This is a genomic window from Buchnera aphidicola (Microlophium carnosum), from assembly GCA_011752475.1.
Classification (GTDB): domain Bacteria; phylum Pseudomonadota; class Gammaproteobacteria; order Enterobacterales; family Enterobacteriaceae; genus Buchnera; species Buchnera aphidicola_BG.
In genome coordinates this window covers 288,357-519,042 of the sequence record CP048747.1, presented here as the reverse complement: position 1 = coordinate 519,042, position 230,686 = coordinate 288,357, and the positions used below count along the sequence as shown (strand labels likewise).

General features: G+C 24.9%; 197 protein-coding genes, 10 tRNA genes and 4 pseudogenes (2 of these 211 only partly in view). 88 read left to right on the top strand and 123 right to left on the bottom strand.

Translation table 11 applies throughout. From position 1 onward, the window contains the following. A protein-coding gene (locus tag G4A98_02355; GenBank protein ID QIQ42037.1) for a BolA family transcriptional regulator crosses the window boundary here: on the bottom strand, positions 1 to 74 show its beginning. It extends 232 nt beyond the left edge of the window; the window shows 74 of its 306 coding nt (coding positions 1-74); the start codon lies at positions 72 to 74; the stop codon falls past the left edge of the window. A 272-nt stretch (positions 75 to 346) separates the two neighbouring features. Here G4A98_02355 and cyoA point away from each other — a divergent pair, with 272 nt between their 5' ends. From cyoA to cyoE, 5 genes are read left to right on the top strand one after another with little or no spacing between them, the layout of a single operon-like run. Beyond that, positions 347 to 1,267, top strand: coding sequence for a ubiquinol oxidase subunit II (cyoA, locus tag G4A98_02350; GenBank protein ID QIQ42036.1), 921 nt, complete (start codon positions 347 to 349; stop codon positions 1,265 to 1,267). A 4-nt stretch (positions 1,268 to 1,271) separates the two neighbouring features. Further along, positions 1,272 to 3,257, top strand: a complete 1,986-nt coding sequence (gene cyoB / locus G4A98_02345; protein QIQ42035.1) for a cytochrome o ubiquinol oxidase subunit I — start codon at positions 1,272 to 1,274, stop codon at positions 3,255 to 3,257. Then, on the top strand, positions 3,257 to 3,874 hold the full coding sequence (cyoC, locus tag G4A98_02340) for a cytochrome o ubiquinol oxidase subunit III (GenBank protein QIQ42034.1): 618 nt from the start codon (positions 3,257 to 3,259) through the stop codon (positions 3,872 to 3,874). Before cyoB ends, cyoC begins: the two co-directional genes overlap by 1 nt. After that, on the top strand, positions 3,874 to 4,191 hold the full coding sequence (gene cyoD, locus G4A98_02335) for a cytochrome o ubiquinol oxidase subunit IV (protein QIQ42033.1): 318 nt from the start codon (positions 3,874 to 3,876) through the stop codon (positions 4,189 to 4,191). Before cyoC ends, cyoD begins: the two co-directional genes overlap by 1 nt. A 26-nt stretch (positions 4,192 to 4,217) precedes the next feature. Beyond that, positions 4,218 to 5,075, top strand: a complete 858-nt coding sequence (gene cyoE / locus G4A98_02330; GenBank protein ID QIQ42178.1) for a protoheme IX farnesyltransferase — start codon at positions 4,218 to 4,220, stop codon at positions 5,073 to 5,075. Between the two features lie 19 nt (positions 5,076 to 5,094). Here cyoE and G4A98_02325 read toward each other — a convergent pair whose 3' ends face one another. Then, positions 5,095 to 5,439: a TusE/DsrC/DsvC family sulfur relay protein gene (locus G4A98_02325; protein ID QIQ42032.1), complete on the bottom strand. Its 345-nt coding sequence runs from the start codon at positions 5,437 to 5,439 to the stop codon at positions 5,095 to 5,097. Between the two features lie 73 nt (positions 5,440 to 5,512). On the opposite strand from G4A98_02325, the gene G4A98_02320 reads away from it, so the two are divergent. The 3 genes from G4A98_02320 to dxs all read left to right on the top strand — a co-directional run bounded on the left by G4A98_02320 (position 5,513) and on the right by dxs (position 9,510). Next, the gene (locus tag G4A98_02320; GenBank protein QIQ42031.1) at positions 5,513 to 6,673 is read left to right on the top strand and encodes an MFS transporter; all 1,161 of its coding nucleotides are present in this window, start codon (positions 5,513 to 5,515) and stop codon (positions 6,671 to 6,673) included. A 104-nt stretch (positions 6,674 to 6,777) separates the two neighbouring features. Next, positions 6,778 to 7,626 carry a (2E,6E)-farnesyl diphosphate synthase gene (locus tag G4A98_02315; protein QIQ42030.1) on the top strand — a complete coding sequence of 283 codons (849 nt, stop codon included), beginning with the start codon at positions 6,778 to 6,780 and terminating at the stop codon, positions 7,624 to 7,626. A gap of 57 nt (positions 7,627 to 7,683) precedes the next feature. Beyond that, positions 7,684 to 9,510: a 1-deoxy-D-xylulose-5-phosphate synthase gene (dxs, locus tag G4A98_02310; protein ID QIQ42029.1), complete on the top strand. Its 1,827-nt coding sequence runs from the start codon at positions 7,684 to 7,686 to the stop codon at positions 9,508 to 9,510. A gap of 54 nt (positions 9,511 to 9,564) precedes the next feature. Here the strand turns inward: dxs and nusB are convergent, their stop codons facing one another. From nusB to mltA, 6 genes and pseudogenes are all read right to left on the bottom strand, one after another. Next, the gene (nusB, locus tag G4A98_02305; GenBank protein ID QIQ42028.1) at positions 9,565 to 9,996 is read right to left on the bottom strand and encodes a transcription antitermination factor NusB; all 432 of its coding nucleotides are present in this window, start codon (positions 9,994 to 9,996) and stop codon (positions 9,565 to 9,567) included. A 21-nt stretch (positions 9,997 to 10,017) separates the two neighbouring features. Beyond that, a pseudogene (gene ribD / locus G4A98_02300) lies at positions 10,018 to 10,407 on the bottom strand (bifunctional diaminohydroxyphosphoribosylaminopyrimidine deaminase/5-amino-6-(5-phosphoribosylamino)uracil reductase RibD). Positions 10,408 to 10,695: 288 nt separating this feature from the next. Then, positions 10,696 to 11,139, bottom strand: a complete 444-nt coding sequence (gene ribD, locus G4A98_02295) for a bifunctional diaminohydroxyphosphoribosylaminopyrimidine deaminase/5-amino-6-(5-phosphoribosylamino)uracil reductase RibD (protein QIQ42027.1) — start codon at positions 11,137 to 11,139, stop codon at positions 10,696 to 10,698. A 40-nt stretch (positions 11,140 to 11,179) separates the two neighbouring features. Next, positions 11,180 to 12,151 carry a thiamine-phosphate kinase gene (gene thiL / locus G4A98_02290; GenBank protein QIQ42026.1) on the bottom strand — a complete coding sequence of 324 codons (972 nt, stop codon included), beginning with the start codon at positions 12,149 to 12,151 and terminating at the stop codon, positions 11,180 to 11,182. Between the two features lie 49 nt (positions 12,152 to 12,200). Then, positions 12,201 to 12,677: a 6,7-dimethyl-8-ribityllumazine synthase gene (ribE, locus tag G4A98_02285; GenBank protein QIQ42025.1), complete on the bottom strand. Its 477-nt coding sequence runs from the start codon at positions 12,675 to 12,677 to the stop codon at positions 12,201 to 12,203. 39 nt (positions 12,678 to 12,716) lie between these two features. After that, entirely contained in the window at positions 12,717 to 13,796 is a 1,080-nt protein-coding gene (gene mltA / locus G4A98_02280; GenBank protein QIQ42176.1) for a murein transglycosylase A, read from the bottom strand. Between the two features lie 102 nt (positions 13,797 to 13,898). Between mltA and G4A98_02275 the strand changes: the two genes are divergently transcribed. Continuing rightward, positions 13,899 to 13,975 (top strand) — tRNA-Met (locus tag G4A98_02275). A 152-nt stretch (positions 13,976 to 14,127) separates the two neighbouring features. Beyond that, on the top strand, positions 14,128 to 15,456 hold the full coding sequence (gene argA / locus G4A98_02270; GenBank protein ID QIQ42024.1) for an amino-acid N-acetyltransferase: 1,329 nt from the start codon (positions 14,128 to 14,130) through the stop codon (positions 15,454 to 15,456). A gap of 34 nt (positions 15,457 to 15,490) precedes the next feature. Here the strand turns inward: argA and recD are convergent, their stop codons facing one another. From recD to G4A98_02235, 7 genes and pseudogenes are all read right to left on the bottom strand, one after another. Next, positions 15,491 to 17,299 carry an exodeoxyribonuclease V subunit alpha gene (gene recD / locus G4A98_02265; protein ID QIQ42175.1) on the bottom strand — a complete coding sequence of 603 codons (1,809 nt, stop codon included), beginning with the start codon at positions 17,297 to 17,299 and terminating at the stop codon, positions 15,491 to 15,493. A gap of 5 nt (positions 17,300 to 17,304) precedes the next feature. Next, positions 17,305 to 20,801 (bottom strand): annotated as a pseudogene (recB, locus tag G4A98_02260) (exodeoxyribonuclease V subunit beta). 4 nt (positions 20,802 to 20,805) lie between these two features. Beyond that, the gene (gene recC, locus G4A98_02255) at positions 20,806 to 24,030 is read right to left on the bottom strand and encodes an exodeoxyribonuclease V subunit gamma (GenBank protein QIQ42023.1); all 3,225 of its coding nucleotides are present in this window, start codon (positions 24,028 to 24,030) and stop codon (positions 20,806 to 20,808) included. Between the two features lie 61 nt (positions 24,031 to 24,091). Further along, positions 24,092 to 24,937 (bottom strand): small-conductance mechanosensitive channel MscS, encoded by an 846-nt coding sequence (gene mscS / locus G4A98_02250; GenBank protein ID QIQ42022.1) that lies wholly within the window; start codon positions 24,935 to 24,937, stop codon positions 24,092 to 24,094. Positions 24,938 to 25,081: 144 nt separating this feature from the next. Then, complete coding sequence (fbaA, locus tag G4A98_02245) at positions 25,082 to 26,158, bottom strand: class II fructose-bisphosphate aldolase (GenBank protein QIQ42021.1); 1,077 nt, start codon at positions 26,156 to 26,158, stop codon at positions 25,082 to 25,084. Positions 26,159 to 26,177: 19 nt separating this feature from the next. After that, complete coding sequence (locus tag G4A98_02240; GenBank protein ID QIQ42020.1) at positions 26,178 to 27,347, bottom strand: phosphoglycerate kinase; 1,170 nt, start codon at positions 27,345 to 27,347, stop codon at positions 26,178 to 26,180. A 117-nt stretch (positions 27,348 to 27,464) separates the two neighbouring features. Continuing rightward, positions 27,465 to 28,058, bottom strand: a complete 594-nt coding sequence (locus tag G4A98_02235; GenBank protein QIQ42019.1) for a YhgN family NAAT transporter — start codon at positions 28,056 to 28,058, stop codon at positions 27,465 to 27,467. Positions 28,059 to 28,352: 294 nt separating this feature from the next. Here G4A98_02235 and asd point away from each other — a divergent pair, with 294 nt between their 5' ends. Beyond that, positions 28,353 to 29,465: an aspartate-semialdehyde dehydrogenase gene (gene asd / locus G4A98_02230; protein ID QIQ42174.1), complete on the top strand. Its 1,113-nt coding sequence runs from the start codon at positions 28,353 to 28,355 to the stop codon at positions 29,463 to 29,465. A 126-nt stretch (positions 29,466 to 29,591) separates the two neighbouring features. On the opposite strand, the gene tusA is transcribed toward asd, so the two are convergent. The 12 genes from tusA to prfB all read right to left on the bottom strand — a co-directional run bounded on the left by tusA (position 29,592) and on the right by prfB (position 42,756). Then, entirely contained in the window at positions 29,592 to 29,825 is a 234-nt protein-coding gene (gene tusA / locus G4A98_02225; GenBank protein QIQ42018.1) for a sulfurtransferase TusA, read from the bottom strand. Between the two features lie 71 nt (positions 29,826 to 29,896). Then, the gene (gene nadD, locus G4A98_02220; protein ID QIQ42017.1) at positions 29,897 to 30,538 is read right to left on the bottom strand and encodes a nicotinate-nucleotide adenylyltransferase; all 642 of its coding nucleotides are present in this window, start codon (positions 30,536 to 30,538) and stop codon (positions 29,897 to 29,899) included. A 21-nt stretch (positions 30,539 to 30,559) separates the two neighbouring features. After that, entirely contained in the window at positions 30,560 to 31,555 is a 996-nt protein-coding gene (gene holA, locus G4A98_02215) for a DNA polymerase III subunit delta (GenBank protein ID QIQ42016.1), read from the bottom strand. A 40-nt stretch (positions 31,556 to 31,595) separates the two neighbouring features. After that, positions 31,596 to 34,175 carry a leucine--tRNA ligase gene (gene leuS, locus G4A98_02210; GenBank protein ID QIQ42015.1) on the bottom strand — a complete coding sequence of 860 codons (2,580 nt, stop codon included), beginning with the start codon at positions 34,173 to 34,175 and terminating at the stop codon, positions 31,596 to 31,598. 95 nt (positions 34,176 to 34,270) lie between these two features. Further along, a complete protein-coding gene (corC, locus tag G4A98_02205; GenBank protein ID QIQ42014.1) occupies positions 34,271 to 35,149 on the bottom strand; it encodes a CNNM family magnesium/cobalt transport protein CorC in 879 nt (292 codons plus the stop codon). Positions 35,150 to 35,232: 83 nt separating this feature from the next. After that, positions 35,233 to 35,619, bottom strand: a complete 387-nt coding sequence (gene ybeY, locus G4A98_02200; protein QIQ42013.1) for an rRNA maturation RNase YbeY — start codon at positions 35,617 to 35,619, stop codon at positions 35,233 to 35,235. A gap of 97 nt (positions 35,620 to 35,716) precedes the next feature. Further along, positions 35,717 to 37,033: a tRNA (N6-isopentenyl adenosine(37)-C2)-methylthiotransferase MiaB gene (gene miaB / locus G4A98_02195; GenBank protein ID QIQ42012.1), complete on the bottom strand. Its 1,317-nt coding sequence runs from the start codon at positions 37,031 to 37,033 to the stop codon at positions 35,717 to 35,719. A gap of 65 nt (positions 37,034 to 37,098) precedes the next feature. Beyond that, positions 37,099 to 37,893, bottom strand: coding sequence for a thymidylate synthase (thyA, locus tag G4A98_02190; GenBank protein QIQ42011.1), 795 nt, complete (start codon positions 37,891 to 37,893; stop codon positions 37,099 to 37,101). A gap of 6 nt (positions 37,894 to 37,899) precedes the next feature. Continuing rightward, positions 37,900 to 38,751 (bottom strand): prolipoprotein diacylglyceryl transferase, encoded by an 852-nt coding sequence (gene lgt / locus G4A98_02185; protein ID QIQ42010.1) that lies wholly within the window; start codon positions 38,749 to 38,751, stop codon positions 37,900 to 37,902. 61 nt (positions 38,752 to 38,812) lie between these two features. Further along, on the bottom strand, positions 38,813 to 40,060 hold the full coding sequence (gene lysA, locus G4A98_02180) for a diaminopimelate decarboxylase (protein QIQ42009.1): 1,248 nt from the start codon (positions 40,058 to 40,060) through the stop codon (positions 38,813 to 38,815). 67 nt (positions 40,061 to 40,127) lie between these two features. Next, positions 40,128 to 41,648, bottom strand: coding sequence for a lysine--tRNA ligase (lysS, locus tag G4A98_02175; protein QIQ42008.1), 1,521 nt, complete (start codon positions 41,646 to 41,648; stop codon positions 40,128 to 40,130). A gap of 9 nt (positions 41,649 to 41,657) precedes the next feature. After that, positions 41,658 to 42,756, bottom strand: a protein-coding gene (gene prfB / locus G4A98_02170) for a peptide chain release factor 2 (GenBank protein QIQ42007.1) whose coding sequence is annotated in 2 segments (ribosomal slippage) — positions 41,658 to 42,701 and positions 42,703 to 42,756 — 1,098 coding nt in all. Because the reading frame shifts where the segments join, the coding sequence is not laid out codon by codon here. 166 nt (positions 42,757 to 42,922) lie between these two features. Between prfB and ygfZ the strand changes: the two genes are divergently transcribed. Both ygfZ and gmk read left to right on the top strand, forming a co-directional pair. Next, the gene (ygfZ, locus tag G4A98_02165; protein QIQ42006.1) at positions 42,923 to 43,882 is read left to right on the top strand and encodes a tRNA-modifying protein YgfZ; all 960 of its coding nucleotides are present in this window, start codon (positions 42,923 to 42,925) and stop codon (positions 43,880 to 43,882) included. Positions 43,883 to 44,008: 126 nt separating this feature from the next. After that, positions 44,009 to 44,632, top strand: a complete 624-nt coding sequence (gene gmk / locus G4A98_02160) for a guanylate kinase (protein ID QIQ42005.1) — start codon at positions 44,009 to 44,011, stop codon at positions 44,630 to 44,632. An 85-nt stretch (positions 44,633 to 44,717) separates the two neighbouring features. Here gmk and typA read toward each other — a convergent pair whose 3' ends face one another. Then, positions 44,718 to 46,538 (bottom strand): translational GTPase TypA, encoded by a 1,821-nt coding sequence (gene typA / locus G4A98_02155; GenBank protein QIQ42004.1) that lies wholly within the window; start codon positions 46,536 to 46,538, stop codon positions 44,718 to 44,720. Positions 46,539 to 46,757: 219 nt separating this feature from the next. On the opposite strand from typA, the gene G4A98_02150 reads away from it, so the two are divergent. Beyond that, a complete protein-coding gene (locus G4A98_02150) occupies positions 46,758 to 47,375 on the top strand; it encodes a YihA family ribosome biogenesis GTP-binding protein (GenBank protein QIQ42003.1) in 618 nt (205 codons plus the stop codon). 40 nt (positions 47,376 to 47,415) lie between these two features. On the opposite strand, the gene G4A98_02145 is transcribed toward G4A98_02150, so the two are convergent. Together G4A98_02145 and G4A98_02140 are read right to left on the bottom strand one after the other, a co-directional pair. Continuing rightward, a complete protein-coding gene (locus G4A98_02145; GenBank protein ID QIQ42002.1) occupies positions 47,416 to 48,300 on the bottom strand; it encodes a 5'-3' exonuclease in 885 nt (294 codons plus the stop codon). 54 nt (positions 48,301 to 48,354) lie between these two features. Continuing rightward, complete coding sequence (locus tag G4A98_02140) at positions 48,355 to 48,984, bottom strand: thioredoxin domain-containing protein (protein QIQ42001.1); 630 nt, start codon at positions 48,982 to 48,984, stop codon at positions 48,355 to 48,357. A gap of 162 nt (positions 48,985 to 49,146) precedes the next feature. Between G4A98_02140 and mutS the strand changes: the two genes are divergently transcribed. From mutS to G4A98_02090, 10 genes and pseudogenes are all read left to right on the top strand, one after another. Continuing rightward, positions 49,147 to 51,558 carry a DNA mismatch repair protein MutS gene (mutS, locus tag G4A98_02135; protein QIQ42000.1) on the top strand — a complete coding sequence of 804 codons (2,412 nt, stop codon included), beginning with the start codon at positions 49,147 to 49,149 and terminating at the stop codon, positions 51,556 to 51,558. 190 nt (positions 51,559 to 51,748) lie between these two features. Next, positions 51,749 to 53,554 (top strand): assimilatory sulfite reductase (NADPH) flavoprotein subunit, encoded by a 1,806-nt coding sequence (locus tag G4A98_02130; GenBank protein QIQ41999.1) that lies wholly within the window; start codon positions 51,749 to 51,751, stop codon positions 53,552 to 53,554. 32 nt (positions 53,555 to 53,586) lie between these two features. Beyond that, positions 53,587 to 55,239 (top strand): annotated as a pseudogene (locus G4A98_02125) (sulfite reductase subunit beta). Between the two features lie 2,210 nt (positions 55,240 to 57,449). Then, a complete protein-coding gene (locus tag G4A98_02120; GenBank protein ID QIQ41998.1) occupies positions 57,450 to 57,653 on the top strand; it encodes a hypothetical protein in 204 nt (67 codons plus the stop codon). A 2,258-nt stretch (positions 57,654 to 59,911) separates the two neighbouring features. Further along, positions 59,912 to 60,097: pseudogene (locus G4A98_02115) on the top strand (adenylyl-sulfate kinase). Positions 60,098 to 60,160: 63 nt separating this feature from the next. Further along, positions 60,161 to 60,250, top strand: a complete 90-nt coding sequence (locus tag G4A98_02110) for a hypothetical protein (GenBank protein ID QIQ42173.1) — start codon at positions 60,161 to 60,163, stop codon at positions 60,248 to 60,250. 187 nt (positions 60,251 to 60,437) lie between these two features. After that, complete coding sequence (locus G4A98_02105) at positions 60,438 to 60,650, top strand: cell division protein FtsB (GenBank protein ID QIQ41997.1); 213 nt, start codon at positions 60,438 to 60,440, stop codon at positions 60,648 to 60,650. Positions 60,651 to 60,736: 86 nt separating this feature from the next. Beyond that, a complete protein-coding gene (gene ispD, locus G4A98_02100; GenBank protein QIQ41996.1) occupies positions 60,737 to 61,450 on the top strand; it encodes a 2-C-methyl-D-erythritol 4-phosphate cytidylyltransferase in 714 nt (237 codons plus the stop codon). Positions 61,451 to 61,465: 15 nt separating this feature from the next. Then, the gene (gene ispF, locus G4A98_02095) at positions 61,466 to 61,951 is read left to right on the top strand and encodes a 2-C-methyl-D-erythritol 2,4-cyclodiphosphate synthase (protein QIQ41995.1); all 486 of its coding nucleotides are present in this window, start codon (positions 61,466 to 61,468) and stop codon (positions 61,949 to 61,951) included. A 75-nt stretch (positions 61,952 to 62,026) separates the two neighbouring features. Continuing rightward, complete coding sequence (locus tag G4A98_02090) at positions 62,027 to 63,016, top strand: peptidoglycan DD-metalloendopeptidase family protein (GenBank protein ID QIQ41994.1); 990 nt, start codon at positions 62,027 to 62,029, stop codon at positions 63,014 to 63,016. Positions 63,017 to 63,569: 553 nt separating this feature from the next. Here the strand turns inward: G4A98_02090 and eno are convergent. The 3 genes from eno to glnS all read right to left on the bottom strand — a co-directional run bounded on the left by eno (position 63,570) and on the right by glnS (position 68,425). Continuing rightward, positions 63,570 to 64,874: a phosphopyruvate hydratase gene (gene eno, locus G4A98_02085; GenBank protein ID QIQ41993.1), complete on the bottom strand. Its 1,305-nt coding sequence runs from the start codon at positions 64,872 to 64,874 to the stop codon at positions 63,570 to 63,572. 19 nt (positions 64,875 to 64,893) lie between these two features. Continuing rightward, on the bottom strand, positions 64,894 to 66,540 hold the full coding sequence (locus G4A98_02080) for a CTP synthase (protein ID QIQ41992.1): 1,647 nt from the start codon (positions 66,538 to 66,540) through the stop codon (positions 64,894 to 64,896). A gap of 196 nt (positions 66,541 to 66,736) precedes the next feature. Beyond that, positions 66,737 to 68,425, bottom strand: a complete 1,689-nt coding sequence (glnS, locus tag G4A98_02075) for a glutamine--tRNA ligase (protein ID QIQ41991.1) — start codon at positions 68,423 to 68,425, stop codon at positions 66,737 to 66,739. Between the two features lie 97 nt (positions 68,426 to 68,522). Between glnS and G4A98_02070 the strand changes: the two genes are divergently transcribed. The 4 genes from G4A98_02070 to rpiA all read left to right on the top strand — a co-directional run bounded on the left by G4A98_02070 (position 68,523) and on the right by rpiA (position 69,735). After that, positions 68,523 to 68,599 (top strand) — tRNA-Met (locus tag G4A98_02070). A 13-nt stretch (positions 68,600 to 68,612) separates the two neighbouring features. After that, a tRNA-Leu gene (locus G4A98_02065) sits at positions 68,613 to 68,694 on the top strand. Between the two features lie 86 nt (positions 68,695 to 68,780). Beyond that, positions 68,781 to 68,852: transfer RNA gene (locus tag G4A98_02060), tRNA-Gln, on the top strand. Positions 68,853 to 69,039: 187 nt separating this feature from the next. After that, entirely contained in the window at positions 69,040 to 69,735 is a 696-nt protein-coding gene (gene rpiA / locus G4A98_02055) for a ribose-5-phosphate isomerase RpiA (GenBank protein ID QIQ41990.1), read from the top strand. 113 nt (positions 69,736 to 69,848) lie between these two features. Here rpiA and G4A98_02050 read toward each other — a convergent pair whose 3' ends face one another. Together G4A98_02050 and G4A98_02045 are read right to left on the bottom strand one after the other, a co-directional pair. Continuing rightward, the gene (locus G4A98_02050; GenBank protein QIQ42171.1) at positions 69,849 to 70,616 is read right to left on the bottom strand and encodes a 16S rRNA (uracil(1498)-N(3))-methyltransferase; all 768 of its coding nucleotides are present in this window, start codon (positions 70,614 to 70,616) and stop codon (positions 69,849 to 69,851) included. Next, positions 70,582 to 71,265: a deoxyribonuclease I gene (locus G4A98_02045; GenBank protein QIQ42172.1), complete on the bottom strand. Its 684-nt coding sequence runs from the start codon at positions 71,263 to 71,265 to the stop codon at positions 70,582 to 70,584. Before G4A98_02045 ends, G4A98_02050 begins: the two co-directional genes overlap by 35 nt. A gap of 325 nt (positions 71,266 to 71,590) precedes the next feature. On the opposite strand from G4A98_02045, the gene metK reads away from it, so the two are divergent. Continuing rightward, positions 71,591 to 72,730: a methionine adenosyltransferase gene (metK, locus tag G4A98_02040; protein QIQ41989.1), complete on the top strand. Its 1,140-nt coding sequence runs from the start codon at positions 71,591 to 71,593 to the stop codon at positions 72,728 to 72,730. Positions 72,731 to 72,859: 129 nt separating this feature from the next. On the opposite strand, the gene gshA is transcribed toward metK, so the two are convergent. From gshA to G4A98_02010, 6 genes are all read right to left on the bottom strand, one after another. Next, a complete protein-coding gene (gene gshA / locus G4A98_02035) occupies positions 72,860 to 74,416 on the bottom strand; it encodes a glutamate--cysteine ligase (protein QIQ41988.1) in 1,557 nt (518 codons plus the stop codon). A 114-nt stretch (positions 74,417 to 74,530) separates the two neighbouring features. Further along, positions 74,531 to 74,604: transfer RNA gene (locus G4A98_02030), tRNA-Arg, on the bottom strand. Positions 74,605 to 74,625: 21 nt separating this feature from the next. Next, positions 74,626 to 74,718, bottom strand: a tRNA-Ser gene (locus G4A98_02025). A gap of 156 nt (positions 74,719 to 74,874) precedes the next feature. Then, entirely contained in the window at positions 74,875 to 75,060 is a 186-nt protein-coding gene (gene csrA / locus G4A98_02020) for a carbon storage regulator CsrA (GenBank protein QIQ41987.1), read from the bottom strand. Between the two features lie 197 nt (positions 75,061 to 75,257). Next, on the bottom strand, positions 75,258 to 77,894 hold the full coding sequence (alaS, locus tag G4A98_02015) for an alanine--tRNA ligase (GenBank protein QIQ41986.1): 2,637 nt from the start codon (positions 77,892 to 77,894) through the stop codon (positions 75,258 to 75,260). Positions 77,895 to 78,043: 149 nt separating this feature from the next. Beyond that, positions 78,044 to 78,787 carry an outer membrane protein assembly factor BamD gene (locus tag G4A98_02010; protein ID QIQ41985.1) on the bottom strand — a complete coding sequence of 248 codons (744 nt, stop codon included), beginning with the start codon at positions 78,785 to 78,787 and terminating at the stop codon, positions 78,044 to 78,046. Between the two features lie 184 nt (positions 78,788 to 78,971). Between G4A98_02010 and rluD the strand changes: the two genes are divergently transcribed. Together rluD and fis are read left to right on the top strand one after the other, a co-directional pair. Continuing rightward, positions 78,972 to 79,919: a 23S rRNA pseudouridine(1911/1915/1917) synthase RluD gene (gene rluD, locus G4A98_02005; GenBank protein QIQ41984.1), complete on the top strand. Its 948-nt coding sequence runs from the start codon at positions 78,972 to 78,974 to the stop codon at positions 79,917 to 79,919. Positions 79,920 to 79,999: 80 nt separating this feature from the next. After that, positions 80,000 to 80,296 (top strand): DNA-binding transcriptional regulator Fis, encoded by a 297-nt coding sequence (gene fis, locus G4A98_02000; protein QIQ41983.1) that lies wholly within the window; start codon positions 80,000 to 80,002, stop codon positions 80,294 to 80,296. Between the two features lie 179 nt (positions 80,297 to 80,475). Here the strand turns inward: fis and aroQ are convergent, their stop codons facing one another. Further along, on the bottom strand, positions 80,476 to 80,940 hold the full coding sequence (aroQ, locus tag G4A98_01995) for a type II 3-dehydroquinate dehydratase (protein QIQ41982.1): 465 nt from the start codon (positions 80,938 to 80,940) through the stop codon (positions 80,476 to 80,478). Positions 80,941 to 81,064: 124 nt separating this feature from the next. Here aroQ and tldD point away from each other — a divergent pair, with 124 nt between their 5' ends. Continuing rightward, positions 81,065 to 82,516 (top strand): metalloprotease TldD, encoded by a 1,452-nt coding sequence (gene tldD / locus G4A98_01990; protein ID QIQ41981.1) that lies wholly within the window; start codon positions 81,065 to 81,067, stop codon positions 82,514 to 82,516. A gap of 83 nt (positions 82,517 to 82,599) precedes the next feature. Here tldD and rplS read toward each other — a convergent pair whose 3' ends face one another. The 6 genes from rplS to G4A98_01960 all read right to left on the bottom strand — a co-directional run bounded on the left by rplS (position 82,600) and on the right by G4A98_01960 (position 87,347). Beyond that, the gene (gene rplS / locus G4A98_01985; protein QIQ41980.1) at positions 82,600 to 82,947 is read right to left on the bottom strand and encodes a 50S ribosomal protein L19; all 348 of its coding nucleotides are present in this window, start codon (positions 82,945 to 82,947) and stop codon (positions 82,600 to 82,602) included. Between the two features lie 32 nt (positions 82,948 to 82,979). Continuing rightward, on the bottom strand, positions 82,980 to 83,756 hold the full coding sequence (gene trmD, locus G4A98_01980; protein QIQ41979.1) for a tRNA (guanosine(37)-N1)-methyltransferase TrmD: 777 nt from the start codon (positions 83,754 to 83,756) through the stop codon (positions 82,980 to 82,982). A gap of 14 nt (positions 83,757 to 83,770) precedes the next feature. After that, positions 83,771 to 84,286: a ribosome maturation factor RimM gene (gene rimM, locus G4A98_01975; protein ID QIQ42170.1), complete on the bottom strand. Its 516-nt coding sequence runs from the start codon at positions 84,284 to 84,286 to the stop codon at positions 83,771 to 83,773. A 16-nt stretch (positions 84,287 to 84,302) separates the two neighbouring features. Beyond that, positions 84,303 to 84,551: a 30S ribosomal protein S16 gene (gene rpsP, locus G4A98_01970; GenBank protein QIQ41978.1), complete on the bottom strand. Its 249-nt coding sequence runs from the start codon at positions 84,549 to 84,551 to the stop codon at positions 84,303 to 84,305. An 84-nt stretch (positions 84,552 to 84,635) separates the two neighbouring features. Next, the gene (gene ffh / locus G4A98_01965) at positions 84,636 to 85,994 is read right to left on the bottom strand and encodes a signal recognition particle protein (GenBank protein QIQ41977.1); all 1,359 of its coding nucleotides are present in this window, start codon (positions 85,992 to 85,994) and stop codon (positions 84,636 to 84,638) included. Between the two features lie 195 nt (positions 85,995 to 86,189). Continuing rightward, complete coding sequence (locus tag G4A98_01960; GenBank protein QIQ41976.1) at positions 86,190 to 87,347, bottom strand: chorismate mutase; 1,158 nt, start codon at positions 87,345 to 87,347, stop codon at positions 86,190 to 86,192. 250 nt (positions 87,348 to 87,597) lie between these two features. On the opposite strand from G4A98_01960, the gene rplM reads away from it, so the two are divergent. Both rplM and rpsI read left to right on the top strand, forming a co-directional pair. Further along, positions 87,598 to 88,026, top strand: a complete 429-nt coding sequence (rplM, locus tag G4A98_01955) for a 50S ribosomal protein L13 (GenBank protein QIQ41975.1) — start codon at positions 87,598 to 87,600, stop codon at positions 88,024 to 88,026. Between the two features lie 20 nt (positions 88,027 to 88,046). Next, positions 88,047 to 88,439 carry a 30S ribosomal protein S9 gene (gene rpsI / locus G4A98_01950; protein ID QIQ41974.1) on the top strand — a complete coding sequence of 131 codons (393 nt, stop codon included), beginning with the start codon at positions 88,047 to 88,049 and terminating at the stop codon, positions 88,437 to 88,439. A 66-nt stretch (positions 88,440 to 88,505) separates the two neighbouring features. On the opposite strand, the gene cgtA is transcribed toward rpsI, so the two are convergent. The 5 genes from cgtA to G4A98_01925 all read right to left on the bottom strand — a co-directional run bounded on the left by cgtA (position 88,506) and on the right by G4A98_01925 (position 91,937). Beyond that, positions 88,506 to 89,510: an Obg family GTPase CgtA gene (cgtA, locus tag G4A98_01945; GenBank protein QIQ41973.1), complete on the bottom strand. Its 1,005-nt coding sequence runs from the start codon at positions 89,508 to 89,510 to the stop codon at positions 88,506 to 88,508. A gap of 155 nt (positions 89,511 to 89,665) precedes the next feature. Continuing rightward, positions 89,666 to 89,920: a 50S ribosomal protein L27 gene (rpmA, locus tag G4A98_01940; GenBank protein QIQ41972.1), complete on the bottom strand. Its 255-nt coding sequence runs from the start codon at positions 89,918 to 89,920 to the stop codon at positions 89,666 to 89,668. A 4-nt stretch (positions 89,921 to 89,924) separates the two neighbouring features. After that, positions 89,925 to 90,251, bottom strand: coding sequence for a 50S ribosomal protein L21 (gene rplU / locus G4A98_01935; protein QIQ41971.1), 327 nt, complete (start codon positions 90,249 to 90,251; stop codon positions 89,925 to 89,927). Positions 90,252 to 90,382: 131 nt separating this feature from the next. Then, positions 90,383 to 91,633 carry a UDP-N-acetylglucosamine 1-carboxyvinyltransferase gene (gene murA / locus G4A98_01930; GenBank protein ID QIQ41970.1) on the bottom strand — a complete coding sequence of 417 codons (1,251 nt, stop codon included), beginning with the start codon at positions 91,631 to 91,633 and terminating at the stop codon, positions 90,383 to 90,385. A gap of 34 nt (positions 91,634 to 91,667) precedes the next feature. Continuing rightward, the gene (locus G4A98_01925; GenBank protein ID QIQ41969.1) at positions 91,668 to 91,937 is read right to left on the bottom strand and encodes a BolA/IbaG family iron-sulfur metabolism protein; all 270 of its coding nucleotides are present in this window, start codon (positions 91,935 to 91,937) and stop codon (positions 91,668 to 91,670) included. A gap of 537 nt (positions 91,938 to 92,474) precedes the next feature. Here G4A98_01925 and greA point away from each other — a divergent pair. From greA to G4A98_01860, 13 genes are all read left to right on the top strand, one after another. Further along, positions 92,475 to 92,954 (top strand): transcription elongation factor GreA, encoded by a 480-nt coding sequence (gene greA, locus G4A98_01920; GenBank protein ID QIQ41968.1) that lies wholly within the window; start codon positions 92,475 to 92,477, stop codon positions 92,952 to 92,954. Between the two features lie 75 nt (positions 92,955 to 93,029). Then, complete coding sequence (rlmE, locus tag G4A98_01915; protein QIQ41967.1) at positions 93,030 to 93,650, top strand: 23S rRNA (uridine(2552)-2'-O)-methyltransferase RlmE; 621 nt, start codon at positions 93,030 to 93,032, stop codon at positions 93,648 to 93,650. A gap of 65 nt (positions 93,651 to 93,715) precedes the next feature. Continuing rightward, on the top strand, positions 93,716 to 95,551 hold the full coding sequence (ftsH, locus tag G4A98_01910) for an ATP-dependent zinc metalloprotease FtsH (protein ID QIQ41966.1): 1,836 nt from the start codon (positions 93,716 to 93,718) through the stop codon (positions 95,549 to 95,551). 225 nt (positions 95,552 to 95,776) lie between these two features. After that, a complete protein-coding gene (gene glmM, locus G4A98_01905; protein QIQ41965.1) occupies positions 95,777 to 97,105 on the top strand; it encodes a phosphoglucosamine mutase in 1,329 nt (442 codons plus the stop codon). A gap of 194 nt (positions 97,106 to 97,299) precedes the next feature. Next, positions 97,300 to 97,629 carry a preprotein translocase subunit SecG gene (secG, locus tag G4A98_01900; protein ID QIQ41964.1) on the top strand — a complete coding sequence of 110 codons (330 nt, stop codon included), beginning with the start codon at positions 97,300 to 97,302 and terminating at the stop codon, positions 97,627 to 97,629. 47 nt (positions 97,630 to 97,676) lie between these two features. Next, positions 97,677 to 97,759 (top strand) — tRNA-Leu (locus tag G4A98_01895). Between the two features lie 343 nt (positions 97,760 to 98,102). Beyond that, a complete protein-coding gene (gene nusA, locus G4A98_01890) occupies positions 98,103 to 99,593 on the top strand; it encodes a transcription termination/antitermination protein NusA (protein ID QIQ41963.1) in 1,491 nt (496 codons plus the stop codon). Positions 99,594 to 99,610: 17 nt separating this feature from the next. After that, positions 99,611 to 102,244: a translation initiation factor IF-2 gene (gene infB / locus G4A98_01885; protein ID QIQ41962.1), complete on the top strand. Its 2,634-nt coding sequence runs from the start codon at positions 99,611 to 99,613 to the stop codon at positions 102,242 to 102,244. Between the two features lie 46 nt (positions 102,245 to 102,290). Beyond that, positions 102,291 to 102,641, top strand: coding sequence for a 30S ribosome-binding factor RbfA (gene rbfA / locus G4A98_01880; GenBank protein ID QIQ41961.1), 351 nt, complete (start codon positions 102,291 to 102,293; stop codon positions 102,639 to 102,641). A gap of 47 nt (positions 102,642 to 102,688) precedes the next feature. Next, complete coding sequence (gene truB, locus G4A98_01875) at positions 102,689 to 103,627, top strand: tRNA pseudouridine(55) synthase TruB (protein ID QIQ41960.1); 939 nt, start codon at positions 102,689 to 102,691, stop codon at positions 103,625 to 103,627. 103 nt (positions 103,628 to 103,730) lie between these two features. Then, a complete protein-coding gene (gene rpsO, locus G4A98_01870) occupies positions 103,731 to 104,000 on the top strand; it encodes a 30S ribosomal protein S15 (protein ID QIQ41959.1) in 270 nt (89 codons plus the stop codon). Between the two features lie 198 nt (positions 104,001 to 104,198). Further along, positions 104,199 to 106,322: a polyribonucleotide nucleotidyltransferase gene (pnp, locus tag G4A98_01865; protein ID QIQ41958.1), complete on the top strand. Its 2,124-nt coding sequence runs from the start codon at positions 104,199 to 104,201 to the stop codon at positions 106,320 to 106,322. Between the two features lie 383 nt (positions 106,323 to 106,705). After that, positions 106,706 to 108,508: a DEAD/DEAH family ATP-dependent RNA helicase gene (locus tag G4A98_01860; GenBank protein QIQ41957.1), complete on the top strand. Its 1,803-nt coding sequence runs from the start codon at positions 106,706 to 106,708 to the stop codon at positions 108,506 to 108,508. Positions 108,509 to 108,578: 70 nt separating this feature from the next. Here G4A98_01860 and G4A98_01855 read toward each other — a convergent pair whose 3' ends face one another. From G4A98_01855 to argF, 4 genes are all read right to left on the bottom strand, one after another. Then, a complete protein-coding gene (locus G4A98_01855; protein ID QIQ41956.1) occupies positions 108,579 to 108,983 on the bottom strand; it encodes a hypothetical protein in 405 nt (134 codons plus the stop codon). A 46-nt stretch (positions 108,984 to 109,029) separates the two neighbouring features. Beyond that, the gene (locus G4A98_01850; protein QIQ41955.1) at positions 109,030 to 109,494 is read right to left on the bottom strand and encodes an aspartate carbamoyltransferase regulatory subunit; all 465 of its coding nucleotides are present in this window, start codon (positions 109,492 to 109,494) and stop codon (positions 109,030 to 109,032) included. Positions 109,495 to 109,502: 8 nt separating this feature from the next. Next, positions 109,503 to 110,435, bottom strand: coding sequence for an aspartate carbamoyltransferase (gene pyrB / locus G4A98_01845; GenBank protein ID QIQ41954.1), 933 nt, complete (start codon positions 110,433 to 110,435; stop codon positions 109,503 to 109,505). Positions 110,436 to 110,552: 117 nt separating this feature from the next. After that, on the bottom strand, positions 110,553 to 111,569 hold the full coding sequence (gene argF / locus G4A98_01840; protein ID QIQ41953.1) for an ornithine carbamoyltransferase: 1,017 nt from the start codon (positions 111,567 to 111,569) through the stop codon (positions 110,553 to 110,555). A gap of 277 nt (positions 111,570 to 111,846) precedes the next feature. Between argF and G4A98_01835 the strand changes: the two genes are divergently transcribed. The 3 genes from G4A98_01835 (at position 111,847) to G4A98_01825 (ending at position 117,295) form a co-directional block, all read left to right on the top strand. Continuing rightward, entirely contained in the window at positions 111,847 to 113,346 is a 1,500-nt protein-coding gene (locus tag G4A98_01835; protein ID QIQ41952.1) for a leucyl aminopeptidase, read from the top strand. Between the two features lie 85 nt (positions 113,347 to 113,431). Next, on the top strand, positions 113,432 to 116,299 hold the full coding sequence (locus tag G4A98_01830) for a valine--tRNA ligase (protein QIQ41951.1): 2,868 nt from the start codon (positions 113,432 to 113,434) through the stop codon (positions 116,297 to 116,299). 57 nt (positions 116,300 to 116,356) lie between these two features. Beyond that, positions 116,357 to 117,295 (top strand): rhodanese-related sulfurtransferase, encoded by a 939-nt coding sequence (locus tag G4A98_01825; protein QIQ41950.1) that lies wholly within the window; start codon positions 116,357 to 116,359, stop codon positions 117,293 to 117,295. A gap of 46 nt (positions 117,296 to 117,341) precedes the next feature. On the opposite strand, the gene G4A98_01820 is transcribed toward G4A98_01825, so the two are convergent. The 4 genes from G4A98_01820 to G4A98_01805 form a co-directional block, all read right to left on the bottom strand. Continuing rightward, complete coding sequence (locus G4A98_01820) at positions 117,342 to 119,132, bottom strand: ATP-binding cassette domain-containing protein (protein ID QIQ41949.1); 1,791 nt, start codon at positions 119,130 to 119,132, stop codon at positions 117,342 to 117,344. 20 nt (positions 119,133 to 119,152) lie between these two features. Then, entirely contained in the window at positions 119,153 to 121,258 is a 2,106-nt protein-coding gene (gene rlmKL, locus G4A98_01815; GenBank protein QIQ41948.1) for a bifunctional 23S rRNA (guanine(2069)-N(7))-methyltransferase RlmK/23S rRNA (guanine(2445)-N(2))-methyltransferase RlmL, read from the bottom strand. 184 nt (positions 121,259 to 121,442) lie between these two features. Next, entirely contained in the window at positions 121,443 to 122,306 is an 864-nt protein-coding gene (pyrD, locus tag G4A98_01810; protein QIQ41947.1) for a quinone-dependent dihydroorotate dehydrogenase, read from the bottom strand. After that, positions 122,297 to 122,455: a dihydroorotate dehydrogenase gene (locus G4A98_01805; GenBank protein ID QIQ41946.1), complete on the bottom strand. Its 159-nt coding sequence runs from the start codon at positions 122,453 to 122,455 to the stop codon at positions 122,297 to 122,299. Before G4A98_01805 ends, pyrD begins: the two co-directional genes overlap by 10 nt. A 283-nt stretch (positions 122,456 to 122,738) precedes the next feature. Here G4A98_01805 and pncB point away from each other — a divergent pair, with 283 nt between their 5' ends. The 3 genes from pncB to G4A98_01790 all read left to right on the top strand — a co-directional run bounded on the left by pncB (position 122,739) and on the right by G4A98_01790 (position 126,802). After that, positions 122,739 to 123,938 carry a nicotinate phosphoribosyltransferase gene (pncB, locus tag G4A98_01800; protein QIQ41945.1) on the top strand — a complete coding sequence of 400 codons (1,200 nt, stop codon included), beginning with the start codon at positions 122,739 to 122,741 and terminating at the stop codon, positions 123,936 to 123,938. A gap of 174 nt (positions 123,939 to 124,112) precedes the next feature. Next, positions 124,113 to 125,513 carry an asparagine--tRNA ligase gene (gene asnS, locus G4A98_01795; GenBank protein QIQ41944.1) on the top strand — a complete coding sequence of 467 codons (1,401 nt, stop codon included), beginning with the start codon at positions 124,113 to 124,115 and terminating at the stop codon, positions 125,511 to 125,513. Between the two features lie 140 nt (positions 125,514 to 125,653). After that, positions 125,654 to 126,802, top strand: a complete 1,149-nt coding sequence (locus tag G4A98_01790; GenBank protein ID QIQ41943.1) for a porin — start codon at positions 125,654 to 125,656, stop codon at positions 126,800 to 126,802. 892 nt (positions 126,803 to 127,694) lie between these two features. Here G4A98_01790 and G4A98_01785 read toward each other — a convergent pair. The 10 genes from G4A98_01785 to rluC form a co-directional block, all read right to left on the bottom strand. Then, positions 127,695 to 128,039: a histidine triad nucleotide-binding protein gene (locus tag G4A98_01785; protein ID QIQ41942.1), complete on the bottom strand. Its 345-nt coding sequence runs from the start codon at positions 128,037 to 128,039 to the stop codon at positions 127,695 to 127,697. 20 nt (positions 128,040 to 128,059) lie between these two features. Beyond that, positions 128,060 to 129,493 (bottom strand): PTS glucose transporter subunit IIBC, encoded by a 1,434-nt coding sequence (gene ptsG, locus G4A98_01780; protein QIQ41941.1) that lies wholly within the window; start codon positions 129,491 to 129,493, stop codon positions 128,060 to 128,062. Positions 129,494 to 129,608: 115 nt separating this feature from the next. Continuing rightward, a complete protein-coding gene (locus G4A98_01775; protein QIQ41940.1) occupies positions 129,609 to 130,403 on the bottom strand; it encodes a YchF/TatD family DNA exonuclease in 795 nt (264 codons plus the stop codon). 24 nt (positions 130,404 to 130,427) lie between these two features. Beyond that, positions 130,428 to 131,417 (bottom strand): DNA polymerase III subunit delta', encoded by a 990-nt coding sequence (locus tag G4A98_01770; protein QIQ41939.1) that lies wholly within the window; start codon positions 131,415 to 131,417, stop codon positions 130,428 to 130,430. Further along, positions 131,414 to 132,052 (bottom strand): dTMP kinase, encoded by a 639-nt coding sequence (locus G4A98_01765; protein ID QIQ41938.1) that lies wholly within the window; start codon positions 132,050 to 132,052, stop codon positions 131,414 to 131,416. The genes G4A98_01770 and G4A98_01765 overlap by 4 nt, the downstream gene beginning before the upstream one ends. A gap of 114 nt (positions 132,053 to 132,166) precedes the next feature. Further along, positions 132,167 to 132,409, bottom strand: a complete 243-nt coding sequence (acpP, locus tag G4A98_01760) for an acyl carrier protein (protein ID QIQ41937.1) — start codon at positions 132,407 to 132,409, stop codon at positions 132,167 to 132,169. Between the two features lie 87 nt (positions 132,410 to 132,496). After that, positions 132,497 to 133,231, bottom strand: a complete 735-nt coding sequence (gene fabG, locus G4A98_01755) for a 3-oxoacyl-[acyl-carrier-protein] reductase (GenBank protein ID QIQ41936.1) — start codon at positions 133,229 to 133,231, stop codon at positions 132,497 to 132,499. Beyond that, complete coding sequence (gene fabD, locus G4A98_01750) at positions 133,218 to 134,174, bottom strand: ACP S-malonyltransferase (GenBank protein QIQ41935.1); 957 nt, start codon at positions 134,172 to 134,174, stop codon at positions 133,218 to 133,220. The genes fabG and fabD overlap by 14 nt, the downstream gene beginning before the upstream one ends. Positions 134,175 to 134,428: 254 nt before the next feature. Then, the gene (gene rpmF, locus G4A98_01745) at positions 134,429 to 134,593 is read right to left on the bottom strand and encodes a 50S ribosomal protein L32 (GenBank protein ID QIQ41934.1); all 165 of its coding nucleotides are present in this window, start codon (positions 134,591 to 134,593) and stop codon (positions 134,429 to 134,431) included. A gap of 82 nt (positions 134,594 to 134,675) precedes the next feature. Beyond that, positions 134,676 to 135,620, bottom strand: a complete 945-nt coding sequence (rluC, locus tag G4A98_01740) for a 23S rRNA pseudouridine(955/2504/2580) synthase RluC (protein QIQ41933.1) — start codon at positions 135,618 to 135,620, stop codon at positions 134,676 to 134,678. 309 nt (positions 135,621 to 135,929) lie between these two features. Between rluC and rne the strand changes: the two genes are divergently transcribed. Next, positions 135,930 to 138,731 (top strand): ribonuclease E, encoded by a 2,802-nt coding sequence (gene rne, locus G4A98_01735; protein ID QIQ41932.1) that lies wholly within the window; start codon positions 135,930 to 135,932, stop codon positions 138,729 to 138,731. Between the two features lie 143 nt (positions 138,732 to 138,874). On the opposite strand, the gene G4A98_01730 is transcribed toward rne, so the two are convergent. The 10 genes from G4A98_01730 to flgB all read right to left on the bottom strand — a co-directional run bounded on the left by G4A98_01730 (position 138,875) and on the right by flgB (position 147,426). Next, positions 138,875 to 140,506: a flagellar hook-associated protein FlgK gene (locus G4A98_01730; protein ID QIQ41931.1), complete on the bottom strand. Its 1,632-nt coding sequence runs from the start codon at positions 140,504 to 140,506 to the stop codon at positions 138,875 to 138,877. A 72-nt stretch (positions 140,507 to 140,578) separates the two neighbouring features. Then, positions 140,579 to 140,896: a flagellar biosynthesis protein FlgJ gene (locus G4A98_01725; protein QIQ41930.1), complete on the bottom strand. Its 318-nt coding sequence runs from the start codon at positions 140,894 to 140,896 to the stop codon at positions 140,579 to 140,581. Beyond that, positions 140,896 to 142,014: a flagellar basal body P-ring protein FlgI gene (locus tag G4A98_01720; GenBank protein ID QIQ41929.1), complete on the bottom strand. Its 1,119-nt coding sequence runs from the start codon at positions 142,012 to 142,014 to the stop codon at positions 140,896 to 140,898. Before G4A98_01720 ends, G4A98_01725 begins: the two co-directional genes overlap by 1 nt. 230 nt (positions 142,015 to 142,244) lie before the next feature. After that, on the bottom strand, positions 142,245 to 142,961 hold the full coding sequence (flgH, locus tag G4A98_01715; GenBank protein ID QIQ41928.1) for a flagellar basal body L-ring protein FlgH: 717 nt from the start codon (positions 142,959 to 142,961) through the stop codon (positions 142,245 to 142,247). A gap of 85 nt (positions 142,962 to 143,046) precedes the next feature. Continuing rightward, positions 143,047 to 143,829 (bottom strand): flagellar basal-body rod protein FlgG, encoded by a 783-nt coding sequence (gene flgG, locus G4A98_01710; protein ID QIQ41927.1) that lies wholly within the window; start codon positions 143,827 to 143,829, stop codon positions 143,047 to 143,049. Between the two features lie 19 nt (positions 143,830 to 143,848). Next, positions 143,849 to 144,607, bottom strand: coding sequence for a flagellar basal-body rod protein FlgF (gene flgF / locus G4A98_01705; GenBank protein QIQ41926.1), 759 nt, complete (start codon positions 144,605 to 144,607; stop codon positions 143,849 to 143,851). Between the two features lie 28 nt (positions 144,608 to 144,635). Further along, positions 144,636 to 145,859: a flagellar hook protein FlgE gene (locus G4A98_01700; protein ID QIQ41925.1), complete on the bottom strand. Its 1,224-nt coding sequence runs from the start codon at positions 145,857 to 145,859 to the stop codon at positions 144,636 to 144,638. Between the two features lie 35 nt (positions 145,860 to 145,894). After that, entirely contained in the window at positions 145,895 to 146,587 is a 693-nt protein-coding gene (locus tag G4A98_01695) for a flagellar biosynthesis protein FlgD (protein ID QIQ41924.1), read from the bottom strand. Positions 146,588 to 146,596: 9 nt separating this feature from the next. Further along, on the bottom strand, positions 146,597 to 147,007 hold the full coding sequence (gene flgC / locus G4A98_01690; GenBank protein ID QIQ41923.1) for a flagellar basal body rod protein FlgC: 411 nt from the start codon (positions 147,005 to 147,007) through the stop codon (positions 146,597 to 146,599). Between the two features lie 8 nt (positions 147,008 to 147,015). Beyond that, entirely contained in the window at positions 147,016 to 147,426 is a 411-nt protein-coding gene (gene flgB, locus G4A98_01685; protein ID QIQ41922.1) for a flagellar basal body rod protein FlgB, read from the bottom strand. Positions 147,427 to 147,699: 273 nt separating this feature from the next. Here flgB and flgA point away from each other — a divergent pair, with 273 nt between their 5' ends. Then, positions 147,700 to 148,380 (top strand): flagellar basal body P-ring formation protein FlgA, encoded by a 681-nt coding sequence (flgA, locus tag G4A98_01680; GenBank protein QIQ41921.1) that lies wholly within the window; start codon positions 147,700 to 147,702, stop codon positions 148,378 to 148,380. A 76-nt stretch (positions 148,381 to 148,456) separates the two neighbouring features. Beyond that, positions 148,457 to 148,867, top strand: a complete 411-nt coding sequence (locus tag G4A98_01675; GenBank protein QIQ41920.1) for a flagellar biosynthesis protein FlgN — start codon at positions 148,457 to 148,459, stop codon at positions 148,865 to 148,867. Positions 148,868 to 148,886: 19 nt separating this feature from the next. On the opposite strand, the gene pyrC is transcribed toward G4A98_01675, so the two are convergent. Next, a complete protein-coding gene (gene pyrC / locus G4A98_01670) occupies positions 148,887 to 149,939 on the bottom strand; it encodes a dihydroorotase (protein ID QIQ41919.1) in 1,053 nt (350 codons plus the stop codon). Positions 149,940 to 150,195: 256 nt separating this feature from the next. Between pyrC and murJ the strand changes: the two genes are divergently transcribed. After that, positions 150,196 to 151,731, top strand: coding sequence for a murein biosynthesis integral membrane protein MurJ (gene murJ / locus G4A98_01665; GenBank protein ID QIQ41918.1), 1,536 nt, complete (start codon positions 150,196 to 150,198; stop codon positions 151,729 to 151,731). Between the two features lie 117 nt (positions 151,732 to 151,848). Further along, positions 151,849 to 152,898 carry an OmpA family protein gene (locus G4A98_01660; GenBank protein QIQ41917.1) on the top strand — a complete coding sequence of 350 codons (1,050 nt, stop codon included), beginning with the start codon at positions 151,849 to 151,851 and terminating at the stop codon, positions 152,896 to 152,898. Positions 152,899 to 152,923: 25 nt separating this feature from the next. Here G4A98_01660 and G4A98_01655 read toward each other — a convergent pair. Continuing rightward, a tRNA-Ser gene (locus G4A98_01655) sits at positions 152,924 to 153,008 on the bottom strand. A gap of 167 nt (positions 153,009 to 153,175) precedes the next feature. Between G4A98_01655 and G4A98_01650 the strand changes: the two genes are divergently transcribed. After that, positions 153,176 to 153,246 (top strand) — tRNA-Cys (locus G4A98_01650). Between the two features lie 14 nt (positions 153,247 to 153,260). After that, positions 153,261 to 153,344: transfer RNA gene (locus G4A98_01645), tRNA-Leu, on the top strand. Between the two features lie 23 nt (positions 153,345 to 153,367). On the opposite strand, the gene rsmC is transcribed toward G4A98_01645, so the two are convergent. Next, the gene (gene rsmC, locus G4A98_01640) at positions 153,368 to 154,378 is read right to left on the bottom strand and encodes a 16S rRNA (guanine(1207)-N(2))-methyltransferase RsmC (protein QIQ41916.1); all 1,011 of its coding nucleotides are present in this window, start codon (positions 154,376 to 154,378) and stop codon (positions 153,368 to 153,370) included. A gap of 227 nt (positions 154,379 to 154,605) precedes the next feature. Here rsmC and minC point away from each other — a divergent pair, with 227 nt between their 5' ends. Genes minC through minE form a run of 3 tightly spaced genes read left to right on the top strand, consistent with a single transcriptional unit; the run spans position 154,606 to position 156,409 of the window. Then, positions 154,606 to 155,316 carry a septum site-determining protein MinC gene (gene minC, locus G4A98_01635; GenBank protein QIQ41915.1) on the top strand — a complete coding sequence of 237 codons (711 nt, stop codon included), beginning with the start codon at positions 154,606 to 154,608 and terminating at the stop codon, positions 155,314 to 155,316. 26 nt (positions 155,317 to 155,342) lie between these two features. Beyond that, complete coding sequence (minD, locus tag G4A98_01630; GenBank protein ID QIQ41914.1) at positions 155,343 to 156,155, top strand: septum site-determining protein MinD; 813 nt, start codon at positions 155,343 to 155,345, stop codon at positions 156,153 to 156,155. Positions 156,156 to 156,157: 2 nt separating this feature from the next. After that, the gene (gene minE, locus G4A98_01625) at positions 156,158 to 156,409 is read left to right on the top strand and encodes a cell division topological specificity factor MinE (GenBank protein ID QIQ41913.1); all 252 of its coding nucleotides are present in this window, start codon (positions 156,158 to 156,160) and stop codon (positions 156,407 to 156,409) included. 153 nt (positions 156,410 to 156,562) lie between these two features. Here the strand turns inward: minE and tsaB are convergent, their stop codons facing one another. The 5 genes from tsaB to zwf all read right to left on the bottom strand — a co-directional run bounded on the left by tsaB (position 156,563) and on the right by zwf (position 162,232). After that, on the bottom strand, positions 156,563 to 157,228 hold the full coding sequence (gene tsaB, locus G4A98_01620) for a tRNA (adenosine(37)-N6)-threonylcarbamoyltransferase complex dimerization subunit type 1 TsaB (protein ID QIQ41912.1): 666 nt from the start codon (positions 157,226 to 157,228) through the stop codon (positions 156,563 to 156,565). A gap of 37 nt (positions 157,229 to 157,265) precedes the next feature. After that, positions 157,266 to 158,846, bottom strand: coding sequence for a TerC family protein (locus tag G4A98_01615; GenBank protein ID QIQ41911.1), 1,581 nt, complete (start codon positions 158,844 to 158,846; stop codon positions 157,266 to 157,268). 288 nt (positions 158,847 to 159,134) lie between these two features. After that, positions 159,135 to 159,344 carry a cold shock-like protein CspC gene (cspC, locus tag G4A98_01610; GenBank protein QIQ41910.1) on the bottom strand — a complete coding sequence of 70 codons (210 nt, stop codon included), beginning with the start codon at positions 159,342 to 159,344 and terminating at the stop codon, positions 159,135 to 159,137. A 346-nt stretch (positions 159,345 to 159,690) separates the two neighbouring features. Further along, positions 159,691 to 160,569, bottom strand: coding sequence for a protease HtpX (gene htpX / locus G4A98_01605; GenBank protein QIQ41909.1), 879 nt, complete (start codon positions 160,567 to 160,569; stop codon positions 159,691 to 159,693). A 187-nt stretch (positions 160,570 to 160,756) separates the two neighbouring features. Beyond that, positions 160,757 to 162,232 carry a glucose-6-phosphate dehydrogenase gene (gene zwf, locus G4A98_01600; GenBank protein ID QIQ41908.1) on the bottom strand — a complete coding sequence of 492 codons (1,476 nt, stop codon included), beginning with the start codon at positions 162,230 to 162,232 and terminating at the stop codon, positions 160,757 to 160,759. Between the two features lie 290 nt (positions 162,233 to 162,522). On the opposite strand from zwf, the gene pyk reads away from it, so the two are divergent. The 3 genes from pyk to znuB all read left to right on the top strand — a co-directional run bounded on the left by pyk (position 162,523) and on the right by znuB (position 166,610). Next, positions 162,523 to 163,965, top strand: a complete 1,443-nt coding sequence (gene pyk, locus G4A98_01595; GenBank protein QIQ41907.1) for a pyruvate kinase — start codon at positions 162,523 to 162,525, stop codon at positions 163,963 to 163,965. A gap of 1,103 nt (positions 163,966 to 165,068) precedes the next feature. Then, positions 165,069 to 165,785, top strand: a complete 717-nt coding sequence (znuC, locus tag G4A98_01590) for a zinc ABC transporter ATP-binding protein ZnuC (GenBank protein ID QIQ41906.1) — start codon at positions 165,069 to 165,071, stop codon at positions 165,783 to 165,785. Between the two features lie 36 nt (positions 165,786 to 165,821). Continuing rightward, positions 165,822 to 166,610, top strand: coding sequence for a zinc ABC transporter permease subunit ZnuB (gene znuB, locus G4A98_01585; GenBank protein ID QIQ41905.1), 789 nt, complete (start codon positions 165,822 to 165,824; stop codon positions 166,608 to 166,610). 13 nt (positions 166,611 to 166,623) lie between these two features. Here the strand turns inward: znuB and aspS are convergent, their stop codons facing one another. The 3 genes from aspS to trxB all read right to left on the bottom strand — a co-directional run bounded on the left by aspS (position 166,624) and on the right by trxB (position 169,786). After that, the gene (aspS, locus tag G4A98_01580) at positions 166,624 to 168,390 is read right to left on the bottom strand and encodes an aspartate--tRNA ligase (protein ID QIQ41904.1); all 1,767 of its coding nucleotides are present in this window, start codon (positions 168,388 to 168,390) and stop codon (positions 166,624 to 166,626) included. 117 nt (positions 168,391 to 168,507) lie between these two features. Next, positions 168,508 to 168,726, bottom strand: coding sequence for a translation initiation factor IF-1 (gene infA / locus G4A98_01575; GenBank protein QIQ41903.1), 219 nt, complete (start codon positions 168,724 to 168,726; stop codon positions 168,508 to 168,510). Between the two features lie 100 nt (positions 168,727 to 168,826). Continuing rightward, positions 168,827 to 169,786 carry a thioredoxin-disulfide reductase gene (gene trxB, locus G4A98_01570; protein ID QIQ41902.1) on the bottom strand — a complete coding sequence of 320 codons (960 nt, stop codon included), beginning with the start codon at positions 169,784 to 169,786 and terminating at the stop codon, positions 168,827 to 168,829. A gap of 372 nt (positions 169,787 to 170,158) precedes the next feature. Here trxB and serS point away from each other — a divergent pair, with 372 nt between their 5' ends. The 8 genes from serS (at position 170,159) to G4A98_01530 (ending at position 177,683) form a co-directional block, all read left to right on the top strand. After that, entirely contained in the window at positions 170,159 to 171,442 is a 1,284-nt protein-coding gene (serS, locus tag G4A98_01565; GenBank protein ID QIQ41901.1) for a serine--tRNA ligase, read from the top strand. A gap of 40 nt (positions 171,443 to 171,482) precedes the next feature. After that, a complete protein-coding gene (gene serC, locus G4A98_01560) occupies positions 171,483 to 172,568 on the top strand; it encodes a phosphoserine transaminase (protein ID QIQ41900.1) in 1,086 nt (361 codons plus the stop codon). 64 nt (positions 172,569 to 172,632) lie between these two features. Further along, entirely contained in the window at positions 172,633 to 173,916 is a 1,284-nt protein-coding gene (gene aroA / locus G4A98_01555; GenBank protein QIQ41899.1) for a 3-phosphoshikimate 1-carboxyvinyltransferase, read from the top strand. A gap of 54 nt (positions 173,917 to 173,970) precedes the next feature. Next, the gene (locus tag G4A98_01550; GenBank protein QIQ41898.1) at positions 173,971 to 174,231 is read left to right on the top strand and encodes an ATP-binding cassette domain-containing protein; all 261 of its coding nucleotides are present in this window, start codon (positions 173,971 to 173,973) and stop codon (positions 174,229 to 174,231) included. 8 nt (positions 174,232 to 174,239) lie between these two features. Further along, the gene (locus tag G4A98_01545) at positions 174,240 to 174,626 is read left to right on the top strand and encodes a cytidylate kinase (GenBank protein ID QIQ41897.1); all 387 of its coding nucleotides are present in this window, start codon (positions 174,240 to 174,242) and stop codon (positions 174,624 to 174,626) included. 129 nt (positions 174,627 to 174,755) lie between these two features. Further along, entirely contained in the window at positions 174,756 to 176,432 is a 1,677-nt protein-coding gene (gene rpsA / locus G4A98_01540; protein QIQ41896.1) for a 30S ribosomal protein S1, read from the top strand. A gap of 96 nt (positions 176,433 to 176,528) precedes the next feature. Then, a complete protein-coding gene (gene ihfB / locus G4A98_01535) occupies positions 176,529 to 176,813 on the top strand; it encodes an integration host factor subunit beta (protein QIQ41895.1) in 285 nt (94 codons plus the stop codon). A gap of 102 nt (positions 176,814 to 176,915) precedes the next feature. Continuing rightward, positions 176,916 to 177,683, top strand: a complete 768-nt coding sequence (locus G4A98_01530) for a triose-phosphate isomerase (GenBank protein ID QIQ41894.1) — start codon at positions 176,916 to 176,918, stop codon at positions 177,681 to 177,683. A gap of 12 nt (positions 177,684 to 177,695) precedes the next feature. Here the strand turns inward: G4A98_01530 and G4A98_01525 are convergent, their stop codons facing one another. From G4A98_01525 to phrB, 7 genes are all read right to left on the bottom strand, one after another. Then, positions 177,696 to 178,487: an aquaporin family protein gene (locus G4A98_01525; GenBank protein QIQ41893.1), complete on the bottom strand. Its 792-nt coding sequence runs from the start codon at positions 178,485 to 178,487 to the stop codon at positions 177,696 to 177,698. A gap of 65 nt (positions 178,488 to 178,552) precedes the next feature. Continuing rightward, positions 178,553 to 179,515 carry a 6-phosphofructokinase gene (gene pfkA, locus G4A98_01520; protein ID QIQ41892.1) on the bottom strand — a complete coding sequence of 321 codons (963 nt, stop codon included), beginning with the start codon at positions 179,513 to 179,515 and terminating at the stop codon, positions 178,553 to 178,555. Positions 179,516 to 179,716: 201 nt separating this feature from the next. Continuing rightward, positions 179,717 to 180,412 carry a 2,3-diphosphoglycerate-dependent phosphoglycerate mutase gene (gene gpmA / locus G4A98_01515; protein QIQ41891.1) on the bottom strand — a complete coding sequence of 232 codons (696 nt, stop codon included), beginning with the start codon at positions 180,410 to 180,412 and terminating at the stop codon, positions 179,717 to 179,719. A gap of 191 nt (positions 180,413 to 180,603) precedes the next feature. Continuing rightward, entirely contained in the window at positions 180,604 to 181,851 is a 1,248-nt protein-coding gene (gene sucB / locus G4A98_01510) for a dihydrolipoyllysine-residue succinyltransferase (GenBank protein QIQ41890.1), read from the bottom strand. Positions 181,852 to 181,854: 3 nt separating this feature from the next. Further along, positions 181,855 to 184,596 carry a 2-oxoglutarate dehydrogenase E1 component gene (locus G4A98_01505; protein ID QIQ41889.1) on the bottom strand — a complete coding sequence of 914 codons (2,742 nt, stop codon included), beginning with the start codon at positions 184,594 to 184,596 and terminating at the stop codon, positions 181,855 to 181,857. A 184-nt stretch (positions 184,597 to 184,780) separates the two neighbouring features. Beyond that, on the bottom strand, positions 184,781 to 185,524 hold the full coding sequence (locus G4A98_01500; GenBank protein QIQ41888.1) for a Nif3-like dinuclear metal center hexameric protein: 744 nt from the start codon (positions 185,522 to 185,524) through the stop codon (positions 184,781 to 184,783). Between the two features lie 12 nt (positions 185,525 to 185,536). Then, on the bottom strand, positions 185,537 to 186,967 hold the full coding sequence (gene phrB, locus G4A98_01495) for a deoxyribodipyrimidine photo-lyase (GenBank protein QIQ41887.1): 1,431 nt from the start codon (positions 186,965 to 186,967) through the stop codon (positions 185,537 to 185,539). A gap of 487 nt (positions 186,968 to 187,454) precedes the next feature. Here phrB and fldA point away from each other — a divergent pair, with 487 nt between their 5' ends. Further along, positions 187,455 to 187,985: a flavodoxin FldA gene (gene fldA / locus G4A98_01490; protein ID QIQ41886.1), complete on the top strand. Its 531-nt coding sequence runs from the start codon at positions 187,455 to 187,457 to the stop codon at positions 187,983 to 187,985. Positions 187,986 to 188,521: 536 nt separating this feature from the next. Here fldA and gap read toward each other — a convergent pair. The 4 genes from gap to G4A98_01470 form a co-directional block, all read right to left on the bottom strand. Further along, entirely contained in the window at positions 188,522 to 189,526 is a 1,005-nt protein-coding gene (gene gap, locus G4A98_01485) for a type I glyceraldehyde-3-phosphate dehydrogenase (GenBank protein QIQ41885.1), read from the bottom strand. 112 nt (positions 189,527 to 189,638) lie between these two features. Further along, entirely contained in the window at positions 189,639 to 190,877 is a 1,239-nt protein-coding gene (locus G4A98_01480) for an ABC transporter permease (GenBank protein ID QIQ41884.1), read from the bottom strand. A 16-nt stretch (positions 190,878 to 190,893) separates the two neighbouring features. Next, positions 190,894 to 191,580 (bottom strand): lipoprotein-releasing ABC transporter ATP-binding protein LolD, encoded by a 687-nt coding sequence (lolD, locus tag G4A98_01475; protein ID QIQ41883.1) that lies wholly within the window; start codon positions 191,578 to 191,580, stop codon positions 190,894 to 190,896. After that, a complete protein-coding gene (locus G4A98_01470; GenBank protein ID QIQ41882.1) occupies positions 191,573 to 192,772 on the bottom strand; it encodes a lipoprotein-releasing ABC transporter permease subunit in 1,200 nt (399 codons plus the stop codon). The genes lolD and G4A98_01470 overlap by 8 nt, the downstream gene beginning before the upstream one ends. Before the next feature lie 418 nt (positions 192,773 to 193,190). On the opposite strand from G4A98_01470, the gene mfd reads away from it, so the two are divergent. Both mfd and pgl read left to right on the top strand, forming a co-directional pair. Further along, positions 193,191 to 195,629: a transcription-repair coupling factor gene (mfd, locus tag G4A98_01465; GenBank protein QIQ41881.1), complete on the top strand. Its 2,439-nt coding sequence runs from the start codon at positions 193,191 to 193,193 to the stop codon at positions 195,627 to 195,629. A gap of 80 nt (positions 195,630 to 195,709) precedes the next feature. Further along, positions 195,710 to 196,714 (top strand): 6-phosphogluconolactonase, encoded by a 1,005-nt coding sequence (gene pgl, locus G4A98_01460; GenBank protein QIQ41880.1) that lies wholly within the window; start codon positions 195,710 to 195,712, stop codon positions 196,712 to 196,714. Between the two features lie 2 nt (positions 196,715 to 196,716). On the opposite strand, the gene bioA is transcribed toward pgl, so the two are convergent. After that, on the bottom strand, positions 196,717 to 198,009 hold the full coding sequence (bioA, locus tag G4A98_01455; protein ID QIQ41879.1) for an adenosylmethionine--8-amino-7-oxononanoate transaminase: 1,293 nt from the start codon (positions 198,007 to 198,009) through the stop codon (positions 196,717 to 196,719). A gap of 78 nt (positions 198,010 to 198,087) precedes the next feature. On the opposite strand from bioA, the gene bioB reads away from it, so the two are divergent. Together bioB and bioD are read left to right on the top strand one after the other, a co-directional pair. Then, positions 198,088 to 199,119: a biotin synthase BioB gene (gene bioB, locus G4A98_01450; protein ID QIQ41878.1), complete on the top strand. Its 1,032-nt coding sequence runs from the start codon at positions 198,088 to 198,090 to the stop codon at positions 199,117 to 199,119. 346 nt (positions 199,120 to 199,465) lie between these two features. Further along, on the top strand, positions 199,466 to 200,137 hold the full coding sequence (bioD, locus tag G4A98_01445) for a dethiobiotin synthase (protein ID QIQ41877.1): 672 nt from the start codon (positions 199,466 to 199,468) through the stop codon (positions 200,135 to 200,137). Positions 200,138 to 200,229: 92 nt separating this feature from the next. Here the strand turns inward: bioD and G4A98_01440 are convergent, their stop codons facing one another. Genes G4A98_01440 through rlmN form a run of 4 tightly spaced genes read right to left on the bottom strand, consistent with a single transcriptional unit; the run spans position 200,230 to position 205,099 of the window. After that, positions 200,230 to 201,483 (bottom strand): serine hydroxymethyltransferase, encoded by a 1,254-nt coding sequence (locus tag G4A98_01440; protein QIQ41876.1) that lies wholly within the window; start codon positions 201,481 to 201,483, stop codon positions 200,230 to 200,232. A 50-nt stretch (positions 201,484 to 201,533) separates the two neighbouring features. Next, positions 201,534 to 202,814 (bottom strand): histidine--tRNA ligase, encoded by a 1,281-nt coding sequence (hisS, locus tag G4A98_01435; GenBank protein ID QIQ41875.1) that lies wholly within the window; start codon positions 202,812 to 202,814, stop codon positions 201,534 to 201,536. 42 nt (positions 202,815 to 202,856) lie between these two features. Continuing rightward, positions 202,857 to 203,972, bottom strand: coding sequence for a flavodoxin-dependent (E)-4-hydroxy-3-methylbut-2-enyl-diphosphate synthase (gene ispG, locus G4A98_01430; protein ID QIQ41874.1), 1,116 nt, complete (start codon positions 203,970 to 203,972; stop codon positions 202,857 to 202,859). Positions 203,973 to 204,007: 35 nt separating this feature from the next. Beyond that, complete coding sequence (rlmN, locus tag G4A98_01425; protein ID QIQ41873.1) at positions 204,008 to 205,099, bottom strand: 23S rRNA (adenine(2503)-C(2))-methyltransferase RlmN; 1,092 nt, start codon at positions 205,097 to 205,099, stop codon at positions 204,008 to 204,010. 265 nt (positions 205,100 to 205,364) lie between these two features. Between rlmN and G4A98_01420 the strand changes: the two genes are divergently transcribed. Then, the gene (locus tag G4A98_01420; GenBank protein ID QIQ41872.1) at positions 205,365 to 206,165 is read left to right on the top strand and encodes an inositol monophosphatase; all 801 of its coding nucleotides are present in this window, start codon (positions 205,365 to 205,367) and stop codon (positions 206,163 to 206,165) included. 71 nt (positions 206,166 to 206,236) lie between these two features. Here G4A98_01420 and topA read toward each other — a convergent pair whose 3' ends face one another. The 4 genes from topA to G4A98_01400 all read right to left on the bottom strand — a co-directional run bounded on the left by topA (position 206,237) and on the right by G4A98_01400 (position 211,717). Next, positions 206,237 to 208,825: a type I DNA topoisomerase gene (gene topA / locus G4A98_01415; protein QIQ41871.1), complete on the bottom strand. Its 2,589-nt coding sequence runs from the start codon at positions 208,823 to 208,825 to the stop codon at positions 206,237 to 206,239. 101 nt (positions 208,826 to 208,926) lie between these two features. After that, entirely contained in the window at positions 208,927 to 209,952 is a 1,026-nt protein-coding gene (gene sohB, locus G4A98_01410) for a protease SohB (protein ID QIQ41870.1), read from the bottom strand. Between the two features lie 73 nt (positions 209,953 to 210,025). Beyond that, a complete protein-coding gene (locus tag G4A98_01405; protein QIQ41869.1) occupies positions 210,026 to 210,766 on the bottom strand; it encodes a pseudouridine synthase in 741 nt (246 codons plus the stop codon). Between the two features lie 39 nt (positions 210,767 to 210,805). Next, on the bottom strand, positions 210,806 to 211,717 hold the full coding sequence (locus G4A98_01400) for a DMT family transporter (protein QIQ41868.1): 912 nt from the start codon (positions 211,715 to 211,717) through the stop codon (positions 210,806 to 210,808). A gap of 229 nt (positions 211,718 to 211,946) precedes the next feature. Here G4A98_01400 and trpD point away from each other — a divergent pair, with 229 nt between their 5' ends. From trpD to cls, 8 genes are all read left to right on the top strand, one after another. Then, positions 211,947 to 212,975 (top strand): anthranilate phosphoribosyltransferase, encoded by a 1,029-nt coding sequence (trpD, locus tag G4A98_01395; protein QIQ41867.1) that lies wholly within the window; start codon positions 211,947 to 211,949, stop codon positions 212,973 to 212,975. Further along, on the top strand, positions 212,956 to 214,317 hold the full coding sequence (trpCF, locus tag G4A98_01390; protein ID QIQ41866.1) for a bifunctional indole-3-glycerol-phosphate synthase TrpC/phosphoribosylanthranilate isomerase TrpF: 1,362 nt from the start codon (positions 212,956 to 212,958) through the stop codon (positions 214,315 to 214,317). The genes trpD and trpCF overlap by 20 nt, the downstream gene beginning before the upstream one ends. 38 nt (positions 214,318 to 214,355) lie before the next feature. Continuing rightward, positions 214,356 to 215,567: a tryptophan synthase subunit beta gene (gene trpB, locus G4A98_01385; GenBank protein QIQ41865.1), complete on the top strand. Its 1,212-nt coding sequence runs from the start codon at positions 214,356 to 214,358 to the stop codon at positions 215,565 to 215,567. Then, the gene (gene trpA, locus G4A98_01380; GenBank protein ID QIQ41864.1) at positions 215,542 to 216,351 is read left to right on the top strand and encodes a tryptophan synthase subunit alpha; all 810 of its coding nucleotides are present in this window, start codon (positions 215,542 to 215,544) and stop codon (positions 216,349 to 216,351) included. The genes trpB and trpA overlap by 26 nt, the downstream gene beginning before the upstream one ends. 106 nt (positions 216,352 to 216,457) lie before the next feature. Further along, positions 216,458 to 217,201, top strand: a complete 744-nt coding sequence (locus G4A98_01375; protein ID QIQ41863.1) for a UPF0259 family protein — start codon at positions 216,458 to 216,460, stop codon at positions 217,199 to 217,201. A 28-nt stretch (positions 217,202 to 217,229) separates the two neighbouring features. Beyond that, positions 217,230 to 217,763, top strand: a complete 534-nt coding sequence (locus tag G4A98_01370) for a septation protein A (protein ID QIQ41862.1) — start codon at positions 217,230 to 217,232, stop codon at positions 217,761 to 217,763. A gap of 35 nt (positions 217,764 to 217,798) precedes the next feature. Further along, positions 217,799 to 218,206, top strand: coding sequence for an acyl-CoA thioester hydrolase YciA (gene yciA, locus G4A98_01365; protein ID QIQ41861.1), 408 nt, complete (start codon positions 217,799 to 217,801; stop codon positions 218,204 to 218,206). A 380-nt stretch (positions 218,207 to 218,586) separates the two neighbouring features. After that, positions 218,587 to 220,047 (top strand): cardiolipin synthase, encoded by a 1,461-nt coding sequence (gene cls / locus G4A98_01360; GenBank protein QIQ41860.1) that lies wholly within the window; start codon positions 218,587 to 218,589, stop codon positions 220,045 to 220,047. Between the two features lie 793 nt (positions 220,048 to 220,840). Here cls and ribA read toward each other — a convergent pair. The 11 genes from ribA to mnmA all read right to left on the bottom strand — a co-directional run. Further along, positions 220,841 to 221,425, bottom strand: coding sequence for a GTP cyclohydrolase II (gene ribA / locus G4A98_01355; GenBank protein QIQ41859.1), 585 nt, complete (start codon positions 221,423 to 221,425; stop codon positions 220,841 to 220,843). 63 nt (positions 221,426 to 221,488) lie between these two features. Continuing rightward, entirely contained in the window at positions 221,489 to 222,199 is a 711-nt protein-coding gene (gene pyrF, locus G4A98_01350) for an orotidine-5'-phosphate decarboxylase (protein QIQ41858.1), read from the bottom strand. 118 nt (positions 222,200 to 222,317) lie between these two features. Continuing rightward, on the bottom strand, positions 222,318 to 223,271 hold the full coding sequence (lipA, locus tag G4A98_01345; GenBank protein ID QIQ41857.1) for a lipoyl synthase: 954 nt from the start codon (positions 223,269 to 223,271) through the stop codon (positions 222,318 to 222,320). Positions 223,272 to 223,369: 98 nt separating this feature from the next. Next, a complete protein-coding gene (gene lipB / locus G4A98_01340) occupies positions 223,370 to 224,038 on the bottom strand; it encodes a lipoyl(octanoyl) transferase LipB (protein ID QIQ41856.1) in 669 nt (222 codons plus the stop codon). A gap of 37 nt (positions 224,039 to 224,075) precedes the next feature. Beyond that, positions 224,076 to 224,723 (bottom strand): YchE family NAAT transporter, encoded by a 648-nt coding sequence (locus tag G4A98_01335; protein ID QIQ41855.1) that lies wholly within the window; start codon positions 224,721 to 224,723, stop codon positions 224,076 to 224,078. A 110-nt stretch (positions 224,724 to 224,833) separates the two neighbouring features. After that, positions 224,834 to 226,771 (bottom strand): exoribonuclease II, encoded by a 1,938-nt coding sequence (gene rnb, locus G4A98_01330; protein QIQ41854.1) that lies wholly within the window; start codon positions 226,769 to 226,771, stop codon positions 224,834 to 224,836. 170 nt (positions 226,772 to 226,941) lie between these two features. Beyond that, complete coding sequence (locus tag G4A98_01325; protein QIQ41853.1) at positions 226,942 to 227,724, bottom strand: enoyl-ACP reductase; 783 nt, start codon at positions 227,722 to 227,724, stop codon at positions 226,942 to 226,944. Positions 227,725 to 227,835: 111 nt separating this feature from the next. Then, complete coding sequence (locus G4A98_01320) at positions 227,836 to 228,426, bottom strand: transglycosylase SLT domain-containing protein (GenBank protein ID QIQ41852.1); 591 nt, start codon at positions 228,424 to 228,426, stop codon at positions 227,836 to 227,838. 102 nt (positions 228,427 to 228,528) lie between these two features. Beyond that, positions 228,529 to 229,899 (bottom strand): adenylosuccinate lyase, encoded by a 1,371-nt coding sequence (gene purB, locus G4A98_01315; GenBank protein ID QIQ41851.1) that lies wholly within the window; start codon positions 229,897 to 229,899, stop codon positions 228,529 to 228,531. 37 nt (positions 229,900 to 229,936) lie between these two features. Further along, positions 229,937 to 230,572, bottom strand: a complete 636-nt coding sequence (hflD, locus tag G4A98_01310) for a high frequency lysogenization protein HflD (protein QIQ41850.1) — start codon at positions 230,570 to 230,572, stop codon at positions 229,937 to 229,939. A 35-nt stretch (positions 230,573 to 230,607) separates the two neighbouring features. Next, positions 230,608 to 230,686, bottom strand: the final stretch of a protein-coding gene (gene mnmA, locus G4A98_01305) for a tRNA 2-thiouridine(34) synthase MnmA (protein QIQ41849.1). 1,025 nt of this gene lie beyond the right edge of the window; only the last 79 of its 1,104 coding nucleotides appear in the window; its start codon lies off the right edge, out of view; it ends in the stop codon at positions 230,608 to 230,610.

Genomic DNA, 230,686 nt, shown 5'->3' with positions numbered 1-230,686 from the left:
CTGTCATCATAAATTTCAATAAAATTTATATTCATTTTAGATATTAAATATTTTTTTATTTTTTCTAGAGTCATTTATTGATATTATGTCCTATTCATTAATAAAAAAATTATAAAATACTTTTATACTATATAAACAGTATTATAATTATATTATATTTTTTAAAAAATGCATTTTTAAAAAATTTTTTTAATTTTAAATTTTATCAATTTTTAAAAAATAATTCAATTATTTCACAAATTATTACTTTCTAATAAACAATAATTTTTATACAAAAATTTTGAACAAAAATGATATTTTTTAAAAATATTTTTAATAAATAATTATATTATTTTGAGGTTTTTGAATGACATGTTTAAATTATAATAATTTTTTTAAAATATTATCGTTAACCTTAGTATTCTTTTTTTTAAATGGGTGTAATAGTTTATTATTAACTCCTCATGGGAAAATTGCTATAGAAGAAAGTTCATTGATACTAATATCTTTTATAATGATGTTATTTATTATTATTCCCGTAATTTTTATGACTATATATTTTTCTTTTAAGTATCGTTCAACTAATAAAAATCAGATATATAATCCTGATTGGTCTGATTCAAAAAAAATAGAGATAGTAGTGTGGACTATTCCGATTGTAATAGTTTCTGTTTTAGCGTTTTTATCTTGGAATTATAGTCATAAATTAGAACCAAAAAAACCTATAGTTTCTTTTAATAAACCTATTAAAATAGATGCGGTGGCATTAGACTGGAAATGGTTGTTTATTTATCCAGATTATAATATTGCGACTATTAATGAAATTATGTTTCCTATTGACAGACCTATAGTTTTTCGAATTACTTCAAATTCTGTTATGAATGCTTTTTTTATTCCATCGTTAGGCAGTCAAATATATGCTATGCCTGGCATGACGACAAAATTAAATTTAATTGCTAATGAAAAAGGTCAATATAAAGGTATATCATCTAATTATAGTGGTAAAGGTTTTTCTAATATGAAATTCACTGTTATCTCTGTTTCAAAAAATTCTACTTTTATAGAGTGGATAAAAAAGATAAAAGACTCACCTGTACAATTGAATACAATAAAAGTTTTTAATACAATATCTATTCCAAATGAAAAATATTCTATAGAATATTTTTCTAATGTCAAAAAACATTTATTTGATCAAATTATAAATCAATATTCTATAAAAAATTTCAAAGTATTAGATAAAAATATTGTTCATAAAATTGGAAAGAAATATTCTAAGATGGAGAAATAGAATAATGTTTGGAAAATTGACTTTTGACGTTATACCATATCATGAACCAATTATCATGGTTACCTATTCTGCTATTATTTTAATAGGATTATGTGTTACGGCAACTATTACTTATTATAAAAAATGGCAATATCTATGGTCTGAATGGTTTACTACAGTTGATCATAAAAAAATATCTATCATGTATGGAATACTTGCATTTGTGATGCTATTTCGTGGTTTTGTTGATGCAATATTAATGCGTACTCAACAGGTGATTTCATCAGCAGGTTTTAAAGGATTTTTACCTCCACATCATTATGATCAAATATTTACAGCTCATGGTGTGATAATGATTTTTTTTGTAGCTATGCCTCTTGTAATTGGTCTAATGAATTTGGTAGTTCCGTTGCAAATTGGAGCTCGTGATGTAGCTTTTCCATTTCTTAATAACTTGAGTTTTTGGTTGAATGTGAGTAGTTCTTTATTACTGACTTTATCTTTGGGAATAGGAGAATTTGCCCAAACAGGTTGGTTAGCTTATCCTCCATTATCTGGTATAAAATATAGTTCAGGTGTAGGAGTTGATTATTGGATTTGGAGTTTACAAATCGCTGGAATTGGAACAACGCTAACAGGAATTAATTTTTTAGTAACAATTTTGAAAATGCGAGCACCAGGTATGTCTTTTTTTAAAATGCCAGTTTTTACCTGGACCTCTTTTTGTACTAATATTCTCATAGTTATTTCTTTTCCAGTTTTAACTGTTACTCTTGTATTGCTGACCTTAGATCGTTATTTTAATTTTCATTTTTTTACTAATGATTTAGGCGGCAATGCAATGATGTATGTTAATTTAATATGGATTTGGGGTCATCCAGAAGTGTATATTTTAGTATTGCCAGTTTTTGGTGTGTTTTCAGAAATAGTAGCCACTTTTTCTAAAAAACGATTATTTGGCTATGTATCTTTAGTATGGGCTACACTATCTATTACAATTTTATCTTTTATTGTATGGCTTCATCATTTTTTTACTATGGGAGCAGGTGCAGATATCAATGCTTTTTTTGGAATTACTACTATGATTATAGCAATTCCTACTGGCGTAAAAATTTTTAATTGGTTATTTACAATGTATCAAGGTCGTGTATATATGCATTCCTCTATGTTATGGACTTTAGGTTTTTTAGTCACATTTTCTATTGGTGGAATGACTGGTGTACTGTTATCGGTTCCTCCAGCTGATTTTATTTTACATAATAGTTTATTTTTAGTTGCACATTTTCACAATGTAATCATCGGTGGAGTTGTTTTTGGTTGTTTTGCTGGGATTAGTTATTGGTTTCCTAAATTATTTGGATTTATTTTAAATGAAATTTGGGGAAAACGTGCTTTTTGGTTTTGGATTATAGGATTTTTTCTTGCTTTTATTCCTTTGTATTTCTTAGGATTAATGGGTATGACTCGTCGTTTAAGTCAGAATATTGATTCTGAATTTCATGTATTATTATGTATTGCTGCTATTGGGGCATTTTTTATTGGAATAGGAATTATATGTCAAATTATTCAATTTTTTGTCTCAGTGAGAGAACGTCAATATAATTTAGATTTAACTGGTGATCCTTGGGATGGTAGAACTTTAGAATGGTCTACTTCGTCACCTGCTCCATCATATAATTTTGCTATTATTCCTGTAGTTAAAGATAGAGATCATTTCTGGGAAAACAAAAGAAAAGAAGATTACAGAAACACAATGAGTAATTTTAATTACGATGAAATTCATATGCCTAAAAATACAGGATTAGGTGTCCTAATCAGTTTTTTTTCATTATTATTCGGTTTTTCAGCAGTTTGGCATATTACCTGGTTGTGTATTGTATCTTTTTTTTCCATTATTGCTAGTTTAGTTATTAAAAGTCTTAATGAAGATAATGAGTACATTATATCTTCAAAAGAAATAAAAAAAATTGAGAGTCAATACTGGAAAAATATTCGAAAAGTAGGTTTATAATGATAGAAAATAAAATAAATCATACAACATTAAATATTAATTTAAGAGTTCATGATAAAAAATTAGAATCAAACAAATTATTTGGTTTATGGATATATTTAATGAGTGACTGCATTATGTTTGCAGTGCTTTTTGCTGTTTATGCTGTAATTTCTTCAAATATATCAATTGATTTAATTAGCAATAAGATTTTTAATTTACCATCTGTTTTATTAGAAACATTTTTATTATTATTAAGTTCTTTATCGTGTGGTTTTATTGTTTTTGCAATGAACCAGAAATATATCAAAATGATATATTCATTCTTAATGATAACTTTTTTTCTAGGTTTTGTTTTTTTGTTTATGGAAATTTATGAGTTTTATGAATTGATAATAAAAGACTTTGGTCCTGATAAAAATGCATTTTTTTCTATTTTTTTTACTCTTATTGCTACTCATGGAATCCATATTTTTTTTGGTTTAATTTTAATAATGTCTATTATTTATCAAATTAAAAGACTAGGTTTGACTCATTCTGTTCGCGTTAGAATTTTATGTCTGAGCGTTTTTTGGCATTTTTTAGACATTATATGGATTTGTATTTTTACTTTTGTTTATTTAAATGGAGCTATTTGATGCGTAATGTTATTGAATCAAATATAAATAAAGAAATAAAATCTTATTTTGTAGGTTTTATATTTTCTACAATATTAACTATTGTTCCATTTATATTAGCAATGCAAAAAATTTTTTGTAGTAATATTAATTATATTATTTTTTTATTATGTGCTATTAGTCAAATTGTTATTCATTTTGTGTATTTTTTACATTTAAATTTTTCTGCAGAAGCTAGATGGAATCTTATAACTTTATTATTTGTAATTATAATAATATTTATTGTAGTATTCGGTTCTATATGGATTATGTTTAACTTAAATCATCATATAATGTAAAATTTAATCGAAGATATATTATGTATATATTTAAACATTATTTAGAAATTATTAAGCCTGGTATTATTCTTGGGAATGCCACTTTAATTATAGGTGGTTTTTTATTTGCATCTAGAAATTCTACTTTTGATGTTTTTTTATTTACATATACAATTTTAGGAACATCTTTGGTAATTGCTTCTGCTTGTGTTTTTAATAATTTAATTGATCATGATATAGATAAAAAAATGAATCGAACAAGCAATCGAGTATTATCAAAACAATTACTTTCTTTTTTATCTGTTTTTATTTTTGCTGTTTTTTTAGGTGTTTTAGGTATCTCTATATTAATTTTTTTAGTAAATTTTTTATCAATGATTTTATCAATTTTTGGATTTTTTATTTATGTTGTCTTATATTCTTTATTTTTTAAAAGAAGATCGATTTATTCAACTTTTATTGGAAGTTTTTCAGGTTCTACGCCATCTATTATCGGTTATACAGCCGTGTCTAATGCTATTGATATATGTTCTATCTTATTATTCATTATTTTAATATTTTGGCAAATGTCTCATTTTTATGCTATTTCAATTATGAGAATTGAAGATTACAAAAAAGCTGAAATTCCTGTTTTTTCTGTAGTAAAGGGTATTTCTATAACAAAAAAACATATTTTTTTTTATATTATTAGTTTTATTTTTTTTAGTTCATTATTAACTTTTTTAGGTTATTTAAGTTATAATTTTTTATGTTTTTCTTCCATTATAAATTTTTATTGGTTGTTTTTATCTTATCCGACTATTAAAAACAATCACGATAAAAACAATGCAAGTAAACTATTTTATTATTCAATCCTAGTCATTTTTATATTTAATTTTTTAATATCTATAGATATTTTATTTTAAAATATTCTCATTCATTTATTTATAAACATTTGACTGGTTTAGGTATTCCAGCAATTTTGCTGGCTTGTTGAGCTGGCCCTTTAGGAAAAAGTTTAAATAAATAAATGCTATTACTTTTAGATTTTCCCATTTCTTTTTTAATGCTTTGAATTAACATCCTTATTGATGGTGTTACATGAAATTTAAAATAAAATTTTCGCACAAACATTATTACTTTCCAGTGATCAGAATTTAAATCAATATTTTCTTTTTTTGCGATTTCTTCTGCTAATATTATATTCCAATCTTTAGTTTTTTTTAAATATCCTTCTGAATCTTTTTCGATTTTTTCATATTCGTATAATACTTTATTATTAGTTTTCATATTTTTTAATAAATATAAGCTGAATTGGGATAAATTTTAAAAAAATATTACATTAAATATAGAGAATTATCAAATGAACTTTTTAGAATTACAAGTTACATTAAGTTTTTGTGCGATTTTTTTATTACGTATGTTAGGAATGTTTATGATTCTTCCTATTTTAAGCAAATATGGAATACTTTTAGATGGAGGAAATAAATTTTTAATTGGTTTATCAATGGGAATATATGGTTTTGCTCAAGTAATTTTTCAAATTCCATTCGGAATGTTATCTGATAAATTTGGTCGAAAAAAAATAATTATATTAGGTCTTTTTATGTTTTTTATCGGGAATATTATATCAGCGGATATTCATTCAATTTGGGGATTGATAATTGGTAGGTTTTTACAAGGTTCAGGAGCTATATCTGGTGTATGTATGGCTTTGTTATCTGATTTAATTCGAGAGAAAAATCGTGTTAAATCTATTGCTGCTATAGGTGTTAGTTTTGCTATTTCTTTTTTAATTGCTATAGTTTCTGGTCCTATAATTGTTCAATTGTTTGGATTTTTTTCGATTTTTTGGATATCTGCATTTTTATCTATCATTTGTATAACAATAGTTTATTATGCTATTCCTGTTTTAAATATAAACATATTACAACAAAATCATACGTGTTATTCATATATTAAAGTATTAAAATTTATCTCAAATAAAATTTTTTTTAGATCTTATTTAGGTATCTTTTTTTTGCATTTTTTATTAATGATTAATTTTATGGTTATTCCCAATCAATTAGAAATATCTGGATGTTCTTTAAATCAGCATTGGAAAATATATTTAGGTGCTATGTTACTTTCCTTTTTTATTTTATTCTTATTTATATTTTATTGTAAATGTAAACATGTTTTGGAAAATATTATTGAAATTTGTATTTTATTTATTTTTTTTGCAGAAATAATTTTTCTAAAAGCACAAAATTATTTATTATTTCTAATAATTGCTTTGCAGATATTTTTTTTATCTTTTAATTTTCTTGAAGTTTTTCTTCCTTCTCATCTTAGTAAACAACCATTAAATAATTATAAAGGTAGTATAATGAGTATTTATTCTACTAGCCAGTTTTTAGGTATTTTTTTTGGGGGTATTTTTAGTGGATGGCTTTATAGTTTTTTAAATGTTTCAGAAATTTTTTTATTTGAAATATCTATTATTATATTATGGTTAATTTTTAGTGTTTTTTGTAAGAAGTAAATTCTATTTATAGTATAATCAAATTTAATAAATAATAGATATTTATTATAATAATCTTCTTTTTAATTAAGAATTAAATTATTACTTTTTTTAGGTGTTTGAATATGAATTTTCTTCATCTGTATAAAATATATAAATGTCGTATAAATAAAAAATTATTTTATACATTAAACCAGTTACCTTTCCAAAAATCAAATCTTTTAAAAGCAATGAAGTATAGTGTATGTTCAGGAAGTAAAAGATTACGTTCATTTTTAGTATATATTACTGGGGAGGTTTTAAAAGTAAATCTAATTACATTAGATGTCATATCTACTTCTATTGAATGTATACATTCATATTCTCTAATACACGATGATTTGCCTTGTATGGATAATGATCATTTTAGAAGAGGAAAAATTTCTTGCCATGTAAAATATGGTGAAAGTACTGCTTTGTTAGCTGGTGATGCTTTACAAAGTCTTGCATTTAATGTTTTATCAAAAAGCTTTATGCCAAATGTTTCTAATTTAAAACGTGTAAAAATGATTTCTGAATTATCTAATTCTATTGGTTCATCTGGAATGTGCATAGGTCAAGAATTAGATTTAGAAGCAGAAAAAAAAGAAATGAATCTATCTGAATTAGAATCTATTAATTTTTATAAAACTGCTTTTTTAATACGTTCTGCCATACGTTTAGTATATTTATCTTCTAATAATTTTTCTAAATCTGTATTATCAATATTAGATTTATTTTCGATTACTATTGGTTTAGCATTTCAAATTCAAGATGATATTTTGGATTTTAAAAAAGATAGTATAAAAATACGAGATAATAAAATAATTAAAAAAAATACCTATCTAGCTATAATAGGTTTAGATAAATCAAGAGAAAAAATAAAAGAATTATATCAAAAATCATTGTTTGCATTAGATAGTTTAAAAAAAAAAAAATTAATACTTATACATTAGAAAAATTAACAAAATTTATAATTAAACGTATTGAATAAATTGAATAATGAGCATCTAATGAATTTTAATTTTAAAAAATATCCAATTTTATCTTTTGCTAATTCAGTAGAAAATTTACGTCTGTTGCCTATCGAACAGTTACCACAATTATGTTTTGAACTACGCGAATATCTATTAGATGTGGTTACTGTTTCTAAAGGACATTTTGCTTCTGGATTAGGTGTAGTTGAAATTACTGTAGCACTTCATTATGTTTATAATACTCCTTTTGATAATTTATTATGGGATACAGGACATCAGGCGTACCCTCATAAAATATTAACGGGACGACGCGAAAGAATGAATAGTATTAGAAAAAAAAATGGATTACATTCATTTCCTTGTCGAGAAGAAAGTAAATACGATACTTTAAGTGTTGGTCATTCTTCTACTTCGATTTCTGCAGGTTTAGGAATGTCTATTGCAGCTGAAAAAGAAGGTAGAAATAGACAAACTATTTGTATTATTGGTGACGGTGCTATAACTGCAGGTATGGCATTTGAAGCTATGAATCATGCTGGAGCAATGAAATCTAATTTATTAGTTATACTCAATGATAATCAAATGTCTATTTCAAAAAATGTGGGAGTCTTAAATAGTCATTTAAAAATTTTAAGAAATTTTAAATATACTGAGACAAATAAAAAAAAAATATACACATATTATCAGAAATTTTTTAGGAACAATAAAAAAATTGAAAATGATTGTATATATTTCAACTCTATTTTTTCTAATTTAGGATTTGAATATTTTGGTCCATTTGATGGACATAATATTTTTTCTATTATTAATATATTAAAAGATATAAAAAATAAAAAAGGCACTTATTTATTACATCTTGTAACTAAAAAAGGAAAGGGTTATCTTCCAGCTGAATTAGATCCTATTAAATGGCATTCAATATCTTCATATGATTCATTAAAGTCAAAATCTATTAGTTATTCAGATGTTTTTGGTTCTTGGCTTTGCGAAATAGCTGCATTTGATAAAAAATTGATGGCTGTTACACCCGCAATGTGTGAGGGTTCTGGAATGAAGAAATTTTCTCGTCTTTTTCCCAATCAATATTTTGATGTTGCTATTGCCGAACAACATGCAGTGACTTTTGCTGCTGGTCTTGCAATCAGTGGTTATAAGCCAGTAGTTTCTATTTATTCTACTTTCTTACAACGAGCTTATGATCAACTCATTCATGATGTAGCATTGCAAAAACTATCTGTTTTATTTGCTGTTGATAGAGGGGGTATTGTTGGGAATGATGGACAAACTCATCAAGGAATTTTTGATCTTGCTTATTTAAGATGTATTCCTGGAATTGTTATTATGACACCTAGTAATGAAGATGAATGTCGTCAAATGCTTTATACTGGTTATATGTATACTAAAGGACCTAGTGTGGTTAGATATCCTAAAGGATACGGTGTTGGTGCATTATTAATGCCTATGAATAGTATCCCATTGGGAAAATCTACAATGAAAAGACTAGGTAAAAAAATAGCTATTTTAAATTTTGGAACTTTGTTAAAAAATGCTTTTTTTGCAGCAGATAATCTGAATGCAACGCTAGTTGATATGCGTTTTGTTAAACCTTTAGACAATAGTATGATTTTAAAATTATCTTCTAAACATAAATTTTTTATTACTCTTGAAGAAGGTGTAATTTCTGGTGGAGCAGGCAGTGCTGTCAATGAATTTATTATGATAAATAAAATTTGTTTACCAGTTTTAAATATTGGATTACCGGATATCTTTATTCCACAAGGTACTCAGGAAGAAATTAGACACGATTATCAATTAGATGAAGAAGGTATTTATAAACAAATATTTTATTGGTTAACAAAATAACATAGAAAATGTTAGATAGAATCATATAATGCAAACAATGTTTTTATCAAATACTTATGTAAGAATAACTTTTTTATTGTATCCCATTTTAAATACGGCTTTGTCTAAAACTCCATTTATAAATTTATGACTATCTTGAGAACCAAATAATTTAGCTAGTTCAATACCTTCATTAATAGATACTTTATAAGGTATATCATTTCTTTTATGTAATTCATAGAACGAAATTCTAAGAATGGCTTTTTCAATATGACCTAATTCTCTTAGCGATCTAAATAAATAAGGTTTCATTAAATTATCTATATTTTCACAGTCACATGTAATTCCGATAATTAAATCGTAAAAATATACAATATCAATATTTGTTTTATTTTTTTCTTTTAAAAACTGAATAGCACTTTCTTTAATATTGTTATGAGATATTTCCCAAGAATACAACATTTGTAAGGCACATACGCGTGCTTTTCTTCGAGAAGATGGCTTCATAAATAAAATTTCTCTTGTTTTTTATATGTCAGTGTTATATCTTTTAGAAGATAATATCAATCTTATATCAGGTCCTATACGACAAATATCTTGAAATTTGAATTGAAGAGAATGCGATATTTTTAATATGTTATCAATCATACATAATGGTCTAGCTTCGTGTCCAAGTATTTTAGGTGCCATATATATAATTAATTCATCTATTAAAAACGAATTTAATAAAAATCCTGATAAAGTACTGCCTGCTTCTATCCATACATTATTAATTTCTGACTTTCCTAAAAATTTTAAAAGAGAAAATATATCAATTTTTTTATTATGTTCTTTTTCTATAATTTGTGTTGTATTTTTCGGCCATATATTTTTATCAGATTTTAATCGTATTAACCAAATTTTCCCTTTTGTTTTCATAATTTTATGTGATGGTTGAACACGATTTTTACTATCTATAATTACTCTTGTTGGATGTTGAAATATTTTTTGAGGAAAAATAGATAATGTTTTTTTATCAAATTCTTGATAACGTACATTTAAAGAAGGATTATCACTTAAAATAGTAGAGCTACTAGTGAGAATTACTGAACTTTTTGCTCGAAATTTTTGAACGTCTTGACGCGCATATGTTGAAGTAATCCATTTGCTGTCACCATTTTTTACGGCAACTCTTCCATCTATTGAAACACCTAGTTTAAGCTGTATTCATGGAAAACCAGTCTTCATTCTTTTAAAAAACCCTTTGTTATATTTTTTTGATTCTTGTGATAACAAACCTATTTTTACAGAAATTCCGTGTTTTTTTAAATACAAAACACCATTTCCAGAAACTTTAGGGTTGGGATCTATATTAGAAATTATAACACGATTTATACCCGCTGTAATTAGTGCATTACAGCATGGAGGTGTTTTACCAAAATAATTACACGGTTCCAGTGTTATGTAAGCTGTTCCTCCTTTTGCTTTATCTCCAGCCATAATTAACGCGTTAATTTCTGCATGATTTTTTCCTATTTGTTTATGCCATCCTTCGCCAACAATAATATTATTTTTGACAATTACACAACCTACGTTGGGATTAGGTGCTGTAGTAAATTCGCCTAACTTACTCAGTTCTATTGCTCTATTCATATAAAATATATCATTCATTTTTAACCAGCATATTTTTTATATTTTTTATAAAATTTTTTCAATTAAAATGATTGAAACCTTTTTTTTGAAAAACAATTTTCTTTTTATTATGAAATAAATTAAATCCTTTTTCTATAGATGTAATGTGACCAATACATGTACAATTAACTAGAAATTTTTGTCTAATTTGATTTAGTCTTTTAACATTTTTTTTTGAAATAGTAAAACATAATTCATAATCTTCTCCTCCATTTAATGCCCAATCTAAACAATTTTGACGTTGAAAATTATTAATTAAAATTTTCGAAATAGGGATTTGATTTAAATTTATATTTGCTCCTCGTTTGCTACTGTTTAATATATGACCTAAGTCAGAAATTAATCCATCTGATATATCAATAGCTGAGTTAGCAATTTTTCTAAGAGACAGTCCTTCAAAAACCCTAGGAATAGGATGGAGATGCTTTTTGATTAGATAATTTCGTATATTTGCATTTTTTATAAAAATTTTTTTTTTAAGTAAAAATAAACCAGCAGCACTTTCTCCAAGAGTTCCAGTCACATAAATTAAATCTCCTATATTAGCATTACTTCTTAGCAATGCAGTATGTTTTTCTAGTAATCCATAAATACTTAAAGTAATGCTCAATGGACCACAGTTGGTATCACCACCAATTAATCGTATATTATATTTATTTAATATATCAAATAAACTGTTGCTAAATTTTTCTAACCACAGACTATCGGATTTGGGCATTGTAAGAGACAATGTCGTCCATTTTGGTTTGGCACCCATCGCAGCAAGATCACTTAAATTTACTGCTACTGTTTTATATGCTAAATCTTCAGGAGATATATTCTTTAAAAAATGAGTCTTTTCGACTAATGTATCAGTACTGATTGCAAGAACATTATTTTTTGGTATTGTTACTAAAGCACTATCATCTCCAATTCCCCTAATTTCATTATAATCTTTTTTTTGTTTGCGTTTAAAAAATTGGGATATAATTTCAAATTCATTATATTTCATTGTTTATAGTTAAATTTTAAAATAGATATTAAATAAAAAATATTTAATATTATAGTGCTTTTTTTAGTTTTTTCATAATATTAATCATTTCTAATGCAGCTAAAGCAGCTTCAGAACCCTTATTTCCCATTTTTGTTCCAGATCTTTCAATTGATTGCTCAATATTTTTTGTTGTTAGTATTCCTAATGTGATAGGTAAAAAATATTTAGTGCTGATTTTGGAAAGACTGCTACTAGTATCATGAGAAATATATTTAAAATGATCAGTTTCTCCTTTTATAATTGTCCCTATAGCAATAATAGCATCACATTTAGCAGAACTTGCAATATAACTTGCGACAGTGGGTATTTCATATGTTCCAGGAACATATACTTTTAAAATATTATTTTCGTTGACTTGACCTATTCTTTGTAATGTATCTAATGCTCCTAATAATAAATTATGATTAATAAATTGATTGAATCGAGAAATAATTATAGCAATAGATGCATTTTTAGCTGTAATTCCTGATTGTATTGTATTCATCTTTGTATACTTACTTGTTATTAGAATTAATATGATAAATTATTTATTATTTAAGATCCAAGCATATCCGTAGTGATTATAAAATCCTGCTAATATAGAAGCTTTTTTACCAATTCCTTCGTATATATCAAAATGTTGATTTTTAATTGCACCTCCTACATCTAATGCAACTACTAGACGCATTTCATATTTATTAATAAAAATACCATTTTTATCAAGTAATGGTATTTTTAATAAAATTACACTTCCTTTTTTTATTATGGAACTATCTGCTGCTACTGATGTTTGGCTGACTAATGGAACGGCACTTGCACCATATACTTGCGTTTTTTTTGTTTCTTTAAAGAACACAAAAGATTGATTTTCTTCAAGTAATTTTTGTATTTCTTCTTGTGTGTGTTTTGTAAACCAGTTTTTAATCGCTTGCATCGACATATTTTTTTTTTGTATGTCACCTCGATTTATTAAAACTTGTCCAATTGCTTTATAAGGCCATCTATTTTTCCCCGCATAGCTAAAAAAAGTTAATTGTTTATTATCTCCATAATCTATAAATGCACTTCCTTGAATTTCCATAATAAAATTATCTATTAGGGAATTACTATAAGCTAAAATATATTTTTTATCTAAAGCTCCATTATATATATCTTTTCTTTTTGGTAAAGGTGCGTTTTTATTAAAACAATCAGGCATTGAATATATTGGATATCTAAAAGCATCTGTTTTAATTTTTCTAGCTTGTATTATTGGAGTATAGTATCCACTTATTTTAACATTTCCATAGTTATCTGTACCTTTCATTTGAAACAAATCAATTCCAAACTTATTAAGTTCATTAATATTAGCGTTATTTTTTAACCAATTTAAAGTTGCCTTGTAAACAGATTCATTTTTTAAATATAAAGATGGGGAATATTTTTTTATATTTTTTATTTGCATAAGAAATAATTGTGAATTAATTATTTTTTCATCAATATTTATTTTTTGTATTTTTGTAAAATTTTGTATTAGTTTTTTTTCATACTGTTGTCCTTGATTGATTTGTACAGATGCATATGATTTTATAAATAAAAGAGATAAACTAAAAAATATTATTGTGATTATTTTCATTTTTTTTATATTGAAATTTATTAATTTATAAAATATTTTTAAATAAGAATTTAACTTATAAAAATTATTGCATTTTTTTATATACAAGTGTATTATGTAATTTAATACAAGCGCGGGGTGGAGCAGTTTGGTAGCTCGTCGGGCTCATAACCCGAAGGTCGTTGGTTCAAATCCAGCTCCCGCAACCAATTTTAAATGTAATTTTACATTTAAAAATTTTTACTTAATCCCATCTTTTGAAAAAAACCTTCCAATACTTTAATCTATTCTGAGATATAAAACATTAATTAACTAATAAAAAATAATATATAGATTGCAGTAAAAATGCAAGAGGATTGTTATGAAAGAACGCAATACTGAATTAGTTCAGGGTTTTCGTCACAGCATCCCTTATATTAATGCTCATCGAGGTAAAACATTTGTCATAATATTAAGTGGCGAAGCAATTAAATATGGAAATTTTTCTGGTATTATTAATGATATAGGATTGTTACATAGTTTAGGTATTCGTTTAGTAGTTGTATATGGTTCTTGTCCTCAAATTAATACTAGTTTAAAAGAAAAAAATATTAACATCACATATCATAAATACATACGAATTACTGATTTAGCTTCTTTGGAGCAAGTCAAACAAGCAGCAGGAAGGTTACAACTTGACATTACAGCTCGTCTATCTATGAGTGTAACGAACACTCCTCTTCAAGGAGCAAATATTAATGTAGTCAGTGGTAATTTTATTATTGCGCAACCATTAGGTGTAGATGATGGTATAGATTATTGTCATAGTGGTAAAATTAGAAGGATTGATAAAAATGCAATTGATTATCAATTAAGGAATAGAGCTATAGTATTAATTGGTCCAGTAGCTGTTTCTGTAACTGGAGAAAGCTTTAACTTAACTTCTGAAGAAATAGCAACTCAAATTAGTATTGAATTAAAAGCAGAAAAAATGATAGGTTTTTGTAGTAATCAAGGAGTGATTAATCATAAAGGTAAAGTCATTTCGGAATTATTGCCTAATGAAATAAAATACAGAATTAAAAAATTAGAAAAAAAAGGTGATTATATTTCTTCAACTATTCGTTTTTTAAGAGGAGCAATAAAAGCTTGCAAAAGTGGAGTAAATCGTAGTCATTTGATCAGTTATCATAAAAATGGAGCACTATTGCAAGAATTATTTTCTCGTAATGGAATTGGCACCCAGATAGTTATGGAATCAGCAGAAAAAATAAAACGAGCTAGTATTAATGATATTGGAGGAATTTTAGAATTAATTCGTCCTTTAGAAAATGAAGGAATTTTAGTACGTAGATCAAGAGAACAACTAGAAATAGAAGTAGATAAATTTACTATTATTGAATATGATAATTTAACTATTGCTTGTGTAGCATTATATCCTTTTTTAGCAGAAAAAATAGGAGAAATGGCGTGCTTAGCTGTTCATCCTGATTATCGTAATTCTGCTCGTGGAGATTTATTATTAAAAATAATTAAAATACGTGCTAAAGAAATGCATTTAGAAAGAATTTTTGTATTAACAACTCAGAGTATTCATTGGTTTCAAGAGAGAGGATTTGTTCTTGTGAACATTGAAATGCTTCCTGAAAGTAAAAAGAAAATGTATAATTATCAACGTTGTGCAAAAATTTTAATGCTTGATGCAATATAAGTATATATTTTTATAAAAAATGAATTATTCTTTTTTAAACTGTTATATTATTAGTATTTTTTAAAAAAGTTTTTATAAAAACTTCTTTTTCTGAAAAAATGCTAAGCATTTTCCGAGATCTTGTTACACCGGTATATAAAATATCTTTATTTAAAATATTTAAATGAGAATTTGGTAATATTAAAGAAGTATTTATAAATTCTGAACCTTGCGATTTATGAACAGTGATAGCCCAAGCAGTTTTGTATTTTCTTAAAATTGTGACAGGGATATTGTTTACTATATTATTTTGTTTCAAAAAAGACACTTGTAAGATGCCATTTTTGTTAATATTGGTAATACCTATTTCTCCATTAAATATGTCTAAATATTTATTGTTATTAGTAATCATGATAGGTTTTCCTATATACCATTCTTGTCCATTTATATAAAAATATTTTATTATATTTTTTTTGTACATATTTCCTTCTAATTTTTTATTTAAAACATTTACACCAAATAAACCATCATGTAATACACATAACGTTTGATAATCTTTAAAAGATTCTATAATTTCTTTCATTGTGGCTTTTTGGTATACTTTATCCCAAAAATTTTTATAGTTTAAAGAAATATTTTGAATCATTTTTTCATATTTTTTAACAGAATTATTTTCATAAAAAGAAACATTTTTTATTAAATTATTAAATAAACTTTCAATAATTTTGATTTTTTTATTACAAATTGCATGTGATAATATATAAATTCCTGAGCTTTTATTAAATCTATAATTTTTTTTTAAAACACATATGCTGTCACTAATAAAGTTTGTTTTTTTTGTATTTGTATTTTTTGACAATTTATATTGTGTAAGTTTTTCAATATTAATTACGGTTTGTAAGCTATATCCATCATTAGCATAAGAACAAATTTTTTTAAGAATAGAACTAGATTCTATTGGACGTAATTGATTAGAATCACCTATAAAAATTAATTTAGTATTGCTTGAAACTGAAAATAATATTTTTTCCATCATTAAAATATCTACCATTGATATTTCATCGATAATTAAAATATCTAAATCTAACAAGTGATTTTTATTAAAAAAACTATTTTGTGATATTTTTTGAATTCCTAATAACTGATGTATAGTTATTGCTCTAGATGGAAGAGAATGCTTTTCTTGTTCAGATAAGTATAAGTCAAAGATATTATTTTTTATAATTTCATTTAAACGTGTTGTTGCTTTTCCTGTTGGAGCAGATAACTGAATTTTTATTACTTTTTTTGAACTTTTAATTAATGCAATTATTATTTTTAATATAATAGTAGTTTTTCCCGTTCCAGGACCACCGGTAATAAAACTTATACGATTTATTAAAGTTAGTGCCACTGCTATTTTTTGAAAATTTATATTGTGTTGAGGAAATAAATTATTTAATATTTTAGAACATTTCTCTTGATTAATTCTATTTTTTTTATTTTTTGTATATAAATAGTTAAAAATGTTGTTTTTAGCTTTCCACATTTTATAAAGATATATTTTGTTTTTGTATAAGACTAAAGGTGTAGGAAGCTTACCGTTTCCAATGGATTTATGTTTTAATAATTCTGCTGACCAATCTATTTTTTTTTCTAAAAAAAACAGTATTTTTTTTATAAATTTTTCATTTAAACTAGAAAAAAAACAATTTTTTTCAAAATATTGAATAGGTAAAAAGATATGACCTTGGCTACTTTCATAACTTATACAAGCTGCAACTAACATTATAATAGTATTTTTTTGTGTAATAAATTGAGAGAAATAAAAATCAATTGGACGTATAATTTTAAATTTTACAGCTTGTTTTAATAGCATAATCATATTGTTCATGAAATCAAAGTAATTGTTTTTTCTATTAATAAATAATCTGGAATAGTATGAAAAATTCCATTATTTGTTTTATCTTGTTCGATAGCGCGTAAAAAAAAATAAAAAACACCACCAAAATCATTTTTATAATTATAATTTTTTATTTTGTTTTGTAAATATTTATGCACAGCTATAGTGTATATTTGATATTGCAAATCATATCTTTTGTTAATTATTTCATTTTTTATATGTATTGTAGAATAAAAACTATTGTTTTTACCTAACCAATTAGACTTGTAATCTAATATATAATATTTTTTTTGCCAAAAAAAAACTAAATCAATAAATCCTGTTAAAATTCCCTTGACTGGATTAAAAAATAATTTTGGAGAATTCATTGATATAGGATCAATAGATTGAATAATTTCATTTAACTGTGTGCTGTATAACGTATTTTTTATAGGTAAAAAAAATTCAAATTCTTTTACACATAAACTTTCGTGTATTTTTGATAAAAAAATTTTTTTATCCCCTATTGATGTGTTGATAATACTTTTTATCCAAGAAACCAATATTGCAGTCCATTTTATTGGAATATTATATTTTTGTAAAATCTTGGAAAACCAATTATATTTTTTTTTATTTAAGATATGTAAATTTTTTAATATTTCATGAATCATTGATCCAGTATTTTCCCCTTTGGGAAAGTTATATATTGTTAAAGATTTATTATTTTGTTCTTTATTTTTGACTAATAATTTTTCTGAGAAAGTTTCTTTTTTATTTTCTTTTTTTAATTGGGTGAAACTGGTTATATTCCAATTTTTTTGGAGATTTTTTTCTAAAGATTTTTTTTTACATATTAAATAAATGACGTGTTTTATTATAGGAAGTTTAACATAATCTGTATTATGTTTTACTTCTATAAAAGTATTTAGCTGAATGTTTTTCAATTTATTAAGTAAATTTTTATAGTTCATAGATTGTCTATTTTGTATAGTGTATCCTAAACTACTTTCGTGGATATCACTATGATTTTTATTTTTTATTATTTTTTTTGTTAAACATGCTATCCCAATACTACAATAAAGAATTGATCTTGTCAGTGCAACATATAAAAAACGTATGTCTTCTGATAATCTTTCTTCATCTGCTATTTTTAAACTTTCCTTACTGTTCTCTGTATCAAAAAATACTTTGAAATTACTTTTATCATGATAAATAGGTAATAGTGATTTTTTAAAATCTATACTAAAAGGTATCCAAACAATGGGATATTCTAATCCTTTTGACTTATGTATGGTAACAATTTTTACTGATTGAGAATCATTAAAATGTCTAATATATTCATTATGTAAAGGCTGTTTGTTTTGTAATATTTTTTTTTTAAACCATCGAATTAAAGATGTTTTTTTATGAAATAATTGAAATTGTTCTTCTAATAATTCTGCTATGTGTAAAAAATTTAAATTTTTTAAATAATTTGTATTTATTTCTATAATATTAGAGTTGATTTGGTACTCTAATATCATATTTGTAATCATATGGAAAATTCCTATTTTTTTCCATATATCATGATATTTATATAATTTCTCTATTATACAATATGAATTTTCATTTGTTGATTTTTTTTTTATTACAGATAATATATTTTTTAAAATATGTGTAGAAATGGATTGTTGTAACAATTTTTCATTATCAGGTTCTAGAATAGATTCTAATATCCATAGTAATTCTTGGGCATCAAAAGTTTGAAATACACTACTTTTATTGGATGAGTATATTGAAACTATATTATGTTTTTGCAATTCTGTTTGAATGATATCGGCTTCTTTTTTATTTCTAACTAATACAGCAATATCGTTAGCTTCTAGAATTTTTTCTCCATTTTTAGTTGTAATTTTAGCTTTTCCTGTTTGTGCACAAGTTAACCAAAAACTAATTTCATTTGCACACTGTTTAGAAATCCAAATTTGATAATCATCTATATATACTTCTTCTTTTTCTTGTAAAAAAAATTTTATTGGAATCTGAGGGATATTATTAATTGTAAATTTCATTTTTGAATTATTACAAGAAGGTGTTGTAGGTATAAATGGAATATTTTTAAAAATAAATGGATGTTGATATTGAGAAAATAAATAATTAATACTTTTACACATATTTATTGAAGCACGCCAATTAGTATCGAGGTAATAGTATTTTTTTACTTTAGATTTTGCATATAAATAAGAAAAAATATCTGCTCCTCTAAAACTATATATTGCTTGTTTTGGATCTCCAATAAGAAATAATACTGTTTTATGATGGTTTTTATATAAAATATCGAATATTTTATACTGTTGAATATCAGTATCTTGAAATTCATCAATAAATACTGCGGGGTATTGTTTTCTTATTAAAATTCTAAGAGATTGTTCTTTTTTTATTTCTTTTAAAAGAATATTTAATAAGTCATTGAATCCTAGTAGTGATTTTTTTTTCTTTTCTTTTAGCAAGTATTGATTAATTTTTTTTATAGCATATATTATAACAATATTTTTTAATGAAAAGTTTTGTTTTAATATTTTTTCAGTTTCCATAAAAAGAATGTATTTTGAACAAACATTATTGACTGTATTGTTTTTTATATTTTTTTGTGTGAAATATTTTAATGGAACAGGAATTGTATAATCTTTAGTTTTAGATTTTGCCCATATTGTAATACTATTAATCCATTTAACGATATTAAAATTACTATATATTTTTTTATTTATTTTAAAACTATTAATTTCTTCTTGTATTGTTTTGTAATACATCAACCATATTTCTTTAAAAGAAATTATTTTTTTTATATTTTCTTGATGAAATGTAATTAATTTTTTATTACTTAAAAAATTTTGAGAAAAATTAGTTGATTTTATATGAAAAAACGGTTTTATTTTTTTTAAAAAATACTCTGGATTTTTATAATCTTGATAAATAATATTAATAATATCTTCTGGTAAATTATAAAAAGATCGTCTCCAGAAATCTTGTGTAGCTTGTAAATATAAATCATCTTCATTATCAATTATTGTATCTTCAAAATTATAATTCAGATAAAAAGTATGTGATTGTAATATATGTTGACAAAATCCATGTATTGTATAAATACAAGCGTTGTTTATATCATTTTTTGCTTTTTTAAGAATATCAATAGCTTCATCTATATCGTTTATTTCTCTTAGAAAAACATTAAAAGGAGGTTCTGCTTTTTTTTGATTGATACAAATTAAATATAGACTTTGAATTCCATTTTTAATTCGCATGTATAATTCTTCTTTTGCTGCATTAGTAAAAGTAACAACTAGTATTTCATGTACTAAGAGTTTTTTTGTATATTTTTTTTTTTTTCTAGACCTAATAATAAGCGTAAATATAATAGTACAATTGTAAAAGTTTTTCCTGTTCCTGCAGAAGCTTCTATTAAGTTTATTCCACTAAGAAGTATTTTAAATGTATTAAGTTTTTCTTTTATATTAGTAATATTCATTTTGTTATTTTTTGTTTATTTTTTTATATTTTAATATCGGTGTTAACCATTTTTCAGATATTTCGCAAATTTTTTTTATAGTATTTGTATTTAATGTGGTAATTGTTTGTTTAATATAGAAATCTTTTTGTTCTGCTTTCATATACGAATTTCCTATCCACGTTTCTAATAATTTTTTATGTCCTTTTCTGTTTGTATGATAGTCCTTTTTAATACAATTATTTTTTTTGTCATAGACTTGATCAAGCCATGATGCACCTGATTTTATTAAAAATAAAGGTGTTTTTATACCTTTTATATATCCTCTTATATATTGTAAGAGATAAGTATATGCTATATCAGTATTTAAAGAAGAAAAAGACCAAGTATGACATTTATAACCTATTATTCTACTATCTTTGCAACCGACTAAAACAGAGTAAATTAAATGTTCTAACCATAAAGAAATACGATCGCTATAGTTGATTATAGTTGGTTTCCAACGTAGTAATCCTGTATTTTGTATTTCACATAAAATACCATTGATTTGATATTTTTCTATTTTTAAATTAATTTTTCTTTCTTCTGTTAAAACTCTATATTTCATGACTTCTTTTGCTATTAACGTCATATCTTTGATACTTTTATTCCAAAATATTTTTCCAAAAAAATGATAAGGTAGTTTTCCAGACAGCATATGATATTGAAAAAATTCTGTTATTTCTTGATTATGTATAATTTTATTTAATAAAACTGTTTTTATTTTAAAAGCATCTAGTGGATGTACTGAGAAAGGTTCTGTGTGTTTTATTTCTTTTTTTTCTGTATTAAATCGTATTTTTAAATTGAAATTAAAAAAATAACGTATTGGATTTTTCCAAAAATTTATTAAATCTTTTAAATTAATTTGAATATAACTTTGTTTTTTTAATAAATTTTTATCATATATATTTTTCTCAAGATTGTGATATGTATTTTGTAATTGGTCTTTTTTAAAGAAATTTATATTTTTTTTTTCATAAAAATATTGTTTGTTATATTGTGTACATAAATTTTTAATTATTTTTTTAGCATTATTTTCTAAATTTAAATTCTCATCTCCTATAAAACAAAAATTAAACGCTATATAATTTAATAATTGATCAACTAAAACTGAAGGATACCTTTTGCTTTCATCTTTATCAGAATATCCAATGTAACTAATATGCAATTTTTTTTCAGCGCAAGATATACTTTGAGCAAATAAATAACAATATTTTTGATAGATGTTAACATCTCCAATTAATGGATATTTTATCAATAAATTAAAATTATCTAAATAATTAATTTTTGGAATACTTGAGTGATCAGCTCCAATGATACATATGATTTTAAATGGAATATAACATACAGAATCAGGATGACAAAAATTCACTACACCGGGAAGAAATTTTTTGTTGTTAGTATAATCATTTTTATAAAAAAAATTTTTTTTTAGTATATTAATTGAAATTTTCTTTGAATAATTAGATGATAAATTATCATTCATCATTTTTATCCATTTTTTTTGAATAATTTGCATGATTTTTTCTATTTTTTTGCTGGGGTAAAAAAAATCGCTCATTAATGTTGTAGATAGTGAATGCCAATATTCAAGATATTGTGATTTTGATAATTTTCTTTGCCATTTTTCGAGTGTTTTTATAAATATAATTAATTTTCCTATGAGTTCTGATCTAGAACCATTAATTAAGCTACATGATAAAATATTATTCCAAATTGTTTCTGTATCATTCATTGCGTAACTAAGAAGTAATTTTTCTATTCCGTAAAACCAAGTATTTTGTTTGTTTTTAGGAAATGACAAATAATCTTTATGTTTACAATCAATAGCCCAACAAATATTTGCTTCTTCTATCCAACTATATAAAATTTTTATTTCTTCCTTTGAAAAATTAAATTTCTTTGCTATTTCAGGAATTTCTAATAATTCTAATATTTCTTCGTTTTCGAAACGACTATTTGATAAATTTAATATTTTTTTAAAAACAGATAATATTATTCGTGTATTTTTAGGAAATTTTTGCGAAATAAAAAAAGGAATGTTCTTTTTTTTATCTACTGATTTAAATATTGCATTAATAAATAAAATGTAACTATTAAGTGAAAAAGAAGTGACAACTATATCACTAGGTTTTAGAGATGAATTTTCATGAAAAAATACTAATAACTTTTCATATAGTATTTCAATTTCATTTTTTTTATTCAAACAAATATGTATAGAAATTGAATTGTCTGTTAACTGTAAAAATCTTTTTGTAGTTTTGAATTTATTACTATCTAACAAATCATTTTGAATGTTATTTAGTAGATTGTTATTTTTATTTTTTTTGAAACAATTAATTATTTTAACTTTTTTAGATTTAAGAACATATAAAGAATAAATTTTTTCGTATTGTCCCCATAACATCATTAGTGAATGACTTAATACATTTTTTTTTTCTATTTTTTTATCTAAACATATTATATTATTATGTATTAAATGAAATATATTGTTTTTACAAGGTGTAACATATAAAAAATAAACATTAATATATATACTTATATCTTTAAAAAATTTTATATATGAAGGATTTAATGAAAAAGAAGAAATAACAAAACAACGTTTAGGTAAATATTTTTTTTTTATTTTTTTTTCTTTAATTAGTTTTTGAACATTGTCAAATAACTTTGCAAAATGATATATAGATTGCTTCATTGTTCTTGTATTATACATTATTTCCATCCATAATTTTCTTTGCCATGCTTCGGTTTGATCAATTATGGATGCATTTTTTTTTGTTTCCCATTCGTTGATCCAATTAGGACGATAAAAAATATATTGTTCAAATATATTTGCCATTAAAAATGAAAATTTAAATTTTTTAATTTCATCTTCTTTTTTTTTATAATTTTCAAGAAATTTTTCATTATCTAGAACATTCATGATTTTCCAAACCATCATGGAATGAGTAAATATGTTTTTTAAATCTTTTTTAGATAATATTATTTGGAATAATCTCCATATAAAATCGTGAGGATGATATAATTGAAAATTAGCAGAAATACCTATTTTTTCTGCAAAAAATATATTTAAGTATTGAAATAGTGTTTTACCATCATAAACAAAAACCTCTTTTTCAAAAATATTAGACAGAGGTTTTGCTGTAATAATATTACAAGCTTTTAATAATAGAATATCTAGTGAATTTGATTTATAAACTATAAACATAGAAACCTTTTTTTAAACAAATCATTTTTTAAAATTTTATTCTTTTAATTGTTATATTATTTTAATTTTTTTTATAAAAATGTACATCTAGTTGAGGATAGGGAACATTAATATTATTTTTATCTAGTGCTTTTTTAAATTTAGCCATTAAATCCCAGTATACTGAATTTAAATCGTTATTCTTACTCCAACAGCGAACTATAAAATTTAAAGAAGATGGGGCTAATTCACTAAGACCAACAATAATATCTTTATCTTTGATTACTCTTTCTTCTTTTTCTATTACTGTTCGTAATATTTTTATCACTAAATCAATATCGCTATTGTAAGATACACTTATAATAAACTCATTACGACGTATAGGTTCTCTTGAGTAATTAATAATATTACCAGAAATGATTTTATTATTTGGTACTACTACAATTTTTCCGTCTAAAGTACGAAGTGTTGTATAAAAAATATGAATGTTTAATACAGTTCCTGAAACATTTCCTAAATTGACATATTCTCCAGTTTTTAATGGTCTAAGTGTAACTAATAATACACCTGCTGCAAAATTAGATAAAGATCCTTGTAAAGCTAAACCTATAGCCATACCAGCTGCTCCTAATATAGCAATTACTGATGTTGTTTGTACTCCAATTCGACCTAATGCAGCAATCAGTGTAAAAGTAATAATAATATATCGCATTAATGCAGAAAGAAAACCAGCAATAGTAGCATCAATATTACGAGTAATTAATACTTGATTAACTCCATTTGATATAATTTTAGATATAAACATTCCAGCAACTAAAATAATAATAGCAGATGTCAGATTTACTATATATCCAAGTAATAATTCTTGATTACCTATCAACCAATTTCCTGCATGATTGATATCATTTACTACATTTAATTCATCCATCGTGATCTCTGTATATTTTATTTTAGCAATTAAAAAATTTTAATGATTTATTTTAATATATAGTATATATTTCAATAAAGTTATTTTTCGGAGAATATTTTTATTTATTCCCCGGAATAAAATTAAAATGTTTTATATAAGTGATTATAAAAGATTAAAAGCGTTTAATTCTTTAAATGATTTTTCTAATCTAGTTGACATAGATTCTTGTGAATTTCTTATCCATGTTCTTGGATCATAATATTTTTTATTAGGTTGATGTTGATTGTGTTTATTTCCTAATTGATTTTGTAAAAATTCTTTATTTTTTTTATAAAAATTTAATACACCTTTCCATGCCGCCCATTGTATATCAGTATCAATATTCATTTTAACAATGCCGTATTTAATTGATTCATTAATTTCTTTCAAATGTGAACCTGAACCTCCGTGAAATACTAAATTTAATGGATTCTTTTCTAAATTGTGTTTAGTACTTACAAATTCTTGTGAATTTTTTAAAATAATCGGTCTAAGATCAATGTTTCCAGATTGATACACACCATGTATATTACCAAACGAAGCAGCAATACTAAAATTTTTACTAATTTTATTTAATTCTTCATAAGCATAATTTACATCTTGAGGCTGTGTGTAAAGTAATTTTTTATCTATTTTAGTATTATCAATACCATCTTCTTCTCCTCCTGTACATCCTAGTTCTATTTCTAACATCATGTTAATATTTTTCATTTTTTTTAAATATTGTGTAGAAATAAAAATGTTTTCTTGCAAACTTTCTTTTGAGAGATCGATCATATGAGAAGTAAAAAGAGGTCTATTATTATCATGATAATATTTTTTTCCTGCTTCTAATAATCCGTCAATCCATGATAATGTTTGTTTTGGGCAATGATCAGTGTGAAGTATTACTGGAATGTTATAGTGTTTTGCCATTAAATGTACATGTTGAGCGCCAGATATAGAACCCAGTATTGCTTGTTCTTGATGCATTGAAAATCTATTTTTATAACCTGCAATAAAAGAAGCACCACCATGAGAAAACTGTATAATAACTGGAGATTTTACTCTAGCAGCAGTTTCTAAAACAGTATTGATAGAATCAGTTCCTATGCAATTAATCGCTGGTATTGCGAATTCTTTTTTTTTGGCTAATTCGAACACTATTCGTGCTTCATCACCGTTCATAACACCTGGTTTAATAACATTTAAAATATTCAATTTTTTTCCTATTAATTATTTAATTTATCTTTTTAAAATTTTCTTCTAACATATGTATTGCAGGTAGTTTTACTCCTTCTATAAACTCTAAAAAAGCTCCTCCTCCAGTAGAAATATAAGAAATATTATCTTTTATATTAAACATGTCAATAACAGATAGTGTATCTCCTCCTCCTGCTATAGAAAACGCATTACTATGTGCAATTGTTTTTGCAATCATTTCAGTTCCTTTTCGAAAATTTGGAAACTCAAATACTCCAACTGGTCCATTCCAAATAATTGTTTTAGATTTTTTAAGTATATTAATAATTTTTTCAATAGTGTTATCACCAAAGTCCATAATCTCTTCATTTTCTTTAATATTGTTGGGTAACTTAATTACAGATATTTCATCTTTGCAAAAGTTTTTTCCGACACGAGAATCAATTGGTACAATAATATTGTATTTATCACGTAATTTTTTAGCTTCAAATATAAAATCTGGTTCATGCAATGATTTTCCTATTTTATGATCAATAGCTAAAAAGGTATTAGCTATTCCCCCACCAACTATTATGGTGTCTGCGATCTTAGATAATTTTTTTAATACATTAAATTTAGTTGATACTTTTGCACCTCCAACTATAGCTACTACTGGACGTTTTGGTTTTTTTAATGCTTTTTTTAAAGCATTTATTTCATTTATTAAAAGAAGTCCAGCACAAGCAGTTTTAACAAATTTTCCAACTCCATAAGTAGATGATTGCATTCTATGTGCACTTCCAAATGCATCCATTACAAATATATCGCAAAGATCGGAATATTTTTTAGATAATTTGTCACTATTATTTAATTCACCTCTATTAAAACGAGTATTTTCTAAAATTGCTATTTCTCCTGAATTAAGTTGAATACCATCTAAAAAATTATCGGAAAAATATATTTTTATGTTACTAAGTTTCTTTTTAAAATATTTAAATATAGGTAATAAAGAATATTCTTTTATATAATGTCCTTCTTTTGGTCTTCCTAAATGAGACATAATAATTACTTTTGCATTTTTTTTAATTGCTAGTTCAATAGTTGGAAGAGCAGCTAGTATTCTAGCGTCAGATTGAATAACTCCATTTTCTATAGGAACATTTAAATCACTTCTTATTAACACTCTTTTGTTAGTTATATTTATCTCAGTCATTTTTTTAAAAGTCATAATAGTACCTTTTTATCGTTTCTTATTTATAATGTATTCTTTTCAATTTTTTATTTTTTAAAAAACTTATTTTATCCTGTTATTTTACTAATAACAGGTTCTTAAAAAATAATATATCTAATTTTTAAACCATGCTCTAATTCCATCTAGAAACATTTGAGTAGAAAGCATAATTAAAACTAAACCCATAAGACGTTCTAAAGCATTGACACCTTTGGAACCAAACAATTTTAAAAACAAACCAGATGATAATAATATTATAACTGTCAAGCACCATGCAATTAGCAAGGATCCCACTAAATAAAACATATGATGTAAATATTGATGTGATAGCAACATCAATGTTGCTAATAAAGATGGTCCTGCTACCAGCGGAATAGCTAGAGGAACTAAAAAAGGTTCTTCACATGAAGAAACTACTTCATTATTATTATCTTCAGAAGGAAAGATCATTTTAATAGCAATTAAAAATAAAATAACACCGCCAGATATTGACACAGTTTCAGTTTTTAAATTAAGAATAATTAGTATCTTTTCACCAACAAATAAGAATAATAGCATAACAATTAATGCTATAATCATTTCACGTATAACTACAATTCTTCGTCTTTTAGCTTCTAAATGCTTTAATATTGTCATGAATATTGGAAGATTTCCTAAAGGATCCATAATTAGCACTAGTAATATGGTTGTAGAGATAATTTCAGTCATTTTAATCTATTGTATCCTTTTAAAGTCATGCTATTTTTTAATATAAAATATTTTTTCTAATAGAAAATTATGATTTTATAGTATATTTAATATTAAAATAGAATTTTCTATTTTAATTTTTTATTAAAATTCTCTTGTTTCTGTATAAAGTATATATTTTTCTTATATAAACTTTATTATTAATATTCTTTTGTTAATTATTTTTAGGAGCCGGAAAACATTTACTTTAGCTACTTTATTATTAATTGTGATAAATATTGTTGTTAATGTAAATTATCCGCGTATTGATTAATGATGAAAATTGTAGGTTTAGTTGGTTGGCGTGGAATGGTTGGATCAGTCTTATTAAAACGAATGCAAGAAGAAAATGATTTTTTAAAAATAAAACCTGTATTTTTCTCAACGTCTCAGTCTGGTCAAACTAGTTCTATTTTACATAATATATCACATAATGTTTTAGAAGATGCTTATAATATTGATGTATTAAAAGAAATGAATATTATAATTACATGTCAAGGAGGTTCTTATACTGAAGAGGTTTATCCAAAATTACGAAAAAATGGTTGGAAAGGTTATTGGATAGATGCAGCTTCTAATTTACGAATGCAAAGCGACTCTGTTATTATATTAGATCCAGTTAATTATAATTTGATACAACATGCTATAAATAAAGGAATTAAATCTTTTATAGGGGGAAACTGTACTATTAGCTTAATGTTAATGTCTTTGGGAGGTTTATTTGCAAAAGAACTAATTGAATGGATTTCTGTATCTACTTATCAAGCAGCATCGGGAGCAGGTTCGCGTCATATGATAGAGTTATTAAATCAGATGGGCAAGTTATATAACGTTGTAGAAAAAGATTTATTAAACAGTTCTCTTCCAATTTTAAGTATTGAACATAAAGTGACTCAAATGTCTCGTAGTTTTGATTTTCCTATAAAAAATTTTTCTGTACCGTTAGCTGGAAGTTTGATACCTTGGATTGACATAGAAATGAGTAATGGTCAAAGCCGAGAAGAATGGAAAGGTCAAGCTGAAACTAATAAAATTTTAGAAAATAAAAATAAAATTTTAATTGATGGTATATGTGTACGAATAGGTTCACTTCGTTGTCATAGCCAATCATTTGTTATTAAATTAAAAAAAGATTTATCTTTAAAAAATATTGAAGCAATTATTGAACAGCATAATCAATGGGTTGATGTTATTCCAAATAATATACGAGATACATTATTAAAACTAACTCCATCTGCCGTAACTAACACATTAAATATACCAATAGGTCGTTTAAGAAAATTAAATATAGGTAAAAAATATTTATCAGCTTTTACTGTTGGAGATCAACTTTTATGGGGTGCTGCAGAACCTTTAAGAAGAATGTTAAATATATTAATTAATGTATAATATTTTTTTCTATTACTATAATAGTTTTTTTTTAATATATACACTATATTTTTATATATAAAATTTTAAGTGTATATATTAAATATATTATGATCATAAAAAAAATTTTCAACATCTTTAAAGAGATTATAATCCTTTTTTTAATAAATAACGATAAGGCTTAACTGTGATTTCGTGTGTTAATAATTTATGTTCCATAAAATAACAAAAGTTTGGAATGTCTCTTTTAGTAGTAGGATCGTCTGATAAAACTAATATTTTTTCATTTTTTTTCATATTACGAATAGTTTTTCTTATCATCATAATCGGTTCTGGACATCGAAGTCCAATTAGATTCAATATAATATTTTTTTTCTTCATTTTTTGATTGTATATATTTCAGATTATTTTTTTAGTATGATAAAAAATAACAAAAAAGAATTAAGATATTGTTAATTATTATAGTATAATTTTTTTAATAAAATATAATTATTTACAATAGATGGCAAGAGTGTATAAGAACTTTTTCCCATAGAATAATTTTTTCTTATTTTACTTGAAGAGATATCCATAAGAGGTATATTTGCGAAAAAAATTAATCCAAATGATTTCTGATGTAACAAATTACAATCATATACAGTATTGGAATTAATCCATGTTTTCAATTCATGGTTGTGATTATTATTATGTTTTCTAGGACACACTAATAAATGAGAATACAATAATATTTTTTTCCAATCTTTCCAGAGATGAAACTTTTGTAAGTTATCTTCTCCTATTATAAAACATAAAGGCCTTACATAACTTGTATCTTCTCTAATTTGTTTTAGTGTATCTACAGTATAAAAAAAATGATTTTTTTTTGTTTCTAGATAACTTACTTGAAATAAAGGATTGTTATGAGTAGCAAGTTTAATCATTTTTATTTTATCTATTATCGATGTTTTACTTTTTTTTCGATGAGGAGGATAGTTATTTGGTAAAAATATTATTTTTTCTATGGATATTTCTTTTGCTAATTTTTCAGCTGAATAAATATGCCCATAATGAATAGGATCAAAATTTCCACCAAAAATTCCATGTAATTTTTTCATTTTTTTTTGATATAAAGAATATTAGTTGCATAGTATTAAAGTTAATTCTTGTAGTTGATTCCAAACATCATTATTATATTTTTTTTTGATGTTTATTTCTATTTTTACAAGAATTTGAATTGCTTTTAACAAACTACTATTGTTTATTTTTTTAAAAGCATTTATAAAAAATTTATATCTTGTACTCCAAACATTATTTTTTTCTAATAATATATGCATACTTATTTTTTTTTCACGTTTTATATAAATTAATTTTAATAAATCTGTTTGTAAATAACGTACTAAAATGAGAGGATTGTATTGTTTTTTACAAAAAACATTTAATATGTAAATAGATTTTTCTATTTGTCTCTGAAATATAGAATTAATCCAATGCAATGGAGATAAATCAAAAAAATTAATAATAACGTTTTTTATTTTTTCTGCTGAGATGCAAGTATTAGGCCATGTTATTGATAATATATCTAAAATTTTATATATAAATAAAGTGTTTCCTTCATAATATTTGCATAATAAAAAAAATGCTTTTTCTTCCATTTCTATATTTTTTTCTTGCATTTCATATGTAATCCAATTAATAAAATGTAAATTATATGGTGTAAAACAAGAAACTATATTACATTTTTTAAATGTATAGAATAATTTATTTTTTTTAAAAAAATGAGATAAATGATTAAATTTTAATATCATTAAAATATCTGGATTAAATAAAGAAAATATTTGATAAATATATTCATTTGCAATCATATTTAATTTTTTAATTAGAAAGTTAACGACTAAAGTAGTTTTTTTAAAGAATAAATTTTTAGTTTTGCAAAATAAAATAATCTTTTTATAATCTGTATCTTTTTCTATATTCATTATCACTTTTTTTGAAAATCCTTTTTTATATGCAAAATTTAATACTAAATCTTGATTTCTTTCTAACAAAAAAGTATCTTCTCCTAAAAAAATATAAAAAGATTCTAATTTTTGCATTAATTGTTTTTTTAATTTATCTGGTGTTATATTGTTCATATAAGTTATATTGCTATTTTTTAGAAATGTATTTTTAATTTTATATTACAAAATTTATTATTTTTCTTGGAATATATATTATTTTTTTTACATCAATATTTTTTAAGTGTTTTTTTATTATTGGTTCATTTTGAACATGTAAAAATATTTCTTCTTGAGTTAAATTATTAGATATTTTTATAGTACAACGTGTCTTCCCATTAATTTGAGCAACAATTACATTATATTTTTTTAATAGAATATTTTCTTGAAAGATAGGCCATTGTTCATTATCAATAGGTGTGTTTTCGTTAAAATAGTTCCAAACAAAAAAACAAAAATGAGGTGTAAATGGGTAGAGCATTTTAATTATACAGACTAAAGATTCTCGCATAATAGATTTATCTTTTTCTTCTTGTATTGGTGCTTGTACTAGTTTGTTTACTAATTCCATAATTGTTGCAATAGCAGTATTAAATGTTTTTCGACGACTGATGTCATCAGATACTTTAGCGATCGTTTTATGTAACTGGTAACGCAATTCACTTTGCTGATCATTTAAAAAATCAAAGTTCATTTTTTTGTGTGTTTTTTGTACATTAATATAATTTAATATTAGATTCCAAAGTTTTTTTAAAAAACGATATACTCCCTTAACACCAGATTCTTTCCATTCTAGAGAAGATTCTACAGGGGCTGCAAACATGATAAATAAACGAATTGTATCAGCTCCATAACGTTGAATGATTAATTCCGGTTCAATTCCATTATTTTTTGATTTAGACATTTTAATCATTCCAGCATAAACTAGTTCTTTCCCTTGTTTGTTATATGATTTAATAATGTCTCCTTTTGAATTACGTTTTATTAAGACTGACGATGAATGAAACCAAGTACGTTTAAAATTGCTATCAATTGCATAAAAAGCCTCAGCAAGAACCATACCTTGACATAGTAAATTTTTTACAGGTTCATCAGAATCAACTAATTTAAAATCACGTAGTAATTTATGATAGAATCTAAAATACATCAAATGCATAATTGCATGTTCTACTCCACCAATATATTGATCAACAGGAAGCCAATATTTTGATGCTACTGAATCAATCATACCTGTATTAAAATGTGGACAGGTATATCTTGCATAATACCAAGATGATTCCATGAAAGTATCAAAAGTATCTGTTTCTCGAATAGCGTTTTTACTATTAATAATAATTTTTGCCCAATTAGAAGTAGGATCAATAGGTTTATGTAATGAATTTATATTGTTTTGAATTTTTGGTAAAATTACAGGTAGTTCATCTTCTGGTATAGATATAATTTCTCCATTTTTTAATTTTGCCATTGGAATAGGAGTACCCCAATAGCGTTGTCTTGATACACACCAGTCTTGTAGTTTATAATTAATTTTTTCTTTTAATATTTTTTTTTGACATAGTATTTTTTTTATTTTTTTACTACTATCTTCAGAGTTTAATCCATTGAATTCTTTAGAATTGAATAATGTTCCTTTAATGTCTATAAAAGAATTGTGTGAATTGAATTCTTGATCATTAGGATGTAAAATAACATATTTAATTTTTATATTATTTTTAATTGCAAAATTCCAATCATTTTCATTATGTCCAGGAATAGATAACATGGCATTTACGCCATATTCTTTTATAGTAAAATTTGCAATCCAAATTGGTATTTTTTTTTCTGTGAGTGGATGAATCACAAATAGATTTGTATTAATCCCTAAATACTTAACATGTTTAAGTTCTTCTTGTGAGATGTATTTATATTTTTTTATAAATTCTTTAATAATCTCATTTTTTTTAGATAAATTTACGCATAATGGATGACAAGTAGATATTGAAATATATGTCACACCCATTATCAGGTCTAATCTATTAATAAATACCTTTAATTGTTGACAAGTATCAAAAATATTTAGTGTAAGCTGAAATCCTTTTATTCGTCCAATCCAATTTCGTTGCATATTTTTCACATTTTCAGGCCAGTGAGTTAGTTTCTTTAGATCTTGATATAAGGACTCAGCATAATTTCTTATTTTTATAAACCATTGCGGAATTTTTTTTATCGTGATTTTATTCTGACATCTCCAACAACATCCATCAATAACTTGTTCATTAGCTAAAACTGTTTTCTCATAAGAACACCAATTCACTAAACTATTTTTTTTATATACTAGTTTTTTTTCATACAACTTAGTAAAAAACCACTGTTCCCAGTGATAATATTCTGGATTACATGTAGTTATTTCACGACTCCAATCATAACTAAAACCTAGGGATTGAAGTTGTTTTTTCATATACTTTATATTTTTCTTTGTCCAAGAAAAGGGGGTAGTATTATTTTTTATAGCTGCTTCTTCAGCAGGTAATCCAAAAGCGTCCCAACCCATTGGCTGTAAAACGTTTTTTCCTAGCATTCTTTGATATCTAGCAATCACATCGCTAATAGTATAATTTCTAACATGACCCATATGTAGTTTGCCAGAAGGATATGGGAGCATCGGAAGACAATAATATTTTTCTTTTTTGCAATCTTCTTTTACTTCAAAAGTTTTATTGTTTTTCCAATATTCTTGTACATACAGTTCTATTTTTTTTGGTGAATATTCTTTTTCCATATTTTTCTCTGAAAGAAGTATTTGATAAATATAATACTTTTAGTTTCAATTAAGAAAACAATGTTATTTTTCTATTTTAAATAAAAAATTAGTATTTATTGTGATTCTATTAGATCTGGTATTTTGTTTTCTGGAATAGTTACATGTATTTGTATAACTTTTCTACTATCTGTTGTAGAAATTTTAAAAGAATAACCATCGATATTTATGCTATCACCGCGACTTGGTAAACGACCAAATTCTTTCATAACTAAACCTCCTATAGTATCTACTTCTTTATCACTAAAATTAGTATTAAAGGTTTCGTTGAATTCTTTTATTTCTGTAAGAGCTCTAACAGAAAATGTGCATTTTTGTAATTTTCTAATATTTAATGTTTCTTCATCATCATATTCATCTTCAATTTCTCCAACAATTAATTCAAGTATATCTTCTATGGTTACGAGACCTGAAACAGCTCCAAATTCATCTATAACTATTGCCATGTGATTTCTTTTTGAACGAAATTCTTTTAGCATTCTATCTACATATTTACTTTCTGGAACTACAACAGCTGGTCGTAATATATTTTTTATGAAAAAAATATTTTTTGAATTTTTCATAAATGGTAATAAATCTTTAGCGATTAAAAATCCTTCAACATAATTATTATCACTACTCATCACTGGAAAACGAGAATGTGCAGATTCAATAATAATATCCAGACATTTATTTAGATTGTAATTTAACTTTAATGTTATCATTTGTGTTCGTGGGATCATAATGTCTTTTATTCTCTTTTTGACAATATGCATCACTCCTTCTAACATATCGCAAGTATCTTGATCAATTAGTTCATTTTGCTCTGAATCTCGAATTAATACTAATAATTCTTCTCTATTTTTAGGTTCATCATGAAAAATTTGATTTAATAAAATAGAAAAAAATCCTTTTTTATTTATTTTATCACAGTTTTGCGGATGCTTATCACTCATGGTATTAAGTTGTCTATTTTGAAATATGTTCTACTATTCTATTGTAGAAACGCTTCAGTTAAAATATTTTTTATAAAAGATTACTAATTTTTTAAACAATATGGTTTTTTATAATTTAAAGATAACATCATTTTATTTTCAATTTTCTCCATAATATCTGTTTCTTGAGTATTTTTATGATCATATCCTAATAAATGTAGTGTGCCATGTATTGTAATATGAGCCCAGTGTGATTCTAGTAATTTATTATATTTTAAAGATTCTTTCTCTATGATGTTTTTACATAAAACTAAGTCTCCTAATAATTTATGATTAGTTGTAATAAATTTATTGAAAGAAAATGATAAAATATTCGTTGGTTTATTTTGTCTTCTATAAGTAAAATTTAGTTTTTGAATTTCTAATTCGTCTACGATACGTATCGTTATTATATTAATGTTTTTTTTTTGTATAAAACTTTTTTTATCCATTTCTTAAAATGTAATTTTTTTGGTATATTTTTATTGCTTTTGCAACAAATCTGAAGGTTTATAATAATGTTTTCCATAGTTCTGAACTGAATTATTTTTACAATAATTCACCTTTTAATGAATGTGTATGCACTCGTTTAATTTTTACATTAACAAATTGTCCAATCATTTGATAGGAACCTTTAAAAGTAACAATTCTATTATTTTCTGTTCTCCCATACAAATTCATAATATTTTTACTAGATACACCTTCTACTAAAATAGATTGTGTGCTTCCAAACATTTTTCTACTCCATAACATAGTTTGTATATTTATACGATCTTGTAAAAGATATAAACGTCTTTTTTTTTCTTTTATATCAAGATCATCTTTTATTTTGGATGCAGGTGTTCCAGGTCGGGTAGAGTATATAAAACTAAAGCTCATATCGAAATTAATATTTTTTATAAGGTTCATGGTTTCTTGAAAATCTATTTCAGACTCTCCAGGAAATCCTACAATGAAATCAGAACTAATTTGAATATTGGGTCTAGCAATAATTAGTTTTTTAATAATAGATTCATAATCTTCTACTGTATATGAACGCTTCATTAAATTAAGAATTTTATTAGAACCACTTTGAACAGGAAGATGCAGAAAACTAACTAGTTTTGGTGTGTCTTGGTATACTTCAATAATATCATCTGTAAATTCAAGTGGGTTGCTAGTAGTAAAACGAATTCTATCAATACCATCTATTTCTGCAACCAATCTTATTAATTCTGAGAAATAACAAATTTTTCCATTAAAAGTTGGACCTTGATATGCATTGACGTTTTGCCCTAATAAATTAATTTCTCTCACTCCTTGCTTCGCTAACATTGATATTTCAAATAAAACATCATCACATGGACGACTAATTTCACTGCCTCTTGTATATGGTACTACACAAAATGAACAGTATTTATTACATCCTTCCATAATAGAAATATCTGCTGTATATCCTGTTTTTTTGGGTTCTAAAGAATATTTGAATTTTTCTAATTTAGGGAAACTAATATCAATAGATAATTTTCGTTTTTTTTCTACTTCAGAAATCATTTTTGGTAGTTTGTGTAAAGTTTGAGTTCCAAATATGATGTCTACGTAATTTGCTCTTTTAAAAATTTCCTCACCTTCTTGAGTCGCTACACATCCTCCTACAGCAATGATAATTTTTGAGTTTTTATTTTTTATTTTTTTCCATCTTCCAAGTTGATGAAAAACTTTTTCTTGAGCTTTCTCTCTTATCGAACAAGTATTTAATATTAAAATATCAGCGTTTTCTACTGAGTTAGTCAGCAAGTATTTATTTTTTTGTAATAATGTGGCTATTAGAGATGAATCATATTCATTCATTTGACAGCCCCAAGTTTTTATGTATATATATTTCATATATTAGTTAAAATTAATCCAAATTGATTCGTAAAGATATTATTTCTAATATAAAATTGTTTATTTTATATAGATATTTTTCCTTTAATAGAAGGGTAAGGATCATATCCAACAATTTTAAAATCTTGAAAAGAATATTGAAATAATGACTGAGGTTTGTTAAGAATTATTAATTCTGGTAGTTTTCGAGGTGTTCTTAATATTTGTTTTTGTGCTAATTTAATATGATTGTTGTATAAGTGAACATCACCTCCTGTCCATAAAAATTCTCCAATTTTTAAATTACATTGTTGTGCTATCATATGTATAAGTATTGAATAACTGGCTATATTAAAAGGTAGTCCAAGAAATACATCACAAGAACGTTGATACAGTTGACAACTGAGTATATTTTTATAAACATAAAATTGAAAAAGAACATGACAAGGAGGTAATCTCATTTTATCTATATCTCCAACATTCCAACTAGAAACTAACATTCTACGGGAGTTAGGAGTTTTTTTTAACTGTATTAATATATTCTTTATTTGATCGATTTTCTTTCCTTCTAATGTGCTCCAACTTCTCCATTGCCTTCCATATATTGGACCAACATCTCCAGATTTATCTGCCCAATTATTCCAAATTGATATTTTATTTTTATTAAGATAGTCAATATTAGTATCTCCTTTTAAAAACCATAATAATTCATGAATAATAGATGGGGTATGACATTTTTTTGTTGTAAGAAGTGGGAAACCTTTTCTTAAATCAAATCTCATATTATAACCAAAAATAGATAAAGTTCCTGTTCCTGTACGATCTTCTTTTGGATTTCCGATCTTAATTATTTTTTTAATTAATTTAATGTATTGTTTCATAATTCCTCATAATTTATTTTTACAGGAAGACTTGTACATAATAATTAAACCAGCAATAATCATTGGGATCGATAATATTTGTCCCATGGTGATTATGTTTTGCAATAGTCCTATTTGAGGATCCGGTTCTCTAAAAAACTCTATAAATATTCTAAATATTCCATAACAAATTAAAAATAAACTACTAATACTACCTATTGGTCTATTTTTTTTTGAAAAAAAATAAATTATAAAAAATAAAAGAATACCTTCTAAAAAAAATTCGTATAATTGGGAAGGATGACGTGGTAATGCTCCATATTTTTCTAATAATGATTGTAATTGAGGAGACTTTTTTATCATTTCTAAATCTTGATATTGAGAGTTAGGAAAAATCATTGCATATGAAAAGTGTGGTGATACACGTCCCCATAGTTCACTATTAATGAAATTTCCCAATCTTCCAGCACCTAATCCAAAAGGTACTAATGGAGTTATAAAATCAGATATTTCTAACATTTTTTTTTTATATTTTAAGGAAAAATATAGCATAACAATAATAGCTCCTATTAATCCTCCATGAAATGACATGCCTCCTTCCCATATATGAAATATCGAAAGTATATTTTGAGAAAAATATGTAAAATTATAAAAAACAATATATCCTATTCTTCCTCCAATACATGATCCTAAAAAAACAGCATATAATAATATCTCGATATTTTTTTCATACCATTTTTTCTTATTTTTAATACTATTTTTTTTTCCATACCACATTGCAAATATAAAACTAACAAGATACATAAAACCATACCAACGAGCAGAGATTGGACCAATAGTAAAAATTATAGGGTTTAAGTTAGGAAAAAAGATGTACATATATTATATAATATTCCTTTATTAAAAAATATTTTAATGATAATGAATTATTAAAAAAATATTATTTTTCTAAGTTTAATATATCTTCAATTGTCTGACGTCTGCGAATAACAATAGAATTATTATTTTTTAATAATATTTCCGGAATAAGTGGTCTTGTATTATAATTAGATGACATTGTAGAGCCATAAGCTCCTGTATCATGAAAAATCAAATAATCTCCTATTTTTATGATTGGCAATTTTCTAGATTGAACAGTTCCTCCTTCTTTTTGCGTAAAAATATCTCCTGATTCACATAGAGGACCTGCAACAACAGTATTAGTGGTTTCTTTTTCGTCAATGATTCTATCATCTCCAGCAACAATAGATATATGATGATAGCTTCCGTACATAGTTGGCCTCATTAAATCATTAAACCCAACATCTACTAAAACAAAGTTATTGTTACCCATTTTTTTTGTAGCCCATACTCTTGAAATTAAAATACCTGATTCTGCAACTAGAAATCTTCCAGGTTCAATTTCTAATTGAATTTTTTCTTTTAAAAATTCAGATATTTTGTTTCTTGCTATATTCCATAACATAAAGTATTTTTTTATATCGATGGGTTCATCATTAAATTTATAAGGTATAGGTAATCCTCCGCCAACAGAAATAGACGATATCTTTTGATTTAATTGAAAAACATATTTAGTCATGGATTCACAAACTTTTTTTAAATGGGAATAGTTTACTCCTGAACCTATATGCATATGTAATCCTATTAATTTTAATTTATATTTTTTTATAATTGGTATTGCTAGTTCAGGCTCCCAAAGGCCATGTTTGCTATTTTCTCCTCCAGTATTAGTTTTTTTGCTGTGTCCATATCCAAATCTTGGGTTAATTCTTAACCACACATGATGACCTGGTGAAATTTTTCCTAATTGTGTTAACATATCTAAAGATCCGGCATTGACTGGTATTTTACAATCGACTACCTTAAATAAAGTTTCTTGATCTAAAATATCTGCGGTAAAGACTATTTCATTTGTATTTGGTGCAAATCCAGATGATAAAGCTCTTTCAATTTCACCTAATGAAACCGCATCGATTTTTATATTTTTATTTTTCATCATCCGTAATATATGAATATTTGAACAAGATTTTTGAGCAAATCTAATAACATCAAATTTTTCTAGTAATTTAATTTTTTTATAAATAATCTCGGAGTCATAAACCCAAAATGGAGGTTGATATTTTCTTATTAAATCTTTAATTGTTTTTATATTAAGATTATTTTCAGTATTATTGAGAGGTGTTGGCATTTTATATCTCGTCTCATTTTTATTAAACTTTTTATATTTTAAAAGATAAATTTTTAATCCATGAAAATTATTTTTTAAAAGAACGAAGTGTTGGAAATAAAATTACATCACGAATGCTAATTTGATTTGTTAATATCATAATTAAACGATCTATTCCAATTCCAAATCCTGATGTTGGTGGTAAACCATATTTTAATGCTTCTATATAGTCTTGATCATAAAATATATTTTTATTATCTTCTTTATCTGCTTTTTTAATTTGATTTAAAAATCGTATTTTTTGATCTTCTACATCATTGAGTTCTGAAAATCCATTTCCTATTTCATATCCAGCAATAAAAAGTTCAAATCTATCAGTTGTATTCGAATTAACATCATTACGTCTCGCTAATGGAGAAACTTCTACTGGATATTGAGTGATAAAAGTTGGTTGGATTAATTTTTTTTCTACTGTTTTCTCAAAAATTTCATTTTCTATTTGACCATTTCCCCATTTTTTTTCTACTTTTATACCTATGGATTTTGCAAATTTTTTTATTTTGTCAAAATCGTTTAAATCAGATAATGTAATTGTTGGATGAAATTGAAGAATTGCATTTTTCATAGTTAACTTATGAAATGGTTTGCTAAAATCAAAATTATTTCCATGAAATGTAATTTCATTTTTTTTGAAAAGTAATGTAGTAATGTTCTTAAAAAGATTTTCTATTAAGATCATCATATCTTCATAGTTAGAATATGCAACATATGCTTCCATCATAGTAAATTCTGGATTATGACGAGCTGACACTCCCTCATTACGAAAATTTCTATTAAGTTCAAAAATACGTTCGAAACCACCAATGATTAATTTTTTTAAATATAATTCAGGAGCTATTCTTAAATACATTTTAGCATCAATTTCATTATGATAAGTAACGAAAGGACGAGCATTAGCTCCTCCAGGAATACTTTGTAACATTGGAGTTTCGACTTCTAAAAAATCGTTTTCTATCATAAAATTTCGAATTGCCATAATAATATTAGAACGTTGTTTAAAGGTATAATACAATTTATTATTGCTAATTAAGTCGAGGTATCTTTTTCGATAACGTATTTCTTGATTAGATAAACCATGAAATTTATCTGGTAAAGGTTTTAATGATTTATTCAGTATTTGAACATTTTGGCAATAAACAGATAGTTCTCCTGTTTTAGTTTTAAATAGTGTGCCAACCACACCTAAAATATCTCCAATATCCCATTTTTTAAAGTGATCTTTATAGAATTCAGGTGATATGTTTTTTTCGTTTATATAAATTTGTATTCTTCCTTCCATATCTTGCAGTGTAAAAAAAGAAGCTTTTCCCATAATGCGTCTTTGTATCATACGACCGGCAATAGAAACTTTAATTTTTGATTCTTGTAGTTTATTACCGTCTTTCGTTTGGTATTTTTGATGAATTTTTTTTGAAGTAGTATTTCTTTTAAAATTATTTGGGAAAGAAAATCCTGTTTTTTTCATATTAACAAATTTTTCTTCTCTTCTTTTTATTTCATTATCACTAATATCATTTTTACAATTATTGCTTTTTTTTACTTCTGACATTTGAATCCCTTACAACCCAATGATTAAACTTTGTTCAATAAAATCATCTAAATCACCATCTAAAACAGATTGAACATGATTTTTTTCAACACCAGTACGAAGATCTTTAATTTTTGAGTTATCTAATATATATGATCGTATTTGATTACCCCAGGTGATATCTGATTTATTGTTTTCAATTTTTTGTTTTTCTTGTTGTTTTTTCCTTATTTTCATTTCATATATTTTTGATTTCATTTGTTTCATTGCTTCTTCTTTATTCTTATGTTGAGAACGATTACTTTGACATTGAGTGACGATACTTGTAGGCAAATGAGTAATACGAACAGCTGATTCAGTTCTATTTACATGTTGACCTCCAGCTCCAGAAGCTCTGTAAACATCAATTCTTAGATCAGAAGGATTAATGTTTATATGAATTGTATCATCTATATCTGGATATATAAAAACTGAACTAAAAGAAGTATGGCGTCTTTTCCCAGAATCAAAGGGACTTTTTCTAATTAAACGATGTATTCCTGTTTCAGTTCTTAGCCATCCGAAAGCATAATCTCCGACGACTTTAATAGTAGAGGATTTAATTCCGACTATTTCTCCAATAGATTCGTGAATAATTTCTGTTTGAAATCCTTTTTTGTCGGCCCATCTTAAATACATTCTTAGTAACATTTTAGACCAATCTTGAGCTTCTGTCCCTCCTGAACCAGATTGTATATCAACATAACAATTACAGTTGTCATTTTTTTTTGAAAACATACGATAAAACTCAATTTTTTTTATTTTTTTTTCTATTTTTTGTATTTCTATAGAAGATTCTTCTAGTACTATGTTATCTTCTGTTTCCACTGCTAATTCTAAAAAAATAATTACTTCTTTGATATCTTGTTCTATTTTATTAATATTTTGAATTATAGAACCTAATAAATATTTTTCTTTATTTAGTTTTTTAATGGATATCTGGTTCTTCCATGTTTCAGGTGACAATAATTCTAAATTAATTTCTGAAAGACGAGCTTCTTTTTTGTTATAGTCAAAGATACCTCTTAAGATCTTGTATACGTTTTTTACAGTTTTTAATTTTGTTAGTTATAATATTTGTTTCTAACATAGCTTTATATTTCTTCTGTTAGTGTAAATTGAATTAAAAAATTTTTTAACTTTTTAAATGTATTTTTTAAAAATTACATTCTTTCATTATAGCTATTTAATTGAATAGATGTATTTATTTTGATTTTATATCCTTTATATTAAATATATTTTTGGGAATAAAAATAATGTCATCATTGATCTCATTACAAAATCTTATCTATCCTTCAAATGAATTATCATTAACAATGATATTACTCGAAGAATGGTCTCTAACTTATGTAGAAGGAGTGGATAGTAAAAAATATCTTCAAAGTCAATTGACTATCGATATAAATTTATTATCTAAGACTCATCATACACTTTGTGCATACTGTAATTTTAATGGGAAAGTATTAAGTACTATGCGTTTGTTTCATTATGAAAAAGGTTATGGTTATATTCAACGGAAAAGTGTTTCTAAGATTCAAATTCAAGAAATTCAAAAGTATTCTGTCTTTTCAAAAATAAAAATTTATGAATTAAACAACGTTTGTTTAGTAGGATTTGCAGGATTAAATGTTAAATTATTTTTATTGAATTTTTTTATTAAAATACCAGATAAGAATTGCCCAGTAATTCATGAAAACAATAAAACTATATTGTGGTATGCAGAACCATCAGAACGATTTTTATTGGTTTTATCTGTTTCCGACTTTTTAATCTTTAAAAAAAAAATTAATACAAATATATTTTTTAATAATAGTAAACAATGGTTGTTGTTAAATATGGAATCAGGATTTCCTATTATTGATAAAATATGTTCTAAAAGATTTACACCGCAAGCAATTAATTTAGATAAGCTTAAAGCTATAAGTTTTAAAAAAGGATGTTATTATGGACAAGAAACAATAGCACGAATATTTTTTAAAAAAATCAATAAACATTTTTTATGTTTGTTATCAGGAACAGGAAGTATTTTTCCTAAAATAGGTTCATTTATTGAAACTCAGATAGATAAAAAATGGTATAAGATTGGTATCTTATTATCTATAGTTCATGTTAAATATGAAGATATTTATATACAAGTAGTTTTACGAAAACCTATAGATGTAAATAATTTATTCAGAATATATGGATTCAAAAATATTTTTTTAATAAAAAATTAGATAGTGATATAGGAGTTATTTTTTTTTTTATATATTTTACATTTTAAAAAATACATTTTTTATTTTATTAAGAAAAAAATATTTATTTTTTATAAAATTTTAGCCGGAACTATCTTTAAAAATATCATGTCTCAAGGTATTCTTTTTATTATTTCAGCTCCAAGTGGAACAGGAAAATCAAGTTTAATTCAAGGATTGTTAAAATCAAAAAATTTGTATAATGTTCAAGTATCTATTTCTCATACTACTAGAATTATACGACCTGGTGAATTGCATGGAAAACATTATTATTTTATATCAAAAAAAGAATTTCAAATTATGATTAAACAAGATTCTTTTTTAGAATACGCTAAAGTTTTTAGTAATTATTATGGAACTTCGCGTCGATCTATCGAAAAAATGTTATTTTCTGGTATTGATGTTTTTCTTGATATCGATTGGCAAGGAGCGAAGCAAGTTAAATATAAAATTCCAGGATCAAAAAGTATTTTTTTATTACCACCATCTAAAGATATATTACATAAAAGATTAAGAGAAAGAGGTCAAGATAGTGATGTAGTTATTGCAAATAGAATGGAAAAAGCAGTAGATGAAATGCAACATTATTCAGAATATGATTACCTGATTATTAATGATGACTTTAAACAAGCAGTGAATGATTTAGCAACAATTATTACTGCTGAACATTTATGTGTATTGCATCAAAAAAATAAATACAATTTATTAATTTCTAATTTATTAAAACGTTAATGATAGAAAAAAATTCAATGATTTAAATAAATAATATTATATAATTCTATTGAACAAATAGAATTATATAATTAATCATATAATGTTAGGTATTTTTATTGCGATTAGCTCTTTTTCTTTCACTTTCTTTTAAATAAAATTTACGTAATCGTATAGATTTAGGCGTAATTTCTACAAGTTCATCATCATTGATAAATCCTATCGCGTCTTCTAATGTTAAATTAATAGCAGTTGTTAAAACTATTGCTTCATCTGTTCCAGACGCTCTCATATTAGTTAATTTTTTTCCAGTCAAACAATTAACTGTTAAATCATTAGATCGATTGTGAAGTCCTATTATTTGTCCTTCATATACTTGAGCACCATGTCCTATAAACAACTTTCCTCTTTCTTGTAAATTAAATAGAGAAAAACCCACTGCCATACCCATGCTATTAGATATTAAAACTCCGTTTTTTCTTTGTCCAATATTGTTATTTTGAAGTTTATCATAGTGACTAAAAGATGAATAACAAAGTCCTGTTCCAGAAGTTATACTCATAAATTCTGTACGAAAACCAATTAACGCTCTGCTGGATAATATATACTCAAGTCGTACTCTTCCCTTTGAATCCATAATCATATTTTTTAATTCACCTTTTCTTATACCTATAAACTGCATAATACTGCCCTGGTGCTTTTCTTCAATATCTAAAGTTACATTTTCAAACGGTTCTTTTTTAATTCCATCAATGTTACGAAAAATAATTTTTGGACGAGAAACTTCTAATTCAAATCCTTCACGACGCATATTTTCAATTAATATAGATAAATGTAGTTCACCGCGTCCGGAAACGGAAAAAATATTTGCATCTTTTGTTTCTTTGATTTGTAGAGCAACATTATGCATAGTTTCTTTTTTTAACCGTTCTAAAATTTGACGAGATGTAATATATTTTCCTTCTTTTCCTGAAAAAGGAGAAGTATTCACTGAAAAAAACATATTTACTGTAGGTTCATCTATACTTAATGCTGGTAGAGATTGTAAATTATCTGGATGGCAAATTGTATCAGAAATTTTTAGTTCATTAAGACCTGTGATAGCAATTATATCTCCTGCATTTCCTTGATTTATTTCAATTCTTTTCAATCCAAAATAATTTAAAACTTTATTTACTTTTCCATTACGATATTTTCCATAACTATCAATAATAGTTACTTGATCGTTGGGTTTAATAGATCCTTGTTTAATACGACCAACTCCTATAACTCCTAGGTAATTATTATAATCAAGTTGGGAAACTTGCATTTGAAATTTTTGCTCAGGATTAACATTAGGAGCTGGAGCATATTTAATAATAGATTCATATAATGGAATCATATTATCCTTCATTTTTAGATGATCTGTTCCTGAAGTACCAAGAATAGCAGATGTATAAATAATAGGAAAATCAAGTTGTTGATCATTTGCATCAAGATTAACAAAAAGATCGAACACTTGATCTACTACCCAGTCAGGACGAGAATTAATTCTATCAATTTTATTGATAATAACAATAGGATTTAAACCGTATTTAAATGCTTTTTTAGTAACAAATCGTGTTTGTGGCATTGGTCCATCTAAAGCATCTACTACTAGAAGAACTGAATCTACCATGGACATTACACGTTCTACTTCACCACCAAAATCAGCATGTCCAGGAGTATCTACTATATTTATTTTATAATTTTTCCATTTTATAGAAGTATTTTTAGATAAAATTGTAATGCCTCGTTCTTTTTCTAAATCATTAGAATCCATGATTCTTTCAGTTTTTTCTTCATGTTCTTGAAATGTTCCTGATTGCTGTAATAATTTGTCAAGTAATGTAGTTTTCCCGTGATCAACATGTGCTATAATGGCAATATTTCTTATACTGTGATGCATTTTTTTTCCTTTTAAAGCAGTAATCAATAGATGTATTACAGACTAGTTTTAGATAGAATGAAAAGATAAGATTCAGTGTTGAGGAAATAGTATTTACGTATAAATTTTATAAGTATGTGTAAAAAATCTTTTTTTATACATCAGAGAAGTGGTAATAAAAATTCTATATAAAATTTTTTTAAGACAGTATTTGTACATTTTAACAACTAGGATGAAATTTTGAACTCATTAGATTACAATAAAACAAGTTTTTTAAAAAGTTATTCAAAAATAACTGATATAGAAATTCAAGATGGTATTGAAATTGCATTTGTTGGTTACTCTAATTCAGGAAAATCTAGTGCTATTAATGCATTAACTAATCAAAAAAAATTAGCTCGTTTTAGTAAAACTCCTGGAAGAACTCAATTAATTAATTTTTTTGAAATAGTTTCAGGTCTGAGAATAGTTGATCTGCCTGGATATGGTTATACAAAAGCGCCTTTATTTATTAGAAAAAAATGGCAAAAAATAGTGTATAATTATTTAGAAAAACGAAACCAAATAAAAAGTTTTATATTCTTAATGGATATTAGATATCCACTAAAAAAACTTGATCAAAAAATTATTGATATAGCTTTGCATAAAAACGTCTCTATATTAGTGTTATTAACTAAATGTGATAAAATGACAACAAGTCAGCAAAATATTCAAGTTAATATGGTATATAAAAAATTAAATTGTTTTTTAGATTCTTTTGAAATCATGTTATTTTCATCTTATAAAAAGATTGGCATTAAAAAATTGAAATCAATTATAAATCATTGGTATAACGAATATATTATTTTAAATAAATAATGATGTCTATATAATAAATAAATTATTATTATTATAATAATTATAAAATTTTTTTATTTATTTTTGATTTAAAAATATCTTTGTTAAAGATTTTAAATGTATTTTTAGAACAATATTGATTTAAAATTATTTCTTTTAAATTCATATTAATTGGAATATCTAATTTTATTGCTGCTAATTTATATGAAAGAAAAGCCATTTCTTTATTATTTTTTAGTTGAATTGCAATATTTTTGGCGTTTCGAAATGGTAAAAATTTTATTTCTTCAATATTATTGTAAATATTTTTAATATTAGAAAATGTATTTAGTAAAAATAATGCAGTTTTAGTTCCCACTCTAGGTACTCCTGGAATATTATCAGACACATCTCCTATTAAAGCTAAAAAATCAATAAATTCCTTAGGTTTAATACCATATTTTTCTTTTATTGTTTCTGGTGTAATAATACAATTATCTTTTTTATTAAATATGTTAATATTTTTTGTTACGAGTTGAAGCATGTCTTTATCATGACTTATAATTAATATTTTGTCTCCTATTGCTTCTAATTTATGAGATATACTACCAATAATATCATCTGCTTCTATTCCTGGAATAGTTAATATTTTAATGCCAATTTTTTTTAATATTTTAAAAAGAGGTTCGATTTGTATATATAGTGAATCGGGCATAGGTGATCTATTTTTTTTGTATTCTTTAAATAGTTTTTTTCTAAATGTTTTCTGAGATGAATCAAATATTATGATAATTTTTTTCGAATTTGTATATTTTTTTAAAATATTATCTATCATTTTTAACATTCCATATATTGCCCCGCATTGTTCTCCTAAAGTATTTTTAAAGTCGTAAAATGCATAATAAGATGAATATAAATATAAATTTCCATCTACTATAATAACAGGGTTGTTTTTTATGTGATTCATATTTTCTCTTCTATGTGTATAGATATTTTTGTTGTGTAAAAATATTTAAATATTTTATTTTTTATTTATCAAAAATTGAATTAACTTAATATATTTTTGAGAAAAACTATCTTTAAACATGTCTTCTATTTTTGAATAATCAATTATATATTTTCCGTTAATAAGCATTATTGGGATATGTTCTAAACCAACTTTTTGAATATCTTTTTTTTGTTTTTGAACTAATATTTTCAGTGTTAAACTATTCCAGAAACTATTAAATTTATTTTCACTAACTCCTGCTTCTTTTTTAAATATTTTTTTTATATTGTTAATATTATTGATCGTATGAGTTTCTTGAATACCTTTGAAGATAGGAAGAGTAATTTTTTTTTCAATTCCAATTTTCTGTGCTATTATCCAAGATTTTGTTAAAATATAACTTATTTTTCCTCCTAAAAAATTTACATGATATCTTTGAATATTTATATTTTTTTGGATATTATTTTTTATTAAATATCTTGTATTATGTGTTTTTTCAAACTCATAACAATATGGACAAAAAAATGAAAAAAATTCTATTACATTAGGGATATCAGATATAATTTTATGTTTTGTAGTATATTCTTTTCCATTATTAAATTCATAAGCACAAACATTACAAGATGTCATTAGAATCCATAACATAATTAATATTTTTTTCATTTTAATCACCTATTTATTTATTATTTATTTTTTGTTATTAATCTTTTAAAGAATACAAGTAATCTTTAAAATAATATAATACGTAAGCTTAAAACTATTATATATAGTATATCTTTTAATATCATTGATTGATTATAAACAGAGAAATATAAATTGCATATTATGAAAAAAAAAATAAATGTTAATACTAATCTTGATAGTCATACTCCAATGATCAAGCAATATTTATCTTTAAAGTCACAATATCCTGATATGTTACTTTTTTATCAAATGGGTGATTTTTATGAGTTATTTTATAAAGATGCTGAACGTATTTCTGAATTATTAAAAATTACTTTAACAAGAAAAGGATATTCAAACGAGAAAAGTATACCTATGGCTGGAGTTCCATGCGATAAATCAGAATATTATTTATCAAAACTTATAAAATTAGGTGAATCTATTGCAATATGTAATCAAGACAAAGAAAACAATCATAAAAATAAATTGATTTCTCGTAAAGTAGTTCGTGTCATTACTCCTGGAACTATTACAGATGAAGCGTTTCTTGAAGAACATGAAGATAATTTTATAGCTGCTATTTGGAAAGAAGATAATAAATTTGGATATTCTATTTTAGATGTTTCTTTAGGTTTTTTTGGTGTTTCTAAAATTTTTCATGTTAATGATTTGCTTTCAGAAATTGAACGCACAAATCCTAAAGAAATACTCTATCCAGAAAATTTTTCAGATATGTTTTTAATTGAAAATAGAACATGTATTCGCAAACGTTCATTATTAGAGTTTGATTTAGACATATCATATAAGTTGCTTAACTTGCAATTTAATACTTACAGTTTAAATGGATTTGGTATAGAAAAAGATAATTTTGTAATACGTGCTGCTGGTTGTTTACTTCAATATGTTAAATTAATGCATATGACTGTTTTACCTAATATTCGTTACTTAAAATATAATTATATAGAAGATAATATTTTGATGGATGTTAGTACACGTAAAAATCTAGAAATTAATCAAAATATTTCAGGAGAAAGAAAAAATACCTTATCTTCAATATTAAATAAAACAGTGACATCTATGGGTAGTAGGTTGTTAAATCGTTGGTTAAACTCGCCATTAAAAAATTTTAATGTAGTTAGAAATCGTCATAAAAGTGTTAAGATTTTGCAAGTTTTTTATAAAGAATTGCAACCTATTCTTCGTCAAGTTCATGATTTAGAAAGAATTTATTCTCGTTTATCTTTACGTACTGCTTCACCTTATGATCTTGTACGAATGCGTTCTACGCTAGAAATTTTACCGAATTTACATTTAATATTAAAAAAAATAAAATTAAAACACATACAAAAAATACGTGTATCTATTGGATATTTCAAGGAAATTTTATTTTTATTGAAAAAAGCAATTAGTTCCAAGCCATCTGCATCTATTCGAGATGGAGATGTGATCGCTGCATGTTATAATGTTCAACTAGATGAATTGCGATCTATTAAAATAAATTCTAAAGAATACATTAAAAAATTTGAACAAAAAGAAAAAAAAAAAGTAATGATTGAATCATTCAAAATCAGATTTAATAAAATTATTGGTTATTATATTCAAGTCAGTAAACGTCATATTCATTTAGTTCCGAAATATTATATAAGAATACAAACATTAAAAAATACAGAACGTTATAGCATTCCTTTACTAAAAGAATACGAAGAAAAGGTTTTAAATTCAGAAATTCAATCTTTATTTTTAGAAAGAAAATTATATGCAGAAATTTTTGACATGATAGAACCTTTTTTAGAAAAATTACAGAATAGTGCGCTAGCATTATCAGAATTAGATGTATTAGTAAATCTATCTGAACGTGCTATATCTTTAAATTATGTATGCCCTATTATGAGTAAAAAATATGGTGTTTCTTTGTTAGATAGTCGTCATCCAGTTATTGAATGTCTTTTAAAGACTCCATTTATAAGCAATTCTGTTGTTTTATCAAAAAAGCAGAGAATGCTTATTATAACAGGACCAAATATGGGAGGAAAAAGCACTTATATGCGTCAAATTGCTCTTATTGTAATAATGGCTTGGATAGGTAGTTTTGTTCCTGCTAGATATGCTTTAATTGGTTCAGTTGATAAGATTTTTACGAGAATTGGTTCTGCAGATGATTTAAGTAATGGATGTTCAACTTTTATGATGGAAATGACAGAAATATCTAATATTCTTCATAATGCAACAGCTAATAGTTTAGTTTTAATTGATGAATTAGGAAGGGGAACTTCAACTAATGAGGGTTTATCTTTAGCTTGGTCATGTTCTAGATATTTAATAAATAAAAATAAATCTATGACACTATTATCTACACATTTTTTTGAATTAACCAAGTTAGAATTGATAGAAAAATTTGTAAAAAATTTTCATTTTACTGCTATTGAAAGTAATTTACATATAGCTTTTTTGTATAAAATCAAAAATGGTATATCAAAACACAGTTATGGTATATCAGTCGCTGCATTATCTGGATTGCCAAATAATGTTATAGAAAACGCAAAAATAAAATTAAAAGAATTAGAAAACATGTAATATTTTGATAACAGTGTCTTTTCACTCAATATATTATATTAATGATTTATTCGACATTTTAAAAATAAAGAATTTTACATAAAATTTTTTTTATCATTAGACTAGTAGCTGAAAATTCATATTTTCTGTAAATTATATTCTATTGATAATATAAAGTTGTTAATGTAATAAAATTTGGATATTTAGTACGATGAAAAATCAAAATATGTTTGATCTTTTACTTCCATTAAGTCCAGAACAACTAAATAATTTAAAACAACTTAAAAGTACTTGTACTAATATTCAAAATGCTTGTCTGTCAGGTGATTTTTGGAAAATTGCAAATCAAACATCTAATGCAAAATCTCTTAAAAAAAATGAATTAAATGATAACGATCAAATTATTAGCATCATTTCTGCTGCTCAAACTGGCAACGTAAAGTCATTATCCGAACGTCTTCATGAATATTTTAATAAAAACAATAGAAAAAATCGTTTGCTTAATGCGATTGATTATAAATTCCACAACATCAAAGACGAAAAAATATTAATTTTAATTATTTTAACTCAAGGTAAAAGTGAGATTCCAGAAGAAGCATTATCTTTATATAACTTTATTATGTCAAGAAATTCTCCTAATTTAAATAATTTATATTATAGTATTTTTGTATTAAGAGATATATCCTGTAATTTATTTTGTCAGGAAGGGAAAAATTTTTCTAAAAGATTTAAAGAATTAGGAAGCAATTCTTTATTAAATCGATGTGATTCTGATATTGAATGTGAAAATAATTATAATAAATGCTCTCGAAACTTATTAAAAAATATTAACAATAAAGAAATGATTTTACAACCTAGTTTCTCATATTTAAAAAAAGCAGCGAAATCTATACTTTCAACATCTTATTATACCAAAAAAAATCCTGCTACAGCTGTTGTTTTAACCAATCAAAAAATTACTGGTCGTAATTCTATAAAAGATGTTCATCATATTGAAATTGATATTAGTAATTTAAATATTAATTATGTACCTGGTGATGCCATTGGTATTTGGTATAAAAATAACACTAATCTAATAAAAAATATATTAGAATTACTTTCTATAAAAACATTTGATAAAATTAAAATTAAAAATAATATTATTACGATTTTTGATGCTTTACAAAATAATTTTGAATTAACAACTAATACTAAAAATATTGTTAAAAATTATGCAAATTTTACAAAAAATACAATTTTAAAAAATATTGCATCTCATGATGCTGATTTACAACAATATATTATTCATACGCCTTTAATTAAAATGATAACTGATTATCCATCAAAATTATCTTCTGAACAATTAATTAGTTTACTTTGTCCATTAACACCTAGATTATATTCTATCTCTTCTTCGCAAGCAGCAATTCACGATGAAGTGCATATTACAGTTGGAGTGGTACAAAAGTTAATTTCTGGTTGTTCATATTCAGGAGGGGCTTCTGGTTATCTTGCACAATCTTTAAAATCAAATTCTATAATAAAAATTTTTATTGAAACCAATAATAATTTTCGACTACCTATTAATCAAAATATTCCGATAATAATGATTGGTTCAGGAACAGGAATTGCTCCATTTCGTTCTTTTATGCAGCAAAGAGATAATGATAACTCTAAAGGAAAAAATTGGATTTTTTTTGGGAATCCTAATTTTACTGAAGATTTTTTATATCAAACAGAATGGCAGCAATACATAAAAAAAGGTCTAATTACTAATATGCATTTAGCTTGGTCACAAGATCAAGAGCATAAAGTATATATACAAGATAGAATAAGAGAAAATGGAAAAGAAATTTGGTCTTGGATAGAAGAAGGAGCTCAAATATATGTCTGTGGAAATGCTTATAAAATGGCAAAAGATGTTGAAAAAGCATTGTTAGATATTATTAGTGAAAATAATAAATTGAATATTGAAAATTCTTATGAATTTTTAAAGAATCTTCGTTTAAATAAACGTTATCAAAGAAATGTATATTAATGCAAAAACTATAGTACAATCGTTTTAAAAAAATAACTAATTCAGAACATATTAAAAATAGCAATTGTCTTCGTAGTTCAATGTTTAATAATTGAAAAAATGAGATTACTAACAGTTTTAGTAGAGATAATTTTTCACTTGTTCGATTTTATGGTATATATCAGAAAGATGATTCTGACTTACGTATTACAAAAAATAAATCAAAACTAGAACCATATTATACAATATTCTTTGTTATCGATTACCAGGGAAGGTTAGAAATATACAAAAATAATTTAAATTGATGATTTTTCTAGTAAATACACGTTATATAGAACTATTTGTTTAACTAACTGTTAAACTTCTCAATTCTATGGGATTTAAAAAAAATAAAAGATCTATATATAATGTTGTATGATATAGGATTAAATTCATTAGCTACTGATAATGGTGTAAATAGACATGTACTTTGCATATGGCACATCTTACTAGTATCTTCCATTCATAAAAAAGATGATGAATGTATGCAAAAAATTTCAAACTGTTTATTACCACATACGAAAGAATATGTAGAAATTTAGCTAGATCAAAAAAAATATGACAATAGAAAAAGAACCTATATTAAGAAAACATATTTATTTAAATAATTTAAAAAAATTAGTTATTTCATTATATAATGACGTATGTTTATATACTAATGATATAAATTTTATTGTTATCATAAAAAATAAAAAAAATTATTAGTTTTAATATGTTAATTAGTGAAAAGTTATTTTTTATTTATAGAAATATAAATACATGGATATTTCTTCAACAGAAATAGTTTATTTTCCTGTGGAAAAAATATTATTTATTGCTAAAATCATAGTAATAACTCAAAAAAACTAGCGAAACTGAAGTGATTGTACAAATTCTAAAACTAGATGTATTATAAATAATGTGAGTTTAGATTTTTTTTACAAAAGAAACCTAAAAATAATCAAATTTTAATTCTAAACTGATTTACTATTCTGATTTTATCAGAAAAAGAGATAAATTCGACTTGATTAAAAATATAAATAATAATTGTAATTTAACATTATTTATTGAAAATAGACGTATGCATGATAATAATAGAAAATTTTTTAATCTGGTTGATTAAAAACAGAAAATATTTATGATGGTAACTTTATAATGACATCTAATTAAAATATACTTGTTTCTGAAGTATATAAAACTAATAAGAATCAAATAAAAAAAAGTTTTATCATATAGATTAATGAGTAAAATTAGTAATTTAAGTAAAATTTTTATAGTGTGTATATTTCATTTCTTACTTTTCTTTTAGCAATATCTGAATAAGATATATGCTATTTTTTTTATGACTTAATTAAAAAATATGGCATTAAAATACAGTATAGAACAAGAGATAATAATTTCGTATATTTCTAGATTCCTCTAATAGTTTTGTAAGATCTTTATTGTCCAAAATTAGTTTAACGGATAAATTTATTAGTTGATATAACTTCTATATTGGAAAACATTGAATAAGAAATCGAATACTAAAAATTTATAAAGAAAATATTACTAAAAAAGAAATATTAATAATTGAAAATATTTTATTTAATACTTATTTTAATCAACGAAAAAATAGAAAGATTTTTAGAGATTTTGTTATTAGAAGAATTTTTATTAAAGTAATCATTAATCCTATTTATGATTTTTAGAATTAATATAGAGAAAAGATGACATCTATATTTTATATTAAGAATATTAATTTAATAAATTTTAAAAAAATAAGATATTATTTAAATCTAATTTTCCGTTATCAAATTTTTCTGCAGAAAATCGTATTTCTTGGGAATTAAAAAATTTACCGTATATATAATAAATCATGTCATTTCATGTTTGTATTGAACTAATAGTATTGATACACCTTATAACTAAATAAAAAATTTAACATTCCTGTAGTGTTGATTAATACAAGTTATTTATTTTCTAAAACATATAATTTTATTGATAGATTAACTAATAAACTTAATTAAATTTTAAAAGTTTTTAGAACAAGAATCTTTCCAGTATGACAGGAAGCACAATATGGAAAATTATGAAAAAAGATATAAAGGGAGTTAATTTTTATAATCATACTACTAAAGTAGAGATTAGGCATTTTTTTTGAATATATTATTAGTACAAATATGGTTTACTGTGTTAGATTATAATCATTCAAAAAGTAAGAATTTATTATCATATTTTTTTATTCAAAAGAGAACGTTTAAAATGTTAACAAAATTAGATTAGCATGATACTAACATAAAAAATTATTTAAAAAAACAATTTATATATTCATTTTTTTATCTACAAGTAGATATTTATCTATAGAAAATATATATACTACTACAAAAAATATTCTTGGTATGTCAGAAGAAGAAATTTATTTTCTCGAATGAAAATGTGAATGCTTTTTACATAAAAATTAAATTATATATTCACGATAATGAACAAAATTTTTTTTAAAATAAGTATATAATTTTTTACAATTATATATTGTATATATGACAAATTATTTATTTTTTGAAATGATTTAATTGCAAGGAATAATTGTTTTCTTCTTTTAGTGTAATAAATTTTTTATGATATATATCATATGCATTTATATAAAATATGTATATTTTTTTTGAAATTTTATTGATATCATATAGAATATTTATTAATATTTTTAATATGTCACTTATGGAGTAATTTTTTATAATATTCTTTAATATTATAGAGTTTTGTAATTTTTAAAACATTTTATGTACTATTTTAATATTAGATTTATAATTATATTATGAAATTGTTTTTTAAAATTTTAAATTATTGTTTTATTAACGAATGTTATATTTTTAAAATCAAATCACTATGAATTATCTACCTATGTTGTAGATGTAAAATTTAAAAACATTTTAGTTATTAGTACTAGAGAAATAGTTTTTAATTAAACTAAATTCCTACTTCGTGTTAAAACTAAACTAATGTTATTGCTATAGAATTATATTAAGAAGTAAAAATTTCTTTTATCTTAAAAAAATAAATTAGCTCTCTAAAAAATTTCACCTTTTTTTAAAAAAATATTTTTAATAATTTCAGCTGCTGATAATATCAAATTATATGAATATATATTCAAAAAATATCATGTACGTTGTTTATTAGTAAATATAGTTAATAATACATTAACATGTTCTTTTCATTTTTTCTTCTATTATTAATCGTTCTTCTATAATTGTCACTATTTTTTCTAGAAGTATTGATCGTGTATTATTACGTTTTTACGTGAAAAGATTGAAGTAATCTTGCTAATTAAATTAGGTAATCTTACTAATATTACAGATGAATAGAAATCAAAAATTAAAATATTTTTCTGATTTTTTAGAAAACAACGCTTTTAGAAAAAATTATTCAAGAGTATTTTCGTTAATCATATTCTTAATAGAAAAATAGAGTAAACAATCAATATTTTTATAGGAAATATGTGTAACAATGCTTTATTAACGAGTGAAATGATTTTAGTAGATACTAGACGAGTAGATAGTGATTGATTAACTTTAATAGAATTACAGATATAATAGCTAGCAGATTTAATTTTGTATGATTATTTATTTTCTGAAGATGTTTTATATTTAATTCATTTTGATATAAAATGTATATGTGTTCGAAAACGTGCTAGTTTAAAAAATATTGATTAGGATAAAATGACTTAATAATTGATTTTTTATCGTAACAAAAGAAAAAGTAATACGTTTAAAAAGCAGATATTTTTATACGTGTTAGTAAAGAAATTAAAGTTGTAAAAAATACAGGTATTAATTGTCAAGTTATACTAGATATTACTTTTGCAATTGGTATTTCAGATTGCATTAGAATATCGTTAATACATCGTAAATATGCACAGAGTTTTATGTTTATTATAGGAAGTAATCATCTAAATAATTTTGCAAGTAATTGGTTAATTTTATCAAATTCTTCTTATATTTTAGTTGTATGTATGAGTACTCTTAAAGCTGTATATATTACTAAAAAATTTATTATACTTTTCCGATTAAAATCAACACTGATAGTAATTATGAGAAGAAGAGGGACTATTATTAATCACACACAGTAGTTATTAGCAGAAATTTAAGTTAAATTGAAAAAAAGTAATTTGATTTGCCACCATTCTATTTTGATTAATTATTAGATATGTTGTTTTTATATATAAAAAGTTAGTATATTTTCAAAATAAAAATGCATCAAAGAATGTGAAAAATTTATTTTCTATAGTAAAATTCATTTAATGGTAAATAATACTTAAAAAAAGTACTAGTCATTTTTGTCAATTAGAATCAGAAAGTATTTATATAATCAGAGAAGTAATTACAGAATTTTAAAATGCTATTTTCTATTAGAAAAGATGCTGTAGTTATATTACATTCGAAAAAAAGTTTTTTTATCTTGCAACCATACTATTTTCTTTTTTGTATATAGATACTGGATAAAAGTTGAAAGAAATGTATATCTTTAAAGACTATATTTCTAACACTTCAAAAATAGAACTAATAATTTATTCTTATTCAAAAAGAAATTATTAGGTTTATATCGTTTTCAACGAGGAGGTAGTAAATATACTGATGTTATAACCACAGAAGGATTAAAAGAAGATATAAAAAAATATAATTGTGATTAATTATAATTGTATTAATATTCACTTTAGTAAAGTAATAAAAAATGATTAGATTTCGTATATTAGGTTATTAGTCCTTAACGAATGTGATTCTATCAGAAGATAAAACTATTCAAGATATTATTCAAGCTACACTAACATTTAAAACAAGTGAACAAATTAGTTAAATAATTGATTACAATCAGAAAACTTTGATGAAATTCAAAAAAAAAAGATTCTTTTAAAAGAATAGTAATTTAACAGATGAATATCATTGTACAAGGTAATTTAAAGAAATAGTTTAATGTGTAACAAAAAAAACTTGATTAAAATTTTTAATATGTGGTAACGTAGAAAATAAAAAAAGTACACTGATTATTCGTTTTTTACATGATACTATACAGATTTATGATAATTAATTATTTTCTTGGAAAGTGATAGCAATCGTTATGAAATATAAAAATCTAAAATAGATCTTGTACCAACAGTAGATAAACTGTATCTAAATGTGAACGAGAAATTACAATTGATATAATTTATTGTTATTTTTCTTCTGAAAAGAAAAAAGTTATTATTGCCAGATACAACAGTTTATAAAAAATATATCCGTAATATGGTTATAATAGTTTCTACATATAAATTATTTATTTTACTAATTTGTATTAGAAAAGAATTATCAGAATAAACTTATCGATATAATTCCAGCTCTACTTTACTTGGAACTAATATTTCATTGTTACTTTTAATAAAATAGATTTAATCGATTACAAAAGAGAAATATTTACAAATATATAAAAAAATTTCACTTTTTTCTCAAAAACTCCCCTTTCATTAAATATTATTGTTACTCCAATATCTGCATTAATTAGTGAAAATATTATTTTTACAAAAATCTCATACCTTGGCACAACGATTTAATACTGCTGAATTTTTTAGAAACAATAAGAATGAAAATTAGTACTAATTTAGATAAAATTAAGTTTTTATTCTAATATATAAATCGTTTTTAATCCAGATTTTTGTAGACATTCTGAAAGATTACTATTTAGTAGGGTTTATGTTGAATAAGCTATGAAAATATTACCTAAAGGTATAAACTTTCATATTTTTTTGAATTATAACTTTTGATCAAGATTTAAAAAACTAGAAACTAGTGAATCAATCATAATAGTGTTAAAATATGAAATAGATATCCATCGTAGTTATTTTTTTACAAGTATTAATTCTGTTTTATAATCATCTCGAAAATATATTGTTAATGTTTTCTAAATAACAGAAAAACTGTGCTATTTACTAGACAATCGTATAATATCAAGTCATTTGGTAAAAAATAAGTATTTATATAACAAGAATTTTATTTCAGTTCAAAATCAATATTTTGAAAAAATAAAAAGCACATTTTCTGAATTAAATACTATTATTTGAGTTACAATTCTTTTCAGTAAATCTATTATTTTTGATAATTATAGTGAAAATAGAATAACAGATAATATGATTTTTATTAAGCTTTTCATGAACGTAATAGTCATACCCGGAATAATGATACATTATTTAAAAACAGGGTTGAGATTAAAACAAAAAATAACTATAAAATAATATTATCCGGAAAAATATTCAATTATACGTAAAAAATGTAAAAAAATACTCACAAATTAATTGAAATATAGTTGACTGAACTTTCAGATTCAAGAAAATCAAATGTTTCTAATTTTTAAAAAAAAACTCTATTTTGGAATAGAGTTTATAGTTATTTATTAGATAGAGATAATATCAAGTGTGTTCTGTGTTCCGATTTAAGTTTTAGTATTATTAATCAAGAAGAAAATATTAGATATATTATAGAAATAGTTAAAATAATGTCAGATGTTAGCATAATAGATAACATTAGTATCAGTCATTTTTCTTGATAGATATCAAAGAGAAGTGATTTGTAAAATGATAAAAAAAATTTTTTAGAAGTACTTTTTAATATACCTATTAGTATTTGTCAATCTCAAGTTTCTAAAAAATTATATAAAAAAGCTCATACTGGAAGAATATCTGTTTTTACTAATATATAATCTATATATAAAACTTCAAAAAAATTTGACACTATTTTAAATAGTACAAATTCTTTAGGAAATAATTTAAAAAAAATAGTAAAGATTTTATATTATTATAATAAATGTTTATTTTTGAAGATTTATTGAATATTTTTAGTGTAAAAAACTTTTTTTTTATATAAAATTAATTATTTTAGAGTAAAATATGAAAATATTAAAAATATTTTTATTGTTTTTGCTATTTTGGTTACAATATTCTCTTTGGTTGGGAAAAAATGGTGTTTTAGATTACATAAGAATATATAAAAAAGTTACAATGCAGGAAAAAAATAATGATTTTCTTGAAATGCGGAATAATCAAATAATATTAGAAATTAAAAATTTCAATAATAATATTAATGACAATAAAAAAAAATAATATTTTACGTGCATTATTTTAAATAAAAAATATTTTTTTATATTATATTGACATAAAATTTTTTATAGTATTATCATGGATATGACATGGTCTTGGTCAATAAATTTAAACCAAAAATTATAGCTATTGTGCCTGCTGCTGGAATAGGTAGTAGAATGCAGATAGACTTACCCAAACAATATATAAAAATTCAAAATCGTACTATTCTAGAGCATACTCTCAAAACATTGTTACTACATCCTAATATAGTTCGAATAATTGTCAGTTTAAATAAACAAGATACTTACTTTCATAAATTATCTATATCATCTAATCTACGTATTATTTCTGTAATTGGTGGTAAAAAAAGAATAAATTCAGTTTTATCAGGCTTAATAGTTGCAGAAAATGTAGATTGGGTTATAGTACATGATGCAGTTCGTCCATGTTTAAGCTATCGAGATTTAGAAAAATTAATATCTATTATTAAGAAAAATCCGGTAGGTGCTCTTTTAGCAAGACCAGTATCTGACACTATTAAATACGGTAATTTAAAAAAAGAAAAAGTATTATATACCGTACATAGAAAAAATTTATGGCATGCTTTAACTCCTCAGTTATTTCAAATAGATTTATTAAAATATTGTTTAAAAAAAATTATTGAAGATAAAATTAGTATAACAGATGAAGCATCAGCATTAGAATATTGCGGATATAATCCATTATTAATTAGAGGAAGTTGTAGTAATATTAAAGTTACTTGTCTAGAAGATCTTGTTTTTGCAAATTTTTATTTAAAAGAATATAACGTAGATAAATAAAAAAAGGATATTTTAATGAGAATTGGATATGGTTTTGATCTTCATTCTTTTGGAAGTAAAAAACCATTAATTATTGGTGGTGTTTTGATTCCTTATGAGAAAGGTTTAATTGCTCATTCTAATGGTGATGTGTTGATACATTCTGTAATAGATGCATTATTAGGTGCTACTGCCATGGGTGATATTGGAACTTTTTTCCCAAGCAATAATAAAATGTATAAAAATATTGATAGTAGAATACTTTTACAAAAAACTTGGAAAAAAATTATACGAAAAAATTATAAGATATGTAATATTGACACTACCATTATTACAGAAGATCCAAAAATGTCACCTTATATATCTTTTATGAGATTAAATTTATCATTAGATCTTAACACTAAAATAGATCATATCAGTATTAAATCTACAAGTTCTAAACAAATCGGATGTATTGGAAGAAAAGAAGGAATTGCTTGTCAAGCGATTGTAATGCTTATGAAAAATAAAAAATATATATAAATGGACACGATATTCTTTTAATTTTTTAAGTATATGAAAAATTTTATTTTTTATAGAATTCAATGGATAAGATTAATGCAATTCAAAATTTTTTTATTTAAATTCTTTTTTTTGACATTGTTATTATTTTTTTGTAATAATTTTGGTTTTGGATTTTCTATAAATAATCGAAATAATTCTAATAATAATCTTGATAAAAAATACATTAATGATTTTTTATTTTTAAATAAAAACCAATTCTTTTCATTTTTAAAATCTGAAAAAATATTTTTTTCAAAAAGAGAAAAAATTATTATTAGGAATAATAATTTTATTGGTTTTTTTCGGGAAAATCGATTTAGAATATTTTATACTGTAAAATCAAAAGACACTCTCTATTCAATCGCTAAAAATTCCGGTCACAATTATTATGAACTATCTAAATTTAATTCTATTAAAAAACCTTACAAAATAATTGTAGGTCAAAAAATATGGATGGGAGATTTTTTAATTCGTGAAAATAACTGTTTTATTATAAATTCACAAAATAATACTATAAAAAAAAACAGTTCTTGTAAATCTATTTTTAAAAACCTATTAAATATTACAAATTTTTTAAAAGAGAATACAGAATCGAGTAAAATATGTTTTTTTTGTAGTAAGGAATCGAAAAAAAATAATGATATTTTAAAGTGTAAATCTTTTGATTTTTCTAATAACTGGTATTGGCCAGTTAAAGATAAACGTATTAAATATTTTTATAATGATATATTAGATAATACAAAAATAGAGATTTCTGGTTTTAAGGGACAACCAATTTTTGCTGCCGCTAGAGGAGAAGTGGTATGTGTTACTGATATATTTAAAAAATATGGTCGATTAATTATTATTAGACATAATAAAAATTATCTTAGTATTTATGCTTTTAATCATTTAGTTTTAGTAAAAGAAAAAGATCAAGTATATGCAAATCAGCAAATTGCTACAATGGGATTATCATCAGAAACCAATTTACCACGACTTTATTTTGAAATACGTTATTTAGGAGACTCTATAAACCCATTACATATTCTACCTAAAATATAACTAAAAATATGTAATTAATTATGCTTTTATAATTTACATAAAATCAAATATACTTGAAACACATTAAAATTATGACGTTTGAAATATTCTACTAAATAAAATAATTATAAAAGATGATATGATAATTCTTGCTATTTTTTAGGAATAAAAATTACAAAAAAAGATTAGATAGATCATAGGTTATACAGATTTTTAATAAATATTAAAGAAAATTTATGATTAATCACATTATAAATTTTTAAAATTAGAAAAATTGATTAGTACTTATTACGACAGAGACTTATTTATATTAATAAAACAATCCTCTATATCTATTTTTACATAAAAATTTAATATAGAAAACATACAAAAAGTTTTTTAATTTTTTAAAAATATTCATATGAATATATTAAACTATACTAATTATTGATTATATATACTTTTATTTATGTTTCTAAAGACTTTGTATCTTATCCAATAACTTTTAAGAAATTAAAAGTTTTTATTAGATAAGAAGCAGGCATATTATAAAAATACCTGATTCTTTTTAATAGATTACGTTTTTCTTATAAAATTATAATGCTGATTTTATTTCTTTTAAACCATAAAAAGGAGCGTTTTTTTTACCTAAATTTTCTTCTATTCTAATTAATTGATTATATTTTGCAGTTCTATCAGAGCGACTCATAGAACCAGTTTTAATTTGTCCTGATGATGTTCCTACAGATAAATCTGCTATAGAAGCATCTTCTGTTTCACCTGAACGATGCGAAATAATAACACTATAGTTTGCTTTTTTTGCCATTTTTATTGCTTCAAGAGTTTCAGTTAATGTACCAACTTGGTTTAGTTTTATTAATATAGAATTTGCAATTCCTTTTTTTATACCTTTTTGTAAAATATTTGTATTTGTCACAAATAAATCGTCTCCTACTAATTGCATTTTATGACCTAATATATTTGTTTGATATAAAAATCCATCCCAATCAGACTCATCTTGTCCATCTTCAATTGAAACTATTGGGTATTTTTTAGATAATTGTTCTAAATAATGCGTAAATTCTTTTGAAGAAAAACAAATATTTTCTCCCTTCAGTTGATATTTTTTTTCATTTTTATTATATAATTCTGACGCAGCACAATCTATTGCTAATCGTATGTCTTTTCCTAATTTATATTTAGTTCTATGTACAGCATCTTGAATAATATTTAAAGCTTCTTCATTAGATTTTAAATTTGGAGAATATCCTCCTTCATCTCCTACTGCTGTACTCATTCCCTTTTCTTTTAATAATTGACCTAGTGTATAAAATATTTCACATCCTATACGTATAGCTTCTTTGATTGTTTTTGCACTAACTGGTTGAATCATAAATTCTTGAATATCAATATTATTATTAGCATGTTGTCCACCATTAATAATATTAATCATTGGTAGTGGCATAGAAAAAACACCTGGTGTATTATTAATTTCTGCGATATGTTGATATAAAGGCATTCCCTTAGATGCAGCAGCTGCTTTTGCGACAGCTAATGATACAGATAAAATTGAATTTGCACCTAATTTAGATTTGTTTATTGTTCCGTCTAAATTAATCATAATATGATCAATATCACTTTGATTTCTAGCATCTTTATGTTTTAATGTGCTAGATATTATTTCATTTATTAATGAAACTGATTTTTTTACTCCTTTTCCCATGAATCTACTTTTATTTTCATCTCTTAATTCTAAAGCTTCTAAAGAACCTGTAGAAGCTCCAGAAGGAGAAGAAGCTAATCCGACAAAACCACCTTCTAAATGTACTTCGGATTCTACAGTAGGATGGCCTCGAGAATCTATTATTTCACGTGCTATAACTTTTATAATTTTAGACATTTTTATCCTTAATATATTTTTAAAATATTTTATATAAAATTTTTTTTTGTTTTCCTGCTGATTTTACAAAATCTATAAATAATGGATGTCCATCACGTGGTGTAGAAGTAAACTCAGGATGAAATTGACATGCTAAAAACCATGGATGATTAGATAGTTCTATAATTTCTACTACATTATTATTTTTAGAACGTCCTGTTACCTGTAATCCTGCATGTTCTATTTTTTTTAATAGAAGATTATTCACTTCATATCTATGTCTATGTCTTTCTGTGATAATTTCTTGATTATATAATTTTCGAGATAAACTATTTATTTTTAATTCACAAAGTTGACTACCTAATCTCATAGTTCCACCTAAGTTCATGTTATTTTCTTTTTGATTAGAATCTTTACATGAAATATTATTCCAGTTTTTTATTAAATCAATAATAGGGTACTTACATTCAGGATCAAACTCTGTTGAGTTGGCTTCTTTAATTCCAACAACATTTCGTGCAAATTCTATAATTGCTATTTGCATACCTAAACATATTCCAAAATATGGAATATTATTTTCTCGTGCGTATTGTATAGATAATAATTTTCCTGTGATGCCTCGGTCACCAAAACCTCCAGGGATTAAAATACCATTAAGATTTTTTAGAATTGTAAAGTTTTTATTTTTTATATCTTGAGAATTAATTAATTGTATATTAACTTTTATTTTATTTTTTAAACCTCCGTGTTTAAGAGCTTCTATGACTGATTTATATGCATCAGGCAATTTAACATATTTTCCAATAATTCCAATTATAATACTATTATTATAATTTTTTTCTGCGTAAATTACTTCTTCCCATTCTTTTAAATTAGCCTCAGGAACATTTAGTTTGAAATATTTACAAATATAATCATCTAATTTTTGATTTTTCAATAATTTTGGTATTTTATATATTGAATTAACATCTTTGAGAGATATAACAGCATTCACTGGTACGTTGCAAAATAATGCAATTTTTTTTCTTTCATTAATAGGTACAGTTTTTTCGGAACGACAAATTAAAATATCTGGTTGTATTCCTATTGAAAGTAACTGTTTAACCGAATGTTGTGTAGGTTTTGTTTTTATTTCACTGGCTGTAGCAATATAAGGTACTAATGTTAAATGTATATATATAACATTTTTTCTTCCAATATCAACTGCCATTTGACGAATTGCTTCTAGGAATGGAAGAGATTCAATATCGCCAACAGTTCCACCTATTTCTACAATAATAATATTACTATTTTTTGAGCATAAAATAATTCTTTCTTTAATAGCATTAGTAATATGAGGTATGACTTGAATAGTAGCTCCTAAATAGTCACCTCTTCTTTCTTTCTTTAAAACTTGAGAATAAACCCCACCTGTAGTAAAGTTATTTAAACATGTCATCTTCGTATGAATAAAACGTTCATAGTGACCTAAGTCTAAATCTGTTTCAGATCCATCTTCAGTGACAAATACTTCCCCATGTTGAATAGGACTAATTGTACCAGGATCCACATTGATATATGGATCTAGTTTTATAATTGTTGTTTTTAGGTTTCGCGCTTTGAGTATCGCACCTAATGAAGCAGCTGCAATACCTTTTCCTAGAGATGAAACGACTCCACCAGTAATAAAAATATAATTTTTAGTCATGCTAAATATAAAAATATTAGTTAAAATGAATAAGTGTTTAATATAAAATATTTTATGATAATTTTTTATCCTAAAATATGTTTATTAATATGAAAATTTTTATAACAATATATTTACTGTTTTTATTTTATGATATATCTTAATTTATAAGATAACTTTAAGAGTATATACTTATACTAATTATTAGTAATGTTTTTTATATTGATTTTTTAACATTCCATACATCACGTAAGCTAACAGTACGATTAAATACTAAATTATCTTTTTTAGAATCTATATTATCTATACAAAAATAACCAATTCTTTCAAATTGAAAAAATAATTTTATATTATTACAATTAATTTTTTTTTGTATTTTTTCTCCTATTGTTTTTTCTATAAAACCGTATTTTTTTTTAAAAGATTCTAAATTGATATATAATAGAAAATTTTTTTCGTGTTCTGGGTTTTTTATGTTAAATAATCTATTGTATAATCTGAACTCTACCGGAAACGCGTTTTTTTCTGAAATCCAGTGTATAACCGGGGGATTTTTATTATTTTTTGGTTTTTTCCCTAGAGTGTCTAAATCACAATAACAGATTATATTAATAATATTATTGTATTCGTCTTTTTCTATTTTTTCTGCTTTAATTATATAAGCATGTCTTAGACGTATTGTTTCTCCAAGTTTTAATCTTTTATATTTTTTATCATATTTTTCTTTAAAATCTGAACGTTCAATATATATCGTATTAGTAAAAATAATTTTATGATTACCCATTTCAGGATTGTTAGGATGATTAGGAACTATTAATTCTTCTTTGTGATCTTGAGATAAATTATACAAAAATATTTTAATTGGTTCTAATACAGCCATAGTACGTATAGCAGTTTCATTTAATTCTTTCCGAATACAATGTTCTAACATGGAGAATTCTATTAGATTATTTTGTTTAGTAACACCAATTTTTTCACAAAATTTCTTAATAGAAGATGGTGTATATCCTTTTCTTCTTAAACCGGAAAGCGTAGGTATTCTAGGATCATCCCATCGTTTTATAATATTTTTATCAATAAGTATTTTAATTTTTCTTTTAGATAAAATAGAAAATTCTAGATTAAGTCGAGAAAACTCATATTGTTTAGGATAGTGTACAACACTAGTATGTTTCAAAATCCAGTTATATAAAGATTTGTTATCTTGAAATTCTAATGTACATAATGAATGAGTAATTCCTTCAATAGAATCAGAAAGACAATGAGCAAAATCATACATAGGATATATGCACCATTTTTTTTGAGTCTGGTGATGTTTAGTAAAAATAATTCGATATAACACGGGATCACGCATAATAATACAAGAAGAATTCATATCTATTTTAGCACGTAAACATGCTTTTCCTTCAGGAAATTCTCCTTTTTTCATTCTTTTAAAAAGTTCCATATTTTCTTGAATTGTTCTATCCCTATATGGACTATTTTTACCTGGAGTATTTAAAGTTCCTCTATATTCACGTATTTGTTCTTTTGTTAGTTGGTCTACATAGGCTAAACCTTGTTTAATTAATTCTTGTGCATATTTATATAGTATTGAAAAATATTCAGAAGAATAACGAATGTTCCCATTCCATTGATAACCTAACCAATTAATATCATATTTGATCGAATTAATATATTTAATATTTTCTTTTGTTGGGTTAGTATCATCAAATCGAAGATTACAATGTCCTTTGTATAAACGTGCTAGTTCAAAATTTAAACATATTGATTTTGCATGACCAATATGCAGATATCCATTTGGTTCTGGTGGAAAACGAGTGTAAAAAGATAAATCTTTATTTTTATTAAAGTCTTCATTAATAATTTGACAAATAAAATTATTATTTTTTATTTTAGTATTCATTATTTTCCTGATATTATTTGTTAATTAAAACAATTTTGTTGATTATTCAATTTATATATTATAAAATATATTCTTATTATATAAAAATATTTTATTAGGCTACGTAGCTCAGTCGGTTAGAGCACAGCACTCATAACGCTGGGGTCATGGGTTCGATTCCCGTCGTAGCTACCATATTTAAACAAAAGCGGGAGTGGCGAAATTGGTAGACGCACCAGATTTAGGTTCTGGCGCCGTAAGGTGTGCGAGTTCAAATCTCGCCTCCCGTATATTATTTTTCTAAAAAATAAAAAACTTATTATTAATATTTCAGAATAAACATATATTTTTAAAAAATTAAAATTTATTAAAATGATGGGGTATAGCCAAGTGGTTAAGGCACCGGTTTTTGATACCGGCATCCCTGGTTCGAATCCAGGTACCCCAGAAAATTCAAAAATAATTGTCTTTTATTTTAACTTCTCAATTAAATAGTTTTATTAAATTAAAGAATAAAAATTTTTTTATTTAAAACTATTGATTAAACATCATACGTTAAATGTTAATTAATCAGATAAAAATCTACTATTTTTCTATTTTATAATTTAATTGAAAATAAAATAATTTTTTATATCATGAATTTAAATAAACTAAAAAAAAAAGCAGCATGGGCTGCATTAGATTATATTTATCCTGGTACTATTATTGGTGTAGGAACTGGAACAACTATTTTTTATTTTATTGAAGCTTTAAGTACAATAAAAAATTTAATATATGGAGCAGTATCTAGTTCTAATTCTTCTACTGTATTGTTAAAAAAACAAGGAATAGAAGTATTTAATTTAAAAAATTTTAATTCGCTTGCTATTTATGTCGATAGTGCCGATGAAATCAATCATCGTATGCAAATGATTAAAGGTGGAGGAGGTGCACTAACTAGAGAAAAAATTATTGCAACAATGGCAAAGAAATTTATTTGTATTATTGATAAAACAAAAAAAGTAGATACTCTTGGAAAATTTCCATTACCTATCGAAATTATTCCTATAGCTCTTTCTTATATTTTACAAGAAATGACAAAAATTGGAGGAATACCAAAACATCGAAAAAACTTTATTACAGATAATGGAAATATAATTGTAGACGTATATAATTTATGTATAAAAAATCCTATATTAATGGAAAAAAAAATTAATTCATTACCAGGAGTAGTCACAGTAGGTTTATTTGCTTCAAGAAGTGCTGATATTATTTTGATTGGTACACAAAGAGGTATTAAAACTATTAAAAAAAGAAAAAAAAATATTATATGTCAACATAATGTTTTATAAAAAATCTTTATAATTTTTTTACAAATCAAAAATTTTATTTTTAATTCATTAACTTTTTATGCATGTTAAAAAAAATCATATAAAAATATAAGAATTAAAATAAAAATAGAATATTATTGTAAATCACCAAATTTTGCTTGCAACACCGTAATTACTGCAAGAGCAGCAGTTTCCGTTCTTAAAATTCTAGGTCCTAACTTCATTGAAATAAATCCGTATTTAACAATTTTTTGAATTTCATCATATGAAAAACCTCTTTCAGGTCCAATTATTATTCGAATATATTTTATAGATTTTGTTAAGTGATTAATTGTTAATATAGATTCAGGATGAAAAATAATTTTTATGTCGTTGTGTTTATTTTGTTTACACCATGAAAAAATATCTATAGGAGTTTTTATTTTTGGAATAATATTACGTTTGCATTGTTGACATGCAGAAATTGCTATTTTTTCCCAACGTTTCATTTTATTAGATATATTTATATTTTTTTTTTGAAAATGACTATTGTTAAAAAATAGTGGAGTAATAATATTAACGCCCATTTCAATTGATTTTTGAATAGTAAAGTCCATTTTTTCATTTTTGGAAATAACTTGTCCTAAATGAATATGAAGTGGAGATTCAATATTTTTTAATTTATTATTGACAGTTTTTATTTTGATTATTTTCTGAGAAATATATATTATTTTAGAAAAAAAAATATAGTTAGTGTCATTAAATACTTCTAATGCATCTTGCATTTTCATTCTCAAAACGTTTTTAACATAGTGTACATTATCTTCTGATAACAAATAAGTTTTATTGTTTTTCAAACAATCTTTAATGTATATACGTGGGATATTTTTATTCATATTTTTTATAACACTTTTTATAAATATAATTATTATGATTGCCTTGTATTTGAAATATTAGTCTGTCTCTTTCACATTCCCATTGTGTTACAGGAAACATTTGATTCCATATGGAAAATATTTTTTTTTCTTTTTTCGATAAAATTATATTATATTTTTTACTCATATAAAAATAAGTTCTAGCTATGGCACCTCGAGCTCTTGCAGGCGGATCTGCTATTTTTTTCTGAAAATCTATTTTCATATTACATCTTCCATATTGCGAAATCTTATTATTTAATTGACCATACATAAAATTAGAACGATCTGCATTTATTTCACCAATAGCTGGTTGCAAATTATGAAGATCAGATTCGATATATTGATATTTTTTATCTTTAATACATTTTTTTCGACCTCCTTTTTTCCAGCATTTTTTATGATGTCCAAATTGCCATGCTGGCATGATGTGTTCCCATTCAATTCTTGTTGCACGATTTTCATTTTTTCGAATTTTATATCCACAAGAATATAAATTAGGAATACCTTTTTTTTGTTTCCAAATAATTTTACACCCGCAATAAAAAGAACCTGGTGCATTTTTATGAATTTTAATTGATAAGATTTTTGCTTGATAGAAATTTTTTATAGTATTTTTTTTAAAATTATTTTTTTTATGTGAAGATAAAAAAAAAATATACTAATTATAATAATCAATATTTTTTTTATCATTTTTATTTTTCTAATGTTAACAAATAAATTTTATAATATGTTTATATTACACATTAAAAACATATCGTTATTTTTTCCTGCTTTAAAAAAGCACTATATTTCATATATTAACAGTAAATTTCCAGTTACAAGTTTTTTATTTTAAAAAATATTAAAATAAAGTAATATTTTATTATAAATTTAAAAAATATAAATCTAGTGTATCGTATATTTGACTTTTATATGTTAAAAATATTTTGATTGTTTCAAAATTATGGAAATAAAATTATTTTAAATAAGGTAGATAGAATATGGCTGAACATCTTTTTACATCTGAATCAGTTTCAGAGGGTCATCCAGATAAGATTGCTGATCAAATTTCTGATGCTTTACTTGATGAAATACTCAAGCAAGATATTAAGGCTCGTGTTGCTTGTGAAACTTACGTTAAAACAGGCATGGTTTTAATTGGCGGAGAGATTACAACAACCGCATGGGTTGATGTTGAAGAAATTACTCGAAATACTATTAATAATATTGGTTATATTAATTCTGATGATGGATTTGATGCTAATTCTTGTGCAGTTTTAAATGCAATTGGAAAACAATCACCAGATATTAATCAAGGTGTAGATCGTCTTGATCCTTTAAAACAAGGAGCTGGAGATCAAGGTATTATATTTGGTTATGCTACTAATGAAACAGAATTTTTCATGCCAGCACCTATTACTTACGCTCATCTTTTAATGAAAAAACAATCTGAAGTAAGAAAAAAAAATATTTTACCTTGGTTAAGACCTGATGCTAAAAGTCAAGTGACATTTAAATATAAAAATGGAAATATAATAGGAATAGATACTGTAGTTTTTTCTACACAACATAAAGAACATATTACTCAAAATATGTTAAAAGAAGCAGTGATGGACGAAATTATTAAACCAGTGCTGCCAAAAAGATGGTTGACAAAGAATACGAAATTCTTTATTAACCCAACAGGTAGATTTGTGATTGGAGGACCTATGGGAGACTGTGGTTTGACAGGTCGTAAAATTATTGTTGATACCTATGGAGGTATGGCTAGACATGGAGGAGGTGCTTTTTCTGGTAAAGATCCTTCAAAAGTAGATCGTTCTGCAGCATATGCAGCTAGATATGTAGCTAAAAATATTGTTGCTGCTGGTTTAGCTGATCGCTGTGAAATTCAGCTTTCATATGCTATTGGAATAGCAGAACCTATTTCTATTATGATAGATACTTTTAAAACTGGAAAAATAAGTAATAGTTCTTTGATTTTGTTAATTCGTAACATTTTTGATTTGCGTCCATATGGATTGATTAAGATGCTTGATCTTCTTCAGCCTATTTATTTAAAAACAGCGGTTTATGGACATTTTGGAAGAGAAGAATTTCCATGGGAAAAAATTGATAAAGTAGATGAATTATCTCAATAAAGTTATTATTTATATTTTATAAATTAGAAGCTCAATACTTGAAAATATTTTTTTATAACAGTAGAAAAGTACATTTAATATGAAAAATATATTAACATTTTATATCCCATGTTGACCGACATGGGAGAATTATTTTTTGTTTATATATTCTTCAAAAGATAACGTGTCTTCTGATTCTATTTGTATTTGTTTTTGATGAGAACGTATAGTTTCTTTTTCTAAAATACTTTTATTTAGATTTAAGTAATCTCTATGAATAAATTTTTGATGATATTTATCAGATAAAGACAGTCCTATTTTTTTTATTCCAGTTTTAATTAAAAATTTTAAGCATCGAGCAGAATAAGTTAAATCTGGATTGTGAAAAAATGATTGAATTTCTTTGCATGCTATTTGATATGATGAATTATTTGAATTATGATCAAGTATTAATGCGATTTCATTTAAGTCTTTAAATATAATTTCGCTTATTTCAATTAATGTTTTTGTTTCATTTTTATTGTTCATGTAAATTTTTTGATTAGGTTTTCTTCCTGCATAAATTATTCTTTCCCAATTTTTAGTTGTTAATAGAAAATCTGTTGTATCAACTTTAGGTGAATCGATTAAAGCACACCAAATTAAAAATAAATCTAATAGAAGTATTTGCTTTTTACTTATACCTATAGGTGAAAATGGATTAATATCTAAAGAACGTATTTCAACATATTCAATTCCTCTTTTTGTTAGAGCTTCTACAAGTGATTCGCCATTTTTTGTTTTTCTTTTAGGTCTTATTTGAGTATATAGTTCATTTTCGATTTGCAAGATATTAGTATTTAATTGTTTAAAACGACCATTTACATCTTTTAATCCTATATTAATAAATTTTTTCGATGGTGTGTTCAGGGCATTTTTTAATGATTCAATATATTCATGAAGATCATTAAACATGATATTTAAATCTAAAATTTTAGTATTAGTATATCCAATATCGCTAAGTCTTAATGAAGTAGCCCATGGTAAATAAAATATGTTTTCTTTATTTTTTTGGAATTTATATTTTTTTTTTGTGTGTTGTAAAAAATATGGTGATATTGCAGGTGATGATCCAAATAAATAAGGGATAATCCAGCCAAATCGATAATAATTTCTAATTAAATTTAAATATCCTGATGAAATAGAATCAGTATTATTTTCTTGTTGTTTATTTTTTTCCCAATTTTCCCAAAAAAATAAAGGTAGAGAAAAATTATAGTGTACACCTGAAATAGTATTCACAAGATCGCCATAACGATACTTTAAACCTGTTCTATAAGTAGTTTTCATTTTTCCAATATTAGATTTTCCATATTGAGCAATTTGAATATTTGTTTGATTGTTATAAGAATAAGGTATACTAAAGGGCCACATTCGTTCATTTTTTATTTTTGATGCCGTAAAACAATGCAGATCTGTTAAAAAAGATAACAAATAATCTATATCGCTACTTGTAGGTGTAATAAATTCTAGTAAATTTTCTGAAAAATCAGTAGTAATCCATTTATGAGTTAAAGAAGATCCGATTGAATATGGATGATTTTTTTTAGAAAAATTTCCATTTTTTTCGATTCTTAAAGTTTCGCGTTCAATTCCTCGGGAAATACCTTCTAACATTTTCGGATTTACTTTTAACCAAGCAATTTTTTTCGAGATATCTTGTATCAATTTTATCTCCTGATCTAAAATATTAAGGTATTTCTGAAAACATTTTATACATATAATGTTTGATAAATATTTTTTTGATTTATACTTGAGAGATTTTTATTGATGCTTTATTTTTGCATCCGGAAGGATTCGAACCTCCGACCGCTCGGTTCGTAGCCGAGTACTCTATCCAACTGAGCTACGGATGCAATTTAAAATTTCATAAGTGGTGGCGGTGAGAGAGGGATTCGAACCCTCGATGCAGGTTTTTTCTACATACTCCCTTAGCAGGGGAGCGCCTTCATCCTCTCGGCCATCTCACCTGACTATAAAAATTTTTTTATTTTTATAAATTTTATTTTACTTTTTTTTTCATATAAGTCAAATATATTTTCTCATATAAAAAATATTCATGCTTTATATTGTTGAAGCAAATAAAAAGATTGCATCTTACTTAAGATAGTAAGATGCAGTATTGATTAATAATTTTGTTGTTGTTTTTTTTCAGCTTGAATACGTTGATATATTTCTTCACGATGTACCGAAACTTCTTTAGGGGCATTTACACCAATACGCACTTGGTTACCTTTAACTCCTAGTACTGTTACAGTTATCTCATCGCCAATTATTAACGTTTCACCGACTCGACGAGTTAGAATAAGCATTCTTTGTTCCTTGAAAGATTAAAAGAGTTTAAACTCTCTAGTTCCTGGCGTTATGAATAATACAGGGTTAAATGTAAACCATTACAGATTTGTAATAACAAATTTTAATTACATATTTTAATCAATTTTTATCTAGTAATTTTTTTAAAATTGAATTGATTAATGTATAACATATAAAGAAAAAATACTTGTTATTTTTATTTTTTATTTAAGTGTTGAATAATCCATGATTTTGCATTTTTTAACAGAATAAGTAGTTGTTTTGTATAAATTCCACCTCCTTCAGCAATTTCTTTTTTTCCTCCTCCTTTTCCATTTGTTTGATTTATAATCATGTCCATAATTTTTATTGCTGTGATTTGATTAAGTAAATCTTTTGTGACTCCGACAAGAATAGTAAAACGACTATTTTTTATGTTTATTAAGATGATGATTCCATTGTTTACTTCTTTTTTTAGTTGATCAATTATTATCCTTAATAATTTATGTTCATAATTATAAAATATTTTTTCTAAAAATTTTATTCCGTTGATATCAGTAGCATTTTTAAGTAATTCTTGGATGTTCTTTATATTTTCTTTGTTTTGTATTTGATGTATTTTATTTTCTAAAATTTTGATTTTTTTTGTAAGTTTTTTTGTTTTTTCTTTAATATCAAAACTATTACAATTCAATATCAGAGATATATCTCTGATATAATTCTCTTTTTCATGCAAATAATCTATAGCTTTTTCTCCTGTGACGGCTTCAATTCTTTTGATTCCTGATGCTATGCTTGATTGAGAAATAATTTTAAATAGTCCAATATCACCAGTTCTTTTAACATGTGTTCCACCACAAAGTTCAATAGAAAAATTATTTATAAATACAACTCTTACAATAGAACTATATTGATTATCAAATAAAGCTATTGCGTTTTTTTTCTTAGCTTCCTCTAAAGTTAGTTTTTGAGTTTCAATTTTAATATTATTACGAATATTCATATTAATAATATGTTCAATCGTATGTATTTGAGATTTTTCTATTGGCATAAAATAAGAAAAATCAAACCGTAAATATGTATTAGTTACCAAAGAACCTTTTTGAGTAATGTTATCTCCTAAAGTTATTCGTAACGCAGCATGCAATAAATGTGTTGCTGAATGATTCAATTGAACAGAATTCCTGTAATCTTTATTAATTTGACTACAAATTGAATCATTAATCTTAATTTCTCCTGAAATTAATTTTCCAATATGTCCTATTGTTTTCCCATATTTTTTTGTATTTTTTACTATAAAAGATGCTTTTTCAGAATATAAGTGACCTATATCACCTACTTGACCGCCTGATTCACTATAAAATGGTGTCTTGTTAAGAAAAATAATTCCATTTTCATTTTCTGTAATATTTGCAACAGGTTGATTATTTACAAAAATGTATTTTACTAATGATTGTGTTGTATTCTTTTTGTAACCTTCAAAAACACAGTTATCATTTATAATGATAGTATCATTATAATTTTTATGAAATTTTTTCTTGATATCGGATTGTTTTTTTTGTTTTTCTTTAGCTAATTTATAGCCAGTGTAATCTATTTTTATATTTTTTTCACGACAAACATCTTCTGTCAAATCAATTGGGAATCCAAAAGTATCATAAAGATAAAATGCAATGTTACCAGGAAGTATATTATTGTGTATTTTTTTTATTTCACAATTCAATGTTTTTAAACCTTTATCAAGGGTTTCAGAAAATTGCATTTCTTCTGTTTTTAAAATTTCTTCTATTTTTTCTTTTTTTTCTTTTAAAATATCAGCGGTTTTTCCCATGACTTTAATTACACTAGAAACTAATTTATAAAAAAAATTTTTTTTCATTCCAATTTTATGACCATGTCTTAATGCTCTTCTGATAATCCTTCTTAATACATAACCTCGATGTTCATTTGAAGGGATAATATGATCTGCAATAATATATGAACAAGCTCTAATATGATCTGCTATAACTTGTAAAGAAACATTATTTGAATTATTTACAGAACTTAATGTGTATATAGTTTTTATTAATTCTTGAAATATATCAATATTATAATTAGAGTAAACATTTTGTAAAACAGCAGATATTCTTTCTAATCCCATTCCTGTATCTATAGATTTATTTTTTAAAGAAATAATTTTTGTCTTTGAAACACGATTAAATTCTATAAAAACAATATTCCAGATTTCAACAAAACGACCATTTTTATTTTCTAAAAATTCTAATGGATTATCTATAATTTTATTTTCATAATCATAAAATATTTCAGTACATGGTCCGCATGGACCGTTGTCACCCATTTGCCAAAAATTTTCAGAATCATATTGTATATTGTTTTTATCACCGATGTTGATAATACGTTCAGAAGGTATTTTTATGATATTTTTCCATATTTTATATGTTTCACTATCATCTTTGTATACTGAGACCCATAATTTTTTTTTCGGTATATTAAACCATTTTTTTGATGTTAATAATTCCCAAGCATACTCAATTGCTTTTTGTTTAAAATAGTCTCCAAAACTAAAATTACCAAGCATTTCAAAAAATGTATGATGTTTTGAAGTGTATCCTACATTGTCTAAATCGTTATGTTTGCCTCCAGTTCTTAAACATCTTTGAACAGTAGCTATACGTGAGTATTTGCTTTTTTTTTCACCTAAAAAAATTTCTTTGAATTGATTCATACCTGCATTAGTAAACAATAATGTAGAATCATTATGTGGTACTAAAGAACTACTTGGAATAATTATGTGTTTTTTTTCTATAAAAAAATTTAAAAAGTCTTGACGTATTTGATTTGTTGTTTTATTCATTATTTTTCTTATTAATATAAAAATAAATATTAATTATATAAAGTACTCTAACAGTAGAATTCCTTGCTTTTTTTATTGTTAAAATAATTATAAAAACATGTTAATAAAAAATATTCTAAAAAATGTATAATAAAATTTATATTGAATTTTTAAGCATCTTGAATTTTATTTAGTAAAATTATTTTTGATATTTTTTTTGCTGTATCAAAAATTTTTAATGCGTTATAAGATTTTTCTATATATACGAGAGCTTTTCGTGCAGCTGGTGTTTCTGAGTATTTTTGAATTATTTCTTCTCCTCTATTTACAACTGCTATATATTCTTTATGAAGAAAATAAAATTTTAAGATTGAAAAATCATGTTCGGCTAAACGATTTTTTAGATAGATTAAGTTTTTTTTAGCATTTACAACATATAGGCTTTGAGGATATTGATAAATAAAATACCTTAATTGAAAGAATGCATGTATTGCATAATTAAGATCATTTTTATAGTAATTTATAGGAAAAATATTAAAAAATACATCTTTATCTAAAGAGATGTTAATTAAACATTGCATATATATAACATAATCTAAATGAGGGTGGTTGGGATAAAAATGTATAAATTCTTGTATATTTTTTTGAGCCATATTAAAATTTGAATTTTTATAGTAAGCATAAATTAAATGCATCTTAATTTCATCATCATGAAAATTAATGATATTATTTTTTTTTATTTTTTCTAATATCAATATAGCATTATCAAAATGTTCTTCTCTTAATTCTTTCTTAGATTTTTCATAGAGAGTATACGTTTCTATAAAATAATTATTACTTAAAGATTTTGAGTGAACTGTAAAGTTAAAGAATAAAACCATAAAAATAAATATAATACTGTTATTTTTTTTCATTATCATATATTCAATTTAAATTAATAAAACTTTTTATTAAAAATATTCATGTTTCCAATTATATAGAATATCATATTCTAAAAATAGAATATCATATTCTAAAAATAGAATATCATATTCTGAAATATTAAAGATTCAGTGTGAAATTTATAAGAACATTTATTTTATAATAAGGATGATTATATTGAAAATAGTAGAATTAAATGCTATTGCATCATGTTTTTCATTATTAGGACAGAGATTAGATCTAGTTTTGTCTAAATATTTTAAAAAATATTCTCGTTCTTACTTGAAAAATTTAATTATTATGAACCGGGTACTTGTTAATAAAAGAATTGTAAATCAACCCGATAAAAAAATTTTAGGAGGAGAGATTCTTACCATATATCCTTTGACTAAAGATGTATTATTGAATATTCCCGAAAATATTTTTTTAAATATTATTTATGAAGACGATGCTATATTAGTAATTAATAAACCTGCTGGTTTAGTTGTGCATCCGGGATCTGGAAATACAAAAGGAACAATTTTAAATTCTTTATTGTATCATTATAAAAATATTGAAAATTTGCCTCGTGCAGGGATAGTTCATCGTTTAGATAAAGATACTAGTGGATTAATGGTAATTGCAAAAACTATTTTTTCTTATAATTATTTATTAGAGTTATTGAAAAAAAGAAAAATTATCCGAGAATATGAAGCAGTTGTTAAGGGGGTAATGATTTCAGGTGGCACTATACAAGAGCCTATAATGCGGAATCATACTAAAAGGATGTGTATGATGGTTCATCATTTAGGAAAACAATCAGTAACACATTATAGAATAATCAATCGTTTTAAATTGCATACACATATAGCAATAAAATTAGAAACAGGACGTACTCATCAAATTCGCGTTCATATGTTATATATTAAATATCCATTAGTTGGAGATCCTTATTATGGTGGTTCTAATATTCAACTAGATTATATAAAAGATAAAAATACTAATAAAACATACAAATTTTTTCGTCAAGCATTACATGCTAAGTATCTTTCTTTTCATCATCCTATTACTAAAAACTTAATATCTTGGACAATCCCCCTTCCTCAAGACATGCAAGAACTTATTTTACGAATATCAAATATTTAACAATTTTTTTTTATTTATTGTATTTATTTTCAATAAAACATATTATTTAATTTGTAAAAACATTAAGAGTCGATAGTATCATGCTTGAAAAAAAAATAAATACAGAATATTCGTTTTTATCTACTCCAAATACTGCAGATAAAAATATCAGAAAACCTTTGCGTGAATTGATTAAAAAATCTTTAAAATACTATTTATTACATGTAAATGATAAATATGTAAATAATTTATATGAATTGGCATTAGCTGAATTAGAGCAGCCGCTTTTAGATATAATAATGCAGCATACTAGAGGAAATCAAACACGTGCTGCTTTGATGATGGGAATAAATCGTAGTACATTACGGAAAAAATTAAAAAAATATAATATGAATTAATTATTTTAAAGATTTTTTTAGATTTTTTTAGTTGCACTTTCTGTTTTGATAACAATTCAAGAGAGTGCAAAAGTATATTTCTAATTCTTATCAGAATTTTTTTATTATATGCAATATATAAATCATTTATATTTTTTGACATTATTTTTTAATTCTGAAAATAATTTTATTTATTCATGTTATGATTTATGATTTTTCAAATTGATAAGTCTATTAGATATTGTCTTTAGTGCCCAATAATAACCATCTAGACCTAGTCCACAAATCACGCCTTGAGAAATATCAGACAACCATGAATGAGAACGAAAGTTTTCTCTAGAATAAATATTTGAAATATGAACTTCAATAAAAGGAATATTAACTGCGATTAATGCGTCTCTGATAGCTATACTAGTATGTGTAAATGCTGCTGGATTAATTATTATATAATCAATTTTTTTTCTAGAAGAATGAATTTTATCAATTAATATATGTTCTGCATTAGATTGTATGTGATGTAAACAAAGATTGAGTTTTTTTGCTTTGCATTCTAAACTGTTTAACAAATCAGATAAAGTTATGTTTCCATAAATTACAGTTTCTCTTGTTCCTAGAAGATTTAAATTAGGTCCATTTATTAATAATATATTTTTAATATGTTTCATGTTAATCTCTTTTAAATCATTATATAGTAAGTATACTAAAATATAATTTTAAAAAAATATTTTTTATTTTTTTTATCTTTTATAATCAATATTTATAATATTATCATAAATTAAGTGAGTTTAAATGATATTTGAATTAGTTGCTGAATCTTTATTAACTGCAAATAAAATAAACCATCAAGATATTTTTGTTTCTTTAGAAGAACTTTGTACCCGTAAGTTAGATTATGGGGATCTTTATTTTCAATCTCATATTCATGAATCTTGGTCGTTAGAAAATGGAATCATAAAAGAGGGAAATTATCATTCTGACGAAGGTATTGGAGTGAGAGCTATTCAAGGAGAAAGTACAGGATTTGCATACGCAGATCAAATATCAATAAATTCTTTGAGAACAAGTACTAAAAAAGCAAGTAGTATTATTTTTATGGAAGGTTTAGGAAAAATAAAAACCTTATCAAAAAAAGAAACAAAACCTTTTTACAGTACTAATAATCCTTTACAAATATTTTCTTCTAGAGACAAAATTGATCTTCTTTATAGAGCAAATCATATAGCACGTAGTCTTGATCATCGTGTTATAGAAGTAAATGCAACTTTGACAGGATCTTATGAACAAGTTTTAATTGCTTCTACTGAGGGAAATTTAGTAGCAGATATAAGACCGTCAGTGCAATTTTCAATTAGTGTTTTAGTTGAAGATCATGGAAAAAGAGAGCGTGGTCGCAGTGGTGGAGGCAGTCGTACCGATTATAACTTTTTTTTAAATAAAGATGATTCTGCAAGAGAAATTAGGATTGATTATTGGTCTAGAGAAGCAGTGCGTATAGCTTTATTAAATTTATCTTCAAAAGAAGCTCCTTCAGGAACATTTCCAGTGATATTAGGTTCTGGATGGCCAGGTGTTTTATTACATGAAGCAGTAGGTCATGGTTTAGAAGGTGATTTTAATAGAAAGGGAACTTCAATTTTTACTAATATGATTGGCAAAAAAGTTGCATCAGAATTATGTACTATTATTGATGATGGCACAATTAAAGATCAACGTGGATCATTAAGTATCGATGATGAAGGTACTCCTGGACAATATAATATTTTAATTAAAAATGGAATACTAAAAAAATACATGCAAGATAAACTTAATGCACGTTTAATGGGCATGAAGTCTACTGGAAATGGACGTCGTGAATCTTATTCATGTTTACCCATGCCTCGTATGACTAATACTTATATGTTATCTGGAAAATCTAAAATAGATGATATAATTAAAAGCGTTGATTATGGAATCTATGCTGTAAACTTTTCTGGAGGTCAAGTTGATATTACTTCTGGAAAATTTGTATTTTCTACTTCAGAAGCCTATTTGATTAAGCAAGGAAAAATTCTTACACCTATTAAAAACACGACTTTAATAGGATCAGGTTTAGAAGTTATGCAACAAATATCAATGGTTGGTAATGATTTAAAGATGGATCAAGGAATGGGTATATGTGGAAAAAATGGTCAAAATATTCCAGTTGGAATAGGTCAGCCATCTATGAAATTAGAAAATTTAACTATAGGTGGAACCGTGTAATTTTTGAAAAAATATTGATTATACTTAATATTTTATAAAAAATAATGCAGTCAAGAGTATTTTGTCATGACTGCATATTAAAATTAATTCAGTCGTTCTTTAATACGAGCAGCTTTACCAGTTCGACTTCTTAAATAATATAATTTAGCTTTTCTAACTAAACCTTTTCTTTTTATAATGATTTCATCAATACTGTGAGAATGTGTTTGAAAAACTCTTTCAATACCTTCTCCATTAGATATTTTTCGAACAGTAAAAGATGAATTTAAATGACGATTTTTTATTGCTATTACTATTCCTTCAAAAGATTGTAGACGTTTTTTAGAACCTTCAATAACCCAAACTTTAACTTCTAAAGTGTCTCCTGGTCTAAAAATAGGTATATTTTTTTTTATTTGTTCTTTTTCAATTTTATGAATTATATTGAGCATGATTTCCTCTTTAATTCAGATAACTAAAGAAATTAATAATCATTCTTTTCTCTAAATGTTTTCTTAAATTCATCTAGCAGAATTTCTTCTTCCTTTGTGAGTATTTTTTTTTTTATAAGATCAGGACGTCTAAGCCATGTTGTTCCAAGTGACTGTTTTAAACGCCAAATCCGAATTTGATTATGGTTTCCAGACAATAATACTTTAGGTACTGACATGTTTTGTATTATCTTAGGTCGAGTATAACTAGGATAATCTAATAAATTATTCGAAAAAGAATCTTCTTCTATTGATTTTTTTGTTTTAATGACACCTGGAATTAATCGAGAAATAGAGTCAATCATAACCATAGCAGCTATTTCTCCTCCACTAAGTATATAGCTACCGATAGACCATTCTTCATTAACTTGATTATCAATAATCCGTTGGTCTATACCTTCATATCGACCACATATGAAAATAATTCTTTTTTTTTCGATGAATTCTTTTATATTACTTTGTTTTAATTCTTTTCCTTGAGGAGATAAATAAATAACAGTTGCATTTTTTAATCTCGATTTAGCCTCTTGAATAGCTAGATATAATGGTTCGACACTCATTAACATTCCAGGTCCTCCTCCATAAGGACGATCGTCTACAGATTGATATTTATTTTTACTAAAATTTCTTGGATTAAAAAAATCAATATTAATAATTTTTTTTTTAATTGCTTGTCCGATGATGCCAAAATCAATAATTGCACGGAACATTTCTGGGAAAATAGTAATAATATTAAACCATATTATGGTATCATTATGTTTTTTATTCATTTAGAGTATATGATTTAGTTCCATTGCACTAATATACATTTTTTTTTAGTATCTACATTTTTTATTATTATATTTTCAATAAATGGAATTAATATATTTTTTTTAAATATATTTAGTTTATTTTTTACTACAAGAACGTCATTATTTTTTGTCCTTATTAAATTAATTACGATGCCTAAATAACACTGTTCTGTATTAAATACTTGATATCTAATAATATCATTCCAGTAGTAATGATTTTTTTTTAACATAGGTAGTGTATGACTGCTAATGACTATTTCTGAATTAGTAAATTTTCCAATTATTGATCGATCAGAAATGCCTTGTATACGAACAATAAAATGATTTTTATGTTTTTTCCAATTTTTAATACAAATTCTTGTCCATTTTTTTTCTTTACAAAAAAACCATGGAAAATAATTAAATATTTTTTCTCGCTCTTCTGTAAAAGAAAAAATATTTATCCAACCTAATATTCCATAAGACTTCCCAACTCTTCCTATTGTTAGTGGTTTATTTGGTGCATTGATACTAATATTTATAACATTACCTCTTTGTATTTAGTAGTTTAATGAGTTTTTTAGTTCGTTCTGACATTTGAGCACCTTGATTGGTCCAATGTGCAATACGTTCTAAATCTAATTTTAATATTTCAGACTTTCCCTTAGCAATAGGATTAAAATATCCTAAACGTTCAATAAAACGTCCATTTCTAGAAAAACGACTGTCGGCTACTACCATTTTATAAAAAGGACGTTTTTTTGTTCCATATCTAGCTAAACGAATTTTTACCATATTTTTTCTTCTTAACAGTTATTAAATTAATAGGATTATTGTAAATAAACTAAAAAATCAAAAACTTAGTAAATCTATGTCTTTTTAATATAATTTTTGAGAAAGCATGTTTTTTATTCCCCGCATTACTTTTGTTATTCCATCAGTTTTAATTTTTTTCATAATTCTTCGTATATCATCAAAATTTTTTAATAATTTATTTACATCTTGTATTTGTGTTCCAGAACCTAAAGCTATTCTACGCTTTCTTGATCCCTTTATGATTATTGGTTTTATTCTTTCGTTATGTGTCATAGAACATATCATTGCTTCTGCTTTTTTTAAAGTATTTTCATCTGTATTTAATAATGACATATTATTAGATAATTGATGATTGATAGAAAATTTTTCTCGAAAATAATTCAAACCTCCTATTTTTTTCATTTGTTTGATTTGCGTTAAGAAATCATTTAAATTAAAATCATGACCTTTTTTTAATTTTTTTGTTAATTTTTGAATCTGTGATTGATCTACTTTTTCTTCAATGTCTTCAATAAGAGACGTAATATCATTCATTCCTAGAATTCTATCAACTATTCTTTCTGGATAAAATGCTTCTAATGATGTTATTTTTTCTCCTGTTCCTATGAATTTAATAGTTTTTCCAGTGATATATCGCATAGATAAGGCAATTCCACTTCTAGAATCACCATCTGTTTTAGTTAATATTATACCAGATATCAATAAATCATTATTAAATATTTTCGCCATGTTTATCGCATCTTGTCCCATCATTGAATCTACTACCAATAATGTTTCAATGGGTTTTGATACATTTTGTATTTGTTGAATTTCATCCATCATTTTTTTATCAATATGCAAACGTCCTGCTGTGTCAATTAATAAAATGTCATATAATTTCAATTGGGCATATTTTATTGCTTGTGTAGTTATTTCTATTGGTGTTTGATTTTCACTGGATGAAAAAAAATCTACTTTGATTTGCTGAGATAATATTTGAAGTTGTTTAATAGCAGCTGCACGATAAATATCAGTAGATGCAATTAATATTTTTTTCTTGTATTTATCTTTAATCCATTTTCCTAGTTTTGCTAAACTAGTAGTTTTTCCTGATCCTTGCAACCCAACTATTAGTATTACTGCTGGTGGTTCAACAGATAAATTTAAAGCATTATTTTTTTTCCCCATAGTCAATATTAATTCATGTTTAACTATTTTAATAAATTCTTGTCCAGGAGTTAAACTATGATTGATTTTATGGCCAATTGATTTTGTTTTAACATTTTCTATAAACTTTTTTATTACAGATAGTGTTACATCTGCTTCTAATAATGCTTTTCGGACTTCTCTTATAGTATCTTTAATGTTTTCTTCTGTAAGTCTTCCTTTATTTATAATTTTTTTTAAACTATTTGAAAGACGCTGAGTTAAATTTTTGAACATTCTTTAATTACTCATATTAAATTTCTTGGTATCTTATTTAAGATAATACTTATGTTTAAAGTATAATATTTATTAATTAAAAATTAATAATTTTTTTATTTTTAAAAAAAATAAAAAAATTCAAAAATGATTTTTAACTTTTTTATCTAATAAATAAATTTTTTTATTTAAGAAAAATATATCTTTAGAAAATCTTTACGGTACTATTGGAACTATATTTTCGCTAGGATAACAGCCTAAAATTTTTATAAATTTAGTGATCTTTTTAATTTTTTTAAGAGCATCTTGCATTAGAACTGATGACAAATTAACTTGAATATCAATATAAAACATTTCTTCCCATGGATTTTTATCAACTGTTTGTGAAGTTAATTTTTTCATAATTAATTTCTTTTCTTGTAATATTAATAGTACTTTAGTAAGAGCTCCTGATTCTTGTCCTGTGCTAAATATCAATGTTGTTTTAGTAGGTATTTTTTGAGAAATTTTTACAGGATTTCGATTTAATAAAATAAATCTTGTAATATTTTTTTCTTTGTTTGCTAAATTTTTAGTTAAGACTGTCAATCCATAAATTTTACTTCCTATTTCACTTCCTAGTACTGCATTAGTTATTTCATTGTATTTAGTAATTTTTTTCATTGCATCTGCTGTACTTTTAGTATATTTAATCTTCCATTTTGGAAATTGTTTAATAAAATTACTACATTGTTGAAATGGTTGAGGATGACTATATACTGTTTTAATTTTATGTAATTCAATTTTTTTAAGAGTAAGCAAACAATGGTTTATAGAAATATTAATTTCTCCAACAATGAATAGGTTTGTATTTTTTAAAAGATTAAAAACGTCATTAATAGAACCAGAGCAAGTATTTTCAATTGGTAAAACGGCATAATCTGATTCATTATTTTCGACTGATAAAATCACTTCTTCGAATGTTGAACATTCATTTGTAATACATTTTTGAAAATTTCGCTCTGCGTATTCACAAGCGGCAATATGAGAGTACGAACCTTTAGGACCAAGAAAAGAAAAATTGGTAGGGGTTAATTTATGATTGTCACAAAATTTTTGTAATAACTCGTTTTGAGTTGATACAGATTCTTCAATTATTAACTGAAATAATCGAGTGATATATTCAGTTGTGAGATGGTTTTCTTTTCCTAAACAAGTTAATTGTTGCAACATTTTTGTTTCACGTTCTAGATCTCGTATTGCTTGATTGTTTTCTATTTTAGACTGAGCTATTTTCAATACCAATTTTTTTCTTTCTGCTAGTAATTTTACTATTTTTGTATCGATATCATTAATTTTATTACGAAAAATGAGCAAATAATTTTGAGCAGGCATAATTTATTACCTATGAAAGATATAATATTTCTAAACATAAAATAGAATGTTTTTAAAAATTTTGTATAAAATAAATATAGACAATTATATATATTCTTATCAATATAATTGATATAATTAATTTTATTATATATTGGATATATAAGAATATTATATAATATATTTTTAGTGAAATATATTTACTATATCTTATTAGTTCTAATCATAGTATTATTTTCTATATAAATAATTATTTTAAATCGGATTTTATATGAAAACTTTTTCAGTTAAATCAAGTAACATTAAAAGAAATTGGTATTATGTAGATGCAACTAATAAAATATTAGGTAGATTAGCAAGTGTATTATCGTTTCGTCTTAGAGGTAAACATAAAGTTGAATATACTCCTCATCTTGATACTGGAGATTATATTATTGTTATAAATGCTTCGAAAATATTAGTTACAGGGAATAAAAAAATTGGTAAAATTTACTACCATCATACTGGTTATGTCGGTGGTATAAAACACTCTAGATTTGAAGAAATGATTGCGCGTTATCCAGAAAGAGTAATAGAAATTGCAGTAAAAGGTATGCTACCAAAAGGTCCTTTAGGACGCTCTATGTTTAAAAAATTAAAAGTTTTTTCTAATGAACATCATGAACATATGGCACAACGTCCTCAATTATTAAACATTTGATAGAAAGGTATATAAAATAAATGATTCAAACTCAAAACTATGGTACTGGTCGTCGTAAAAGCTCTTCTGCTAGAGTGTTTCTTAGATCTGGAAATGGAAAGATTATTGTAAATAAACGTTCTTTAAATGAGTACTTTGGTCGTGAAACTTCTTGCATGATTGTTCGTCAGCCATTAGAATTAGTGGACATGATAGATAAATTTGACATTTATATTACAGTAAAAGGTGGAGGTATATCTGGTCAAGCAGGAGCTATTCGTCAAGGTATCACTCGTGCTTTAATCAAATACAATCAATCATTTCGTGTTGAATTAAGAAAATCTGGATTTGTGACACGTGATTCACGTCAAGTTGAACGTAAAAAAGTTGGTTTTCGAAAAGCTAGAAAGCGTCCGCAATTTTCTAAACGTTAAATCTAAACAAAATACAATTAGTTTTATTTTGAAAGAACTTGGTTTTTTAACGAACCGAGTTCTTTTTTACTTTTCTAAATATTGACTTATATCAAAACATAATTTTTTTATACCAGTTTTGTTTATTGAAGAAATAAAATAATATTTTTCGTTTAATTTAAATTGACTTTGAATTTCATTAATTATTTTATTTAATTTTTCTTTGCTTAATAAATCTATTTTATTAAAAATTAACCATCTTGGTTTATTATATAATTTCAAATTATATTTTTTTAATTCATTTAACACAATACTTATATTATGCACTGGATGAAAATTATTTTGAGGAACTAAATCAACAATGTGAAGTAATAATTTACATCTTTCTAAATGTTTTAGGAAACGAATTCCTAATCCAGAACCATCAGCTGCTCCTTTAATTATACCTGGAATATCTGCTATAATAAATTTTTTATTATTTTCAATAGTTACACTTCCTAAAATGGGATTTAATGTCGTAAATGGATAATTTGCAATTTTTGTTTTAGCTCCAGATATACTTGTAACTAAAGTAGATTTGCCAACATTAGGCATTCCTAGCGTTCCAACATCAGCAATTAAAATCAATTCTAATTGAATATCTCTTTTTTCTCCTATTGTACCTAATGTACTTTTTCTAGGGCTTCTATTTGTTGAGGATTTAAATCTAGTATTACCTAATCCATGCCAACCTCCTTTAGCAATTAATATCTTTTGTTTATGTCGAATTAGATCTCCTATTGTTTCGCGTGTTTGATAGTTTATTACTTTTGTTCCTATAGGAACGTGTATTTTTATATCATTTCCCTTTTTACCAGAACATTTTCTACTTGATCCATTTTTTCCATTTTGAGCTTGAAATTTTTTTTTAAATCTCAGATCTATAAGAGTATTTAAATTATTATTAGCTTCCAACCAAACATCCCCACCATCCCCACCATCCCCACCATCTGGACCTCCTTTAGGAACATATTTTTCTCTTCTAAAATTAACACATCCGTCTCCACCATTTCCAGCAATAACTTGTATTATAGTCTCATCAATAAATTTCATTTTTTATCCACATATATAATATTTTTTATGCTTGTAAGTTTTTACATATTTTAAAATTTTATTTATCAGATTAATGATTTTTTAATAAATCGTATATTTTATATAAAAAAATGGAACCCCTCAATAAGGGGTTTGTGATATAAATAATTTATAATTTAATTGATAATACTTATGTATGTTTTTTTCTTTAATCCTTTTTTTTTAAACTCTACTTTTCCCTTTACAGTAGCAAAAATTGTATGATCTTTTCCACAAAGCACATTTTTACCGGGGTGAAATTTTGTTCCACGTTGTTTTACAATTATACTGCCTGCCGAAATTAATTGACCACCAAAACATTTAACACCTAGTCTTTGAGCATTGGAATCTCGTCCATTTCTAGTAGAACCGCCAGCTTTTTTATGTGCCATTTATTTAACTTTCCTTTACAATTTTGTTGATATCTATGATTTTTACATCAGTAAAGTACTGACGATGACCTTGCTGTTTTTTGTAATGTTTACGGCGATTGAATTTAATAATTTTAATTTTTTTAAGGCGACCATGATTTTGAATATGAGCCTTTATTATACCACCTGTTATAAAAGGAGTACCGATTTTTGTAGAATCTTTATTACAAATCATTAAAACTTTATCAAATTCTACAGTTGTACCAAGTGGATTATTTAATTTTTCTAATCTAACAACTTGATTTTTAATTGCTCGATATTGTTTTCCACCGCTTATAAAAACTGCATACATAAAACGCTCCAGTTATTTAATATGTATATTTTTTAGTTGTGTTATAAAAAATAATTAAATTTTTATCACAATATATTTCATGTAAAATTTTTTTTTAAATTATCGATGATTATAAAAAAATTAAATTATATCTATATAATTTTAATATCAGCTCCTAATTTATTTAGTTTCTTAGGAAATGACTCATATCCTCTTATAAGATGGTAGGTATGATTGACTATTGTAAGACCTACAGCAATACATCCTGCTAATATTAGTGTCGCTGATGCTCTTAAATCACTACAAAAAACATTATTAGATATTAATTGGGGTATTCCACAACATATAATAGTATTATTTTTAATTTTTATTTTAGCACCCATATTAATTAGTTCAGATGTGTAGATAAAACGATTTTCAAATACAGTTTCAGTTATAGTGCCTACACCTTCAGAAATTGCATTTAATAAAGCAAACTGAGTTTGCATATCTGTCGGAAATCCTGGATAGGGAGAAGTGCAAATATTTAAAGATTTCGGTCTTTTTCTTCTCATATCTAATTTAATCCAATCTTTTCCTGTTTTAATTTTTGCACCAGCTTCAGTTAATTTCATTAATACACTGGTTAAGTGTTTGGGTTCAGTTCTATGGCAAACAATACGACCTTGAGAAGCTGCTGCAGCCACTAAAAATGTTCCTGTTTCAATTCTATCTGGAATTATTCGATGTGTACCACCAGTTAATTTTAGCACACCTTTTATACATATTTTATTACTTCCTGCACCAATAATATTAGCTCCTAGAGTATTTAAAAATTTTGCAATATCAACAATCTCTGGTTCACGAGCAGCATTATCAATGATTGTAGAACCTTCAGCTAAAGTGGCGGCACTCATAATTGTAATAGTAGCACCGACACTAATTTTTTCCATTAAAATATATTTCCCCTGTAGACGACCCTTAATATAAGCATTAATACAATCATCTTTTAAATTGATTGTTGCACCTAGTTGTACTAAACCATTTAAATGTAAATCTACAGGTCTGCTCCCGATTGGGCATCCTCCAGGTAAAAATATTTTAGCTTTACCAAAACGCGCTAAAAGAGGACCTAATATCCAGATAGAGGCTCTAATTTTTTTAATGAGATAATATGGAGCGTAAAAAATGTTTATTGAGCTTGCATCAATATATAATGTCTTTTTATGTTTTATTTTTACTCCTAAATACATAAGTAATTTAAGTGCTATGTTAATGTCAGTTAAATTCGGAACATTGCTAATTTTAATTTTTTCTTCTGTTAATATAGTCATAAATAAAATTGGTAATGCTGCATTTTTAGAGCCTGAAATAGTAACATTACCGTTTAAATTTTTATTTCCTTCTACATGTAATATATTCATGCATTAATAAATCTCTATGTATTAATATAATTTTTTATTTTAATAGATGATTAGAATTATTTTTCTTGTTATTTTTTTCCCATTCCTCAGGTGTATAAGACATGATAGATACAGCATGAATGTATTTTTCTGTGATCATATTTATTAAAGGTCTATAAACTATTTGTTGTCTTTGTACTTGCGTAGCACTTTTAAAAATATCTCCAATAGCAATTATATTAATATGATTGCTATCTCCTGTAATGTAGGCTTTTTTCAGTTGTAATGTTTTCACAAGTAACAATTTTATGTCTTGGTTATCCATTTTTAGTGTGCTTTTAAATTGAATATGTGATGTGGCATTAAAATTTTTAAAATAAGAATTAATATTATTTTATTAATTAAAAATGTTAGTAAGATAGTTAATTGAGAATATACGAATACATAACTAAATTTTTAAAATTTTGATAAATTTTATTTTTTACTTTAAAATGGATGAGTATATTTCAATATGAAAATATATATTTTTTATAGAAAAACATCAAATTAAATCAAAAAGTGTTAAATAATTTCTTGAATAAATTTCATGTTTTTATTTTTTTACATATTTTAAACATGTTTTTATAAACTATAAAATTCAATTAGATTTTATCAAGATAAAATACTGTTTTACTCATCTTTAACTTAATATTTTATAAGACATGTTAGATAAAAATCTTAATAGTGAAAAAATTATATAAAAGATAGATGTTATTTAATACAACAATATAATTTAACATTTTTTTAAACTTTTAAAAATATCTTTTATTTTTTTTAAAGTTGTTTTTAAAATATTAAATAAGAAAATAAGTGGAGTGTTCATATGATTAATTTAATTCCAATGACTGTACGAGGGGTAGAAAAACTTCGTCAAGAACTGAAAAAATTAAAAAGTATAAATCGTCCTCGTATTATTAGAGCAATAGCAGAAGCCAGAGAACATGGTGATTTAAAAGAAAATGCTGAGTATCATTCTGCTCGTGAAGAACAAAGTTTTTGCGAAGGACGTATTAAAGACATTGAATCAAAGTTATCTAATGCTCAAATTATAGATATAACAAAAATAACGAATAATGGCAGAGTAATTTTTGGTGCTACTATTACTATTTTAAATATAAACAATAATAAAAAATATACTTATCAAATTGTAGGTGATGACGAATCTGATTTTAAAAAAAAATTGATTTCGATTAATTCTCCAATAGCAAGAGGTCTTATTGCAAAAAAAATTAATGATATTGTAGTAATATGCACACCAGGTGGTGATGTTGAATATAAGATTTTAAAAATAAATTATATATAGTTTTCAAAATTATTTAGTATTAGTAAAATATTTGTAAAATTTTTATTGATCCATTACATGTAAAATAGTGAAAATATGATTTCTAAAAAAAAATCAAGTAGTTCTAATCGTTGGTTATTAGAACATTTTAATGATCAATATGTCAAGCAAGCGAAAAAAAATAATATACGTTCGAGAGCTTGGTTTAAATTAGAACAGTTAGATGCAAGTAATAAGTTATTTAAAATTGGTATGAATGTTGTTGATTTAGGTGCTGCGCCTGGAAGTTGGTCACAATATGCTATTGATAGAATAGGAAAAAAAGGACGTATTATAGCTTGTGATATATTACCTATTAAACCAATATCAGGTGTTAATATATTTCAAGGAGATCTTCGTAATAAAAAAATATTCAGTTCCATGCTAAGTTCTTTAAGTGATACTGCAATTCATTTAGTAATGTCAGATATGGCTCCTAATATAACAGGAAATTTTTCTATTGATATGCCACGCATTATTGAATTATCTAAATTAGCATTAAAAATATCAAATCATGTTTTATCAAAAAATGGTATTTTTTTGTTAAAATCATTTCAGGGAGAAGGTTTTAATGAATTATATAAAAAAATTAATATATTATTTACAAAAATTAAAATTTGCAAACCTAAAACTTCTCGAACAAGATCTCGAGAGATATTCATTCTAGCAACCAGATAAAAATTATAATAGTCTGTGTTATTTTTAAAATATAGATTCAATGAGAGGTTGTTCCTTTGAGTGACATGGTTAAAAACCTGATCTTCTGGTTAGTTATTACAGTTGTATTAATGTCTGTTTTTCAAAATTTCAATAATAACAATATAAATAATCATAGAGTTGATTATTCAACTTTTTTATCAGAAGTCAATCAAGATCAGGTCCGTGAAGCATATATTAACGGACGTATGATTAGTGTTACTAAAAAAGATAGTAGCAAATACACTACCTATATCCCTATTAATGATCCTAAACTTTTAGATAATCTTTTAACAAAAAGAGTGAAAATTATTGGAGCAACACCTGAAGAACCGAGTCTTTTTATTTCAATTCTTATATCTTGGTTTCCAATGCTATTACTTATTGGTGTTTGGATTTTTTTTATGCGTCAAATGCAAATGGGTGGTGGAAAAGGTGCAATGTCATTTGGAAAAAGTAAAGCACGCATGCTATCAGAAGATCAAATTAAAACTACTTTTGCAGATGTTGCAGGATGTGATGAAGCAAAAGAAGAAGTTAGCGAATTAGTAGAATATCTTAAAGAACCTAGTCGGTTTCAAAAATTAGGAGGAAAAATTCCAAAGGGTATATTAATGGTTGGACCACCTGGTACTGGTAAAACGTTACTTGCTAAAGCAATAGCTGGAGAAGCTAAAGTTCCTTTTTTTACTATTTCTGGTTCTGATTTTGTTGAAATGTTTGTTGGAGTAGGTGCTTCAAGAGTGAGAGACATGTTTGAACATTCAAGAAAATCTGCACCATGCATAATTTTTATTGATGAAATTGATGCCGTAGGTCGTCAAAGAGGAGCTGGATTGGGTGGAGGACATGATGAAAGAGAACAAACACTTAATCAAATGCTAGTAGAAATGGATGGTTTTGATGGAAATGAAGGTATTATTTTAATAGCTGCTACTAATAGACCTGATGTTTTAGATCCAGCTCTTTTACGTCCTGGTCGTTTTGATCGTCAAGTTATTGTAGCACTTCCAGATATTCGTGGAAGAGAAGAAATTTTAAAAGTACATATGAGAAAAGTTCCTTTATCTAAAGATGTAGATCCTATGATTATTGCACGTGGGACACCAGGTTTTTCAGGTGCTGATTTAGCTAATTTAGTTAATGAAGCAGCGCTTTTTGCAGCTAGACTTGATAATCGTGTAGTCTCTATGTTGGAATTTGAAAGAGCAAAAGATAAAATGATGATGGGTTCTGAACGAAGATCGATGGTTATGAGTGATTTTCAAAAAGAATCTACGGCATATCATGAAGCTGGTCATGTTATTATTGGAAGATTAGTTCCTGATCATGATCCCGCACATAAAGTAACTATTATTCCTAGAGGACAAGCATTAGGCGTTACATTTTTTTTACCAGAATCAGATATTCTTAGTATCAGTCGTCAAAAGTTAGAAAGTCAAATATCTACTTTATATGGTGGTCGTCTAGCAGAAGAAATTATTTACGGTTCTAAAAATGTTTCTACTGGTGCCTGTAATGATATAAAAATAGCTACAAACTTAGCTCGAAATATGGTTACTCAATGGGGTTTTTCAGAAAAGTTAGGACCTTTATTGTATGCTGAAGAAGAAGGGGAAGTATTTTTAGGACGTTCAGTAGCTAAAGCAAAACACATGTCTGATGAAACAGCTAGAATTATTGATGAAGAAGTAAAATTATTAATTGAAATTAATTACAGCAGAGCTCGAAATATTTTAAATGAAAATATTGATATATTACATGCCATGAAAGAAGCCTTAATAAAATATGAGACTATTGATGCATTTCAAATTGATGATTTAATGAACAGAAAAGAAGTACGCAGACCAAAGGGATGGATCGAGACAGATATAAATAAATAATTTCTTTAATTTAGAAATATAAATATATTTTTATATATTCTTATATATTTTTACAGAAATTTTATTTTAAAAAAATATTAATTTTATAATGTTTAACATTCCTTCATTTAATGTATCTTAAAATAAGATGAAGTGATAAAATTATTACAACTTCATCTTGTTTTTTAATAAATAATTTATTGCGAAATATAATTATTTTCAAATAATAATAGGAATGAAATCATTATGACTATTTTGCAATATTTTAAAACAGATGGTATACGTGGAAAAGTAGGTATTGATCCAATTACGCCAAATTTTTTATTAAGATTAGGTTGTTCTATTGGAACAGTTTTAGGAAAGAGTAAAACAAAAAAAATTATTATTGGTAGAGATACACGTATTTCTGGATCTATGTTACAGTCTGTTTTAGAATTTGGTATTTTATCTACAGGAGCATCTACTTTATTAGCTAATTGCATCCCTACTTCAGCGATTGCATATTTTACTAAATCTTTAAATGCTTCTGCAGGAATTATTATTTCAGCTTCTCATAATCTTTTTTATGATAATGGTATAAAAATTTTTTATAAAAATGGAGTCAAATTAACTAAAAAAATAGAACTTTGTATTGAGAAGAAAATCAAACATACTTTTTTTTATCCTGATTATACAAATTTTGGTTGTTCTAACAATATCATAGATCCTAAAAATCAATATATTGACTTTTGTAAAAATACCTTTCCTAAAGATTTAAGTTTGTCAAAATTCACTATTATTTTAGATTGTGCTAATGGTGCAACTTTTAATATAGCACCTAAAATTTTTCAGGATTTAGGTGCAAAAGTAATTACAGTTTCTATCGATCCTAATGGAGTTAATATAAATAAAAAATCAGGATCTACTAATATTGCAAAATTAAGAAAATTAGTTTTGTTAGAAAAAGCTGATATTGGTTTAGCATTTGATGGTGATGGAGATCGTGTAATTATGGTAGATCATTTAGGAAATAAAGTAGATGGTGATCAAATAATTTATATTATCGCACAAGAATACTTAAAAACAAATAAATTACAAGGTGGTGTTGTAGGTACTTTGATGACTAATATGGGTGTAATTTTAGGTTTAAAAAAACTTGGAATTCCTTTTTGTGCTACACAAATAGGAGACCGTAATGTATATGAAAAAATTAAAGAAAAAAAATGGATGTTAGGAGGTGAAAAATCAGGTCATATTATTTTGTTAGATAAACATTCTACTGGTGATGGAATTATTGCTAGTTTACAAGTTTTATTGAGCATGATTAATAATAATATGACTTTATATCATCTATCAAATCAAATAAAATTATTTCCTCAGATTTTACTGAATATTTTTTCAACGTGCGATAAAAATTTAGAACATAATCTAAAAATACAAAATATTCTCTCACGTTATAAAGATATTTTAGGTCAAAACAGTCGTGTATTAGTTCGTCAATCTGGAACTGAGCCGTGTATCAGAATTATGATTGAAGGTGAAAATTATTTAAAAGTTCGAAAATTAGCTCATTATATTAGAGAAACTATTCAATGACTTTAATTTATATATTCCATAAAAATAATAGTTATGATAAATTTTTAAATTAAATAGATAATTTATATGTAAAAGTTTATATATAAATTCTTTATCAGAAAAACAATTTTATAAAGATAGAGATTTCGTTGTAATTAAAAAACAAACGCATTATAAATAATAATATCATATAAAAAAAAAGGAAATCATCTTTTATGTATTTGTTTTTTTTAATTTTTTTTATTTTTATTTCTGTTTCTTTAATTTTTTTTATTCTACTCCAGCCGGGTAAAGGATTGAATAATACAGTTCATTTAAATACGAAAAATAACATTAAATTTTTTAGTGATATTGGAACAAATAACTTTATAACTAATATTATTAGAATTTTTTCTTTTTTATTTTTAGTAACTAGTATTATTTTATGTAATATTAACAATAGAAAAATGGATTCAGATTTTTTTTTACAAGATAACAATAAGAAAACTATAACAAAAAAACATTTTTTAAATGAAAAAATGTTAAATTCTGATATACCTAATTAATTTTTATATTTCTAGTATAAAAATATATGTGATTATAATAAATTTTTGCCGAGGTGGTGAAATTGGTAGACACGCTATCTTGAGGGGATAGTGCCGAATAGGCGTATGGGTTCAAATCCCATTCTCGGTATTAAGGTGTCATTAAATAGTATTTGTAAATAGTTTCTTATAAACTTTTAAATTGATAATACTCAAGTATTTAATACATAAAAAAAATTATTAATAATAATTTATTATAGGGTGATAGCACCTTAAACCCCGAATTTTCGGGGTTTTTTATTAGAATATGTATTCTAGATTTATAGCTTAATCGGTCTGTAAATATTAAGTAATAATTAATTATATAAACTCTTGATTAATAAAAATTAGTGTATTAATTATCTAATTTCATAATTAAATTTTTTTGTAATTAATACATGTAAAATGAGTTTTAATAACTCATTTTAAAAATTTTTATTTTGAGGTTCTCTAAGATGAACAAAGAAATCTTAGCTGTTGTTGAGGCTGTTTCTAATGAAAAATCTCTCCCACGTGAAAAAATTTTTGAAGCTTTAGAAATCGCATTAGCAACAGCAACTAAGAAAAAATATGAACAAGAAATTGATATCAGAGTTAGTATTAATAGAAAAACTGGTAGCTTTACTACTTTTCGACGTTGGATGGTAGTGGAAACAGTAATTCAGCCAACGAGAGAGATTACTTTAGAAGCAGCATGTTTTGAAGGTGAACAAGTTTATCTTAATGATTATATAGAAGAAGAAATTAAATCTGTTAATTTTGATAGAATAACAACTCAAACTGCAAAACAAGTAATTGTACAGAAAGTACGTGAAGCAGAACGAGCAATGTTAGTTGAACAATTTCGCAAATATATTGGTCAAATTATTACCGGTTTAGTAAAAAAAATTAATCGAGATAATATCATGTTAGATTTAGGTAATAATGCTGAAGCATTAATTTTACGTGAAGGCATGTTACCTAGAGAAAACTTTCGTCCTGGCGATCGTGTTCGTGGTATTTTGTATGGAGTATATCCAGAATCTCGTGGTGCTCAATTATTTATAAGCCGTTCGAAAACTGAAATGCTTATTGAATTATTTCGAATAGAAGTTCCTGAAATTGGAGAAGAAGTTATAGAGATAAAAGCAGCGGCACGTGATCCAGGTTCTCGTGCTAAAATTGCAGTTAAAACTAATGATAAGCGCATTGATCCCGTAGGAGCTTGTGTAGGTATGAGAGGAGCTCGTGTACAAGCAGTATCCAGCGAATTATGTGGAGAACGTATTGATATTATTTTATGGGATGACAATCCTACTCAATTTGTTATCAATGCTATGGCACCTGCTGATGTAGCTTCTATTGTTGTAGATGAGGATCATCATACTATGGATATAGCAGTAGATGCAAATAATTTAGCACAAGCTATTGGTCGAAACGGTCAAAATGTTCGTTTAGCTTCTCAAATGAGCGGTTGGGAGTTAAATGTTATGACTACAGAAGATTTGCATTCTAAACATCAAGAAGAAGCTCATGCCGCTTTTAATATTTTTAAAGAAAATTTAAATGTTAATGAAAAAATTATTAATATTTTAGTAAAAGAAGGTTTTTCTTCTCTTGAAGAATTAGCCTATATACCATTTAATGAGTTATTGGAAATCAATCATCTAACTGAAGATGAAATAAAATTAGTTCGTACAGGTGCACAAAGCCGATTGCTTTTAATGGAATCAAATAAAAGCAATAGTATAGTTAAAAAAAATAAAACAACAAAAGATTTATTGCAAATGAAGGGTATGAATACAGCACTAGCTTTTCAATTAGCTGAAAAGAATATATTCACTTTAGAAGAATTAGCTGATCAAGGAATAGACGATTTAATTGATATTAAAAATTTAAATTCTGAAGAAGCTGGTTTGTTGATTATGACTGCGCGTAATATTTGTTGGTTTGGTAGTAAAGTCTGATAATAGGAAAGAATAGGATGCCAGATATAAGTTTAAAAGTTTTATCTAATGAAATAAAAATATCAATTGATGTATTGATAAAAGAATTGTCTGATATTGGTATCACAAAAACTCAAGATAATTATATCAATACGATTGAAAAAAATCTTTTATTAAAACATTTAGAATCTAAAAAAAAATATTCTTTAGATACTTTAATTTTACAGAGAAAAACACGTAGTACGTTAAATGTTTCAACCATTGGAGGAAAAAATAAATCTGTACAGGTAGAAATTAGAAAAAAAAGAACTTATGTGAAAAATAATACATTTGAAACCGAATCTGTATTAAAAATAATAAAAACAATTACACCTGAAATAAAACAAACATTACCTCTAAAAAATAAAGAAAAACAAATTTTTAAAAGCACTACAACAAGCAATGATATAGAAAGAAAAAATATAAAAAATATTGAAAAATTAGAATCAAATAAAACTGATTTTAAATTTTTAAACCTAAAAAAAACAAATAAACTAAAAATTTTAAATAAAGATGACAAAAATAAGAAATTTAAAAAGAATATAGAATTTAATACTTTTGATTTAAATAATAAAAAAAGAATTAAAGAAATTACAGAAACTTGGTCTTCTCATAAAGAAGAAAAAAAAGATTATCATTTAACAACATTTTTACATGCGCGTCAGGCTGAAGATGATAATGACAGAGAAGTAGAAACAGATAAAAGAACCCATGGTCGAATTTTAAAAAATCATCGACAAAAGAAAAGTAATAAAAATTATTATAATGGAAAAAATTATAAAGAAGAAATTCGTATTTTTAATCGTAATAAAAATGGTAAACAAAAAAATAAACCTGTTTTATTGCAACAAGTTTTTCAAAAACCTGAATCTATTATTAATAGAGATGTTGTTATTAGTAACACTATTACTGTATCTGATTTAGCGAATAAAATGGCTATTAAAAGTTCTGAAGTTATTAAAAATATGATGAATATGGGAATTATAGGTACTATTAATCATGTTCTTGATCAAGATACAGCTCAGCTCATTGCAGAAGAGATGGGTCACAAAGTTATTATACATCGTGAAAATGAATTAGAAGAACTAATTATGAAAGATCGTGATACAGGAAATAACATTTCTATTATCAGAGCACCAGTAGTCACTATAATGGGGCATGTCGATCATGGTAAAACATCATTGCTGGATTATATTCGTGCAACAAAGACAGCATTTTATGAAGCCGGTGGAATCACACAAAATATAGGTGCTTACCATGTAAAAACTGATTTAGGTTCAATTACTTTTTTAGATACACCTGGACACTCAGCATTTACTGCCATGAGATCTCGTGGGGTTCAAGTCACTGATATTGTTGTTTTAGTTGTAGCAGCAGATGATGGAGTCATGCCACAAACAATTGAAGCTATTCAACATGCAAAAGAAGCTAATGTTCCAGTTATAGTTGCGATTAATAAAATTGATAAAATAGATTCTGATATTGATAAAGTAAAAAACGATCTTACAAAATATAATATTCTTTCAGAAGAATGGGGTGGTGAAAATATATTCGTGTCTGTTTCAGCAAAAACAGGAAACGGTATTAATAAATTATTGAACGTAATTTTACTACAAGCAGAAATATTAGAATTAAAAGCAGTATCTACTGGGATGGCAGAAGGTATTGTGATAGAGTCTTTTCTTGATAAAGGTCGAGGACCAATAGCCACTGTATTAGTGAAAAAAGGACAATTAAATAAAGGAGATATAATCTTATGTGGTTTTGAATATGGTCGTATTAAAGCGTTGCGTGATGCAAGTGGAAATGAAGTTTTAAGTGCAGGTCCATCTATACCAGTAGAAATTTTAGGGTTATCTAAAGTTCCTTTTTCAGGTGATATAGTTACTGTAGTTCGTAATGAGAAAAAAGCAAAAGAAGTAGCATCTTATCGAAAAGAAAAATCGCGTGAAATAAAATTATCAAACCAGAATAAAACAAATTTAGAAAATATGTTTGATAATATAAATAAAGATAATGTTTCTGAATTAAAAATTATTCTTAAATCTGATATACAAGGTTCTTTAGAAGCTATTTCTGGAGCTTTATTAAAATTATCTACTAACGAAGTAAAAATCAAAATAATAGGATTAGGTATTGGAGGTATTACAGAAACAGATGCTTCTTTAGCATTAGCTTCGAATGCTATTATTTTAGGATTTAATGTTCGTGCAGATTCTGCTGCTAAAAAAATAATTAATTCAGAACATTTAGATCTTCGATACTATTCAGTGATTTATGACTTACTTGATGAAGTTAAGTCTGCTATGACAGGTCTTTTATCACCTGAATATAAAGAAAATATTATTGGGCTAGCTGAAGTAAGAAATACATTTAAATCACCTAAGTTTGGTCTCATTGCTGGTTGTATGGTTATAGAAGGTATAATTAAACGTAATAATCCTATTCATATATTAAGAGATAACATAGTAATATACGAAGGAGAACTAGAGTCCCTTCGTCGATTTAAAGAAGATGTAAATGAAATACGAAATGGCTTAGAATGTGGAATTGGTATAAAAAACTATAATGATATACGTGTTGGCGACATTATAGAAGTTTTTGAAGTGAAAGAAATTAAAAGAATATTATAAGATATGCCATATATTTTTATAAAATATTTAATTTGGTAACATAGTTATGGAAAAATTATTTAATCGATCTGTTCGTATTGCTCAAGAATTACAAAAAAAAATAGCTTTGATTATACAATATTCACTTAAAGATCCACAGATTAACACAATTATAACAGTTTCTAATGTACAACTTTCTAGAGACTTATCTTATGCTAAAGTGTTTGTTAGTTTTTTACAAAGTAATAACGAATTAAATATAAAAAAAAAAATAATGATCTTGAATAAATCTACTGGTTACATTCGAAAGTTATTATGTAAAAAAATGAGATTAAGAATTGTTCCAAATATTATTTTTTGTCATGATGATTCCTTTTTAAAAGGAAATAAAATCTCTGTAATTTTAAAGAATTTATAAAAAAAGAATAAGAATAGATCTTTGTCAATAAAATGAAGGGAAAATAGATGTTTTTTTATAAAAAACGCAATGTCCATGGTTTTTTTTTACTAGATAAGCCTACAGGTATTTCTTCTAATCATGCTTTACAGAAAGTGAAAATGATTTTCAATGCAAAAAAAGCAGGTTATATCGGAACTCTAGATCCTTTAGCAACAGGTATGTTGCCGATTTGTTTCGGAGAATGTACAAAATTTGCGCATTATTTAACAGAATCTAATAAACGATATCATGTCATTGCTAAATTAGGGGAAAAAACATCTACATCTGATTCAGACGGAATTATCATAAAGAAGCGTCCTGTTTTATTTACTACTTGTAAACTTGATTTATCTATAAAAGAATTAAAAGATTCAATTGAACAGATTCCTTCGATGTATTCAGCAATCAAATATAATGGTATACCATTATATCAATATGCACGTCAGGGATTAAAAATTATACGTAGTACAAGAAAAATTACAATACATGATATATATTCTGTTCAGCAAAAAAAAAACTTGATTGAATTTAAAATACTTTGTTCAAAAGGAACATATATTCGAACAATTATTGATGATTTAGGAGAAAAACTAGGTTGCGGTGCTCATGTTATTTTCTTACGGAGATTACAAGTAGCTTCATATCTTTATACACAATTAGTAACAATTTCTGATTTATATAAATTATTAAGTACGAAAAATATAGATGATGTTGATTTTTTTAAAAATATAGATGATTTATTAATGCCGGTAGATAGCCCTGTATCTTTTTTACCTGAAGTACGTCTTTCTACTAAACAATCATATCATTTTAGATTAGGACAGAGTATAAAATTTTTGTCTGATATCAAAAATAGTTTAGTACGTGTAACAGAGGAAGAAAATAAAAAATTTATTGGATTAGGGAAAATTAATATAGAAGAATTATTAATTCCATATCGATTAGTTTCTAGATTTTCTAATTAAGTTATTCACTATTAAATTTAAGATTAGCATGATATTATTTCAAAACGACTTAATCAAGTCAAAAATGATTTAATATAGTTTTAAATATATGGAGTGTTATTATATGTCTTTATCTGCAACAGATACAAAAAGAATTATTTTAAAATATGGTGAATCTGAACATAATAGTGGAATAACAGAAGTACAAGTGGCATTATTAACAAATCAAATTAATCATCTTCAAACACATTTTTCTCAACATAAAAAAGATTATTGCAGTCGCAGAGGTCTTTTAAATATGGTATCAAAACGTCGTAAATTATTAGATTATTTAAAGAGAAAAAATATATCTCGTTATACTGCTTTAATTGAAAAACTACATTTGAGACGATAAATAGTTTGTATAAAAATTATATAATTAAACAGTTTGTATTAATAAAAAATAGATTTTTTACAAAGGGCTTTATTAGCCCTTTTTTTACAATTTCATTTAAATTTTTAGATTAAATGCTAATTTTTTATTAATTATGAAAAATTTTTAGAATGAAATTTATTTTTATTAAAAAATTAGTTTTATGTTAAGGATATTATTTTGCTAAATCCAATTGTACGTAAATTTCAATATGGCCAACATACAATCACTTTAGAGACAGGTGTAATGGCTCGACAAGCTACAGCTGCTGTTATGGCTAGTATGGATGATACCGCGGTCTTTGTAACTGTTGTCGGACAAAAAAAAATACACATAGGACAGAAATTTTTTCCACTTACTGTTAACTATCAAGAACGTACATATGCAGCAGGTCGTATACCTGGTGGTTTTTTTAGAAGAGAAGGACGGCCAAGTGAAAACGAAATATTAACGGCACGATTGATAGATCGACCTATTCGCCCATTATTTCCAAAAAATTTTCTTAATGAAATTCAAATAATTGCTACAGTAGTATCAGTTAATCCCCAGATTAATCCTGATATAATTTCTATTATAGGTGCATCTGCAGCACTTAGCCTATCAGGAATCCCATTTTATGGTCCGGTAGGTGCTGCTAGAGTGGGCTATATTAATAATCAATATATTTTAAATCCTATTAGTGACGACATGAAAAATAGTTCTTTAGATTTAGTAGTTTCGGGCACACAAAATGCTATTCTTATGGTAGAAGCTGAATCTGCAATACTTAGTGAAGAACAAATTTTTGGAGCTATTCTATTTGGTCATCAGCAACAACAAGTAGTTATTAATAATATTCGTTCTTTATCAAATGAAGCTAGCAAGTTACCTTGGACAATATCTTACCCAGAAATAAATAAAACATTAGAATTAAAAATCATTGAGTTATCTGAAAAAGATATAAATAACGCTTATTTTATTTTTAATAAACAAGAAAGAGTTGAAAAATTAAATAGTCTTAAAGAAGATATAATTAAATTATTTTTAGAAGAAGACTCAAATATAAATATATTAGAAATAGAAGAAATTTTTCAAAAAATTGAAAGAAAAATTGTACGTAAACGTATATTAAGTAATCAAACTCGTATTGATGGACGTGAAAAAGATATGATTCGTGCTTTAGATATTCGTACTGGTGTTTTACCTCGAACACATGGTTCTGCTTTATTTACTAGAGGAGAAACTCAATCTTTAGTTTCCGTAACTTTAGGAACATCTCGAGATGCACAAAATTTAGATGAATTATTAGGAGATAGAATAGATAATTTTTTATTTCATTATAATTTTCCTCCTTATTCTGTTGGGGAAATAGGAATGGTAGGTTCACCTAAAAGACGAGAAATTGGTCATGGTCGTCTCGCTAAAAGAAGTCTTTTGGCTGTAATGCCTAAGTTAGATAATTTTCCGTATACTATTCGAGTAGTATCTGAAATCACTGAATCTAATGGTTCTTCTTCTATGGCTTCTGTTTGTGGTGCTTCTTTAGCTTTAATGGATGCTGGAGTACCTATAAAATCTGCTGTTGCTGGAATAGCAATGGGTTTAGTTAAAGAGGGAAATAAATACGTTTTGCTTTCAGATATTTTAGGTGACGAAGATCATTTAGGAGATATGGATTTTAAAGTTTCTGGTACAGAAGAAGGCATTACATCCTTACAGATGGATATGAAGATAGAAGGTATTACTAATGAAATTATACATACAGCTTTAAATGAGGCAAGATCAGCTAGATTACATATTTTAAATGTAATGAATCAGGCATTAAATAAATCTAGAAGCGAAATTTCTGAATTTGCACCTCGTATTCATACTATAAAAATAAATCCTGAAAAAATTAAAGATGTTATAGGTAAAGGAGGTTCTGTCATTCGTATGTTGACTGAAGAAACTGGCACTATAATTGAAATTGAAGATGATGGAACAGTAAAAATATCATCTACTGTTAGAGAAAAAGCAAAGAATGCAATTCGTAGAATTGAAGAAATTACAGCTGAAATCGAAGTAGGTCGTATTTATTCTGGAAAAGTTACTCGTATTGTTGATTTTGGCGCTTTCGTTTCTATTGGGTTAGGAAAGGAAGGTTTAGTACATATTTCTCAGATTTCTGATAAACGAGTAGATAAAGTCTCTAATCATTTAAAAATTGATCAGATAATATCTGTAAAAGTACTAGAAATAGATCGTCAAGGTCGCTTAAGACTAAGTATTAAAGAAATAGAAAGTTCTATTATTTCTAATAAGTCAATAAATAATGCTATTATCTGATATAATTGTTTTATTTTTCATATTTTTATATTTTTTTAATAAAATATAGATTTATATCTTATCAAATAGTACCATATAAACAGATAGAGTATAAAACTTAATTCATTTTATTTTAATAAAATTATTATATCATTATATAGATATATAATTTAAAAAAATAAATTTCAACAAGTTGCTAATGTTGTTTTTTATAAGTATTTAATATTTAAAAAATCATTAGCAATAACTAATAAATATTATTATTAACTATTAAAAAGTTAAATGATTTTATTTTTTAGATCATCTAATTTGAGCCGGTTCACACTTTTCAATGAGAATAAATCAATATTTTCATCATGAGCTATGTAGACTGGCCGTTGTAACTTAAAAGGCATATCTACTGCATGACTCATACTGAAAGCACATTTTCTTTTCTTGGTTTAAATCCTTTTATTATTCAATCGTTAACTGAAATGGGATATGTTAAACCTTCCCCTATTCAAGCATCTTGTATTCCTTTACTTTTAGAAGGACGCGATGTATTAGGAATGGCACAAACTGGAAGTGGTAAAACAGCTGCTTTTTCATTACCACTTTTACATAATCTAAACATTAATTTAAAAGCTCCTCAAATATTAGTATTAGCTCCTACAAGAGAATTAGCAGTGCAAGTAGCAGAAGCATTTTCAGATTTTTCTAAGTACATGATTGGAATTCATGTTTTACCTTTATATGGTGGTCAAAGATATGAACTCCAATTACGCGCACTACGACAAGGACCTCAAATTGTTGTAGGAACTCCAGGTCGGTTATTAGATCATTTGAAAAGAGGAACTCTTAATCTTTCAAATTTACATGGATTAGTTTTAGATGAAGCAGATGAAATGTTACGTATGGGTTTTATAGAAGATGTAGAAACAATCATGGCCCAGATTCCAAAAGAACATCAAACTGCATTATTTTCCGCTACCATGCCAGAAGCAATCCGTCGTATTTCTAAACGATTTATGAAAAATCCTCAAGAGATAAAAATACAGTCTAATATCACTACGCGTCCAGACATAAAACAAAGTTATTGGATGGTATATGGTCGAAAAACTGATGCATTAATTCGTTTTTTAGAAGCGGAAGATTTTTCTGCTACAATTATTTTTGTTAGGACTAAAAATGCAACTTTAGAAGTTTCTGAGGCATTAGAACGTAATGGATATAATAGTGCAGCATTAAATGGAGATATGAATCAAGCATTACGTGAACAAACTCTAGAAAGACTGAAAAATGGTAGATTAGATATTTTAATTGCTACAGATGTTGCAGCACGTGGTTTAGATGTTGATCGTATTAGTTTTGTTATTAATTATGATATTCCTATGGATGCAGAATCTTATGTGCATCGTATAGGTCGTACAGGTCGAGCAGGTCGAGCAGGTCGAGCATTGTTATTTGTTGAAAATCGTGAACGTCGTTTGTTACGTAATATAGAACGTACTATTAAACAGTCTATTTCAGAAGTTCAATTACCTAAAATAGAATTGTTATGTCAAAGACGTCTCGAACAATTTGCAAAAAAAGTACAACAACAATTAGAAAGTCGAGACTTAGATGAATATAGCGCTTTATTAGATAAATTATATTCTACAGATGATTTAGATATAAAAACTTTGGCAGCTGCTTTACTAAAAATGGCTCAAGGTGAACGTTCTTTAATTATTAAACCAGATTTAATAAAACGTCAATCGCGAGATTTATTATTTAAAGATGATCGCCGACGTGAAGATATCCGAAATTATCGACCACGTCGTGAACGTCGTGATAATAAAGATATGGAATTATATCGTATTGAAGTAGGTCGTAATGATGGAGTTGAAGTACGTCATATAGTTGGTGCAATTGCTAATGAAGGAAATATTAATAGTCGCAATATTGGCAATATTAAACTTTTTTCTTCTTATTCTACAATTGAATTACCTAATGATATTTCTAAAGATTTATTACAAAATTTCACTCGTACTAGAATATTAAATAAACCAATTAATATAAAATTATTACGAGATTCAAGGAATTATGAGATTAAAACATCCAAGAGTTCTACATTTAATAGAGATAAACATAGTCATCATCGTATTGCTGAAAACAATTTAAATAAATCTAGTGTATCTAAAAAAAATGAACTTAAACCATCTTTCTTTCGTCGTAGAAATATTTAATTTTTTAGTTTTTATGCCGCTTTGCGGCATATTAAGTATATCATAATTTAAAATCAAATGATTTATTGAATTAATTATCTTCACAAGATAGTTTTTTAGATGCTATTGCTTCAATTTCTATTTTGACATTTTTAGGCAATGCTTGAACTTCAACACAGGATCGAGCAGGAAATCCTGACTTGTTATCTATAAAAAATTGTTTATAAATTTCATTGATAATATCAATTTTTTTTAAATGAGTAGTGAAAATAGTAGTTTTTATAATATTTTGCACATGAAATCCAGCATCCACTAAAATTGATTTTATATTTTGTAATACAATATATGTTTGTTCAGCAATATTATCTGGTATATGATTCGATGTAATATCAATTGGTATTTGTCCTGATAATATAATAAAATTATCAATTTGAATAGCTTGTGAATAAGGTCCAATAGGTTTAGGGGCTCTTGTAGTATTGATTATATGATTCATAGAGTATCGCTTATTTGTTTAATAATTTATATATGTTTTTAAAATGTTATTGATATGATAAAACTATATTTTTAGAAAATTCTTTTTCACAGTATTTACATTTTAAATTTATATTAAAAAATTGATCTTTTTTAAAAATAAAACTAGAATTTATAAGATTATGATTACTGACACAATTACTATTCGGACAAATTAAAATTCTATTAATTTTTTCAGGTAAAGTTGGAAAAACTTTTTTTACTAGATTGTATTTGTTAATATAATTTACGGTAGCATGTGGAGCATAAATTGCTAATTGATTGATTTGATCATCACTTAGAAAAGTATTTTCAATTTTTATAATATCTTTTTTTCCTAATTTTTTAGAAGGCAAATTTAAACCTATAGTAATACGTTGTTCTGTTTCGGTAAATCTAAATAAAGATAGTAATTTAAAACCAATATGTGCAGGAATGTGATCAATTACGCTACCAGATTTGATAGCTTCTACTTGAAGTTTATTTATTTCCATATTCTTATTTACAAATGTTTTTCTATTAGTACTAAAGATAAAATTGCTTGACGTGCATAAATACCATTTGCTGCCTGTTTAAAATACCAGGCATAAGGTGTATAGTCAACATCACGATCTATTTCGTCTATACGAGGAAGAGGATGTAATATCTTTAAATTACTACGTGCATGTTTTAAGAATTTAGTTTGTAATACAAACTTTGATTTTGCGTTTGCATATTCAGTTGAATCTAATCTTTCCTTTTGAACACGAGTCATATAAAGAATATCTATTTCAGAAATTATTTCTTCTATATTTTTATATCTTTTCCAATAAATTTCTTTTTTATCAAGCATGTTATTAATATAATCTGGCATTTTTAAAGCATCAGGTGAAATAAAATAAAATTTATTATTTTCAAATTTAGCTAATGCTTGCGTTAATGAGTGTACTGTTCTTCCATATTTAAGATCTCCAACTATAGCTATATTTAAATGATTAAGTCTATCTTGAGTTTCTTGTATAGTAAATAAATCTAAAAGTGTTTGTGTAGGATGTTGATTTGCTCCATCTCCTGCATTAAATATTGGTATTTGATTAGAAAATTCTACAGCTAACCGTGCCGATCCTTCTTGAGGATGTCGAATAATAATAGCATCTACATAAGAACTAATTACTGCAATAGTATCTGCTAATGTTTCTCCTTTTTTTTCTAAAGAAATATTATTTCCATCAGAAAATCCTACCGTTGAGGCTCCCAATCGATAGATTGCAGTTTCAAATGATAAACGAGTACGAGTTGATGCTTCGAAAAAACAACTAGCAATAATTTTATTTCTTAATAAATCAGGTTGTGGTTTTTTCTTAAGCATTGCAGATTGATTCAAAACTAATTCTAATTCATTTCGTTGAAGATCATTAATTGAAATAATGTTTTTTTTATACAGAGAGTTTCTCAAATTTTATTTTCCTTGATTATTAAAGAAAAGATAATATTACATGCTTCTCAGCAGTATAAGGAAACTAAAAAATATTGAGTTTTTTATAAAGATTTATGTTATTCATTATATTTTTTTTTAAAATTCAATTGTTTTTGATAAACTAGATACAAGAATAGCTTTTATAGTATGTAATCGATTTTCTGCCTGTTCAAAAATAATTTTTTGGTTTTTTTTAAAAATATCATTTGTTATTTCCATGCCATTTTCAAATCCATATTTTTTTAATATAGATGTACCTATATCAGTTTTTTGATCATGTAAAGCTGGAAGACAATGTAACACTTTCACTTGTGGATTATTAGTCATATCTAACATTTCATAGTTTACTTGATAAGAACTTAATAAATTAATTCTTTTTTCCCATACTTCTTGAGATTCGCCCATAGATACCCAGACGTCAGTATAGATAAAATCTACATTATTTACGCCTTGATTAATATTTTCAGTACATATTATATTACCTTTTTTCTTTTTTGTTTGTTCTTGACAAAATGTAAATAAGTTTTCTTCGGGCCAACATTCTCTAGGAGCAACTAGACGTAGATCTAATCCAACTAATGATGCAGCTTCTAATAAACTATTTCCCATGTTATTATGTGCATCTCCAACATAAGCAAATTTTATTTCATAAAATTTTTTTTCTGGAAAAATTTCTTTTATAGTTAGTAGATCAGCAAGTAATTGTGTAGGATGAAATTTTTCAGTTAAACCATTCCATACTGGTGCTTTTGAATATTTAGCTAGAATTTCTATTGTTTTGTGATTATGACCACGATATTGAATTCCATCATACAAACGTCCCAATATTTTTGCTGTATCTTCAATTGATTCTTTTTTTCCAAGATGTGTAGCACCAGGTCCAAGATATGTAACATGAGCTCCTTGATCAAATGCAGCTACTTCAAAAGAGCATCTTGTACGAGTGGATTCTTTTTCAAAAATTAAAGCTATATTTTTTTTTTTAAGTAATTGGATTTCTTGATTATTTTTTTTGTACTTTTTGAGTTTTTGAGCTAATAAAATTATATTCTTTAATTCTAAAGCAGTAAAATCTAATAGTCTTAAAAAATCACGTTGGTAAAGATTATTCATAATTAAATTCTCAGTATTAGATAGAAATATATTTCTAACAAGTTGAAATTGAAACAAAACATTTTTATATTATATAATATTTTTTATTAAACTTAAAATTATCATAATCATTGATGAAAATAATAAAAATTATATTTATTAAAATATAGATATATAAATATATATATAAATAAATATTGTTAATTTAATATAAAAACGCTAATTTAAGAATATTTTATGTATTAAATATTTATAATTAATTTAATTAATCAATTTTATTTAAAATAGAGAATATATCATGGATTTTTTTGTAAAAAATTGTAAATTAGATAAAGAAAAAACTGATTGTATAATAGTTCCTATTTTTGATCTATGTGAACTTTCTGATTCAGCTTTTTATTTAAATCAATGTAGTAATAATTATATAAGTTCATTAATAGCATTAGCTGATATTAAAGGAGAAATAGGAGATACACTTATATTATATAAAGTGCCTAAAATTTGCTCGAAGAGAATATTGTTAGTAGGTTGTGGAAAACAAAACAAAATAAATAAATCACGTTTGAAAGAGATATTTAAAAATGCAATAAATGTTTTAAAAAAATTTTCTGTAAAAAATGTGATTTTTTCTGTTTCTGAACTAAATATTAATAATAATATATATTGGATGATTAGAACAATAGTACTTGCTATAAAAGCATCGTTATATCAAGTCATTAAGATTAACAATGAAAATGTCAATAGTATTAATATAGATCATATTACATTAAATATTTCACAAAAACATAATTTATCTATATCAAAAATATCTTTAAAACATGCATTAGCAATCGACTATGCCATTACATCTGCAAAAAACTTAAGTAATTTACCACCTAATATTTGTAATCCTCTATACTTATCACATAAAGCTCAAGAACTTTCTAAAAAATATAAAAATAATATTACTGTCGAAATCATCGATATTAAAAAAATGAAAGAATTAGGAATGAATGCTTATATAGCAGTTGGAGATGGAGCAAAAAATAAACCATTTATGTCTGTAATAAAATATTCTGGAAATAATGTTATCAATAATAAAACGATTGCTTTTGTTGGAAAAGGTTTGACGTTTGATTCTGGAGGAATATCTATTAAACCCGCATTTTGTATGCATGAAATGAAGTATGATATGTGTGGTGCCGCAGCTGTATATGGAACTCTAATTATGGCTGCTGAATTACAGTTGCCTTTAACAATAATAGGGATTTTATCTGGTTGTGAAAATATGCCAGGAGGTCAATCTTTTAGGCCTGGAGATGTTTTAACTACTATGTCGGGTCAAACAGTGGAAATATTAAATACTGATGCTGAAGGACGTTTAGTTTTATGTGATTCATTAACATATTTAGAACGTTTCTCTCCAAATATAGTAATTGATATTGCTACTTTGACTGGAGCTTGTGTCATAGCATTAGGTGAATCAGTTAGTGGACTTTTTTCTAATAATCAAGAGCTTTCAACTCAATTACATCATGCATCACAAGAAACAGATGATAAAATATGGTCTTTACCATTATTTTCAGAATATCAAAAAACATTAAACTCTAATATTGCAGATTTTTCTAATGTTGGAAAAAGTAAAGCTGGAGCTATCACTGCAGCTTGTTTTCTTTCTAAATTTACGAAAAATTATAAGTGGGCACATTTAGATATTGCTGGAACTGCATGGAAATCTGGAACAAATGGAGGTGCGACAGGACGTCCTGTTGAACTTTTATCGCAGTTTTTATTAAATCAATCAAATTATATTTATTAATACTATACAAAAAGATTTTTTTATTAAAATAAAATCTTTTTAACATGGCAATGTCGCCTTTTTTATCAAGAAATAGTCAAATAAAATGGATAAAACTTATAATCCTCGACATATTGAAGAATCTTTATATAGTGTTTGGGAAAAAAATGGGTATTTTAAACCTAATAATTTAGGAAAATCAACTTTTTGTATTATGATGCCTCCACCTAATATTACAGGAAGTTTGCATATGGGACATGCATTTCAACAAACAATTATGGATATATTAATTCGCTATCACAGAATGCAGGGTAAAAATACATTTTGGCAAGTTGGAACAGATCATGCAGGAATAGCAACACAAATTTTAGTTGAACATCAGATATTTTTAGAAGAAAAAAAAACTAAAAAAGATTATAAAAGAGATGATTTTATTGCAAAAATTTGGGAATGGAAAAAAAAATCTAGTAGTATTATTACAAAACAAATGCGACGTTTAGGAATATCTGTTGATTGGGACTATGAAAAATTTACTTTAGATGCAGATATTTCTATTGCTGTTAGAGAAGCTTTTATTATACTTTATAAAAACAATTTAATTTATCAGAAAAAAAGATTAGTGCATTGGGATTCAAAATTAGAAACTGTAATTTCAGATTTAGAAGTTGAACATCGTTTGATAAAAGGGAATAAATGGTTTATTCGTTATCCAATTGTTCAAAGTAATAATTTTTTCAAAAGAAAAATAAAATATTTGGTAGTTTCTACAAGTAGACCTGAAACTTTATTGGGCGATACGGCTATTGCTATCAACCCTAAAGATCAAAAGTATAATCAATGTATTGGACAGACTGTTATATGTCCTTTAACTAATAGGGAAATTCCTATTATTGGAGATAAATATGCTGATTTAGAAAAGGGAACTGGTTGTGTAAAAATTACTCCAGCACATGATTTTAATGATTATAAAGTAGGAGTCCAGCATAAATTACCAATGATTAATATTTTTACTTTTGATGGAAGAATTAAATCTATTTCTGAAGTTTATAACTATAAAGGTGAAAAATCTAATAAATATAGTACATTTATTCCGCTTCAATTTCGAAATTTAGATATTTTTTCTGCACGAGTTGAAATTATTAAAGAAATTAAAAAATTAGGATTATTAGAAAAAATAGAAAAATGTGAGATTATTACTCCTTATAGTGATAGAAGTGGTGTTGTGATTCAACCGATGCTTACGAATCAATGGTATTTAAAAACTTCAGAATTAGCGAAAGTAGCTCTAGATGCTGTAAAAAATAAAAAAATTAAATTTATACCAGAACAGTATGAAAGTATGTATACATCTTGGATGAATAATATTGAAGATTGGTGTATTTCTCGTCAATTATGGTGGGGTCATCGTATTCCAGTATGGTATGACAATCGAAAAAATATGTATATTGGACACAACGAAAAAGAAATACGTAAAAAATATTCTATATCAGAGCATATAATATTACGACAAGAAAATGATGTTTTAGATACATGGTTTTCTTCGGGATTATGGACTTTTTCTGCATTAGGATGGCCTAAAAAAACTACATTATTAAAACTGTTTCATCCTACTAATGTTTTAGTTAGCGGTTTTGATATTATTTTTTTTTGGATTGCTAGAATGATCATGTTAACTATGTATTTTGTTAAAGATAAAGATAATAATCCTGAAGTCCCTTTTCAAAATGTTTATATCACAGGATTGATTCGAGATGAATATGGAAAAAAAATGTCTAAATCAAAAGGAAATGTAATTGATCCGTTAGATATGATAGATGGAATTTCTTTGAAGGAATTAATTAAAAAAAGAACAAATAATTTATTGCAACCGAATTTATCTTATAAAATAATTCAACGTACTATTAAACAATTTCCTGAAGGTATTCAAGCTACTGGAACAGATGCATTACGATTTACTTTTTCTGCGTTAGCGTCTAGTACACGTGATATACAATGGGATATGAATAGATTAAAAGGATATCGTAACTTTTGTAATAAACTTTGGAATGCTAGTCGTTTTGTATTAATTAATACAAAAAATCATAAGTTTTCAAACTTTGACATAAAAGATAAGATGTTATTAATTAATAAATGGATTTTAATAGAATTTAATAATACAGTAAAATTATATCGTGCATCATTGGATGCCTATCGTTTTGATATAGCAGCTAATATTTTATATGATTTTATTTGGAGTATATTTTGTGATTGGTATTTAGAATTAGCAAAAATAGTTATTAACAGAGGTTCTCCTGAAGAGGTGTATTCTACTAAAAATATTTTATTATATATTCTAGAATTACTTGTAAAATTAGCTCATCCTATTATTCCTTTTATCACTGAGATAATTTGGCAACGTATAAAATTAATTAAAGACATTCAAGGTGAGACAATTATGTTGCAATCTTTTCCAGAGTATAATCATAAATTATGTGATAAAAAAATACAATACAACATGGAATGGATAAAAAAAATAATTGTTTTTTTGAGAAATATTCGAATTAATATGAATATTAGTTCTAAAAAATTATTACCATTATTTTTATATAATATCACTTCTGAACAAGAAATCATTATTAAAGAAAATATTTTACTTATAAAAAAAATATCGTTTTTAGATAGTATTACAATACTCTTTAAAACATATGATAAAGATTTATGTATAAAAGAAATAATAGATGGAGCAGAAATTATAATTCCTATGCTCAAATTAATAGATAAAGAAGTAGAATTGAAACGGCTAGAAAAAGAAGAAAAAAAAATACAACTGCATATATTAAAAATTAAAAATAAAATTTTAAATAAAAATTTTTTATATTATGCTCCAAAAGAAATAGTAAATCAAGAAAAAAACAAATTATTAAAATTAAATGAAGTATACATAAAATTGTCTGATCAAATAAAAATTTTAACAAATTTATCTGATAAAAAATAATATTATAGTTTTTTATTGCGTATGTTATTCTTAATTCATAGTTATTATAGGTATTTTATGTCTATTTTACACAATCTTATTTCTAAAAAAGAACTAAAAAAACGTGTTTTTTCTGAAACGGAACCTCGTTTAACATTGTCTTTTTATAAGTATTTTACTATTAATAATACTCGAGAATGTCGCGATGAATTTTATAATAATCTTTATAAATATAATGTTTTAGGAAGAATTTATATAGCTACTGAAGGTATTAATGCACAAATCAGTATTCCAAAAAAAAATTATTGTTTTTTAAGAAAATTTTTAAATAATTTTCATTTAGAGCTAAATAATTTACGTATTAATAAATCATTGGACAATCGGAAATCTTTCTGGGTTCTTTCTGTTAAAGTTAGAGAAAAAATTGTACAAGACGGAATTACAGAAGATTTTTTTAATCCTAAAAAAGTTGGTATTTATATTAAATCAAAAACAGTTAATTTAATGTTAAATGATAAAAAAGTAATATTTATTGACATGAGGAATTCTTATGAATATGCTATTGGTCATTTTGAGAATGCAGTAGAAATTAAAAGTTTAACTTTTCGTGAACAAATAAAAAATGTAATAAAATTAATGAAACATGCTAAAAATAAAAAAATTGTTATGTATTGTACAGGTGGTATTCGCTGTGAAAAAGCTACAGCTTGGATGTGTTTTAATGGTTTTAAACACATTTATCATTTAGAAGGAGGCATTATTGGTTATGTACATGATGCCCGAAAAAACGGGATTCCAATTCTTTTTAAAGGGAAAAATTTTGTCTTTGATGATCGCATGAGTGAAAAAATTTCAGATGAAATAATATCATTTTGCACACAATGTGGTCAACTTTCTGATACTTATATTAATTGTCATTATAGTTTATGCCATCGTCTTTTTATTCAATGTAAACAATGTTCTATTAATTTTAAAAATTGTTGTTCTTCAATTTGTATGAAAAAAATACAGCTATAATATATGAATATGTAATTGTGAAAAAAGTATTATTTTAAAAAATTTTTTAAGTTTTATTATTTATGATACTTTTTTCTAAAGTTTCCCAATATAGTATTTTTTGTTCTAATTTTTTTTCTTGTTGAGATAACATTTTTAGCATTGGTAATTTTTCTTCTAATGTTTTTTTAAAAAAATTAGGTTCATTTACTATTTTTTGTAATTTATTAATGTTAATCTCAATTTTTTCTATTTTATAGAATATTTTTTTGAGTTCTTTTTTAAAATTATTTTTAACTTTTATTTTAATATTTGTCTTTAATGTATTTTTTTGTATTTTTTCTTTTGGTAAATGATCTTGTTTTCTTTTTAAATAATCATAATTTCCACAATAGGTACTAATCAATCCATTTCTTTCAAAATACCAACATTTTTTTACTGTATTATTAATGAATTCTTCATCATGACTGACAATTATAACAGTACCTTGATAGTCAATAATAATTTTTTCTAATAATTGAAGTGTGTCTAAGTCAAGATCATTTGTAGGTTCATCAAGAATTAAAACATTACTAGGTTTTAAAAATAATTGAGCTAAAAGTAATCTATTACATTCGCCACCTGATAATGTTTTTACTAAAGATTGGAGCTGATTAGGTTTAAAGAGAAAATTTTTTAGATATCCAACTATATGTTGTTCTCTTCCATTTAACATAATTTTTTCTTTTCCGTAAGCTATATTTTCTAAAATAGATTTATTTGGATCTAATATAGATCTATTTTGATCAAAATATGATATTTTTAATCCTGTTCCTCTATAAATTTTTCCTTTATAAGGTTTTTGTTCTCCTATAAGAATTTTAATTAATGTACTTTTTCCACATCCATTATTGCCGATCACTCCTAATTTATCACCATGTTGAATAATTGATGAAAAATTTTTTATAATAATTTTATTATTTATTAAACAATCTACATTTTTTAATTCAAAAAGTATTTTTCCTGAATCATTTTTAGATTGGTTAATTGTGATATTATTTAATTTTTCTATTTTTTTATAATCTTCATATTCTTTTCGTAATGTTTTTAAATTTTTAACTCTTCCTTCATTACGAGTAGAACGTGCTTTAATACCCTTTCTAATCCATGTTTCTTCTTTTTCTAGATTTTTGTCAAATAATTTTTTTTGTATTCTTTCAATACGATTACTTTCATTTTTTAGTTTTATAAAATTTTTATAATCACCTGGCCAAGAAACTAATTTTCCACGATCAAGATCTACAATACGTGTAGAGATATTCTGAATAAAATTTCTATCATGTGATACGAACAATATACTACCAGAAAATTTTTTTAAAAATATCTCGAGCCATTTAATAGTTTTCATGTCTAAATGATTTGTAGGTTCATCAAGCAATAGTATATTGGGTTCTCTTATTAGCACACGACCTAATGCAGCTTTTCTTAATAGTCCTCCCGATAAATGAGATAATAAAGTGTTTTTGTTCAATTCAATTAAGTTAATAATTTTTTCTATTTGTACAATTTCTTTTATATTTTTTTTTTTATTTATTGAATATTTCTCTAATCCTGAACTGATAAAATCATGTATGGAAATATCGAGATTGTTAGGATTTTTTTGTTGTAAATAAGATACTTTTATATTTTTTTTATAAATAACACGACCATGATCTAAATCTTGTGTTTTATTAATGATTTTTAATAAAGTAGATTTTCCAGCTCCATTCTTACCAGTTAAACATACTCTTTCATTGTCGTTGATATGAAGAGTGCTATTTTTTAATATCTCTAGATTACTAAATGATAGATGAGCATCTTGAATGCTAATTAAAGACATAAATTTTTCTATCCTTGAATTTATTTTGCATGTTTTATTAACCAGGTATGATAAATATGTGAATTTTTTAAATAATCTTTAGATTGCATTTTTTTAGTAATTTTTTTTGCATGTAATTTTATTTTCCTAATATAATCAAAATTAATGTCGAAATTATGTGTAGAACTTGAAAAAACAATATCACCATCATGACGCAAAATTCTTTTTAAATTGACTATGATATCAAAATAATCTCTTTTTAAATCAAAAGAGTATTTCATTTTTTTAGAATTTGAAAAAGTAGGTGGATTGATAAATATAAGATCAAATTTCTGATTGGTTTTTTTTATCCAATGTAAACAATCAGCTTGAATAAAATTATGTTGAGAGCCTACTAAATTATTAAGAGACATATTACGAATAGACCATTTTATATAAGTATTAGAGATATCTACACTAGTTGTGCTATTTGATTGTCCTAATCCAGCGTAGACGCTGGCTGTTCCGGTATATGAAAATAGATTAAGAAAATCTTTTCCTTTAGCCATTGTTCCTAATAATTTTCTCACAAGCCGCTTATCTGAAAATAGTCCAGTATCCAAATAATCTGTTAAATTTACTAAAAATTTTGCATGATGTTCTTTCACGATAATAAAATTATTACTATTAAATAATTTTTTATACTGCGTTTTATTTTTGTTTTTTTGTCTGGTTTTTAATATAATATTATTTACAGGAATAGATAATATTTTTTTAGTATAATAGATTGCATGACATAACCTTTTAAATGCTTTATTATAGTCTATTAATTTTGGAGCTTTATATTCTTGAATTACTATCCATTTATCATAAATATCTACTATTATGTTATAATTTGGTAAATCTGCGTTATACACACGAAAACATTCTAATTTTTCTAGATTAATCCATTTTTTTAATTTTTTAAAGTTTTTATTTAATCTATCTTTAAATTCATTTTTGTTAATATTTGGTTTTTTCAAAAAAATTAAAAAATTTTTTTGAATGCAATTCAAGGAACCATTCTTAAAAAAATGTTCTTCATATGCATGCATTTGTAAAAAATTTAATAAAAATTCTGATGAACTAAGTATTGATAATTTCCAATTGTTAAAATATTTTTTTGCTACAATTCCTAATTGTACATATAGACCTGCTAATTGACTTTCAGTTTGGCATCTTTCCCCATATGGTGGATTGCTTAATATTATCCCGGTTTGTTCTTTATTATAAATATTTTTTAAATCATTTAAATTTTGTGTTGAAAATCGAATTATTTTTAACATACCTGCATTTAATGCATTTTTTTTAGCTTTTTTTATCATTTCAGAATCGTAATCATACCCTATAAAATAATTTTTAAAACATTGTTTTAATCCTCTTTTAAATCGATCTTTAGCTTCTTTAACAACATTTTTCCATATATTTTCATTATATTTCTTCCATGATTGAAATCCCCATTTTAATCTTGTTAATCCCGGAGCTCTATCAGAAGCTATCATAGCTGCTTCAATTAACAATGTTCCTGAACCACACATAGGATCTATAATCGGTATATTCTTACACCATCCAGAAGTCAATACAATTGCAGTTCCTAAATTTTCTTTGATAGGAGTAGTATTGCAAAATTGACGATATCCTCGTTTATGTAAAGATTCTCCACTCAGATCTAACATAACATGTAAGATATTATTATTTAATAATAATGATTTTATTCGAATATCAGGTGTTATAAGATTTACATTTGGACGAGAAGAGTATTGTTTTTGAAATTGATCAACAATTGCATCTTTTATTATTAGTGCTCCAAATAAAGTATTACGAATAGTATTGTTAGTTCCTTTGAAATTAACTAAAAAAGTGTTATGTAAATGAAAGATTTCAGTCCAATTAATATTATATATATTATTATAAAGATCATCACGATTATTTATAGTAAATTTTTTTATACAAAAATAAATTCTTGAAGCAATGCGACTCCACATTAAGCTTTGATATAGTAATAGATCATTAGACTGATAATAAATTCCCCCATTTATTACATGGATATTTTTAGCTCCTAAAGATAAGAGTTCTTGTTCTAATAATTTTTCAGTTCCAAAATTTGTACTAGCAAATAAATGATTCATTTTTATTTTGTAATATCAGTTTTATAAAATTAAAAATTGTTTTTTTATACTATATCTAGTATTTTTAGATATATAGTGTACAATAAATAGCTAAATTAATAATTATATTTATTTAAAATTTTTATAAGTTTTTAGTAGTATTTTAATTTACACAATAAGTTTTTCCAATCTACAAAAATAAATTTTATATATTGCTAATAATTTTTTTAATTAGTTGTGGTCCATGATACACTAATCCAGAATAAATTTGTATCAAAGTAGCTCCTGACGCAATTTTTTCTTTAGCTGCAGCTATAGAATTAATTCCACCCACTCCAATAATAGGCACTTTTTTTTTCAAATTTGTTGATAATATTGAAATTATATCAGTACTTTTTTTTTGTAAAGGTAATCCACTTAATCCTCCTCTTTGTGAACTATTTTTTAATCCAGATACTAGAGAGTGGTCTAGTGTTGTATTAGTTGCAATTACCGCATCTATTCTATATGCAATTAATTGTTTTGAAATATAAACTAATTCTTTTATTGATAAGTCTGGTGATATTTTAATTGCTATAGGAACATATTTTAAATATTTTTTATGAAGCTCTTTTTGTTTTTCTTTTACTTTATACAATAAATTCTTAAAAAGAATTCCATATTGTAATTTTCTTAAATTAGTAGTATTGGGTGATGAAATATTAATTGCAATATAGCTAGCATGACAATAAATTTTTTCTATACATATTAAATAATCATTAACTGCATTTTGAATGTTAGTATTTTTATTTTTTCCAATATTAACACCAATGATTCCTTTAAAATTAGATTTTTTTATATTGTGAATTAAATTATCTATTCCTAGATTATTGAATCCCATTCTGTTAATTATACCTTCTATAGGAACGATTCTGAAAATTCTAGGTTTTTTATTTCCAATTTGAGGCAAAGGAGTAACAGTCCCCACTTCAATAAAACCAAATCCTAGTTTTGATAAAGCATTTATATATTCTCCATTTTTATCTATTCCTGCTGCGGCACCAATTTTATTTTTAAAAGTTAAACCCATGCATTTAATTTTTTTTGATGATATTCTAGTTTTATAAAAAAAAAATTAAATAACTGAATATTTTTAATATTTAAATACTTTAATGTTAAAAAATGAGCTTTTTCAGGTTCTATTAAAAATAATAGTTTACGAATTAAATAATAAAACATTATTATTCCTTTTTGATATAGAATAACACTCTAACAGTCATTATAGTAAAAATATTATATCAAACAGATAAATAAAAAATAATTTTGTTCTATATACTATTTTTTTTACAGATATTATTTTTTTGAAAAATTGTTAACTTTTTTAACTATGTTATATTTTTATGAAAAATTTTTATAATATTTTATTGAATTTTTGATATTATTAAAGTATAAAACTAGCATAATAATTATTGAACATATAGTTATTGCACATGAAAAAAATAGTAGAATAAAAAAGAATACTATGAAACGATATGATTATCCAATAGTAAAAACATTGCTTGATACCGATGCATATAAACTTCATATGCAACAAGCTGTTTTTTATCATTATAAAAATGTAGATGTAGTTGCTGAATTTCTTTGTAGAGGAGATAATTTTTTAGGTTGTTATTCAGATGTCTTGTTAGAGCAAATTAGTATGATGACATCTTTATCTTTGAGTCATGAAGAATATACTTATATGAACTCTTTTCCATTTTTTAAGAAAGAATATTTACATTGGTTAAGAAAATTTCGTTATAATATTTCACAAGTAAAAGTACACAACTATCAAGGTCAATTACATATTCGTATAAGTGGACTATGGAAAGAAGTAATATTGTGGGAAGTGCCAATTTTAGCTTTAATTAGTGAAGTTTTTCATAGTAATTTTTCTCCAAACATTAGTTCTAAATATGCTGTACAATATTTAGACTCTAAATTAATAAAATTTTTTAATCACGCGAAATATATAGATTTATCTCGTTTGAAAGTTGTTGATTTTGGTACAAGAAGAAGATTTTCTTATGATGTCCAGTATTCTATTGTTAAAAGATTAAAAAAAAATTTTCCTTTTTTAATTGGTTCTAGTAATTATCATATAGCTCGTATATTAAAAATAAAACCAGTAGGAACACAAGCTCATGAATGGTTTCAAGCACATCAGCAAATTGGAAGAAACTTAAGAAATAGTCAGATTTTAGCATTGCAAAAATGGTTATATCAATATAAGAATCACTTAAGTATTGCTCTTACAGATTCAATTACTATGGATTCTTTTTTACAAGATTTTAATTTATATTTTGCTTCTTCTTATCAAGGAATCAGACATGATTCCGGAGATCCTGTAAAATGGGGTGAAAAAGCTCTTAAACATTATGAAAAATTAGGAATAGATCCTTGTACTAAAACATTATTGTTTTCTGATAATTTAAATTTTAGTAACATTATATCTTTATATAAGAAATTTAATAAAAGAATCAATGTTATTTTTGGAATAGGAACGAAATTAACGTGTGATATTCCGCATGTAAAACCATTAAACATCGTTGTGAAACTAGTCAAATGCAACGGTAAACCTGTTGCTAAAATATCTGATAGTCCAGGAAAAACATTTTGTTTGGATCAAAATTTTTTAAAACGTTTACAGAAAGTATTTAACGTTCCATTGAAAAGTAGATAAATAAAAAATTTTTAAGATAATAAAATACAACCTATATTTTTTATATTATTTTTTGTATCGATTCATTACTAATTGACTTTAATTTAATATATAAAAAAATTTTACTGTTTTAAAAATTTGTTTCTATAATAGTCTATTTTTAAAATGAATAATCAGTACAAAAGGAAAGCTTTTATGAATACAGTATCAATATCAAATATATATAAAGATGATATTATAGTAAATAGTTTTATTACTGTATGCGGATGGGTACGGAGTCGAAGAAGTTCAAAATCTGGTTTTTCTTTTATTACCATATATGACGGTTCATGTTTTAATTCTATACAAGTTGTTGCAAATAATAGTTTGCCTAATTATTATAAAGAAATATTGCGTTTAACAATTGGATGTTCTGTCATGCTAACTGGAATATTGATATTATCAATGGGAGATAAACAAAAATATGAAATTCAATTAAAAAAAATTAAAGTTTTAGGTTGGATTGAAAACCCAGAGACTTATCCAATATCTGCTAAAAAACATAGCATGGAATATTTGAGAGAGGTAGCACATCTAAGATCTAGAACAAATTTTACAGGTGCAATAGCTCGAATACGAAATCATATCTTACAATCGTTGCACCGTTTTTTTTACAAGAAGAATTATTGCTGGGTTCCAACACCAATTATCACTAGTTTAAATACTGAAGGTGCTGGAGAAATGTTTCGTGTTTCGACATTAGACATGAATAATATTCCTAAAAATAAAGATGGAACCGTTGATTTTAAAAAAGATTTTTTTGGAAAAGAGTCTTTTTTAACTGTTTCGGGACAGTTAAACATAGAAACATATGCTTGTTCTTTATCTAAAGTTTATACTTTTGGTCCTACATTTCGCGCTGAAAACTCTAATACTAGTCGTCATTTAGCGGAGTTTTGGATGCTAGAAGTAGAATCAGCTTTTACAAATTTAAATGATATATCAGATTTTGCTGAGTATATGTTAAAATATATTTGTAAATCTCTTTTAAAAAATTGCATGTCAGACATTAATTTTCTTCAAAGCTACATTGATAATGATATAGTTAATCGTTTAGAAGGACTATTGTTAGTAGATTTTATCCGAATAGATTATACAGATGCGGTTAATATTTTACTGGAGTCTAAAATTCAATTTAACAACTCTGTTTTCTTAGGTGTAGATCTATCTTCTGAACATGAGCGTTTTCTTGTGGAAAAGTATTTTAAAATTCCAATAATAATAAAAAACTATCCAAAAGAATTAAAAGCATTTTATATGAGATTGAATGATGATAAAAAAACTGTTGCAGCAATAGATTTATTAGTTCCTAATATTGGAGAACTAATAGGAGGTTCTCAACGTGAAGAACGTATTTCAATTTTAGATGAACGTTTATTAGAATTAGGATTAAAAAAAGAAGATTATTGGTGGTATCGAGATCTTCGTCGATACGGAACGGTTCCGCATTCAGGTTTTGGAATGGGTTTTGAACGATTAATTTCTTATGTTACTGGAGTAACAAATATACGAGATCTTATTCCTTTTCCACGTACTGTGAATAATTCTAATTTTTAACTAAAACATTTAATATTTACTGAGTAATTTTTTTATTTCAGTATTTATAGATAAGCATCAAGTTTACAAAAATAATATTTATTCTAATCATATATCGATATTGATTTAAATTATTTTTACTAAAAGGTAGTATAAAAATTATGACAAATCATAAATCCTTAGCAATTGTAATTCCAATGTTATTCGCTGCTAGTAATGAAGTTAATGCTTTAGAAATATTTAATAAACATGGTAATAAACTTGAAGTATACGGTAGTATTAATCCTAATCATGAATTATCTCATGATTTTTTATCTACTAAAATTACATCTCAGAATGATCATACAAATGCTATCGTAGGTCTATCAGGAAAAATGAATATTACTGATGAACTATTTAGTTATGCTACTATTGAATATGGAATTGATTTTTCTCAACCAGAAGCATTATTAAATGCACAACAGCCTAATACTATACGTTTAGGATATGCTGGTTTTAAATATGGTGATTGGGGTTCGATAGATTATGGTCGCAATTATGGTATCTTTCATGATGTACAGTCATTAACTAATCATATGCCATACATTAATAATAATAGTGTCTTTTCTTATAACGATAATTATATGCTAGGAAGAAATAATAGCCTACTTACTTATAGAAATGATAATCTTTTTGGTCTAGTTGATGGGGTTAGTTTTGCATTACAGTATCAAGAGCAATCTAAAGATAGAATAGAACATCAACAAAATGGAACTGGTTGGGGTGCTTCTTTAAAATATAAAAGTGATGTCGGACTTACTGCTATTGGTTCTTGTTTTTCCTCTGAAAAATCTGTATTTAACAAAATTAATCAAGATGACCAACTTTCTTCTGTAGGAGCATATGGATTAGGTTTTAAATATGATGCTAATGATATATATATTGCAGCTTTCTATGGTGAGGGACGTAACTTAACACCAACATTCAATTTTATTACTCAAAATAGTTTACCTAATAATGGACAACCATCATATATTAATAAAACACAAAATATTGAAGCTTTTGCAGAGTATAACTTTCATTCTGGATTTCATCCTTCTTTGAGTTATTTAGATTCTAAAGGACAAAATTCAAATATAAAAGGTTCGTCTAGTAACCAGGATTTAGAGTTAGCAAAACAAATTAATATTTCTACTCGTTATGAGTTTAATAAAAATATTTCTACATATATGAATTACAAAATTAATTTATTAAAAAATACTAGTTTGAATCCAACAAATAATATTTCCAACAATAATACTATTGGCGCAGGGATAGTTTATCACTTCTAGTTTTATTAGAATATATATTTTTCTGAAATTAATTTAAAACTTTATAATAATATTAAGAGTTAGAACTTTCTACTGTCGTACAAATAGAGAAATCTATTTTTTATATTCAAAACAATAATTAATGATTGTATTATATAAACTTCAGTAGAAAGAGCTACTCTTAGTAGAACTAAAAATACTTGTCTTATTTGTAAATACTAGTATTTATATACTTTCATAATAGAAAGAAAAATCAATTTTTTAAAATACAAAAATATTTTTTATCAATTCTATTGATTGTTATTTATTTTTTTATATATATAAAAAATATCATTATTACTAATAAAATAAATTTTTTATCAATATTATTTCTCTTGTTTAAACGGCCATTAATTTTATTTTTAACAAGAACAGTTTATTTGTACTAGAAATACAGCTATGAAGATAATGTTTTATATTTTTATTGCGAGATAGTAAAGTGGCATTACTATATCTAGTGAATTTTTTTATTTTTAATAATTCTATTTTTTTGTTTTTTCAACTACTTTATTTTTAAGAAAATTAATTTTATATTTTTTTTTAGAAAATTAATTTTATATTAGATCTGTTATTTTCTCTTTTTTTATAAAAAAATTAGTTTAATCTTCTAATACGTGAATAAAAAACAATGTATATATTTGATATAAATGTATTATTAGATTGTAATATTTCTAAAACAATATTTTCTGTAACTAAATCAAAGTTTAACAAAATAAAATTTAATTGTTTGTAAAATTTTTTGCTATTTTTTTAGAAAAATCACAACCATTAACAAAAAATATAAAAAATAATATAAATAATAAATATTTATTTAAATCTTATCTTTGAATTGTAAAATAATTAAAATTCTTTAATAGATTTTAAATAAAATATATTAAGGAAGAGAACTAAGTTTTTTACCTCCTAGTAAATGCATATGAAGATAATGAATTTCTTGTCCACCATTTTCATTGCAATTAACAATAATTCTATATCCTTTTTGACTAATTTTTTTTCGTTTTGCAATATCAACAGCAACATAAAACATATGTGCTATAATTGATTTATTTTGTTTATTAATATCATTAGATGATGCAATAAAAAAATTAGGTACGATTAATATGTGTACTGGTGCTTTTGGTTTTATATCTTTAAAAGCAGTGACTTTTTCGTCTTGATAGATAATATTTGCTGGTATTTTTTTATCGATGATCTTTCTAAAAATTAAATTATCTTGCATAATTAAACTCCTTTCTTTATTTATATTGTCTTAATATATTCATCTATTTCTATTTTAATATTTTCAGATCTTGTTCCAAAAACAATTTGTATTCCTGAACCTGAAATTATTACTCCTGCTGCACCAATATTTTTTAAGTCTTTTTGATTAATTTTTGATATTTCTGCAACTGTAATTCTTAATCTAGTAATACATGCATCGAGATTTATAATATTCTTTTTTCCACCTAATGCTGTTATGATATATGGTGCAATTTCATGATTATTTTTTTCTAATATATTATGTTGTATATCTTCTCGACCTGGTGTATTTAAATTGAAATTAATAATTAATAAATAAAACAAACTATAATATAAAAATCCGTAAAGTATTCCAATAATTGGAAAAAGAAATATATGATGACTATTTCCACTTAACACTATAAAGTCTATCAAACCATGTGAAAAACTAGTACCTGCCCGCATATCTAAAAAAATACATAATGGAAAAGATAATCCTGCTAAAAAAGAATGAACAACATATAATGCTGGTGCTACAATAATAAATGAAAATTCAATTGGTTCGGTAATTCCGGTTAAAAAAGCGGTTAATGCTGCCGAAATCATAATACTACCTATTTTAATTTTATTTTCTTTTTTAGCTGCATGCCAAATTGCTAATGCGGCACCTGGAAGACCATACATTTTAAAAATAAAGCCTCCTGATAAGTTCCCAGCTGTAGAATCACCAGCCATATATCTTGCGATATCACCATGGAATACTTGTCCTATAGAATTAGTATATTCTCCAATTTGCATTTGAAATGGTACATTCCATATATGATGTAGTCCAAATGGCACCAGTGCTCTTTCTACTAATCCATATAAAGTGAAAGCAAGAATAGGATTTTGATAAGCAGCCCATTCAGAAAAAATTTGAATTCCATGACCAATTGGAGGCCAGATAATAGATAATATTACACCTATGAATATCGCAGATAATCCTGAAATAATAGGAACAAATCTTTTTCCGGCAAAAAAACCTAAATATTCAGGTAATTGAATGCGATAAAATTTATTAAACATATATGCCGAAATGGCACCTGCAATAATCCCCCCTAATATACCAGTATCAGAAAAATGTTTATCTTTTACAATATCAATCGTTGTATTTAAAATAATTGGTTCAATAGCAGTTAATGTTTGAATTAAAATCCCATAAGATACAACTGCAGCTAACGCTGCAACACCATCATTTTTAGTAAATCCAAGAGCTACACCAATTGCAAAAATTAATGGCATATTATTAAAAACAGAACTTCCTGTTTGAGCCATAATTTGAGAAAGAATATTTGGTAACAAACTAAAATGTGCAGATCCTATTCCTAGCAGTATTCCTGCAATAGGTAATACTGAAACAGGTAACATAAGTGACTTACCAACTTTTTGAAGGTTTGCAAATACGTTTTTAAACATATAAAAAATACTCCTGATGATGTATAAAAATTTTCAGTTGAATAGTATAATACATATAACATTTTATTGAAAAAATATTATTTTTTATGAAATATGAGATTAAATAGTAAAATTACTATACATTAAATAATGTACGAAAATTATTTGTTGTAATTTTTGCTAGTATATTGACATCTATTTGTTTTAAGAGGGAAATTTTTTTTGCTATATAAAATAAATATGCAGGTTGATTCTCTTTTCCTCTATAGGGGTCTGGTGATAAATATGGTGAATCTGTTTCTATTAATAAACGATTCAATGGTATTTTTTTTGTTATATTGCAAAGTTCTATAGAATTTTTAAAAGTAATCATTCCAGAAAAGGAAATATAAAAACCTATATCTAATAACTTAAATACAGCATTATAATCTCCGGTAAAGGAATGTAAAACTCCTGTACATCGATCTGCTTTTTCTTCTTTCAGTATTTTTATAGTATCATCTATAGCATTACGTGAATGTACTATAATTGGTTTTTTTAATTTTATTGCGACTCTAATATGTTCTCGAAAAAAATCTTGTTGTATTTTTTTAGTTTCAGATGAATAATAATAGTCTAAACCAGTTTCACCTATTGCTATCACACGTTTTCTAGAAGATAGTTCTTTTATTTTATTAGATAATTTTTCTATTGTACAAAAACTGTTAAGTTCTTGTTTACAATTTAAAGGATGTACACCACAAGAATAAAAAACAACTTTATATTTTTTAAATAAATTTTTTATTGTATAAAAATTATCTATAGAAGTTGATACTGTTAAGAAATTTTTTACGTGATTTTTATAAGATTTTTTTAATACATCATCTATATTGTTATGTAATAAATTATAATTTAATCTATCAAGATGACAATGTGAGTCAATCAAGAACATAATTTGATCTCTTTTCTGTAAAAATTAAGTTGCTAATACACAATCTAAAATTTTTTCCCATCTTAGTAATTGTTCTAATAATAATAATTCATGATTAATTCCAGATATATTTAATAATCTATACTTACAATGCATCCAGGTACGAAGACTCGCATCTAGAATAGCGTTTTTATAATTATAAGAAAGAAATTGAATTAGTTCTATTTGATCAAAGTTGGTTAAGTTATTTTTTTCATTAAAATTAAATTTGATAGCATCAAATAACAAAAAACATATCCAGTCAATTTTAACTGTGCTATTTTTTTCTTTTAGTAATGGTAATATTTTTAATAAGTTTTTCTTTTTAAAAGAATCGTATAGATTTTTATAAAAATTTATACGATCTATCCAAATATCGTTATTAATAAATTTTTTTGCAGATAGAGGAGAACCTTGATTTATACGTAATGCTATTAAATGTAATCTATTTTTTTTTGTGGTTTCATTTGCTAACCACTTTAAACTATTTTGTTCTGTTGGAACAAATAATCTATAGATCAGGCAACGGCTGCTTAATGTAGAATATAAATTTAAGTTTTTATAATTTATAAGAAAAAACCAAGTTTTGCTAGGTGGTTCTTCCAATGTTTTTAAAAAAGCATTAATTGCTGATTCTGTTAATTTTTCAATATCTGATAAAAAAATAATTTTAGAACCACCTTGTTGCGCATATTCAAATATTTTTTTATTAATTCTTCTCACACTGTCTACATTAAACATATTATTTTTTTCAGATGTGAAATTATGCCAATCCGGATGATTGTTTGAAGACATTAATTTACACCCATAACATTTATTACAAGAATCTATTCCTATAGGTTTTAGACATAACAGCCACTTACTAATAAACCAGATTAATAATGATGCTCCTATACCTCTTTGTGTTTTTATTAAAATTGCATGGTGAGCTTTTTTTGTTTGATACTTTCGTATAATATTATTATACGGTTTTATTAACCAGGGGTATAATTTCATATAACTTGTTTATTGAGCCAATTTAATATTCTTTTTGTAATATCTTGAGTTACTGTTTTAAGGTTTAAATTAGCATTGATTATTATAGTTTTTTTATCTAGTTTTATATTTTTTAAATAACATTTTCTAGATTTATTAAAAAATTTTAAAGATCTACTTTCAATTAAATCTAATGGATTGCGTTTTAATGCTCTTTCTAATCCAATCTTTGGAAATACATCTAAATAAATAGTTAAATCTGGAATAAAGTTCTTTAAAAATAAAGATGTTAATTTAGAAATTATGTTTGTTTTAATACCTAAACCTCCACCTTGATAAGCTAAAGAAGATAAATCATGACGATCCGAAATTACCCATATTCCATTTTTTAATGCGGGTTTGATTTTTTTCTCAACTAATTGTATTCTAGCAGCATACATTAATAATAATTCAGTTTCTTTGATAAGATTATCAGTATTAAATTTTTTTTTTATTAATTTTCTTATATCTTCAGCAATTGGTGTACTACCTGGTTGACGTACTAGTAGTATATTTTTAATACCATTTCTTTTTAATATATTTTTAATATGTATACATGCATGAGTTTTACCTGCACCTTCTAGACCTTCAATTACAATAAATTTGCTGTTTATCATGATTTGGTAAAATATTTATTATTTATTTTAATTATATGTGATTTATATTCAATTTTCATTTATAAAAAAATAAAAGTATTTAATATTTTTTTTTAGAAAAAATATACATATATTTTATTTCTTTAAATGATTATTCTTAATGTAATCAATAGAATTTTGTACTGTATTCATTTTTTCTGCTTCTTCATCTGATATTTCAATATCAAATTCTTCTTCTAAAGCCATAATTAATTCTACTGTATCAAGAGAATCTGCACCAAGATCATCTATGAATGATGCGTTATTAAAAATACTGTCTTCTTTTATACCTAGTTTTTCAACAATTATTTTTTTTATACGTTTTTCAATATTTTTCATTTGTATTACTTCCTTTATATTGTAAAAATTGATTATTAATTACATTATCTAAAAATTCGATCTTTAACATTTATACAATTATTTATATTATATCATATACATACCACCATTTATATGCAATGTATGGCCAGTGATATATGACGCTTGTTTTGAAGCTAAAAAAACGACAGCATCTGCTATTTCCTCTGTTTTTCCTATTCTTTTCATAGGAATACAAGATAAATATTTTTGATATTGAATAGAATCTAATGTATTAGTAAAATCTGTTTTAACAAATCCTGGTGCAACGATATTAACAGTAATACCTTTAGATGCTACTTCTAATGCTAATGATTTATGAAGTCCAATTAGTCCGGATTTTGAAGCACTATAATTAACTTGTCCTTTATTGCCAATATAGGGGATTACTGAGCTAATAGTAATAATTCTTCCTTGTCTTTTTTTAATCATTGATCGAAGGACGGATTTTATAAGATAAAATACTGATGATAAATTAATTTTAATTACATCTTCCCATTCATTAGGTGTCATTTTAACTAATAAATTATCTTTTTTAATCCCGGCGTTATTAACTAATATGTCAATGGAGTATTGTTTTTTTTGAAAATTTTCAATTTCTTCTTTAATAGAATTAGTATTTTTTAAATCCAGAATCAAACCGAATCCTTTTTCTTTTAAATCATTATCAATAATTTTTACTCCCTCTTTAGTAGTAGATGTACCAACTACTTGAATCCCTTTTTTGATTAATTTTTTCGCAATTTCTCTTCCTATTCCACGATTTGCACCTGTTACTAACGCAGTTTTTTTATTTTTTTTCATTTGTTCCTATATTAATTTGTTTGAAGGATATTAAAAAATTTTTTAAATTGTACGTATTAAATGAACTAATACTTTTATCTTTTTGATTTAAATTAGTTAGTATTTTTTTAGGTCCAATTTCTAACATGATAAAAATTTTTTTTAATTTTACAGATTCTATAATTTCTTTCCATCTTACAGTACTGTAGATTTGTCTAATTAATGCATTCTTAATTTTTTTGCTGGTATTTTCAGATCTTACATCAACATTGTTAATAACTGGAACTTTAGGTGGATTTATAGTAACAGTTTTTAATATTGTTTTTAATTTTTCAGATATTGGTTTTAATATTTTAGAGTGTGCAGGTATATTAGTATTAAGTTTAAATATATATTTAGCACCTAATTTTTTACAATTCACACTAGCATTATATACAGCAGATTTATCTCCTGAAATTACAATTTGATTGTAAGAGTTTATACTTGCTAAAGAAACGATTTTTTTTTTTGATTTTGTCAAACATGCAGTTTCAACTTGTTCTTTATTTATTCCAATAATTGCCTGCATTGACGTAGGTCTATTTATAGTTGCTTCTTCCATAAGTTGACCACGTAAAAAAACAATCTTTAGTGCATCAGAAAATTTTATTGAATTAGCACATACTAGAGCAGAATATTCACCAAGGCTATGACCTAACATAAATGATGGGCTTATTCCATTTTTATTGTTCCATAAACGATATATTGATACTGATGCAGTTAATATTGCTACTTGTGCGTATTTACTTTGATTTAACTTGAATTTAGGTCCGTTCTGTATTAATTCAAATAAATTAACATGAATATGTTCTGATGCTTCTTTAAAAGTATCTTGTATAATTCTATTATTCTTATAGAAAAATGAAGACAGCATTCCTACATATTGGGAACCTTGTCCTGGAAATAACATTGCGAACAAAGTCATTATAATTACCTTATTTTAAAATGAATTTTTGCAATATTTTATAAAATATTTTTAATATGTATTATTTCATATTAAAAATACTTTTTTTATAGAGGTAAACGTATTATTTTTAATAAACATGTACAAAAAAATAAATAACTAATCAAAAAATATAGGAATAGAAATTTTTTATTTATCAAAATAAATCTAGTATAGATACTATTATTTATGAAATGGTGCTTTTTTATAGCACCATTTTCATAAAATATATTTTTTTAGATAACTTTTTTCCCTTTATAATAGCCATTCATAGTAACATGATGTCGTATATGTGTCTCTCCAGAAAATCTATCTACAGATAAAGTTGGGACTAGCAAAGAATCATGAGAACGTCTCATTCCTCTTTTAGAACGAGTGGGTTTATTTTTTTGAACTGCCATGATTATATTTCTCTATTTAATATATAAAAAAATAGTTTAATAAAAACAATGTTTTGTTATATTAACTTTTGTTCTAAATTCACTATATCATATTATTTAAATAATTTTTAAAATCTACAGATAATGGTGCTTGTATATAAGTTTTATCGCCATTTTTTGGATGAATAAAGTGAATTCCTGAAGAATGAAGCAAGAGTCTATTAATATTTTTATCATTTTTTATATTAGCATCTAAATTGCTTTTACCGTATCGTTTATCAAATAATATTGGATGTCCTGCATGTAAAGTATGCACACGAATTTGATGCGTTCGACCAGTTTTTGGGATAATTAATAGTAAAGTTGAGGAAGAAAATTTTTTTTTAATTTGAAAATAAGTTTCTGAAGGTTTTCCTTTTTTATCAATTAAAACTATTTTTTGTTTATTTTTTAATTTAACTTTCAACAAAGGTTCAGAAATTGTTTTTATTTGAATAGGCCACGATCCGTGAACTAAGGCTAAATACTCTTTTTTAATTTTTTTTTCTCTTAATTGTTGATGTAGTGATGCTAAAGATGTACGTTTCTTTGCTAACATTAAAATTCCTGATGTTTCACGATCAATACGGTGTACAAGTTCAAGAAATTTATCTAGTGGACGTAATTTTCGAAAATATTCTATCACTCCGAAATTTAATCCACTTCCACCATGTACGGCGATACCCGATGGTTTATTAATAATTAATAAATGATTATCTTCATATAAAATACTATTTAGTAAATTTTTAGCTTGATTGAAGGGGATGAAGGTATTTTTTATATTATATGAAATTTTTATTGGTGGAATTTTCAGTATGTCTCCAATTTTTAACTTATAATTCGGTTTAATTCTTTTTTTATTAACTCGTATCTTTCCTGTTCTTATAATACGATAGAGCATGCTTTTTGGTACATTTTTAAATCTACTACGCATGAAATTATCTATTCGTTGATTTAGCATATCTTTAGTAATGTATATAATAGATACAGGTAATATTTTATGTTTCATTAAAAAAATCTCTATTTTAAGTAATTTTTTTAATTTTTATTTATTATAATATAATTATTTATATAAATATATTAAATAAATTATTTGTTAATATATATAATTTAAAAAATTTTTATATTATATTTTATATAACAATTTATTATATATTTGTATTTTTAAATTCATTTAAATTTAAAATTTTTACAAAAATAATTTTTATTGGTATTTTTTATAAAAATTATAATTGATTGTACAAAATTAATTTTTAATAGTTTATATTTCCTGTTGATGTATTTACTTATTTGTGAAAATAAGAGAGAAAAAGTCATAATGAAAAGAATGTTAATTAATGCAACTCAGCAGGAAGAGTTGCGTGTAGCTCTCGTTGATGGTCAACGTTTATATGATCTTGATATAGAAAATTCTGGAGCAGAACAAAAAAAATCAAATATATACAAAGGAACGATTGTTCGTATAGAACCTAGTTTAGAAGCTGCTTTTGTAGATTATGGTGAAAAAAAAAATGGTTTTTTACCGCTAAAAGAAGTTTCTAAAAATTATTTTCCAGAAAATAATATTTATACTGCAGGACTTAAAATACAAGATGTATTACAAGAAGGACAAGAAGTAATTGTCCAAATCAGAAAAGAAGAACGAGGTACTAAAGGTGCAGCTTTAACCACTTTTATTACTTTAGTAGGAAGTTATTTAGTTTTAATGCCAAATAATCCTAAAGCTGGTGGTATATCAAGAAGAATCGAAGGAAGTGACAGGATAGTATTAAAAGAATTATTTTCGTTATTAAAACTACCTGAATATATGAGTTTAATTATTCGAACTGCTGGTGCTGGAAAATCTATAGAATCATTGAAATGGGATTTATCTCTGAGATTACAGCATTGGAATACAATTCAAATAATAGCAAAAAGTCGAACAGCACCATTTTTAATTCATCAAGAAAGTAATATTATTGTCCGTGCTTTTAGAGATTATTTGCGTCAAGATATTGGAGAAATTTTAATTGATAATCCTAAAATATTAGATTTAGCTCGGAAACATATTACTTTTTTAGGCCGTCCAGATTTTGCTAATAAAATTAAGTTGTATAATGGAGCAATTCCATTATTTAGTTATTTTCAAATTGAAACACAAATTGATTCTGCTTTTCAAAGAAAAGTTAGATTACCTTCTGGTGGTTCAATTATGGTAGATAGCACAGAAGCCTTGACTGCTATTGATATTAATTCTTCTCGTTCTACAAGCGGGACAGATATTGCATCTACAGCATTTAATACTAATCTCGAAGCAGCAGATGAAATTTCTCGTCAATTACGATTACGAGATTTAGGAGGTTTGATAGTAATTGATTTTATTGATATGTCAGATATTAATCATCAAAAAGCTATTGAAAATAGATTGCGTGAAATTGCACGTGATGATAGAGCACGTATTCAAATTGGTCATATTTCTAGATTTGGATTATTAGAAATGTCTAGACAACGATTAAGTTCATCTTTAGGAGAATCGAGTCATCATGTTTGTCCAAGATGCACAGGAACAGGAACTATTAGAGATAACGAATCTTTATCTTTGTCTATTTTGCGTTTGATTGAAGAAGAAGCTTTAAAAGAAAATACACATGAAGTACGCGCTATTGTACCTGTAGAAATAGCTTGTTATTTATTGAATGAAAAAAGAGATGCAGTTCATGCTATTGAAAAACGTCAAGCTGGTGGAAAAACTATTATTGTCCCTAGCAAAAAAATGAAAACACCACATTATTCTGTTTCTAGGATTAGAAAGGGTGAAAGTATAAATTCTACAAGTTATGGTCTTTCTAATATTCGAAAAAGTAAAATTGCACATTTTTTAAAAGAAAATATTTTGAAAAAAAAACGGAAAGAAAAATCAGAGATTACTAATTTGAGTTTATTACATAATGATTATAACAAAATACAAAAAGAACAAGAAAATTTTTTAAAAAAAAACAATCATCATAATATATTTTTAAAAATTTTATCACATAATAGTAAATTTATATTTAAAATGATTACTTGGTTCAAAAATTCTTTTTTAATTAAATACATTTTAATTACAAGAGAGATTCTCAAAAAAAATTCTTTACAAGAGAAAAATAATATTTTTTTAAAAAAAAAACATTATTCTTTACATAAAAAAAATATTGATCAAAAAAAAACAGTATGTTCATCTAAATTATTTAAAAAAAATCTTGAAAATATACCTTTAAAAAATAAAAATTTAGAATTAATTCAAAAAGAGTGTGATATCTCTTCAAGAAAGCATTCTCATCTCTATAAAAAAAATGATATAAAAAATATAGATGATCAAAAACTATCTATTCTAGATACATCTAACGTTTTTTATAATGTAGAAAATAAAAACAATGAAATAAAAAACAGCAACTTAATACAAAAATGTATAAATAAAAGTTCTTGTTCGAAAAACATTTTAATTAAAAAAGATAGCGATATCAATATTATTGATCATAATGCTATATTTTATAAATTTTTTAATGATTCTAAAATCTTTAACAATAACACTTTACATAATAATTTTTTAGATGTTTATCCTGCTCATTCTCCAATATCAGTATTATCTTCAGTGTTTTCATTAGAATTAGCATTAGGTAAAGTTTGGATTAAGTATCCAATACTTATATCAGATGAAGAAAAAAAACAAAAACAAATAATTAAAAAGAAAAAATTACATATATCGTCTATTTTTAAAAAAAATAAGTTTGTTAAGAACAATAATTATTGTGGAATGAAAAAAACAAAAACTGAAATATATTCACTTAAAAAGTATACAAAAAATAATATTCAAATTCAAGAAATTATAAAACCTAAGTTCTTAAAAAGAAATGAAAAAGAATCTGTATTAATTTCAGATAAAAAGAATTTTTTTTATAAAAAAATTTATATTAGAGAAAATAAAACAAGTCAATCAAGTGCACCTGTAACAAAAATTTCTGAAAAATCATACACAAATAAAACAGCAAACTTATTTAATTTTAATTTATTAATGATGAAATTAAGTCTGATAAGAAAAAATTCTGCAGGAGCACATTCTGCAACAAATATTTCTAATTCTCCTGTCTCAAAGATAAAATAAATTTTTTTACAATAAAAAAATAAAATTATTTTATTTTAAATAAATATAATTTTGTTGTTTATTAAATTATTTACTTCAATAAAAAATAAAAACTTACTTAAAAAGTAAGTTTTTATTTTTTATAAATATTTTAATAAAGTCGACTAACTATAACGTTCAATGATTTCATTAAAAATATTTTCAGCTACTTCTAAAACTTTAACATTCGCAAGATAACATTCTTGTTGATAGTTTAAATCTTGATAGTCTTGTTCAATGTTATTAGACATAGATATTTTTTTATTTTGAAGTATATTAATCATATTTTTTTTAAAAGGAAGTTCTTCTTCTAGTTTATTACATTTATGATCTATAGATTTAGAAAATTTTTGGTAAGATTGATCGAGTGTTTCTTTATAATCTACGAGAAAATCTTGATGAAGTTTCATTATAGTTCTAGCATTATTTCTATCTATATCATTTATGTTGTCTTTTAATGAAAATGCAAATGGCTCGTTTTGATCAATTAACAATTCTAATTCTTCTAATGTTTTAGAATATGGTTTAATCATATAAAGATCACCATCAGAATTTTCACCTCGTATTGAAAATTGAATTCCATCAAACGTAATTAATAGATCATTGTTTTCTGTACGTACGTTAGGTTGAACTATAGTATGATCTGATAGCCTCGTTGCTGTCCAATTGTTATTTTTAAAATATATAATATAATTGGTGTCTTTTGCATTACTAGTAGACACCCATTTTGCAGATATTCTAGGAAATGAATGGTTACTTGAGCTAGACATCACTTCTGGATTGCTGATTTTAAAAATTTTTTTTCCAACATTCCCAGATATATCATATCCTAATGTATGATATGAGTTTATACTATCAGCAAAATTAATTGCTAGTTGTCCAATTTTATTTCTTGCATTTGTTAATTCTTCTCTACGAAATTTAAGCAGAGCTCCTAAAGTAGCACTTGGAATCATGTCTTCTATTTTTTTTGCTATGTTATCATTTTCATCAATGTATCCTACACTGATGTATCTGTCATCTGTTTGAGATGTGAGTGGAATTAAGTTTTGTTTTTGATTGTTATCTATAAGAGATATTCCATTATTTAAATAAAGTTGATAATTATCATCATTTTTAACTACTTTTATTCCAATCAAATCATTTAGTTCATCTACTAGATTCTCTCTTTTTTCAATAAGGTTATCAACTTCATTAGGCATGTTTAAAACAGGAAAATAACGAATATTTATAGTAATATCATGAATTTCATTAATTAAGGAGTTAACTTTTTTTATGTTATTTATGACTGATTCTTTAATATCTTCTTCTAATACTTTTAATTTTTTATCAAAATCTTTTATTGCAAAAACTATATTACTTAATTTATTTTTTATGTTGTCATTAATTATATTTTTTTCATCCAAAACAATATCTTTTTCTATCTGTTCATATAGATCATTAATGAGTTCATTAAAGATATTTGATTTCTCACATAATAAATCTTCTAGTTTTAATAATTGTTCGATTTTAGTTTGTTCATCTTGTACTTGTGCATCAGTTTTTCGTTTTTCTTCTGTAATAAAATCATTATAATTATCGTATATTTCTTTTACTTTTACTGTGGTATGTATATTTGAATCTTGCACAGTATTTTCTAAAATAACACGTTTTCCTGAGTTTTTTCCACCAGGATTATTAATTTTATTAACGGTGTGATCGATCATAATTTTCATTGCATTAATACCGGAAATAGCAGTATTTAATATAGAACTCATTTTTTATCCTTACTTTATAAGACATTTATTTTGTTTTAAAATATATTATCTATATAAAAAAATATTTTTACACTAAAGTTGAGTATTTTTCTGCAGTTGAATTTGTTTTAAAATAATATTAGTCAATCCTATACCTTTTTTACTCATTTCTTGAGATAATTGTTGATCATAAACATCAGTATAAAGACGACTTTGATTATTGTCTAATAAACTATCTTGTGATAAAGAATTCCTCATATTCTTAAGTAATATTTGAATAAATACACCTTCTACTTCCTTAGCTGTTTGTAATGCATACTTTTTTGGATTCATACGAACTTGGTACTTAAGTTCATTAATAAATTGTACATTATAATTTGATGTTTTAAATAGTAATAAATCATTGTTCATTAAATAATTTCCAATTTCGCGTTAAGACAACCAGCACTTTTCATTAATTGCAAAATAGACATTAATTCATCAGGTTTAGTACCTAATGTATTTAAAGCTCTAACTATATTGTGTAAGTTTTCTCTATTACTAAAAATATCATCCATATAATTTTGATCAATTGTATTTTTTATAGGTTTCTCTTTTTTTACAATTTTTCTAAATGATTTTAAAAAATATAAGTCTCGTTTTTTATTTTCAATTTGATGTACTATGATAGACATATTTCCGTTTGAAATTACACATGATCCTAATTTTACTGATTGATTAATAACAACAGAACCAGTACGAGAATTAACTACAATTTTAGCTTCTTGTGATGGTAATGAAATATCTATATCCTGAATATTGGAAAGCATATGTACTTGTACATCGTTGTTAGCTGAAGTACTTAATTGCACTGTTTTAGAATCAATAGGAGTAGCTGTATCTGGGTATTTTATATTAATCATATCGCTAATACGTTGTGCCGTACTAAAATTTTCTTGATTTAACTGCAAGTTTATTGTTTTTTTTCTTCCAAAGTTATTATTAATTTCTCGCTCAATTGTTGCGCCATGATGAATCTTACCAGAATTAACTTGATTTAAATGAAGATAATGCATTTTATTTTTTTGATTACTTTTTTCAGATACTAATATATTACCTTGCGCAATAGCATAAATTTGATTATCCGTTCCTTTTAAAGGAGTCATTAAAAGTGTTCCTCCTTTAATACTTTTAGCGTTTCCCATAGATGAAACTACGACATCTATTTTTTCACCTGCATGACTAAATGGTGGTAAATTTGCTGTAACTATCACTGCTGCTACGTTTTTTAAATGCATATTAGCATTCGGGGGGATGCTGACACCTAGTTTTGACAACATGTTATTTAATGATTGATTAGTAAATGGAGATTGTGTTGATTGATCACCTGTTCCATCTAAACCAACTATTAAACCATATCCGATTAGTGGATTATCTCGAATGCCTTGGATACTAGTTAAGTCACGTATTTTTTCAGCATGCAAGGGTAATGAAGAAATTATGAAAATAAAAATAATTAATTTCATTAATAATAATATTTTTTTAGACATAAAAAACCTTTATTTGTGTGTCTTTTAAAAATTGTCATAGTAATATAAATATATTATTTTTTGAAAAACACTATATCTATGAAAAATTTTTTTATTTTTTAACTGTTTTTCTAAAATATTGATTTTTTCTCATAAAGAACAAACAACATTCTTTATGAGATTTTATTAAATTTAGAAAAAATATAATTGTTTGATAGTATTTTAAAATTATATTATTTTATAATGAACGTCTATATAGGAGAAATTTTTAATAAAAATTTTTGTAGCCAACCCATTTTTTGAGCGTCGCTAATATGTCCATGACTTAAATATTCAATACGCGCATCAGCAATTTGAGTAGATGAAATTAAGTTGTTTTTATTAATGTTATTAGGATTTATCACTCCTGAAAAACGAATAAATTCTGTACCTTCATTAATAGCAACTTGTTTTTCTCCGATAACTTTTAAGTTTCCATTTGGAAGTACTTTTTGGACAGTCACAGTAATAAGACCTGTAAATTGATTTTTAGCTGAATGACTACCCTTTCCTGAAAAATTATTTTTTCCCATGCCATCTAAACTAGTCATATCATCTTTCACATCAAGACCGAAAAGCGGATTTAATTGTCCTGGTGTTATTTTAATTCCTAAGTTAGTAGAACCATTTCTACTCATATCTGAAGCAGAACTGTTGCTAGCACTTATATTTTCTTGCAATACAATAGTTATTGTATCTCCAACATTGTGTGGGCGATGATCTTCAAATAATGGTTGATATCCATAATTTAAAGATATTTTTTCTTGAAACAAAGAACCATTAATGACTTTAGGCCACATATTAGGTGCTATAGCAGTTGTGGCACCCCCTACTAAAGGTTTATATTCAACATTAGCACAACTTTGAATTGTTAATAAAAAAATAGCAGTTAAATAATATTTTGTCTGACAAATAAATAACTTTATCACGAAAAAGTTACCTTTAATAATAGATGTTTAACATATAAAGTTTGTTCGAACATATTTTTTTTAAAAATATTATAAAATTTAAGTATTACAACTGTGATAGTTTTTGTAACATTTGATCTGATGTGCTAATAGATTTGCTGTTAATTTCATATGCTCTTTGAGTTTGAATCATATTAACTAGTTCTTCAGCTACATTGACATTTGAAGTTTCAACATACCCTTGATATAATAGCCCTGTACCATTTAAACCTGGAACGGTATCTATTGGAGATCCTGATGCTTGAGTCTCTTGGTATAAATTTTCACCTATACTTTCTAAACCAGAATTATTAATAAAATTCACTAAATTTAATTGACCAACTAAGACAGGTTGTGTTTGTCCCTGAATAGTAGCACTAATAACACCATCTCTTGCTATATTAATATTTGTAGAATCAGAAGGAATGTTAATTTCAGGAATCACAGGAAAACCACTATTTGTTACTAATTGACCGTTTTGATCTAATTGAAAAGAACCATCTCTCGTGTATCCTATGTTTCCATCTGGTAATTGTACTTGAAAAAATCCTTCTCCCTTAATAGCTATGTCTTTGAAAGACTCTGTTTTTGAAAGATTTCCTTGACTGTGAACTCTTTCAGTAGATACAGGTCTTACTCCGGTACCGAATTGCAATCCTGATGGCAAAGTTGTTTCAACTGATGAATTTGTTCCTGCTTCTCGCATTGTCTGATACATTAAATCTTCGAAAATAGCCCTAGATCGTTTGAATCCATTTGTACTGATATTTGCTAGATTATTAGAAATGACATTCATATTAATTTGTTGAGCATCAAGACCAGTTTTAGAAATCCATAAAGAAGGAATCATATTTTTGTCCTATTTTTTGTCAATTGTTAATATTCATCAGCTGATTTGCATATTCTGCATTTTGGTCACACATAGATATCATTTTCATTTGCATTTCAAATTGTCTAGCATTTGATATCATTTCTATCATGTTTTTAGAAGCATTTACATTGCTTTCTTCAAGCATACCTGATTGTACACGTATCTTGTTATTATGATTGATAGTGCGATTATATTTATTAAGTTGATTATTTTTTTTAAGGTAAAATAATCCATTTTCTTTTTGTACTAAATCTTGTGAAGAAAAACAGGATAATTTTAACGCTCCTATTTTTTTTTCAATAATATGTTTATTCTTTTTTCGTGCTGAAATAATTGTTCCATCTGATAAAATTTTTATATTTATATTATTCGGTATTTCTATATTTTTGCAATTGTTTCCTACGACCTCATTATCTTGAATAGTCAGTTTGTGATTAGAATTTATTTTTATATGGCCATTTTTTGTGTATGCTTCCTGACCATTAGTATCTTTAACTGTTAACCATCCGTCATCTTTAATAAATAAATCTAAATTTCTTCTTGTATGATTTAATATTCCTGAAGAAAGATTAAGATACTCTTTTGAAATTCTGTTATAAGCATCATATGAATTTTTTACATTGTGTTTTTGTATTGCAACAATAAATTTTTCTTTAAAACCAGTAGTTGAAAGATTTGCTAAATTATTAGAAATGATTGTTTGTTTTTCTAATAATTGATTAGCGGCAATCATAGATTGATAAATTGAATTCTCCATTATATTGTTCAATCCTATTTATATTAGATTATCGCAAATTTATTAATGTGTTAATTATTTTATCTTCTGTTTTAAAAGATTGTGCGTTCGATTGATAGTTACGCTGTGCTATAATCATATTTATCAATTCTTTATTCAAATCAACATTTGATGCTTCTAGCTTTTTGTGGTTTAAAATGACAAAGTTTTGATCACCAGATATTCCTATTATTTCTTCCCCTGATTCTGAAGTAGCAGACCATAGATTCCCACTTTCAGGTTCTAATTTCTCAGGATTAATAAATGTTGATAGTAATATCTGACCTATTTTTTGTTTTTCTTGATTTGAATATATTCCAATAATCTCACCATTTGGAAGAATACGAAATGTTTTTAGATTGCCTTGAGAATATCCATCTTGAGAAGATTCTTCAAAGAAGTTATCAGTATGAGGTTGTTCTGTCGTTCCAGTTAGATTAAGATTGATTGTTTGATGCTTTTCAGGGTTTGGTAATTCAATATTAAAATTTTTATTAGAAGTTAATAGCCCATCAGAGTTAAATATTAAATCAAAACTATTATGAATATTTTTTTCATCTTTAGCACTATCTAATTTTACATCAACTGTCCATTTATTTTTATCTGTTTTATTAAAAGACATTTTAATTTTTTCTTTTTGACCATCTTTATTATAGATGTCGATATAAGTAATACAAGATTCTGGTGCAGATAATTGATTATCAGCACTCTCTATATTTGCAATCGAATCAAAATTGCGATTTAAAATAGCTTTTAATTTTATTTCAGAAGTAGGTTTTTCTTTTAATCTATCAGCATGTTTTAAATTAATAGGTTCTAAGATCGATGCATTGTTAAAAGTATTTTTTGAAAAATATTGGTTTTTTCCAGTCAAATACATTCCTTGCATATTAACAATATTCTTATTTTTATCGAGTAAGAATTGACCATCTCTCGTATAATGTATATGACCTTGATTATCTAAAACACGGAAAAAACCGTTGGTTGTAATTCCTAAATCTAAATCTCTTCCAGTTTCAACAAGCATTCCGTTATTGAAATTTTGTATGATATTTGAAATTCCAACACCATATCCATTAGTAGTATTTGAATAAAACGAGTGAGAGAACATATCAAAAAAGATCGGTTTGCTAGATTTGTATCCTATAGTAGATGCGTTAGCGATGTTGTTAGATATAATATCTATACAATCACTACTAATTAGCAGGCCACTTATGGCTCCCATATCAGACATAAATTTACTCCTTTTATTTTTGAATAAAATTTTTTTTATGTAAGAATTTCAAGAATGTTTAAAGGTGTTGTTGTTCCTGCTTCTCCTAACTTAATAATAGGAATATTGGCAGACATAATAACACTATTTACTACTGCTTCACTTAGACTCTTAACACGAATATCTTCACCTTTTGTTTGAGCAACAACTACTATATTATATTTTCCAGTGTCTACACTTTGATCATTTAAATCTTTACCATCCCATAAAAAAGTATGTATACCAGGTTCAACGTTTGTTATTTTTTTTACGTGTAAAACTGTATTATTTTTATCTGTAATCTCTATTTTAACTGAATCAGCATTATCAAATAGCGCTATTCCAAATCTTGTTTTAGTATTTTTACTATGTATTATTTTTTCATTTGGTACTATAACATGACGTCCAATTAATGAAGATAATTGAAGATTTTGATTTTTATTAACGTGATTGGAGAATTGGATTGTAAAATTATTCAGTCTCTCAATTCCATTTGCTGTATTAATTTGAGCTAATTGTGACGTTAAATCAGAGTTTTTAATAGGATCAGTAGGATCTTGATTTTTAATTTGAGTAACTAATAACTTCAAAAAGTTTTTTTGTAAATTCAATGAATTAGTGTTATCTTGTAAATAATTACTATTATTTTTAATCAAATCATCGTGTACAGGTGGATTAACATTAGTTAAATTCGTATTAATAGTATTCATTTTTTCTCCTTATTCAAACATTGTCAATGTTTTTATTATCATACTCTTAGCTGTCTTTAATACTTCTATATTTGCTTGATAACTTCTTGCGGCCGAGATATTATTTACAATTTCTGTAATAGGATTTACGTTCGACGTTACAATGTAACCTTTTTTATTAGCCATAGGATTGTTTGGATCGTATAATACTTTCATAGGACTAGGATCATCTACTATAGCAGATATTTTTACCCCCCCTATTTTTGCATTTTTCAAAGAGTCTAATTCAAAAACAACTTTTTTTGCAACGTACGGGTAAAATTTTCCATTTTTATGTGTCATACTATCCATATTAGCTAGGTTACTAGCAATAATATTTATTTTTTGCGATTGAGCAGTCATCGCCGAACCTGCAATATTAAATATGTTCAGAAGAGACATGATCTATATTATCCTTGTAAAACGTGCATCATATTTTTAATTTCATTTTTCATAAATACTAAACTTGATTGATATTTGAAACTATTATTTATAAATTCAATTCTTTCTCTATCCATGTTGACTGTATTACCATCTTGCTTTATTTGATTTGTAATTACAGGTATAGTTTTTAATGAAAATAAATTTTCATGTTGAGCATTTAAATGATAAGGAGATGTTTTTTTTAAAAAAATATTTCTAGAATTCAAATTTTTTTTATTTAGCATTTTACCAAACTCATGTTTAAAATCAATATCTATTGATTTATATCCAGGTGTATCAGAATTGGCAATATTACTGGATAAAATCTCTTGTCTTTTAGCATAAAGATTTAATGCTTGTTGACTAAAGTTAAAAATTTGGTTTATTTTATCAAACATCTTGATATCCTTTAATCTCATATAGAAAAATTTTGTTAAAAAATATTAGTAATAATAATATTATTATTTTGTTTTTTAGAATATCTATTTTTTTATAAAAAATTTTTAATAAATATTAAAAATAAAAAAATATAAAAATTTAAATAGATTTATATTATACCTGTATTACAACATTTTGTACTAAGAAAATATTTTTTTAACGCTATTATTCTTTTAAACGCTATATTTATAAATCATTCAATAAACATAAATCAAGGAAAAAGAATAATAATAATGAAGATGATAATTTATTTTTTTTTATTATTGATATCTTTTGAAGTTAATTCTGTCGATTCAAGAATAGAAAAATTTAATTTTTTTGATTTAACTAAAGAATTAAATGTGTTTTTTAAAAAAGCATATCCTTTTAATAAAGATGATATCAGTATCATAGTACGTACTCCATTAAAAAAAAATATATATTGTAAAAAACCTACTTTTTCTTTTTTAAATAATTTTCATGATCTAGGTTTAACTGACGTTCTTTTAACGTGTAATCAAAAACATTATTATCTAAAAGTAGAAATTCAATCTGAAGGAGAGTATATTGTAGCAAATAGACAAATCCCTAGAGGTACGAAAATAACAGAAACAGATTTAAAAATTTTAAGAGGACGTTTAGATATATTACCCAATAATACCTGTCGTAAGAAAAAAGATGTTATAAACAGAATAAATTTGCGTGATTTTTTTCCCCTGCAACCAATAACATCGTCTATGACACGGCCACCTTGGTTAGTTACAATTAATCAGAAAGTTACTATTATCATCATTAGTAGTAATTTTACGATTTCCGATAAAGCCAAGTCATTAAGTAATGGAGCTAAAAATCAAAAAATACGTGTTAAAACAAAAACTGGAAAAATTATCAGTGGAATTATTAATAAAAATGGTGAAGTTATAGTCTCTCTATAAAAAAATTATTTTTTTTTGTTGATGTAATTATACGTTTATGTAAATATATTATATATATTTTTTTTTTAATATAAAAATGAAAAACTTAATAAATACAATAAAAAAAATAGAAATAATTTTATGTTCTTTAGAAGTGATATCAAAAAAAGAATATCATTCTTTATTAAATCCTGATAAATTTAATAATTTAGATATATTAAAAACAGTTAAAAAGAAAACAATGTTGTTCAAGACACTTACTATGTTAAATCAGGAGAGAAAATCTCTTGAAAAAAAATATAGTATTTTTGAACCTTATCAAAATATAGTTGAATTAAATAATGATTGGAATCAAATTATAAATAAATGTTTATCATTGCGCCAATTTAATCTTAAGAATAAAATTCTTATAAATAAGAAATTTTATTTAAATCAATACTTTTTAGAATTATTTTCATCGCACAAAAAATCTACGACTTATAATATTGATGGAAATATAAATATTTAATGCAAAAATAGTACATTTATCATTCATTTTCAAGAGACCAATTTAAAGTTTCACCTGATAAAAATGGAATTATTTTATCTGCTCCAATTCTTATTTTTTTTATAATTTTATACGGTTTTTTTACAATTGTTATAGTTTCTTTGTTAATAGGCATATTATAAAATCTAGCACCATTTTCAGAACAAAAAGATTGCAAATGTTTTAAAGCGTTCATTTCCTCGAATACTTTAACATAAGATAACAAAGAAGATGGTGCGTTAAATATACCAGCACATCCAAGAACATTAATTTTATTTTTATGAAGATGTGGTGCTGTGTCGCTTCCTAAAAAAAAATGTTTATATCCTTTAGATATAGCTTTTCTTAATGCTATTTGATGTATATTTTTCTTTAAAATTGGTAGACAATACAAATACGGTTTAACTCCACCACAAAACATATCATTACGATTTAGCATTAAATGATGCGGTGTAATAGTTGCTGATAGATAATTAAAATCATTTTTTTTAATGTATTCTACAGCTTCTTTAGTAGTAATATGTTCTAAAACTATTTTTAATTTTGGGAATTGTTTCCGCAAAGGTTTTAATATTGTCTGAATAAAATTTGCTTCTCTATCATAAATATCAATATTTTGATTACTCTCTTCACCATGAATCAGTAATGGCATTCCTATTTTTTCCATACACTTTAGAATAGAAGTAATATCACTAATTTTTTTTATACCTGTTTTTGAATTAGTCGTCGAATGATTTGGATATAATTTAGCTGCTATAAATATTTTTTTAGAGAATCCTAGTTCTAATTCTTGAGGTTTTGTAAAATTAGTTAAATAACACGTCATTAGTGGTTGAAATTTATAATTTACGTGCATTGATTTTAAAATTTTATCACGATAAGCAATACTTTTTAAACAATTTGTAATAGGGTTATCAAGATTTGGCATAATAATAGCTCGTTTATAAAATTTACCAGTGTAGTTAATGACTTTATCTAAAATTTCATTGTCTCTTAAATGTACATGCCAATCATCAGGTTTTTTAATTGTTATTTTTTTTATAAATTTAGACATTTTTCTTATTTTTTTTAGTTATAATTATTCAAATAATTTTGAAACTAATTCAACCATATTATTTTAATATTTATTTGAATTATTTTTATAAAAATGAATTTTTAATATAAAAAATTTTTATTAATAATTAATTTTATTTGAAAAAATTATACATTAAATATATATATTTTAATTAATTCAAAAAATTAAACCTAATTTTTAATTTTTTGTTTCTTGAAAAAAGTTAAAATTTTTTATGGTTATAGGTTAGTTTAGAATGAATCTTTTAAAATCTTTGCTATCAGTAAGCTTAATTACTTTAATATCTCGTATATTAGGATTTATTCGAGATATTTTAATTGCTAGTATTTTTGGTGCGTCTATTTTGACTGATGCTTTTTTTGTATCTTTTAAAATTCCTAATTTATTACGTCGTATTTTTTCGGATGGTGTATTTTCTCAAGCTTTTATACCTGTATTAATGGAATACAAATCCAATAGAAATGAAAAAGACGTCCAAGATTTGATTGCTTCCATATTTGGTTTTATGATCTTTTTTTTATCTTTATTAACTATTTTAGGAATATATTTTTCGCAATCTATAATTATAATTAGTGCACCAGGTTTTTTAAAGTTACCTAATAAACTAATGTTGTCTGCAAATTTATTAACAATAACGTTTCCTTATATTTTATTAATTTCTTTATCTTCATTTTTTTCATCTATTTTAAATAGTTGGAACTATTTTTCTATTCCAGCTTTTTCTTCAATATTTTTAAATATTAGTATCATTGTGTTTTCTATTTTTTTTAGTTCTTTTTTTCATCCTCCTATTATTTCTTTAGCATGGGCAGTCATTGTAGGTGGATGTATTCAATTATTTTATCAATTTCCATTTTTATACAATATCAATATGTTAGTTATACCCAATTTTAACTGGAATAATATTGGTCTTTTAAAAATTTTAAAAAAAATGGGTACTGCTATTTTAGGTGCTTCTGCTAATCAAATTTCTTTAATAATGAATACTGTTTTTAGCTCGTTACTTCATTCTGGAACGATATCTTGGATATATTATGCCGATCGATTAATAGAATTTCCAGTAGGTATATTAGGAGTATCATTAAGTACTATTTTATTTTCATCTCTTGCTAAAAAATACAGAAATAAAATATCATCAGAATATAAAAAATTACTTAATTGGGGTATACAAATTAGTTTAATTTTATCTTTACCAAGTTCAGCAATACTTTTTTTTCTTGCAAAGCCAATAATTACAGTACTTTTTCAATATGGAAAATTTACAGATTTCGATGTTTTAATGACAGAAAAAGTATTAAAATTATATTCTTTTGGTTTAACTTCTTTTATTTTAGTAAAAATTTTATCTTCTGCTTTTTATGCTTGTGAAGAAATAAATATTCCTATGAAGATTTCATTATTAACGCTTTTTCTAACTCAATTAATGAATCCAATTTTAATTTTTTATTTTCAACATGCTGGTCTTGCCTTGTCTGTTAGTATATCTAGCTGGATAAATTTTTTATTACTTTATTGGAGATTATATCAAAAAAATATCATAAATTTTAAATATAGTGAATTAATCTTTATTATATATATCATATTATCAACATTCGTAATGATTTTAATTTTATTTTTTGTATTACATATGATGCCTTTTTGGAATACTGGTTCATTTCTTAACAAAATTATTCGTTTATGTTTTGTTTTGTTAGTTTCTGGAATTACATATTTGTTTATGTTAAATTTTTTTGGAATACGTCTATTAAACGTTTCTTATAAAAGTTCTTGAATACAGTAATATTATATAAATCATATATCATTGATATATGATTTATATAATATTTATTATATAATATTATATACATTTTATATTTCTTATAATTCATCTAAAAAAATGGAGTTTCAAATGAAAAAACGAGCTCTTGCTATCGTATTGTTATTAGTAAGCCTAGTGACCTCCATTCAAGCTGAAGAAAACAATGGATGGTATTTAGGTACAAAAATGGGATGGTCTCATATTAATCCTTTAAAATACGATGTTAACAATTCTCAAGTTAGTAAGAACGATGATATTTTAACAGAAAATTTTAGCACACCAATTCTTGGGTTATTTTTAGGGTATGAATTGAATCCATATTTTTCTTTTGAAATAGAAAATGATACTAATGGTTTTTTTCCTTGTTTCATGTTTCAACAAAACAAGGAATATGCACAATCTAATAGTGTTCAATTAGCAACTAAGCTATCATATCCAATAACAGATGATTTTTATTTTTATACGAGATTAGGTGGAACAGTTTCATGGGATGATCTTACTTCTAAAAATAGTTTATATCACTTCTTTAGCAAGGACAGTGCAATTGTTCCTAGCGTTTCTTTAGGTGCTGAGTATATTTTTAATGAGAAGTTTATTACTAGATTAGACTATACTTGGAGAAATAGTATTAAAAACATATTAGCTTCATCTATTAAGCCTCCTTTAGGAGATGCAGTTCTGTCTATTGGATGGAAGTTTGGGAAATCAAATATTAGCAATGTTTTTTCATCTGATGATTCTGAATTATTAAATTCACAATACAGTGTATTAAATGAAAATATCAATTTTCCCTTTAATAGTACGGAATTAAAACCTATTGCTTATGATAAATTGAATAAATTAGAAGATGACATAAAAGATATGAAATTAAAAAACTTTTCTATTATTCTTTTAGGACATTCTGATAGAATAGGAAGTCGTGAATATAATCAAAAACTATCTGAAGATCGTGCTTATACCATCAAAAACTATTTAACATCTCAAGGTGTGGATAGAAATAAAATAACTGTGAAAGGATTGGGTAATTTATATCCGTTAACTAATCAGGTGTGTAAAGATATAGAAAACAAACCTTTACTAGTTAGTTGTTTGGCTCCGGATCGTCGTGTAGAAATTGAAGTATTATCTAATATTGAGTAAGCTTAACATATAATATATTAATTTTCGGAGAGAGAGAGATTCGAACTCTCGGACGATTTCTCGTCGGCGGTTTTCAAGACCGCTGCCTTAAACCGCTCGGCCACCTCTCCGATATAAATATATAAAAAATAGTTTAAACAAAATATAAACTTCATAGTAGATCATTATATTATTTATTGCAAAGATAATTTTATTTTATTTTGCATGTATCAGTGATTTTAAAATAATTAATTTTTTATTTGTAATTTTTATTTTTTTTTTCTATAATAATGTTATCGGCGTGTTGACAGATTGGATATGTAGCGGATTGCAAATCCGTATAACCCGGTTCGATTCCGGGATACGCCTATAAAATTTTTTATGCCCGGATGGTGAAATTGGTAGACACAAGGGACTTAAAATCCCTCGGCTTTATAGCTTTGCGGGTTCAAGTCCCGCTCCGGGTAATAAATAAAAATTCAAAAATTTTTTATAAAAACGCTTGATATACTTTATATTTACTTGTTTTTATTAAAATAAAATATTTTTTAAAAAATTTTTTTAATAGAAATTCATAGTTAAAACAACTATTAGTTACAAATCTTAACTCTCCTTTTATCGTTAAATATTTTCTAGAATAGTATATTATTTTTTCTGTTATTTTAAAATTTATCTTTAAATCACAATGAAAGGGTGGATTAGAAATAATTAAATCAAATTTTTTAAAAATATTTGAATATAAATCACTACATATGATTTCTCCTTTTAATTTATTAGCATCAAATGTGGCTTGACTACATTTTAATGCAAATATATTACTATCAACTAACGTTAACACTGCATTAGGTGAAAAATATAATAGAGCTGCCGATAAAAATCCTGTTCCACAACCAATATCTAAAACTTTTCCAGTTATTTTTGTTGAAAAAGTAGAAGCAAGCAATTTACTACCAGAATCTATTTTTTTATGACCAAAAACTCCTGGAAGTGATTTTATAATTAAGTTCTTCCATAAATGTTTTTTAAAAAAATCTTCTAATATAAAAACTATATTTTTTTTAATAAATCCTGACATTAGAATAGAATGTTTTGCGTTATCTATTTTTTTTAATTGAATCCATTTCTTTAAAATTAATGGTGCACTTCTTACTCCGCTAGAATTATCACCTACAATAAATATTGCAGTTTCAATAGGAAAAGATGAAATAATATTCATTAATTGAAATGTTGCTTCGGATTTATCTTTTGGCCAATAATAGATTATTGTATCACAGTTTTGGATCATTTCCTTAGAAACTAATAAATTGTTGTAAATAACAATATTCTTTAGTTTTTTTTTAAAATAGATATAATCGTTGTATCTTTGAAGATAGATTTTTTTACTGATAGTAAATAAATATAAAGGAAGATCGTCTTGTATATTTCCGGAAAAAAAAACTTTTTTTGTTTTAAATATTTTATCATGACGTAGTATGAGTTGACTATTTTTAGATAGTAACAAAATAATACTTTTCCTTATAAAGTTCAATGAATGTATATTTTTACAACTGTATTTATTGAAATATTTTTTTAGTGATTGAGTAATATTGGATATGTATATTGTTTTTAATATAAAATAGAAATTGTTATCACATAGTATTTGTACTATAATTTAATTGCATAAAATTTTATTAATTTTTATAATAAAAATTTTATCTGCATATAAGTCAATATTATTGAGCAATAAATATGCAAAAAAAATCCATCGAACTTAAAAGCAGCAATTTTACATTATTAGTATTGTATTTAAATAATCAGAATATTGATTTAATTAATCAATCATTATATAAAAAAACTCAAGAATGTCCAAAATTTTTTAAGAATGCACCTATTATTATCAATGTATCAAGATTGTGTAATATAGTAAATTGGAAAAAAATACAAGAAATTATCATTTCTCACGGTTTTTTCGTTGTAGGAGTCAGTGGCTGTCAGGATAGCATGTTAAAAAAAAATATAATTGATTCAGGACTTCCTATTTTATCAGAAAGAAAAAAAAACCAATCTAATTTTATTACTAATGTTTGCATTAATTCTACAAAAAATAAAAAAGAAATACTTAATAAAGTAGAAAAAACTCATATTGTAGATATACCTGTACGTTCAGGTCAAAAAATTTATGCTAAACATGCTGATTTAATAGTTATTAATAATGTTAGCGCAGGAGCTGAATTAGTAGCAGATGGAAATATTCATATTTATGGTATAGTTCGAGGTCGAGTACTAGCAGGTGCTAATGGAGATACATCAAGAAAAATTTTTTGTACAGGATTATTTGCTGAATTAGTTTCTATATCTGGCGAATACTGGTTATCAGACCAGATACCATCAGAATTTATTGGAAAATCAGCTCAAATTTATCTAAAAAATAAATTTTTAACTATCAATTCTCTCAGTTAAGTGTGTTTGTTTAAGGATATTTTCATATGGCACGGATTATTGTAGTAACTTCAGGGAAAGGAGGTGTAGGTAAAACTACTTCCAGTGCAGCTATTGCAACTGGTTTAGCAAAGAAAGGAAAGAAAACTATTGTTATAGATTTTGATATAGGATTAAGAAATTTAGATTTAATTATGGGATGTGAACGTAGAGTAGTATACGATTTTATTAATGTTATTCAAGGCGATGCAACGCTTAATCAAGCTATAATTAAAGATAAAAAAACAAATAATTTATTTATACTTCCTGCATCGCAAACTCGAGACAAAGATGCTTTAACACATACGGGAGTAGAAAAAGTTTTAACAGAACTTATAAATATGGAATTTGATTTTATTATTTGTGATTCACCAGCAGGAATTGAAACAGGTGCTGTTTTAGCAATATATTTTGCAGATGAAGCTATTATTACTACTAATCCCGAAGTTTCTTCAGTACGAGATTCTGATCGAATATTAGGAATTATTGCATCTAAATCGAAAAGATCTGAACAAAATAAAATACCTATAAAAGAATATCTTTTATTAACACGTTATAATCCTATACGTGTTAAAAAAGGAGAAATGTTAAGTATGACAGACGTTTTAGACATTCTACAAATACCTATAATAGGTGTAATACCTGAAGATGCATCTGTTCTTCGTGCGTCTAATCAAGGTGAATCGATAATATTAGATATAAAGTCAAATGCAGGAAAGGCTTACAGTGATACTGTAAATCGATTATTAGGTGAAGAACATCAACTCCGTTTTATTGAAGAAGAAAAAAAAAGTTTTTTACAACGTTTATTCGGGAGATAGGTATGGCTTTATTAGATTTTTTTTTATCCCGGAACAAAAATACTGCTAATGTTGCAAAAGAGAGATTGCAAATCATTGTTGCAGAACAAAGAAGATATAATCATGAACCAGATTATTTTCCAAAATTAAAAAGTGAAATATTATCTGTAATTTGCAAATACGTAAATATAGAACCAAATATGATAACTGTTCAATTAGAACAAAAAAATGAAGATATTTCTATATTAGAATTAAATATTATTTTACCTGATTAATTGTTTACAAAAAACATATCTTTTAAAATAAAAAAATATAAATTATAATTTATATTCTAATAATTTTTTACTAATTTAGTTCAATCAATACTGAAGTATACTTGATATTTCAGCATTGATTGTTTTCGATCTTATATTAATAATACTCTCTATCTAAAATATATTATACAAATAATTAATACTCTTTTCTTCAGAGCAGAACAATTTTTTGTTTTTTATTTTTAATAAAGCAAATGGTATTATATCTTTTGCGTTAGGAAGAAAGATTTGAGTTTGATTTATATGTAAATAATTTTGCAATTCAATGAATTGACATCCATCACCAACAACGGTCCATTTATTTTTTAAGTTATTGATTTGATTGATAATTAATTTTTTTTTTAGTAAAGCTTCAGTATGTTCTCCCATCCAAATAGATTGCTTGTTTCTTATATATCTCGCCCAATATACTTCTGTTTGTTTTGCATTTATTGCAACTATAATTCGTTTTTTTTTATATTTTCGCCATGCTTTTTCAGCCATAATTGCTAAAGTAGAAATACTGATTATAGGAATATTTAAACTAATAGATAAACTTTGTGAAATACTTGCTGCAATACGTATACTAGTGAAATTTCCTGGTCCTTTAGCATAAGCAATATAATTTAATTCTTGAAACTTTGTTTTAGTTTGAAATAATATTTTTTGAATCATAGGCAATATTTGTATAGTATGTTTTTTTTTACATTGTTCGGATAGAGAATAAATATATTTATTTTTATATATAGAAATTGAACAGCAATTAATCGAGCTATCAATTGCTAAAATTATATTAGACATGCTTTTCTCAAAAAATTAATTTTTAATTATGACAAAATTATTTATATATCTCTTGATTTTCATCTTTATTTTTAATAATTCTTACTAAATCAATACGGTATTCTGTTGCTTTAATAATATGAAAGTAAAAAGGATAAATATAAATTATTTCTCCTGGAAGCGGTAATTGACCTTTTTGTGCAATTAATAAACCTCCTAAAGAAGCATAATTATTTTCTTTAATTAATTCTTCAGTGTTGAGTAATTGTTGTAATGAATGCAAATCAGTTTCACCTTTTACTAACCAGCTATTATTTTCTTTTATAATATCAGGTGTTTCATCAGCATCTGGAAATTCTCCTGCTATGGCTTCTAAAACATCTAGGGGAGTAATTAATCCCTGTACTACTCCAAATTCATTACTAACAATTACAAAACTACCTTGAGCGCGACGAAGTACGCCAAGAAGTTTAATAGGATCGAGGGTATCTGGTATTATAATTGGTAAGATTTTACTTGAAAAAATAGATACATCTATTTTTTTTTCAATAGCTACTAATAATTCTTTAGCACGCACAATACCTATTATTTCATCTAGTTCTCCTTTACATACTGGAAATAAACTATGTGGTGTATCTAACAGCTGTATTCGAATCTCATCAGTATTTTTTTCTGTATTTACCCAAGAAATATTACTTCTCGGAGTCATAATACTTCTAATAGATCGTCCGGCTAATGTAAGAACGCTATTAATCATATATTTTTCTTCATCTTTAAATGTTTCCATTTCTTTTGAAGATTGAATAGAAGTGGCTTTTTTATCATTTTTTTTTATTTGTTCTGATTTTTTATTTTTACTATTTTCTCCTACCATTAATCGAAGTATAGCTTCAGCTGCTCTTTGTCTCATAGGTCTTCTAGATTGATTTTTCATAAAATTATGACGTGCTATTTGATTAAATATTTCAATCAATATTGAGAATCCTATTGCAGCATATAAATACCCCTTTGGGATGCAAAACCTTAATGCTTCTGTAACTAAACTAAAACCAATCATTAGTAAAAAACTAAGACATAGTACTACTACTGTTTGATGAAGATTAATAAAGTTAGTCAATGCTTTAGATGCTAGTAACATTAGTAGAGTTGCTATTATAACGGCTATCATCATAATTAATAACTGATTAACCATTCCAACGGCAGTTATTATTGCGTCTAAAGAAAAAACTGCATCTAATACGACGATTTGAATTACTACAGCCCAAAAACCTGCATAATTTTTATTTTCTGAATTTTCATGATGATTATTTTCTAATCTTTCATGTAATTCTATTGTAGTTTTAAATAGTAAAAAAAAACCGCCAAACAAAAGAATAATATCGCGTATCGATAAAGAAAAAAATTTATTATGAATTATAGGAGAATTAAGTGTTACAACCCAAGATATTAATGATAGTAGTGCTAAACGCATTACTAGAGCTAATCCTAAACCGATTAAACGTGCTTTATCTCTTTGATTAGGAGGCAGTTTTTCTGATAAAATTGCCACGAATATCAGATTATCAATTCCTAATACTACTTCTAGTATAACTAGTGTTAATAAGCCGGCCCAAGTTGACGGGTCTAAAAAAAACTCCATCAGAAAAACTCCATAAAAAATAGGATGTATCGATTTATTATATCTAGAAGATTAAAAAATATTTTTGATAAAACGAGTCATGTGAATGAATATATTTTGAAGAATTAATTTTTGAAGTTAGTACTTATTTACAATTATACTAAAATAACAGATATTTTTAGAGGTTAAAAAATTAATTTTTCAAAAGAAAAAAAATTTTTTATATAATAATATTTTTATTTAAAACTTAAAAAACAAAGTCCTCTGATTTTTTTATACAGAGGGCTTTTAAATCACGTATATGTTATTTTATATAGAAAAAACATTGATTGCAGCAGGACCTTTTTGTCCATCTTGAATTTCAAATTCAACATTTTGCCCTTCTGTTAATGTTTTAAATCCATTTCCTTGAATTGAGGAAAAATGAACAAAAACATCTTTACTTCCGTCTGATGGTGTGATAAAACCAAAACCTTTAGATTCGTTGAACCACTTAACTTGACCTTTAATCTTAGCCATTTTGTAACTTTCCTTAAGAATATTTTATCAGTCTTATTGCTAATTTACGTAGAAAATAGAAACATTTCTGTATAGGGCATGAATTTAAGATTTGGCAAGAGAAGCTATGTCAACGTCTTTACTCTAAACTTTTTTAAATTTAATATTCTATGCATAAACAGGATTGTAACGTATTTTTACCTAAAAAATTTAATTAATAATACAAAAATAATATTTTTATATAATATCATTGTTATATAAAAAAGCAAGTTTAAATTTATTTTAAAAATAGGTTGATATATTTATCGTTTTAATTTTCTTAATAGAAATATCAAAATATATTTCTATTAAGAAGAGTATATTTTAATTACATATATTCTTTATCATGTAATGCTTGTATTCTTTTCTCTAAAGAAGGATGAGATGCAAATAGTTTTAAAAGAGAGTTAGATTTACCGTTTATACAAAATGCAATGATACTATCAGATTCTTGAGGTTCGTGACTTTTTTTTAAACGATGTAAAGCGGCAATCATTTTTTCATGACCCACCATTTTTGCAGAACTAGCATCAGCATAAAATTCACGATGTCTAGAAAACCACATTGTAATAATACTCGCTAATACGCCAAAAATTAATTCTAAAAATGTAGAAATTAAAAAATATATTAATGGATTTTTTTCGTCCGTATTATTCTCACTTCGATTACTTGATATAACATTACTTATAATTTGTGAAAAAATACGAGATATGAAGATTACGAAAGTATTAACAATACCTTGAACTAATGTCATAGTAATCATGTCACCGTTTGCAATATGACTAATTTCATGAGCAATTACAGCTTCTGCTTCGTGATGAGTCATATTTTCTAATAATCCTGTAGAAACAGCAATTAGGGCAGCATTACGACGTGCACCAGTTGCAAATGCATTAATATCAGTTGCATGATATACTGCAATTTGGGGCATAATAATACCTTTTTGAATAGACTGTTTACGGACAGTATTAACAAGCCAATTTTCTATTTCATTTCGAGGGTGAATTATAACTTCACCATTGACAGATCTCAATGCAATCCATTTTGATAAAATCAATGACAAAATAGAACCACTGAAACCAAATAGACCCGACATAATTAACAAACCGTAAATATTATTAGACTGTATACCTGTTAGAAAAAGAATCAGTCCAAATATTAACATAACTGCTAAATTAGTTAATAAGAAAAGAATAATACGTATCATAAGATATTATCTTCCTCGATTAGAAAAATAAGTATTTCATATAAATTTAAAATTAAATATTTTTTAATGTGAAAATATATAAATTTCTTTATATTATTGTTTATTTATAAAAATATTAAAAAATTAATTTTTAAGCTATCATAGTTATCTTAATTAAGTCAAGATAGATAAATTTTTTAAGATTTTTTTAATTAAATTTATACCAATAACGATTGTCATGAGCCAGTAGTAAATCTGAATTTTTAGGTCCCCAAGTTCCCGATTTGTATAATTGAGGGCGATTATTTTTAGAGTGTTTCCACCCATCTATAATTGGATCTATCCATTTCCATGCTTCTTCTACTTCATCACGACATACAAATAAAGATTGTACACCTCTCATGCTTTCAAATAATAATCTTTCGTAAGCATCAATTAAATTTTTAGAGTACTTTTGATGAAAATCACTAGATTTTAGTTGAGAACTTTCTAATTTATATTCTTGTTCTAATCCTGGGATTTTATTCATAAAATCAAATTTAATATTTGCGTTTGGTTCTAAACGTATAATCAATTTATTTTGCAATAATTCTGTTGTTGAACTTTTAAATAAATTTTTAGGAATTTTTTTAAAAAAAACTACAATTTCAGAATATTTTTGTGCTAAACGTTTTCCTGTTCTCAGATAAAATGGAACACCAGACCATTTCTTAATATCAAGATCGACTTTCATAGCAATAAAAGTTTCAGTTTGACTGTCTTTATTGGCACCATTTTCTTCTGAATAAGATAGTACTTTTTTTCCTTTAATAAATCCAGAACAATATTGTCCTCGAACAGTTTTTTGATTTATATTATGAACATTAATAGGATTTAGAGAACGTAATATCTTGACTTTTTCATCCCGAATGCTCTCAGAAGTAATATTTTTTGGCTGATCCATTGTAAGAATTGTTAAGATTTGTAAAAGATGATTTTGTACCATATCTCTCGTTTGTCCCATCACATCAAAATAATTCCATCTTCCTTCAATTCCTACTTCTTCAGAGACAGTAATTTGAACATGATCAATTGTTTTATTGTTCCAATTATGAAAAAAAAATGAATTAGCAAACCGCAAAGCAAGAAGATTAAGTATTGGTTCTTTCCCAAGATAATGATCAATACGAAAGATTTGTGATTCTAAAAAATATTTAGCAATTTGATTATTAATTTTTTTTGATGTTTCTAAACAAATTCCTAGTGGTTTCTCTAAAACTATACGTGATGGAATAAGATTTAAATTTGCATTTCCTAAACCCGTAAAAATAGAATTTAATGTATTTGGTGGAACTGCACAATAATACATAATTATATTTTTTTTTTGATGTAGTATTTTTTTTAATCTGAAAAAATGTAATGGTTCATAAACATCAATATTACAAAAAGATATACGAGAACTCAGTTTTTTCCAAATAAAGTTATCAATTTCTTCATTTAAAAAATTTTTGATTTCTGTTGTTACTATTTTTGTGTAATCTTCTGTACTCCAGTTAGCACGACCAGCAGCAATGATACGTGTATGTTGATGTATTTTTTTAGATTTTTCTAATTTATATAATGCAGGTAATAGTTTTCTTTTTGTCAAATCTCCTTTAGCACCAAAAATCACTAAATCGCAAGCTTGATTTGTTTCTATAATCATAATCTTCTCTTTTTTAAAATTTAAATATAAAATTTAGAGTTTTAATGCAATAATTCAAATAATGATATTTTCTATAAGAAATTTATAAAATTTTTAAGATACACACGAAAATTTTTTTTTAACGTGGTATCAATTAATATTTTTTATTTTTTATAATATTTTTTTTATAAAAATATTTTTTATTAATTTTACTAAATAACTTAATAAATACAAATAAAATATTTAATACTTACTAACATTTAAATAAAAGTATAGAATTTCTTAAAAAAACTTTAAAAAGGCGTATTTTTATGTTGAATCGATTAAGAAGAACAAAAATTGTTGCTACTTTAGGACCTTCGACAGATATTGATAACAATTTAGAAAAAATCATTTGTTCTGGTGTAAATGTTCTGCGATTTAATTTTTCTCATGGATCAGAGTATGAACATAAATTAAGAGCAAATAAAGCAAGAAAAATTATGAAAAAATTAAATTGCCACATTGCATTACTGGGTGATTTACAAGGTCCTAAAATTCGAATTTCTAAATTTAAAAATCATAATATTTTTTTAAATATCGGTGATTTTTTTATATTAGATGCAAATTTAGGGAAAGATAATGGAACTCAAGAACGAGTAGGTATTGATTACAAACAATTACCATATGACTTAAAGGTAGGTGACGTATTATTATTAGATGATGGAAGAATACAATTAAAAGTTATCAAAGTAACTGATGACGAAATATTAACAAAAGTTACTATAGGTGGAATTCTTTCTAACAATAAAGGAATTAATAAATTAGGCGGTGGTTTATCTGCCAATGCATTAACTGAAAAAGATAAAAAAGACATCATTCTTGCGTCTGAAATTGATGTGGACTATTTAGCGATATCTTTTCCACGATGTAGTCATGATTTAAAACAAGCGAGAAAATTATCCGTTGAATCTGGAAGCAACGCTAAAATTATTGCAAAAATAGAACGTGCTGAAGCGGTATTAAATCAAAATACTATAGAAGATATAATCTTATCATCAGATGCAATTATGATAGCAAGAGGAGATTTAGGTGTAGAAATCGGAGATTCTGAACTAGCAGGTATTCAAAAGAAATTAATTAGAACTGCTAGACAATTAAATAGAATAGTAATTACTGCAACACAGATGATGGAATCCATGATTATAAATCCACTACCTACTCGTGCAGAAGTTATGGATGTAGCTAATGCTGTTTTAGATGGTAGCGACGCGGTTATGCTTTCAGCTGAAACAGCATCTGGTAAATATCCATCTGAAACTGTTATAAAAATGGCAAAGATTTGTAAAGGTGCGGAAAAAGTACCTAGTATTAATATATCCAGACATCGTCTTAATGCACAATTTGATAACATTGAAGAAGCAATTGCTATGTCAGCTATGTATGTTGCTAATCATTTAAAAGGAATAACTGCGATTATAACAATGACAGAATCTGGTAAAACTGCTCTTATGACATCTAGAATTACATCTGGACTACCTATTTTTGCGTTATCAAAAAATAAAAAAACTTTAAATTTAGCTACTCTTTATCGAGGTGTTACTCCTCTATTTTTTGATAGTAAGAATAATGGGTTCGAAGCTGCTAATGAAGCAATTATTCTTTTACGTAATAAAGGATTTTTGTGTAGTGGTGAATTAGTTATTATAACTCAAGGTGATATTATGGGGAGGATAGGAAAAACTAATACTAGTAGAATTTTGAAAGTGTTTTAATATTTTTTGCATTTTTTTTATACGATTTTTTTTTATTTTTACTATATATATAATTTCAACTAAAATCTTCTTGATATGCATATACTGATTTATATATTAATGTCTATTTTTTCATTAATATTTAAAAAATATTTATTGTGTTAAAATATGCTTTTATAAATTCTTCATTACCGATAATAGAAAATAGCAATCTTTTAAAATACAGATACATATATTCTTCAATAATGCATAATATGATAATTTTCTAAATCAAGCAATGTGGATTTAATTCTAAAGAAATTTTGTGTTTTTTGAAGTTAAAAGCTTTATAAAAAATATTTTATATAAGTTATTGTTAAGAATCTGAGATAAAAATAATATTTTTATTGAAATTTTTTAGTTTTACATCTAATAATATAGTTATATTTTTTAATTAGTTATGTTAAATATTATAGTAAATTTTCAACTTATTATAAATTTTTTAAAAATCTATTTATTGCTAAAAATTTTAAATCATTTTATTAAAAATATATTTATTTGAAATTTATATATGTAACATACTTTTAAAAAAATAAAAAAAGTATTTTATATTTTGTTCTATTTCTAATTTTATCGATTAAAGTATTTATCATCCATTATGTACTGATTATATAATTTATAAGAAATATTGTAATTAATTACTTTTACCTGTAACGTTTATTAATTCTCAAAGTATAAGTATATCTTGATTAATATTTATTATATGTACAATATAGATTCATAATATTTATATTAAATGTTAATAATTACATAGCTAAAATTAGTGTTATCTAATCTTGATAAGCTAGGTACTGTATTTTTTAACAATTATTAATCCTTTTAAAAAAATATTTATAACTATCTTTAATTTTAGAATGGCTCAAAAATAATTATTTTTAGTTCTTTTTACAGAATAATTTTTCTGTATTGTATATAAAAAATAGTTTTAATATTCTAACTACGACTATATAAAAAAATTTAAAAAAATAATCAATTAATCAACTAATGATTGATATAATGTTTTTATTTTTTAATGTAATATTGATGTTCATCTTAAAAAATATATCCTATAATATTATCATTAACAAAATAGTCTATAAAAATATATGTTTGAATTTATAACATTGAAAAACGTTTGTGTAAATTTATCCAATCGTTCTATTCTTACTAATATATCGTTATCTTTGATTCCTAATCGCGTTCTTACCTTAATTGGTCCTAATGGAGCTGGAAAATCTACTTTAGTACGTATTATTTTGGGATTAATCAAACCTAGTTCCGGTTCAATTATTCGTGTATATAATTTATCTATTGGTTATGTACCTCAAAAATTAAATCTGAACACTTTATTACCTATTACAGTTGAACGATTTATGCAATTATCTCAAAGATCAAATAATATAAAAATATCGGAAATGTTAAAACGTGTAAAAGCAGAATCTTTAAAATTTTTTCAGTTACAAAAGTTATCTGGTGGAGAAATGCAGCGAATTCTACTAGCTAAAGCTTTGTTAAATAAGCCTAATTTACTGGTTTTAGATGAACCTACACAGGGAGTAGATATAATGGGACAATTAGCTTTATACGAACTAATTAATGAAATTCGACACGAGCTAAAATGTTCTATTTTAATAGTATCTCATGATCTAAACTTTGTTATGGCTAAAACAGATGATGTAATTTGTTTGAATAATCATATTTGTTGTTCTGGAACACCGGAAACCGTTTGTAATAATTTAGAATTTATTTCTATATTTGGTTTAAAACGTGTACAAGAATTAGCAATTTATCATCATGACCATAATCATGTACATAATTTTTAAATATACAATAATATAATTCATAATAGAGTGATTTTTATGTTTGAACTAATTTTTCCAGGATGGTTGGCAGGTGTTATACTAGCTTTAACAACTGGTCCATTAGGTTCATTTATAGTTTGGCGTCGTATGTCATCTTTTGGTGATACCTTATCACATTCTTCTTTACTTGGCATAGCAATATCTATTGCGTTTAATATTAATTCATTTTATGCTGTTTTTATTCTCATGAGTTTAATTGCAATTATTCTAGCATGGTTAGAAGAATTACTACCGGTTTCATTAGAAACTATAATAAGTATAATCTCGCATAGTTCTCTATCTTTAGGAATGGTTTTTATTAGTTTACTTCCTACTAAAAAAGAAATCAATATTACAAATTATTTATTTGGTGATTTGTTATCCGTCACTAAACATGATTTAATTATTATTTTAATAAGTAGTATACTAATACTTAGTGTTTTACTTTTTCGTTGGAATGTGATTTTATCTGCAACTATTAATGAAGAATTAGCTCAAATAGATGGTATAAATGTTTTTTCTGCTCGTTTAACTATTATGTTAATGACTGCATTTACTATTGCGATAGCAATTAAATTTGTAGGTGCATTATTGATCACTTCTTTGTTAATCATCCCTCCTGCAACTGCACAACATTTTTCAGGTTCGCCAGAAAAAATGGTCATTATCGCTATAATAGTAAGCATTTTGTCTGTCACAGGAGGATTATACTTATCTGTTTTTTATAATACACCATCTAGTCCATCTATTGTTTTATGTTCTGTTTTCTTATGTTTATTAAGTAATATAAAAAAATGTATCTATTAAGAAAACAAAATCTTTAAAGATTATCTTTTAAAATTTTTATAGATAATTCTTGTAGTATTAAGTTATCTACTGTTCCAGGAGAATCAGTCATTAAACATGTTGCTGAAGTTGTTTTTGGAAAAGCAATCACATCTCTAATATTTTGACTTTTAGTTAAAAGCATTACTATTCTATCTAATCCTAAAGCTATTCCTGCATGTGGAGGAGCGCCATATTTCAATGCTTCTGTTAAAAATCCAAATTTTTCATTTTGTACTGATTTTTTGATTCCAATAATATCAAATACAGTTTTTTGCATATCAACATCGTGAATGCGTACTGAACCTCCACCAATTTCATAACCGTTTATTACAAGATCATAACTATCTGAAATAGCAAGTTCAGGTGAATGCGTTAATTTTTTTATATCCATATTTTTTATAGCAGTAAATGGATGGTGAATAGAAGAAAAATTTCCGTTAATATCTTTATTAAACATAGGAAAATTTACTATCCAAACTGGTTTCCAGCTATTTTGTTTAGTAATGTTAAAATCAATGCCTATTTTTAAACGTAACATACCTAAAGATTTATTAACAATAGGTTCTTGATCAGCAATTAAAAATAATATATCTCCGTTTTTTGCTTGACTTTTCTTAATAATTTTTTTTAAAGTAATTTCATCTAAAATATATTTCATAGAACTATCAATACCTGTACATCCAATATTATTTTCTATTATTTTTATATAAAATAATTTTTTTGCAGCAAACTTTTGTATGTATTGAGTATAAGTTTTAATTTTTTTTCGACTTATATCTGAACCTTTAGAAATACATAACAATGCTATTCGATTATTTTTTTTAGGATCGAGTTTAAAAAATAATAGAAATTTTTTATTTTTAAAAATAGTAGATACATCAACAATTTCAATTGGATTTCGTAAATCAGGTTTATCTGTTCCGTATTTTTTCATTGATTGATAAAAAGATATTTTAGGAAATTTTTTTAAAGTAATATTTATTATTTTTGACCAAATTTTTATTATAAGATGTTCTACTAGACTACGAACTTTTTGAGCGTTCATAAAAGAAACTTCAATATCAATTTGTGTGAATTCTGGTTGCCGATCTGAACGTAAATCTTCATCACGAAAACATTTTACTATTTGATAATATCTATCTATACCAGAAATCATTAATATTTGTTTGAAAAGTTGAGGAGATTGAGGTAATGCATAAAATTTTCCGATATGGTTTCGACTGGGTACTAAATAATCTCTAGCACCTTCTGGTGTAGATTTTGTGAGAATAGGAGTTTCGATATCTATAAAATTTTTTTTTGTCATAAAATTTCTTATTAAATAAGTTATTTTACTTCTTATTTTAAGATTGTCTAAAATATCAAAAGAACGCAGATCTAAATATCGATATTTTAATCTTGAGTCATCATTATTTTTTTGTGTATAATTTAATGGCAATGATTTTGATGTGTTTAAAATATTTAATACATTTGCTAATACTTCGATTTCTCCAGTGCTAATTTTTACATTTTTATTTCTTTCTCCTCTTTTTTTCACTATTCCAGATACTTGGATGCAAAATTCATTTCTTAAATTTAAAGCTTTTTTAAAGATTAAATTATTTTTTAATTCAAAAATAACTTGAACTAGACCCGTATAGTCTCTCATATCAACAAAAATAAATTGACCAAAATTTCTTATTTTATGGACCCAACCACATAATGTAACTGTTTTATTTAAATGAATTATTCGAATGTTTCCACAATATTTAGTGCGCATAAATTCTCTTTAAAATTTTTTTGTTTTATTTTTTTAGAAGATTTATTAAATAGATAAGTTTTTAAGAAGTGAAGTTATTTTTCAGAAAATAAATGATTGTTTTATATAAGGTTACTATTAACGACTTCTAAAAATAATTCTTCCTTTAGTTAAATCATAAGGTGTTAATTCCACAGTAACTTTATCTCCTGTTAATATTCTAATATAATTTTTTCTCATTTTTCCAGAAATATGTGCTGTAATAACATGTTTATTTTCTAGTTCAACGCGAAACATAGTATTTGGTAATGTATCTATTACGACTCCTTGCATTTCAATATTTTCTTCTTTAGACATACGATTCTCGTAAACATATTAATAAAGTATTAAATTAATTATAACAGATACTAGTCATTTTGACTAGTATGTTTTTATAATGATTTTTAGATGTATTTTTTTACTCTATGGAATTAAGATAACGTTCACTATCTAGTGCGGCCATACAACCACTAGCAGATGATGTAATCGCTTGTTTATATACATGATCTATTACGTCTCCTGCAGCAAACACACCAGGAATACTTGTTTGAGTGTAATTTCCATGTGATTCACGCATTACTTGAATATAACCATCTTTTATTTTTAACTTATTAATAAATATACTTGTGTTAGGAATATGCCCTATTGCTACAAATAGTCCAAGAATCTGAATTTTTAATTCTTTTTTTTCTTCTAAAATTTTTTGTTCAATTAACAAACTTGTAACTCCAGAAGAATTTCCTAATATATTTTTTATAGTAGAATTAAAGTAAATGATTATTTTTTGATTTTTTATTTTTTTTTTTAATCTATCAATTAAAATTTTTTCAGCACTAAAATTAATTCCACGATGTATTAAATAAACTTTTTTAACAAAATTTGATAAATATAATGTTTCTTCTATAGCTGTATTACCTCCACCTACTACTGCAACATCTTTATTTTTATAAAAAAATCCATCACATACAGCACATGTTGAAACGCCCTTTCCCTTAAAAATATTTTCTGATTGTAATCCCAAATAACGAGGATTTGCTCCAGTAGCAATAATAACTGAATCAGCAGTATATTTATAATTTTCTCCTATTAAAAAAAAAGGTTTTTTTTCAAAATCCACTGAAATTATATTATCAGAAACAATTCTAGTATTAAGTTGAGCGGCGTGTTGATACATGCGTTCCATTAATTCTGCACCACTTATTTTATTTGCATCTCCTGGCCAATTTTCAATTTCACAGGTATTCATTAATTGCCCGCCTTTATTTGTTCCAGTAATTAAAATAGGGTTTAAATTAGCTCTAGAAGAATATATTGCTGCCGTATATCCTGCGGGACCAGAACCTAAAATAATTATTTTACTGTGCTTCATATCATACATTTAAAATGTCCTAAAAAGAAATATCTCTGTAATTAAGTTGATTGAAAATATAATAAATATTATAGTTTTTATACATAACTGACAATAAATTATTTTTTATATAAGACTAAAGTAAAATATTATTTTGACAATTGAAAATAAGTAATTTTATTTTTAATAAAATTTTTTATCGCAATACTGTTATATTTTTTTTAATTCTATAAAATATATCTTAGTATGTTAATTATATAATTAAATGTAAAAAATATTTGTTTTTTATATACATTAAAAAATGTACAATTTTTACTATATGTATTATTAATCTATAATATTTTTAACAAGTTATATTAAATAATAATATTTTATTGATCATTTAAAAAGAGCAAAAATTCTATGTTAAATCCTTATTTATTACGAAATGAATTACATTTAACAGCGAAAAAACTATTAAAAAAAGGTTATAAATTAGATATTTCTACAATATCTTCTATGGAAGATAAAAGAAGAAAGTTACAGATTCAAACTGAGAATTTACAATTTAATCATAATTCTTTATCTAATCTAGTTAGAGAAGCTAAAATCATTAATAACGAAAATGAACTTTTAAAAAATAAAGTTATACAGTCAGGTAGAGATTTAAATACCTCTAAAATAAAATTTAATACTTTAAAGGAAAAAATACATAATTTTTCTATGTGTATACCCAACATTCCTTCTGATGATGTCCCAGAAGGAAAAACATATATTGATAATAAAGAAATTAAACGTTGGGGACAAAAAAGGAAATATAATTTTATAGTTCAAGATCATGTAACAATAGGAAAAAAATTTAATGAATTAGATTGGGACTCTTCAGCACAAATGTCAGGAGCACGATTCGTTGTAATGAAAGGTAAAATAGCTCTTTTACATCGTGCACTAGGTCAGTTTATGTTAGATTTACATACTCTAGATCATGGTTATATAGAAGCTTATGTTCCGTATTTAGTTCATTCTGAAGCTTTATATGGAACAGGACAATTACCTAAATTTAGTGATGAGTTATTTCATATAAATTTTACAGATAAAAAAAAATATACATTAATTCCTACTGGAGAAGTCCCATTAACCAATTTAGTTTATAATAAAATAATAAATGAAAATGATTTGCCTATTATGCTAACTGCACATACCCCTTGTTTTCGATCAGAAGCATCTTCTTATGGACGTGATACTAAGGGACTAATTAGATTACATCAATTTGATAAAGTAGAATTAGTGCAAATTGTTAAACCAGAAAAATCTATGCAAGCATTAGAAAAATTAACTAATCACGCTGAAAAAGTTTTGCAACTTTTAGATTTACCATATAGAAAAATACTTTTATGTACAGGAGAAATGGGTTTTTCATCTGCTAAAACTTATGATTTAGAAGTTTGGTTTCCTTCTCAAAAAAAATACAGAGAAGTTTCTTCTTGTTCTAATATGAATGATTTTCAAGCGCGTCGTATGAAATCTCGTTATAGAAACAAATCTGAAAAAAAAAATTTTCTTGTACATACATTAAATGGTTCAGGTTTAGCAATAGGTAGAACTTTAGCAGCTATCTTAGAAAATTATCAACATTCCGATGGTCGTGTAGAAATTCCTAAAATTCTTCAAAAAAAATATATGCAAGGTTTAGAATTTATAAATTAGTATATAAAAATAGGATAAATAAATATGATTGGTGAAAATCATGAATGAAGTTTATAACTTTAGTGCCGGTCCAGCTATGATTCCAAAAGATGTTCTTTATCAAGCAAAAAAAGAACTGCAAAATTGGAAAAATTCTGGTTCTTCTGTAATGGAAATTAGCCATCGTAGCGAAGAGTTTATCCAGGTTGCTTCAGAAGCTGAAAAAGACTTAATAGATTTATTAAATATACCTGATTCATTTAAAGTATTATTTTGTCAAGGCGGTGCGAGAGGGCAATTTTCTGCTATTCCTATGAATTTATTAAATCATGCAAAAACAGCAGATTATATCAATAGTGGTTATTGGTCAAATTGTGCATTTATAGAGGCTAAAAAATATTGTACTCCTCAATCTATATTAATCAGAGAAACTTATAATGGAAAAGAGTCTCTTTTGCCAATGAAAAAATGGAAAATTAACAAAAATTCAGCATATGTTCATTATTGTCCTAATGAAACTATTCATGGATTAGCTATTTATGAAGAGCCAGTTTTTGAAAAAAAAATTATTATTGGAGACTTTTCCTCTTTTATATTATCACGTTCAATTAATATTAAAAATTACGATCTTATTTATGCAGGTGCTCAAAAAAATATTGGTCCTGCAGGTATAACAGTAATTATTATTCGGAAAAAACTTATAGGATATTCATCTAAGATATCTCCTTCTATTTTAGATTATCAAAAAATGTCAAAGTATAATTCAATGTTTAATACACCACCTACATTTGCTTGGTATTTATCAGGATTAGTTTTTAAATGGTTAAAACAACAAGGTGGTTTAAAAAAAATTGAAAAATTAAACGAAAAAAAATCAGATTTATTATATAACAAAATAGATGACAGTGATTTTTATATTAATAAAATAGATAGTAAAAATAGATCAAAAATGAATATTGTATTTCATTTAAATGATCCTAAATTAAATCAATTGTTTTTAAAAGAAGCCTCTGAACTAGGTTTAAATTATTTAAAAGGACATAGTATAGTGGGTGGCATGCGTGCATCTATTTATAATGCTATGCCGTTAGAAGGTGTTCAATCTTTAATAAAATTTATGTCATATTTTGAAAATCGATATGGGTAGATTATGTCTAACTTATTTTTAATAATGCTATTTTAACTTCAATTAAATAGAGCGTATGTTTATTATGCAAGATTCTTTTAGTTTAAAACCAATATCTTATGTTAATGGGACTATTTGTTTGCCAGGTTCAAAAAGCATTTCAAATAGAGTGTTATTACTTTCTTCAATAGCTAAGGGGAAAACGTGTTTAACTAACTTGTTAGATAGTCATGATACACAATGTATGTTAAATGCTTTAAAAATATTAGGTATTCAATATTCCTTATCCGATGATAAAAAAACATGTCATATTCAAGGTATAGGTCAAGCATTTCATTTATATAATCCAATTTCATTATATTTAGGAAATGCAGGTACTGCTATACGACCTTTGCTTTCCGTATTATCTTTATGTAAGAATAATATCTTATTAAGTGGAGATAATAGAATGCACGAAAGACCTATTCAACATCTTGTTGATGCTTTAAAACAAGGTGGAGCTGTTATAGAATATGAAAAAAATATAGGATATCCTCCGATACGTACAAGAGGTGGTTTTGTCGGAGGATCTATTTTTTTAAATGGTAATATTTCTAGTCAATTTTTAACAGCATTATTAATTAGTGCTCCACTTGCTTTAAAAAATACTACTATTTTTATAAAAGGAAATTTGGTTTCTAAACCTTATATTGATATAACTATTAATTTAATTAAATGTTTCGGAATAAATATTATACATGATTCTTATAATGTATTCTATATAAAAGGTGGACAAGAATATAAAACACCTGGTAATTATATGATTGAAGGAGATGCTTCTTCAGCTTCTTATTTTTTAGCTGCTGCTGCTATTAAAGGTGGTTCAATTAAAGTTACAGGTGTTGGTAAAAAAAGTATTCAAGGTGACATACAGTTTGCAAATGTTCTTGAAAAAATGGGAGCCATAATTTATTGGGAAGATTATGCTATTACTTGTACTCGTAATAAATTAAATGCAGTAGATTTAGATATGAATCATATTCCAGATGCAGCAATGACGATTGCAATCGTAGCTCTGTTTTCTAGGGGTACTACGATTATTAGAAATATATATAACTGGCGGGTTAAAGAAACTGATCGTTTATCTGCAATGACTATAGAATTAAGGAAAATTGGTGCTATAGTTGAAGAAGGAGAAGATTTTTTATCCATTTCTCCACCTGTTTTTTTTAAGTATGCTAATATTGAAACTTATAATGATCATCGTATAGCTATGTGTTTTTCGCTTATATCATTATCTGGAATAGGTGTAAATATACTAAATCCAGATTGCATCTCAAAAACTTTTCCATCTTATTTTAAAAATTTTTTGTCTATTAGTAATTTTTGATAAAATTGATAAAAATTTTTTAATGAAATTTTTTTTAAACATAAAAGATAAAATATGATAAATAAAATTCCGGTTATTACTATTGACGGTCCTAGTGGTGTTGGTAAAAGTACACTCGCTAAAATAATAGCAGATAAATTAAATTGGTCGTTGTTAGAATCAGGAAAAATTTATCGATTAGTAGCATTTCTAGCATTCAATAAAAACATTACTATTCTTGAAAAGAACATCATTAATTTATTAAAAAATTTAGATTTTTCATTAATTAAAAAAAAACTATTAATTGTTTTTATAAATCAAAGAATCTTGAAATAATTAGTGAAATGTCTTCTCAATTATCATCTTATCCTCGTATTAGAAAAATTTTACTCAAGAAACAAAGGATGATGAGATGTTTACCTGGTTTAATAGCAGAAGGACGTGATATGGGAACAGTAGTCTTTCCAGATGCTATATTAAAATTTTTCTTAAATGCTGATTTAAAAGTACGTGTCAACAGAAGGATGTTAGAATTAAATAAAAATGGTCATTATATTGATTTTCAAAAATTGTTTATACACATGAAAAATCGTGATGCACGTGATCGAAATCGATTAATTTCTCCTTTATGCATAGCAAAAAATGCTATAATATTAGATTCTACTTATATGAGTATATCAGAAGTCATCAAAACATTAATGGAAAATATTACTCAAAAAATTAAAATATAATTAAAAAATTACTTTAATCTTTTAAAGACCACACTCTTTAATAAGGATTGTTATAAGATATGTAAAACAAGCTCATTTTAGCATGAAGTTAGGATGAACATTTAATAAAAATTTCTCAAAATTATTAATATGAATGAATCTTTTGCTCAATTATTTGAAGAATCGCTAAAAGAAATCAAAACACGTCCAGGTTCAATTATTCGAGGCACTATTATTTCTATTGAAAAAGATGTAGTTTTAGTTGATGCAGGTCTTAAATCTGAATCTGCTATCCCTGCTGAACAATTTAAAAATTCACAAGGTTTTTTAGATGTCAGCGTAGGAGATCAAATTGATGTCGCTTTAGATGCGATTGAAGACGGATTTGGAGAAACACTTTTATCTCGCGAAAAAGCAAAGCGTCATGAAGCATGGTTGCTATTAGAACAAGCTCATGAAAAATCGGAAATCGTTATTGGAATTATTAATGGTAAAGTAAAAGGTGGTTTTACTGTTGAACTAAATGACATACGTGCATTTTTACCAGGTTCTTTAGTAGACGTGCGTCCAGTTCGGGAAACAATGCATCTTGAAGGAAGAGAATTAGAGTTCAAAGTAATAAAATTAGATCAAAAACGTAATAATGTTGTTGTTTCACGTCGTGCTGTCATTGAGTCAGAAAATAGTGCTGAAAGAGAACAATTGTTAGAAAATTTACAAGAAGGAATGCATGTTAAGGGTATTGTAAAAAATTTAACAGATTATGGAGCTTTTGTAGATCTAGGTGGTGTAGATGGTCTTTTACATATTACTGATATGGCTTGGAAAAGAGTTAAACATCCTAGCGAAATAGTAAGTGTAGGTGATGAAATTAATATTAAAATTTTAAAATTTGATAGAGAGAGAACACGTGTTTCATTAGGATTAAAACAATTAGGTGAAGATCCATGGGTAGCTATTTCCAAGCGTTATCCGGAAGATACTAAATTAAGTGGACGTGTAACAAATTTAACAGATTATGGTTGTTTCGTAGAAATTGAAGAAGGAGTAGAAGGTCTTGTACATGTATCTGAAATGGACTGGACTAATAAAAATATTCATCCATCAAAGGTAGTCATTGTTAATGATATTGTCGAAGTAATGGTTTTAGATATAGATGAAGAACGTCGTCGTATTTCTCTTGGTTTAAAACAATGTAAAATTAATCCATGGAAAGAATTTTCTGAAACTCATAAAAAAGGAGTTCATGTTATTGGAAAAATAAAATCTATTACAGATTTTGGTATCTTTATTGGTTTAAACGGAGGTATTGACGGATTAGTACATTTATCCGACATTTCCTGGACGATCCCGGGTGAAGAAGCAGTTAAAAAATACAAAAAAAATGATGAAATTTCTGCTGTAGTTCTTCAAGTAGATGCAGAAAGAGAACGTATATCTTTAGGTATTAAACAATTAGAAGAAGATCCTTTTAATATATATATTGAAAACCATAAAAAAGGCGAAATTATTACAGGAGAAATTAAATCTCTTGACAAAAAAAATATTATGGTAATGTTACCAGAACATTTAGAAGGCATTATAAAATTATCGGACATTCCTCGTTTAAATGCTGAACAAATGACAAACACATTAAAAATTGAAGATAAAATTTTAGTTAAGCTATCTAGCTTTGATCGAAAAAATAGAATAATTTACCTTACAATACATAATATAGATGACAATGCAAAAAAAGACTTAATAGCTTCTTCTAATAGTAAAATAAATGAAGATGCTTTTTCTAATGCTATGATAGAAGCATTTAAAGCAGCTAAAAATACTGAATAATAAATTTTTTATTGAAAAGTATATATTTTTTATATAACTATTTCAAAAATTTTGAGAAATAAATAAATTTTTAATATTTGTAAATATAGAGGATTTATGACGAAGTCAGAATTATTCGGAAGAATTGCTGAACAAAAAATTCATATTTCAAATAAAATGATAGAACGTGCTACAAAAGAAATGTTAGAACATATGACGACGTCGTTAGCACAGGGAAAAAGAATTGAAATCCGGGGATTTGGTAGTTTTTCATTGCATTATCGTTCTTCTCGTATGGGTCGAAATCCCAAAACTGGAAGTATAGTAAAATTAAATGAAAGGTATGTGCCTTATTTTAAACCGGGGAAAAAATTACGAAACCGAGCAAATATGTATAAGTAATATCTTTTAATATTCTTTACCATAGAAACTAAGTTTATATATAATTTCCTTATAAAAAGCTTAGTTTCTATAATTTAAAATTATATGTTATTAAGGTAATAAATGAAAAAATTTTTTATTACAGCTAACTGGAAATTAAATGGAAGTAAAAAAATGATTTCTAGTTTTTTTGAATATTTCAAGTTGCAATCATCAATTTATTTAGAAAAAAATATTGTTATTATTGCTCCTCCTACTATATACCTAGAAAGAGTATATAAAAACATCAATAACATGAATATTTTTCTTGGAGCACAAAATGTAGATAGTAATTTACTAGGAGCTTTTACTGGTGAAATCTCTCTTTTAATGCTAGAAGATATAGGAGTAAAATATATTATTATTGGACATTCCGAAAGACGTTCATTACATCATGAAACCAATGATGTTATTGCAAGAAAATTTCATTTGATTAAGAAATTCAATTTAACACCTATTTTATGTATAGGTGAAACAGAAATAGATAAAAAATCTGATAATACTAAAAAAGTAATTAGAAAACAATTAAACTTTATATTCAAAAAAGTAGGCAAGTTAGCATTTAGAAATGCAATAATTGCTTATGAACCCATTTGGGCTATTGGAACAGGCGTATCAGCTAATCCAGAAGACGTACAGTTAATACATAAATTTATCAAGGATCACATTAAAAAATATGATCATTCAATTAATATAAATGATATAGTAGTTCAATATGGTGGCTCTATAAATCATTCTAATGCAAAAAGATTCATTGAAAAACCAGATATAAACGGTTTATTGATTGGAAGTGCATCTTTAAGTTCTGAAGAGTTTATGAAAATTATAAAAATAGCACATCATATTATTTAAAAATTGAAAAAATTATTTTTTTTCAATTAATATCTTATGAGTCCAACCACCTAAATTAGCACCTAAAATTGGACCTATTGTAGGAATTAAACAATATAGAATATTATTATTTCCTCCAGTAAAAGATAAAATTCCCCAACCAGTTAAGCTGAGAAATATTTTAGGACCTAAATCACGTGCTGGATTTAGACTTATATTATTTAAAGGATTTATGACTAAATTAATCATACAGACTAACAGACCTATTAGAATCGGTACTATAGATCTATTATGTAAAAAGTAACTATTATTTCTATTATTCAATTCTAATAGAATTATCATAAAAAGTGCTGTTGAAAAAATTTCTATCATAAAATCACAAAAAAAACTATTCTCATAGTTAGGGTAAATACAAAAAATAGAAGCTAAATCAAGACTTTTTTTCGTGCCTATTATAATATTATTTTTACTTTCAAATGAAAGTAATAAATTATTATAAAGATAATAAATTAGCATTGTAAAAAAAAAAGAACCAAATATTTGAGATATGATGTACGGTAATACCTTTCTTTTATTAAATTTAGAAGATAACCAAAGAAAGATAGTAATAGCGGGATTTAAATGAGCTCCCGATATTGAAGAACTAAAATAAATTGATATAGATACTCCAAAACCCCAAATGCAGCTAATTTCAAATTGATTAAAATTAATATTTGTTAATTTTGAAGCAGCTAAACATCCTATTCCAAAAAATATTACTAAACCTGTTCCCAAAAACTCAAAAAAACATTTTTTTATGATATTTTTTTTTCTACAAATATTCATTTTTTAAAACCTGCATCACTTTTTTTAAAAATCAGAGCGCCGTTAAAACCGGCGCTAATTTTTTGTTAATATAACTTTTTAGCAGTAATTAACCAATCTTTTTTAAAAACACGTTTCATATTTTTCAGTACATTTTTTATATCATTAAAGACCATCTTTTCATTTTTTATTCCAACGCATTTACCTTGATAACCTTGTACTAATAATTCAACTGAATATGCACCCATTCTTGAAGCTAATATACGATCATATACTACAGGAGCTCCACCTCTTTGAATGTGACCAAGTATTGTAGCTCTTGTTTCTCGATTTGTTTTTTTTTCAATATAACGTGCTAATTCTTCTACATCACAAATATATTCTGTTATTGCAACAATAGCGTGTTTTTTTCCCTTAGCAATACCTGCTTGAATTTCAATAACTAATTCTTCTTTTTTATAGTCAATTTCTGGTAATACAATAAATTCACAGCCACCAGCGATAGCTGCAGACAATGTTAAATCACCGCAATGTCTTCCCATTACTTCTACGATAGAAATACGTTGATGAGAAGAAGAAGTATCGCGTAATCGATCAATAGCTTCAACAACTGTTTGTAAAGCTGTAAAATAACCGATTGTATAATCAGTACCTGACACATCATTATCTATAGTACCTGGAATACTAATACATGGTATACCCATTTCTGTTAATTTTTGAGCTCCTATATAGGATCCATCACCTCCAATCACCACGAGAGCATCTATTTTTCTTTTTTTTATATTCTGTACTGCAATAGAACGTATTTTATCTTGATTAAAACTAGAAAATCTAGCTGATCCTAAAAATGTTCCACCTCTGTTAATCATGTCAGATACACTGTATCTATCAAGTTTAACCATGCGGTTTTCATATAAACCTAAATACCCATCGTAAATTCCAAATACTTCTAATTTTTCACTAAGTGCCGTTCTAACAACTCCTCGAATTGCAGCATTCATTCCTGGAGCATCTCCACCACTGGTTAAGACTCCAATTTTTTTAATCATTAGAACCTCTTTTTTATACTTCTATAAAATTTTATTTTTTTATTTTTGATTGAAAATAATTTTTATGAAAAATCTATTAAATATATTTTTTAGAAATATATTTATATTACTTGATATAAATATATTTCTAAACATAACTAGAAAAAATCAGTATTTAAGTGTTTAGGTGACAGAAAAATTAATAATAGTTTGTCAAGAAAATTATTTTAAGTAGTACCATTTAGTGGAATTATTATTTTTATCAAAATCTAAAATAATAGGTTTTGCAGTAGGAATATTTAATTCTAAAATTTCTTTATTATCTATTTTATTTAAATATTGTATTAAAGCACGCAAAGAATTGCCATGTGCTACAATAAGTATTTTTTTATTTTTTTTTAATTGAGGGTAAATAATTTTATTCCAATAAGGTATAACTCGTTTTGCAGTAAGTTCTAAACTTTCTCCTAAAGGAAGATCATCAATATTTAAATGAGAATAGCGTAGATCATTTCCAGGGAAACGTTTATCTTGTATGTTGATTTGAGGAGGGATAATATTAAAACTTCTTCTCCATAAAAGAACTTTTTGTTTTCCATATTTTTTAATTACTTCGTCTTTATTTAATCCTTCTAATGAACCATAATGTCTTTCATTCAAACGCCAAGATTTTTTAACTGATAACCAGGTCTGGTTTAATTCATCTAAAATATATTGTAAAGTATGAATAGCTCGTTTTAATACAGATGTATATGCACAATTAAAATAAAATTTTTCTTTTTTTAACAAGATAGCAGCAGATTTAGCTTCATTTCTTCCTTGTTCAGATAATTCAGCATCATGCCATCCAGTAAATTGATTTAATTCATTCCATTCACTTTGACCATGTCTAATTAAAACTACTTTATTAGTTTTCATTTTTTTCTCTTATTATCCTGTATCTATAAAAGATTAATTATTAGCATAAATCATTTATTTTTTATTTTTAAAATTATTTTTTTATATAAAAATTTTTATTTGTTATTGGTTTTAATAATAAAAGTACAGTTTATAATGAATTTAATTACTGTACTTTTAAAGTATATAATACTAAATTATAAAAAATAATTTTAAATATCAATTAAAATACGAGTGAAATCTTCTAATATATTTTTTATATTTACTAAAAAACCCACAGACTCTTTCCCATCTATTAAACGATGATCATAAGATAATGCTAGATACATCATTGGAAGAATTTTAATTTTTCCATTAACAACTACTGGACGTTCTTGAATCATATGCATGCCTAATATGGCTGTTTGAGGAGGATTAATAATAGGTGTAGACATTAAAGAACCAAAAATACCCCCATTAGTAATGGTAAAATTTCCACCAATTAATTCTTTAATATTAATTTTATTTTGAAATCCTTTTATAGAAAATTCTTTTATTTTTTTTTCTATTTCTGACATTGTCATTTTGTCACTATTCTTTAATACTGGTGTTATTAATCCTCTTGGTGTTGAAATAGCAATGCTTATATCAAAATTTTTATAAAAAACTATATCTGTTTTATCTATATAAGCATTTATTTCTGGAAAATTTTTTAATCCATGAACAACTGCTTTTACAAAAAAAGACATAAATCCAATTCTAATGCCATGTTTTTTTTTAAAATCTTCGCCATATTTTTCACGTAAAAGTATGATTGGTTTCATATTTACTTCATTGAAAGTTGTTAACATAGCTGTATTATTTTTACTTTCTAATAATCGCTCTGCAATTCTTTGGCGTAGTCGAGTCATTTTTACTCTATTTTCAAATTTTTTATTTTCTTTTTCATTATACTGATTTGGATTTAAGGTATTGCAATTTGACGGATTTATATCTGATTGCTTTACTTCTTTTTTTATGGTATTTTCAGAATTAATTTCATTACTTGTTTCTGTTATGTTATGTAAAGAACATTTATTAGTTTCATGTGTTTTAATTAATCGTCTTATGGATGGAGTAAGATATTTTTTATTATCCTGCAAAGAAAATATTATTTTTTCTTTTTCTTCTTTAGTTATAGCACTTTTTATTTTATTTAATGAATCTTGTTCTTTTCCTATAATATTATTCTGAATAATATCCAATTCGTTTATTTCACCAAGTATTTGCTGAGATTTAACTATTTTTCCTTCTTCTTGTAAAATTGATTGTAATACTCCATCACATGGTGAAGACACCTCTAACATTACTTTATCTGTTTCAATATCAACTATGTTATCGTCACAATTAATTATATCTCCTATTTTTTTATACCATTTTACAACTGTTGCGTCACTAATAGATTCTGGTAAATCTGGAACAAGAATATTTATTTTTTTCATGCCCTATCCTGTTATTGAATTAATATTTAATGCATTTTGAATAATTATTTCTTGTTGTTTTTTATGAATAGAAAAATAACCAACTGCAGGTGAAGCTGAAGATGTACGACCGATATATTTTAATGAGGAACATGATGGCAACATATCATTTAGATAATCTTTAATATAAAGCCAAGCACCTTGATTATAGGGTTCTTCTTGGCACCATACATAATCTTTTATGTAACAATAATTTTTTAGTATTTGTACTATTTCATTTTTTGGAAATGGATATAATTGTTCAATACGAATTAAGAGAATAGAATTAATTTTTTTTTCACGACGATTTTGTAATAAATCATAGTATATTTTTCCAGAACAAAAAATAAGACGGGTTTCTTGTTTATTAACATTATCTATTTCATCTATTATTTTTTCAAATTTACTATGAATAAGAGTACTAAAAGAAGAGTATGCCATCGAATTTCTTAACAGAGATTTTGGAGTAAAAATAATCAATGGTTTATAAATTTTATTGAATATTTGTTGCCGTAAAAGATGAAAGATTTGAGATGATGTTGTAGGAATGCAAACTTTCATATTTCTTTCTGCACAAAGTTGAAGAAATCGTTCAATTCTAGAAGATGAATGCTCAGGTCCCTGTCCTTCATAACCATGAGGTAATAAAAGAATTAAATTAGATTTTTTATTCCATTTTTGTTCACCAGAACTTATAAACTGATCAATAACTATTTGAGCGCCATTAATAAAATCACCAAATTGAGCTTCCCAAATAGTCAGTGTGTTAGACTGAAATAAAGAATATCCATATTCAAAAGCTAAAACTGCTTCTTCTGATAATACAGAGTCCCAAATTTGGAATCTTCCCTGTATCTTACTAATATTATTTAATGGAACGTAAATAGAACCATCAACCTGATCATGAATAAAAGCATGACGATGGAAAAAAGTACCTCTTCTTACATCTTCTCCAGAAATACGACAAGAAATTCCTTCATTAATAATTGTTGCATAAGCTAGTGTTTCAGCTGCTCCCCAGTCAAATAATTTTAAGTTTTGAGCCATCTTTAATCTTTCTTCGTAGATTTTTTTAACTCGATTGTGCATTTTAACTGAATCAGGAATACTATTAATTAAAAAAGCTAATTTTTGTAAATTAGAAAAATTTATTGTTTTTTGTATTTTTTTAATTTTTTTCTTTTCTGTGAGACTATCATTTTTAAAAGATATTTTTTTAGATCTTGAAAAAATATACTGACCTGTTTGTAATTTAAGAAAATATTTATTGGTGATTTCTTGATTCTTGTTAGATGTTATTATATTTTTAGATATTAATAAATCAGAATATATTTTTCTTGTAGTAAGATGATTTTTTATCTTGTGATACATGACAGGTTGTGTAACAGACGGTTCATCTACTTCATTATGTCCATTACGTCTATAACAAACTAAATCTATAAAAACATCTTTTTTAAATTTTTTTTTAAAGTGAAGAGCTAGTTGAATAGTAAAAATAGATGCTTCTACGTCATCCGTATTAACATGAAAAATAGGTGCCTGAATTGTTTTAGCAATATCTGTACAATATTGACTAGAACGAAGATGTCTAGGATTAGAAGTCGTAAATCCAATTTGATTATTAATCACTATATGCACGGTTCCGCCTACTTTATAGCCTTCTGTTTGAGACATATTTAATGTTTCTTGCACTACACCTTGACCAATTACAGAAGCATCTCCATGAATGCTAATAGGTAAAATTTCACTATCTAATTTATTCATTTCATCTATATAAGATCGAGCTATCCCCGAAACAACAGGATTAATAATTTCTAAATGAGATGGATTATATGCCATATGAAAGTTTATTTTTTTTTCATTTTTTATTTCTGAAGTTCCTCCTAAATGATATTTAACATCACCACTGATTGTTTTAGATGGCTCTAAACCTGAAAACTCATCAAATAAGATTTTTGGACTTTTATTTAAAACATTTACAAGCACATTTAATCTGCCTCTATGAGCCATACCTAATATTATTTCAGATATATTGTTGTTTTTTGAAAATCTTATTATTTCATGTAGCATAGGAATTAATGTTTCTGCTCCTTCTAAAGAAAAACGCTTAGCACCAGGAAACTTTTTTCCAATATATTTTTCTAAAGTTTCAGCATAAGTTATTTCTTTTAAAAATTTTATTTTTTCTTCTGTAGATAATAAGTTCTCATCAAAAAAAGATTCTATATATTGTGTAATCCACTGTTTTTCTAATACGTTATCGATATACATATATTCAAAACCAATAGAACCACAGTATTTTTTGGATAATATTTTATATAAACTTGCAACATTAGTTTGAAACTTATTACAATTTTTGAAATTAATTTCAATATTCTTTTGTATCTCTTCTTGCGAAAAATCATAATATGAAAGATCTAAATTTGGAATGTTTTTTTGTTTTATTAATTTAAGTGGATCAATTAAAGATTGTTTATAACCTTCTGTTTGAAATGCATGAATAAGATTATTAATTTTATTAATAAGTAAATCTTTCTTTTTTTTTATATCATTTTTAAAGTCAATATTGTTTTGTTCTTTGGTAAGTTCTAAAAATGCTTCATTCCACATAATATCTACAGATTGATCATCTATTAGAAAATTTTTATATATTTTTTCTATATAATCTTGATTATCTCTAGACAACCAAGAAGAATTTAACCAATATTTTATTTTATCTTTGTTCATAATGTTCTTTTAAAAAGTTTTTATATAAAATATTATAAATATTTTAAATCAAAAAAATATATTTATAAAAATATATAAATATATTGATTACTGTATAATCTATATAATAAAAAATCGAATTTATTTAAGAAAGTAAAAAATTACTTTAAATTATTTGCGATGATTAAATATTAGTTGAATAAAATTATGCAGGATTATAAATATCAATAAAATTAACACATAAATTATATTTATTATGTAACCATTCACCTAAAGATTTAATACCATCTTTTTCAGTAGCATGATGTCCTAAAGAAAAAAAATGAATTCCTAACTCTCTAGCAATATGAACAGTTTCTTCTGAAATTTCACCTGTTAAAAAAGCATCAATTCCAAATGCACATGCTTGTTTAATAAAGCCTTGTCCTCTACCACTACACCAAGCAATACGACTAATATAACATGGAGCATTTTCATATAGATGTATGGGGTATTTTTTAAATTCTTTTTCTATTTTATTTGCAAATTCAAAACCTGTCATTTTGTTTTTTATAATCCCCCAAAAAACATAAGGTAAAATATTTCCTTGAATACAAATATTTAATTTTTTAGCTATTTGCGCGTTATTTCCTAATTCTGGATGAATATCTAAGGGTAAATGCCAACTATATAAGTTAATATCATGAGAAAGTATAGTTTTTAATCTTTTTCTTTGCATGTTATGTATATATTGTGATTCATTTTTCCAGAAATAACCATGATGAACTATTATAGTATTAGCATCGAACAATAGCGCTTTATCTAATAAAGATTGGCAAGCAGTAACTCCAGTAATAATTTTTTTTACTCTTTTTTCTCCTTCAATTTGTAAACCATTCGGAACTATATCATTACATTGATTAGATGATAATTTTTTGTTAATAAGTTCTTCTAAAAAAAAATTATTCATAAATTGTTAAGCCTATTTTTTTTTACATTTTAATCGTGCTTGGTTAAATATTAATAAATTTTTTTTTCTGCTGTCACTATAATTGATAATAGGGACAGGATAATCTATTTTAAAGTTTTGTCGTGTTGACCATTCATGTGGTTGATGAATGTAATTATTAGGTATATTTTTTAATTCGGGAATAAATTTCTTTATAAAAATACCTGATGTATCAAAAAACTTTGATTGAGATAATGGATTAAACATTCGTATATAAGGTACAGAATCACATCCCACTGATGCTGACCATTGCCAGCCTCCACTATTTAGTGCTAAATCTCCATCAATTAAATGAGATATAAAATATTTTTCTCCTTTTCTCCAATTAATTAAAAGATTTTTTACTAAAAAACTAGATGTAATCATTCTTAATCTATTATGCATCCAACCTAGTTCATTTAATTGTCTCATACCAGCATCTATTATAGGAAAACCTGTTCTTCCTTCTTTCCAGGCATTAAAGTGTTTTATGCTATTAATCCAATCTATTTCTCTTTCCCACTCAACCAATGATTCAGATTTACTAATATTCGGAAATCCAATTAATAAATGATAATAAAAATCACGCCATAATATTTGATTAAACCAAGAGGAAGTAAAAAGAATATTTGATGAAAAACTATATTTTTTTTTTAAAATCATCATCATACAGTGTCGAGATGATATTATCCCTGCAGATAAATATGGAGATAACATGCTAGTACCATCTAAGAAAGGAAAATCTCGTTTGTACGAATAATCATCAATTTTATACATGCAAAAATTTTTTAAGCGATTAATAGCATTTTTTTCTCCAATTGGGAAAACATTTCTATTTAAATTTAAATTTGGTAATGGGATAGGAGTTAAGAAAATATCTCTATCAGGTTTTCTTATCGAAGGAATAGGAAAACAATGAGGTATATTATTAGATAAATTCTGCATTATTTGCTTCTTGAAAAAAGTAAATACTTTATATGTTTCGTTGTTTTGATTTCTAATTTTTTTATTAGTAAATAAAATACTATCATGAAAACCTTTTACACAAAATCCTTTTTGAGATAATTTTTTTTTTACTAAACAGTCTCGATTACGTTCATTTATTTCATATTGATAATTATAAAATAAATTATTGATTTTATGTTGTTCACAAAAAAACATAAGAAATTCTACAGAATTTAAAAAATCAGTAGATTCATGATAGTATAAAACAATATTTAATTTTAACAATTCTTCTTGTAAAGACACTAAATTATAATAAATAAAAGCGATTTTTTTTTTCGAAATATAGTGATTATTCCATTGTTTAGGAGTAGCAATAAACAAACCTATTACTTTATCTTCATCAGATTTACATGCTTGATATAAAGCCGTATTATCATACAATCGAAGATCATTACGAAACCAAACTAAATTTTTTTGCATAATATTTATATTTAATATATTAGATTAGTAAAATTTCTTATACATGCATATTATTTTTTATAGAAAATTTTTTAAAAATATTTCTTATTTAAATATACGAGTAATAATTAATTATTTAAATTAAAAATAATTTTTTATTTAATAAAATATATAAATTAATTTAAAAAATAATTACATTTTTTATAACAATTATATTGTTAAAATTTTTATGATTATATTGTTATAATATAGATAAAATAAAAAAAAATCGAGCAACAATTTTTTTATTGAATTTTTTTATAGAAGATATATGACAAAAACATTTTTATATTTAAATTTAATATAAATTATGTATCTGTTTAAACAATAAAATAAATATAATTTTTTTCATTAAAGAATAAACTTATATAGTTTACAAAATATTAAACATTTATTTTTTAACAAATTAATATATAAATATATTAACATATGTCTATATTAAAAATATGTTGTATTATAGGATACTAAAATGGAAAAAATAGGTATTTTCTTTGGAAGTGATACTGGAAATACAGAAAAGATAGCTAAATTAATACAAAAGTATATAGGCAATGATATGTCTGTTTTGTACGATATCAGCAATACTTTCCAGAAAGATATTGAAAATTTTAATTCTTTAATACTAGGAGTACCCACTTGGTATTATGGTGAAGTTCAGTGTGATTGGGATGATTTTTTACCAACTTTAAAAAAAATTAATTTTTCAGGAAAAACCGTGGCATTATTTGGTTGTGGTGATCAAGAAGATTATAGTGAATATTTTTGCGATGCAGTAGGTGTAATTCATAATATTATAAAAAAAAATAAAGCAACTATCATTGGTAAGTGGTCTACAAAAGAATATTGTTTTGAACAATCTAAAGCTTTATTTAATGAACAATATTTTGTTGGATTACTTTTAGATGAAGATCGACAATCAGAAAAAACTACACATAGAATAAAACAGTGGGTAAAAGAAATTATTCCATGTTTTAATATAAATTTAAATATCACAACATAAAAAAATACAAAACATAATTTAATTTACATCAAACTAAAAAATAACAACAATTTATAATTTTTTACTATAAAAATAATGAATTATATATAATTAGTTTTCTAAAAAAGAATTTTTTTATATAATATATATTATAAGAAAAATTTCTTATTAATAAAAAGTGTATAAGATATAAGAAATTCATTCTAAAATACTATTTTTATATAATTTAATTGTACAAATTTCTTCAAGTTCAAATAAAAAATATATTATTTTTTTAAATATAAATATATTCATATGTATAAAAAATATCAAGAGAGCTAATTAATTAATATTAATCTATAGATCAACAGTATATTGTTAAAATGTATTTGTTAATATTATAAATGGCGGTATTAAATATAAAATTAATACCGCCGTATATGTGCAATACAAATATATGTAAAATACAAAAATAAAATATATCTATCATTTTTTTTAATGACAGTGTCAATGAGACTCTTTTAAAAATAAAAAATTATATTTATATTTTAAAAAATAATTATTACTATAATTATATTTTATATCTGTATACCAGATACTAAAGATACTAAATCGAGAACTTTGCTAGAATAACCTGTTTCATTATCATACCAAGAAATAAGTTTAGCAAAATTTTTATTTAGAGACAAACCTGCTTTAGCATCAAAAATAGAAGTTAATTCTTCACCACTAAAATCTGTAGAAACAACTTCATCTTCAGTATATCCTAAAATTCCTTTCATTTCTTCTTGAGAAGCTTGTTGTATTACTTGACATATTTCAGCGTATGTAGCAGATTTTTTATAACGCACTGTTAAATCTACTACAGATATATTTGATACTGGTACTCTAAAAGCTATTCCAGTTAGTCTACCATTTAAATTTGGTAAAACTTTTCCCACAGCAAGAGCTGCTCCAGTAGAAGATGGAATAATATTCTGCAATGTTCCTCTGCCGCCTCTCCAATCTTTTTGAGAAGCTCCATCGACAATTTTTTGCGTAGCTGTACTAGCATGTACAGTAGTCATTAAACCTTCAATAATACCAAATTTATCATCTATTACTTTAGATAAAGGAGCTAAACAATTAGTAGTACATGATGCATTAGATACAATTTTTTCTCCTTTATATTTATGAAAGTTAGCACCTCTTACAAACATTGGAATATTATCTTTTGAGGGACCTGTAATAACTACTTTTTTTGCACCAGCTAAAATATGTTTATAAGCTAACTCTTCTGTTAAAAAAAGACCTGTTGATTCAATTACTACATCAATTGATAAATCGTCCCACATTAATTTTGCAGGATCTTTTATTGCAGTGACACGAATTTTTTTTCCATTAATAATAATATGTTCTTTGTTAACTTCAATATCTTTTTTAAAGATACCATGTGTAGAATCATATTTTAACATATAAGCTATATATTCAGGAGTTAATAAATCATTGATAGCTACAATCTCAATTTCCGAACGTTTTTGAGCAAGTCGAAATAATACACGTCCAATACGACCGAATCCATTAATACCTACTTTAATAGTCATATTTTCACCATTTTTAAAAAATTATATCAATAATTTCTTATATAATTTTAATTTTATATTTATTTTATTCGATGAGTTTTTTATATGAAAAAACATATATATAATATTTATATTAATATTCTTTTAATATTTTGCTAGGATTAATTGTTGAAGCATAATATGCTGGATACCAATTTGTTATAATTCCTATTATTACAGTGCTAATAAATATAATTATTACATCTGATATATTTACTTTTAATAGAAAAAAACTAATATAATAAATATTATCTGAAATAATATTATATCTGAATTTTTTTTCTAAAAAAAATATTATTCTATTAGAATTTAAAATAATCATTATTCCTATGAATAAACCAATTATATTACCAACAATGATAGAACGTAATCCATAATATATAAATGTTATCTGAATAATAAAATTACTAGCACCCATACTACGTAAAATAGCAATCTCTTGTGTGTTTTTAGATATAGTCATCAGAGAAATAGACGCAATACTAAAACATGAAATTATTACTAATAATATCAACCCTAAATACACTATTACCTTTATTTTATTAATGTCATGATATATAGATTTACAACTATTGATCCAGGTGTACACTACAAGGGGTTTATTTATTTTATTTGCAGCATTTAAAATAATTTGATTCGCGTTAAAAGGATCAGACATATGCAGTTCAATTGTATTAATATTGTTATCTGTACAAAAAAATTTTTTAAAAAAATTAAACGGAACATATCCTATATTTGAATCTAATATTCCATTTGATTCAAACATATCTATAATTTTTAAAGAAAAATGTTGTATTTGAGAACCAATATGATTGTTTTTTTTATTAAAAAAAAATACATTGATCTGGTCACCTTTTTTTATTGATAAATATTTTAATAAATAGGATGAGAGAATAATTTCATGATCATGGTATTTTTTTTTTGAAAAAATATTTTGTTTATGTGGATGAAAAAAAGTTTTTTTTAAATATTTTATATTGCTAAAACTTTTAATTTCAATTGGTTTAACTTTATTTTTTACAACTAATAATCCACTAGTGACAATGTAAGGTTCAGAATAAGTAATACCTGGTAAAATTCTTAATTCTTTGATGACATCTTGCCATGTTATCAATGATTTATCAGTTAATTGAATAACTCCATGAGGTAAAGTTGATAAAATTGTTTGATTTAATAATGTATGAAATCCATTTAACGCGCTAAAACTCATAATCAATGCAAATATACTAACAGAAATACATATCTTAGATAATACAGAAATTAGTAATACTATATAGTTTTTATTATTTTTAACATATAATCTTTTTGCAATTAAAAAAGGTAGACAATTCATTGAACATTTCTTTTAATTAATTTTTATAATTAAATAATTTACCGTTTTTTATGTGGAATAAAAAGGGTATTTTTTCTATTAAAATAGGATCATGTGTGACAATTAAAAAAGAAGTATTAAAGTCAGAATTTAATTGAAATATTAAATTAAAAATAATATTTGCATTATATGTGTCTAAATTTCCAGTAGGTTCATCTGCTATTATGAAAGAAGGTTTATTAATAAAAGCCCTAGCAACAGCAACACGTTGTCTTTCTCCCCCAGAAAGTTGATTTGGATATTTTTTTATTTTATCTGATAAATTAACTTTTTTAAGCATTTTATATGCTATTTCTTCAGATTCTTGCTTACTTTTATTACTAATTAAAAGTGGCATTGCAACATTTTCTAATATATTAAAATCTAACATTAAATGATGAAACTGATAAATAAAACCTAATTCAATGTTTCTAAAATTTGATATTTGATTAGATGACATAGAACTAAATGATCTATTATTAAATAATATTTCACCGGAAGTAGGAGTATCTAATCCAGCAAGTAAATGTAAAAAAGTAGTTTTTCCTGAACCTGATTTTCCAATAATACCGGCTATATCTCCTCTCTGTAACTCAAATGATATTTCTTTTAAAATATCAAAATTTGCATCTCCGTCTTGATAAGATTTAGTTAAATTAATACATTTTATAATAATATTATTCATTAGATAAAATTCTAGCTGGTTTTAATCGAATAACATTCCACGATGGATATAATGTGGAAAAAATTGTAAATAGTATAGAAACAATATTAATTAAAAATATTTGAAATGGAATAATAATTATTGGCACATTAGTTTCATCAAAAAAAATATCGATGAAAAACTTTAGAAGATGATTTTCTTTAATTAGTAAAATACTAATTATCGTTCCTAATATATTCCCAATAATTGCAGTGCTCAAACTAAATATAACAAATATTAAAATAATTTTCCAACTCTGTAATCCTTGAGTCTTTAAAATTGCAATAGTATTTTTTTTTTCTATTACATATAAAGTAAAAATTATAAAAATATTTAACATAGTGACTAATAAAATTAAAAAAAATAAAAACCACATAATATGTTCTTCAATTTTTATCGCTTTAAAAAGTTCACCTTTTTGAATTTTCCAATCTAATAAAACTAACTTATCTGTTTTTTGTTTTATCTGATTAATATCTAAAGAAAATGGATTTTTTAACCATGCTCGCCAACCAGTAATATAATTTTTAGAATAACGTAGAAAATTTATACTGTCTTCTTTATTCATTAAAATTTGATAATGATCAACTTCACTTTGAGTAGAAAAAATATTAATGATATTAAACACACGTTGATTAAAAATTTTTCCTGAAAAAATGTTTTTTGTATTAGACAAAAGAATTAATTTGATTTTATCACCAATATATGCATTAAGTTTTTTAGCTAATTGTTCTCCTATAATTATATTATTATATCCTGGTTTAAGTGTATCTAAAACATTTTTTGTACTATAGTTATTCATATTGCAATAATCGTTACTATCAATTCCAATTATTTCTGCCATAGAAATATTATTTTTTCTTTGTACAATTATTTCCTTGCTAATAAAATCAGAAATTCTTTCAATATTATTTAATTTTAAAATATTTTTAGGTAATTCAGATTTATTAATATATTGATATTTATTTGTTATTATTAAATGTGGAACAAAAGATAAAATATTTTTTTTGAAATTTTCTTCAGACCCATTTATTATAGATATTATAATAATCAGTGAAGCTGTACTAATACTAATTGCTATAATAGATAGAATTGTAAGGATTTTTTTAAACCTTGGTAGATGAGTATTCCATAAATATCGTATAGCGATAAAAAGAGATATAGGTTTATACATTCTGATATTATCTTAAATTTATAAAAATTTTTATTAAATATTTGTATACATTGTATTGAGAATAAAAAATTTTATTTTAACAATAGACACTAGTATTATATACCTAAAAAAAATATAACAACTACACTTTTTATTTTTTAAAATATTATTTATATATTTTTAATAAAGTTATTTCAATTAAATATTTATTTTTGTAACTGTTAAAAAAAAATTCTAGTTTGTAAACAATTATTTTTTAAAATATATAAAAAAAATTTAATATAAAACTTTTTAAGATACCAAGTTAGAATAATTATAAAAAAGTCAAATTGGTAATAATTAAAATATATTAATATTTTTTTTGATCAAAATATATTTATATTAAAAAAATCTATTGTAAATTAAATTATCACTACTTTTTTTAAAGAAATACTCTTCTATGAAAATTACAGAAAAAAAAAAAATCGACAATAAAAATATTATTGATTTCAACGATCAAAAATTGTCAAATTTATTTCATAATATTAATACTCAAAAAAAAATTAATAATGTATTAAGTTATTTATATGATTTTTCAGGAAAAATAATATTTTCCTTAACAAAAGAAAAATCTTTAACAAAAATTTTAAAATTTTTAGAAAAAAATAATATTTACCCACAATATATAAAAAAAATTATTGATATTAATAAAAAATTTGATTATTTCTATATGATAAAAGAACTTCAAAATGGATTTTTAGATAAAAAAAATAATTTTTTATTTATTTGTACAAAAGATTTATTACCAGTATTAATTGATAATAAATATATTGCTAATATAAAAAAAAATACCAACACTCTGAAAAAAAATAATTTATCTCAGTTAGTTTTAAACTATCCAATTATACATATTGAACATGGTATTGGAAGATATGAAGGATTAACTACCATCGAAACTGCTAGCATACAATCTGAATACTTAATTATTTCATATGCAGAAGGAGATAAATTATACGTACCAATTTCATATTTACATCTTGTTTCACCTTATACTGGTACATCAATAGAAAATGCGCCTCTTCATAAATTAGGTGGTGATGATTGGAATAAAGAAAAAAATAAAATTAGTAAAACTATTTATGATCATGCTGCACAATTATTACAGATTTATGCTAAAAGAGCATCTAAAAAAGGCTTTGCATTTAAAAAAGATCAAGAAAAATACGAGTGTTTTTGTAATCATTGTTCTTTTAAAACAACATCAGATCAAAATAAAGTAATGAAATTTGTACTAAGAGATATGTCTAATTCAATTCCTATGGATCGTTTGATTTGTGGTGATGTAGGTTTTGGAAAAACAGAAATTGCTATGCGAGCCTCTTTTTTAGCTGTATCTAATAATAAACAAGTAGCTATTTTAGTGCCAACTACTTTATTAGCACAACAACATTATAAAAATTTTAAAATACGTTTTTCTAATTATTCTATTATAATTAATATATTATCTAGATTTCAAATGAAAAAAGAACAAGATTTAATTTTTAAAAATATTAAAAATGGGAAAATTAATATTTTAATAGGTACTCATAAACTATTATTTAAAAAAATAGAATGGCATAGTCTGGGACTATTAATTATTGATGAAGAACACAAATTTGGTGTAAGTCATAAAGAAATTATAAAAAAAGTGTATTCTAATATTGATGTTCTTACTTTAACAGCTACACCTATACCCCGTACCTTAAACATGGCAATGACTGGGATAAAAGATGTATCTATTATATCAAACCCTCCAGCTCAAAGACTAGCAATTAAAACTTTTATTCAAGAATACAACCCTTTATTAATAAGAAAAACAATATTACGTGAAATCTCGAGAGGCGGTCAAATTTATTATATATATAATAAAGTGAAAAATATTATGAATATTGCTGAAAGATTAACAAAATTAATTCCTGAAGCGAATATTAAAATAGGTCATGGTCAAATGAAGAACATTGATTTAAAAAAAGTCATGAATGAATTTTATAAAAATAAATTTAATGTCTTAATTTGTACTACAATTATTGAAAGTGGTGTTGATATACCAAGAGCAAATACTATTATTATTGAAAATTCTAATCATTTTGGACTATCTCAACTTCATCAGCTTCGTGGTCGTATTGGTAGATCTAATCATCAAGGATATGCTTTATTTCTTGTTAATAATTTTAATAAAATTACTCCAGATGCAAAAAAAAGATTGGAAGCAATCTCATCAGTTGATAACTTTGGAGGCGGGTTTTCTTTATCTAATCAAGATCTTGAAATTAGGGGGGTAGGGGAAATATTAGGAAAAGAACAAAGCGGACATGTAAAAAGTATAGGATTTTCTTTATATATGGAATTATTAAACAATGCTATTGACTTATTAAAAACTGACAAAGTTTTATCTGTTAATCAATTACCTAAAAAATCATTAGAAATTGAGTTACATGTTTCTTCTTTATTACCTGATAATTACATTGTAGATGTTAACACAAGACTATTTTTCTATAAAAAGATCTCCGATGCTAAAAACGAGGAAGAAATAGAAAACATAAAATATGAACTAATTGATCAATTTGGAAAATTACCTGATTTCTCAAAAAATTTAATTTTAATTGCTAAAATTCGATTAATGGCTTATAAAATTGGTATTAAATACATTAAATCTAATAAAAAAACAGGAGTGATAGAATTTAATCATAATAATACTGTCAATATTAAATATTTATTGAAGATATTTCAAGAAGAACCAAAGATTTGGAAGATGGAAAACCCTACAAAAATAAAATTTCTTTTAAATGTAAATAAAGATTATTTACGTCTTAAGTGGATTATAAACTTATTAAGAAATTTACATCAAAATAGTTTTTAACTTTTATTTAATTAAAATCATTATTGAATATTTTATGATATTATTATTATTGATTTTATTTAAAATATTAAAGGAGTTATATGAAACAAGTTGTTTACATTGCTAATTCAGAAAGTAAAAATATAGAGGTATGGAATTTATATGATAATGGCGATATGGATTTAATACAAAAAATTGAAACGGATCATAAAATTCAACCTATAAACATTATTGGAAATAAAAATTTATTGTATGCGGGAGTATTTCCTAATAATAAAATTATTACATATTCTATAAAAAACAATGGTTTTCTTGAAAAAAAACATGAAACTGCTATCCCAGGAAAAGCTAATTATATTTCTTTTGATGAAAACAAGAAATTTTTATTTTGCAGCTCTTATCATTCTAATTGTATTATTGTGAGTCCATTAGATCAATATGGTATACCTCAAAATCCAATACAAATTATTTATAATATAGACGGTTGTCATGCTGCTAAAATAAATTATAAATATAATATATTATTTATCATGTCTCTTAAAGAAGACTCTATTTATTTGTATTATTTAACTAATTTCGGAATATTAAAAAGCACCGAACAAAAATTATTAAGTACTAAAAGAAAATCAGGACCTCGTCATATTGTCTTTCATCCTAATCAAGATTTTGTCTATACTATAAATGAATTAAATGGGACTATAGACGTATGGAAAATATATAAAATAAACAATATAACAAAAGTAAAAAATATACAAAATATCAGTGTATTAAATAATCAAATTTCAAAATATTATTGGTCTTCTGATATTCATTTAACATCGTGTGGTCGTTTTTTATATGTTACTGATCGTTTATTTAATATTATTTCATTATTCCATATCAATCAATATGACAATAAAATTACTTTTTTTAAAAGTTACCCAACAGAAGAACAACCTCGAGCATTTTATATAAATTATAATAATACATATTTAATAGTTGCTGGAGAAAAATCTAATACATTTGTCATCTATAGTATTTCTAACAATACTGGTGAATTAACAAAATTAAATATATATAGTACTGGTCAAAAACCTGTATGGATACTTATACATAAATTATATTAAAATTAAATTTTTAAAAATAGTTCAACTTGATTTAAAGCGTCTATAATCACATCAGTTAATTTTCTTAATGCATGAGAACTAATAATATAAGGTGGTAGAATATAAATTAATTTTTTAAATGGTCTAATCCAAACCCCATTTTTTACAAAAAACTTTTGCATTAAAAACATATTAACTGAACGAGAACATTCAACAACACCAATAGCTCCTAATATACGTACATCAATTACATATCGATGATTCATTAATGGAAGCAGGTTTTTAAATAGTTGTTTTTCGATATTGGATACTTGGATTTTCCATTGATTAGTTTTTAAGATTTTTATATTAGCATTAGCTACTGCACATGCCAACGGGTTACCCATATAAGTTGGACCGTGCATAAAACAACCTGTTTTACTTTTACTAATAGTATCAGCAATATGACGTGAAGTTAAAGTCGCAGCTAAAGTGATTGTACCACCCGTGATTGATTTTCCTAAACATAATATATCTGGTACAACATTAGCATGTTCAAAAGCAAACATTTTTCCAGTTCTACCGAATCCAGTTGCAATTTCATCAAAAATTACTGGAATAGAATAATAATCGCATAACATTTTTACTTTTTTTAAATACATAGGATGATAGAAATTCATACCTCCTATACCTTGTACTATAGGTTCTAATATGACTCCCGCTATTTTTGATGAATTTTCTTCTATTATTTTTTTAAAAGATATAACATCATTAGCATTCCAATCTTTATAAAAAGAAGATACTGGTGCATCTGCAAACAAGTTTTTTGATAAAAAATTATTATATATTTTATGAAAAGAATTTTCTGGGTCTGAAACTGACATTGCAGAAAAAGTATCGCCATGATAACCATTACGAATAGTTAAAAATAGTTTTCTTTTTTGACCTAATGACTGCCAATATTGTATTAACATTTTTATTGCTACTTCAATAGCAACTGAACCTGAATCAGAAAGAAAAACACAATCTAATTTTTCTGGTGTTAATGAAATTAATTGTCGACACAGTGCAATCGCTGGAAGATGTGTAATTCCACCAAACATTACATGAGACATTTTTCTTATTTGTTTTTTTAATGCTTTATTTAAAATAGGATGATTATATCCATGTATTGCAGACCACCATGAAGACATGCCATCTATAATATTTTTTCCACTTCTTAATTTTAAATAAATTCCTTTAGCAGATATAACAGTATAACAAGGAATAGGATCAATCATAGAAGCGTAAGGATGCCAAATATGTTTTTGATCAAAAAATGTATCAGATTGACTCATTATTTTTTATATATAAAATATTAGATAATTAAGTATAAACGTTTACTAAATAAAAATCATAATTTTTTTGGAGATAATATGAAAAAAAAATGGACTCTAGAAAAAACAAATATACTTTTTAAAAAACCATTTCTTGATCTTATGTTTCAAGCTCAAAAAGAACATAGAAAATACTTTAATCCTAATACAATACAAATAAGCACATTACTTTCAATAAAAACAGGTTCTTGTCCAGAGGATTGTAAATATTGCCCACAAAGTGCTAGATATAAAACAGGTTTAAAAAAAGAACCATTGTTAGAAATAGAACAAATTCTTAGTGCTGCAAAAAAAGCTAAATCGTTAGGTTCTAGTCGGTTTTGTATGGGTGCTGCATGGAAAAATCCAAAAGAAAGAGATATGCCTTATTTAGAAAAAATTATTAAAGAAATAAAAAAAATGGGAATGGAAACTTGTATGACTTTAGGTACTTTGAATAATTCGCAAGCAAAAAAATTAGCAAATGCAGGTTTAGATTTTTATAATCATAATTTGGACACATCTGAAAATTTTTACAAAAATATTGTTACTACTCGAACATATCAAGAACGAATAAATACATTACACATAGTTCGCAATTCTGGAATGAAGATTTGTTCTGGAGGTATTATAGGTTTAGGAGAAAAAATAAAAGATCGTATTGAATTATTAATGGAATTGTCTAACTTATCTGTTCAGCCAGAAAGCGTTCCTATTAATATGTTAGTTAAAATTCCAGGGACACCAATGTCAGATAATGAAGATGTAGAATCGTTTGATTTTATTCGTGTTATTGCCGCAGCTCGTATTATGATGCCAAAATCTTATATTAGACTGTCTGCTGGACGTAAAAATATGAATGATCAAACTCAGGCAATGTGTTTTATGGCTGGAGTTAATTCTATTTTTTATGGTTGCAAATTACTTACTGCAAATAATCCAGAAGAAAAACATGACTTAGAATTATTTAAAAAATTAAATTTACATCCTGAATATAAAAAACAACCTATATTAAAAGAAAATAAATACGATACTATAATACAGTCATTAAAAATTAACAAAGATCAATACTATAATGCAGATACATTGTAATGTGTAATGTAGAAAAATTATTTTTTAATTGTTAAACGTTAATAAATATTTTCTATTATAAAAATATTTTATCTTTAAATAAAATATTAGACAATTATTCTAAATAAGAATAATTTTATTTTTGATTTTTGGAGTAACTCAATATTATAGTTATGCGTTATTTTATTAAATACGTATAATGATTTATATCGAGTTACTTAATTAGGAAATATATTCATACTATTTTAAACAATTTTTAGTATTCAATTAAAATTAATTACATAAAAATATTTTTACTAAAATTAATTATTATATTAAGAGAATATATTACTTTAATTATACATCGACTATATTAATAAGATTAATTATGATTAAAAAATTTTTTATTACCGGAACTGATACAAATGTAGGGAAAACGATTGCAAGCAGTATTTTATTAAAAAAAGCTACTGCTGCTGGATATAAAACAGCAGGATATAAACCCATATCTTCTGGATATCAAAAAAAATCATATAATTTTTTAAATAATGATGCAAATATTCTTAAAAAAAACAGTTCAATAATATTAAGTGATAAAGAAGTGAATCCAATTTCATTTGTTGAAAATGCTCCTCCTCATATCCTCAGTCAATTACAACAAAAAAATATTACGAAAAAAGCATTATCTTTAGGTTTAAGTAATATTTTAAATAAAAGTAATTGGATTTTAGTCGAAGGTGCTGGTGGATGGTATACACCATTATCTTATAAAGATACCTTTTCCAGTTGGGTCAAAAAAGAAAAATTGACTGTTATCATTATTGTTGCTATTAAATTAGGATGCATTAATCATGCAATTTTAACAGAAAAAGCTATTATTTCAGAAAAAATAAAATGTGGAGGTTGGATTGCTAATAACATTTATCCAAAAGATAAATATAATGTATATTATATCCAAACTTTGTTAAGTTATATTAAATCTCCATTTTTAGGTGAAATTCCATATTTAAATAATAAAAATAAAATAAATTTTAAAAAAATAGAGATAATATTACCTTAATAAAAAATTTAAAATATATTTTTTTAAAAGTGTTGTTTTTATAATTATTAATATAATTATTAACAAAGATGGATATATTTAATATCATTTAATTAAATATAAACAGGATATTTTAAACAAATTTCTAATACTTTCTTTTTAATCATAACAATGTTATTATGATCATGAACATCATCTAAAATACTAGCTATCCAACTTGATACTTCAGAAACTTCATTTTCTTTAAATCCTCTTCTGGTAACAGCAGGTGTCCCAATGCGTATTCCTGAAGTAATAAAGGGATTTTTTAAATCATCAGGTATAGTATTTTTATTTACAGTTATATTGGCTTTACTTAAGGCAATATCAGCATCTTTCCCCGTAAGTTTTTTATTAGTTAAGTTAATTAGAAATAAATGATTACAAGTTTTCCCAGAAATTATCTGATATCCTTTTTCTAAAAAATTTTGAACCATAGTTTTAGAATTTTTTACTATTTGTTTTTGATATTCTTTAAATTTAGGTTCTAAAGCTTCTTTAAAAGCAATAGCTTTTGCAGCAATGATATGCATAAGCGGACCTCCTTGTGTGCCAGGGAAAACTGATAAATTTAATTTCTTATACAAAAAATCACTTCCATTTTTAGCAAGAATCAGCCCACCTCTAGGTCCTGCTAATGTTTTATGAGTAGTGCTTGTAACAACATGTGCGTAATTGATTGGACTAGGATAAATTTTAGCTGCTATTAAACCAGCAATATGAGCTATATCAACAACAAAATAAGCATTAACTTGATCTGCAATCATACGCATTTTTTTCCAATTACAAACACCAGAATATGCCGAAAAACCACCAATAATCATTTTTGGTTTATATTTATCAGTTAATTTAAATAGTTCTTCATAATTAATCTCACCACTTTCATCTACTCCATACGGAATAACGTTATACATTTTACCCGAGAAATTTACTGAAGATCCATGACTTAAATGACCTCCATGTGATAATTTCATGCCTAATATCGTATCGCCAGGTTTTAACAGTGCTGTATAAACAGAAAAATTAGCTTGAGAACCAGAATGAGGTTGAACGTTAGCATAGTCAGCATCAAATAATTTTTTTGCTCGATTAATTGCTAATTCTTCTATTATATCTACATATTTGCAACCACCATAATAGCGTTTTCCAGGATAACCTTCTGCATATTTATTAGTTAATTGTGAACCTTGTGCACTCATAATATAACGACTAGTATAATTTTCTGATGCAATTAATTCTATATGATTTTCTTGTCTTTTTCTTTCTTCTTCCATTGCAAACCATATTTCTGGATCATATTTTGAAAAATCTATTTTATTATTTAACATTTTTTACCTAAAGATTAAATTTTACAACAAATAAAAAATAATTTAAAAAATTACATATATTGAAAAATTTTTTGAATTTTTATCATTAATTCATATTTTGAAAGATAATATTCTTTTTCTTTTTTTAAATCTTTGACTGAAAAAAATTCTCTTTTAATTTCATTATCACCTATTAAAATCATAACATTTGCTGAAGATTTTATAGCATTTTTTATTTTTTTTGTAAGGTTTTGATTTAAAAAATTAATAAATATTTTTAATTTTGGATATGAATCTCGTATTTCTTCAGATAAATGTATAGCATGAAATTTGTTGTTTTCTCCTATAAAAATAATATAAATATTAATATCTTCTACTGTTTCAGAGAAAATTTTTACTGATTTTGTTAATAAAACTAAACGTTCTATTCCTATTGCAAATCCTATAGCAGATGTTTTTTTACCGCCCATTTCTTGTACTAAAGAATCATATCGACCACCTGCACAAATAGTATTTTGTGAACCTAATTTATTACTTTTCCATTCAAAAACAGTGCTATTATAATAATCTAATCCTCTTACTAGATTTGGATTCAAGTTATATTTAATTCCGTGAGAACTCATCATATTACATAAACTGTTAAAATGATTACTTGAAGGTATATCGATATATTCACTTAGTAACGGCGCTTCTTTTAATATTTTTTGTATATCTGGATTTTTAGAGTCTAAAATACGTAAAGGATTAGTATATAATCGTCTTTTAGAATCTTTATCCAATAAATGTTCATATTTTTTAAGAAAATCAACTAATTTTTTTTTGTATTGAAAACGAGCTGTTTTCGAACCAATTGAATTAACTTCTAATGTGATATATGAATCAATACCAATTCTTTTCCATAAACGATTGGTTAAAATGATAATTTCTAGGTCTATATCTTCTGTGTCTGATCCGAATACTTCTGCACCTAACTGATGGAATTGACGATATCTTCCTTTTTGGGGTCTTTCATATCTAAACATCGGACCTAAATACCAAAATTTATTATTTTTATTATGTAATAAATGATTTTGTATTATAGCTCGTACACAACCTACAGTACCTTCTGGACGTAAAGTTAAACTATTACCTTTTCGATCTTCAAAAGAATACATTTCTTTTTCTACCACATCAGTAATACTACCAATGGTTCTTTTAAAAATTTCAGTTTTTTCTAATATAGGCAATCTGATTTCTAAATAACAATAACTAGTTAGAACTTCTTTTAATATAACTTCTATATAACTCCATATTTTTAATTCTTTTGGAAGATAATCATGCATTCCTCTAATTGATTTAATTTCTTTTTTCACTATTATCTCTTATGTTAAATATAAATTAATTAAAGTATAGCGTTAAATATTATCTTTTTTAAAACTATTTAATTGTTTTATTTTTTTTATTTTTTTTCGAATTTTAATTTCCATTTTTTCAATTATTTCTTCATTGCTTATTTTTTTTTGTTGTCGTATTCCATCCTCATACAATGAACTTTTTTTATAACTTCCTGTTAATCCTAGTGTTGCTGTTTTAGCTTCTCCTATTCCATTAACAATACAACCAATAATTGATACGTCCATAGGAGTTGAAATGTCTTCTAATTTCTTTTCTAATTGATTAACTGTTTTAATTACATCAAATTCTTGTCTAGAACAAGTAGGACAAGCAATAAAATTAATTCCTCTTGATCTTAAACCTAATACTTGTAGAATATCATAACCTACTTTTACTTCTTCAATAGGATTCGCAGCTAATGAGATTCGCATTGTATCTCCAATACCTTCTAATAATAATAAAGAAATACCTATAGCAGATTTTACTGTACCATTTCTTAGTCCACCCGCTTCTGTTATTCCAATATGTAAAGGTTGTGTAATTTTTTTACTTAATAGCCGATATGATTCAATTGCTAAAAATACATCAGATGCTTTAACACTAACTTTAAATTGATTAAAATTTAAAGTATCAAAATATTCTATATGTCTCATAGCCGATTCTACTAAAGCTTCTGGACTAGGAGTTTTATATTTTTTTAATATATCTTTTTCTAAAGATCCCGCATTTACACCAATACGAATTGGAATATTTTTATCCTTTGCATAAGTAATTATTTCTGATATTCTCTTTTTATTTCCAATGTTTCCAGGATTAATTCTTAAACAATCTGCTCCATATTCTATAGCTTTTAAAGCTAATCTATAATCAAAATGTATATCTGCAATTAATGGAATTTTTACCTGTTTTTTAATTTCTTTAAATGATTCCGCAGCTTTTAAGGTGGGTATAGAAATACGAACAATATCTACCCCTACTTTTTTTAATTCTAAAATTTGATTAATAGTTTCTAAAGTATTGGTGGTACGAGTATTAGTCATTGATTGAACTGAAATAGGAGCATTATTTCCAATAGGTATTGCACCAACGTAAATACGATCTGATTTTCTTCTATTAATTATTTTGTATTTATTCATATTTTTTATATATAATGAAAAGATAATATATTAAATTATTTTTTAAGACGATTTATTATACTGCCAGTTAATTGCCCACATGCAGCATTAATATCTTGTCCTCTATTTTTTCTAATGATTGTAGTAAATCCTTTTTTCCGTAGAATATTGGCAAAAATATTAATCCGATTAAGACTACTACAAAAAAAAGATGATCCTGAAAAAGAATTCCAGGGAATTAAATTAATTTTACTTGGTATGTGACTTAATAAATTTGCTAACTGTTGAGCATTTTCGTTTGAATCATTAATTCTGTCTAGCATAACATATTCTATTGTTACTCCACCTCTATTAGCATTTGAATATTTAAGATAATTTAATGTAGAATCTAAAACAGAAGCAATATTATATTTTCTATTAATTGGCATAATAAGATTTCTAATAGAATCATTTGGAGCATGCAAAGAAATTGCTAAAGAAACATCGATCATATTTCTTAATTTATCTAATGCCGGAACTATTCCTGAGGTAGATAAAGTGATACGTCGTTTCGGTAAACTAAAACCATGCTCATCCAGAATTATTTTTAATGCAGATACGACATTATTTAAATTTAATAAAGGTTCACCCATACCCATAAAAACTATATTAGTAATGCGGTTTGTAATATTTTTTTCTTTTAATATTTTATTTGCTTGCCAAATTTGAGAGATAATTTCAGAAACTTTCAAATTTCCTTGGAAACCTCCCTTACCCGTAGCACAAAAATGACATTGTAAAGAGCATCCTATTTGCGAAGAAACACAAAGAGTAGAACGTTTTTTTTCTGGTATATAAACTGTCTCAATTTTTTGTGTATTAATAGATGTGATCCACTTTATTGTGCCATCATGAGAAATTTTTTCTTCTGTAAATTCTGATGCAAATATATAGGATTTTTCGTATAATTGCTTTCTTATTTTTACACTAACATTCAACATTTTATTAAAATCGTTACAGTAGTGACTGTAAATCCAATTCATAATTTGTTCTGCACAAAAATTTTTTGCTCCTAAAGAAATAAGAAAATGTCTTAAATCTTGACGATGTAAACCTAATAAATTAATTTTGTCTTTTGAAATATTTGATATATTAATATTCTTATTCATCTAAAAACCTGAAATAAATTATTATACAATATTTTTTATTTAAAACTTTACCTTATAAGAAAAAAATAGCAATAATATATTATTATTTTTATGTATATTAATTATATTAATATTATATACTAATATAATAAACTCATTAATTTTGACACTATTGTTATATCTTAAAAAATATTATTACCTTCTAATAAAATTATCTTGAGATAAATATTAAAGTCTTTTAAATTATGATATTTTTTTGAAAAATTTTAAAAATCAGGAGATTTCTATGCATCCAATGTTAAACATTGCTATTCGTGCAGTACGAAAAGGAGGTGATATTATTATTCAAAATTATGATACACATAAATTTATCAAAGAAGATATAGAAAAAAACAAAATATTTGTAAAAAATATTTTGTATAAAACAAATAAAATAATTAGTGATATTATCTATAAATCTTATCCCCATCATATTATTCTCAAAAAAAATGAAAATATTCTTTTTAAACAAAATGAAAAAAATACTATTTGGGTTATTAATGAATTAGATGGAAAAAATAATTTTATTAAATATTTTCCATATTTTTGTCTTTCTATTGCTGTTGTCGTGAAGAGTAAAACTGAAATTTCTGTAATATACGATCCTATAAAAAATGATTTGTTTACAGCCGTAAAGGGACAGGGTTCACAATTAAACGGATACCGAACTAGATGCAGTAAAATTAATACTTTAAGTTATACGACAGTTGCGGTTAATTTGCCTAATAAACTTCATGATGAAACATCATCTTATTTTGAAATATACAAAAAATTAACTTTATGCGGAATTTCTTTTAGATGTACTGGTTCTACTGTACTCGATGCTGCTTATGTTGCAGCTGGAAAAATAGATTGCTTATTTGATTTTAATTTAGAACCTAATAATTTTGTAGCAAGTAAATTACAAGTTCGAGAAGCTGGTTGCTTAATTAGTAATTTTACAGGAGGACATGAATATAATAATAGTCATTCTGGAAATATAACTAGTAGTCCAAAATTTGTTAGATTAATTACTGAAAAAATACGTGCATGTTTTTTAATAAAGTAAAAAATCAGATTTTTTTAAAAATGTTTCATTGAGATGCTTTGATTGATTTTTTTATAAATATTACATAAATATTATTTACTAATCACACGCCATTTATTATTAATAAATATAGCTGACCAACCTGTAAACTTTCCTTCTTTTTTAGAAGCAATATAATGTTTTTTTGTTTTTCTATTAAAACAAACTATAGTCTTATTTCCATCGTTATCAATTATAGGACCACTAGATAAATAGTGTATTTTTTCTGGTAATAAATGTTGAAACTGAAACAGTTCTTCTACAAATGGAGATCTAGTTTCACGTGATTTAGGGAAAGTATTTGCAGCAAAAAAAATACCGGAAATCCCCTCTCGTAAAACAAACCATGCATTAGATTGTTTACATGGTAACTGCGGAAAAGAAATGGGTTCTAACTTTGGATCCGATATTTTTCCATTAGGTAAAATTTTTCTTGTATTTTTACACGTTTTATTTATACACATAAAAAATTTTCCAAACGGACCTGTTTTCAATATCATTTTACTATGACATTTTTCACATTGAATTGTTTCAGATAAATAAATAGGATTTTTAAATACTCCTTCTTCAAGTTTATAACCAACACAACTAGGATTATTAATGCAAATATGCAATTTTAATTTTTGATTAATAAAATAACTATCCATAGACATTTTGCATTTTTCACATCGATTAATTAATTGCAGAGGTGTTTGTTCTATATTTTCTTCTTTTATTTCATTAAAATAATTCAATGCAATGAGATCTATAGTTTGCTTACAACGATTTTTAGATATAGTATTATTATATCCTAAACAACTAAGAAAAACACCATTGATGGCGTTTTTTATTCCCATTTTATTACAACAAATTGAGCAATTAATTGAAGTTGGAACGACTTTACTGAATTCCATTCCTCCTTCTTCTGGACTTTTTTTGGCTTTTTCTAATTTTTCAGAAAAATTTTTAAAAAAAGAATCAAGTACATTTTTCCACTCAATTTCATTATTAGCTATTTTATCGAATTTTTTTTCCATATGTGCAGTAAAGTTGTAATCCATTAGATTGCTAAAACTTTTTTTTAGTCGAATGGTAAGAATTTCACCCATTTTTTCTGAATAAAACTTGTTTTTTTTAATTTTAACATATCCTCGATCTTGTATTTTTGATATTATTATAGAATAAGTAGAAGGTCTTCCAACACCCTTTTTTTCTAATTCGCGTACTAAAGATGCTTCACTAAAACGTGGTGGAGGTTTAGTAAATTTTTGACTAGTTACAATTTCATCTATTAGTAATAAACTTCCTACATTTAATAGAGGAAACTCAGAAATAATATTTTTCTCTTCTATTAAAATTTTGCTCCAACCATTAAACAGAATTATTCTTTCATTTTTTTTTAATTCAAACATATCAGCTACAACTGTTATAGTGATAGATTTATATTTAATCGATGTCATTTGAGAAGCTATAAATTGATTCCAAATTAATTCATATAATTTTTTAGCACTTACATCTAAATTATCTAACTGTATATTTTTTATTTCAATATCAGATGGTCGAATAGCTTCATGAGCTTCTTGAGAATGTTTTTGATTGGAAAATAAATTAGGTTCTTTAGGTAAATAATCACTACCATAGTAGTTTTTTATGTATGCTCGAGCTTTTTTTATTGCATGTTTACTCAAATAATTAGAATCAGTTCTCATATAAGTTATATAACCTTCCTCATATAATTTTTGTGCTAAAAACATTGTTTTTTTTACACTAAATCCTAAACGAAGACTAGCAGATTGTTGTAAAGTAGAAGTTATAAATGGAGCAGGAGCTTTTCTATAAAAATGTTTTTCTTCATAATTTTTAACAATGAACAATGATTGTTTCATTTTTTCTACTGCGAAATCTACCTCAGTTTTATTTATCGGATAAAATGTTTTATTATTATAATGTGTTACATTCATACTAATCTTTTTTTGATCTTTAGAAAAAAGTGACACATTTAATTTCCAATATTCTTCTGGAATAAAATTTTTTATAATATTTTCACGTTCTACGATTATACGAACTGCTACAGATTGAACTCGTCCTGCAGATAAACCCCTTGATATTTTTTTCCATAATAAAGGTGAAACCATATAACCTACAATGCGATCCATAAAACGACGTGCTTGTTGTGCATGTACTCGATTCATATTAATATGAACTACATTGTTAAAAGCTTTTTTTATTGAATATTTAGTAATTTCATTAAATACTACACGACTAAACTTAGAAGAATCTCCACCAATAACTTCTTTTAAATGCCAAGCTATTGCTTCTCCTTCTCGATCTAAATCTGTAGCAAGATATATATGATCTACTTGATTTGCAATAGTTCTCAATTCAGAAATAATTTTTTCTTTACCAGGTAAAATATAATATTCAGCTTTCCAATTTTGATAAGGATTAATTCCCATTTGATTTATGAGAATCGTTTTTTCATGATTTTTTAAAAAAATTTTTTTATTAGAAAACTCTTTATTTTTTTCTTTATTTTTTGATTTACTTGTTATTAAATCTCGTACATGTCCTATACTAGATTTTACTATGTATTTAGAACCTAAATATTGATTTATAGTTTTTGCTTTTGCTGGAGATTCAACTATAACAAGATATTTTTGCATGTTTTTTCCCAGTAAATCATATTTAATTATATGAATGTATATTCATAAAAAATTTATGATGGTAATATTAATTATATTGAAAATTTTTTACTTTTTTAAAACTAAAAATAATTTTTATAAAAAAACATTTTAAGTAAAATTTTACTAAAATTATGTGCTATAGAGGAAGTAAAACGTTCTAATATTTTTTTTCTGTACATATATTTTATACCTAATAAAGTATAGTCTTTCATTTTAGAAATTAAGACGTCATCACTGGTACTAATTTGATCTACTAATTTTTTTTCTAAAGCAGTTGTTCCAAACCAATGTTCTCCATTAGATACATTTTCAATATCTAAAGATGGTCTCATTTCTTTAATAAAATTTTTAAAAAGTTCATGTGTTGCATTTAATTCCTCACAAAATTTATTACGTGTTGATTGAGTATTGTTGCCAAACATAGTTAAAGTTCGTTTATAATCTCCTGCAGTATGAAGTTCAATATCTACATGACATTTTTTCAATAATTTATTAAAATTGGGAATTTGACCTACTACCCCAATTGAACCAATTATTGCAAATGGAGCTGAAACAATATAATCAGCAACACATGCCATCATGTACCCACCACTTGCTGCTATTTTATCCACAGATACAATTAAACGTATTCCCCTCTGACGTAATCTATTTAATTGAGAAGCTGCTAATCCGTATCCATGAATCACTCCTCCAGAACTTTCTAAACGTAATAAAACTTCATCATCTTTATTTGCTACCGACAGAATAGCAGATATCTCTTCTCTTAAACCAACTACTTCATTTGCATAAACATCTCCTTTAAAATCTAAAATGTATAATTTTTTCTTTTTATCCGTAAGATATTGATCTTTATTTTCTAATATTTTTTTTTTGTTTTCTTTATTTTTTTCTTTTTCTTTTGCAAACCATATCTTTTTTTCAAATTGTTGCATAGTAGATAATAATATTTTGGTTTTTATGTTTTTATAATGATCTTGAAATAAAGTAATTTTTATTTTATTTTTAGTATTTTTTTTTCTTTTTATTATTGTATAAAACAAAGTTAATATTATAATAAAAGTAATAATTTTTGCTAAAAAAAATTCATAATTTAGAAGTAAATTCACATAATAAACCTTTTTAAAGATATAGATAAAATATTTTTTTTAAAAAATATAGAATAAAAATTTTAGTGTTTTTTTAAGAAACTAACTTAAACAAGTTATCTACTAATATAGAATTTAATTCAGTCCAATGTCCTAATTTTAAATTTTTAGGTAACATAATATTTCCATATCGTACTCTAATCAGTCGACTAACTTGACATTTAACTGTTTTCCACATAGATCTTATTTCACGATTTTTCCCCTCACATAAAATACCTTTAAACCATTTGTTTTTTTTTAAATGTGTATTATTAATAGATTCTATACTTTTAAACGAAGCATAACCATCTTTAATCTTAACTCCATTTTTTAAAATATTCATTGTATTTTTATTAATTTCTCCAAAAACTCGAATATAGTATTCTCTTTCTATTTTGTTTTTAGGATGCATAAGTTTATTAGCTAAATTTCCATTATTTGTAAATAATAACAATCCTCTAGTATTGATATCTAATCTTCCAACACTAATCCATCGATAAATATTTAAATGTGGTAATTGATCAAATACAGTTTTACGTTTTTTACAATCATTTCTAGTACAAATTTCTCCTTCGGGTTTATTATAAATTATTATTTTCGTTTTAAACTGTGTTTTTTTTATAGATATCATTTCTCCCTTAATGGCAATATTTCCAATATTTTTATTATTTAAACGCTGACCAATTACTGCTTTTTTCCCATTAATAAGTATATTTCCACATCTAATCATTTCTTCAATATTTCGACGTGATCCATATCCAAAATGAGATAATATTTTTTGTATTTTTTCACTCATTGATCAAACCTTTCATCATTTTCTATAATAAAATAAAAACTATAATTTTTTATTATTTAATTCTTTGTACTTTTTTATATATTCAACTGGAATTAAGGTTAATAATATTCCTATAATTAATGGAAAAATAAACCACATTTCACATAATAAAGTGGTATGTTTATAAATATAATTTTCTAAAAATCCAGCAATAATTGGAAAAATTAAAAAAACAGTAGAAGCATAAAATGCACTTACTTTCTGTTGTAAATAAAAATAAGATAAAATACCAAAAATTCCGGAAAAATCTCCAAGATAAAATATAGCTGCAATAGATCTGTTAGAAAAAGTATTTATATGAGGATTTTCTATAAACCAAGATATTATAGATAATAATATTCCAGATATTAGTGATGGCAAAGCATTAAAAGTAATAACAGATATATTGGAGCATTTTTTTTGACATTTAGCGTAAATGACAGCATGACTAAACAAAGCAAATAGTAAAGCTAAAACTCCTTTCCACTGGAAAAAACATTGTGATTCTAATTCTATCAGTAAAACAGTTAGTAATGTAATTAAAGAAATTAACACTCCTATTTTTTGGTTTAAAAATAATTTTTTTTTTAAGAATAAAAATGATATTGTCAATACAGCAACAGGCATATTTGAAAATATAATAGAAGAAATTGAAGATCTGACATAAATTCCTCCATATAACATTAATGTAAATGGTATAGAAAAATAAAAAATTGAGATAAAAAATTGAAACCATCTTTGTCCATATGGAAATAAAAGAGGTGTTTTTGTATAATATGCAAGAATGATTAATAGAGGAGAAGCAACTAAAAAACGCATGCCAGTAGCAAAAAATGGAGGAATTGTTTCTGTTGCAATTTTCATCGCAATCCAAGTAGTCCCCCAAGTAATAGAAACTAAAGAAAATAATATCATTACTAGTATTTTATTCATTAAAAAACGCTCCAAAAAAAATAAAAATATAACATACATCATATCTATAAATAATAGTTATATTTTTTATTTCTTCGGTATAAACTTTAGTTTTTAAAATAATTCTAAATAAAGTTTGTTAAATTTAAATTGAATTATTTATATCAATATATTATTGTGGAAATTTAAAAAAATATAAATATTAAAAAATTTTATATATTAATATATATATAAAAAATAAAGGTAAGAAATGCAAAATATCTTAAATAAAATTTATGATTCAAAACATTTAAGTCAAGAAGAAAGTTATCAATTATTTAAATTAATTTCTTCTGGAAGAATAAAAGATATACAATTAGCATCTATATTAACAGCAATACGAATACGAGGTGAATCAATAGAAGAAATAACAGGTGCAATATATGCGTTTTTAGATCAAGTAAAACACTTTCCTAAACCTGATTATATTTTTTCTGATATTGTAGGAACAGGTGGAGATGCAAAAAATACTATTAATATCTCAACTGCAAGTGCATTTGTTGCAGCAACGTGTGGTTGTAAAATTGTCAAACACTGTAACCAAAGAATTTCTAGCAAATCAGGTTCTTCTGATCTTTTAGAAAAATTGCATATCAATTTACATGCATCTCCAGAAAAATCTCGTCAAACATTAGATCAATTAAATATTTGTTTTTTATTTGCACCTAAGTATCATAATGGTTTTAAATATTCTCATAATGTTCGTACCACTCTCAAAACTAAAACTATTTTTAATTTATTAGGTCCTTTTCTTAATCCTGCAGCACCTCCTCTCACTGTTATTGGTGTCTATAATAAAAAACTAATAAATCCTGCAGTGAAAATTTTAAAAAATCTAAAATATCAACGTGGTATAGTTTTGAATAGTGATGATACTGATGAAGTTACATTATACGGAACAACATATGTTTCTGAGTTATTAGATAAAGAAATTATATCATATCAACTAGAACCAGAAAGTTTTGGCTTAAAAATTCATCCTAAAAAAATATTAAAAAAATATTCTTTAGAAGAAAATTATCGTATCATCAGTGAAACAATGCAAGGTAAAGGTGACAAATTAAATGAAGAACTAATAGCAGTTAACGTAGCAATGCTATTAAAGGTATTTGGACACGAAAATTTAAAAGAAAATACCGAATTAGCATTAAATAAAATCAGAAGCGGAGATGTTTATAAACATATAATAAATGTTGCTGACATGCTAAAAGAAGATAATTATGCAAGAAACAATACTTAAACAAATTATACAAGATAAAAGTAATTGGATTACATTAAGAAAAAAAAAACAACCATTAATTAATTTTCAAAACAAAATTAATAAAAAAACCCGTAATTTTTATAATTCTTTAAAAGAAAAAAATCCTTGTTTTATATTAGAATACAAAAAAACATCTCCTTCTTTAGGTGTTATTAGAAGTAATTTTGATTTAATTGAAATTTCTAATGTTTATAAAAAATATGCTTCTTCTGTTTCAGTTCTTACAGATGAAAAATATTTTCATGGAAATTTAGAATTTATAAATTTAGTACGAAAATGTGTTCCTCAACCTATTTTATGTAAAGATTTTTTTATTGATTCGTATCAAGTGTATTTAGCCAGGTATTATAATGCAGATGCTATTTTATTAATGTTGTCTATTTTAGATGATATAAAGTATCAAGAGTTATCTGCAATCGCAAAAACATTAAATATGGGTATATTAACTGAAGTAAATAATATAGAAGAATTAAAACGTGCGATTAAACTAAATGCTGATATTATTGGTATTAATAATCGTAATTTACATGATTTGTCAATTGATTTAAATCGTACTCGCATCCTATCTACTGCAGTTAAAAAAGACATTATAATAATAAGTGAATCTGGTATAACAAAATACCGTGAAATAAAAGAACTTAGTAAATTTGTTAATGGTTTTTTAATCGGTTCTCATTTAATGTCTCAAACTAATCTAGAGATAGGTGTACGTTCTATAATATTTGGGAATAATAAAATTTGCGGATTAACTCGTAGTATTGATATACAAATTGCCGAAAAACATGGAGCAATTTATGGTGGACTTATTTTTATAAAAAATTCTCTTCGTCATATCACTAAAATAATTGCAAAAAATATTATTATAAATAGCAAATTAAGATTTATAGGAGTTTTTCAAAATGAAGATATAAATATTCTTGCTAAGCTTTCTGAAGAACTTTCTCTGTATGCAGTTCAATTACATGGGCAAGAAAATCAACAATATATTAATAAATTAAGAGCAATACTACCCCAAAAAATTAAAATTTGGAAAGCTTTTTCTATTCAAACAGAATTACCAAATCGTAATTGGAACAACATAAATAGATATGTGTTTGACTCTCATTCAGGAGGAAGCAATACATCTTTCAATTGGTCTATTTTGCACAACCATATTTTAGATGATGTTATTTTAGCTGGAGGAATTAATGTAGATAATTGTATATTAGCCTCTCAATTAAATTGTTTAGGATTAGATTTTAATTCTGGGATAGAAATATCTCCTGGTGTTAAAGATCATAAAAAAATAAAAAAAATTTTTCAACGATTAAGATATTATTAAATTATTTTTTTATTTAATAAACTATAGGAAATTATTACATGACTTTACTAAATCCTTATTTTGGTGAATTTGGTGGTATGTACGTTCCGCAAATATTAATGGAAGCTTTATTAGAATTAGAAAAAAATTTTGTATGGGCAAAAAAAGACGTTAATTTTCAAAAAAAATTTCATAATTTGTTAAACAACTATGCTGGAAGACCTACACCATTAACTCTTTGCAGAAATTTAACTAAAGGCACAAAAACACGTATTTATCTAAAAAGAGAAGATTTATTGCATGGTGGAGCGCATAAAACTAATCAAGTTTTAGGACAAGCTCTGTTAGCAATTAAAATGAAAAAAAAAGAAATTATTGCTGAAACAGGTGCCGGTCAACATGGTGTAGCTGCTGCTATTGCCTGTGCGCTATTGAATTTAAAATGTAGAATTTATATGGGAATTAAAGATATTAACAGGCAAAAAACTAATGTTTTTCGTATGCAATTAATGGGTGCAGAAGTTATATCAGTAAAAAATGGTTCTGGAACGTTAAAAGATGCGTGTAATGAAGCTTTGCGAGATTGGTCTAGTAGCTATAAAACATCTTATTATATGATTGGTACTGCAGCTGGACCTCATCCCTATCCTACTATTGTTCGTGAATTCCAAAAAATGATTGGAGAAGAAACAAAAAAACAAATTTTAGAAAAAGAGAACAAACTTCCAGATTCTATTATTGCATGTATTGGAGGAGGTTCTAACGCTATTGGAATTTTTTCAGATTTCATCCATGAAAAAGTTGATTTAATTGGAGTAGAACCAGCTGGACATGGTATACATACAGGAAAACATGGAGCACCATTAAAACATGGTAGAACTGGTATTTATTTTGGTATGAAATCTCATTTAATGCAAAATAAAGAAGGTCAAATTGAAGAATCTTGGTCAATTTCAGCAGGATTAGATTTTCCATCTGTTGGTCCTGAGCATTCTTGGTTAAATAGTACTCATCGTGCTCAATATGTTTCTATTACTGATAAAGAAGCAATAGATGCATTTCAAATTCTGTGTAAAAAAGAAGGTATTATTCCTGCTTTGGAATCTTCTCATGCATTAGCATATGCATTGAAAATAATGAATATATATCCTATGAAACAACAAACTTTAATCGTAAATCTTTCTGGTCGTGGCGACAAAGATATTTTGACAGTAAATGATATTTTAAAAAAAAAGGAAAAATATAATGAGTCGATATCAAAAAATGTTTAAACAATTATTTTTATCAAAAGAAGGATGTTTTGTTCCTTTTGTAGTTTTAGGAGATCCTTCTTTAAAATTATCAATAAAAATTATTGAAACTTTGATTAAAAATGGAGCAGATGCTCTAGAAGTTGGAATTCCATTTTCAGATCCATTAGCTGATGGACTCATTATACAAAAATCAAATCTACGTGCTTTATCGCAAAAAAATACTTTTTTAGAATATTTTCAAGTACTGAAAAAAATACGTGAAAAAAACAAAAGGTTGCCTATTGGTATTTTGATATATGCTAATCTTGTCTATAATCAAGGAATAGATAATTTTTACTTGCAATGTGTTAATTCTGGTATAGATTCTGTACTTATAGCAGATATTCCAATTGAAGAATCAAAATGTATTTATCAAACTGCAAACAAATACCAAATTCATTCTATTTTTATTTGTCCTCCAGATGCAGATGACTGTTTTTTGCGTAAACTATCCTTATATGCACAAGGTTTTATTTATGTATTATCTCGTTCTGGAGTAACTGGAATTAAAGATGATACTTTATCATTATCTGAAAAATTTATACAAAAAATAAAAAAATACAACACTATTCCCTTATTGCAAGGTTTTGGAATTTCAAATTCTCAACAAGTAAAAAAAGCGATATCATCAGGTTTATCTGGTGTAATATGTGGGTCGGCGATTATAAATATTATTGAAAAATATTTAAATCAAGAAAAAAAAATGATCCAAAAAATAAAAGAATTTACTAATTTATTAAAAATATCTACTAAATTAGAATAATCTTCTTAATTAAAATATATACTGTTTTATTTTTCTAAAAACATGCTTATTTCAAATAATATGTATAATCTTAAAATTATATAAAATATTTATAAGGAATATACATATGTTAATTACAGTAAGAAAACTACGTGATGATACGCATCATTTTTTTTATAAACAAATAGGACCTATTTTTTTTATATCTATATCTGTTACTTTGATTAATATGCTAGTAGATATGTTTATTAAACCAGATAGATATATTTTATCTATTATAGAAAATAATAAATTAATCAATGCAAGTTCATTGCTAGAATTAATTAATAATATGAATTTAGAAGAAAAATATGAATTATTCAAATACTCTACTTTAAAAACAATAGAATCATTAATGAGTAAAACAATGTTATTAGGTAGTGTTATAATTTTAATTTCTGTTTTATCTAAAAGTGAAAAAAAAACTATTATTTCATCAATACTGTCTTTTTTTTCATTTATTCCAAGTTTATTTATATTAAATTTTTTAACAGCTTTTGTAGTTCAAATAGGTTATATGTTTTTAATTATACCTGGAATATTATTATCAATAACACTATCATTATCACCTATTATTTTGTCTTTTAAAAAATATGGAATAATAGATTCTATGCGTATTAGTGTATATATTTCTTGGAAATATATTAATATCATAGGATACAGTGTTTTATTTTGGATGTGTAGTAAATTCATTTTAACAATATTATTAGATCAGATTTATTTTATCAATAAAAATATCTTATTTTTAATATCTAATGTTACTATCAATATATTATTTTCTATTTTAATTATATATTTATTTCGATTTTATATGATTTTTTTACGTTCTTAAAAATTTAAAAATTATTTAGGTTTATATTATGAAACAAATATTAAATATATTCCCAATGCTCGTTTTCTTCATATTTTATAAGTTTTATGATATTTTTATAGCCTCTGGTTCTTTAATTGTTACATCGGGATTAGTTTGTATACTTTATTGGGTTTTTTATAATGAAATAGATAAAATTAGTTTATTTAGTTTTCTTGTAATTTCTTTTTTTGGTTCTCTTACAATATTTTTTCATGATAGTCAATTCATTAAATGGAAAATAACAATTATTTATATAGTTTTTTCTATAGTATTATTAATAAGCCAGTTTTTAACAAAAAAACCAATGATCCAAAGATTTTTAGAAAAAGATATAAAAATATCCAATATTTATTGGCGTAAAATTAACTTTTTTTGGTCTTTATTTTTTTTGTTTTGCGGTATTTTAAATATTTATATAGCATTGTATTTTTCAGAAAAAACATGGGTTAACTTTAAAGTTTTTGGTGTTACATCTTTAACGTTTTTTTTAATTTTAATAACTAGTATTTATATCAATTATAAAATATCGAAAGATAAATAATTTTTTTATAACATAATAGAGTGAACATTTTAATAATGTCAGAAAAAAATACATTACCAAAGGGAATAATAGTATTAAAAACACTTTCAATGCCTTCAGATACTAACGCTAATGGTGATATTTTTGGTGGATGGATTATGTCTCAAATGGATATGGGTGGAGCAATATTAGCAAAAGAAATTGCAGGTGGAAAAGTTGCTACCGTACGAGTTGATGAAATGACTTTTCTAAAATCTATATCAGTTGGTGATATTGTTAATTGTTATGCAAAATGTATTAAAATTGGAAAAAGTTCTATCAAAATTAATGTAGAAATATGGGTTAAAAAAATTTATTCAAAACCATTAGGTCAATATTATTGTGCTGCAGAAGCAAAGTTTATTTATGTAGCTATTAATACAATAGGAAAACCTCGTGAATTATTACCTATGAGTATTATTTAAATAAAAAATATATTTATATTATTATAAAATAATATATATTGTTGAAAAATTAATAGAAAAATATATACTTCTAAAAAATTTTTTAATTATTAAAAAAAATATTTTCAAAGTATTATATTCAACACTAAATTAAACTAATTGTATTTATATTTATTTTCAAAGTATTCTTTTTTAAAACATTGAACAAAAATAGTGTTATATAATTTTTTTATTAACTTTAATAGTAAAATGAATTATTACAATCTTTATAAATAATATTTTTATATTTATTAATTATCTTATTACTTTATAGTTAGATATATTTTGTTTTCAACAATAGAAAAATATTTAATTATACAGATCAGATCTTTTTACAGAATCATAAATAGGACCTTCAATGGATGGGTATTTTTTATAATTTAATTAAATATCTAATTTTTTTGATATATTGCTTGTTAATTGCTAATATTACCTTTCGAGTCTTGATTAAACGACGTAATATACCTTCTTCTATGTCTTGGCTTTTAATAATTTACATTATTCCCTTTATTGGAATTGCTGTTTGGTTTTTTTTTGGTGAATTATATTTAGGAAAAAGACATAAAAGAATCGCAAATCGAATATGGTCTATTTCTAATGAATGGCTTGATGAATTAAAATCGCGCAAATATATTTTTCAAATAAAAAATAGTGACGTAGCTACTTCTATATTTCAATTATGCAAACATAGACAAGGTCTATCCGGGATCAAAAGCAATAAGATTAAACTTTTAACTAATACTAAAAAAATTATGCAAATATTAATACGTGATATTTATTTAGCACGTAACAATATTGAAATGGTATTTTATATTTGGAAACCTGGTGGGATAGTTGATGATGTAGCAATAGCTCTTATTGATTCTGCAAGACGGGGAATAAATTGTAGATTAATGCTTGATTCAGCAGGAAGTATTGAATTTTTTCAGAGTCCTTGGGTTAAAATAATGAGAAAATCTGGGATTCAAGTAGTAGAAGCGCTCAAAGTTAATTTTTTACGAGTATTATTAAGACGTATTGATGTGAGACAACATAGGAAAGTTGTATTAATTGATAATTATATCGCATATTCTGGTAGTATGAATCTTGTTGATCCTTATTTATTCAAGAAATCTTCTGGGATGGGTCAATGGATTGATTTAATGACAAGAATAGAGGGTCCTATAGCTGCAACAATAGGAATCATTTATTCCTGTGATTGGGAAATTGAGACAGGTTTAAAAATTTTACCTCAATTACCAAATGAAAAATCTTTGAAAAAAGAATGCAATCAACATTCTAGTATTCAGGTAATCGCGTCTGGACCTGGTTTTCTAAAAAATATGATTCATCAAGCATTATTAACAGCTATTTATTCAGCTAGACATGAATTAATTATGACTACTCCTTATTTAGTTCCTAGCGAAGATTTGTTGCAAGCTATTTGTACAGCGGCTCAAAGAGGAGTTGAAGTTAGTATCATTATACCTTTATATCATGATTCTATTTTAGTTAAATGGGCTAGCAGAGTTTTTTTTAGTGAACTATTAGAAGCTGGGGTAAAAATTTATCAATTTCAAAAAGGACTTTTACATAGTAAAAGTATATTAGTTGATCAACAATTAAGTTTAATTGGTACTGTAAATTTAGATATGAGAAGTATTTGGTTAAATTTTGAAATCACTTTAGTGATCGATGATAGTAATTTTGGACAAGATTTATCTTATATACAAAATAAATATATTTCTGACTCTAAATTAATAGATAAAAAAGTTTGGTCTATGCGTGCATATTGGACAAGAATTCTTGAAAAAATATTCTATTTTCTAAGTCCATTATTATAATTATCATAATTATTGATATTTTTTATAAATAATTAATTTCAACAAAAAATATATATTTATATTTCATAGTATCATTTTATTATTTCTATAATAACAACATGTTATATATGACATATAATTTAAAATTATAATTGATTTTTATGTAAATAAAATTTTTATATAAAAATATATTTAATTTCTATGTTGTTAATAAACAATGTTTTTTTGTATTAAAATTATTTATTTTTCATTTTCAATATTGTTTTTTAAGTAAAAATATTTTTATCTTAAACTGATATGATCAGGACATATTAATAATGAAATACTAAAAATTATAAACAATATTGATGCACTTCGTGTATATTCACGAACATATTCTTTAAAAATTCTAAAAGAAATATTAGAAAAATTTAAAACGATTGTTAACGCACGAAAAGAAAAAGAAAAAAATATAAATAGCAATACAACAGAAGATAATAAAATTAAAAAAATACAGAGAAATATTAATTACTGATGGTATAGATCCTCATGAATTACTAAAAAAAAGATATTCTATTAAATCTTTAAAAAAATAAAAAAAAATTAGAAAACAGAAAAATATAAATATCTTAATAAAAACAACGATCTTAGAACATAAACTAATCAAGGAAAAACTCTTTCAGTGATTAAAAATACTATTCATAAAATATAAAAAAATATTCGGAGATTATTGATTATAATTTTAATCTAGGGATTCATGACAAAACTCCTACTATTCAAAAAATAAAATATTTTTTTAAAAATAGAACATTTACGTTTAAATAATTGATTATATTTATTCAGATAACAAGTGACCCATTTTTTCAGCTTTAGTTTTTAAATAATAAGCATTCTTAGGATTTTTTTCTGCAATCAGAGGAACTCGTTCTACAATATTTATACCTGCATTACTAAGCATTTGAACTTTAAATGGATTATTTGTTAATAAACGAATTTTTTTAATATTTAATATATTAAATATATCAGCACATAATGAAAAATCTCTCTCATCTGCAGAAAAACCAAGTTTTTTATTAGCTTGAACAGTATCTAATCCTCTATCTTGTAAAGCATATGCTCTTATTTTATTAAGAAGACCAATATTTCTCCCTTCTTGACGATGATAAATTAATACACCACTTCCCTCCTGAGAAATTCTTTCCATAGACATTTCTAATTGCTTTCCACAGTCGCATCGCAAACTAAACAAAGCATCTCCTGTTAAACATTCTGAATGTACTCTAGAAAGAGTAGGAATACCTTTTTTGATATCACCATATACAAGAGCAATATGATTTTTTCCATTTTGATTTTCTTCAAAACCAAAAATGAAAAAATTTCCCCAATGTGTAGGCAATATAGCTTTTTCTATTAATTTCATAAATCCTCTTAATTCACGATTAAATAAATATTTGATAATATTTTTATATTTTATATTTTTTATTTATTGCATAGATTTTACTATTAAATCTAATTTTTTAATCGGATTTTTTGACATAGTGATGGAACGTCCTATTACTATATAATCTATTTTACATTCTTTTGCTTCTTTAGGAGTGATTATATTATTTTGATCATATAGTAAATCTTTAGAAATTCTAATACCTGGTGTAATAATTTTATATTTGTTTCCAAATAAAAATTTAATTTTCTTGGCTTCTCTTCCTGGACAAACAATTCCATCTAAACCACAATCATTAGATAATTTTGATAGCTTTAAAATATACTCTGTTAATGAGATTTGAATTCCAATTTCTTTTAATTCTTCTTCTTTTAAACTAGTCAATGCTGTAACAGCTATTAATAAAGGAGCTTTTTTAAAAGATTTTAACGCTTTTTTTGCAGAAATTAACATTTTTTTACCACCAGCCGCATGAACACTTAACATCCAGATTCCTAAATCTGCTGCTGCTTTTGTAGCATTAAATACAGTATTCGGGATATCATGAAATTTTAAATCAAGAAATATATTAAATCCCAGTTGATGTAGTTCTTTTATAAATTTACAACCTAAAATTGTAAACATTTCTTTCCCAATTTTTAAATAATAAATTGATGGATTAAGAAGATTTACTAACTTCATAGCTGATTTTTTGTTATAAAAATCTAACGCGATAATAATTTTTGGCATTGTAAATAAGTTAGGATTTAACACTATACAACCTCTAGTATAAATAATATAAATCGATAAAAAATATTATTTCCTATACATTTTCTGATATAAAAGTCTCAATCACATAACATACAAATATTGACTGTTAAATACTGTCATATTATTTCTTAACAGATAAGTGCGATTGAAAACTTGCATGATATGATGAACGAACAAAAGGACCGCAAAAAGCACTAGTAAAACCAATAGATAAAGCTTCTTGTTTAATATTTTCGAATTCTGCAAGGGGTATATAACGTTTTACTGGTAGATGATATATACTAGGTTGAAGATATTGACCTACTGTTAATAATGTCACTCCGTTTGAATAAAGATCTTTCATTACTTGAATGATTTCAATATCTTTTTCTCCAATACCTAACATGAGACCTGATTTTGTTGGTATATTAAAATATTTTTTTTTAAATGATTCTAATAGTAATAAAGATCTTTTATAATTGGCTCCAGGACGAATTTTTTTATACATTCTAGGAACATTTTCTATATTATGATTAAAAATATCAGGTAATGCATCATTAAAAATATTTAAAATTAATTCTATTCTCCCTCGAAAATCAGGAACTAATATTTCAATTTTTACTGTGTTTTTATTTCGAATTGCTTGAATACAATTTACAAAATGTTGAGCACCTCCGTCGTATAAATCATCACGTACAACTGATGTAATTACTACATAATTAATTCCCATATCAAAAATAGTATTAGATAATTTTTGAGGCTCTTCTGCATTGATAGGATTAGGTGCTCCATGCGATACTGCACAAAATGGACAATTTCGTGTGCATATAGAACCGAGAATCATAAATGTTGCAGTGCCATTATTAAAACATTCTGATAAGTTTGGACAATGTGCTTCTTCACAAACAGAATGTAAATTATTTTTACGCAAAGCATGTTTTATTTGAGATATACGAGACGTATTAACAGGGATTTTAATTTTTATCCAATCAGGTTTATTTAATTTTTCTGTAAAATTATAAATTTTTTTAGTAGTAATTATATTTGATTTTTCTGACATTGGATATTTTAATAAAATATCTTTATTTTTATTCATGAAATTTATTATCTCGATTAAAAACATTAAAATATATATTATATATCAACTGAAAAATAATTTTATAAATAAAATTTTAAGACATGACATGAATTTAATCATTCATAGAAATGATTTAATAGATTTTTATTATAGTTGCTATTAATCATAATAACTTTAAACAATTTAGATAATTTTTTAATTAACACCATTTGTACATCTTTTAATTTGACATTGAAAATAAAATCTTTTATTTGTGTCATTTTTATATTTTTATCTCCACAAGGATAAATGTAGTCAAATGGTTTTAAATCCATATTAACGTTAAGTGCTAGACCATGTAGAGTTGATCCTTGTTTTATTCGCAATCCTAACGAACATATTTTTTTATTATTTATATATACACCGGGTGATTTTTTTTTTATATATGCTTTAAGAGAAAAATCATTTAAAGTTTCTATTATTATCTTTTGCATTATGTCTATCAATTGACGAATACTAATTTTTCGACGTTTTAGATTTATTAAAAAATATAAGACTTGTTGTCCAGGTCCATGATATGTAATTTGACCACCTCTATCAGTTTTTACTATTGGAATATTATTAGGAAAAATTACATTTTCTCTTTCTTTTGAGTATCCCTCAGTAAAAATTGGATAATGTTCTACGAACCAAATTTCATCAAATGTATAAAAATTACGTAATGTTGCAAAATGATTCATTTTATTGACAGTTGTCAACCAATGCTCAGTTCCTAAATTACGAAAAAAAATTATTTTTGTTTGCAAGAATCATCCAAATAAAATTTAAATATAAAAAATTATACTAATGTAGTAATCCAGAAAAAATAGCTCTTATCCCCGTACTAATAAACTCTATTCCAAGAGACATTAGTAATAAACCCATCACACGAGTAATAATATTAATTCCTGTTTTTCCTAAAATCTGTACTACACATGGAGCAGCTTCAAAACATAACCAACATACAAACGAAAATAAAAAAATTACTATACTGCATCCAAATAAATTAATCCAACTTGAATAATAAGTACTCCAAACAATAGTAGAACTAATTGCTCCAGGACCTGCAATTAAAGGCATTGCTAAAGGTACAACACTAATATTATCTAATTTATTTTCTTCTTTTTGATCTTTTTTTATTTTTATTTTTTTTATAAATTGACCACTAATCATAGAAAAAGCTATGCTAATAATTAGTATTCCACCAGCAATACGAAAAGAATTAATAGATACACCAAAAATATTTAAAATATGAGTACCAAAAAATAATGATATTAATAAAATTAATGATGCTGAAAAATTAGCTACTAAATTAGTTTTTTTTCTTTCTAAATAAGACTGATGATTTGTCATAGTTGTAAAGATAGGAATCATTCCAATTGGATTAACTAAAGCACATAAACCTATAAAGAATTTTATATATATAGATAAATCAAAAATTGAAATATTCATATTATACTCCTAATTTATATTGAATTTTTATGATTTCTTTAAAATCTTTTCATTATAGTGAATATATTTTTTTATATAAAAAATATTTAGTTATATTTTTATTTGAATTTTTATAATTCAGGTCTAGCAATAATACTGCGAGTTTCTAATCGAATATCTGATAAAGTTACTTGAATTAAATCAGATATTTTATAACGTATGACATCATTAACAAATACTGTCCCTGATTCTTGATTAAAATTTAATTCCTCTCGAATAGGATGTATAAATACTCCAGGAATAAAAACATTAGCACCATTTTCTATTAATCGAGCTCTGATGCCATTTCTAGAAATATCAATTATCTCGGCATCAAACGTTTTATTTTGATATTTTTTTTGTTGTAATAATATAGAATAGAGCCAGTCTGAAATATCTCTTTCAGCTATTCGATTGCGTCTTCTTTGTTCACTTATTTTTAATTTAATATCTTCATGAAGTGTAATTGATGGTTCATTTTTAATGATAGATTTCAATAAACGATGATTAATCATATCACTGTATTTACGAATAGGAGAAGTCCATGTTGCATATTCTGAAAAACCAAGTGCAAAATGTGGGCCAGGTTTAATACTAAAATCTCCAAAAGATTGAAAACGACGAATACGACTATCAATATAATTATTAGATAATATATTCAAAACACGTCTTAGATTACAAAAACCTTTTAGAGTAGTTATTTCTTTAGCACTAAAGTTTAAATTATAACTTCTTAAAAAAGAAACTGCGTTTTCCGCGTTAACAAGATCGAAACCGGTATGCACATTATATATACCATAACCAAGGTGTTTTGATAAAAAATTAGCAGCAGATATATTTGCAATTATCATAGATTCTTCAATGATTTTATGCGCAATACGTCTTTTTTCAGTTAACACATCTATAATCTTTCCATTTTCAGATAAATGAAATCGATATTCTACACTATCTTTAAATAATACTGCGTTTATCTTACGCCATTTTATACGCAATAAACATAAACGATGCAAAATTAATATTTGTTTTTTAATAGATTTTGTTGGAGGTATCCATGTACTATTTTTTTCAATCCAATCCGAAACATGATCATAAGACAATTTTGATTTTGATTTTATCCATGCTAAAAAAAACTGAATATCATCAGAAATACTTCCATCGTTAAAAATAGTAATATGACATACTAATGCCGGACGACGTTTATTTGGATTTAATGAACATATATCTTCTGATAACTTCCTTGGCAACATAGGAATATTAAAACCTGGTAAATAATGTGTAAATATTCTATTAGAAGCTATAATGTCTAATTTACTACCATATTTTATATAAGCTGTTGGATCTGCAATGGCTATAGTTAAAGATATTTCACCATTAGTTTTTTCAGTTACAAAAATAGCATCATCAATATCTTTTGTGTTTATATTATCTATAGTGATAAAATCTAAATCTGTTAAGTCTTTTCTGTCATAATGTTCTTTTAATATAAGATCATTTTCTTCCGCTAAGGGTTCTGTACTATCAAGATTATGACGTGCCAGGGTTACCCACCAGGGTATTAATGGATCATCTTTTTGTGTAATTTTTTTAGTTAGTTCAGCATAAAAAATATGATCTCCTTTAAGTTTATGTTTTGTTAATTGAGCTATAGCCCAATCTCCATCCTGAAAAGTACTAATACAATTCTTATTAGGTTGGCATATTATAAGATCTTTGAAAAATGGATGATCTGGGATTATAAATAATTTATTTTCTTTCTTTTCTATTTTTCCAACAAATCTATTTAGAAAAGGTTCGATTAATTTTTCAGGTTCTACTATTTCTCTATCTTTTTCTATTTTTAACAATGCAGTTATTTTATCTCCATGCATAACTTTTTTCATATTTTTTGGAGGTATAAAATAACTTTTTTGTACATCAATTTCTAAAAATCCAAACCCTCTTTCGGTACTTTTTACGATGCCTTCAACACGTGGCGTTTTAGCATGTAGATTTTTTTTTAACTGTGTCAATAATGGATTATTTTGGAACATAATAATACGGCCTAATTGTCATAGTAAAAAATTAATAATTTTATAAATTTAAAAGTTAATTTAAATATACAATTCATTTATAAAATATCATAGATAATTATTTCTTCATCACGTAAAAATATACGTATTATAATTTTAACAAAAAACAGATAAATCTTAACAAGATTATATTACAATACACTATACATACTACTAATATTAAAACCATTATCAACATAAAGAACTGAACCCGTAATACCCAGAGATAAATCAGATAATAAAAAAGATGCTGTATTACCAATATGTTCATTAGTAATAGAATTTTTTAAAAATGAAGATAAATAGGAATGGTTTTGTATTTTGTTGAAATTCTTAATTTTATAAGAAGAAATAGTCTTAATAGGACCAGATGAAATTGCATTAACTCGAATATTTTCCCTGCCTAATGCATGAGCCATATAACGAACATTTGCTTCTAATGAAGCTTTAGCTAGACCCATCATATTATAATTTGGTATTACACGTTGTGAACCTAAATAAGATAAAGTTAACAAAGAAGAGGAATTATTTAACATTTTTCTACATTCCCTAACTAATCCTAAAAAACTATAGGAACTAATTTCGTGAGAAATGTTAAATCCTTCTCTAGTAGAATTATTAATAAAATCTCCATTAAAATGTTCTTTGGGACAATAAGCAATGCTATGAACTAATCCATCAAACTTTTTCCATATTTGGCTTAAATCGATAAATAAATTTTTAATATTTTCATCATTAGAAACGTCGCAAGATAATATAATGGAAGACTTCATTGCTTCTGTTAAGTTCTTTATTTTTTTGCTTATTTTTTCATTTTGACACACAAATCCTAATTCTGCTTTTTGTCTGTATAAAGATTGTGCTATACCAAAAGAAATGGATCTCGCACTTGAAATTCCAATTATTAAAATTTTTTTACCTTTTAAAAATCCCATTTTTACATCTCAATATATAGATATTTTTATCAAAAAAATTCTTTAATTTCTTATTAAATATGTATTTAAAAAAATATTTTTATATTAGATTATAAATCATAATTACTTTTTCTAAATAACGAGATGCTTGAATTGCTGGATGTTTTTTTTTACGTGTTCATAAAAAGATTGAGTTGTCATTGTATTAATTATATTTATTGCTTCTTTGTTATTTTTAGAAAACGTTTTCAGTAATGCACTAGCACCATTAACATATGAAACAATGATAGCATATCTCATAACATCTTTATTTTTTATAATCATTAATTTTTTTTGTAAAAAACTAATATAGGCAGTTCCTATATTAATATTTATTTTTGGATTATATAATTCTTTAACAGAAGGTTGACCTTTTTTCCCTTGTAAACGATATACCTCTGCTCCAGCTGAAGAAGGTTTAATTTGCATTAATCCAATGGCGTTAGATTTACTCTTAGCATAAGGATTTCCAGAAGATTCTGCATAAATAATAGATTTTACTAATTTCTCATCAACGTGATGTTTCTTGGCAGAAACTTGGATAATATCATTCCAATTCTTTAAGGTATTTTCTATACTATTTTTTTTAAAAAAATAATTTATCTTTGAATTATGTTTTACATGTATAAACTGATTACATCCAGTTAACAATAGAATAGAAATAATTAAGATTCCTAGTGTCACAGAAAAAATGTCCTTAATATTTTAGATTTCTGAAGTAATTTTAAAAATATAAGTAATTATTCGTACGATCAAGAAACAAGAATATATGATGAAATCATTTTTTTATTCTATTTCATTGATTAACTGAATAGCTCCACCAATATAGTTAAAAGGAGTAATTTTTTTTAAACGTTTTTTTTCTTTTTCTGGGATATTTAAATTAGAAATAAATATATGTATAATATTCTTATTTATTTCTTTCCCACGAGTTAATGTTTTTAATTGTTCATATGCATTTTTAATTCCATAACGACGCATAACAGTTTGTATGGGCTCAGATAAAACTGACCAATTCTCATCTAAATTTTTTAATAATTGAGATTCATTAATTTCTAATTTAGAAATACCAGATAATACAGAATGATATGCAATTATTGAATAAGAAATAGCCACTCCTAAATTTCTTAATACTGTAGAATCACTTAAATCACGCTGCCATCTAGAAATAGGAAGTTTGGTAATCATATGATTCATTAAAGAATTAGATAACCCTAGATTACCTTCAGAGTTTTCAAAATCAATTGGATTGATTTTATGCGGCATTATTGAAGAACCTATTTCACAATCTATTAACCTTTGTGTAAAATAATTGCGAGAAATATAACCCCACATATCACGATTGAAATCAATTAGTATAGTATTAAAAAGTGACATACAACTAAAAAATTCTGCAATATAATCATGTGGTTCAATTTGGGTAGTATATGGATTCCAAGTAATTCCAAATGATGTTATAAATTCTTTGCTTATTTTATGCCAATTAATATTAGGATATGCTGCTAAATGTGCATTATAATTACCAGTACTTCCATTAATTTTTCCTAATATTTCTATTTTTTTCAATATTATACTTTGACGTTTCATCCGATAAAAAAAATTAGTAATTTCTTTTCCCATAGTCGAAGGAGTAGCTGGTTGTCCATGAGTTAAAGATAATATAGGATGATTTTTATATTTAAAACTCATTTTTTTTAAGATATCTATAATTTTATGCCATAATGGTAAAATTATTTGATCACGAGCATCTCTAACCATTAATGCATATGCTATATTATTGATATCTTCTGAGGTACATCCAAAATGTACAAATTCTGAAATTTCAAAGAGATTTTTAGATTTAGAAATCTTATTTTTTAAAAAATATTCTAAAGCTTTAATATCATGATTAGTTTTTTTTTCAATGTTCTTAATAAGAATTGCATCGTGTTCATTAAATTCTTTAATAATATTATCAAGAAATAATATTTCTGTATGTTGAATATTTTGAATTTCTAGTATTTGAGGTGTGTTAATTATTTTTTTTAGCCATTGAATTTCAACATTAAGACGATATTTTAAAAAACCAAATTCGCTAAAAATATTTCTTAATAATATTGTTAAAGTGTTATATCGACCATCAATAGGAGAAATTGCTGTTAATGGATTTAATTCCATATCTTATGTCCTAATTTTTAATAATTTAAAATCATAGTTAAGAAATTTCTTTTAAATTATATAATATTTTTTTTGCTTTTTTAATAATAAAATATCTAAAATATATTAATTGTAGTTGATTACCACCATATTGTTTCCATAAAACTATTGCACGAATTCCTGAAAATAACAAACATCGAATTTGTTCTTGTATTTGCAGATCTTGTAAAAAATTTTTGATCCCCTTTACTATAATACGAGAACCTAAAGAGCTAATGATTTCAAGATACAGTGTTGCTAATTTACTAGTTAAATTTTTGATATTATAATTCAAATAATATTCATTAGATATAAATGATATTTTATTTTTTAGAGAGTAGCTTGCCATACGATTTATTTTTAATTTTCTTTCAATGATTATCATATTAAAGATATATTTAATTAATTCAATATAAGAATAAGAAAAACTAGAAAAAGTTAAAGTTGCTATTAATACCTTTAATCCTATAACTAGATTTTTTTCATTATTTCCATATATTGCGATCAAAGAGGTCGAATTAATTTCCAAAATACTTTTTAAACATACATTAAACGCATTACTATCACACTTTCCTGAATAAGCTAATTGCTGTACTAAATGAGCTGATTGGAATATACCCGCAAGTGATAACGTAATTAAGTGTATTTTTTTCATCACAATCATCTCCTTACTATTTAAAATAATAAAAATTATAACAATGGCAATCTAGATTGAATAATCCCCCCACCTATACATGTCTCTGATAAATAAAACACTACTGATTGTCCA

Coding starts and splice junctions, on each gene's coding strand:
- cyoA (QIQ42036.1), top strand. CDS start 347: ATGACATGTTTAAATTATAATAATTTTTTTAAAATATTATCGTTAACC.
- cyoB (QIQ42035.1), top strand. CDS start 1,272: ATGTTTGGAAAATTGACTTTTGACGTTATACCATATCATGAACCAATT.
- cyoC (QIQ42034.1), top strand. CDS start 3,257: ATGATAGAAAATAAAATAAATCATACAACATTAAATATTAATTTAAGA.
- cyoD (QIQ42033.1), top strand. CDS start 3,874: ATGCGTAATGTTATTGAATCAAATATAAATAAAGAAATAAAATCTTAT.
- G4A98_02325 (QIQ42032.1), bottom strand. CDS start 5,439: ATGAAAACTAATAATAAAGTATTATACGAATATGAAAAAATCGAAAAA.
- G4A98_02320 (QIQ42031.1), top strand. CDS start 5,513: ATGAACTTTTTAGAATTACAAGTTACATTAAGTTTTTGTGCGATTTTT.
- G4A98_02315 (QIQ42030.1), top strand. CDS start 6,778: ATGAATTTTCTTCATCTGTATAAAATATATAAATGTCGTATAAATAAA.
- dxs (QIQ42029.1), top strand. CDS start 7,684: ATGAATTTTAATTTTAAAAAATATCCAATTTTATCTTTTGCTAATTCA.
- nusB (QIQ42028.1), bottom strand. CDS start 9,996: ATGAAGCCATCTTCTCGAAGAAAAGCACGCGTATGTGCCTTACAAATG.
- ribD (QIQ42027.1), bottom strand. CDS start 11,139: ATGAATGATATATTTTATATGAATAGAGCAATAGAACTGAGTAAGTTA.
- thiL (QIQ42026.1), bottom strand. CDS start 12,151: ATGAAATATAATGAATTTGAAATTATATCCCAATTTTTTAAACGCAAA.
- ribE (QIQ42025.1), bottom strand. CDS start 12,677: ATGAATACAATACAATCAGGAATTACAGCTAAAAATGCATCTATTGCT.
- argA (QIQ42024.1), top strand. CDS start 14,128: ATGAAAGAACGCAATACTGAATTAGTTCAGGGTTTTCGTCACAGCATC.
- recD (QIQ42175.1), bottom strand. CDS start 17,299: ATGATTATGCTATTAAAACAAGCTGTAAAATTTAAAATTATACGTCCA.
- recC (QIQ42023.1), bottom strand. CDS start 24,030: ATGTTTATAGTTTATAAATCAAATTCACTAGATATTCTATTATTAAAA.
- mscS (QIQ42022.1), bottom strand. CDS start 24,937: ATGGATGAATTAAATGTAGTAAATGATATCAATCATGCAGGAAATTGG.
- G4A98_02240 (QIQ42020.1), bottom strand. CDS start 27,347: ATGACTTTTAAAAAAATGACTGAGATAAATATAACTAACAAAAGAGTG.
- G4A98_02235 (QIQ42019.1), bottom strand. CDS start 28,058: ATGACTGAAATTATCTCTACAACCATATTACTAGTGCTAATTATGGAT.
- asd (QIQ42174.1), top strand. CDS start 28,353: ATGAAAATTGTAGGTTTAGTTGGTTGGCGTGGAATGGTTGGATCAGTC.
- tusA (QIQ42018.1), bottom strand. CDS start 29,825: ATGAAGAAAAAAAATATTATATTGAATCTAATTGGACTTCGATGTCCA.
- nadD (QIQ42017.1), bottom strand. CDS start 30,538: ATGAAAAAATTACATGGAATTTTTGGTGGAAATTTTGATCCTATTCAT.
- holA (QIQ42016.1), bottom strand. CDS start 31,555: ATGAACAATATAACACCAGATAAATTAAAAAAACAATTAATGCAAAAA.
- leuS (QIQ42015.1), bottom strand. CDS start 34,175: ATGGAAAAAGAATATTCACCAAAAAAAATAGAACTGTATGTACAAGAA.
- corC (QIQ42014.1), bottom strand. CDS start 35,149: ATGAGTGATAAGCATCCGCAAAACTGTGATAAAATAAATAAAAAAGGA.
- ybeY (QIQ42013.1), bottom strand. CDS start 35,619: ATGGATAAAAAAAGTTTTATACAAAAAAAAAACATTAATATAATAACG.
- miaB (QIQ42012.1), bottom strand. CDS start 37,033: ATGAAATATATATACATAAAAACTTGGGGCTGTCAAATGAATGAATAT.
- thyA (QIQ42011.1), bottom strand. CDS start 37,893: ATGAAACAATACATTAAATTAATTAAAAAAATAATTAAGATCGGAAAT.
- lgt (QIQ42010.1), bottom strand. CDS start 38,751: ATGTACATCTTTTTTCCTAACTTAAACCCTATAATTTTTACTATTGGT.
- lysA (QIQ42009.1), bottom strand. CDS start 40,060: ATGCCAACACCTCTCAATAATACTGAAAATAATCTTAATATAAAAACA.
- lysS (QIQ42008.1), bottom strand. CDS start 41,648: ATGTCAGAAGTAAAAAAAAGCAATAATTGTAAAAATGATATTAGTGAT.
- ygfZ (QIQ42006.1), top strand. CDS start 42,923: ATGTCATCATTGATCTCATTACAAAATCTTATCTATCCTTCAAATGAA.
- gmk (QIQ42005.1), top strand. CDS start 44,009: ATGTCTCAAGGTATTCTTTTTATTATTTCAGCTCCAAGTGGAACAGGA.
- typA (QIQ42004.1), bottom strand. CDS start 46,538: ATGCATCACAGTATAAGAAATATTGCCATTATAGCACATGTTGATCAC.
- G4A98_02145 (QIQ42002.1), bottom strand. CDS start 48,300: ATGAATCACATAAAAAACAACCCTGTTATTATAGTAGATGGAAATTTA.
- G4A98_02140 (QIQ42001.1), bottom strand. CDS start 48,984: ATGAAAAAAATATTAATTATGTTATGGATTCTAATGACATCTTGTAAT.
- mutS (QIQ42000.1), top strand. CDS start 49,147: ATGAAAAAAAAAATAAATGTTAATACTAATCTTGATAGTCATACTCCA.
- G4A98_02130 (QIQ41999.1), top strand. CDS start 51,749: ATGAAAAATCAAAATATGTTTGATCTTTTACTTCCATTAAGTCCAGAA.
- G4A98_02120 (QIQ41998.1), top strand. CDS start 57,450: ATGTTTATTATAGGAAGTAATCATCTAAATAATTTTGCAAGTAATTGG.
- G4A98_02105 (QIQ41997.1), top strand. CDS start 60,438: ATGAAAATATTAAAAATATTTTTATTGTTTTTGCTATTTTGGTTACAA.
- ispD (QIQ41996.1), top strand. CDS start 60,737: ATGGTCTTGGTCAATAAATTTAAACCAAAAATTATAGCTATTGTGCCT.
- ispF (QIQ41995.1), top strand. CDS start 61,466: ATGAGAATTGGATATGGTTTTGATCTTCATTCTTTTGGAAGTAAAAAA.
- G4A98_02090 (QIQ41994.1), top strand. CDS start 62,027: ATGCAATTCAAAATTTTTTTATTTAAATTCTTTTTTTTGACATTGTTA.
- eno (QIQ41993.1), bottom strand. CDS start 64,874: ATGTCTAAAATTATAAAAGTTATAGCACGTGAAATAATAGATTCTCGA.
- G4A98_02080 (QIQ41992.1), bottom strand. CDS start 66,540: ATGACTAAAAATTATATTTTTATTACTGGTGGAGTCGTTTCATCTCTA.
- glnS (QIQ41991.1), bottom strand. CDS start 68,425: ATGAATACTAAAATAAAAAATAATAATTTTATTTGTCAAATTATTAAT.
- rpiA (QIQ41990.1), top strand. CDS start 69,040: ATGAATTTAAATAAACTAAAAAAAAAAGCAGCATGGGCTGCATTAGAT.
- metK (QIQ41989.1), top strand. CDS start 71,591: ATGGCTGAACATCTTTTTACATCTGAATCAGTTTCAGAGGGTCATCCA.
- csrA (QIQ41987.1), bottom strand. CDS start 75,060: ATGCTTATTCTAACTCGTCGAGTCGGTGAAACGTTAATAATTGGCGAT.
- alaS (QIQ41986.1), bottom strand. CDS start 77,894: ATGAATAAAACAACAAATCAAATACGTCAAGACTTTTTAAATTTTTTT.
- G4A98_02010 (QIQ41985.1), bottom strand. CDS start 78,787: ATGAAAAAAAATAACAGTATTATATTTATTTTTATGGTTTTATTCTTT.
- fis (QIQ41983.1), top strand. CDS start 80,000: ATGCTTGAAAAAAAAATAAATACAGAATATTCGTTTTTATCTACTCCA.
- aroQ (QIQ41982.1), bottom strand. CDS start 80,940: ATGAAACATATTAAAAATATATTATTAATAAATGGACCTAATTTAAAT.
- tldD (QIQ41981.1), top strand. CDS start 81,065: ATGATATTTGAATTAGTTGCTGAATCTTTATTAACTGCAAATAAAATA.
- rplS (QIQ41980.1), bottom strand. CDS start 82,947: ATGCTCAATATAATTCATAAAATTGAAAAAGAACAAATAAAAAAAAAT.
- trmD (QIQ41979.1), bottom strand. CDS start 83,756: ATGAATAAAAAACATAATGATACCATAATATGGTTTAATATTATTACT.
- rpsP (QIQ41978.1), bottom strand. CDS start 84,551: ATGGTAAAAATTCGTTTAGCTAGATATGGAACAAAAAAACGTCCTTTT.
- ffh (QIQ41977.1), bottom strand. CDS start 85,994: ATGTTCAAAAATTTAACTCAGCGTCTTTCAAATAGTTTAAAAAAAATT.
- G4A98_01960 (QIQ41976.1), bottom strand. CDS start 87,347: ATGCCTGCTCAAAATTATTTGCTCATTTTTCGTAATAAAATTAATGAT.
- rplM (QIQ41975.1), top strand. CDS start 87,598: ATGAAAACTTTTTCAGTTAAATCAAGTAACATTAAAAGAAATTGGTAT.
- rpsI (QIQ41974.1), top strand. CDS start 88,047: ATGATTCAAACTCAAAACTATGGTACTGGTCGTCGTAAAAGCTCTTCT.
- cgtA (QIQ41973.1), bottom strand. CDS start 89,510: ATGAAATTTATTGATGAGACTATAATACAAGTTATTGCTGGAAATGGT.
- rpmA (QIQ41972.1), bottom strand. CDS start 89,920: ATGGCACATAAAAAAGCTGGCGGTTCTACTAGAAATGGACGAGATTCC.
- rplU (QIQ41971.1), bottom strand. CDS start 90,251: ATGTATGCAGTTTTTATAAGCGGTGGAAAACAATATCGAGCAATTAAA.
- murA (QIQ41970.1), bottom strand. CDS start 91,633: ATGAATATATTACATGTAGAAGGAAATAAAAATTTAAACGGTAATGTT.
- G4A98_01925 (QIQ41969.1), bottom strand. CDS start 91,937: ATGGATAACCAAGACATAAAATTGTTACTTGTGAAAACATTACAACTG.
- greA (QIQ41968.1), top strand. CDS start 92,475: ATGATTAATTTAATTCCAATGACTGTACGAGGGGTAGAAAAACTTCGT.
- rlmE (QIQ41967.1), top strand. CDS start 93,030: ATGATTTCTAAAAAAAAATCAAGTAGTTCTAATCGTTGGTTATTAGAA.
- ftsH (QIQ41966.1), top strand. CDS start 93,716: ATGGTTAAAAACCTGATCTTCTGGTTAGTTATTACAGTTGTATTAATG.
- glmM (QIQ41965.1), top strand. CDS start 95,777: ATGACTATTTTGCAATATTTTAAAACAGATGGTATACGTGGAAAAGTA.
- secG (QIQ41964.1), top strand. CDS start 97,300: ATGTATTTGTTTTTTTTAATTTTTTTTATTTTTATTTCTGTTTCTTTA.
- nusA (QIQ41963.1), top strand. CDS start 98,103: ATGAACAAAGAAATCTTAGCTGTTGTTGAGGCTGTTTCTAATGAAAAA.
- infB (QIQ41962.1), top strand. CDS start 99,611: ATGCCAGATATAAGTTTAAAAGTTTTATCTAATGAAATAAAAATATCA.
- rbfA (QIQ41961.1), top strand. CDS start 102,291: ATGGAAAAATTATTTAATCGATCTGTTCGTATTGCTCAAGAATTACAA.
- truB (QIQ41960.1), top strand. CDS start 102,689: ATGTTTTTTTATAAAAAACGCAATGTCCATGGTTTTTTTTTACTAGAT.
- rpsO (QIQ41959.1), top strand. CDS start 103,731: ATGTCTTTATCTGCAACAGATACAAAAAGAATTATTTTAAAATATGGT.
- G4A98_01860 (QIQ41957.1), top strand. CDS start 106,706: ATGACTCATACTGAAAGCACATTTTCTTTTCTTGGTTTAAATCCTTTT.
- G4A98_01855 (QIQ41956.1), bottom strand. CDS start 108,983: ATGAATCATATAATCAATACTACAAGAGCCCCTAAACCTATTGGACCT.
- G4A98_01850 (QIQ41955.1), bottom strand. CDS start 109,494: ATGGAAATAAATAAACTTCAAGTAGAAGCTATCAAATCTGGTAGCGTA.
- argF (QIQ41953.1), bottom strand. CDS start 111,569: ATGAATAATCTTTACCAACGTGATTTTTTAAGACTATTAGATTTTACT.
- G4A98_01835 (QIQ41952.1), top strand. CDS start 111,847: ATGGATTTTTTTGTAAAAAATTGTAAATTAGATAAAGAAAAAACTGAT.
- G4A98_01830 (QIQ41951.1), top strand. CDS start 113,432: ATGGATAAAACTTATAATCCTCGACATATTGAAGAATCTTTATATAGT.
- G4A98_01825 (QIQ41950.1), top strand. CDS start 116,357: ATGTCTATTTTACACAATCTTATTTCTAAAAAAGAACTAAAAAAACGT.
- G4A98_01820 (QIQ41949.1), bottom strand. CDS start 119,132: ATGTCTTTAATTAGCATTCAAGATGCTCATCTATCATTTAGTAATCTA.
- rlmKL (QIQ41948.1), bottom strand. CDS start 121,258: ATGAATCATTTATTTGCTAGTACAAATTTTGGAACTGAAAAATTATTA.
- pyrD (QIQ41947.1), bottom strand. CDS start 122,306: ATGGGTTTAACTTTTAAAAATAAAATTGGTGCCGCAGCAGGAATAGAT.
- G4A98_01805 (QIQ41946.1), bottom strand. CDS start 122,455: ATGTTTTATTATTTAATTCGTAAACTATTATTTTTAATAGAACCTGAA.
- pncB (QIQ41945.1), top strand. CDS start 122,739: ATGAAACGATATGATTATCCAATAGTAAAAACATTGCTTGATACCGAT.
- asnS (QIQ41944.1), top strand. CDS start 124,113: ATGAATACAGTATCAATATCAAATATATATAAAGATGATATTATAGTA.
- G4A98_01790 (QIQ41943.1), top strand. CDS start 125,654: ATGACAAATCATAAATCCTTAGCAATTGTAATTCCAATGTTATTCGCT.
- G4A98_01785 (QIQ41942.1), bottom strand. CDS start 128,039: ATGCAAGATAATTTAATTTTTAGAAAGATCATCGATAAAAAAATACCA.
- ptsG (QIQ41941.1), bottom strand. CDS start 129,493: ATGTTTAAAAACGTATTTGCAAACCTTCAAAAAGTTGGTAAGTCACTT.
- G4A98_01775 (QIQ41940.1), bottom strand. CDS start 130,403: ATGTTCTTGATTGACTCACATTGTCATCTTGATAGATTAAATTATAAT.
- G4A98_01770 (QIQ41939.1), bottom strand. CDS start 131,417: ATGAAATTATACCCCTGGTTAATAAAACCGTATAATAATATTATACGA.
- G4A98_01765 (QIQ41938.1), bottom strand. CDS start 132,052: ATGATAAACAGCAAATTTATTGTAATTGAAGGTCTAGAAGGTGCAGGT.
- acpP (QIQ41937.1), bottom strand. CDS start 132,409: ATGAAAAATATTGAAAAACGTATAAAAAAAATAATTGTTGAAAAACTA.
- fabG (QIQ41936.1), bottom strand. CDS start 133,231: ATGAAAAAAAATAAAAAAACTGCGTTAGTAACAGGTGCAAATCGTGGA.
- fabD (QIQ41935.1), bottom strand. CDS start 134,174: ATGACTTTGTTCGCAATGTTATTTCCAGGACAAGGTTCCCAATATGTA.
- rpmF (QIQ41934.1), bottom strand. CDS start 134,593: ATGGCAGTTCAAAAAAATAAACCCACTCGTTCTAAAAGAGGAATGAGA.
- rluC (QIQ41933.1), bottom strand. CDS start 135,620: ATGAAACATAAAATATTACCTGTATCTATTATATACATTACTAAAGAT.
- rne (QIQ41932.1), top strand. CDS start 135,930: ATGAAAAGAATGTTAATTAATGCAACTCAGCAGGAAGAGTTGCGTGTA.
- G4A98_01730 (QIQ41931.1), bottom strand. CDS start 140,506: ATGAGTTCTATATTAAATACTGCTATTTCCGGTATTAATGCAATGAAA.
- G4A98_01725 (QIQ41930.1), bottom strand. CDS start 140,896: ATGAACAATGATTTATTACTATTTAAAACATCAAATTATAATGTACAA.
- G4A98_01720 (QIQ41929.1), bottom strand. CDS start 142,014: ATGTCTAAAAAAATATTATTATTAATGAAATTAATTATTTTTATTTTC.
- flgG (QIQ41927.1), bottom strand. CDS start 143,829: ATGATTCCTTCTTTATGGATTTCTAAAACTGGTCTTGATGCTCAACAA.
- flgF (QIQ41926.1), bottom strand. CDS start 144,607: ATGGAGAATTCAATTTATCAATCTATGATTGCCGCTAATCAATTATTA.
- G4A98_01700 (QIQ41925.1), bottom strand. CDS start 145,859: ATGTCTGATATGGGAGCCATAAGTGGCCTGCTAATTAGTAGTGATTGT.
- G4A98_01695 (QIQ41924.1), bottom strand. CDS start 146,587: ATGAATACTATTAATACGAATTTAACTAATGTTAATCCACCTGTACAC.
- flgC (QIQ41923.1), bottom strand. CDS start 147,007: ATGTCTCTTCTGAACATATTTAATATTGCAGGTTCGGCGATGACTGCT.
- flgB (QIQ41922.1), bottom strand. CDS start 147,426: ATGTTTGATAAAATAAACCAAATTTTTAACTTTAGTCAACAAGCATTA.
- flgA (QIQ41921.1), top strand. CDS start 147,700: ATGAAGATGATAATTTATTTTTTTTTATTATTGATATCTTTTGAAGTT.
- G4A98_01675 (QIQ41920.1), top strand. CDS start 148,457: ATGAAAAACTTAATAAATACAATAAAAAAAATAGAAATAATTTTATGT.
- pyrC (QIQ41919.1), bottom strand. CDS start 149,939: ATGTCTAAATTTATAAAAAAAATAACAATTAAAAAACCTGATGATTGG.
- murJ (QIQ41918.1), top strand. CDS start 150,196: ATGAATCTTTTAAAATCTTTGCTATCAGTAAGCTTAATTACTTTAATA.
- G4A98_01660 (QIQ41917.1), top strand. CDS start 151,849: ATGAAAAAACGAGCTCTTGCTATCGTATTGTTATTAGTAAGCCTAGTG.
- minC (QIQ41915.1), top strand. CDS start 154,606: ATGCAAAAAAAATCCATCGAACTTAAAAGCAGCAATTTTACATTATTA.
- minD (QIQ41914.1), top strand. CDS start 155,343: ATGGCACGGATTATTGTAGTAACTTCAGGGAAAGGAGGTGTAGGTAAA.
- minE (QIQ41913.1), top strand. CDS start 156,158: ATGGCTTTATTAGATTTTTTTTTATCCCGGAACAAAAATACTGCTAAT.
- tsaB (QIQ41912.1), bottom strand. CDS start 157,228: ATGTCTAATATAATTTTAGCAATTGATAGCTCGATTAATTGCTGTTCA.
- G4A98_01615 (QIQ41911.1), bottom strand. CDS start 158,846: ATGGAGTTTTTTTTAGACCCGTCAACTTGGGCCGGCTTATTAACACTA.
- cspC (QIQ41910.1), bottom strand. CDS start 159,344: ATGGCTAAGATTAAAGGTCAAGTTAAGTGGTTCAACGAATCTAAAGGT.
- htpX (QIQ41909.1), bottom strand. CDS start 160,569: ATGATACGTATTATTCTTTTCTTATTAACTAATTTAGCAGTTATGTTA.
- zwf (QIQ41908.1), bottom strand. CDS start 162,232: ATGATTATAGAAACAAATCAAGCTTGCGATTTAGTGATTTTTGGTGCT.
- pyk (QIQ41907.1), top strand. CDS start 162,523: ATGTTGAATCGATTAAGAAGAACAAAAATTGTTGCTACTTTAGGACCT.
- znuC (QIQ41906.1), top strand. CDS start 165,069: ATGTTTGAATTTATAACATTGAAAAACGTTTGTGTAAATTTATCCAAT.
- znuB (QIQ41905.1), top strand. CDS start 165,822: ATGTTTGAACTAATTTTTCCAGGATGGTTGGCAGGTGTTATACTAGCT.
- aspS (QIQ41904.1), bottom strand. CDS start 168,390: ATGCGCACTAAATATTGTGGAAACATTCGAATAATTCATTTAAATAAA.
- infA (QIQ41903.1), bottom strand. CDS start 168,726: ATGTCTAAAGAAGAAAATATTGAAATGCAAGGAGTCGTAATAGATACA.
- trxB (QIQ41902.1), bottom strand. CDS start 169,786: ATGTATGATATGAAGCACAGTAAAATAATTATTTTAGGTTCTGGTCCC.
- serS (QIQ41901.1), top strand. CDS start 170,159: ATGTTAAATCCTTATTTATTACGAAATGAATTACATTTAACAGCGAAA.
- serC (QIQ41900.1), top strand. CDS start 171,483: ATGAATGAAGTTTATAACTTTAGTGCCGGTCCAGCTATGATTCCAAAA.
- aroA (QIQ41899.1), top strand. CDS start 172,633: ATGCAAGATTCTTTTAGTTTAAAACCAATATCTTATGTTAATGGGACT.
- G4A98_01550 (QIQ41898.1), top strand. CDS start 173,971: ATGATAAATAAAATTCCGGTTATTACTATTGACGGTCCTAGTGGTGTT.
- G4A98_01545 (QIQ41897.1), top strand. CDS start 174,240: ATGTCTTCTCAATTATCATCTTATCCTCGTATTAGAAAAATTTTACTC.
- rpsA (QIQ41896.1), top strand. CDS start 174,756: ATGAATGAATCTTTTGCTCAATTATTTGAAGAATCGCTAAAAGAAATC.
- ihfB (QIQ41895.1), top strand. CDS start 176,529: ATGACGAAGTCAGAATTATTCGGAAGAATTGCTGAACAAAAAATTCAT.
- G4A98_01530 (QIQ41894.1), top strand. CDS start 176,916: ATGAAAAAATTTTTTATTACAGCTAACTGGAAATTAAATGGAAGTAAA.
- G4A98_01525 (QIQ41893.1), bottom strand. CDS start 178,487: ATGAATATTTGTAGAAAAAAAAATATCATAAAAAAATGTTTTTTTGAG.
- pfkA (QIQ41892.1), bottom strand. CDS start 179,515: ATGATTAAAAAAATTGGAGTCTTAACCAGTGGTGGAGATGCTCCAGGA.
- gpmA (QIQ41891.1), bottom strand. CDS start 180,412: ATGAAAACTAATAAAGTAGTTTTAATTAGACATGGTCAAAGTGAATGG.
- sucB (QIQ41890.1), bottom strand. CDS start 181,851: ATGAAAAAAATAAATATTCTTGTTCCAGATTTACCAGAATCTATTAGT.
- G4A98_01505 (QIQ41889.1), bottom strand. CDS start 184,596: ATGAACAAAGATAAAATAAAATATTGGTTAAATTCTTCTTGGTTGTCT.
- G4A98_01500 (QIQ41888.1), bottom strand. CDS start 185,524: ATGAATAATTTTTTTTTAGAAGAACTTATTAACAAAAAATTATCATCT.
- phrB (QIQ41887.1), bottom strand. CDS start 186,967: ATGCAAAAAAATTTAGTTTGGTTTCGTAATGATCTTCGATTGTATGAT.
- fldA (QIQ41886.1), top strand. CDS start 187,455: ATGGAAAAAATAGGTATTTTCTTTGGAAGTGATACTGGAAATACAGAA.
- gap (QIQ41885.1), bottom strand. CDS start 189,526: ATGACTATTAAAGTAGGTATTAATGGATTCGGTCGTATTGGACGTGTA.
- G4A98_01480 (QIQ41884.1), bottom strand. CDS start 190,877: ATGAATTGTCTACCTTTTTTAATTGCAAAAAGATTATATGTTAAAAAT.
- lolD (QIQ41883.1), bottom strand. CDS start 191,580: ATGAATAATATTATTATAAAATGTATTAATTTAACTAAATCTTATCAA.
- G4A98_01470 (QIQ41882.1), bottom strand. CDS start 192,772: ATGTATAAACCTATATCTCTTTTTATCGCTATACGATATTTATGGAAT.
- mfd (QIQ41881.1), top strand. CDS start 193,191: ATGAAAATTACAGAAAAAAAAAAAATCGACAATAAAAATATTATTGAT.
- pgl (QIQ41880.1), top strand. CDS start 195,710: ATGAAACAAGTTGTTTACATTGCTAATTCAGAAAGTAAAAATATAGAG.
- bioA (QIQ41879.1), bottom strand. CDS start 198,009: ATGAGTCAATCTGATACATTTTTTGATCAAAAACATATTTGGCATCCT.
- bioB (QIQ41878.1), top strand. CDS start 198,088: ATGAAAAAAAAATGGACTCTAGAAAAAACAAATATACTTTTTAAAAAA.
- bioD (QIQ41877.1), top strand. CDS start 199,466: ATGATTAAAAAATTTTTTATTACCGGAACTGATACAAATGTAGGGAAA.
- G4A98_01440 (QIQ41876.1), bottom strand. CDS start 201,483: ATGTTAAATAATAAAATAGATTTTTCAAAATATGATCCAGAAATATGG.
- ispG (QIQ41874.1), bottom strand. CDS start 203,972: ATGAATAAATACAAAATAATTAATAGAAGAAAATCAGATCGTATTTAC.
- rlmN (QIQ41873.1), bottom strand. CDS start 205,099: ATGAATAAGAATATTAATATATCAAATATTTCAAAAGACAAAATTAAT.
- G4A98_01420 (QIQ41872.1), top strand. CDS start 205,365: ATGCATCCAATGTTAAACATTGCTATTCGTGCAGTACGAAAAGGAGGT.
- topA (QIQ41871.1), bottom strand. CDS start 208,825: ATGCAAAAATATCTTGTTATAGTTGAATCTCCAGCAAAAGCAAAAACT.
- G4A98_01405 (QIQ41869.1), bottom strand. CDS start 210,766: ATGAGTGAAAAAATACAAAAAATATTATCTCATTTTGGATATGGATCA.
- G4A98_01400 (QIQ41868.1), bottom strand. CDS start 211,717: ATGAATAAAATACTAGTAATGATATTATTTTCTTTAGTTTCTATTACT.
- trpD (QIQ41867.1), top strand. CDS start 211,947: ATGCAAAATATCTTAAATAAAATTTATGATTCAAAACATTTAAGTCAA.
- trpCF (QIQ41866.1), top strand. CDS start 212,956: ATGCAAGAAACAATACTTAAACAAATTATACAAGATAAAAGTAATTGG.
- trpB (QIQ41865.1), top strand. CDS start 214,356: ATGACTTTACTAAATCCTTATTTTGGTGAATTTGGTGGTATGTACGTT.
- trpA (QIQ41864.1), top strand. CDS start 215,542: ATGAGTCGATATCAAAAAATGTTTAAACAATTATTTTTATCAAAAGAA.
- G4A98_01375 (QIQ41863.1), top strand. CDS start 216,458: ATGTTAATTACAGTAAGAAAACTACGTGATGATACGCATCATTTTTTT.
- G4A98_01370 (QIQ41862.1), top strand. CDS start 217,230: ATGAAACAAATATTAAATATATTCCCAATGCTCGTTTTCTTCATATTT.
- yciA (QIQ41861.1), top strand. CDS start 217,799: ATGTCAGAAAAAAATACATTACCAAAGGGAATAATAGTATTAAAAACA.
- cls (QIQ41860.1), top strand. CDS start 218,587: ATGGGTATTTTTTATAATTTAATTAAATATCTAATTTTTTTGATATAT.
- ribA (QIQ41859.1), bottom strand. CDS start 221,425: ATGAAATTAATAGAAAAAGCTATATTGCCTACACATTGGGGAAATTTT.
- lipA (QIQ41857.1), bottom strand. CDS start 223,271: ATGAATAAAAATAAAGATATTTTATTAAAATATCCAATGTCAGAAAAA.
- G4A98_01335 (QIQ41855.1), bottom strand. CDS start 224,723: ATGAATATTTCAATTTTTGATTTATCTATATATATAAAATTCTTTATA.
- rnb (QIQ41854.1), bottom strand. CDS start 226,771: ATGTTCCAAAATAATCCATTATTGACACAGTTAAAAAAAAATCTACAT.
- G4A98_01325 (QIQ41853.1), bottom strand. CDS start 227,724: ATGGGATTTTTAAAAGGTAAAAAAATTTTAATAATTGGAATTTCAAGT.
- purB (QIQ41851.1), bottom strand. CDS start 229,899: ATGGAATTAAATCCATTAACAGCAATTTCTCCTATTGATGGTCGATAT.
- hflD (QIQ41850.1), bottom strand. CDS start 230,572: ATGAAAAAAATACACTTAATTACGTTATCACTTGCGGGTATATTCCAA.